The sequence below is a fragment of the Paenibacillus sp. 1182 genome (assembly GCF_017833915.1).
In the GTDB taxonomy this organism is placed as follows: domain Bacteria; phylum Bacillota; class Bacilli; order Paenibacillales; family Paenibacillaceae; genus Paenibacillus; species Paenibacillus polymyxa_D.
The window spans coordinates 115,343-346,028 of record NZ_JAFICR010000002.1 but is presented as its reverse complement, the minus strand read 5'-3'; the positions used below and the strand labels follow the sequence as shown (position 1 = coordinate 346,028).

Below are 230,686 nucleotides of genomic sequence, written 5' to 3'. Positions count from 1 at the left end.
CCCGATTCCATAACCCCTTGAAACCCGCCCCCAGGCTGTGTCCAGGCCCCTACCAATGATAGACGCTTTACTGCTGATTTGTGCTTGAGCCTTTTTATACCGGACTGCCGAACCGTTTGTGCGTAGCCATAAACAGCCCCGTCGGGATTAGCGGTATAACGCTGCATCGTGCGTGGTGTGCCCAATTCGGCAACCATCACTTTGCTGCTAAAACCCGGATACAGCTGTTCAAGGCATCCCAATATCTGCTGTGTCACGGCTTCTTTTTTGGCTTTGTATTCGGGACGTGCGGCAGGCCAGTTCTCCAATCTGTCCAAAAATGTAATTGCGATGACACCCTTTCCCGGTTCATTGAGCTTAGGGTCCATGGCATTATAATTCGTGAGCATCCAGTTGCCTTTCGTATACTGGCCGCTCATCATTACTTCATAATCTGTCTCCGAATCCGGCTCATTACGCAGGATTAAGTCTTCTTCGGTGATGCCAAGCTCATGAGGTTCACATGATAATCCCAGATATAGCTGGGTGAGAGACGTGCCAGTCTCCAAACTGCTGACAGCTTCCAGCTCACGACGGGCAGCATCATGGTTTTCCAGTAGACGGCCATAGGTATGATGAGGACTGATACCAGACACAATCCAGTTGGCTTTATATACATCCCCTTTTTTCAGACGGACACCAGCAGCTTTACCACGTTCGAGTATAATCTCAGATACCTGACTGCGCAGGTGAACTTCTCCTCCCGCTGACTTAATAGCGTCAACCAGTGCATTGGATAAAGCCTGTGCGCCTCCCTCAATGTAATACGTCCCCTCCATGTGGTAGCCGATCCAGGGAATAAAAAAATACAGGGCCGCAAGTCGCTTTGGAGGCAATCCGTAATAGGCCCACAGCGCGGTGAAAAATTCCGTGAAGCGGTCAGATAACCCAAACTGGCTTACAGCTTCCCAGGTGGTCATTTGCGTCCAGCGGAAAAAGGTCCCAGCTTTGAGCAGGCCAACCGCCTTGCGCCAGGAAGTGAGAGTAGAAAAAGCAGAAAAGCCTGTTTCAAAACGACGAATGCCCGCGAATAGACTGTCAATGGCTTTCACCTCAGTAGGAAACATGTTCTTGAGGAGCTGCACATACTCCTGAACATCGGACGGAATATCAATGTTCTGGCCTTCCCAACGAATGGAGTAAGGGTGCTTTTTGCGGAGAGGAACAATTCGCTGGTCCGCATTACAGGCCTTCAGCATCTGACCAAAGCTTCCTTCCTCGAGTCCGCCGACACCATGCAAGGAGACATCAAAGGTATATCCCTTTCTTGTAAATTCAGTTGCGAAACCGCCAGGCAGAGTATGGCTCTCAAAAACAGCTGTTCGGTAACCGAGCGCAGAGAGTCTTGCTGCACAGGATAAGCCACCCAATCCTGCACCGATGACAATAACATCATATTGGTTCATGATTTCATCCCCTTTTTTTAACATCGTTATATAAGTTAACAGTGTTAAGTTAAGGAGATTATATACCATAATATTACCGTTGCCAAAGTAAAACTTTTTTAATAAAACATCAAAAATGTAGCGCTTTCACTTGTCAGATTCCAATGAAGGTGCTATCCTTCAAGTGGGATTGTTACTGAAAAGGCAAAACCCGAGTACACTTGTGTACCCGGAGTTTGCCTTTTTTTGATTTGTATGGATTCCACAGCATACAGTTAACCATCCCGAACATGTAGTAATCGCTTTCAAAAAATGACACCAAAGGAGATTAATCTCATGCAAAGAAGACGTTTTGCCCCTGTTTTATTATCTTTTGTGTTCCTGCTAACGATCTTTTTCCCATCCGCCAGCTCTGCCGCAGCAGCAACAGATGTCCCAGCGCCACAGGCTACCCTGTTTACACAGGTACAGCCTTTGGGTGAAGTCGTTTCTGCTGTTGTACTGAAATACAGCACCAATATTGACGGTGCATCCTTATCCACGTCTAGCTTTCAGGTTCAATCTGTACTCAATGATGTATATACAGACAGAACCGTGACCGATGTATATACCAATGATACTGGAGCCATCACCAACCGCAGCACTCATGGTAAATATGTTGTGATTGAGCTGGATACGCAAGATAAAAATGCAAGTACCCTTACTTACGATGCAATAAGCGCAGTTAACCGCATCAACACGTTGAATTATATTATTAGTCAAAAGAAAGATATTGCAACTTCAAAGAAAACAGTCATCCCAGCCTCTGCACAGACTGTAAATGCAACAGATAAAATTACACCGATCGTAGACGATTTCCAAAAAAACACCTTTGAAAATAAAGAAGGCTTCAAGCTGAACTACTTTACGTTTGAGCCTAAAGTTGAGCCCGGCAAAACCTACCCTCTGGTTGTATTCCTGCACGGAAACGGCGAACGTGGTGACGGAAACGGAGTAAATTTGCTGGCAAACGCCGGAGCTGTTACTTGGGCTTCTCCTGAGCAGCAAGCCAAACACCCATCCTTCGTAATCGCACCACAAAGCCCGATTGACTTGGAACATAAATTCATTTGGGCGGATGAACCACGCAACAGCGCTGTAGCCGATTTGGTACGTGAAACAGCGTTAAAATACCCAATCGACACCGACCGAATCTATATTGTTGGTATTTCTCAAGGAGCTATGGGCACGTGGAGGTTGCTGGAAAAGAATCTTGACTTGTTCGCCGCAGGTGTACCCATTGCCGGTTTGACCAACTATGAAAAAGCCGTTAACATGTATGCACCTGTCGATCCTAAACACGTTGAAGTACTGAAAAACGTTCCGATTTGGGCCTTCCATGCTGCAGACGACACCACAGTTAGTCCTAAAAACTCGCAAGAAATGGTAGCTGCCATTAAAGCACAAAACGGAAACCTCATTCATTTTACTGAATACGAAGCAGGGATTATCAAACCTACAGGACACTTCTCCTGGGTACCGGCTCTGCAAAATCAGGATATGATTGAATGGCTGTTTGCACAAAAGAAATAAATGTACAGGCCTGTTGATTAACCACTAAATGGTAAAAGGAAAGTCGCCCACCTTTCAGTTGGTTTGTACCCTTACAAACCAACTGAAAGGTGGGCGACTCCATGAAAAAGTCTATTACGATCCCAACGATTCTTCAATCCATTCCGCTAGCCTGTGGGGTGGTTCATACGTATTCAGTCCTGCGCAAACAGCTTTATAGTCTAAGGCACTACCTCTGCTTCTTTTACTTCCTCTAGGCTATATTACCTTTACTGCTTTCATTGCCTGCATTACACACATCATTACGCTTCATTTGCTCAAGTCTTCCTTCTCGCAACAAGCAGCATAATAAATGAAATTAAGACAATGGCAATCGTCCACGCCCAGGCCATCGTCTGATTCCCTGCATCGACAGCTACATAGATCGCCGTAGGTACCGTCTGCGTCTTATTCGGAATGTTCCCGGCAATCATCAGCGTCGCTCCAAACTCGCCAAGCGACCGTGCGAAGCCCAGTATCGCGGCAGTCAGCAGTGAAGGATAGGACAGCGGCAGCGTAATGTAGCGAAACATTTGCCATTCGCCAGCCCCTGCCGATCTGGCCGAGTCCTCCAGTGAACGGTCCACCGCATCGAATGCCGTCTTCATTGTCTGATAGACGAGCGGGAATGCCACCACGATAGACGCCAGCACCGCCGCCCACCAGGAGAAGATGACTGACGCGTTGAACAGCCATTCGATCCATTGTCCTAACCAGCTTCGACGTCCCAGAATGACCAGGAGCAGGAACCCGACTACCGTCGGGGGCAGCACCAATGGAAGCATGAAAATGGTCTCCAGCACCAGCTTGCCACGTATGCGGCTTCGCCTCATCCAGCGGGCCGCCAGTACTCCTAGGACCAGCACGATCACACAGGACAGAGAAGCGACCTGCAGGGATAGCTGTACCGGAGGCCAAAATTCCGCCCAATTCACAGCAGTCAACAACTATTCCGCCTTACGGAAGCCGTACTTTTCCATCACCTGGAGCGCAGGCTCGGTTTGCAAATAATCGTAGAATTGACGTGCATCCTCCTCATGACTTGTGGCAGCTACCAAACCGAGCGGATAGGTAATCGGAGAATGAAGCTTGGAGTCGACTGTTAACGCAATGCGTGTATCCTTCGTGGAAAGTGCATCCGTCTTGTATACGAAGCCCGCATCCGCGTTACCTGTTGCTACGTACTGCAGCACCTGTCGCACATCCTTGGCTTGTACCAGCTTCGGCTCCAATTCACTCCACAGCTTTTGATTCGTTAACGCTTCCTGTGCATATTTCCCCGCAGGCACACTGTCAGGAATGCCAATCGCGACTGTCTTGATGTCTTGTCCCTTCAGGTCATCCAGTTTCTTGAGCGCCACTCCATCCTTAGCAGGAACGACTAATACCAGATCATTCGCGAGCAACGTGCTGCTCTTCTTGACAAGGGCTTTTCCCTCAAGCGCCTTCATGCTGGAGGTAGAGGCAGAGATAAAGACGTCTGCGGGCGCTCCTTGCTCAATCTGACGCTGAAGTGCACCGGAGGCGCCGAAGTTAAAGTTCAGCTTCACATTCGGGTGCTCCCGCTCATATCCGGTCTTAATCTCATTCAGGGCGTCCGTCAGGCTTGCCGCTGCAGAGATCGTCAACTCCACCTGTTGCTGGTCCGGTGCCTTCGTGCCTGCTGTATTCTCCGTTGTTGTTTGTGCTGCTGTTGCCGCCGGCTCTACAGAAGCTGCGGGCGCAGCACTCTGGGAACCACAAGCAACTAACACCACTAGTGCCCATATAGCTACTAGACTTCCAATCGTAGACTTAATTCTTCTCAAATTCCATCCCCCGTTCAATCATGTTTAGTTATAATTAGATATAACTAGTATAAATTCATATCTCATTATAGCTATGAAGGTAATCCTTGTAAACCACCAAAGAGCAGTTGGCAAGTATCACTTATGCCTGTTTAGAAGCTTGATGTTCCTGACTTTTTCGCCAGCCTCTGTTATGCCAGATGATTTGGTGTACAATATATGAGACACTGTGCATGATACATCACAGAAATTGATACATTTCAATCATACTGTTATTAATGGAGGTCTACTATGAATTCTCCTGTATCCTATACGACTGAGGAAATAGCCAAGCTACTGAAGATATCCAAGCTGACCGTCTATGATCTGATCAAAAAAGGAGAGATCCCCTCGTACCGGGTAGGTAAGCAAATGCGGGTGGATGCCAGTGATCTCGAAGCTTACAAGCAGCGCTCCAAAAGCCAACTGCTGAAGCACGACCCATCACCCACACCCATATCCATGATGATCCCGCCGCATTCGCTATCCGGCGGTTCGACGCAGAATTCCAGTACAGCAGTCATTACTGGCCAGGATATCAGCCTCGACATTCTCGTCAAGCATCTTGAGAGCCAACAGACGTCCATTCGCCCGCTCCGCTCATATGGGGGTAGTCTGGACAGTCTCATCTCTATGTACCAGGGCAAAGCAGACATCGTCAGTACGCATCTGTGGGACGGCGACAGCGGTGAGTATAATTTGCCTTATATTCGCAAAATTCTGAACGGCTTCTCGTACCTCGTCATCCGTCTGTTATCCCGGCAAGCAGGGCTGTATGTCCAGACAGGGAATCCTTATGGTTTGCAGGGCTGGAAGGACTTGGCGCTTCCCGGGCTGCGTTTGGCGAATCGCGAGAAGGGCTCCGGCGCGCGCATCCTGCTCGACGAGCAGCTTCGTCTTCATCACATAGACCGCACTGCCTTGCTCGGATATGAAGACGAATCGACGCATCATATGGCTGTAGCAGGCAAGGTCGCCTCCGGCGAAGCCGATGTTGGTATCGGAATCGAGAAGGCCGCCAGTATTGTGGGGTCCGTGCAGTTTATTCCACTCATTCAGGAGCAGTACGATATCGTCATGCTGCGCACACCAGAGCGACAGGAATGGATTGATCTTATATTGCAGATTCTTCATTCGGACAGCTTCCGGCGGGAACTGGGAGCCATTCAGGGATATGACCTTTCTGAGACAGGAAAGATCTTGCTAGAGACATAGTCCGAAGTACAAAACAACGCTCAGGAACAGTCTTCCTGAGCGTTGGAGTCTATTATGGAACTAAATGTCGCTGTTAATGCTGAACGACTATAATGAAAATCAATGTAGCTTACCAGGAGTAAGCCTCGGGAGCAGGCTTGCCAAGCGCAGGGAAAATCTCGTCCAACTACTTCAATAGCAAATTGCACATGATATAAAAAGAATATATGAGTTTGGCTCATACAGTTCTAAAAATAAAAGCGCCAGAACGGTTCGAAACCCGCCTGGCGCTATATTTATTGCATATAATTAAATCTACTAGGATGCAAAAGCATTTGGGGAAATATGTACCTTTATTACGGCAGTGTTCATTTCACCCTTTTACGCTTCTGTGTTACATTATATAAATAAGACGAGAACAAAAATTCGAAGCTGAATTTATGTTCGCCATTTTTTCATAGTCCTTTATTCCGAACTAAATCAAAGTCTATATCTTCTCGACATGTGTTCCATAACAACTCGTCTGTAAGAAAACTTAATGCATCCATGTTGCGCAACCGTTCGACTAACTCGGTAATCACATCTATGTCCTCACGTTGTACATATCTGGCAAGAGTGATGCCGCCTGTATCGCCATCAAAATATAGATGCGAATGATGTCTTTCCTTTTTTACATGTCGAAGAGTAAGCACGCTATTGTCGATCATCATGACGTAACGGTCCTTGATTAGATAGCCCTCAAAAAGCTCATACATATGCGGAAGATCACAGGGACCAAGAATGACACTTACTTTTTCAAAATTACCTTTGTTCATTTAGATTAGCTCCCTTCACATCTATTAAATCGGTCTTTACTAAAGATTAGATTTGTAAATTTTATAACTTTTCAAGATTAACCTTTGCGGTTGTTTTATATCCTTTGAAGATAAACTTCAATAGTTAATGCTATTTCTATTTAAATTTCTATAATGAGGTGTATGTATGGGAATTACTTTCAAACTTGAAGAATTACTTCAAGAAATCGGGATTACTAAAAATGCCCTCGCTCGTGAGGCTAAAATCAGACCCAATACTATCTACGAGATGTGTAACAATACATCCAAGCGAATCGAATTTAAAACATTTAATACCGTGATGGAAACACTGATTCGGCTCTCTGGTCGTCCATTAACCCTACATGATGTTCTCGAATATATACCTGATAATGAATCAGAGAAACACTGATACATTCACAAAATAGTCCGCTGCATCTTATATCTCTGCCCCTGGCAGGGATATTTTTTCACTTGTTATTTAGCATAATTGTTATCATTATTTCAGAGTACGTGTGACTAGAATCTATACTGATAAAGGAGTATTTTCCATCATGAATGTTCATGAGAGATATCATTTTAAACTTGGCGATATTTTAGAAGAACTTGATATTTCCCGAAATAAACTAGCCGTAGAAGCAAAAATACGTCCGGCTACTGTAATAGATATGGTAAATGGCAAAACCAAAAGACTTGAATTAGAAACACTTGTCCATATACTTGATGCTTTGAACAGAATTGCCCATCAACGAAGATTTTCAAGGACTATTACTCTTGCTGATATTATAGAATACATCCCCGAAGATGAAATGGAGAGACAGTGAGACTATAATATGAGAATGAGGATTACTATTAGCCAAGAGGGCATTTCCATGACGAAATAAAAGGTTGCTAAAGCCCTCTTTTCCCCATATTAAAGAAGCGTTGGGACAGCAAGCCCAACGCTTCTTTATGCTTAATAAGTACCTTATATGATGATTAATCCACTTTGCCGCCTTCTACGACCAATTGATCTGTAAAGCCTTCTCCATAAACGGAGGTCAGTGTGTCCTTGTAGGCTTGATGGACAAAATTTTCCTTACCCAACGTTGCCAACTCATTGTTGATCCAGTCTAACAACTCCTTATTTCCCTTTGCTACTGCGGGTGCAATCGTATCTTGACCACCAAAGGCCGGGATGGTTACGGTAAAGCCGGGGTTGGCCTTTGCCCAGGCGATCAGCTCTGTATTATCGTTGGCAATGGCAACGCCGCGTTTGTCTTTGAGGGCTGAGAAAATCTCTGTGTATTGATCGAATTTGAGCAGCTTGATGTCAGGATAATTTTTCGTAAAATAGGTTTCAGCCGTCGTTCCTTTTGCGACAATCAGCTTTTGATCCGAACCCTTCAATTGGTCAATCGTGGTGATTGGAGCACTATCAGGTGACACAATGCCAAAGGATAATTTCATATACGGATTGGCAAAATCAACTTTTTCTTTACGCTCATCGGTCACCGTAAAGTTAGCCATGATGATATCTACCTTGTTGGATTCCAAATAGGCAACCCGGCTGGCAGCATCCACCAGAACAAATTCCACCTTGGACTCGTCACCCAAGAGATCTTTGGCAAACCGCTTCGCAATATAGACGTCAAAGCCTTGATTTTTCCCTTCCGAATCCACGTAGCCAAAAGGCGGCTTATCTGCAAATACACCGATTCGAATCTTGCCATTCTTTTTAATATCCTCAATCGAAGCAAATTTAGCCGAGCCTGAACTACCGTTGGTATTACCAGCCCCTGCACATCCCACCAAACCAACAAGCAGCAAGCTCAAAGCCAGTAATAACGTCGTGAACTTCATTCCTTTTCTCATCTGTATTCCTCCCCCTGTTTGTCAGCATTTTGCATCATTCGGTTTCTTTCGCTTCTGGGTGCAATATAGAGACCAATAGAAGCATGTCGATCTCTATATTGTGATTGGAAGTCGCTCATGGAATTGATGCAAAATGCTCATATCGTTTCGTACTGAAATATATCCAGAAAGTGCTGGGCACGCTCTGTTTGCGGTTGGGTAAAAAATTGCTGCGGCGTAGTCATTTCGCATATCTGTCCTTGATCCATAAAAACGATACGATCTCCTACCGACTTGGCAAATCCCATTTCATGCGTCACGATAATCATGGTCATGCCCTGTTGGGCCAGCTCTCGCATGACATCCAGCACCTCTCTGACCATTTCCGGGTCCAAGGATGCGGTGACTTCATCAAAGAGCATAATTTCCGGATTCATACACAGGGCGCGCACAATCGCAATCCGTTGCTTTTGCCCACCTGATAATTGTCTCGGATACGCATCTTTGCGATCCAGCAGACCCACTCGCTCCAATAGCTGCTCCGCTTGCTCAAGTGCCTCCTGCTTATTTCTCCGCTGAACTTTAAGCGGGCCGAGCAATATATTTTCTAAGACCGTCATATGCAGAAACAGCTCGTAGTTCTGGAACACCATTCCGATATGCTGACGCACCTCACGCCAATTCACTTTCTTGTCCGTCAGGTCTTGCCCTCTATAACGGATATCTCCGCTCTGAACTGGTTCCAGACCATTGAGACATCGGAGGAGTGTGCTTTTTCCACATCCCGAAGGACCGAGAACGACCACGACTTCCCCTTTCGTTACGTCCAGATTAATCTGTTGTAATACTTTTCGGTCTTCGAAGCTTTTGTGCAGCCCTCGAATTTCGAGTAAAACCTCCACAGCCTCTCCCATGACACCCACCCCATCCTGCTAATTTTGCCATCTGCGTTCAAATCTTTTGGAAAGTCTGGATAACGGATAGCATACGAGAAAATATAATATGAAAATAAAGCCATACACCCAAAAGGATGCCGAGGGCGCTTTGATTACACCAAGCTCAATAATCTGCTGTCCGACCTTGACCACTTCTACTACACCGATCAGCACTACTAATGAAGTGGTTTTGATCATCCGTGTCGCCAAATTAATAGAACCGGGAAGCATTCGGCGCACCGCCTGGGGAATGAGTACATGGCGGTATAACTGCCCATATGTCAGTCCCAGTGCCTGCCCGGATTCCACCTGATGCTTGGGCAGTGATTCCAATGCACCCCGAACAAGGTCACCAATCTCGGCTGCTCCCCACAGGCTGAATACGATAATTGCTGTCAATTCTCCGCTGATATTCACATTTAACAAAGGCGTAAATCCAAAATATACAACATACAACCACACCAAAATCGGAATAATGCGGAATGTCTCCAAATATAATCTCAGCACAAACCGAATCGGTCTTGATTGTAAGGTGCGCAGCAATCCCATCAGAATGCCTAATAGAGTACCGATAATAATGGAAAGTAACGCAATCTCCAGCGTAACGAGTAATCCCCCTAATAGACGCTCGAAATTGGAACCTTCAAAGAGCACATTAATCCCCGAATTCAGCATATCGCACCTTCCTTTCCACCCAAGTCAGCAGTATCGACAAAGGTAAAAGCAGGACGAGATATGCCAATACCAGCAGAATTAGCGATTCTGTCGTTTTGTAGTACATACCGATTAGGTCTTTTGCCACATTCATCAAATCTAATAAAGCAATGGCGCCAACAATGGAGGTCTCCTTGAGTAGAAAAATCGCATTCGCTCCCAGAGACGGAACACTGATGGTAAAAGCCTGTGGCAAAATAACATATCTCGCCAGTTGTATCTTGGACAGTCCGAGACTCAGCCCGGATTCCGTTTGCGTTTTACTTACGGCTTCGATTCCACCACGGAACGCCTCAGCCATATAACCCCCGCCCAAAAAGGTCATGCCCACAATGGCACACGTCATTTCGCTCATATGCAGACCTATTTTCGTAAACCCGTAATACAGAAAATATAACTGAACAAGCAGCGGCGTATTTCGGGAAAGCTCAATATAGGCAACAATGATGCCGCTAATTCCCTTCACCTTGTAATACAGTACTATACTGCATAGCAAACCGACGACTAGTGAAAACAGAATAGCAAAAAAGGCGATCTTCAACGTCAGCCACATGGCTTCTCCATATAGCGGCAAGCTCTCTACAATAAAGTCCCAGTCTAAGTTCATATGTGCATACCTTTCAATTTTCAATTATTCCTATGTATTTGCTTTGCTTAATAACAATGATTGTATTCCTGCCCAATTATTACGTCAATACTTTGATGAAAATTTGTCATATTTATCTATGGTTTAGGAAAGAAAAGTGTTGTTTTATTTCAGAAATAAATAAAAAAGCTTGAAATGAATAAATTTCATTTCAAGCTTTGATTTATGCTATACGATTCATCACACGAGTGGCTCTGTAACTACAGGACCGCCGAGCTTCTCTACAATTAAACGGCTTTCCTCATTTAACCCTTGTAGGGTAATAGTTTTACCTGAGTTTCTGTATTTTTGAAGCACCTTGCCAATAGCAGTAACCGCCGAGTGATCCCAAACATGCGAATGGCTAAAGTCCACTACAACGCGGTCCGGGTCATCCGAAGGTTCAAAATGATCAACAAAATGAGACGTTGACGCGAAAAACATCGGCCCCCTGACATGGTACACCTTTTCTTCATGATCCTCAGTCGTACTGATACGGATTTTAGCCATTTTCCAGCCAAAATGCAGAGCACTTAGCAGTACGCCCACGATTACGCCCTTGGACAAATCATGCGTAGCCACCACGATGATCACCGTGACCACCATAATCAACGTATCTGCTTTGGGAACCTTGGCAATGTTTCGCAGCGATTTCCAATCCACAGTTCCAATACACACCATGAACATAACTCCCACTAATGCGCCCATGGGTACTTCCTTCACAACTCCACCAAGTACGAGCAGCAGAAAGGCCAAGAATACTCCTGCCGTAAAAGTGGACAAACGCCCTCTTCCACCTGAGCTGACATTAATGACGGATTGTCCGATCATGGCACAGCCACCCATACCCCCAAAAAAGCCATTTACAAAGTTGGCAATCCCTTGCCCACGGGCTTCCCGGTTTTTATTGCTTTTCGTTTCGGTCATTTCATCCAAAATGCTGGCTGTCAGCAGCGATTCCAGCAGTCCAACCAGTGCCATCGTAAAGGAATACGGCAGCAAGATCCGCAAAGTATGCCACGACCACTCAATTTGCGGCAAGTGGAATGAAGGCAGCGAACTGGTCAGCGTCCCGATATCTCCTACCGTTTTCACATTCAATCCAAATATATACGTAATGATCGTCATGATGATGATTGCCGTCAATGGAGCGGGGATGCTTTTCACAAATCTCGGTAATATATACACAATGAGCAGCGTACCTGCTACCATCGCGTACATGATCCAATTGGCTCCATGAAAATGAGTAAGCTGAGCCATAAAGACGAGGATCGCCAACGCATTCACAAACCCGGTCATGACTGGCTGTGAAATAAAGCTTATAAAGCGACCTATTTTCAGAACACCCAGCACCACTTGAATGATTCCTGCCAAAATGGTAGCTGCAAACAGATATTCCACGCCATGATCCTTCACCAGACCAACGACCAGTACAGCTACGGCCCCGGTTGCTGCCGAGATCATCGCCGGACGTCCACCTGCAAAAGAGATGACAATAGCCATCGAGATGGAGGCATACAGTCCGACCATGGGATTGACCCCCGCAATGATCGAGAAGGCAATCGCCTCGGGAATTAGTGCTAGCGCCACGGTCATGCCCGCAAGTATATCGGCCCGGATATTACCGAACCATTGTTGTCTAAGATTCATACTGTCTCGTTCCAGCCTCCTATATTTACAGAGAGTAGCGTGTTGACTCGCAACCCGTGTGGTTTCGGGCATCCGTCCAGCTGCCAATCGCCAAGGCTCTCCTATCATTCAGTTCGTCTCTCTCAAACGACCCGGTCCGTTACATTCAGTCCATCATTATAACGTAAGGGGTTCGCAGAGACGAATGAGTTAAAAGGCTGTTTATAGAAAGAAATCATCTATTCCCTTGGAATATCGTTCATTTACTTCATCTTATTCGTTTTCTTATATTTAAAATTTTTGCAATTCCTAAGATTCTAACCTGCTAAAGTTGATCACCTTAACTTCATACTCAGACTCCGCGAACTGTAAATCTTGATCCGCCGTAACCAGTACCAATTGGTTTATAATAGCTGTCGCAAGAATCAACGCATCTGGGGTCTTGAGCTTTCTTGCAAACTTATCTTTTTGTTCTCTTCTGATACGCCCCGCTTTAACTGCGATCTCTGAATTAACTGCAATAAATTCCCCGCCAAGAAAAGGTATCGAATCTAAGTCAGTATTAGTAGGCAACCCGGCTATAAACTCGGACTGAGTTATAACAGAAAAGAAGATATTCTCTTTATCTTTCTCAGCTTGTCGTATTACTCTATCCAAAGATGAGTCAAGTCTATGAAGGGCAATAGCTGCATTCGTATCAAATAGATACCCCATCTAATCCCAATCCTCTCTGGATTGTTTAACACTCTCTTCGATCTCAAGTAATTGCTCCTTGCTTAGACTGCCTCGAGAATTTAAAACAGCTTGCAACCCTTTTGGTAACGGGGACTCTAAATCAATAACCTCAGTTTCCCCCTGTTTATTTTCTATAGTAACTTTTGATGGTTCAAACCCAATATCACGAAGGAGACTTAGGAGACGTATTCGATGTATATCCGTTAATTTTTTTGCCACTAAAATCACTCCTTAGCAAAAGATTAGTTTCCGTTCATAGCTTGTTTAATTCGTTTTCTTATATTTAAAATTTTCGCAATTCCTGTACAAGCTCCGATAGGGCTCCAGCAATCTCCGAGTCTGCATGGTGCTGGAGTAAACTCTCAAAGTCAGGCAGTGCTTGCTTCAATAATCGATAGCTATAGTCATAATAACTCCAAAAAGCTACCGGATCATAACCACGTGCTTCTTCCTCTTCCCATTCCAGTTCATCTTCTTCTGGATCGCTGTCTGCTGACCATAGATATTTTTCGTCCAGCAGCATGGTTAGGGATTCCACAGACTTCTGTGAATCCTCTTGTGCATTTTCCATGTCCAATGCTCTAACGACCGCATGGTACAGCTTCAACTCACTCAGCGTGATATGATCTAAATTTCTCGTATGCATATTACGCAATAAGAATAGTAGCACCCATGGCGTAACCTGCCATAGTGTGCTTTGATGCTCTATTAGAGCAGCAATGGCTGCATACTCCCCGTTAGATATCAATTGTGGCAACTCCGTGCCCCTACCATAAGGAGTAGTCAGGCGGTGCCAAGGCACATCTGCAATTTGGAGACCATCCATTAGGGCAGTGTTCTTCTTATGAGTATCCATAACTCTCCTTTCTGGTCAGTATCTAAAACCTTCCCGATTTAAAAATGGAATACAGTAAAAAGGCAACCATTAAGAGAGCGACAACAAAGCCGATTTCAATAGCAGGTACATTCCACAGCATGGTCGCCTGATGATTCAGCGATGAACCGATAATCAGTCCGACCATAATAATGCTGAACGCTAACAGCACGATACTGAATGACAGGCGGTTGCTGATCTGATCCAGCCTGCGCAGAAGCATTTCCAGCTCCGGCACAGTAACCTCCAGCTTAAGCTTGCCCTTGCCGATAATCGAGGCTAAATGCCTCGCCTGTCCTGGCAGTTCCATCAGCGCTTCCACCAGCTCAGTCGCACCGCCGAGCAGCTTGCCTCGGATACGACGACCGCTGAAGCGTTCCTTCAGCAGCCTGTTACCAAAGGGCTCAGCCAAAGCGATAATACTGAGATCAGGGTCCAGATGCTCCACGACCCCCTCCAGTGTCAGCAACGCCTTGCCTAGCAACAGGACGTCCGACGGCAAACCAATCCGATGGCGCTGCGCTGCGCCAAACAGGTCGTTCAAAGCATCACCAATACTGACCTGTGAAAAAGGAACGTCTGAGTAATCTTCGCGTATCTTGTCCAGATCGGCACGTAGCGCATTCAGGTTGGTATCCGGTTCGACCAGCCCCAAACGTGCGATAGACCGAACCATGGCATCGGTATTTTTGCGCATCAGGGCAATAATGAGGGAAGCGAGATGATTCTTCATCTCTTCGCTCAGCCTTCCCGTCATGCCAAAGTCCAAATAAGCGAGACTACCATTTTTCAGAACGAGTAAATTCCCCGGATGGGGATCGGCATGAAAAAATCCCTCTATAAAAATTTGATGCAACATGCTGTTCACCAGCCGCTGCGCCAGTTCTTTCAAGTTATATCCACGGCGTAATAGCTCTTCACGACTACCCAAGTGAGTTCCGTCTAGAAACTCCATGGTCAGTATACGGGAAGAGGTATGATCCCAGTATATTTTCGGAATATAGATATGTGGGTCCTGCTCAAATTGGAGCGCAATCTTCTCTGTATTACGGGCTTCGTGGTTGTAATCCAACTCCTGAATGAGCGATCTCCCCAGCTCCTCTACCATCTGGCGAAGCTGATACCGCTCTACCCATTCCCAGCGCTTGGCTGCCATTGCGGTCAGTTCCCGCAAAATGTCCAAATCTCGCCGAATGATGCGATTAACGCCAGGACGCTGGATTTTAATGGCGACCATTTCGCCGCTGTGCAGCTTGCCCAGATGCACTTGCCCGATCGAAGCAGCGGCCAGCGGAACATCGTCAAAACGAACCAGTATGTCCTCTAATGACGTGTCCAGCTCCTGCTCCAGAATGCCACGCGCCGTTTCAGATGAAAACGGCGGTACCTGATCCTGAAGCTTAACCAGCTCACGGATAATAGGCTCCGGCAGCAGGTCAGCACGTGTGCTTGCCAACTGTCCAAGCTTGATGAATGCAGGCCCCAGATCCTCCAGCACAAGCCGAATCCGTTCACCTAGCGTTTTGGACTCGGGAGTTTCTCTCGTCAGCCACTTGCGAGGCAGTGACAGTAGCTGGAACAGTCCCATTTCTTCCACCATATAGCCAAAGCCATGACGCGCCAGCGCCATGGCAATTTCCCGGTAACGACCGGCGTGCTTCATACGAACCGCCATTTTAATCCAGCCGGTTCGCTTCTTCAGCGTCGCTCGAACCCGTAAGCGCCGCCTTTTCTTTTTCCAGCTCCGCTACCTGTTTTTCCAACAATGCCACACGCTGCTCCAAACTTGTGACATCATTTTCGGTAGGTACTTCCAGCTCCTGCAAAATGCGGCTAACCTGTTCGCGGATCACTGTTTTGAATTGTCCCTGTTCCTCTGCCCCTCGTTCGATCAGACGATCGACCAGTGCTTTGGATTCCGAAGGCGCAAGTTCTCCGCGGTTTACAAGATCCTCGACGGCTTTCTCCACCTTTTCTTTGCTGACAACGGTGAGGCCCCACCCCAATGAGATGGCTTTTTTGAACAAATCGCTCATAATATATCCTCCCCTACCTGTGATTACCTACTAGTATAACCTGAAAAGGGGAGCTGCATAAAGCTCGCAGCTCCCCTCCCTCAATGAATGGAATGATCTATGTTTAACCCGGAAAGCGTCCAGCCCACTTAGCAGCCTGAAGCAGCAGCTTACGGTATCCCTCGTGCTGGAAACTTGGCTGATTATGTCCAGGCATCAGGTAGACGACCCGGCCCAAGCCATAGGACAATGACCATGCAGCCGGCCACCACTGACCTTCATACTCGTATTCCATCAGTAGTGTTTTTTCAGTGAATGGATCAAAATCAAAACGGTATGGCTCCTCTTGCATCTCGAACGGTTCGATTCCTTCCATAATCGGATGATCCGGCTCCGTTACCTTGAAGGAAAGCTGCTCCGCTGCCGGATGCCGCAGGAAGCGCGCTCCTATGAGCTGTGCTATTTCATACCGTCCTTGCAATGTGATTCCGTTATGCAGCACAAGCAATCCACCCCCGCCGCTAACATAGGACAGCAGTCCTGCTGTTTGTTGAGGAGACAGAACCTCCTTACGGCTATCACAATACGAGATGCATAGATCGAATGAGGCTAGATTTTCCTTGAGCAGCATTTTACGATTTTCACTGCATTGTACCGTCATCCAATCTTGTAAAATATGGCTAATCTCTTCGTCCACCCCTTGCAGCGGGTGAAACTCCGGATACGAATAATCTCCTAACAACAATGCTTTTCTTTTTTCCATGATAAATCCTCCTTGCCTGACTTGTATATAAGGACTTTAAAGGCGGGGTCCGTGTCATTCATTCTTGTTTGTGGGGTCAAAACGCTCAGAAAATTCTGTTTGGCCCTCATTCATTTCCCATAACACCGCCATCATTGTCCGAGCTACGGCATATATAAATAATTCTACAGACGGCCTATTAAATCCTTTAGCAGAAGATTATAGCATATATGTTCGCTCGGAATAAACTTATTAAAACTTATTCAAAATTTATAAATCTGAACGATGGCGATTCGGCCTCTTTATGGTATACTCGTAAGAAAAAAAGTGCGTCCATGCTTGATTAACAATAAAGGGCCGCTTTTTGTAAGAAATTTATGCTTGCGGTTATAGAATTGATAAGAATTGCCTCAAACCTTATACATTCTATAAATCTTAAAAAACCGGGGAGGTTGCATGAATGAAAAGGACTGGAATGACCCGGCCCTTGGACAGCTTGGGGCGAATTGTGCTTCCTAAAGAGTTGCGCATGACGATGGAGATTGACATCGGCGATCCATTAGAGTTTTTTATTGAAGACCAGACACTCATGCTCCGTAAGTACAAATCAACCAACTGTATATTTTGCGGTGCGGTTGATACTAACACCTATTTTAAAGATCAGTTTATCTGCGATGAATGTGCGGCCTCGATGAAAACGGAAGATTTGGTTCCGGTCACAGCGACTGAAACCCATTCACCCCCACTTAAGCAAAACATGCATATGAAAAAAATTTATCAGCGCACAGACGTTATTTTGGAGAAAATGAGAGAGCTTATGGAAGAACATCCAGCATCTTCACAAAAACAACTCGCATCCATGCTTGGCGTGAGTCAGGGAAGGATTTCCCAGCTGAAAAAGCTCATGTAAGTGAACCACCAAAAAAGTAATGTATACGCTTCCATACCATGTAAGGTTTAAATCTATTGAAATTTAGAAAAGCCGGCCCCTTTCAGGGAATCGGCTTCTTTTTGTTTATATGAAATGGTGGACTCGTTTGCAAAACTATGGACTGTAAGCCCGGCATTGTTCCACCCAGCGTGCTGCCGCTTTGGGAAGAGAAGCGAGATGAACATGCGTGTAGGCTGCCAAAAGATTCCCTTTCGTATAGCCCTCGCTCTGGAGACCACGCATTCCCTTGGTTTGATAGGCGTAAGAGTAGGGGGCGGATGATTCGTCATAGTGCATGACAGAATAATGAAATTCATGTCCCCGAATTGTCTCTCCAGCCTTCAGCAGTAAGCAATCCTGCAAAGCGGTTGCTTCACGGTATCCCAGTGCGGCCCGTTTCTCCTGCATGCGGACGTCCGACGGAATAACTCCGGCCATGTGATGGGCATTCCCCATACGATCCGTAAGAGTCCGTGCCAGTACCATATAACCGCCGCATTCGGCGAATACTGGCATATCCCGGCTCACCGCGTTGCGGATATCTTCCAAAAAACCCGTATTTGCAGCGATATCTGCGGCAAACTCTTCAGGGAAACCGCCGCCCAGGTATAGGCCGCTTGCCTGCTCAGGTACGCGTTCTCCCGCCAGCGGACTGAAATAGACAATCTCTGCTCCCGCCTGACGCAGCAAATCCATATTTTCCGGGTAGTAAAAATTGAACGCAGCATCTCTGGCGACGGCAATGACGGGACGTTCCCCGGTATCAGCTTCATGCCCTGCTGATGGAAGCCGATTCAGGGAAAATAATGGGTGCTCGGGCGGGCTGGGCGGCGGAGCCGAATCTGCCAATGCCCGCAGTGCATCCAGATCCGTACCCGCACGGATCAGCTCTGCCGCCCGTTGGAAAAGCGGCTCCAGCTCGCCGCGTTCCACAGCGGGTACTAAACCCAGATGACGCTCAGGAATATCCAGCCCGTCATCACGCTTTAACCAGCCGAGCACAGGGATGCCGCACTCCTGCTCGATCGCCTTTTTGACGATGCCATAGTGCCCTTGGCTGCCGCAGCGATTCACAATTACGCCCACAATGCGTAGCTTGGGCTCCAAGCGCTGAAAGCCGAGCACAATAGCGGCGGCGCTTCGTGCCATACTGCGCACGTCGACCACCAGCAATACAGGGCTGTCCGTCAGCATGGCGATTTCAGCGGTCGAGCCGGTATTGCTGAGCGGGTCCTTGCCGTCATACAGCCCCATGACGCCTTCAATCACGGAAATATCCGCGCCTTCGGAAGCACGGATAAAGATTTCACGCACCGTATCCGGTGAGGTCATCCATGAATCCAGATTACGGGAAGATGTCCCTGTCGCGGCCGTATGATAGGTGGGATCGATATAATCCGGCCCGCATTTAAACCCCTGCACTCGCAGGCCGCTGTCGGCGAACGCCTTCATCAGCCCGAGGGTAACAGTCGTTTTGCCTGCGCCGCTGCCTGTTCCGGCAACAACAATACGGCTTCTGCGCGTAGCGGCAGACGGATCAGACTGTACAGCCTGCTTCATGATGTCAGTCATAGGAAACCCGCGCTACAGACAACGTCATATTGCCGCTTTTTTTCTTCTCCAGCAGCCAATGGTCTGCACCGGAGGACAACAAGGCTGAAGGTTCACTGACCCCATATGCACCAGTGTATTTAAAGACGGTTTCCGATGGATTGGGAAGCTGCACCGTATTCAGCTCTGACGGAGTATACGTCACCAGTTCCCAACCGTATTTGGCGCAAAGGGCAAGTAAGCCCTCTTCGTCCTTTTTCAAATCAATGGTGGCAATATTCCGTACGCTTTTCACGGACAAACGCAGCTCTTGCAAGGTGTTCAGCACACCCGCTTCCAGCTCCTCTAATGCAGTCCCACGGTTGCAGCCAATGCCGAGTACCAAGCTTTTCGGACGGTACAGCACGCCATTAGAAAGAAGTTGCTCCTCTTCCTCCGGCTCCAATAAACGGTCGCTCACGACCAACGCGGCGTTAAACGGTTCTTGTAATGCTTCTGCCGTCGAAGCATATACCTTGATATGTCCAGGTACAGGCTTGTCATAACGCCACCAGTTCCGTTCGCCCGTCTCTTGTATGAGCGCAACAGGCTCCTCGTTCACAACAGCAGCGCTCACGGGAGTGGCCTTGTCGAAGCTATCGACCACCCAACCCAATTCTCGACCCAACATGTCCACCGGAATTGTGCCCTGCACGTCCGATGCAGTTGTGATTACCGCACGTGCGCCCAGCACAGCGGCTACATGGCGGGTCAATTCATTGGCGCCGCCCAAATGACCGGACAGCACGCTAATGACATGCTCCCCGCGATCATCAATGACGACTACCGCCGGGTCTACCTTTTTATCCACCAAAATTGGTGCAATCATACGAACCACTGCACCGAGAGATATAAATAAAATAATACCGTTATATTGTTTAAATAAATCCGGCAAGATCAGCTTGACCGAGCCTTCGAACAACTGAATGCCACGCTCCTGCTCGTCGCCACGCTCAAATTTGGACATGTAATACACATCCGTACCCGGAAAGCTGGCTCCCAGATTGCGGACCATTTCCACTCCATGCTTCGTGATCGCCACAGCGGCAAATGGATTACTCACCGGGCTTCACTCCCTTCCGGTAGCCGTGGGTGAACGACTTATCATACAGCTTGGAACGATGCGCGTCCTTGTCCACCAGCTCTGGGTCGAGCGCCCAGCCCGCCAAAATCATGGCATGCATCGTTATGCCTGCTGCACGCAAATCGGCGGGTAATTGAGCAAGCGTCGTGCGCACGATCTTTTGATCCGGCCAGGTCGCACGCTGTACAACCGCTACAGGCGTGTCCTCGCTCCAGCCTGCCGCCAGAAACTCAACGACCACCTTCTTCGCCAGCGTTGCGCTGAGGAATAAAGCCACTGTGCAGTGATGGGAAGCCAGATCACGCAGCTTTTCCCGATCCGGTACAGGTGTACGGCCTTCAGCACGCGTCAGAATGACGGTCTGTGTCAGATCAGGCACAGTTAGCTCTGCACCCAGCACGGCCGCAGAAGCAAAGACCGAGCTGACGCCCGGTACGATTTCGTAGGCTACTCCGCGCTGCTTCAGCAACACCATCTGTTCCAAAATGGCTCCATACACTGCCGGATCGCCTGTATGTACGCGAGCTACACTGCGTCCAGCCTGCACAGCCTCGCTCATAATCTCAACCTGCCGCTCCAGATCCATGCCTGAGCTTTGCAATACCTGCGCCTCTGGTTTGGCCGTGGCAATCAACTCGTCGTTCACGAGTGAATCCGTGTACAATACCACATCGGCCGTGCGTAGAATCCGGGAGCCTTTGACCGTAATCAGCTCCGGGTCTCCTGGACCTGCTCCTACGATATATACTTTGGGCTCCAACGTCATTTGCTCACCACCATTAAACTCAAATATTCAAGCTCCTGTCCGCGCAGCTCACGTGCGTTGCGCCATACCATTTCATAAGGAGAAGTGACCTTGGTAATGACCGATGCACAGTCCCCAAGATTGAGCTCATCCAGCACATCCAAAATCAAATCCAACACCTTGGCAACCTTGATAAATACAACCGTATCGTGATTCTCAATTGCCCGCTTCATCGCTTCCCGATCATCCGTAGCCGGTATAATACCGACCTGCTGATCTCCGTCTGCCAAAGGCAATTCCAGCGCTGCCGCTGCGCCCAACACAGACGAAATGCCCGGAATAGATACAATTGGCACCTCTGGATGGAGATCCTTCATGAGTCGTGCCAAGTGAATAAAGGTACTGTACAGATTGGGGTCTCCCTCTGTGACAAAAGCTACATCCTTGCCTTGACTCAGTGCCTCCCAGCAAGCAACCACCGTTTTGTTCCACTCCCGCTCCAGTACAACCGGGTCCTTGGTCATTGGAAAAATGAGTCCCAGCATCTCCTTTTCCTCCGGGTTGACGTACAACTCCACGATCTCGTGAGCATACGATTTGCCCCCCCGGTGTTTCTTCGGATAAGCCACAACTGCACATTCCTGAATCATGCGATACGCCTTGACTGTAATCAGCTCGGGATCACCCGGCCCCACGCCTACGCCGTAAAGTGTTCCTGTTGCCGCCGTATTCATGCTGTCTCTCTCCCCCTCTTGAATTACCAGCTTACTCCCCTGCTACTTCATCAGCCACGTCCACCGACGGCTGTCCTGTAATGACATATATCGGATTGAGTCCGTCAAAACGCGTCATATTCAAAATCGGCTTGCTGCGCGCTGTTTGCAGTAACGTCACCGAAGTATCGAGTCCTGCTGTTTGCATCGCCTTCATACCGTCATGTAGCGTCTCAATCGTTGCAGCATTCACTACAATTCGTCCATCCTTACGCAGACGGGAAGCGCACAGACGAATCAGCTCGGACAATTCTCCCCCGCTCCCACCGATAAACACCGCATCCGGGTCTGGCAGCTCGTCCAATCCGGCAGGCGCTTTGGCATGAATAACCGGGAAATCGGTGCGGAATTTGATCTTGTTCGCTTCGACATTAGCCAGGTCGCCTTCGTTCTTCTCAATGGCAAATACTTGCCCATACTTGGCCAGTCGCGCACATTCTACCGCTACAGAACCAGAGCCTGCGCCGATGTCCCATACGATGCTCCGCTCGGTCAGACGCAGCTCGGACAAGCTGAATACGCGCACTTCACGCTTCGTAATCAGCCCTTTTTCCGGCTTGCGCTGGTGAAATTCCGCATCCTCGAAGCCAAATCCCCGCCGAATTGCAGGCACGTTTTCACCCTTACGGCGGCGCAAAATAACCACATTCAGTGGTTGGAACGTTCTCTGCGCCATCTCATCCAGCGTATAATGCCGATACACCTCATCCGGTCCGCCCAAATACTCGCCGACGAAGGCATCATATTCCGTCATGCCATAATGCAGCAGATAGGCAGCGACTGCACCGGGATGATTGCGGTCGTCCGTCAACAGCGCGACCTTGTTCTGTCCGTCAATCCGCTGCGCCAATCCGATCATCGGGCGACCGTGTACGCTTTCCAGCACCGCATCCTGCCAGCTTTCACCGAGACGCGCAAACGCCAGCTGAACCGAGCTAAGATGCGGCATAATATCCAGATGTTCCGCCCCCAGCTTGGCAGACAAATAACCTGCAATTCCAAAAAAAAGCGGATCGCCGGACGCAAGCACGACAATATCCTTGTGCTCACGCAACCGTCCCAATTCTTCCACCACGGCGGATAAGCCGCTCTTTAATGTTCGTTTTTCCCCTGCGGCTGCCTTGAAAAATCCTAGCTGGCGTTCTCCACCAACCAGCAGGTCCGCACGCTCAATTTGCTCCAATGTTTCCTGCGACAGACCTGCCGCTCCATTTTCACCGATACCAATGACACGGATCACTTTACTCACCGACTCTCGCCCTCCCCAACACGTTCCCTTTCAGCGTTATCAGTACCATTTCCACAACGATTTCACCACCTGCATGCTCCAGACAATGCTGACATCCATAGGTACACAGCTTTTCAAAAAAGCTCAGCGCATTCGCTTCGGTCATCATATCCGCCACCTGCGTAGCTGTATTTGCCTCAGCCACTGCCGCTGCAAGCGACTCGTCCACACCCGCTTCACGCGCGACCTCAGCCAAAAAGCCAAAATCCACCGGAGCGCTCTTGGAGTGAACCATCATGATACCTTGAGCGACCTTGGACAGCTTACCGGGCATACCGACGAGAATAATCTTTTTCATTCCCAGCCGTTTCCCATGCTTTATAGCAAAGCCAACAAAGTCCCCCATCTGAATAAAGGCCTCTTCCGTCAGCTGATCATACATTTGCATGGCGTATTTTTCACTGCTGCCGCCTGTGGTCAGGACGATTTCCTGGCAATTCATCGCTTGCGCAACTGATATGGCCTGCACGACACTGGCTTTATAAGCTGACGTGGAAAACGGAACGACCACACCACGCGTGCCTAGTATGGAAATACCGCCAAGAATGCCAAGCCGCCCGTTCAGCGTTTTCTTGGCAATTTCTTCACCGTCCGGTACGCTGATGACGACACGGACACCTTTGGCCGATCCGTGCTCCTCAAGCACGCCTGTCACAGCCTCCGTAATCATCCGGCGCGGCACCGGATTAATCGCTGCTTCTCCGACAGGCACAGGCAGACCGGGCTTCGTTACCCGCCCCACGCCGATGCCACCGTCCAATTCAATGCCCGGCTCCTCGCGCCAGCTAACGGACGCGACAATTCTCGCCTGATGCGTAGCATCTGGGTCATCGCCACCGTCCTTGATCGTCGTGCAGGAAGCTTCGTCCGCGTCCAACACAGGCTCAATCAGCTCAAACGCATGATCGAAGCCCGCGGGCAGCGATATCACTGCTTCCTTCGGCGGAATGCCCGTGATGAGCAGTTGTACCGCTCCTTTGGCTACTGCAGCCGCACAAGCTCCTGTCGTAAAGCCTGACCGCATTGGCTTGTCCGGTGCGGGAGCTTCACCGCTTTTCATCCGTTTGGGCTTGTCGGCGGACGCCGCTTCCTTTTCCATGCCAATTCCTCCTTAACCTCTTCTGCTGATCATGCTCCAATTCATTTCATGATACAGCAAACGGACAACCGCATCTAGCGGACAGCCATTAAGGAGATCGCATTCAATGCTGCTACGACAATTGTACTGCCGCCCTTGCGTCCAATATTCGTAATGAACGGAATATCCAGCTTGCGCAGCTCGTCCTTGGATTCTGCCGCCGATACGAAGCCTACGGGCATGCCAATCACCAGTCCGGGCTTGGCCGCTCCTTCTTTCACCAGACGAATCAGCTCCAGCAACGCTGTCGGCGCATTACCAATCGCATAGATACCACCTTCGCTCGCCTGAATCGCTTTGCGCATCGAAATAATGGCGCGTGTCGTATTCAGCCTTTTCGCTTCTTCCATGACGTCAGGGTCAGATATGTACACATGCACATCCCCGCCAAATTGACGGATACGATCCTTACTCAGCCCCGCTTGAATCATTTGCACGTCCGCCACTACCTGCTGTCCTGCGCGAATAGCTGCAATCCCGGCTTCAATCGCTTTTGGATGAAACACCATGCTGCGGCCCAGCTCAAAATCAGCAGATGCATGAATGACACGCTGTACAACGGGATATTGCTCTGCTGTAAAAGGATGCTCTCCCAATTCTTCTGTGATCATCTCGAAGCTTTTGCCTTCAATCTCCTGCGGCTGTACCGTTAGCGGTTTAAATTCTGTTTTGAAATCCATGGTAGACCACTCCCTTATGGAAAATTAGAAAATAGTTTAGGAAAATGACAATTCATTGCTACTAAATCATGGATACCTCTAAAAAACACCTGTTTTAAGATGACTATATTTTAAATACATGCCAGAAGTCGTTCCTGATGAACTGGACTCGCAGGGGTAAGGCTCAACTCAAATTGAAGTTTTCTCTTTTGCTGTACGCAGTGCGTTGATGACTCCGTCGAAATGATCAAATACTGTGCCAAATTCCACTTCCGGCCTGGAAATCAAAAGTACGTGAATCCCCAGCTCCAATGCAGATTGAACCTTTTCATCCACTGCTCCCGTGCTTCCGCTTTCCTTGGTGACCATCACGGTCGTGCCATAGTGCTTGTACAATGCTTCGTTCATCTCGCGGGAAAAGGGTCCCTGCATGGCAATAATATTTTTTTGCTCCATGCCCAGTTCGCCGCATTTCTCCATATTGTCCAGGCGCGGCAGCATGCGTATAACCAGACGAATCTCCGGATCTCCGAGTAAATGCTTGGTGAACGTGCCGAGCGTCTTACTGCCTGTCGTAAGCATTACAGAACCTTTGAGTTGCTTCGCTTGTAATGCGGCCTCTTCATAGGAAGACACGATGTGGAGCAACGGATGATTGTCATATACAAGTCCTGTCCGCTCATAGCGAATATAAGGAACCCCGGACTCGCGAGCGGCTGTCATCGCATTCGCATGTGCTTCTTCTGCAAAAGGATGACTGGCATCAACAACCGCCTGTATTCCAAGCTCCCGAATCATTGCAGCCATTTCATCGGCTGTCATTCGGCCTGTACGTACGTCTAGTCCCGCTTCAGACAAGCTGGCTGCCGCGCTTTCGGTTACGACTGAGGTCAATACGTTGAAGCCATTGTCACGGATTTGCAGCGCCAATTCCCGAGCGTCGCTCGTTCCGCATAGCATGAATATCATGAGCCCTTCACCTGCCCGCTTCCATTCACTACAGATGGCGTATGTGAATGCTCGTGATGGTGATCATGGTCATCATGGCTGTGAGCATGGACATGCTCATGAGTGTGATCGTGGCTGTGTGTATGGTGATCATGATGGTCGTGCTCATGTGCATGATGGTGGTGATGTTCATGTTCATGATGATGATCGTGGTCATGGTCATGATCGTGGTCATGATCGTGGTGATGATGGTGGTGCTCCTGCGCCTCCAGACGGAACTGGCAGTTATCACAATTGGCCGTAACCTTGCCGAACAAACCTTCCTTAGCTCGCTCCAGCACCAGTTCAACCAATTGGGGATGGAAACCAAAATATCCGCCCATCTCCACTTGTAATGCAGGGTGAGCCTCGGCAAATTCCTGGGTCATTTCTCCGATGCGTTTAATCAGCACACCCGTGAACAGAAAATAGGGAAGCACGATAATCTTTTTGGCCCCCAATCGTACACAACGCTCCAATCCATCGGGAAAGGAAGGCTGCGTCACACCGATAAAGCTGCTCTCTACCCATGTATAAGAAAGCTTCTCCCACAGCATACGGGTGATTTTGAAAAAGTCACTGTTCGCATCTGGATCGCTACTTCCGCGTCCTAATACAAGTACCGCCGTTTCCTCGTCAGGTACCTCGACAGATGCCTCGACAGCGCTAATCATCCCCGCTGGAACTGCAACCGGCTGGGCCTCTTTCAAGCGGCTTAGCAGAATGCTGACGATTTTCTCGTGAACACCAATCGGACGTCCGTATACAAATTCCACCTGCGGATATTTCGCCTTTGCCCGGTCAATAGCCATCGGAATATCAATTTTGGCATGTATCGCTGCGAACAAAATAATCGGAATAAGAACGACACGCGTCGCCCCTTTCTCCACACAAGTTTGCATCCCATCAGCAATGCTGGGACGTGCCAGCTCCAAGAAACAGGTTTCCACGCACATATCCGGTACCCGATCTGCCACTGCCTGTGCAAATTCCAGCAGTTCCTGGTTCCCCTCCGGGTCCCGACTTCCATGTCCAACCAACAATATTGCATCCACTGCTGTTGTTTCCTCCTCTTTAATAGGGATAGCCTGCATGACGCCCTATTTTATATATATGCTTGTATCCCGTTCATCAGGCCTTCAGTCCATTAATCACCACAAACCGCATTCACTTCTACCGTTACTGGTGCATCTTCATGCCGGAACCCCGCAACGACACCTACACGCTTAAAAAATTTATGAAAGCGCTCATTCGGATGTCCTTTTTCCTTATATTCAGCGATGACATGCTCCACGATGTCCGTAATCTGATCACCCGGAATTCCTTCCGCTACAGGCTGAGCGGCATGAGCATTGCGGCCGAATTTTTTGCCACCGAGGAAGAGATCGTACCCACCCTTGCGATAGACGATTCCGATATCCTCTAGTACGGCTCCATAGCAGGCCATACCGCATCCGTTCAAAGCAATGCTCGTTTCCTTGGGTGCCTGTAATCCGCCAAGTACAACCTGTAAATGCTCAGCCACAGGCACCGAGTCATCCTTCTCCATATTGCAGAAGTCGCACGCCTTCACCTTAAACACATCGCCAATCGGCATGACAATGAATCGTTCATCCCGCAGCCGCCCGACCAGTTCCTCGGGGTCTGCACACGGCACGCGCAGCACGATCTGATGATCCGGCGTGTATTCCAGCTCGCCATCATCACCCGCTACCTCGGCGAGCAGCGCCATCTGGCGAGCGGTGAATTTCTTGTTTCCCACACCCGGGGAAACACCCACCTCAAACAGCGCAGGCTTGCCAAAGCCGCCTGTCGCCATCCCGGCCGCGGCCCCTGCTCCGGCCACCGCCGACGTTCCGGCGGTGCTCTTGGCGGTAGGCGCTTGCCCGCTCCAGCGAGCGTTGGCTTCGCCAGGCAGCTTGCCGCCGACAGCGAGGCGGCTTAGCGCCTCTGCCGCCAGCGATGCCGGGGCCGTGCCGGTTTGCACAGCAGTTGTTGCCTGCACAGCAGCCATCGCTTGCGGGCGTGCCTGCGTGGCAACCGCAGCGCCGCTCGCGGAGGGTCCATTCACGGCTGGAGCTGCTCCAGCCTGCGACGCATCCAGCGACCACGGCTCCGCTTCTGTGCGGAGACGCTGATGTGGCTTGAGCGCCTGCTCGGTCGCATCCAGCGTGTATTTGCGCTGATATCCGCGCGGAGTCACGATCAAGCCGTCATACACCGTCGTCGAGGAATTGCCGATGATTACAGTCGTCAGCATCCCGATGTCGTGGTTCAGCATATCTTCCAGCGTCGTTACAATAACTTGCTGACGTTCACGATAAGCACTCTTCACCAGCCCAACCGGAGTTTGCGGATCGCGGTAACGCAGCAAAATGGACTGCGTCTCCACAATCTGGCGGGTACGCCGGCCACTGCGCGGATTATATAATGCAATCACAAAATCGGCCGAAGCCGCTGCTTCTACGCGCTTCACAATCGTTTCCCATGGGGTCAGATGATCACTCAGACTAATTGTGCACGCATCATGCATCACTGGCGCCCCCAACAGTGAAGCACAGGACTGAATAGCCGAGATCCCCGGCACGACTTCTACTTCAACTCCGTCCTCGCGTCGCCAGCCTTTTTGCATCAGCACTTCGTACACCAGCCCTGCCATACCATAGACTCCCGCATCTCCACTGGAAATGACAGCTACCTTCTTGCCCATCTCTGCTTGGCGAACCGCCTCCTGCGCACGGCTCACTTCCTCTGTCATCCCTGTGCGTACAATCTCCTGTCCGTTCAACAGCGGACGGATCAAATCAACGTAGGTATTGTAGCCGATAATGACCTCACTTTCGTCCAGCGCATCCAGCGCCCGTTTTGTGATATGTTCCATATCTCCTGGTCCAAATCCAATCACCAACAATTTTCCTAATGGGCTCATCGTACTCCTCCTATTCATCCTTTTCAGGGCAGCTATCCTATCTATTTCAATGATTTATGCACATCGTGTAACTTAAAAAAACCCCATCCTGCCCGGATGGGGTTTCTATGTACGTATCTCTCATCAGACGAACAAACAGCGTAAGAAGACACGATTTGTCTTCCTCCAGCCTGCCGTTGTTTTCCATCTGTCTGTTTACGCTTCAAACGCTGCTGCACGTTCATATCCACGCAAACCTCTAGCCAACATGGAAAAAGCAACGTGTGCCTGATTTCCTGATTTCGTACACCCATCCTCTCCGCGAAGGTTAACGGTGCATACAGATCAAGGTAGGTCTCCTGGCTTGGCATCAACGGATTCTTTCGTCTTCCCCGTTTTTCACGAGTGACCAATTAAAAAAATCCTCTTCCTTACAGTGGCGGGACCGCTCGGGATTTGCACCCGATTCCCTGTTACCCTTTGCTCAACCGCAAAGGCACCTTGTCTGTCCGCTATTTGATTATGGGTCTTATCATAACCTTGCCTCAATCAGTTGTGCAAGCACGAAAAAAGCTTTATTTCAAGTTCTGTGCTTTATTTTTTAACATATGTAGCAATTCGTCCGGGTCTGCGGAGATGCTCAGTAGCGCTGGATGCTCACTCCCGGTAAACCCCTCTTGCACACTATGACGCACCATTTCTACTAACGGGTCAAAATATCCATTCACATTCAGCAGCCCAATGGGCTTGCGATGAATGCCGATTTGCGCCCAGCATAGTACCTCGAACAGCTCTTCAAAGGTTCCCAAACCACCCGGAAGGGCAATAAAAGCATCGGCCATCTCGCTCATTGCCGCTTTACGCTCATGCATGCTTGCTACCTCAATAAATTCGGTAACTCCCCGATGAATGATCTCTGCATCAAATAACAGGGTGGGCATAATGCCAGTGACCTGACCGTCACCCGCCAGCATTCCATCTGCCACCTCTCCCATTAGCCCCCTGCTAGAGCCGCCATAGATCAGACGGATATGATGGCGAGCCATGGCTTCTCCCAGTTTGCCTGCTGCCTCAACATATACCGATGAATGTCCAGGTCTGGACCCGGCAAATACGCAAATAGAATTCATTAACGTCTCAGCTCCTGTCCTAAGTAGCATCGAAACTTATTCATTATATTAGATAAACATTTTCGCTATAACAAAAATCTTTGTCGATGCATGTCCAACAAAAAAAGATAAAGACCTCGTAGGCCCTTATCTTTATTTTACTCTGTATCCCGAAATATAAGTTCATTTTTTAGCATCTGCATTTATAATTTTGATCTCATTTCAATGACCATTCATGATCTTCAGACCACAGCCATGCACCGAATCGTTATGTTCAAAATATTTGCCCAGCTCCACCATCATCGCGCCCATGCGCTCTTCGGTTGGAAACACGACTCGATCAATCCCTTCTTCCACAATGGACTGTGCAGTCACCTTCCCTACGGATACAGCAATCACATCCTCACGAAAAGCTTCCAGTAAATCCTCAATTCGATTTTGCTCTCTGGCATATTGGGCCAAAAATCGAATTTGCGGACCACTCGTGAATGTAACGGCATCAACATTACGATGGATAACATCCTCCAGTAACGCCTGCAATTTTGCTTCCTCGGGTGGGATATGCTTATAAGGAAGTACCTGGCGGGTCACTGCCCCCTGCTCGTCCAGCCATTTTACCAACCGTGGGGCTGGATCGCCATGCAGCTGCAACAGCACTTCCTTCCCCTTCAGATCGTATGGGGCGAAAGCTCCTGTCAATCCGATCAAACTTCCGTCCTCGTCTCGTACTGTTGGCGTAAAGCCACGCTTTTTGAGTCCATTGACCGTCTTGTAGCCCCGCGCTGCAATGTTGGAGGATTGCAGCAACTCTATAATCTGCTCAGCCACGCCCATATCCTCTGCCATATCGAACAGGGCATCCAGCCCCATGCCTGTCGTGAAGATGTACCAGTCCGGAGGGTTCTTTACCCACGATACAACAGCGTTGCGCAGCTCGATATCATCTAGAAAAACAGTGCCCTGGGCCGGACGATGTACTGGCTCCCCTCCCATCTTCACAACTAGCAGCGCCATTTCGTCTGCTTTACGGGGACCAGCAAGAGCGACTCTCTTACCTGCCATGCGTTGTGCCATTCTGTTTCCTCCCTAGTAGAAGTCGTATTTCTTTCTACCAAGTATACAATCAGAGGGGTAAAAGACAAATAAGAATTACTTTTTCGATGAATACAGGAATCTTATAAGTGGGTGTGTCCTGTTCTGTCTCCCTGCCGGCTTTTCTGACTACTGCTATCCCGCTCTCCGTTAGATGCCTTATCATCTCCGCCTTTCCCTTTAGATTTGGGTCGGAGCAACATCCATAGTACCAAGGGCATAAGTACAAAAAAAATGATCATCACCGCGGTCCACTCCCGGCTGAAATCAAAAACTTGCACGATGTTGGAGAACAGCATAAACGAACAGACATAACCTAACAAACCTACGGGCCAAACCATCAGACTCCCCCAGGCATGGGAGAACATACGCTTTACCGCCAAACTGGTAACGTACAGATCAATTCCGATCTTCGTAAGAAAGGTGGGTACGGTCAGTGCTGCCACGAACAAGTCGAACCGATCTAGAAAGTCCGTCAGCTGCAATTGACGCACTAATTCATATGATGGATAAAACAGCCGTGAAAAGATAGGAACACCAATAACCAACTCCGACAGCAACACCAGCATGGTCAGAAATGCGGTTCCGAGCAAATGCCCATACCACGCACTACGCCCATTATAGCTCTTCCCAGAAATCACAAAGGGAACCATCAGGATATCAGCCATATATCCCAGCATGCGCCAGCTGCCCTTAATCACTCCATCTACTTCCGGATGTAAATAAGGTCTCAGTACCGAGAAGTCCATATTACGCCCGAAAAAAAGCGGCATGGTCAGCAATGTCAGAATCAACAACGGTACAAAAATCTCCGCCATATTGACGATGGTGCTTATTCCGCCTTTAGCCATAAATACCAGAGTTAACAGCACAATAAGAGAAGTGACCACAATCGGAGTCAGCGGCAAAAGCACCACCTCCACCAGATCCGTAATAATTCTCAAATCTCGCGTAAAAATGATCAGGAATAAAATAAGGTAGATTGCAAGCAGCACACGTCCCAACACAGGATGAGAGCTCACCATCGCCTGCATCAATTCCTGATCAGGAAAACGTCGCTTGAGTCTCAACATCGCCCAGATCGGCAAGCATAGCACGATAGCAGCAATTATACAGGTCCAGTAGGCATGTTGATTCGCGTGATCCGCTGCCTGCGCGGGAGCATGTATAAGGGTAATACCGACCTCCATCAATACACCAAGCAGCACAATTTGTCTGGTTGTGAACTGTTTCATGCAGGTACATCCTCCTTTTTGCCCGCAGGCATCCATTACACGATTTACAACGTAGGGGGGAGCCACATGTCAATAAAACGGGTCAGCCATGTAGCCACATAAACGGTGCTCTTCGTTGATGTTCCGTAAATCCAGATACCAATGCTAATAACATACAATACTCGAGAGACCCAACGATTGATGGCTGGTGCATTGTTAATATTTTTACGGTCAATCAGATACATGAAGAGCATAGCCAGCACCAAAGGTAACAGAAATACTTTATTCATTCTGGATTTGCTCCTTTTTGACCCCGAATGGTTTGGTGACCGCACCAATATTCTCAATATGCACGACCGGATTTATGGTGATCTCCACCTTGGGATATAGTTGCTCCCATTGAGGTTTAATCCGTTTCCATTCGTCCGGGTGACTCGTAATAATAGCCCGGCCCAAACCAAGTACGTCTGAACGATACTTTTGCTGAATCACGTGGACAGCCTCTCCCAGCTCCCTCTTGATTTCCTCGGCTGTCTGCTGCTCCAGCCACTTCAAATTTTCCTCGTTGGAAATATCGAAATTCGTCTCATTCTCCTTCACATTCCCATTGCAGTTCATATGAACGGTCATTCGAATCTCATCCCCCCGAATAAAGGGCTTGATATGGACTCTATTTTCGATGAGATGCACAGATATGTAACCTTTACCCTTGGGAGGGGGGATAAATATCTCTGTCTCCTTGGCTTGCTCCATACCCAACAGCAGAAACCGACTGAGATGGTTATCAATAATCCCTGTTAACCTGTCTTGTCGAAAGACTGCCAATCCATCGATCTGAATATTCGTCTTCTTGTCTTTAAGACTAGCGGGCCCATTCTTCACCAGAGACATTACTGGCACCACCGGGTCAATGCCTTCCAGCAGGACGGAATTCATCAGCAGTTTAACGGAACGAGGTTTTTTCATATAGGAAAAGTTAAGCTCACGCACCATTTCCGCTGGATATTGCTCAATCGGAGCATCTGCCTGAAGCACTTCCATCGCTGACCCCTTCGTGATAACAACCAGGGAAGACAGACGGTTCTGCGGAATACGTGCAATGACATCCATCATTTTGCTAATCCCTTCCCGTGCCAGCGTCTCCCCGAACAGCAGCACCCGTCGATGAGAGTAATTCAGTGTTCGTGAAACCTCGCGCTGTTCCTCGGTGCTTGCTCCCCGGAAGCTTGGACCTGTTTTGGACTCCAGGTAGTAAGATTTCGTACCGCTTGTACCTCCCCCTCCTCCTGTACTGCCCGAAGATCCGAGCTGTCCGGGCAAAGCAATTTGCATCGTTACCCGGTATTGATCGCCTTCTTTATCCAGACCCGTGCCCATCACAAAGGCCACATCGTTCACTTCACGGCGATCCCAGCATCCTCCCAAAAGAACAGAACAAAGCAGCAGACAACAGAGCACAGCCGCTTTACGTATTTTTTGCGTATCGGATTTGGGCTTCATCACCATCCCTCCTCGGTTGTAGGCGATCCATTCATCTTTTCCTTCGCTCGTTTGTTGTTGTCTTTACCAATCCAGGAAGGACGTTTAGTCATTTTCCACCAAGGTGCACGGACCACGATATCCTTTTGATCCATATGGTTGTACGGGCTATATCCGCTCATGTAGGGGACACCAAACGATGTTAGCTTGGTTAGATGCGTAGCAATCAGCGTTGTCGCAATAATGATCCCAAACAATCCGAATAAACCCGCCATCAGCATGATTGGAAATCGTAGCAGGCGAATCGTGATGGCAAAGTTAAAGCGTGGAATGGTAAACGAAGCAATACCTGTGAGCGACACAACAATGACTATGGGTGCCGATACAATCCCTGCCTGTACTGCAGCCTGCCCAATAACGAGTGCGCCAAGGATACTGACTGCCTGACCGACCGTTTTGGGGAGACGAATCCCTGCTTCACGTAATGCCTCAAAAGAAATTTCCATCATTAACGCCTCCACCAGTGCTGGAAAAGGGATGGATTCACGAGCCGCTGCAATACTCAATATGAGTGTCGTCGGCAGCATATCATGATGATAGGTCGTAACCGCTACATATATTGCTGGCAGAAAGAGAGCCATGATGAGAAAAAGAAAACGAATCCAGCGCACCATATTACTGATGAAAAAACGTTCGTAATAATCCTCGCTTGCTTGCATCATCTGCCACATCGTGACCGGCCCAATCAGGGCAAAAGGCGTTCCGTCAACAAAAATGGCAAAACGTCCTTCCAGTAATTGGGCAGTGACGGTATCCGGGCGTTCAGTATATTCCATTTGCGGAAACGGAGAAAAGGGATGGTCCTCAATCAGTTCCTCAATATATCCAGTCTCCAAAACACCATCAATTTTAATATCGCTGAGCCTTTTTTTTACATCCTCCACCAGTTTGGGATCTATGATCCCTTCAATATAGGTAAGGACGACGCTCGTTTGAGTTTCTGTTCCGATGGTCATGCTGTACATCTTGAGCTTGGAGGTCTTCAACTTGAAACGCAACAGTGCTGTATTGACGCGAAGGGTCTCAGTGAAGCCCTCACGCGGCCCGCGAATAACCGCTTCTGTCTGAGGTTCCTCCACGCCACGGCGGACACCTCCCTTGGCGCTAAAAATATAAGCACGAGGCGTACCATCTACGAACAAGGCGGCATTGCCGTCCAGTATCGCTGCTGATACCATCTTCCATTCGTCCATCGTTTTAGTCTGGGACATGGAGATACGAGTTTCATCCAGCGGCTCCAATTTGCCGTTCACTTCAGGGTCCTTGAGCATCATGCCCAGAATGACAGGCCGCAGGATATGATCCTGCAAATCCTCCGATTTTACCGTACCTTCAAAATAAGCCAACAACCCTTTGCGTTCAGGGGAAATCATGAGCTCTCGATAGACGATATCAGAGCAATCCTTGAAAATGTCACGCAAAGCAATCAAATTGTTTTCCACATTGCTACGCAGCGGCTGTTCCAGCCACGAAGACTCAGGCAGTCCTTTAGGCACATTGGAATTTCGTGTCTTGCGGTCTGCGGCTGGAATCGCTCTCCGGCTCCACGGTAGCTTCGGCAACTTGGGAAAGCGCCCTTTCTTCATCGTTATTCCCCCTTTACGAATGAGCCGAACAGATAATATGACCTATAGGATGTACCAGCCTGCAAAGGATTATGTATCCAATGAACTCAACATGTTGAACGGATAACAAAAAGACCCTGCAATGATGCAGGGCCTTCGAAAAATCCATTATATATCTGAAGATTTATGATAAAGGAATGATTAATCTCCCCAATACTCCTCGGGATGGTATTCAATCTCAGAACCAGCTTTGAACGTAAGCTCATCTGTCTGATCATGATATTCCACGCTTTCCGGAGTGACGTAATACCAATGCTTCACCACGGGTCCATCATCTACCGGCGTTACAAAACGAAATACGTTCAACTCCCCGCTATAACGCACAATCGCCTCCGCCGTCCCACGCGGCAGCCCTTGAAGCGTGAAGCGAAACACGCCGTCCACCGATTCCAAACGGCAATCGAAAACCTGCTTGCGGCTGTCAGCAAAGCTACGTCCCGTGACGGCATGCTTGATCAGCCATGTTTCCTGCTGCGCCATGTGCGCACCTCCTTTTAGGGCAAATCAATCAACATATAAAAAGCAGACTCCTCTGCTTCCAGTGCTAGCTTTGGCTCCTGCTCAATACGAGCTGAATCGCGCCCTTGCAGAATATGTTCACCGTTCACACGCAGTGAGCCTTCAATGACGAACAGGAACACGCGTCGCCCCTCGGCCTGTGTGAATTCTACTTGCTCTCCAGGCTGAAGCTTGCTTAAATAAATCGTTAAATCCTGGTTGATTGCAGCAATTTCACCCTCTGTGCCCGGTACACGTTTTCCGGCAACGACAGGCAGAAGCTGACCGTGCAGACGCTCAGGATTGAACGCTGTGGCCTCATATGACGGTTTCAGTCCTCTCGTATGCGGGCTAAACCACAATTGCAGCAGACTGACATCCTCCGTTTGTGATGCGTTGTGCTCCGTATGAATGATGCCGTGGCCCGCTGACATTCGCTGAATGCCTCCAAAACGGGTCACTGCTACATGTCCACGGTTGTCTTCATGACGCAGTTCCCCATACAGCACAATCGAAACAATCTCTATATCACTGTGCGGATGCGCCCCAAAGCCCCGTCCCGGTGTGATGACATCGTCATTACAGACACGCATAGGACCAAACGCTGTATTGTTCTCATCCTGATACTCCGCGAATGAAAAGCTGTGACTCCCCCGCAGCCAGCCCTTATCGAAGCTGAATCGGGAAGCAGCCGGATATATTGTAAACATAATAGCCCTCCTTCAGGAAGAAAAATGAGATCAAATCCCTCTCATTGTACCCGAGCCCAAGCGATAAAGCTACGCCTCTGTCTGAGTGATAATCTCATTTATAAAAGACTGCAAGGTACTGGTAACAAAGGCTTCCTTACGTCGGATAAACACCGTTGTTACTTCATTGTACGGCTCAGGCATTGCATGACCGCACACAAGGCCTTGAGACACCAGCCCGCTGATCGAAGATTCGGGAAATACGGTCATTCCAATACCAGCCGCCACACTGCCGATAATCGTCTCAAATGTCCCAAACTCCATAATCTGTTTGGGAATAATTCCTTCCATTTTGAGCCAGGTTTCCAGCCGTCCCCGGTAGCCGCAGCCTTTTTTATATAAGAGAAGCGGACGAGTCGTGAGATCCTCAACGGAAAAATCATCTCCTTGGGATACAAGGACCAGCTTTTCCTGAAATACATCAAACTGTTCAATGAGCGGATGCTTGACCGGCCCGGTCACAAAGGCTCCATCCAGCCGCATTTCTGCAACCTCCTGCACCAGAGACTCTGTAACCCCAGCCTTGAGGGACAACTCGACATCCGGGTACTTGCTATAGTAAGCATGTAAAATGGCCGGGAGGGCAATGACAGTCTCCACAATGCCAATCTCCAGTACCCCCGAAGGTGCAGAGGTATTCTGAAACGCATGTTTCATTTCCTCAAATTGCGATAAAATGCTTTTCGTATATTGCAGCAGACGCTTGCCCTCGGCATTGAGGATCATTCCCCGCTTATGTCTATTAAATAAAGGTGTTTGCAGTTCCTTTTCGAGCAGCTTGATTCTGGCCGTTACATTGGACTGGACATAACTAAGCTCGGCTGCGGCCTTGCTGACACTGCCATGCGCAGCCACCGTCTGGAAAATGTTTAAATCGTTCAGATCCACTACTGCTCCTCCTTATTGTGAAGGGTAAGGGGCCATCAAAATTGACGCGCCTTGTCACTTATTATCATTTTAAATGATCATAATGTTTATTTTCAATCATTTTACCAACAGCTTCCCATCCTTTATGATGTTGTCCATAAGATATGTCCGCTGAGACCGGCAAGGAGGAGCTTTTGCACACCATGAACAGACAAATCATGACCGGATCTTTATTATGCCTAATCGCCAGTATGTCCTGGGGGGCGATGTTTCCGGTTTCGCACATTGCATTACAACACATCAATCCACTGTACTTTTCATTTTTGCGCTATTTATCGGTTACACTCATTTTAGTCGTACTATTGTGGCTCAAAGAGGGAAGGACTGCATTTCGCTTTGAGGGCAAGGGCAAGACGTTGTTATTCTTCGGGACCATGGGATTCACCATTTATAATATGGCCGTTTTCCAGGGACAGCACGCGATGGGGGCAGCAGGCACTCTGGTTGCCTCTATAATGGAAGTGCTAATGCCGATGATTTCTATTGCGATGGTGTGGGTCATGACCCGTAAAATGCCTCCGAGATATACACTAATCAGCATGGTGATTGCGCTGGCCGGGGCTTTACTGGTGATCACGAACGGAAAATGGACCTTTTTCACACTTGCCGGACAACATTTGCTACCGCTGCTGCTTATTTTCGTAGGCGTCGTCGGATGGGTCGTATATTCCATGGGAGGCAGCCATTTTGCAGGATGGTCTACTCTTCGGTATTCAACCCTAACCTGCCTGCTCGGAACTCTCGTCTCCTTCGTAGTCGTCACATTTGCCTCTGCTTTCAACGGGATTGTGGTGCCGGACTGGCAGGCTGTGTGGTCAGTTAAATACGAAATGAGCTTTATGATCCTGCTTCCAGGGTTAGCGGCCCTGCTTAGCTGGAATGCCGGAATCCGAAAGCTATCTCCACTGAACGGAATTCTATTTATTAACTTTGTACCGATTACCACGCTGGTACTCATGTACTTCCAAGGTTATGCTATTAGCCGTTTTGAACTATATGGGACAGTGTTAGTCATTTTCGCACTGATTCTGAACAATATGTTTCAGAGAAGTTCGCTGCGTCCTTCCGACTCACGGGATGTCCGTTTCCGTCTGGACCGCCGCAAGTCCTTCCAACGTTAACTTCTAACTCTGCAAACCAAAAATCATGCTAAAAACATTAAAAAAGCGCCTGGATACAGAGTACAATCTCCTGTATCCCGGCGCTTTTTATTATTTTTATGACTTTCCTTCAACCTGGAAACGTCCAACCAGTTGGCGCAATTCCTCTGCCATTTGGCTCAGATCCGCTGTAGATGAAGCAATTTCCTCGATAGAAGCGAGCTGTTGCTCAGCTGCCGCTGAGATCGACTCGGTGTTGCTCGCTGCCTCGTCCGAAATGTGGGCAATATCGCTCATAATATCTACGACACCTACAGTCCCCCGTGCCATTTCCTGAGTCACTCCGGTAATGTCATTGATATGCCCCATAGCTCGTTCCACGGCCTGGCTGATTTCCGCAAAGGATTGCTCAGACGTGGTTACCGAATCAATGCCTTCTGTCACCCGTGTCCGCGCTCGATGCATAGCGTCCAGAGCATGATTCATATCCACCTGCATCGCTTCAATGCGCTCCGAGATCAAGGTAGCCGACTTCGCTGATTCCTCAGCCAGCTTACGCACCTCCGTAGCGACCACGGCAAATCCCTTACCATGATCCCCAGCGCGTGCAGCCTCAATGGACGCATTCAGAGCTAACAGATTGGTCTGTTTGGCAATACCGGATATAACGCTGATAATATTCACGATTTCACCGGAACGCTCATTGAGAGAGTCCATGGCCTGTCCGAGATCGTTAACGGTCTCGTCGATGTCATGCATCTTCTGTACAGCCTGCGTAGCAGCCTTACTGCCTTCCTGAGCCGACTCGGCGTTCATCTTCACATGTTCAGATACGCCCACCATACGCTCGGATACGTTCGCTGCTTGCTGAGCAAGCTCCTCCATATTTACAGAACCGTGCTTAACGCTCTGCACCTGACGTTCGCTGCCCACAGCTACTTCCTGGATAGCAATGGTGACATGCTCAATCGCTTGGGTTGTCTGATCTGCACCCGCAGCCAGCTCCTCCGCTGAAGAACTTACCCGATCTGTCGTTTCGTGTACGCTTCGAATCATCGTACGCAAACTGTCGACCATGGTTTGGAAGTGAGAAGACAATTCGCCCACCTCATCCGTTTTTCCGGTTTCCAAATCGCCCGTCAAATCTCCTTCACTGATTCGTTCTGCTGATTTTTGCAGCTTACGAATTGGTACCAGAACAGAACGGGTGATCAGGAAAATCGCGAGTAGCGCAATCACCAATGAGCCAGCCAGCACAAAAATGGTTACATAACGCATGGCAGCCGTGGCATCGCTAATCTCGGATTGATAGAAGGTACCCGCAATTTTCCAACCAGTATCCGTATTCGTTACATAGGTCAAATATTTTTCGTGACCTTCATGCATATATTTAAAGTTCCCGCTCGGCGCAGTATACAACGTATCAAGCACTTTCTCCTGTGGAGATGAGCCCGGTTTAGCCGTAGGATGGACTACAAATTTCTTCGTATGATCCAAAATAATGATATACCCCTCCTGGCCCACTTTGATGGAGGCCAGTTTACGTACACTTTCCAGATTTAGAGAAATCCCGATAACCCCGGACTTGTCGGAAAGCGTCTGAGATACTACGACAACAGGAATACCCGATGAATTAATGATAACAGGCGTAATTGCAACCTTACCGGGCTGCTTCATCGCTTCGATGTACCATGGGCGTGTGCGAGGATCAAAAGTCCCTTCATCCTCCTTGGGCACCCCCCGAATCATCAGCCCCTCCGGTGTACCAACAAAAATATCCGTGGCATCTTCGTGCAAACCCTTGTATTGGATCAGCTTCGGCTGAATCAAAGGGCTGTTTCGACCATCTATCATCGAGCCGTCCAGACGCTCCGCTAAATAACTCGCATCTTTAATTTTACTGGCGATTGCGTATTCAATAATTGAGTTAGCTGTCGCTACCCCCTGATTCGCACTGCCGTGGAGCTGTTTTTCCATAGCATTATATGATGATTTATAGGTCGCAATGGAAATACTTAAGCTCGGAATCAGCAAAACAAGTAAAAAGCCTAAACTTAGCTTGTTCCTGAGTGTCCATATCGTTTTTCTCTTTCGCGTTGTTCCCATGTTTTTTCCCCTTTGCTCATAAAACGATATATTTGAATTACATTCCGTGTTAGTTATATCGGTTGAAAGTAGCAAATGATTTACAATGAAATTTCACAAAGGGGAAAAACAAAAACGCGCCCTATAAGACTAAGGACGCGGTTATATGAACATTTAGACCTGTACGTTAATGTTTTCAGCCTTTTTACGGCCAAATAACTGATCCACTGCCAGAAAGCGTCCACCGACAAGCGCTTGCTGAAGGCTGGTGAACAGAATCAGCAGATCAAATTCAATCGAGCCAAAAGGCTGTCCTTTTTTAGCCGTTAGCAATACACCGATCATAACGATGGTCAATGCCGCTCCAGCCAGTCGTGTTCCGATTCCCAGAACCAGTGCAATACCCCCAACCAGTTCAACCGCAGCGACCACAGGAGCCATCCAGCCAGGGAGTCCGATACTTTGGAAGAAGCCGGAGGTTCCGTCTAGTCCCTGAAACTTTTGTGCACCGTGAACGATAAAAATAACCCCTGTAAAAATCCGTACCAACAATAATCCAATATTCATAAGCGTTTGATTCATTTGCTCATCTCCTTTTAAATTGTATAAAAATTCTGCAATAAACTACACACTGTAGTGTACTACACATTGAGAATCGGTAGCGCAAAAAGCGCCACCTGTAGGAAACATCTTGCCAAACTTAGATTAGCGCCAGTGCAAACATAAGTGTCAACATCACTAGCACATAGCTGGAAAACATAATCGAACGCCAAGGCATTTGAATGACAGGTTCTTGCTGAGGGTCTAAAATACGTGAGATACGATAGTTAATGGACGTTTCTGCAAACGAGGAACAAGCGGCGGAGTTTACCAGGCGAGTATTGGCAGGCGTCATACTCAGAAGCTTGAGCAATGCGCTCCCAATCCCAACTGGTGAACCCGCTCGATGAATCGCTTCGTTATCAGCCAAAATTTCACGGGCCGTCTTATAATGATGGGTAATGTGACGTAGCACCGGCAAGTAAAACAGCTGTTTAGCACATACTTGCAGCAACCAGGTCTTCAACGGATCATAATGTTTCATATGATAGGCTTCATGGTATATGACAGCTTCTTCTTCGTGTTTGTCCAGTACAGACAATAGTGCAGAGGACAATACAATACGTGGCTTCCATAATCCCATGGTGAAGGCGGCTGGCTTGGCATAATCAATGACCCATATCCGATCGGTCCCGAGTTCACCATATCGCTCACCCAGTGCTTCGGTCAGCGGCAGGTCACGCATTCGGTGCAGTCTGCGAAAAGCTGCCCTGGTAGCCATACACTGTCTGACTGCTTCTCCTCCGGCGATAGCGAAGGTAACGAAAACCAGCCCGCTGAGCGCATCCACCATGTAGCCGATTCCGTAATGCTGTAACAAACTTCTGCAAATTTGAAACACGTTATAATTCAATTTCCAGCCGAAAACATGCTGTCCGGCGTACATACCCATCTGTATAAGGGCGAAACCCGAAATCAAGGCGCCTGCTGTAAACAGTAATTTAGAACGTGTTTTCCACATCGCTACATATCCTTTTTCCATTGTTTAATTTTTTGTTCCAGACGTTCGATCAACTTCGGATCGGCCACCTCCAGAGCATCAATCATATGATTGACAGCAAGCGGACCAAATTCGTCCACCAATTCGTGACTCAGTCCCTTGGATTGCTCATCCATGAATTCTTCCCTGCTTAAAACTGGACGATATAAAGACGTTCTCCCACGTATACTCTTACTCAGTATTCCCTTTTCCACTAAACGGTTCATCACGGTCATTACCGTATTGAAGTTAAAGTCCCGATCCCCCTCCAACGCGGTCTGCACTTCTTTGATACTCCGATCCGAAGTGGACCATAAAATATCCATAATTTTGGCTTCCAGAGGTCCGAAAAATCGGTTAAGCCCGGTTTCGCCAGCTTTAAAATTCAGTCGTTTCATAAGAAGCACCTCACACTACCGATTGTAGTGTATATCTCCTGACAAAGTCAACCGTCACACCTAATGTCAGTTTCTTCATGGAATCATATACAAACCGCCGAATGTCTCCATCCGGCGGAAATTCATCGGTATTCATAACTTTCAGTTCAATCTGCCAATCTGTATCCTACACCTCTTACGGTTGCAATATATTCAGGTTCTGCAGGCCGATCATCCAGCTTCTTGCGCAAACTTTTGACATGCACATCTACAACGTTGCTGCCGCCTACAAAATCCGTCTCCCAGATATCGTGCATCATTTGCTCGCGGGAGATCACTTTGCCTTGAGCATCAATCAGCTTCAGCAGCAAATCGTATTCTGTTTTAGTCAGATTCAATTGACTCTCTTCTTTATATACCAGCATTTTATCTCGGTCAATCCAGATGTCCTTGAACACCGTACGACGGCTGGCTTGCGCTGCCTGACGGGAAGTTGCAGGATGGCGTACAATCATCCGTTCAATGTCATGCACCATATGATTGGAAGCCAGCGGCCACACCAGCACCTCTTCTGAAGGAAGCAGCTCATGAGCATGTACAGACACCCGATCCTGAACCACGTACATAACTGGTGTGTCTTTCATGTGTTCTACCTCAAGACGATTGCGAATATCCAGTAATTCACTCTGTGGTTCGGTAGCGGTCAAATCGTAAATCAAGAGATCGCTTCCCAGATGACGCTGCACTTCAGGTTCCCAGCGATGGAAAACCATCACATCAAAACACGCATCTGACAGCGTACGCACCAACCCGTGAACTACACCCGGTACCGAACTGATCAGAATGATACGACGTGTAGTTGGACAATACAAGGGCTCATTGGAAGGAACGGTCTGCACCGTAGGTGTAGAGGGAGCAGCTAACATCGATGTCCAACTGCCCTTCACCCGTCTAGGCATGTCAGCCACTTTGAAACGATTTGTTATCTGATTCGCTTGCTTTGACATTCCTTACACACTCCTCCGAATACGACATGGGCATGGGCAATATTATACCCCGTTTCATGCGCAACCGTGTCAATCCAATCATGTGGGACTTCACTCATCACTTCATCTACTCGGCCGCATACCTGACAAATAATATGCTGATGATCGTCCATCCGCCCGTCATAGCGACTCGCAGCTTCCCCCAGCTTCAATTCACGGATTAATTCCTTATCCGTCAAATAACGCAGTGAATTATATACCGTTCCATAGGCCAGATTATATCCGCGCTCCATCAACCGATTCATAACATCGGCCGCAGTAGGATGATCGTGAGCTTCACGAACCACATCATATACCGCTTGGCGCTGCGAAGTTAAATTTAAAGTTCTCATACCGCACCTCCCTTAACCAACGCAGATTATATTAATTACAAACTTACAATCATATTAAAGATCAATTTAGAATAAGTATAAATCTTAATTTATTTCAAGTCAATGGTATCGGATAAATTGAACGGCTTTGCAACACAATGTATACAGGAGTACATGCTTAGCTTATTTATAATCGGAGGGATATTTTATGAAGATAGTGTGGATATTCACGCTCTTTATGCTGCTAATGCTCGGAACAAGTATATTGATAAAATGGCTTTCTGGTGTTCATCATCCTTGGGAGCCTATTTCATTGGCTTTTTTCACTATGCGACCATCAGAATATGTCGTCCTGGCAGGAATGCTTATAGTGTTCTTTATAAATGTGGGCAAAAAGCCAAGAGGAAACGCATTTCGCTTCCTGTTCTCACAATGGTCACGTTTCCTCAAAGTTCCTACTTCTTCCTCTGATTCTCCGCAACAGAGCCATCAGAAAGAATAAACAAGGGAAAACGCAAACAAATAATGGATGAATATAGATGAGGGACAGTCGTCCAAATTCAAAGTGGCAATCCATGTATTCCGTTCATATTCACTATCCATATTAATAATGACCACATCTCCCAGAATAAAATGGAACATCAAAATGAGCATTTGACCGGTACCGATGTATTTTTTGTCGGCAAGACGATGACTCATGAGACATTTTCCTCTCCTTTTTTATTCCGGGTCTTTCTCAGCCACGACACGATTAGCAGCAAGATAGGAAAAAACACGGCAAATATCGGAAACAGCCATTTCAGCACTAACTCGCCTGTTTGAAGGTGATCTTGATAGCTCAGTGCCATCAATACACAAGAGACTAACATGATAATCCCAAATGGCAGGATCAGTTTATGGTAAGACACTCTCAATACATCCTCTGCGGCTTTAACCGCGGCATAATAGAAGATGAAAATTTTAAAAAAATCAAAGATAATAACGCTCATAACGCCGATGACATCGACTCTGTCGATAAAATCAGATATTTCGACCTTGCTGATCATCGAGAGCAGCGGGTAAGTCGCCCGTTTGAACACATCTTCCCCCAGTGCAAGCACATTGGAGAGTGTAACAATAGACAGGAGCAGCCCTCCCAGCAATATAGCAGAGACCCCTACCCCATTGGCACGATAGCCTTTTTTTAATGTGGGGAGAATCATCGCAAACGTAACCATCTCGCCGTACGGTAGCATCACGGCTTGCGAATAAACAACTTGCCATATCGGCTGCCAGCCATGCTCGGCTATGGGCAATATATTGCCGACATCTACAATGCCTGCCAACAAAATTAATATATTCGTAGCCAGGCCCAGCAGTAGCAGCAAAATTAACATGATAATGGCCGTCCGGCCTGCAACCTCGATTCCCAAATACACCACATACATGACAAGTCCAATCATTAAGGCACAAATGACTGTCAACGGCGTATGCTGAAGTGTCCGGTCGGCAATCAGGATCCCCGTGTCCCGAAGATCCCGTGCTCCGCCGTAAAGAAAAAACACGATATATATAAAAGCAAGCGCACTCCCTGCTTTCTTGCCCAAAAGGGCTCTGCAGTACTGTGTCATGAGCAAGTCGGGAAAACGTCGGTGAAGGCTGCCATAGCATACAAAAAGCATTGCCCCCAAAACCGTGGAAATGAGGATGGCGATCCACGCATCCTTGCCCGCATTCCTTCCGGGAATAGACATCATGGATGTGCCCATCTCAAACAACACCATAAGAGAGATCATCTCTTTTGCACCTATCCGTGTCTTTTTTTTCATGGCCTTCCCTCCTTGCTCTATTTTCACTAGTCTGATTCCCCCTTGGAGTATGGGTTAGTCCGCGACTGAGTGTGTTTCAGTACAGAAGTCACTTGAATACGGACGGTGCTTTCCGCAAAATTACGGCTCCATTCGGAAGAGAGTCTTTTCCATTGTTTGGGATAGCTCCTCTCCAGCGCAAGGCCAAAGCCTATTACATCGCTACGGGTACGCTGAACCTCTCTGACTGTTGAAGTGATCACTTTTTTCGTCTCCTCTGTCCATTTCTCCTGCAGTCTTTTCATCGCCTCCGGACTTTGTAAGTTAATCGAGCACTCGGCTTCCTGTACCGCCCCGGTCTGTTTTAGGTTAATCACAAAAACAGGCTCCCCTTGCTCCATCCGTGTGTGTATATTGGTTGAAGAGAACAAGGTTTCGATGCCAATGGTTTCCCTATCCTTACCGCAGCTCAGTGTTGTTTGGGCACCTTTCACCTTGTTGTTGATCATAGACAGTCCAATGGCCTGATCATCATCCAACCAGCGGACAAGCCGATCCTTTTTGAACACCCCCATTCCCTTAATATGAACAATAGCTTTCGGTAAAATATTGTCCACATTGTTCTTGCTTGAGGCCTGCTCTAAATTCCCATTGACCCCTATGCCCGTCAGCACAGGACCGCCACCCTTATGAGACATGCTGCGAATCACATCGTCGATAGTCACCGCGTAATCCCCGGCATACAAACGCTCCGATGTTTCCAGCTTTCCTGAAATATCATTGGCGGGAATACGACCGATTGCGGTCATGATTGCCAGTACATCCTTCCCAGTATTACCGCGTGCCACCAGCATTTTCACCGGCAGCCGGATTTCTGTAGACCTTTCCAGAGAATCCATCATATCGCCGATTCCAGCCCGTGCCAGCTTTTCACCAATAACGATCAGTTTGGTATGCGCCAAAGAAATGATCCGCGGAACCCTTTGTGAGGCTCTGCGGAGCGCTTGAAACAGATTTTTTCCCTTTTCCCGATACAAAACGACTGGAGTATCTCCTCTCGCTTTGGCTCCGGCGATTTCATCTGCTACGATCACCTGTAGGGAAACCTCATAATCCGACTCCCCAACCAAATCAATTCCTATCCCAGCTACTACTGCTCTCTGGTTTAACTCCACAGAATCCCAGCAACCGGATAACAAGGGAGCGAACAGTAGTAAAACCAAACACAGCCCCCCTATTCTCCTCTTAAAAGTTACTGCACTTTGTTCATTCCTCTTCCGCTGATACACCCTGATTGCCCCCCTCCTGCATCGGTGTGGTTTTATCAGAAGAGGAAATCCCGCTTCCATCCTTCATTCTTTTCTGGTTCTTAGATGTAATGCTTTTAGGACGCTTCCTCATCATCCAGAACGGGAGTCGCAATACGGCATCCTTTTGACTCTCCAGCACAAAAGGGCTGAAAGGCGCCATGTAGGGCACCCCGAAAGAACTCAGACTGTTCATATGAGCAATCAGCGCAATCAACCCCAATGTAATGCCGTATAGCCCCATAAACGCTGACAGTATCATGAAAATAAACCGGCACAATCTCCCGGCCACTGCCATGTTATAGGCTGGGATTGCGAAACTGGCTATTCCCGTCAGGGCTACTACAATTGTGAGCAGCGGGGTGACGACTCCGGCTTCCACGGCCGCTTGACCCAACACAAGCGCTCCTATAACGGAAACCGTTTGACCACCCGCACGCGGCATTCGAATACCCGCCTCACGCAAAATCTCAAAGGTAATCTCCAAAATAAACGCCTCTAGAAATGCCGGAAAAGGAACGGATTCCCGCTGAGCCAATATGCTGATCAGTAGTGGAGTCGGTATCATTTCATAATGGTATGTTGTTAAGGCAATGTAGAGAGAAGGCCCTAGAATAAGAATAATGAAGCTGATATATCTAATGAGCCGAACAACAGTCGCCATATCGTAACGCTCTTCATAATCCGAAGAACTCTGAAAAAATTGGGCAAATACTGTAGGCATCACCAGTACAAACGGAGTCCCGTCTACGATGAGCGCCACTCGGCCCTCCATAATATTGCTGCTGATGGTGTCGGGTCTTTCCGTGTTAAAAATCGTTGGGAATGGTGTGAAATGATTTTCTTGTATCATCTCCTCAACCATGCCGGACTCAAATATAGCGTCAATATTGATGTTTTCTATCCGTTTACGAACCTCATCTACGACGCCTGGATTTGCAATGTTCTTCATGTACAGCATGGCCACATTCGTGAGAGACGTGCTTCCCACTTGGAACATCTCCAATGTAAGATCGGAGCTTTTAATCCGTCGCCGGACCAGAGAAATATTCGTGAATAGGGATTCTACAAATCCCTCTTTCGGTCCTCTGACGACTGTCTGTGTTGTTGGCTCGCTGACTGCGCGTGTCTCTCCCCCACGCGTGCCGCACGCAATCGCTTTTTCGCAGCCTTCCAATAAGATGATCGTGTCCCCCATTAACAGTTGTTCCATCATGGAACTCCAATCATCGCAGTCCTTCACTTCTCCCAGTGCAAGCGCATGACTCTGTATTCTTACGTACAGCGCTTCTGCATTCTCCGCCTCAGCAGCCACTTCAGCAGATGGGCGGCTAAGCATGGATCTCATGATGAGTTCATTCACCGTATCCGTTTTAGCCATACTATCCAGAAACACAATAGCGGCGGGAACATCCGCCCTCAGCCCCAACTTAAAGCGACGCATCAGAAAGTCTGGGCTATCTGACGTCAATTTCTTAATTTGCTGCAAGTTGGTTTCCAAACAAGCTTCGATTTTTAAATAGCGCGGAGAATTTCCATTCTTCTTATCCACACCTGATTTTCTATTATGTTTGCGATAGGGATAGCGAATCATGAGCAAACCTCATCTCCAGTAAGGCAGCAATAGATACCGCCCATTTTTCCTTATTCTTGTATCTTTGGAGTATGCTCAATCTATTCCCAGTTATGCACCAAATACGTGAACGAAACGTTATAAGCGTACCCGCGTAATAAATTTCAATAAATTCTTCATTTGCAAGCTTAATGTCAGTTTTTTTGATAAAATGAAGAAATATGCCTCTCGGGAGGGTTAACATCTTGTTCAGTACGTTTTTTGTAAATACCTGTATCCTTGTCACCTTTTTGTACATAACCGGCCTCATATCACAAAGATATAAAATCCGTCTGCACACCTTGAAGCGTAAGATGCATTGGATTGGAGGCGCCCTTTTTGGGTGCTACGGCATTGTCATGATGTACTATTCAATTCCAGTAGGATTTAATACGATTGCCGATCTTCGTCATCTGGCCATCGTAGCTACCGCCACTTACATCGGCGGCCCAGCAGCGCTCACGGCTACTCTGTTTATATGTATAGGTAGATTATTGCTGTTTGGTATTAACGATCAAGCCATCGTAGGCGCTATTTTTATGATACTCGTTGGCCTGGGGTGCGCTTTATTGTCACATCTGTCCTGGTCACGTTTACCCAAGCTGATGATTATGAACGTTTTTGCTTTGGGCATTATATTCTGTCCCCTTATGATTAATTTGAAAAATCTTGATGATGTTCTGCACGTGTATCCGCTCCAATTCTTCATTTCCATGGTCGGTGGATGTCTTCTGTACCTCATTGCTGAATCTATCAACACATCCAATGAGCTGTTACTTCGTCTGGAGCATACCTCCTACACAGACCATCTCACTAATTTAAGCAACAGAAGGCAGCTTGAGTTCTCATTGGAAGAGAAGCTCCCTCAAGCTCGCCAACGTCATGAGCATTTATCCGTACTGGTGTTGGATATTGATCACTTCAAGGAAGTCAACGATACCTACGGACATGCCGCAGGAGATGCAGTGCTGCGCCAGCTTGGACAGATTTTAATGGAAAAATGTCGTCCTAATGATGTAGTCACCCGCAGCGGGGGAGAAGAATTCACCGTACTCTTGCCGAATTGCGCTTTTCGGCAAGCACTTCGCATAGCTAATCAAATTCTTAGCGGAGTAAATCAGTATGAGTTTGTTTTAGCGGACGGGTTTATTCTTAAAGTCACCGTGTCCATCGGCGTGACAACCTTTCCAGGTACCGGGGAAGATATGTCCGGGGCAGCCCTATTGGAGCAGGCAGATAAAGCTCTATACGAAGCTAAAAATGCAGGACGTAACCGGGTTTGCTCATATGAAATATAATTTGAGGCATGACCATTTCATAGAAATAGCCGATACAACCCTCTTTTGAGAGTTGTTCGGCTATTATCATTTTGAATCTTCATTATGATTGCATTTCCCCACCACGAGTGATGTACGCTTGGCAAGCGAAGCCAGCGTATGGGCCCCCCATACTTCCAGCATACGTCGTTCGCTCTCGGCTAAAATTTCGGATACGGCTATCGCCAACTCCTCACAAAAAGGATTGGTTTCCGGTTCATGCATCATACCCGGGAAAATTGGATCACATATTTCAATGGCGTGGTATATATCGGCAAGTGTAATATGGTCGGCCGAACGGGTAAGCACATAGCCTCCCTCACGACCTTCGCGTGCTGCAATCAAATCTGCCTGTACAAGTCGCGTCAGCACCCTGCGCACCAAAGTGACTTCGCAGTCAATGGAACGGGCAATAGAACCGCTGGCACAGAGTTCTCCGTGCTTTTCCAAATAGACAAGCGCCTTTACCGCCACCCCAAGCCATCTGGGCGTTGCGGTGCGTAGTCTTTTTTCACTATTCAAATGAGATGACACCCCTAAGCTGTAGAAACTTCGTTGAATGCATTGTACGTGATGTCAGAAGTAAGTTCAAGCCTGAAAGCCGGAATCCTCTGTAGCATGATCGCCCAAAATAAAATGAGCTAACCGCACTTCCCCGCTCAACAACAGATATACATCACGTATGCCAGAGACTGAATGTACCGCTTCGGAGAGTGTAACCCATGCTTGCGCCCCTCCTGTATTGCCCACGTTCACACGTGCCACGGCTTCACTATCGGGTGCATCCAAACACAGCTCAATTGTGGCATCACTGCTGTTGCCCGACACGCGGCACTGAAGCTCGGTCACACTCACCGTATCCATGTCTACGCCATGAAAGGCAATCCAACCAGAACGTTGAGGTGTGCGCGGACGTACACAGGCCTCCTTTTGCTCCTTGCTTTCATCTAGTACGATGTCGGAGCAATCATCGAAGTTTTCAGCGCGGATACTTCGTCCGGCTTGGCGTGGTGGAATGACTTCGCCTCGAACGTACACAGGGTGCTCCAATCGGATATCCGCTGAGGAAGCACCAGCCAGCAGTGTATATTCACCCGATTCAACGCAATAGCAATCCCGCGTAACATCCCAGATCGCCCAATCCTTCATCCGAATCGTAAAGGAAACCGTTCGCGTCTCACCTGCCTCTAAGCGAATACGTTGAAAACCGCACAATGTCTTCAATGGTCGCTTTACTCGTGAGGCACCAGGCCGTACATAGAGTTGCACAACCTCTTCACCAGCAGCTACGCCCCGATTCGTCACCTCTACCCACACCTGGAGCGTATCCATGGCATCCAGTGCAGCAATAGATGTTACGCTATCCTTCAGGGCATCTGTACGCAGGTCACTATATTCAAAAGGCGAATACGTCAATCCATGGCCAAATGGATACAAGGATACACCTTCAAAATATTGATAGGTACGACCACCGCGAATAATATCGTAATCTTTGATGTCGCCCAATTGATCCTCGCTCTGAACCCAGGTCATGTTCAAACGCCCCGCTGGCGCGTAATCTCCAAATAACACATCCGCTATTGCCGTACCATGCTCTTGTCCCGCATGAGACGTGTATACGATCGCTGGAATATGCTCCTGAACCCAAGGGATGGCAAATGGATAGCTACCCGTCAGAACCACAATCGTATTCGGATTGACGCGATACACTTCCTCGATAAGCCGTTGCTGGGAAGCTGCCAGTTCCAAGCCTGGGCGATCATTCTCTTCCTTTCCATTGATGAGCGGGTGATTTCCAACAAATACAATTGCTGTATCTGCCGCTTGCGCAGCGGCTATCGCTTCCGCTAAACCATCTGACACCGTCTCTACCTGGAATGTTGTATGGCTCTGTCCTGAAACTGTCGAGGCTGTTGAGGCGTTACACTCTACAGCGTTAAGTGCGGATTTTTCAGCCTCCCCTACCTTTAATGAGCCCTCTGTTCCGGCAATGACTGGTTTTCCATTCCATGTCGTCCACAGATGCTCTCCTTGTCCAACAGGAGTCAGCCCAAAGACCTCTTTGACATACCAGCCATACGCTTCATCAGCTGTCACACGAAGCGTTATTTCATCACTCGTCACGTAAGTACCCAGATGCTCATCATGTAACGTCACACTGCCATAGCCCCAATCCGTCATGGTCAATACCGTTGGGTCTCCATCCTGGGATAGGCGCATCTCACCAGAAGAATCAACTGCGAGCTTCGATCCGTCATTCGCCGCCGTCAAGGTCACGCGATCCTTGGCATCAAGGTACACGACGCGTTCCTTCTCGTCCTCGCCTTCCAGCTTGGTACGAATCGCCTCCAGCGGTGTAACCCGGTAGGGCAGCGTACCGGAATACCAGTCGCGGTACACCTCATTGCCATGCGTACCAATGACCGCTACTTTGCCACACCGGGCAGGGTCCAATGGCAAGAGTTCATGCTCATTTTTAAGCAATACGATCTGCTCCCTCGCCGCACGCAACGACAATTCACGGGCTTGCTCTGTCACGAGAGCTTCCTCTCCGATCGAGGCATAGGGGTTGTCTGCAGCCGGATCAAATTCCCCCAACCGAAAACGGACACGGAACGTATGAAACAATGCCCGATCCAAGTCTTCTTCTTGCAGCGATCCTTGTGCCAAAGCTTCTCGAATCGCCCGCTTGGAGAGCTCCGCATCATCTGTAATGCTGTCAATTCCCGCCCGAATAGATTCGGCCACACCTGGCGTGTGGGAATCGTAATACTGATGATCGTTGACAATCCCCATGACATCACCCGCATCACTTACGACAAAGCCGTCCATCCCCCATTCGTCCCTGACAATATCGTTAACCCCATGATATAACGTAGCAGGCGTTCCATTAATCAGGTTGTAGGAAGTCATCATCGACTGGGCGCGGCCTTCCATAAAAGGCTTCTCAAAGGCTCTTAGGTAATATTCTCGCAGGTTTCGTGGATCTATACTGGAGGAGCCACTTCCCCGATCCACTTCATTATTGTTACCCAGAAAATGTTTTAAAGTGGCAACCGCTTTCAAATATACCGGATGATCGCCCTGTATCCCCTTGACTAACTCCTTCGACAGCTCTCCCGTCAAATACGGATCTTCGCCGTAAGCTTCCTCATTGCGTCCCCATCTTGGGTCACGCTCCATATCCACCGTAGGTGCCCACAGGGTCAGACCGTTTAATTTAGGATCACGATGATAGTAGACACGCGCCTCATCTGCGATAACAGAGCCGATTTGACGCATTAACTCCGTATCCCAAGTACATGCCAATCCTACTGGCTGAGGAAATGAAGTCGCCTCACCCAACCATGCTATCCCGTGTGCCGCTTCCGTACCGTGCTTGTAAGCTGCGACTCCCAATCGGTCAATGGCCGGCTGGTATTGCAACATGGATTCGATCTTTTCCTCCAAGGTTAGTCGCGACACGAGATCCCGTACACGCTCATCCAGATGAATCTTCGGATCTTGATATAAATATTCGATATCCGTTGTTTCATGACTCATATCCGTCATCTCCTTATCCCATTTTAAGAATATAATGAAAAGGCATACATGAAAGCGTTTTAATATATCATAGCTAAAAAGGAGTATCCCGGCAACAATACCGAAAACATCCTATACTGGATGAAAGAGAGTCGCAGCATAAAGACAAAAAAAGTTGCATTTTACCTTCAATATACAAAGCTAAAAATAATATTTTTTGGTATAATCAGGATATATCATTGAAGGAGGAAGCGCTGATGAAAAATACCGGAATGACAAGGCCCCTGGATCAATTGGGGCGAATTGTACTCCCTAAGGAAATGCGCACCACAATGGATATCAATATCGGTGATTCGCTTGAATTCTTCGTAGATGAAGAAGGATTTGTATTAAGAAAATACACGGGTGTCTCCTGCAAATTTTGCGGCGCGGTGGATCACTTAACTTATTTTCGGGACAGCTTTATCTGCGCTGATTGCATTCAATTATTAAAGACCGATGAAAATGTGCATGCCACAAGCAATGATGCTATCCAGGCTCAAGAACATACCCAGCCGATCCGAAACAACACAACGTGGCAGCCCAAGCAATCCAGAGTGCAGCAAGGTGAAATGGTAAAAAAGCTTCGCAAGCTAATTCAGGATCACCCGAACCTGCCACAAAAAGTGTATGCAGAAATGCTCGATATCTCCCAAGGCCGGGTGTCCCAGTTGAAAAAGCTACTCTAAACCTTCTAAATCTATATCCCAAAATCATACACAATGTACCGACGACCCTATTCATTTTTTTGTCACAACTTCGATTGCCAGGTATAGAGTAAGGCGCATATCTACGGATGTGCCCCTTACTCTATACCTGGCTTTTTCGTGTCGGCCGCTCTTGCTAATGTGACAATAGTCACATACTCCCGATGTATACGTATATACAATATATAGATCGAAACAATTGGTTATCACTAGATATCATCAATATGTTGTTTTTGTGAAAAATATATATATTTTACTATATGGAGGGTTTTACGATGAAGGTGCTGGAGGAACATCAATTATACGACATCGGCGAGCGGGTCATTGGGGCACAAGATCTGGACATGCTGCGGGAGAATGCAAATTTGAATGGAGAATCGTTCAGCGGCAAAATGAGCAAGCTTGGGTCCGAGTATGCCAAATGGTATGCGCGCCTGCGGGTACTTCCGCCTGAACTGACGAACGCGATTGATCACGGATATGTATATGTTCACGATTTGGACCAATACGCACTCGGAACTACGAATTGTATCTTTATCCCTTTTGGCCGGTTACTACAAGACGGATTCAATACAGGCAATGGCTCTGTACGCACACCGCAAACGATTATGTCCGCCATGGCACTAGTTGCCATAATATTTCAGTCTCAGCAAAATAGCCAATTCGGAGGTGTCTCCGCCAATAAAATAGATTGGGACCTTGCCCCATACGTTGCCCGGTCCTTCCGCAAGCATCTGCGCAAGGGACTTCGGCTGTTCGAGGAAGAGATAGAATCTAGTCTGACTGACGATGAACTACATATGGCCAATCCCCATTTGCAAGAAGCCTGCCCTCGTTCATACGCATTCGCTCGCGAAGAGACGGAGACGGAAACCCGACAGGCTGCTGAATCGCTCATTCATAACCTGAACACCATGAGCAGTCGCGCGGGTGGACAGATTCCATTCACTTCACTGAATTACGGAATGTGCACGTCTGCTGAGGGACGGCTTGTTACTCAATCGCTGCTGGAGGCCACGATTCGCGGCTTGGGTAGCGGGGAAACTCCTATTTTTCCACAGCATATTTTCCAATGCAAAGAGGGAATCAATCAGGCAGAAGGCGACGTCAATTATGATTTGTTCTTACGGGCGGTAGAATGCTCTAGCAGACGGATGTATCCCAATTTTGTGAATGTGGATGCCACCTTCAACCTGCCTTTTTACCGTGCTGATGACCCGGATACCATTATAGCGACAATGGGTTGCCGTACCCGCACCATTTCTGACCGTTTCGGTAGAAATCGGCAGAGTGGTAAGGGAAATCTCTCTTTCAATACCATTAATCTGGTGCGGCTTGGCATTGAGTATGGTATTTGCACAGGCAAACGCCTGACACCTGACCGTGATCGCTTTGATGCGAGACTAGAAGAAGTTATGCGCATTGCGGTGGATGGCCTAATCCATCGCTATCAAATCCAGACCAGCCAGCCGGCCAAAGCCTCGGACTTTATGATGCGCGAAGGGGTATGGGAAGGTGGAGAACAACTAGAGCCAGATGATAAGGTGGGAAGCATACTAAAACACGGTACGCTTTCGATCGGATTCATCGGACTGGCTGAGTGCATGAAGGCACTATACGGAAAACACCACGGGGAGGATGATTTCGTATACCGCGAGGCACAGCGAATCATCACTTCTATGCGCGTGTATTGCGATCGAATGAGTGAATATCACAATCTAAATATTACATTATTTGCTACGCCTGCCGAAGGTCTGTCGGGCAAGTTCACCTTGCTGGATCAACGTGATTTCGGGATTATTCCTGAGGTAAATGATCGAGAATATTACACGAATTCTTTTCATATTCCCGTGTATTACACGCTCCCGGCTGCTCGTAAAATCAGCTTGGAAGCTCCGTTCCATAACCTATGCAACGCTGGTGCGATATCATACATTGAGCTGGACGGTAATGCGCGGAATAACCCGGATGCGTTTCTTAAAATTGTTCAATACGCGCTGCATCAGAATATCGGCTACTTTTCCATCAACCATCCGGTGGATCGTTGTACGGAATGCGGTTATGAAGGGATTATCGGGACAAGCTGCCCCCAATGTGGCACAGATGAGGAGCACACACACTTTCAGCGCTTACGTCGGGTAACCGGATATCTGACAGGAGATTATACCGTTCGATTTAATGCTGCAAAACAGGCAGAAGTTCGAGACCGGGTGAAACATAAGTGAATTTATGTGGCTACATTCCGGAATCTCTGAATGAAGGATACGGCCTGCGTACCGTCGTGTTCATTAGCGGTTGCCGTCATGCCTGTCCCGGATGCTTTAATCCAGCGTCGTGGAGCTTCCGTGCAGGTGAGCCATTCACCCCCCAACGACAACAGGAGGTCATTCGTGACATCATGGAAAATCCGTTGTTGGACGGACTGACTCTCTGCGGGGGAGACCCGTTTTTCTCAGCAGCAGAATGCTCGCAATTTGTGCGTGACTTCCGTGCGGCCTGTCCCGACCGAACTGTGTGGGCTTACACTGGCTTTGTCTATGAAGATCTACTCACAGATCAGGAGCGACAAAAGCTAGCACTTTTGTGCGATGTGATTGTGGATGGTCGCTTTGTAGAACAGCAAAAGGACCTGACCCTTCCCTTCCGGGGCAGTCGCAACCAGCGTCTGGTAGATGTAAAAGCCAGCATTCAGGCAGGTTACACCGTTTCATTGACTTAAGGCGAAGGTTACTCGGCAAATGCTATATCTAATCTAGGACAAGTCTCCATCATGGATGAGGCTTGTCTTTTTTTGCATATCCCTAACAGATTCCATTGCAGTTTCTATTGCGCATCCTGCAAGTTTCACTTATGATGGTGAACAAGTATACGAGTGCATAATTATTCGTCATACCTTAACCGCATAGCTTGGAGATAGGTGTCTGTTCTATTCAGATCAGGCTTAAAAGGGAAGCCGGTGCAAATCCGGCACGGTCCCGCCACTGTAAACGGGGAACTTTCAGCTGTTCATACAACCACTGGTCCACAGACCGGGAAGGGATGCTGAGAGTCATGATCCGTAAGTCAGGAGACCTGCCTATTTTAACAACATCGCAAGTACCTACGGAAGATAGGGAGGTGTTAAGAGCAGTCGCCGTATTTTTGATTTTTTAATCACGGAGGCATTCTTTCCCCTACTTATTTTTAACTCTGGGGGGAAGAATGCCTTTTTTGGTACGTAAAAATAAAACAGCCACCCACTAGGAGGAAAAGTACATGTCCGTCATTGAATGGCCTGAATTGTCCGGCTTAATTAGCAGTAATCTAGGATATCCGCGTATCGGCGAAAACCGGGAATGGAAGAAAGCACTGGAACGCTTCTGGAACGGCAGTATTAGCGAAAGCGAACTGCAAACGGAAATGAAAAGATTACGGTTGGAGCATCTGAGCAAGCAGCGTGACAAGGGGATTGATCGCATTCCTGTCGGAGACTTCTCCTATTATGATCACATGCTGGATACATCTGTGATGTTTGGTCTCGTACCCGAACGGTTCAACCATCGTCCCGCAGGTCCGATTCCTCTGTCCGTGTATTTCGGGATCGCTCGTGGACAGAAGGGAGCAACCGCCAGTGAAATGACCAAATGGATGAACACCAATTATCACTACATCGTTCCTGAATTGGCAAACGCAGTCCCGGTGTTCACTGAAAATAAACCTTTACGGGCTTATCGTGAAGCAAAACAAGAGCTAGGCATTGATGGGAAACCGGTCCTCATCGGCCCCTATTCATTCGTTACCCTTTCCAAAGGCTATGATCGCAAGGAGCTTGCTTCTATTATAAGAACCTTCCTGCCTTTATACACCCGTGTCCTGTCTGAACTAGCAGCAGAAGGTGTTCAGTGGGTCCAAATCGATGAACCTGTCCTGACCACCTCATTCCCAGTAGAGGATCTGGACATTATTCAGGAAGTCTATGAAGCTTTGGCCCAAGCTGCGCCCTCTTTAAATATAATGCTGCAAACTTACTTTGGCAGCCTGGACCATTATGAGCGTCTGTCCGCACTTCCGGTACAGGGACTGGGTCTTGATTTTGTGTATGATGATGGCGAAAATCTCCAGCATATATTGCAGTATGGTTTCCCTAAAGGAAAAACGCTGGGCGCTGGGGTCATTGACGGGCGCAATATATGGCGCAGCGACCTTAACGCTGTGGCTACCCTGCTGGGTCAGTTAGCAGAACAGACCACTGCCGAGCAGCTTATCGTACAGCCATCATGCAGTCTGCTGCATGTGCCAGTCAGTCTGGAAGCAGAGCACAAGCTGGATCGAGAACTGGTGCAAGCGCTGGCTTTTGCCGATGAAAAGCTTGAGGAAATCGCCGTCCTGACGGCTGCACTTGGCAAACACGATCCATCCGCACTCACCAAGCTTGGACAAAGTGCAGATGCGGTAGCCCGTTTCAACAGCTCAGCGGCACGCGTACAAACAGCTGACGATCTGGCTGACTTGCTGGCAAAGGAGCCTCTAACACGCAGCGTTCCTTTCGCCGAGCGTCGTGAGATTCAGCAAAATAAGCTGAAGTTGCCTCCACTGCCTACGACGACCATTGGTAGCTTCCCGCAAACCGCCGAGATCCGCAAGGCCCGCCTGCACTATCGCAAAGGAGAATGGTCTGCCGAGCAATACCGGACGTTCATCCAACAGCAAATCAAGGAATGGATTGATATTCAGGAGGACATTGGCATTGACGTGCTTGTACACGGGGAATTTGAGCGGACCGATATGGTTGAATTTTTTGGCGAAAAGCTGAATGGCTTTGCTTTTACACAAAACGGATGGGTGCAGTCCTACGGCTCCCGCTGTGTCAAACCGCCGATTATATACGGAGACGTCTCCTTCGATCAGCCCATGACTGTGGAAGAAACGGCATTCGCTCAATCGTTAACTTCCAAGCCTGTTAAGGGAATGCTTACAGGCCCTGTGACCATTTTGAACTGGTCTTTTGAACGCAATGATATTCCGCGTAGCCAAGTTGCTTTACAATTGGCTCTGGCATTACGGGCAGAGGTAGAGGCACTGGAACAAGCGGGCATCAGCATGATTCAGGTCGATGAACCCGCAATTCGTGAAGGGCTTCCGCTGAAAAAAGAACAACAGCAAGCCTATCTGGATTGGGCAGTTCAAGCCTTCCTTGTGACCACGGCCACCGTTGAACCTGCGACCCAAATCCATACGCATATGTGCTATTCCGAATTTCAGCATATGATTCAGTCCATCTCCGACATGGATGCCGACGTTATATCTATTGAAACTTCGCGAAGCCACGGAGAACTGATTGTCAGCTTTGAAGATCAGGTATACGACAAAGGCATCGGTCTGGGCGTGTACGATATCCACAGTCCGCGCATCCCCGATGTATCTGAAATGCTAAGCATGATCCAGCGTGCCCTGCGCGTACTGCCATCAGATTTGTTCTGGGTTAATCCAGATTGTGGTCTGAAAACCCGCACCAAAGAGGAATCTGTCGCCGCCTTGCGACAAATGGTACAAGCCGCTCAAGCAGCCCGGGCTGCATTGGCTGTATCCAACTAATTTTTTATCGTTTCGAATCACGCCTTCATTTTCAACATATTCTGTTCCCCTTTCCGGTCCTTTCTGCTAAAAGCCCGGGAAGGGGATTTATTCTAGGTCATATAATGTATAAGCGCCTTGAATATGCTCCATTTTCATCTGCTTCATATGTACGCCTAAGCCATGTTCTCGATCCCAGGAACAACTAAAATTCAAATACAGTTCATCCTTTGCCGATGAGTCGGAAATCAATATAGACATAAGCTGTATTCGATTCAACAATTGTTCCGGCCGCTCCACATAAGGCGCATATTCATCCGGGTCCTCTCCCCATGTACTGTAAGCATTCCGATACTTTTCCACGATGCCAGCATAATGATGGTGTATGGATTCCAACACTTGAGGATGAATAGCTGATGAATATTCCATATACTGCTCCCATGTCTTTTTTTGCAACTGTGTAGGTTCTTCTATCGTCTGTGCCTGTTCTTCGGAGTCGGCTCCCACGATAAATTCGACTTCTACTTCCGAGGGTTGCCCGCAAAAATTAAGTTGTACTACACCACGCAGAACAATCTCCTCAGATACATCCCAAGATTCATCATCCTGTTCCAGTTCCATATACCACTGTTTCCAATCCATCCTTTACCCACCTCTTCATAAAAAGTATCTTTAACCGTATTGAATACTTTACAATCTATCATTTTAATGAATGAAATTAAAGCGGCATCCTATCTGTGCTTCCAGCCATATTTCGATGAATTCCCAAATAAAAATACTTTTTTCTACAACATTCGCTACTCAATAAAGCCTCCAAGGAAGGAAATCTGTCCATTTTGACACAAATATTTTATTATTAAAAATTTAGTACCTTGCATTAATCAGTACATGATGTTAAATTATACCTGACTACTGTTCTATAATTAGTACCCGTGACAAATTATGCACAAACACACGTTTCTTTCCCTTATTCCGAACGACACCTATGAATTATTGATAACATCCAGGAAGGGAGCACCGCTCGTGAATGTGAACATCCAATTCAAAAAAGGGGTACTGGAACTGTGCGTTCTCGTTCTAATTGGACGCAAAGACCGTTATGGCTACGAGTTGGCGCAAGCCGTCTCCCGTCATATTGAAGTAGCCGAGGGAGCCCTATATCCACTGCTTCGCCGTCTGGTATCAGAAGGATACTGCACAACGTATTTACAGGAATCGACCGAGGGGCCTCCTCGCAAATATTATCGGCTGACCGATACTGGCAGTCATTATACAAGAATACTTACGCGGGAATGGAATGATTTTGTCCATAATGTCGCAAGCCTACTGGAGGAAGGAAATTCCGATGAATAGAAAACAGTTTCTTACAGAGGTGGAACAGCGTCTTTCTCCTCTCCCTGCAGAGGTACGCAATGAGCTGCTTAGTGATTTGAGCCAGCATTTTGACTACGGGTTGGTTAATGGCAAAAGCGAAAGTGAGATTGCCCATGAGCTGGGTAACCCCGAGGATATTGCCCGAGAAGCGTTGGATGATCCCAATGCAGCCTGGAACGCTTCTCCTCCGCTTCGCCAGGGAAGCTTCGCACGCAATCTTTTTACTTTCTTAGGGCTACTGTTTCTTAACTTGCTGATCTCCATCCCGATTATGGCTACCCTATGGGTAGTATGGGTTTCATTGACCGTGGTAGCGGTCAGCTTCATTGCAGCCCCCCTTCTCGCCGTTACTGATTATGCGCTAAACAGCACCTTTTACCCGGTCAAATTCTTTTTCTCTATCACGTTGACGGGTATAGGTCTATTGCTGCTGCCTGGAGTACGTTATCTCTTACTCCTTATGGTCAGGGGCACTGTACGATACTGGAAATGGAATCTGACTACCCTGAGGGGAGCTTACTAACAACATGAATAAAAAGTGGTTTATTGCAGCAGGTCTGTGCATTGTCATCGGTGTAGCCGGAATGGTGGCTTACGGTGCCCCATGGAGTCAACAAGTCATGAAGGAAACAACTGCGATTAACAAAAAATGGACGTTTACACGTGGTCAGCTACAGAAGCTGAAAGTGGACAGCTCTGATGATGTCTCTATTTTGTTTACTCCTGGCTCTGGCGACCAAGGTACAATACGCATTAGTGGAGAAGTTCAGACAAAGGTAGCCGACCAAATTCATAATGCCCAAATTGAGAACGGTAAGCTTACCATTCAATCGGAGCCGGCCCCTTCCTTGTCATTCTTTTCGATCACTCCTGATTTGGATCAAACGATTACCGTAGAGATGCCCTCTAGTGAAACACTAACTGACCTACAGGTAGATGCACATTCAGGGAATGTAAAACTTCAGGATGCCTCCGTGCAGAATACTTCCATCACCGCTACTTCAGGCACTGCCGAGATTACAAACCTCCAAAGTACCCACCTGATCGCAAATTTAACATCCGGCAATTTTACAGCCAGTCAGCTTGCAGCAGATATGGAGTTAAAGCTTACTTCAGGTGATGTTACCATTCGTGATTATAGCGGTAATGGCCTTATTTCCCTAACCTCAGGGGAGACAAATATTACGCAACGTGCCGTAGCCAACTTGGAAGTGAATGCTGATTCTGGTGACGTGAAGATTAAGCAAGCTCCCGATTTTAAAGGTGTTTATAATGTCCGCTCTGACTCTGGGAGTATCAATACTCCCGAATCTGTTCCCGGTAGTGTGAACGTGATTAAGGTCGAAACCACTTCAGGGGATATTTATATTTCCAAATAGAGACCTCTAAATGAATGCCTCATCAGAGGCGAAGTTTGGTTCAATGAGTTTAACCTTGTATAATGTAACCATGTGCCCAGATGCACAACCACATTATAGATTAATAAGGAGGAGACTGGATGGAACTTAAGAATAAAACAGCTATTATTACAGGAGCCAGTAAAGGAATCGGTAAAGCAATTGCCGAAACTTTAGCTAAGGAAGGCGTTAACCTGGGATTAATTTCACGCACATTGACTGACCTGCAAAAGCTGCAGGATTCACTGGGGAGTACATACGGTGTGAAAGTGGTGAGTGCTGTTGCAGATATATCGGATCGCTCACAGGCCGCTGCCGCTGTAGCCTCACTGGAACATGAGCTAGGCGCTGTCGACATTTTGATCAACAATGCAGGCATTGCTACCTTTGGCACAGTCGCGGAGATGGACCCCGAAGAGTGGGAACGTATTATTCGCGTAAACCTGATGGGAACCTATTATGTCACACATGCTGTGCTTCCAAGCATGCTGGCGCAAAAGAGCGGAAACATTATTAATATTTCCTCGACGGCAGGAGAACGGGGTTTTGCAACAGGCTCAGCATATTGCGCATCCAAATTTGCTTTGATGGGCTTCACGGAAGCACTGATGCAGGAAGTTCGCAAATCTAACATTCGCGTCACCGCGCTGACTCCAAGCACTGTCAATACAGAACTGGCGGCAAACGCAGGATTACCTATTGGTGATGAGGATCGCATGCTTCAACCGCAGGATTTGGCCGATCTGACATTAGCCACATTGAAACTGCCTCCACGAGTTCAATTAAAAGTAGCCGGTATTTGGACAACCAACCCACAGTAGTTCGACATGACATCTTAGATTCATTGGCTGTACAATGCTCCGGCAGACGTAATTGTTCGTCATGCCGGAGCTTTTTTTTTCAGCATAGCTATACCAAAACAAACTGTAATATAAGCGCTTTGTACTTCCAGCATATATACATACAATTCCTACAACTATAAGCGCATTTCAGGAAAGGGGAAAAATGATGAAGAACACAGGAATGACACGGCCATTAGACCATTTAGGCCGCATTGTGCTGCCTAAGGAGCTGCGCAATTCTATGAATATTAATATTGGAGATGCCCTCGATTTTTTTATTACCCCAGAGGGACTGATGATTCGCAAGTATACGGGGGTTTCTTGCTATTTTTGTGGTGCCGTAGATCATTTGAGCTATTTCAGGGATCATCTGATATGTAAAAGTTGTATTGAAAATCTGAAGAGCGATAATCCTTCTAGTCATTTGAGTGAAGCACGTCCTGTCCAGCCCAAGAAAAGAAGGAGTTACAGAAATCAGAATGATCTCCTGAATAAACTAAAACAGCTCATGCAGGAGCACCCAAATGTATCTCAAAAAGAATTAGCCGAAATGCTCGAACTATCCCAGGGACGCGTGTCGCAGCTTAAAAAGCTACTCCTTTAGATCATCCGACCCAATCTCGTCTGTTTTAATCAACAAAAAAAGAGCCTGACGGCTCTCGGATCATCTTTGTTACGCAATGTCAGACTGCTCCATAATCGGGACCCGATAGGCCAGCAAGGACTCGTCTATTACGGCAGAAATAAACGTTGCATCTATTTCAGGCACCAACCCAAGCGCATAATTCCATGCGTTTTCTTCAATTTGCAGCGCAAGTCGTTGCCGGGTCCCTATCCCACTCTCTTGCTCCAACGCATCGGAGAGGTCCACTAATTCCGTATCGGCGGCGTGTCCAATCTCATGTGCAAGCACAACTGTAAAATACTCCTCAACTCGATCAATGCTGCCGAACATCTGTAAACACTGTGTTTCGATAACGTCCGTATACATGGTAATGGCGTGAGCATTCATAGCATATTTACCCCCAATCAGCCTTCCGCCAGGAAAACGTTTCTCCAGCTTGACTATCACACCTATAGCAGCCCGTTCCAAAAGCTCAGCGACAATGCGCTCTGCCTGATATCTTTCCAACTTAGCTTCGCTCCTCAAACCAGAATATATAAAGGTATATTTACTCTAAATTCATGAAATCATGGATGTGTTCATACCATACACAGTACGATATTATACCTTTTTACAAAGGAGAATACCATGTCAGAAGATTATTATGTAGGGTGGGGAACACTTGCCCTGATTAATGCCGGCTTGGCACAATCCAAAAATCGGAGCGGGCTAAATTGGTTTTTTCTCTCCCTATTAATAGGACCACTGGCTACCCTATTTATCGTTGCATGGGATAAGCTCGAGTCCTAATGCAGCAATCAGGTCATTCCCATCGTTATCCGGAATGAAAAGGGCAGCCTTGGCGTTTCTGCTGAAGCACTGTATCTGATGCTGTATTAGCCTGTCTCGACATATACGACTTCTCTTGAACTCCGAAATTCGGCTTCACAAGCCGATTATCGTAGGAATTATGAAAAATATGCGTTGTCGCCGGGGATAGCGGGGGAATCAGCCATGTCCAATTGCCTGTCAGTGCGCGCCCAGCCTTGGCTTCCCGTTCCTCAAACAGCTTGAATTGTGCCGCTGCGGTATGGTGGTCGACAATGCTGACTCCCGCCTTTTTGAAAGAATGCAGCACAGCAATATTCAATTCCACCAGCGCCCGATCACGCCAAAGCGTTGTTTCACTCGTCGTATCCAGCCCCATCAGCTTAGCCACCTGTGGCAACATATTATAGCGGAAGGTATCCGCAAAATTGCGGGCGCCGATTTCTGTTCCCATATACCAGCCGTTAAAGGGAGCCGCTGTATAGATGATACCGCCAATCTCCAGCGTCATGTCCGAAATCATAGGCACAGCATACCAACGTAATCCCAAGGAAGCGAAACCCGAGATTTCTGGATGCTCAATGGCCACCTCCATTACCAAATGTTCAGGAATATCATATAGCTCGGGAGGCCGCCCGCCTGCTTCCACAACCAGTGGCAATATATCAAAAGGAGTCATCGCTCCTTGCCAGCCCATGTCTTTACAAGTATTGGTAAAATCTACCGAGATCGGGTCCCCGATGACCCCTTGATCGGTTTCATATCCAGCGTAACGAATGAGTTGATGGTTCCAGATGCGGATATTCGGCTGCCCTGGCTTGGAGGCGCGGAATACAGTAAGCGTTGGCTTAATTTTACCGCCATTCGTTCCTATGCGTATATGCTCCAAGAGCTCGCGAACCACTTCCGTTGCATCTGACGCGCCCCGCGCATCCCTGACCAAAAGCTTGTCCCAAAATAAGCGACCGATGCAACGATTGCTATTGCGCCAAGCCATAAGTGCCCCGTGCTCCAGCTCTTCGTACGTATGATCATACATTCCCGTAGTCTCTATGTCGTGACGAATATTAAGAAGCCGGGCCTCCGCTTCATCGCGGCTTCGGCCCAGCTCCTCATAACATGTATATATAAACTGCTCCGCTTCATGCAAAAGCTGTTGTTTCACTTCCATAACACACACCCCATCCCGGAAGCTCTATGACTCTAGAGCCTGTGGTCTTCCACGCCTTCTCGTTATTATACTCCAGTGGCAGAGTGGAACCAACGGGATGTGTGTCTTGTTCACCTGATCTCCATATACATGGAAGTCTATACCAATGGGTTATCCCAAATACGCACTCAGCATCCAGATGTGTTTATCCATTGCTTCTCTTAAGCCGTTAAGAAGATCCTCTGTCGCTTTATCCTGTGCCGCTTCCGCTGCTTCCATCCCATTAGCCAGCTCAACGGTGATGGTTTTAAAATCAGCAACAACGGACTTCACCATATCCTCAGCTGTCTTCTCACCTGCGGACTCCTGAATAGCTGAAAGTTGCAAATGCTCCTTCAAGGTCGCAGCCGGACGGCCACCAATAGCCAACAATCGTTCAGCAATCGTATCTAGATTAGCTGTTGCTTCATTGTAAAGTTCTTCAAATTTAGCATGCAATGTGAAGAATTTAGGTCCTTTCACATACCAGTGGAAATAATGCAGTTTCGTGTACAATACAGACCAGGTAGCTACCTGACGATTCAATGCCTTGTGCAATTCTTGAATAGCCTCTTGTGTAGGTGCGTTCGTATGATTTAATGTACTCATGTTTAAAATCCCCTCTCGTTCAAATATAGTTTGTGTAAAGCTTGGATGCTCGTTAGCAGTAGTGTCTGATTTTCTTCAAAATTCCATGCGTCAATCCAATAAATCTTAATCAATTAATTTAGACTTAATCTAAATCCTGTTTTAATTATAACACTGTGACGATGTTTTTCAAGTCCTTATTCGATTTTAATCATGAAGATTACATGAACTAATTGTAAAGCAAACTCTACATGCAATCGGGTACCCAGAATCAAGACTTGTTTATCTTTTATACATAGGTTACATCAATAGGAGGATAGAAGATGTTAACTTTGTCTGCTAAAGCATCAAAAAAGAGCCGGCCCATAAGAGGGTCGGCTCTTTTATTATTCTTGCATCTCTGAAGTTTCCACGATTAAAGGTACAACCTTGCCAGCATTTACATCAATCAGGCCGTGATCGGTAATTTTCAAGGCCGGGCTGACCGGCAAAGAATGCGTGCTCAGCGACATGATTGGATTGTAATGGCGATAGCCCAGCGACAGCAAGGCTGAACGCAGCTCCTTCACATGCGCCGCAACCATTTCCAGCGGTCCTTCTGTTAAGATCCCGCCTACGGTTAAAGGCAAATGGGACAGCACCTTGCCATTTTCAACTACGCAAAAACCGCCTTGGCTGGCAAGAACCGTATTCGCAGCCAGTATCATATCTTGCTTGTTATGCCCTACGACCAGCAAGTTATGGTTATCGTGCGAATAGGTGGTTGCCACTGCCCCACGTTTAATCGTATCTCCTCCGATCAAACCGTAAGCACGGTTGCCATTCTTTCCATACCTCTCAAACGTAGCAATCAGTCCATGTTCACCATGTTCCCATACCAGTTCCCCCTGCTCTACTTGTGCAGGTGCAATCCGTTCACTTGTAAAAGTAGAGCCATCTTTGACCATCATAACACGGCATTGATGTGTGCCATCAGCTACATCCATCTTTACAGTAAAATCCTGCTCCGTGAGCGGATTGAGCTTCACACTTTGATAAAAGTGGGCGGGGAAGCGGCATTTTATTGGTGCTTGATGGTATTCCTCGAACTTATCGAATACCTTGAGTCCGTCCTTATAGACTTGCTCCACATCAAATTGACCAAGATCCGACAGCAGTACAAAGTCAGCTATTTTTCCCGGTGCAATGGTTCCGCGGTCATGCATACGCATCCGTGCAGCAGGAGTAAACGTAGCTGCATAAATGGCATCCTCAGGCTTCATGCCCATTCCGATTGCTTTACTTACAATATGGTTTAGATGCCCTCGCTCTACGAAAGAGTCTGGCATCACATCATCCGTTACAAAGCAAAAATGTTGTGCCACATCTTCCTGAATAAGATAGTCCATCACTTCAGGGGTCATGGATTTTTCCTGGATTTCAATAAACATCCCCGCAGCCATCCGCGCCTTCATACCTTCAATACTTTGGTGAGTATGGTCTGAGCCTATCCCCGCATAGATCAACTGATGCAGGTCCAGATCAAGCAACTGTGGCGTATGACCTTCAATGATCAGCTCCGGGTAGTGCTCACGAACATGGCGTAAGATGCGATTCGTTTTGCTCTCCGGATCACGAATGACATCCACATAGTTCATAATTTCACCCAGGCAGATCATTTCACCCGTTTGCAGCAGCGCATCAATTTCGGGAATACCGATCTCGCCTCCTGAGGTTTCGAGCGGCGTTGCCGGGACAGAGCTTGGGATGCCGTAGAACATATCAGCCACGCAATCCTTGCTGGCTTCCATCATTTCCTGGACGCCTTCCAATCCGAAAACATTCGCCATTTCGTGCGGTTCTGGTACAATCGTCGTTATCCCATTGCGAATCAGTCCATAGGAAAAGGTTGCCGGTGTCACCATTGTGCTTTCGATATGCAAATGGATGTCGATCAGGCCGGGAATCATATATTTCCCGTGCCCTTCGACAATTTCAGCAGCCTCGAAAGACTCCAGACCACGCTGACCGATATACATAAACTTGCCATCAAGTATAGCTACATTACCTTCTTCGAACGTCTTGTAGTAACTGTTATACACCTTAACTTGTAAAATCATTTTGTCTGCACGCATGATGTATCTCCTTCATCGAACCCGCTGATTATTGGACCAGCACCATTTTATCTGCCGGAAAATGCAGGGTAACCCGCTGACCACTCAGGTAGGGCGTATCCATTTCCTGATTAGCCGTAAAGTTGCCTTTCGCCGTTTCTACCACATACTGATAGCTACGCCCCAGGTAAGTACTTACCTTAATAATACCGGGGAGCTCATTTTCTCCTGTCTCGTTGCCTTCTGTTCGAATGACCAAATCATCCGGACGAATAGCGCCCTGACGAGCACCCAGCTGGGCCGTACCCTGATTACGCGCTACGCCGAATGAAAGATCACCTGTATTCAGTCGAATACGATCCCCTTCTTCAGTACGCTCGTCAAAGCTTAGAAAATTATTAAACCCAATAAAACGGGCGACAAATTCGGTCGTCGGATATTTAAAAATGGTCGATGGAGCATCTAATTGTTCGATGTTCCCCTTATTCATAATCGCAACCTGGTCAGAAATCGAAAAACATTCCTCCTGATCATGCGATACATACACGGTAGTGATGCCCAGTTCCTGTTGAATACGGCGGATTTCCACACGCATATTTACACGCAGGTTAGCATCCAAGTTACTCAGAGGTTCATCAAACAACAGCAGATCGGGTTCAATCACAAGCGCTCGCGCAATCGCAACACGTTGACGCTGTCCGCCTGATAATTCACCGGGGAAACGTTTTTCAAATCCCCCCAGGCTAACCGTTCCCAGCATCTTCATAACGCGGCGCTTTATATCATCTTCCTTTACTTTGCGTAACCGCAAACCAAAGGCAACATTATCAAAAACAGACAAATGCGGAAAGAGTGCATAACTTTGAAATACAAAGCCGAAGTTCCGTTTATTCACCGGAACCCGAGTATAATCCTTATCGCCAAACAAAAATGTTCCTTGTTTAGCTTCGAGAAATCCTGCAATGAGACGAAGTGTGGTCGTTTTGCCACAACCACTCGGTCCGAGCAACGAGAGCAATTGCCCCCGTTCAAGCTGCAAATCGAAATCCTGCAAGATCAGTTGGTTGTCATAAGCGACCGATACGCGATCCAGAGTAAGCAGTGCCATAAGGTTGAAGCCTCCATTACCTTTTAGTGAAGTAAGACAATCCCATCAGTCGTTCAATCAAGAACATCAGGATACCGGTTAAAATCATCAGCATAACCGAAATCGCCGCAATCGTCGGGTCAAAATAATTTTCGACGTAAGTCAGCATTTGAATGGGCAGGGTGCTGAATCCCGGTCCTGTCATAAAGACGGAAATGTCGACATTGTTGAATGATTCCAGAAAGGCAATCAGGATAGCCGCAATAATGCCTGAGCGGATGTTGGGCAGAACCACTTTGAAAAAGGTTTCCAGCCGTCCAGCCCCCAAACTAAGCGCTGCTTCCTCAATCGCAAAATCAAAGTTAGACAAACTGGATGCAATGACTCTAATAATGAACGGCAACATAATCACCGTATGTCCGATCAATAGTCCAGCATATACTGGTAAATGGTAAACTATGATCAAATAGCGCAGCAGTGTAAAACCAAGCACAATACCCGGTATGAGCAACGGAGAAAGGAACAAAGCATTCAGCGCATCCTTCCCACGAAACGAAAAACGACTAAGCGCATAGGCGGCAGGCATACCAATCAGCAGTGCCAAGATGTTGCCTAGCAGAGAGACCACAATGGACGTTTTGAACGTGGACATAAACAAATCCACTTCAAAAATATTTTCATACCAGCGCAAGGAAAAGCCCTGCGGAGGGAATTTTAATACCGTGCCCGGCTCGAAAGAAGTGACCGATATGATCAACAGCGGACCGAGCAGAAAGATGAAGACCAGCAGGCTAAAGAAGCCTAGTCCGTAATGTTTCTCCCGCATATCCACCTACCCCTTCGGATTGAGTTTATGGGCCGCCTTATTTAAGAGACCGACCACGATAAATGTAATAACAATCATAATTGTTGCAATAACAGAAGCTAAAAACCAGTCGTTTAGCGTCATCGCGTTCTGATACAAAAATGTAGCGATAACCCGCTGTTTTCCTCCAAGTAGTGCTGGTGTCGTATATGCAGTCAGGCTGCCCACGAAAACGAGAATGCTTCCAATGATCAGGCCAGGCACAGACAGCGGAAATACGATTTTACGAAATGCGCTGAATCTGGAGGCCCCGAGGCTCTGAGCAGCATGAACAAGATCACCGTCGATATTTTCGAGTACACCAATCAGTGAAATAATCATCAGCGGTAAAAACAAATGAACCAGACCAATAATCATCGCTGCCGGAGTATACAAAATATTCAGCGGCTCATCTACAAGTCCTAAACCGATGAGCACGTTATTTAACAGTCCCTTGCGACCCAGAATGACCATCCAGCTGAATGACCGCACCACCGGACTCGTCAACAAGGGGAAGATAGCCAGCGCTAACAAAATCCCTTTACGACGCGGGGCCTTTTGCGAAATATAATAAGCCGTCGGGAAGCCAAGTAATACGCACACGAGTGTCGTTACGACACTGACTTCCAGCGTAGTCAGCAATATTTTCAGAAAGTAAGGGTCCTTGAAGAAATGGAGATAGCCTTCTAGGGTGAATGAGCTGTTCTGTACGAAGGTCGAACCGATCGTCAACACAATCGGAATGACCATGAACACCGCCAGAAAGAGCAGACCTGGCAGCAGCAGCCAATACAAGTATGTTTTCTTCATGGGTAGCTCCTTGCGGTTATCAAAATGTTATTCCTTATTCAGCACCTGGATAAATAGCTCCAGAAAAGCTTCGCTGTCCACCTGTTCACATACATTCATATTGGGGCTATGATTGAGGCGGTTCTGCACATCGCCCACCGTTTGTCCGTCACATATACGACTGGAGGTTTCCACGTCGACATACAACGACGAGGTATCGACTAACCCCGAATTCAATGCGACACCCACGGCAAGCGGGTCATGAAGCGCACACGCCTTTACCCCGTTGCGTTCTTCATAACGCTTGGTATAAACGGCCGTGCTTTGAGCTACATAATTACGAATTCCAGGATGGGACAGACGAGCAATATGATCGGCAGTCAGCAGAGCGTTCCGTGTTACATCCAGTCCCACCTGTATCAACCGACCAAATCCCGCATGAAATACGATTCGTGCGGCTTCAGGGTCAGCATACATGTTGTACTCCGCTACAGGTGTAATATTGCCGCACCCGTGAATAACACCGCCCATAAAAATGACTTCATCGACGTGATCCGTCAGTTCGGGACACTTCAGCAGCGCCAGTGCCAGATTGGTGAGTGGCCCGGTGCAAATGAGCGTCACTTCCCCCGGGTGAGCCATCACGGTGTCAATAATGATATCCGGTGCAAAACCTTCGGACGCAGACATGGCTGGGACTACTCCACTCAGTGCGCCTCCAATGCCGTCTTCTCCATGGACACGATGCTCGTGCAGGCCTTTACGTATTAAGGGGGCCTCCGCCCCCCGATAAACCGGAATATCCGGTCTATCCAAAAGGTCGAGGATTTTGCATGTGTTCAATGTTGCTTGTTTAAGTGAAACATTACCGCATACCGTAGTAATCGCTTGGATATCCAGCTGACCACTTTTGGCGGCTAGTAAAATACCCAACGCATCATCAATGCCCGTATCTACATCTAATATAACCTTCTTCATTATTGTGCAACTTCCCGGTTCCAGCGATCTGTCCATGCCTTGATATGATCGTTAACGAACTTCATATCCAGCTTGGTCAGCTTGTTCACTACCTCTGTACCGTACGTAATTCCCTCTGTATCCGCACCGGACAGTACCACCTGCGTATTCACCGGGGAATCAACCTTCGCCTTGGCAGACTTTTCTTGAACTTCCTTACTCAGCTGCCAGTTGATAAATTCCTCAGCCAGTTCCTTCTGGTCGGAGCCTTTCACTACATTAATTGTGTTCATTACTGCGTATGCACCTTCACTAGGAGCTACAAATTTCGCTCCTGGCACAGCCGCCTGCAAATCTTTGAAGTACATTTCCATGATCGGACCGCCCGCAATTTCTTGTTGACTAAACATGTTCACGAACTCGGACGTTTTGCTATAAAACTTAACGATATTCGGACTCAGCTCTTTCAGTTTTCCGAAGGCTTGGTCTTCATTAAACTCCTTACTACCCGCTACCTTGGAGGCTGCATCTACCATCATCGGTCCGGCAGTCGCCGTAATATTCGGCAAAGTCACGTTTCCTTTGAACTCAGTTCCCCACAGGTCAGCCCAAGAGGTCACATTCTTTTTCACCAGCTCCGGATTATAGGCAATACCGAGACGCCCGACCGTATAAGCAGGACCATACTCCTCACCCAGCGGTGCTTTGGCAATATCATAAATTTGGTTCAGGTTCGGCACCTTGCTGCGATCCAGCTTCTCAAACAATCCCTGTTGGATTCCTTGTTGAGCATAATAATCAGACAGATAAATCAGATCGACATCTGTGCTGCCTTGACTGATTTTGTTCAACCGTTCCGCGTTATTTCCAATTTCCACCACGATGTCAACGTTATGTTCTTTTTCAAAAGGCTCGTACACTTCTTTGTTAAAAAAGTCCTCGGAAAAGCCCCATGTGGAAATAACTAGTTTCTTTTTCCCATCAGCTGAACCATCTTTTCCATCTGTCTGACCGCCAGTAGCATTACTGCCGCAACCTGCCAGTACCACGGATGCCAAGGTCACAGCCATAAACCCTTTAAACCATTTCTTCATATGAAACTCCCCCTATTTTTTATTATGCACACCTTATGACACAAAAAAGAAAAGTACTCTTGTAAAACAAGAATACTTTTCTTCGTAAACAAAGAATAAGTTGATCCCGCTGCGCGTTATAACAGGTTCTCCCCTCAGATAGATCCGAAGCGAAAAGCCGAATATCCAATTTTATTAGGACTCCTTCAGAATGATGTTCGTAATAGCCCACTGCGTTGCTGAATCATAATCACGCAGTAAAGCATCTATATCGAGCTCCATATCCTCAATCAGCTTCTCGCGAAGTCTCTTCTTGTACAGCATGGACATTCGGAAATCCACTTCCAGCTTCAAGCCGGGGGCTTCCACTTCCAATGCCGCCGAGCGTGGAGAACGCCGGTGCTTCGCCACAAAGGTAACAATGTTGTTCTCAACGGTGGCCCGCAGCAGCGTGGTCCCGAAGCCGAACAGTTCCTTTGAAACTTCATTGTAAATCTGGCACATCCGCTTCTTGCTTTCGTTACTGTCGAGCAGCGTCATGAACCCACCCTCATCAGCATATTACGTACAATCAATCTTTCAACACGATAGATTATACATAAATATACGATAAATAGCAAACAAAAATCCCTAATCCAATCACATATGATGCGAAAAAGCGAACAATATGTCGAACTTTGTAGCTTTTCAACATTTTTACACCTTTTTTAACTCATCCTCAAGCTTCCGAACGCTGCTATATTCGCCCACAGGGTAATTTTAAAGTAGACTCCGGTAAATCTCTGGCCAAGGGTTTTATCGTCGTCATTCCAGAGGAAATTTTTTTCCTTCTACTATATATGTAGTTTTTACTTAAATGCATTTAACCGTACCCCGCGGGAGTCCCCTAGCGATTGTACGGTTTTTTTGTTATGTAGCTGACTGGCCAGATGGGAACCCCTTCAAGAAAAAGCCGATTGAATCCACGAGGACACTACAAGAGTAGCCGGCCACAGCAGCATAAAGTTAGCAATAATATATGCCTTCTTAAAAGCATAACGATGATAAAAGTACCAACAGATCCAAGATATGAATATTCCTATCGGGTAGCTCATTATGACATAGGCAAAAATATAATTGCTGAGATAATCTCCAGCTGTTGGTGCATCGAAAGAAAATGCGACCACCATCAGCATGGCCGGATAGGCAAATAACGTTAAGCCATAAACGATATTCAATATAAGTAAAATGACAAATGCATTTTGATCTTTCATGATGTTCTCCTAACTATTGCAGTCCGTCTGTATCACCATTGTGCAGCCCGCTTGCGTCTCTCCTCACGCCGATCAGCTTCTTCCATTTTCCGAATATAACGTTTCAACTGCTCTTTATGCTCGTCCAATTCTTGTATTCGTACCGTGGTTCCTTGGAGAAACACCTCCATTTTACGTGTTAATTCAGCAGCTGATTCTCCCCGCCATTCATGCAGCCTACCATATATATTTTTCATCTGCTGCTCCTGATGCTGAAGTCTTTGCTTTAGCTGCTCGCATTGCTGAACAGCCTTACGCAGATCCCCCAGGCTCAAAGATATTCTGCTCATCTCTTTCGCCTCCCGTTGTGTTCTTCCAGCTGCTCTTTCTTATTGATCCACCATCGTAAATTCCTGGCCCTTACGATCTATATATTCTGCTATCTCTGTAATCGATTCCTGATACCAGCGATTAATCCGATCCAGTGTCGCCGTAGCACTATGCGCAAGCGGGGTCAAAGACTGACTTTCACTTGTCCCAATATGAGCCTGAAATAACTGAATGGACGCACGGGTATCACTGGAAAATCCATGCAAGCTAGAACGCATCTGATTAGCAGCATGCTTTAGCTCCTCAGGTGTTAATTGAATTGTGCCTCCATTTTTGTTGCCCACAAAATATGCCCCACCATTAGTGCGACCATCTTGTTGTCCTGCTCCCATCAAATTCACACCCAGTGCAGTAGCAGCAAACTGCCCGAAGGCCCCCATTTGTCCCCCATAGCGTTCAACCAGATCGCCCATGACTTCCTTGAGCTCTGCTCGCGCGGCCAGCATTTGCTCGTATGCCTGCACCCGTGGATTGCCTTCCACCAATTGACCGTCCATCGTGTACAGTGGATTGCTGATATTGCCATTTTCATCAAACGTAAAGTTTCCCATGCTATGAGTGTTCTCTCCACCTAATACAGAATTATAGAATTTGGTGAATGCATCTTGCTGTATCATAGGCAATGTAATCGGAACATAAACAATAGGAGTCCATTTTGGGCCAAGAATTAGTCTTTCCAATTCGGTTTTTCTTTCCAAGGGAATTGAAACAGGAATAGTAAACTTGGCTACATTGGCAGTCTTATAATCACTCCCAATATGATACGTTTCCCCCACATGTTGGTTAGCCTTAGTGGCTCCCCCACCAACGCTATCTCCGGGATGGGCAAAAGCCACATTAGTCTTCTTGAATTCTCCTGCTTTTACCCTCTCTTGAAGATCTTCAGGCAATAAATGTACAATGCTCGGAGCAGCAAAACTCACAGATGATAAACCATTCTTCACTGCAACATATTCTGCTTCTGCACCGCCTAAAGAATGACCTGTCGTAGATATTTCGGCAGCGGGGTACTTCTTCTTCACTTCATCGTACAGTGTTTGAGCTTTTGTAAATTGATTATCCTGATACTGGGCCTCATACTGATGAAATGAACTTTGTACCTGTGGGGGGGAATTTTTTATCTCTTCTTGATTATTTACATAATAATCGTGAACTTGATTTAAATTTTTTGCTCGTCCACCCACGACGTCGTTGATGTCTGTTCCTATGTCCATCGCTCTACTCCATAGTGGTCTTCCTCCTGGTTCTGTACCCCTATACCCTATGATCACCTGATTGCTATTCTCATTGTGAAAAACGGTCGCATCAAATCCAGAACCGTTCGTGTCATGTAATAGTTTTTCGTCTAAATCAACAACCCTCCAACCAGGAATATCTTCATTTTTATAAGTCTTTGGATCAATATCCAATAGGTAAGCCTCATCTGCTATCTTCCAGTATGTTTTTTCACTAATATACTGCAATTATTACCCCACCTTGTCTAATCACCTAATATATTATAAAGTTAGAAAAAGTTGATACTTTCAAAAAAGGAGCATCTAAAAATTGAAAAGAAAAAAAATTTGGGTTACTGCTCTCATCTTATTCTTCATCCTAATAGGAGCTCTCTATTACATGCACTACGCATCAAATATAAAAAAAGAAGAAGCCGTTAGAACAGGTATACCTATTGGAAAAGAGTACATCAAAAAATACTATAGGGCTGATTTCATATTTAAGAGTTATGACTATGTAGGTAGCTATGTTAATAATACGGTTCATCTAATCGGCTATATAAAAGGACATGAAGATCAATCGATATCTATCGCTTACGATTTTGAAAAAAAAGAAGTGCTTAGTGTAACCGGACCGGATTGGTTCATTGACAGTCGATACCCTAAAAAGAATGTTCCACCATTTTAAATATCAAGATTTGTATGCAAAAAAAAAAAAAAAAAAACACATATGATTCATTCCAGTTCAAGAATATATTTTTCCAATCTAAGGAAGTGAAATCATTATAATACTTCCTGTTTACTTGCGGTATAGTTGAAAGTAAAAATAAGTATAAAGTCGTTGGTTACTGCATTTTGGGTCGCAGTTCATACCTAATAACGATTAGGACTTTGTAACTGTATGTTAGAAGAGATTTGCGTATATGAACACAATTTTTAAACGTTGTACCGAGCTAATCCTTTTATTAAATAAATGAGCTATCCTACTATTATTATAAAAAGCAGTAATGTTATGAGTTTATAGTCAGGAGATACTAAGGAGAAGAATTCAACTTGAAGAAGAAAAAGGATTGGGGAAGCATCTTTATAGTAGTTTCAATCCTCGTTGGAATCTTTTGTTACATGCAATATACGGAGGATGTACAAAAAGAAGAGTACGTCCAATCTGGCATACCTATTGGAAAAGAATACATTAGAAAACATTATAATGCCGAGTTTATATACAAAAATTACGACTTTATTGGCGGCTATGTTAACTCTACCGTTTATCTTCGTGGCTATATAAAAGGACATGACGGTCAGATAATCTCACTAAATTACGACTATAAGAAAAAAAAGGTACTCTACGTAACTGGACCGGATTGGTTCATCGACAGTAGGAATCCTAATAAAATTGTTCCGCCATTCTAAAATCAAGTCTGTATTCAAATGCCCTCTAACAGATGACTTTTTCCTAAATATGAAGAAGTAATATCATTAAAATACTTCCTGTTACTGAGAGATATTTGCAACAAAAATAAGAACCACGTCATTGTTCACTGCATTCTGGTTGTAGTTCACATTAAATTATAAATAGCATGTTAGGGGAATGTTACGTAAATGAACACAATCCTTAAATGTTGCACAGTTCTCATCATAATATTAACCATTCTGGGCGGTTGTGGTTTTTCTACCGCTCAAGAGGAAGAGGTAGTGGAGTCTGCTACTACTGTCAGTATCAAATATATTAAAACTCACTATAATACGGATTTCGTATTAAAAAATTACAATATTGAAGAAAACAGTGTCTTTGCAAGAGTACATCTTTACGGCTATATAAAAGGAAACGATACAGACTTAATTAGGATATCCTATGACTTGGACTCAAAAGAAATCGTCAATGTTACGGGACCGGATTGGTTTATTAATAGTAAGGTTATAGATAAGAATGCACCTTATTCCTAAGAAAGCTTATAGCATATTTAGCTCAATTTTAAGGAGAATACTTCAACTTGAAAAAGAAACAACTATGGCTTTTTGTCTTTATATCACTTGTCATTCTGGTAGGAGTTTTCTTTTACATGCAGTACGCATCGAATGCCAAAAAGAAGAAATCGTTCGGACAGGCATACCTATTGGAAAAGAGTACATTAAGGAATACTATAGGGCAGATTTCATATTTAAGAGTTATGACTATATAGGTAGCTATGTTAATAACACGATTTATCTAATCGGCTATATAAAAGGACATGAAGGTCACTCGATATCCATTGCTTACGATTTTGAAAAAAAAGAAGTCCTAGATGTATTAGGACCTGCTTGGTTCATCGACAGTAGGAATCCTAAAAAGAAGTAGAATATTGAACCATGATTGCAGAAAAGGCCCCTTAGGGGCCTCTTCCAGTCGTCGTTAGTCATATTTAGCGCTCTTCACCTTTGGTGCTATGCTTAGTTACATGAATAAAAGGATATTCGCCTTTGCTTATTTTACGTTTCCATTCTTGAATCATATCTTCCTGGGTTGGCGGTTTCTCGTTTACGATTGCTCCTGTAGTTACTTTAGCCATTGGTTTACCCTCTCTTGTTGATTTTAGTTATTGCGTCTTTATCTTTTCTCCAGTCATTTTGATGTTACCATCCATTTCTACCAGACTCGTTTTACATTTTAAACCGATAGCATCCTTCGCGGTGACCTGAATTGTGTTCCCCGCATTGAATACCAAATTTCCATCAGCCTTAACACGGATGTCCTTTTTACTCCGCAATTCGATGCCATGGTCATCCAGCAGTCGAATCACCACTTCATCGTCGTTCCCCGTGATTAAAATTTCATTTTTCTCAAATATAATGGCTTTGCGGTACTTGGTCATAAAGATTTTCGTCGATGGGTCCTTAATAAAGTCACCGCCTTTGGATCTCTTTCGGATCGAGTGGGTCACAATAGCGTCTTTTTCTTTAGAGGTCGGAAAGTAGATATCTACAAAATCAAACAGCTCCGGCATGCAGTACCATCCCGTATTCCCTTCCGATGTATAAAATGTAGCCGTTGGAAAAGCGAAGGTTTCCTTGACGTTAGGCTTGACCTTATCCATTTCATAAAAGAAAACCTTCACATGATCCTGCTCGATTCCAATGACCTTGGATTTCAATGACATGCCCCGAATGTCCTCATTTACAATCAAATCCTGTTTCATTCCATCCGCTGTAGTCAGCACATATTCATGCCACAAAGCACTATGTCGTATAAACGCAACAGACTGCAGGACGTATAAAGCTTTCCCTTTAAATTTAACCTCCGCCCCAATTTGCAGCAGGACATCTCTAGCCCCTGTCGTTTGTACTTTATAATATAGAAGGTTGTCATCCTTGCTGGCTCCTGGTTTGGTTTTTCTCGTCATGGAGTAGTTATACTGCCTGAGCTCAGGCTGATTGACGCCATCCGGCAATCCAAAATAAAACTGAGGTTTTTCACCAATCGGATCAGGTATCAGTCCCCAACCGAGCCGAGACGCTATACGTTTCAGAAACGACCAGTCTGTTTCGTCGAATTGCATCGTAAATTCCTGTAAAAGTTGATCCTTCAACCGGCTCGTACAATTGGCTTTGGGATAGGATTTGAGCACGTGTTCAAGCAATGCTTGCAGCTTCATCTTTACATTTTGAAAAGATTGTCTATGAGGTATTTCATCCATCTGGCATGTATAAGATAGAGCTTCGACAACCAAATGAGCTACATTGGATACCATCTTGATTCTGAACTGCGTGACTAGCCCTCGAAATAGCACACTCTGTTTATGATCGTCATTCATATAAGAAACAACTAACTTCGCCCCTGCTTCCATATGATCTGTATATTCTTCCATTTGAGCATCCGTTAATACACCTGTCAAAACGACCTTCACATGCTCATTCATTTTCTGTACAACTTTAACTTTTGGATTTTTAAGAGATAAAACCGTTCCATTATACTTGATGATTGGATATCCCATGTTACCGCTCCCTTTTGTCGGTTAGTTTACGTTTATCCGTTGTTTGCTTACGTATTGAATGACATCTTTAATGGTTTGATTATGTCCCTGATCGTTAAGAGCCTCATCTAATGCAGAGAGAGTGGTAAAGGTTTTATTTTTTTTCTGAAAATAAATGTCCGCTATAGGGAACTGGTCAACTCTACCAGGTCCATGAATCCCGTTGTCAACTTTGGCAATAATGATAACATCCTTCAATCCATCCTTATTCACATCCTTGAAGGCCACTGCTTCTACTCCTCCGTAACGTGCAACCCACTCACGGTTCCCGTAGAAATCGGGGAATGGATACAGCATATGTCCTTGGCCATCCAATAGGAAGAAAAAGAATTTACGAAAACCTTCCGAATACCCATATGTGGATACAAACCGCACTTTCCCAAAGCCTTCGAAAGTAGTTTGAAAAGACTGCGACTCTTCAATTTCATATTGGTCGGTATTCAACTTTTCACCGCCAACTGTGGAAACAGACTGATCCTCAACGGAACTTAACTCACTCCATAGTTCCTCATTTTGCCTAATATTCTCTGGAATTTGTGCAAAACGAATTTCATACTCCGCATGGTCCCCTACCACATGTGCCATAGGTACACTCATCCCCAATGAATCATTTGTGAAATAACTAAACGATTCCATTTCTACTTCCGCAAGCGAACCTTTGGTTACATCCGCATTTGTTAACAATTGAATCAAATCATCTTTTGTGAAATCACCAATTAATCCTTGTTGCTCCGGCTGAACAGCTGTAATCTTCCCGCTTTTTATAAGCTCAATAAAAGGTTTCTCGACCTTTACCAGATCCCTCAACCTTATTCTTGAAGCCTGCTTCATATCCAGGTTCGTCGTATAAAACATATGAGTAGGATAGGCTGCGTCCTTCACATAATGAATACCCGTATATTGAACACTCAAGAATCGTTCATTTTCTCGTTTGATCTCATAATCAATTTCGACATGGACTCCAGCATTGGAATCCGCATAGTTTTGTAATCCTTCTAAAGCATCAGCCTTAAGAATTTTGTTTAAAGATTTCTGCTTTGCAATATCCTTGAGTTTTATAATTTGAGGGTATTTAATCACGATCCCATTTTTTGAATATTCCTCTTGAATGAGTTCAAAGCTTTGCCGTTCACTATGAGTATTCAAGGCAGTGCTATATTCGGAATCAATACGGACTTCTCCACTTTTGGAGAACTCAATGATAAGGTTTTGTTCAGAATCATCACTGTTTATGAAGAAACCATCGCCGTGGTCTAAAACCTCGATACTCATGCTATCATGTTGTCGATTCTCTAAAATAAGCTCATCTATATCCTCGTTCAATTCCCACGCATCCGGAAGCTTTATCTTATCTGTTACTATTTCTTTCTGTGTCCATTTTTCCCCGGAGAATTCCCACAACGCAACAAATACGGGATCTGGATGATATATTGAAACATATCCCCCTAACAACAGCTGTATTCCCTTGTCTGAATCTCGGACCACAAAGTCTGTAGTCAATTCTGGCCCGCCATCCTCAAGCATCTGGGCGTGTACAAGTTGCTTAGTACTCCACCACTGAATAAATGTGTATTTATCTCCGATCGTACCTGTCACCGTTTTAGGTGCTCTATAATTCATAACCCTAACGTTTAGCTGCCCGCTTTTTAACGGAAACGATTTTGTTAAGATAGTGAGATTATTATCGAACTTTTCTACTAATTCTTCATCCTTCATCTCTACACTTCCAGGCTCATTTAACAACGAATTAAGTTCCTGTGTGAACTCCTCAAGCTTGTTTTGTCTGGTATCAGAATCCTTATTTTCATCGTTGACTATATGAAGTTTTTTCACTAACGTGTCCAGCTTTTTCGAATAGGAAATCGTTTTATCTTCATTTTGGAGAGAAAGCGCATGATTTGTTTTAGTTGCTGGAGAATTTTGTTCCTTCATGCATCCATTCAGCGCTACACAGGAAATGAGTAGTAATAGGACGCAAGAAGCTCGCCCGTACTTCAAGTAATTCATGCTGGATATCACGCTTTCTACGATTTATCGTTCATCTCTATACCCATAATCTTCCATTTATCTGACTGTTTTTCTAACGTAAACGTAATTTCCTTTTTCGCTCTTTCTTCTAATGAATCATCTTTTACCAAAAATATTTTTCGGTTATCATCGCTACTAACCTCATTAATACTCAGTTCTAACACCGGGTAAGATAAATATGCTAAACCGGATAAATCGATGGCATCCTCAAAATCATACGTTTGCCTTGCTGCCGGATCGGTGAGCTGGTCCATTTCAGGAAAAGGTAAATCAAACCACTTCATAAGATAATCAACTTCCAAGTAGTTCAATATCACAGCCTTAGGATCGCTTGGATATACAAACTGTGTACTTTTATTTTTATACAAAACCTCCTTTTTTTCAGGTCCTGTTCCATCATATTTTTGATAGACCACGATGGTATGCTCCTGAGTGTCACTAAACTCGTAATAATCGACACTTTCAAATACACCATCATGGTCGGTATCTTTTAACGTTCGAATTCCTTGTCCAGTAGCATTAGGAAAATCAGAATTTATACTCTTGATATGATTATTTTTCAAGGTGTATATGGAGAATCCCTCTGAATAAGCCCCTCCGTCGCCTATAGAGTATACAACGATAAATTTTTGGTCTGTTTGATCCAGCTTCATGATTTTCACATCTGTATTTAGATGCACAACTATAACCGGGTCCTCTAGTTTTTCAATGATGTGATAACCATCATCCTCCCGGACTACAAATATGTTGTCAATCACCCCTTTTTCTAATCCAAAAGCAAGCACGTATTCCACCTTTCCATCAAGGTCCAAATCTTCTTTTAATATTTTCTGAAGGTACTCATTCTGTGGTTGGATTTTCTTTATAAACTGATCTAATGTGTTAGAATCTATGGCGTAATTTTCATTTCGTTTATTAATCGGATTCACAATATTGCTATTCCGATCTCGTTTTTGAGCAGCAGACTCTGGTTCAGTCACAGCTTTTTTCTCTATCATTTGAGTGCTAGGTTTGATGGGTTCAACTGCTTGCTGCTTCTCATTCGTAGGTTGTTCAGAACATCCATTCAATAGCAGACTAAATAACAATATTAAAAATAGTATTTTATTTTGTTTTATAAAGTTGATTTCAAAAAACTCCCTTTTCACATTGTTCATTGAACGTTTATACGTTGTTTGCTTACGTATTGAATGACATTTTGAAGTGTTCGGTTATGTCCAGTTTGATTGATACTCTTATCCAACTCAGGCAGGGTAGTGTACGTTTTGTCCTTTTTCTGAAAGTAAATTCCCGCGACAGGTAGAGTCTCTATTCCGTGTGCATTAACTCCGGTGATATAATCAGCAATAATAACAATATCTGTACGTCCATCCTGATTCAAGTCCTTAAAACTTACTGCTTTGATCCTATCAATCATTTTACCGTTGTTACCATAAAATTCGGGGAATTCGTACAGGATCTTGTTTTCCACATTTTTGTCACTGTTAACTTCCAAAAAAAACTTTGCTTGAATCAGATCATTCGTATCCTCATCTTTTAAAGTGGATATAAACTTTACTTCTCCCCATCCATTAAGAGTGGTGGTAAATGATTGTTCCCTTTGAATAGTATAAGGTTCCAGATCAGGGTCGGGCTGAGCATCCTCTTCTACATAATCAGCACTACGTTGCTGCTTTACGGATTTCTCCATGTTATATTCAATAAAAATATTATTTACTTTCTCTGTTTTAGTATCCCAATTAATACTCAAATGTAGGCCATTTTTGGAGTAAACCAGACTTCTATTTGTTATGGTACTTGGTTGACCGTAAAGTTGTAGCACTTTACCAAGGGTATCACCAATCTTCAATCCTCTTTTGGTTTTAAACTTGGGATTTTCCAAGCTCACGGCTACTAGATAACTTTCACCATCAACCGGTTCCTCCCCTTCAAATTCGATCTTAGATAGAACTACAAATCGAATTTCTGAATCTTCATAGTTAGGATAAGATAAGTTCCATCTTCGGTAGGTTCCATTCCCACTAATATATCCTCGATTGAAGCTATCGTATCCCTCACTGTAACCCCACTTATGGATAAGTTCTTTAATATCCGTATTCCTATCAATTTTGTGCGACCGATATGATATTGTGAAGTCCTCATCCTGAAGGGGCTTTGGATCGGCAGATACAACATTTTTGGCTTTGTCTGTTCCTTTCTCTGGATAGTAGCTAGAGCTTTCTTGCTTAGCTTTAGCAGTAGCTGTTTTCCCATTGTCATAAGTATTGATATCTGAAAGACTACATGCGGTTACTCCTAAAGCCAAAAAAGTCAATATAATAAAATAACCGTAACTTGGCTTGTACACTTCTTTTCCTCTTTTCGAATTTTAGCTTATCGTTCGCCCGTTACCGTCCACTTTTTAATCTCATTACCACCACTATCTTGAGCATTTCGGAGTGCCTTGAAGGTAATAGCAGGAAGTTTTATACCTTCTGAGCTAGCAATATTTTGAGCTGTGTCTTTACTAATATTTGATAGATATAAGTCATAATTATCGGCCTCTTTATTACTTAGTTTGTTATAAATGGATTTTACATCTTCACCCCATGTACCATGACCAGCATACGGCCCACAATCTACTCTCTTCGAATTCATTCTTACAATCGGAGTTATCCAATTGCAGTATTGATATATATCACCTTTACCTTTAATCCCCTCCAAGTTGTTGTTTTTAACTACAACTTGTCTAAATTCCTCACCATAGTAAATGTATCCCAACATTTTACCAAATATTAAATTATGTGCCTTCACCAAATCCTTTGCATAATTAGTCTCGACACCATGCTGACCATCGGCTGCTCGATTTGTACTACTCGTATTAAAGCTTCCCGTCCCTTCCTGAATAATAATAGCTAACAAAAGACGTGGATCAATCTGAATATGATACGTTTCTTGTATGCTTTTTGTAGCTTCCCACAAACTGTGCAGCTTTTCCTGATTCCATTTTTGTTTAATAAATTTTTTTGAACGCTTTTTGAAATATTTCTCAGCTTCAGAACTACCGTTATACTGGAATTCAGCAGGTATCCATTTTCCAGCCGGAGTCTTTACGTTCGTTTTTGTAGGTTCATCTTTCGATTCGGTGGTAACGGGTACTTCTGGTGGTGCTTTAGTACTCATATCAATCAGACCTAGCTTCTCGCGTATAGCTCGTCCCGCCTTCTCGGCAGCCAGCTTTTCCCTGATATCTCCACTTGCCTCCGCAGTCATCCAACGAACGGTTTCTTTTTGCATTTGCTCTTGAGCCCACTTGGGGAATGTGGCCATTTCGCGTAATTTGCTTCGAAGTCCTTCTGCCAGTTTTTGCGCTTTACGCATACCTACCTCGTCACCATTGACTTGAGCAATATACCAATCTTCTTTGTATTTACGCATCCAGGTCTGGGCCCAGTCTGGGTAGCTTAGTTTTTGTTTTTTCTGTTCTGCTGCAAGATCAAATGCCTGTGCTTTCCTGTGTGCATTAGCAGTTGTTAAAGCTCTCAACATAGGGGTTGCACCAAACGTTGGCTCTTTCCATTTCATATGTCTTCTCCTTTGTTAGAAATGCTAGAAGAATCGTATCTCCGACATACAGGTATCGTGATATTTAGTTCCTCGCTCTACGGCCTCAATCGTTATTTTCACGAAAGAGGTATGAATGGGGTTATCAAGAAATTCGTTTCTTATAAAATCATTATCTATCACCCTGGTCTGCCCGTTTGAAAACTCCAGTTTCATTCGTTTAACTCTATTATTTGCTTGGAAGGCTTTGGATGACTTGGCTAAACCATTAAAAAGTTCAAACCCCTTCAGTTCTTGCATAGAGCCGAAATCAATTTTGATCCACTCCCCGATCCCGTCTCCTTTAACTCCTTCACACCAGGCTGTACTCGCATCTCCGTCCATGATGTTTTGGTCAGCATAGGAATTTCCTGCTTGGTCTGGAAGTGTAGAAGAGGCAATGATTTTCCGTGCCGGGATACTTTTTCGATATTTCATTAAATCCGTTGTTGTTTGTATCCATTGTGTAGGGGACACGTTATAGCCTATCCTGTGAAATAGATTGGAGTATTTTATAGGCAAACCTGTTTGGATGTTTCGTTGTTGCATTTCACCCTTCGAATTCACATAAGCAACCCTGTGGTTATCTAAAGTTAAAACAGTGTTCTCAGAGAATTCTGCCAACATCCTCTTCTTTCCGTCATCTAAATTCAACATGTACCACTTTTCGTCATCATAGGAACGGTAAACTATCTTATTATTATAAAGCCACTGATAAACCTGCATTGCCTTGGTCACTGTGATTCGTTGAACCTCTTTATTCGCCATCAGATCAAAAATATATAGAGTACCATTATCTTCAATACATAATTTTGAACTATTAGGAGAAAACACACTATATCCAATAGATTCTTCCGAACCAGTATAGTTGGAAATAGATAGTTTTTGAGTGACTCGTCCCTGAATATTGTATTGAAAAAAATCTCCATTATTGGTGTACACACATTTACTTAAATCCGGTGATATTACGACGTATTCCCTATCAGGTATATTAAATTTATACAACTTTTTATATGTGGATAAGTCATAAATAAAAATGGCACTGTAATCTATCATATGTGTATATCTGCTCAGTGCTATAGTCTTGCCGTCACTAGAAAATCGCATTATTTCCAGCTCACTTCTAGGGAAATCCTCTTTCTCACTTGCGTACAACCGATCAATAATATCAGTTGTATCAATAAACGTATTGCCTGTAGGATCATCCATATCAACGAGATAGTCCACAGGCATGTTTTCATTTTCCGCTTCAAAGAGCAACCAATTTACAGCCCTTTTTGTTGGAGGAGGTTTCTTGGACTGAGAGACAGAAGCATAAGTTTCATTCCGCTCCTGTCCTACTTTTTGCCCCTCATTCGATTGTATACACCCGCATAGCATGGAAAAGATCATGACCAATAACGTAATTTTACTTATCCATACTGCAGTTTTTTTCCGTTTTCTACTGTTCATCACAATAACTTCAGCTCACCTATACATGTATTTGGGAAGTCCGCGCCTTTTTTCACTTCCAGGATGGTAATCTTAACGAAAGAAGTCCGTATAGGTTCATCAAATTTGAAACGTGCCCCACTGCCCTCAAACACTTCAGATTGCCCATTCGAAAAATCAAGTTTCATTTTTTTGATTTTACTTACGTCTAAATACTTATTATTAACCCACATGAAGTTATCGGTTATATCTATACCTCTCATCTCTTGAGTTGAACCCAAATCTATAGTTACCGTTTCCCCTACTCCGCCCCCCTTGGTTCCTTCACACCAAGAGGTTGAATAATTTCCATCCGTTAAATTGTCCACATTAAAAGAACGAATACCCTGATCAGGTAGCGTAGAAGAGGCAGTAATTCTTTTCACTTTAACCTTGTTGCTATACTTCATATAATTGGTTTTTGCTTCGATCCACTGTATTGGAGCCGTGCGTATTCCTTGGTTTTTAGTAAAAGAGGATATATCCTCCTTTCTTCCATCGCTCAGATGAACCAGATACATTTTTGATGCTTCGTATTCTGCGGACAGCGCCAATTTTTGATCAGGGGATAGTATAAATGGTGCCGTACTTTTAGTTATCCACCTTTTTTCTCCGCTCTCTATATCAAATGAATAGACATCTTTTGTGTAATTGTCGTCCTCTTCAGAAATTGTATAAATTAATTTATCTTCTTGATCCCATTGCAAAAGCGAAACCATAGACCCTGTAAGTAAACGTTTTACTCCACTAATACCGGACAGATTCAGCATAATGATGCCTGGTTGGTCATTTTCCTCAAAACAGAATCTAGTGCCATCTGGGGAAAATAATCCTGAACTAATGATACCTAAATCTATTTTACGTTTCCCAATGTCTATTTTTGTCGTTTTCCTCTTTACTGCATCATATAAATACACTTGCCCATTCAACTCATAAAGATATTTACTTAAATCAGGAGAGACTACAGGGTAAGACGTTGAAGGCAGTTCAAACTCGGACTCTTTTTTTCCTGAGTTCAGATCATATACCTCAAGAATGTGTTTTTCGCCCCCTTCTTCCACATCAGAGATTGTCCTTACGATCGCCATTCGACTTCCATCATTTGATACTCTACTGACAGTTACTTGGGAGCCGCGATATTTTATTCGCTCTTCTTTAGTTTGCATCGCATCTACCAAGTCATCGATTCGTATATAGGTCTTCCCTGTAGGATCATCTAAATTGGTCAAAAATTGAGTCGGATATGGGTCTTCTTCTCCATTTAAAAGCCACCGTGCTTCTTTTTCAGTAACATTTCTATTATCTTGTGTGACCCTGTGTGATGATATTTCTTGGGGGTGAGGAGACGAGAAAGCTTCCTCTCCTTTAAACCCACTACATGCCGATATAATGGCTACAAAAGTAACAATCAATATGATTTTTATAAAATTCACTTTCTTACCACTCCCTCTTCCGTTCTCAATAAAGCCTACCTAGCTAAACGGGGCAGCACTATTTTCTCCTGAGAATACCTTGGAATCAAATATTATTATGATGTTTTAAGCTACTACTTATTTTCTTATTTTCTTATTTTCTTATTTGTTAATTATTGAGCCATCATCTTGTATAATACGTCTAATTGCGATAACGTTTGAATATATAAGACCATAACCTTTTCCCCAATTTGTGTTTAATTTATCTATTGTTACATTATGAGATGGCTTGAGGTCCTTTTTCATTTCAGCAAGAGTTTGTGCATTACCATGCTCGTGAATGAACTTTCCATCTCCCACATATATTCCTACATGATCTACTTTGAATTTGGTTTTCCCCCCACTCCCCCAATCAAATAAGATTAAATCACCTAACTTCAAATTTTTATAATCCCCACTGGATCGTAAAGCTTTGTAGTCAACCTCTGTTCCCCGATGGATTTGATCGCTTGTAGTACCGCCTATACGCACATTTAATATGGTAAAGTACACCGAGGAACTAAAATCAGAACAGTCCATATAAATAGGTGGATTGTTGGGGTCCAGCTTCATCGTTGTAATTTTAGTATCCATACAGTAAGGAATCTTGCCTAAAAACTTCTTAGCGAATTCTACAATTGCTTTCCTTTTTTCCTCGGCAGAACTGTTGGATGGAGTAGGCTTTGGTTCCTCCTGCGTTGGCTTTTCAGGAGTAGTCGGCGGCTTCTTGCCCGGTTCTGTTTTCGTTGTTGTCGTTGCTGGAATTGTTGGCGTTGCAGCCTTGCTAACCTTAGGCCATGGAAGGATACCATTGGCTACTTGATGCAGGTACACTGCGAGCACATCACGACCATAGCCCTTATTTTCCAGGCCGTATTTTTTCGCAAAATCATGCAAAGCGGCGTTGAGCTCCTTATCCCAATCGCCTGTAGTTGGTAGCTTGTACGAGAAGCTGTCTGGATACTTCTTGGCAAGCTTGTTCAAATTATCTCTGGCAAGCAGGCTGTTCACGCCATACTTACTACGCAGGGCAGCCGCTTCCTTAGCAATAGCCCTTTGATCGGCGATGGTCAGCTTATGGGCCGCATCTGCGTATTGTCCGGACAGCTCCTCCAGCCGATTCGCATCCAGATAGGATTTGGCTGAATGACCACGAATCAGCTCGTTGATTAGCACGTTGTCACGCAGTTGGTTCGCGAGAAGATGCATCTGCTTTTGCTTGGCTTTGTCGTTGGCTCCATGCGCTTCCCACCACTGGGACGTGTATTCATGCATTTGCGCTCTGGCCCAGGCAGGCATACGATCTATTTCTGCCACCTGCTGACGCAATTGCTTGGCCTTGGCCGCTGCTTCCTTGGCCCCCTTTTTGTCCCCGGCTGCCACGGCTTTGTAGTAGTCCGTTTTAAATTGAAGCAGCAAATTCTGCACCCATTGCGGATACCCTTTTCCCTTCAATTCTTGAATCAGGGATTTATAAGCTTTCAGTTCGGCATCAGGTACCTGATTTTTCATGAACTTACTAGCCTTGATATGAAGTGCTCCATCGGTTCGGATATAGCTAGTTTTGCACGTCAGAGATATTTCGCGAGTAGCGGTCATCTGTACCTTTTTGCCATGCAGCACTAGGTCTGTATCGGCGTGAAAGGTGAGATCGTGATGGCTGTACACATGAATACCAGATGCAGGGTTTAAGCGTACCAGTATCTTGTCTTTCTGGGTGGAGAGGGCTAATTCCTTATCATCGAATCTCGCCACTTTTTGTGTTTTGGTATGAAATAGCTTTCTTGACGGTTGACTGATTTCATCTCCTTTGTAGTCTCTCTTACGCAGGGATTGAACTACACGAGCCTCCTTTTCTTTGTTAGATGGAAAATACAAATGGACATGATCCCCCAGCTCAGGCATGCAATGCCAACCGATCCCATCTCCGGTATACATAGTGGGGTAAGAAAACCAGCACCCTTCAACTTTGGACTGCATGGAATCCACGGACAGATGAAGTTTAACGGATTCGTTTTCACTATTTAAATCAATAACTTTCCCTTCAATAGAGGTACCTTTAATAAACTGATTATGTATGACCTCCCTCGGAATACCCTCTTCAGGAACGAGAACATAGTCATATGTCATAATACCTTGCTTCATCTCTGCATGAATTTGATCAATAACCCAATGCTTTCGTCGAAACACGACGACATCTCCAAGTTCAAAACGCTTCGTATCCTCCACTTCAGCATATGTATACCGGGGGCCTGACTTTGTTTTTTGGAGGGAAAAGTTAATGCTGCGCAGTTCACCTTTCACCTGTTCTTTTGAGGCACCTAACCATAGTCTCGGGAACACGGACGTAATCTCGGCAATCAGTCCAGTTTGTAGATGAGAAGCCATTCTTTTCAGAAACTCCCAGTCACTCTCCCCATACTGAATAGTAAAGCCATCTAACTTTTGATTGCTGTCCGTCAGGTCAATAAAATCCCCATGTGGATAGGCATCTATGAGTTCGCGGAATAGTTGATAATATGTCAATTTGCCGTTTTGAAACGAACGGTTTTTCCTTTGTTGATCCATCAGATATGTAAAAGAGGCAGCCTCGATGTACATGTGATATACGCCATTTTTGAATGCAATTCTAATATTGGTGACGATTCCTTTAAAGATGCTAACTGTCCCTCGGTCTTCATCCATCTCATATACCTCTAGCACATCCTCATCATGTGCTAAACCGTCATACTTCGCATGGTCCTCATCCGGTATGAGAGCAGTAATGTACACCTTGCCGTGCTCATTTATCTTCTGTGTCAATTCAAAATCAAGCAGCCTGATAATCTCATACGGTGCATTTACTTTAATATTTCCATAAGTCAGCACAGTTCCTGCCAGTCCCATCTTACTCCCCCCGGTTGCTTTTCATGTGATGCAAATCCTACAATCTGTTAACTATTCCTGCCCGTCTGTGGTGAACGAGATTTTTCCACACCACATGCATAAGTTCGTGGAGCAGCTCATCAGAGCCGGAGATTGATCTACGTATACATCCTTTTTTCCATTCAACCAAGGCATAGAAACGCTCGGTTTGCAGGACTGCGGAATGATTTTCCCGGAATTCCCTTTGTTAGCAGAAGAGACTGCAGGATTATGCATACTACGACACATTCCGAAAGAAGGGATATGCGTCTGCGGGTGAAAATCCTGAATATTCCCTTGTAGTTTGTCACCAATACTAATTCCCCTGTTAGCTGAAACACTAAATCTTCCTGTATGACTTCCATAGCTGCAATATATCTGTGCCCCATCCACTACATAGCTCTCACTCATTCTTAGACTCTCCTTTGTATAGATGGCCCCTCTGTATCGACCTTTTGTAATTTCAAGCCTGCCAGATTGAACTTCAAAATACATTCAGCCACATCGAGGTCTACAATGATATGATGATTGGCACCCTGAACCCTGAATATTTTATGATTCTCGACTGCATATTCATCTAAAATGATTTTCTTCAGTGTACCGTCCCTATGATATTCACTGCGTGGTGATAAACACATCAGGCTAGGCGGATTTGCCAGCCAATACCTTGTTTGCTGCATTCGCTGCATATCGGCAAAAACAACTAACTTCCAGCTTAATCCGGCTTGATATATATCAAAGATTTCCTTTAGTTGTTCCGAAACGATGGGTAACGGATGCTCTATAAAATCAATATAGTCCGCATCACCTGATACATAAAATTGTAAAATAGATTCTTCATCGGCACATGATGAGCTTTCTGCCCATTCCAATAACTGCCGGCGATTCGTCCCTACTGGATACATATACTCCGTAATACGATTATCCTGTTGAATCATGTAGTACTCCATAAGCTCTTGAATACACCACCTCACTGATTCCTTTATACTCCCCTATTCTTACTTCCAAATCGTCCTCACATTTCAAGGCCTTGAATTCAGGTAAATGTACAACCTGCTGAATAGCATCTTTCGCTAATTTCAGAATATATTGATGAAATTCCCCTGCAGCCTGGAGTACAAATCGCTCCACATCAGGCTGAAAAATCTTGTTCATATAAGGTTTTCGAAGCTGATTCAATTCATCCTCCAATTCTGCTAAAAAGCTGAATGCCCAGCCTGCATCATAGATTCCATAACAAGGTTGAGGATCAAAGAACCAATTTTTATCATAGGCTTCGACGACATAGTTATAGTTGCGATCCACCAGATACGTGCGCCTCATAGAATAAGTAATGTATCCGATCCTTGTCTTGGCCACTTCTGAAGAATGGGCTTGCAGGCAGATCGATTGAAAGGATTGAATAAAAGAAGAGATGAGCTCATCTTTTCTTTGTTCATACAAAGACGCTGCCTGATGTAATTTCTGGTTCAATACATCTTCTGCATAGGTCTTAAGGAAGTGTTCTAGGGCTTCTTGTCTATTCATAATTCCACCTCTGAACCTATTATATAGAATATTTACATGATATTACTGGTTCTATCCTCCTATTTTATTACACAATTTTCATATCATGAGATTACATATGAATTTATGAAAATAGAATGAAAATAATCATATATTTTCGTGAATGTGTAATAATACAAACAAAAACCTTCCCAGAAAGGCTAGCATTAGACCTAAAAAATGAAGGTTTGCGCAAGCGAATAGGTAAATGGAAGTAGAAAGATCGGTTTATAATGAAATAATCATGTATAATTAACAATACGCTCCAAAAGCACATTCAGAGGATCGAGAATGGGATACACAAACTGCTAAAGTTTTTGGATAACCACCACTTTGCATCAGGATTGGAGATACATGACTACTTCACCTACAGGTTTTTATAATAGTATTCAAGAGGCTACCGCGCACGTCATTGATGTGTTAAGTGATATTTTACATGTAAACACCATTTTTATTACCGCTAATGATGGGATTACGAATGTAATCGTTGATTCATTTAACCGGGAAGAGATACTCGTTAAGAAAGGGGATGTGCTCCCTTTTGAGCTTAGCTATTGCAGTCTGGTGTTGGATCATCCTGCGGATCACCTCACGATTTCAGAAACGACTATTCACCCGCACACATGCGACTTAGATGTGACTAAAACTATCGGAAACCACTCATTTACAGGAATCCCTATTCGCATGAAAAATGGTCAGGCTTACGGAACCATTTGTATCTTGGACGCACCATCTGTACATTTGACAGAATCCGAACTGAAGGCCCTACAGGCTATGGCTGTATTTCTGGGTTATGTGGTGGAACTGGAGAAAGAAAAGATAGATGCTGAGATCTCTGCTCTGAGCAAGCTGGATTTGATCTCTTCCCTGAGTAATAAAATTCGGTTTTCGCTAACCGAAATATGGGGAGCCACCGACCTCATGCTGACGACAGAGTTAACAGAGGAACAACAGCAATATATGAGCATCATGGAGTCGAGCAGTCGCTCGCTTATGACGTTGTTGAGTAATATTTTGGATTACAGCAATATAGAGTCCAGGCAGATCGATGATATTGAAGATCCGTTTGATCTGAGAACGATGATGGAAAATGTATTGAGTCTGTATACAGAGGTAGCCGCACAGCGGAATCTAGAGTTGAAGCTTGACTGGAATCTCACCAGCTCGCCTATTTTTATCGGGGATGAGGCTAAAATTCGCCGTATGTTGATTAATTTGGTAGATAATGCAGTGAAGTTTACAAACACAGGAACCGTCACTTTATCTGCAAACACCCGATCTGTGACCGATGCACCTGAGGTTGAACTGGAATTAAAGGTGAAGGATACTGGAATCGGTATATCTCCGAATAAATTGAAATTGTGGCTTGAACATGACCGTGGGTACTCCCCCTCATATGGTAATCCAGGCTTGGGTTGGCAGATTACCAAACATCTATTAAAACGAATGAAGGGTAAGATGACAGGGAGGAGTGAACCTGGTAGCGGGACGGAGATAACGCTCCAATTCACCCTGAAAACATACCAGGAGTCAGCCTAAAACTGAAATTAGCTAGTGATGATATGGTATATCATGTAATAGAAGCCCGTGACGCATAACGTTCACGGGCTTTATGTTATGGGTACGTCTCACTAGGCAGTATTATCGCCCTATGCCGCACGTCTGTACATTGCCAGACTTAGTAACGTTTGGGAGCAGCCAGCTTGGCCAAATCCGCCATATACGTAAAGAAGGCTTCCGGGTCTGTATCATACACCAGATTCACAGGACGTCCATCCGCCTGTTCCACCGTTCTGCCCTGACTTGGCCCTTCTGCGATCACGCTGCAATGCACCGTCTTTTTCTTGACAATGTCCGGGCGTCCTACGGATGCAGTGGTCAGTACATCCCACAAGTAGTAGGTTGAGTTCGTTTCGCTATAGACGAGCGGCGGACATCCCGCGTAGCAGTTGCCTAGGAAATCCACGCCCTCATATCGGCGCTCGGCAGCCCAACGATTGCGTACTGCTGGAGTTAATGGTACTTTGCTTGTGCTTTCCAGCGCTACCAGATCAATCGTGATGCCGCTTTGCCACACCCGATATGCCGCTTCTGGGTCCCAGAATACATTCCACTCTGCTGTGCCGTCATGCTCCGGCTCTTCCACATTCCCTTTTTCAAAGGTGCCGCCCATCCATACCAGCTTTTCAATCTTTGCTTCAATATCCGGTGCTTCATCCAGCGCTCGCGCCAGATCGGTTAGCGGTCCAGTGAATAGCAACAGCGTCTTACCTTCAGCTCCGCGTACCTTTTCGATCAGATGCTGATGAGCTGGCAGGGATGAAAGCGGTGCTTCCATACGCCCCGATTCATTCAGTACGGGTAATGCATCCACATAGAAGGAATGTAAACGCCAAGCGGCAGGAAACGGATTTTTACCGCGTGAATTAGACTTTGCGACTTCCACAGGCCCTTTATTTTGTCCAAAACGATCAATAATTTTACGGCTGGCATCTGTCGCAGGCTCCAGGTAACCATCTGCTGGAATCACCGATACTCCGGTCAAATGAACCTGCTCCATCTGAAGCAGCATAAAAAGGGATACTAGATCATCCACTCCACCATCATGATTAAAATAAACGTTTGTCTGACTCATCTGTCTCTTCCTTCCTTTATCCCCGTAAACAGGCTTGTTCTTATCGGCAACCACCCTTCATTATGCCTGATCGCTTCACAGGAGTAAATGTGCGATAGTACGTGCATCAGGGATTTTTTGCTTGCGCCATGCTTAAGAAAGGTAGAAATGTGTGTAATAACAGGGTAGAATCATGGGTCCTAATCGGAAGCGTATGAAGGAGAGATGCATATGACAGCCCGAACAATAGAAGAGTTGGAGCAGATCCGTAGAGAGTGTAAGTCCATGGTGACAAAAAGGGCTGCGGCTTCTGGTGGAGCGGTATTAGTTCCAGTTCCAGGGGCTGACGTTCTTGCTGATGTTGGCATTTTGATGCAGCTACTTCCAGCCATTAATGGAAAATTCGGATTATCTGAGAAGCAGCTGGAAGGTCTGGACGCAGAAACCAAATCCATGGTGTATGGTTTTATCACTTCGATTGGCAGCAAGCTGATTGGGCGACTCATTACCCGTGAAGCCATCGTGCAGATTCTGCAAAAAATGGGCATTCGGATCGCTACCAAGCAGGTTAGCAAGTTTGTTCCCCTTCTGGGGCAAGGGCTAGCCGCGGCAATTGGCTTTACTGCTATGCGAACCATTGGCAATCGGCATGTCGATCAATGTTATGAAGTAGCCAAACGCTTGCTGGAACAGCGAACTGCCGCAGATATCGCGCGCAACTGGACGGTTCCACAGCAGCCTCTAGAGCCTGTGGGAGTTGATCATTTGCCAAACCGGGACCCGGAAGCAGCAACCCCACTACTGCCGGCACCCCCTAAAGATTAAGTTCTTCACATGCGAGTCAACCATCCATTTCACCCGCACGGGGTACTCCAGATTTAAACCAGCACCGGTATCCCGTGCTTTTTAGCCTTCCACCTTGGCTCCATAGGAGCGGGCCACCGCTACTGCCTGCTCGATATCCAACTTGGCTCCGGTGATGTCCAGATCTTTAAAATTCACACCATCCATCTTCGCACCGCGCAGGTCTGTTCCTTGAAGATGGGCTTTGTGCAGTCTTACCCGGCTAAGATCAGCCTCTCGCAAATCTGCTTTTTCCAAATTGCATTCGGATAGGTCGGCTTCCTTGAATCGTATTTTTCGCAAATCTTGTTTTCTTAAATCTGCATGACGCAAATTTGTATAAGACCAGTCTCCGCCCGTAATTGTGATACCATCCATATTCGCCCCCGCAAAATCTGAACCTACCAGCTTGCAGTTATCAAACCGGACTACAAACAGATTGGCGCTGGTGAACAAACAATTGGTAAAGGCCGACTCCTTGTAGTGAGATGCATTCAGAATGGCTCCGGTAAAATCACAGTCCACAAAAGTACAGCCTTCCACGAGAGACTCATTCATCTCTACACCCCGAAAGCGACATCGGGTAAACTCGCAATTTTTCCACTCGCCTTCTCTGGCATCCATTGAGCCAAAATCACGGCCTTCATAGACCTCATCTGTATAAAAGAACATGTTCTCTCTCCTATTCTTTATCCCCTATATTAGGAACTCAGCATTTCGGCAAGGACCGCTCAAAACTGCCTTTCATCTTCCCCAGTAACCCCTTCATCATCTTATGATCTTGCGGCGTAAACTCAGACATACACGACCGAATCAGCTTCGTATAATAAGGGACTATCTTACTTAATAGCTCTCGTCCTGCCTCTTTTAATCCGACAGTCACCATCCGTCCGTCACTCTCATGAGCCACACGTTCAATCATGCCATCTCGCTCTAATCCGTCGATCAACCCCGTCATGGTTCCACGCGTCACATCAGCCTTTTCCGCCAACTCTGACGGTGTCATGCGATGTGGGGAGTGGCAATGCAACAGGCTAAGCACAATAATCCGACCCTGAGAAGCCCCCAACTTGGTCAAATCTGTATCCATTTCTCTGAAAATACCGTTAGCCAAGCGCGCAAATGTCACAAAAGTCTCTATATTATCCACTTCGGCATCTTCATGTCCAAAGCTACGCAGCACCCCGCGTATGGAGTCATTATGAAAATTAAAGTTCATAGTCTGTCCATTCCTTCCTTAATCCCGCTTGTTCCGTCAGACGGTAGCTTTTCCATTCATCTGGCAGCAAAGAAGCATACGGCTCCTTGGCAAAACGATCATCTACCAGGACCAACAACCCTTCGTCGTGCTCTGTGCGGATAAGCCTGCCACCTGCCTGAAGAACCTTGTTCATCCCTGGATATACATACGCATAGTTGAAACCATTCCGTCCCTGTTCCGAAAAGTAATCCCGCAGCACATCTCGCTCTGCTCCAATTTGCGGCAAGCCAACGCCGACGACGACTACCCCATTTAAGCGATCCCCGGGTAAATCAACACCTTCAGCAAACACACCACCCAATACGGCAAAGCCAAGCAAGGTGTGCTCTTGCCCAGGCTGGAAGGCCTCTAGGAATCGATCCCGCTCTGGTTCGGTCATCCCCGGACTTTGTACCAACGTATTTGCGGACACGTCCCGAAGCATGAACTCCTCATATACCTCACGCAGGTATGGATAGGACGGGAAAAACACAAGCATATTTCCTTTCCGTTCCACAACCAATGCAGCCAGCATATCCGCAATCGCCCCTTTGGAACGCTCGCGATCCCGATAACGGATGGAGAGCGGCAGCAGACGTACATCCCATTGCTCCTGATGGAAAGGGGAAGGAACCTGTAACGTATAATCTTCCTCGTTTGCTCCGAGCATGTCCCGATAATAAGCAAGCGGTGTCAACGTCGCGGAAAAATAAATGGCTGAGCGGTAGCCCTTAATAGCTTGTCCCAGCAAGTGAGAAGGATCGAGGCAGAACAGCTTGACCCTCACTTCACTGCGCCCTGCTTCCACATAAGTAACGTACCGTTCATCATATAAAGCAGCAATCCGCAGCATATTCTGAGCAGTAAAATACGTATCCAGAAGCAATGCGTAGGCCGTACTTTCACTGCTTGCGCGACTTGTACTACTCCCCGTTACCAGTTCACGTTCAGCAGCTTCCACAAAAGGCACCAGCAGCTCCAGCACCTCTTGCGGCGCTACTGTCTCCACTGCTTTTCCTGTGTCTGCATATTGCTTGCGCAGCGTAATCATATGTGCGTTCACTGCACTCGCAGCCGCAGCAATCTCCGAGCTTAGCAGCTTAAATTCTCGTTTCAGTTCCAAAAAAGAAGATTTCAAAATTTCCGCCGAAAACATGTCCCGGCCGCGTTCTACCAGATTATGCGCCTCATCCACCAGTACGACACCTTTTCGCTTGTGCTCCTCCAGCAATCTTTTCAGAGAAATCCGTGGATCGAAAACATAATTATAATCACTGATTATACCATCCGAGGCATACGCCACATCCAGCGAAAATTCAAAGGGACAAACCTTATGCTTGCGCGCATAACGCTCAATCACCGCCCGGGTCATTAACGTCTCATTCGCCAAAATATCGGATACCGCACCGTTGATCCGGTCGTAGTAGCCCTCGCACATGCTGCATGATCCAGCGTCACAATCATTTTCATCCTTAAAGCAAATTTTATCCTTCGCAGTCAAAGTCACCACATGCATGTGCAGCCCTTGGGTCTGCATTCTGGCATAAGCTTCTTCAGCTGCTGCCCGAGTGGTGGTACGAGCCGTTACATAATATACTCGCCTAACCTGCCCCTCACCGATCGCCTTGATCGCAGGAAACAAAGTGGATACCGTTTTACCGATACCCGTAGGCGCTTTGGCAAACAGGTTAACCCCTTCGGCAATCGTCTTGTACACCGAACCCGCGAGCGTTCGCTGACCCGAACGATACGTGTCAAAGGGAAAGTCCAACATAGCAATGCTGGCATCCCGCTTTTCCGCATGTGCTCTCAGCAGGAATGCATACGGTGCATAACCAGCAATCATCTCCTGCGCGAAAGCTTCCAGCTCAGTAAAGGATAGCTCGCGCCTAAATCGGCGAATGTCTTCACTGTGTGCCTGCACATAAGTAAGCTGGACCTGCATGGAATGATGTTGTTCCTCACGAGCAATCATATAGGCATACAGAAATGCTTGCGCCCAGTGTACGGGTTGACCGTCACCCTGAATATCTTCGAGAGGCAAAGAGATCGATTTAATTTCATCGACCGTCCATACGCCATCCAGCTCAATCAGTCCGTCACAGCGGCCTTCAATTATAAACAATTCGTCCTTATACTGAATTTCTGTACGTAAATGTACCTCTTTGCGGTCATGCTCCTTGTAACCTTTCTGGATAACCTGATGCACGCGAGTTCCTTCGAGCATACTGCTATTCGATCGAAAGCCGCTATGAATGCTGCCGCTCCGATGCACATATTCCACAAGTGGACGCACCGATATGTGAATTGGTTCCTTCATACGATCACCCGTTCCGGTCATAGTCCTTTCACTGTACCACGTAGATAAACGAAACGTAAGGGACAGAAGAATCGTTTAATGGTCGATTGGTATTCACTCATGCCTACTTTTTACCGAAATATAGAAACGAGGCCTTTTGCTTTATTCCCCACGATACTACAACTCTCATTACAGCATAAAGGATAGGGATATGTTAAAAGAATTAATTAACAATTTTGCGTTATTAACGAGCTTCTTATTCTTCGGAAATTTATTTTCCCGGAAATATGAACGTTACCTGACAAATCATGCACTCATTCATCAGATATTAAACGGTTTAATGCTGGGCGTGTTTAGCATTCTGTTAATGATGACCGGTTTATGGATCCGTGGGCACTTTGTGGTTGATCTCCGCCAATTGGCGATTATCATATCTGTTTATATAGGAGGATCGGTATCCGGTCTGCTGACCACCCTGATCGTCATCCTGTATCGTATTTACATCACAGGGGGATGGACGGATATTACTCTGACTGTTACGGTTAATTGCTTCATGACACTAGTCCTTTCACTTATCTTTATTCGAGAAAAAAAGCTAGCCCTCGGCAAATGGATGTCAGCCGTGCTTGGGGCTGTTGTTGTGTCGCTGTTATCTGCTTTTTTTGTGGATGATCCACCCAACTTAGAATCTATAATAATGATCACAACCGTGAAGATTCTTGGCGGCTTGTTCACTTATTTTATGATGTCCCATATCAAAAAAACAGAACGGGCTATTCACCTGCTGGAAGAGGCTGCGAACCGCGATCATTTAACCGGGCTATACAGTCCGCGTGCTTTTGATGCGCTGTTCGAAGAGGTACTTCATGCTTCCAAGACTACAAAAAAACCCTTTGGACTTGTGATGCTAGATATTGACCACTTTAAAAAAATCAATGATACGTACGGCCATTTGAACGGAGACGCAGTCTTAAGCCAACTGGGAATTTTGTTAAATCGGGAATCTACAACAAGAGCATATCCCTCCCGTAAGGGCGGAGAGGAATTCGCAATTCTACTCGGAGACTGTGATACCGAAAAGGCGGCAAGCTTTGCCGAGAAGATTCGAAAAGCTGTGGAAAATGAATGTTTTCTCTTGAATGACGGAACCATACTCTCCTTAACCGTATCCATCGGGGCAGGCAGCTCTCCTGTTATTGCATCGAGGCGTTTATTGGAAAAAGCAGACGAGGCATTGTATGAAGCTAAACGATCAGGACGCAATCGGGTAGAACTGGCAAAACCATAAATATTAGTCGCTAAATGTCAGGAAAGCTGGATTATTGTTAATAAAAAGTGGTAAAATGGAAATAACATCGTTATCAAAAAAACTTCTGCCGCTAGTGGAGACATGCCTTACAATCGACATGGGGGGTGGGCTTTGTGAACCTCGAACAATTGGAAAAACTCATGGAAAAAGAACGCCGTGAACTGAATCGCATGGCTGACTTACACGGATTAAAAGATGAACGTGTATTGGACAAATCCTCCAGACTTGACCGTATTATGGACAAGTACCTTCACACCAAGCGTGCAATAAACCAAACACACTCATAGAAGCAAGCTACATCGCTGCCCCTCAGGGCAGCTTTTTTATTCTGCATCGTACTCACCTTCTCGCGGACTGACTACTTCCCGCCCTATTCCGTCCGCAACAATTGCTGTGTGAACGATATCCATTCTCTGGCGGCAAAGGACAGGTAGCGATCGTTCCGCCAAATCATCCCCAAATGCCAAGGAATGACGGGGTCTACCAATGGAAGAACACGCAAGCGCTCAGAATCCAGATCTCGGCAAATGGCCTCCGGCAACAGAGCTACTCCCAGGTTTGCAGCAACCATTTCGCTAATCAGATCCCATTGTGAGCTTTCGTACACTACACGCGGCTGAAAGCCAGCACGAACACATTCCGCAATGATACGGTCATGCAGCGTAAAATCCTCACGAAACAGTACAAATGCCTCCTCCGCCAACGCAGATAACGGTACCTCCTTGCACTCTGCCAATGCATGCGTAGGATGAACGAGCAAATTCAGCTTTTCCTCCACAAACAGAAATGTCTCAAACATATCTCCAACTGCGGGCAGCACGATCACCCCGATATCCAATGCCCCGGCTTCTACGTCCCGTTCCACTTTCTTCGCCCCGTCCTCAAATAATTGAATGGTCACATCAGGATATGCCTTATGGAATTCTCCAATGACACGCGGAAAAAAGCTCGATCCGACCATAGGGGGCAGGCCAATACGGATATGTCCCTTTTTCAGGTTCATCAAATCACTCAGCTCCGAGGACAGACTCTGAAAGGACTTTACAATTGCTTGTGCCTGAAGCTCAATGACCTTGCCCGCGTCTGTCAGTTCGATTCTTTTGCCAATTCGGTCGAACAAAGCGACCCCCAGTTCATCTTCCAGACTTTTAATCGTCTTACTGATCGTCGGCTGTGTAATAAACATGCTCTGGGCTGCCTTTGTAAAGCTACGCAACCGCGCGACTTCCAAAAAATATTGTAAATGTCGGATATCCAAACCTACACCTTCTCCCATAGACAAACGGAATAGATTGTATTCTTTATATGCATTTTACTCATGAAAGCTTGTGATGTAAAATTTCATTACAGTTTGAAAATAACCGATCTCAAAAGATAGGAGCCATTATATATGAAAAGCTTCATACGCGGTGTCCTCCAGATCGCCGTCCTGATGGCCTTTTCGCTCATCCTGAACGCGGTAGTCTCCTGGCTCCACCTGCCTATACCCGGTAGTATCATTGGTATGCTAATCCTTTTTATTCTGCTGCAAACCGGCTTGGTCCGGCTAAGCTGGATTGAAGTTGGCGCAAACTGGTTGCTGGCCGAGCTGCTATTATTCTTTATTCCCTCCGCTGTCGGCGTCATGAATTATTGGCCGATGCTGGAACACGATGGTATGAGTATCATGCTGGTCGTGCTGCTCGGCACCTTTCTGGTGATGGCCTGCACAGGTATGGTCGCCAGTCTGCTTGGTAAACGAAAGGAGCATAAATCATCATGATCGGTCTTCTATGTATTGTATTGACACTCGCTATTTACTGGATGGCCAAACGCATGTACCGCACACTGCCCAAGGTGTATTTGTCTCCATTGCTCATTACACCTGTTGTTATCATTTTGATTTTGACGCTGACGGGTGTGAATTACCGTTCTTATAATTCGGGCGCTCACTTGCTGTCCATGCTGCTACAACCAGCTACGATTGCATTTGCAGTCCCTTTATACCGATATTTCCCAGTGTTAAAAAAACACGCAACCCAAATCGTGCTTAGCGTGCTGTCTGGATCTGTTGTAGCCGTGTTGTCCTCCATGGCACTTGCCAAGTGGATGCACCTGAATTCTTCGCTGCTGAGCAGCCTGATTCCTCGCTCCATTACGACACCCATTGCGATGAATGTATCGCAAACGATTGGCGGCAATCCGACGGTTACAGCTGTATTCGTTATTCTGACCGGATTGAGCGGTCTTATTATCGGTCCAGTGATTGTAAAACTGTTCCGTATCGAAAATGAAGTCTCACGTGGGGTACTGCTCGGTACCGGTGCTCATGGTACGGGCACTTCCAAAGCATTCGAGTTCAGTTTGCTGACGGGGACGATATCCAGCATCTCGATGGTGCTCGCCGCTCTCTTTACCTTGGCAGCCGCCCCGTTCCTGTTCCACTTGATGCTGTAAACAATCTGCATACAAAAAAGGCAGCGATTCTCCAATAACAAGAGAATCGCTGCTTTTGTTTTGTAGGCCCCTTTTCCACATAAAGCAGTGGTGAGAACGAAACGATGGTAGAGAAGCGGAGCTGTAAAGGATACGCATCCTCGTTCCTATTAGATGGCTTTAACGCCACCGGGTTTCAGCTCTACCCCTACAGGCGCTACAGCTTCATACAGATAAGCATCCAGCTCAGCCGTATATTGGCGTTCTTGTGCGGTACTCCAGCCTGCATGCTCGGACATCCATGCGATGGCGGGCTGTTTCCAGCGCTTCACCTCGTCAATCTGGAAGAAAAGTGCCCCAGTTCGCCGTATGAAAAAATCAGACGGTGTCACCGTCATTTCCTGTTCCATCGCATACAGGAGCGGGACACGCACTTCCACAGGCAGTGCTGCTTCCTTCTCGGTAGTCTCCTTCATGCTGCGTGCCGCTATCGCAAACAGCCGCTCTGTGTTGGAGCCATAGCGGGTAGCCCATGCTCTAGCCGTTTCAGGCGACAGGCCGAGTGCAACACCTGCTGCGGTTTGCTTACCTACGTACGCGTCCCAGCCCGCCGAGCCGCCTACGCTGCCACCCGAAATCGGGATGTGTCTGGTGCGGCATGCCCGGAAGCTCTGCCCATGCAAGCGCCCCAGCTCCCGTACCGCACGATCCACGACGAGTTCGGACATTTTCCGGTAGCCCGTCAGCTTGCCGCCTGCAATCGTGATCAGACCTGAACGGGATTCCCAAATTTCGTCCTTACGTGAAATTTCTGAAGGGCTTTTACCGTCTTCATAAATGAGCGGCCGTACCCCTGCCCAACTGGATTCTACATCCGTAACAGTCAGCTTCACATCCGGGAACATTCCGTTGATCGCTTGAAGCACATACGCCCGATCTTCGACGGTCATCCGGGGATGCGCCGTATCCCCCTCATACACTGTGTCAGTCGTACCTGCATAGGTTTTTCCATCACGTGGGATGGCAAATACCATGCGTCCATCCGGTGTATCGAAGTACACTGCCTGTTTGAGCGGAAAGCGCTCAGCATCGAACACCAAGTGAATACCCTTCGTCAGGCGTAGCACCTTACCCTCTTTGGAGCGATCCATTTCCCGCAGCGTGTCTACCCATGGTCCAGCTGCATTAATAACCAGCGAAGCTCGAATTTCGTATGGTTTTCCCGTTACCCGGTCCGTTACGCTTGCACCGCTTATTCGTCCTTCGTCATACAGCAGCTTGTCAGCCTTGGCATAGTTCACCGCCAGCGCCCCTCGTGTAACAGCTTCCTTCATGACCTCAATCGTCAGGCGAGCGTCATCTGTACGATACTCCACATAGCTGCCGCTTCCCTTCAGTCCATCACGCTTCAGCAAAGGCTCGCGCTCTAGTGTAGCCTGGATGTCCAGCATACGACGGCGCTCACTACGCTTAACACCGGCAAGGAAATCATATACCAGTAGCCCGACAGAGGTGGTGAATGCGTTAAACGTGCCGCCCTTGTGAAAAGGAAGCAGCATACGCTCCGGTATGGTCACATGTGGGCCATTTTCGAATACGATTGCCCGCTCCTTTCCGACCTCGGCTACCATCTTAACTTCCAACTGCTTCAAATAGCGAAGACCCCCATGCACTAGCTTGGTCGAGCGGCTGGACGTACCTGCTGCGAAATCCTGCATCTCCACCAGTGCTGTCTTCAAACCACGATCCGCCGCATCCAGCGCAATACCCGCCCCTGTAATGCCGCCGCCAATGATTAATATATCAAAATGCTCATGTCCCATACGTTCCAAGACAGCGGTTCTCTCCTGCGCAGCAAATCCCTGTTCTCCCATCATGTATCCCTCCAGCTTTGTATATATTCACGATGCAATCTGCCAACCGAATCATCATAAGGTACAAAAAAAGACCACGAACATCGCTGCGGCGGATGCCGAGCGGTTCATGGTCTCTCCAAGTCTCCTGACGAGTATTAACTTATCTATATCGTAGCACACACGATACGCTATGAAAAGGGAAATCTGCCTGCTACTTGAACGCCATTGCGGCATGAACTGCCTTTTTCCAGCCACCATAAAGATCAGCCCGCACGTCTTCACTCATAGACGGAGAAAAGGTATGATCACTTTGCGCATATCCCCGGACTTCATCCAAACTGCTCCAAAACCCAACTGCCAGTCCCGCTAAATACGCCGCACCGAGTGCAGTTGTCTCGTTCACAGCAGGTCGTTCTACAGGCAGATCGAGAATATCGCTCTGGAACTGCATCAGGAATTCGTTCATCACTGCGCCTCCATCTACACGCAATGAACGCACAGGTACACCCGAATCGCTCGCCATGGCAGTTAAGACATCTTTAGTCTGGTAGGCCAGCGATTCCAGTACCGCTCGGATAAAGTGCTCCTTGGTCGTTCCCCGTGTCAAACCAAATGTCGCGCCGCGCACGTCACTGTCCCAATACGGGCTGCCCAGCCCCACAAAGGCCGGGACAAAATATACCCCCTCCGTCGAGGTCACACGCGCCGCATACGCTTCACTATCTTTGGCTTCACGGAACATACGCAACCCGTCACGCAACCACTGAATAGCAGACCCAGCTACAAAAATGCTGCCCTCCAGCGCATACTTTACCTGACCGTTCAGCCCCCATGCAATGGTCGTAATCAGTCCATGTTCCGAGTCACAGGGTTCATCTCCCGTGTTCATCAGCATAAAGCATCCCGTACCGTAAGTATTTTTAATCATGCCCTTGTCAAAGCATCCCTGACCGAACAGAGCTGCTTGCTGATCACCCGCCGCTCCGGCAATAGGAATTTCCTGCCCAAAAAAGTGATAATCCACCGTATGCGCATATATCTCAGAAGATGATTTCACCTCTGGTAGCATAGACGCAGGAACGCCGAGAATATCCAGCAGCTCCTCATCCCATTTTAGCTCATATATGTTGTACATGAGTGTGCGGGCCGCATTGGAGTAGTCCGTTACATGTGCTTTACCACCGGACAATCTCCAGATTAGCCAGGTATCAATCGTACCAAACAGCAAATCCCCACGCTCCGCTTGAGCTCGTGCCCCTTCGACGTTGTCGAGTATCCATTTGACCTTGGTGCCAGAAAAGTAGGGATCAATGAGTAGCCCCGTTTTGCTATGAAAAATATGATCAAATCCACGGCTTTTCAATTCCTCGCAGATCCCGGCTGTTTGCCGTGACTGCCATACCAGTGCATGATATACAGGCAGACCCGTATGTTTATCCCACACCACTACGGTTTCCCGTTGATTCGTAATACCAATCCCGGCAATTTGGCTGGCTTTCACACCTGATTCCGACAAGCAGGAGGCGATGACGGCCAAAATAGAGCTCCATATCTCATTTGCGTTTTGCTCTACCCACCCCGGCTGGGGAAAATACTGTGGGAACTCCCGTTGTGCCTTGTATACCACTTTTCCCTGCCGATCAAACAAGATGGCCCGCGAACTGGTTGTGCCCTGATCCAAGGCAAGAATGTATTGCTCCATCGTTTTCCAGCCTCCTTGCATATTTATGTATGGTTGCCCACTTGATTTAAATAAAAGCTATTGCTTATAATGCTCGAACAGTTGTTTATTGGAGGTCGTAACTGCTGTGGCTCCCGCAGCCAACGCCGCTTCCACATCCTCAGGGGTGCGAATAAGTCCGCCCGCCAAAATAGGAATGCCCGTGCGTTCGCTAACTTCCTTAATCATCGGTGGAACAACACCGGGCAGCACCTCAATATAATCAGGTCGTGTTTTTTCCACCAGCGCGTAGCTTTTTTCCAGCGCAATCGTATCGAGCAGGAACACCCGCTGTACAGCAAGAATCCCCTTCTTTTTAGCGGTTGCAATCACCCCGGATCGGGTCGAAATAATCCCAAACGGCTTAATTTCCTGACACAAATATTCAGCCGCATACTCGTCATTCTTCAAGCCTTGCACCAGGTCGGCATGCAGAAGCATTTGCTTGTTGCGACTTCTAGCCATCTGGTACAGGTTGCGCAGCTGCGCTACATGCGTATCCAGAAAAACCGCATATTCATAAGAACTGTCCAAAATACCCTCCAGCTGCTTCATATGCTTAGCTGCAGGTAGAATGCGTTGCCCCTGAAATGGCATGAATATCCCCCTTAGGCTGAATGTCAGTCAAACTCGTTCAAATTTTATATTATCACTCTGTTCGACGAACGTGAAGCGGTTTCATTGCAGATATGTATAAAGGCTGCCTTCCCTGCAATAGATGTCAGCAGGAAGAAGACAGCCTAATCGTTCAAAGAACTGGATCAAATCACACGACGGCACCCTTAAAACGCTCTATAGTGTACTAGCCCTCAAACCCTTGGCGCAGCCATGAGGTAGCGAGCGTGATCGCACCGCGCTTGGCCGCGGTTTCCGACAATGGGTTCAGCATCACAAAGTCGTGGATGATGCCCTGAAATCGTGCAGCGGTTACATCTACCCCTGCTTCACGCAGCTTGTTCGCATAGGCCTCACCTTCATCGCGCAGCACATCGGCCTCACCTGTAATGACCAGCGCACGCGGTAGCCCTTTGAGCTGTTCTCTGGTGGCACGTAATGGGGAAGCCGTGATCTGCGCTCGTTCATTGGGATCTGTCGTATATTGATCCCAAAACCATTGCATTCCTTCGCGGCTCAGGAAATATCCTGTGGCGAACTCCTGGTAGGATTCCGTGTCAAAGGAAGCGTCCGTCACCGGATAAAATAACAACTGCTGCCGGATGGAAGGACCACTGCGTTCTTTGGCCAGCAGCGTTACGGCCGCGGTCATGTTACCGCCGACACTGTCTCCGGCTATCGTCAGCGTATCGGGCTTCAGTCCATGCTCGCGCCCATGCTGTGCCACCCATTGAACGACCGCGTAAATTTCCTCAATCGCCGTCGGATATTTAGCTTCAGGTGCCAAGCTATATTCCGGGAATACAACGGCTGCCTGTGAGCCGACTGCCAATTCACGAATCAGACGATCATGCGTGTGGGCATTACCGAATACCCAGCCTGCTCCGTGAATATATACAATGACCGGCAGATCGCTTGTCACTTGTTGTGGACGAACAATTCTGACCTTTACCTCACCGCCAGGCCCACCTGGAATAGTTAGATCTTCTACATCTGCGGCAGGTTTGTCTGCTGGACCGGATTGAACCTCATTGACCGTTTCACGTCCTTTTTCAGGACCCAAATCATATAGAAACGGAGGCTTGGCATTATCGTCTGCAAATTTCTGTGCTGTGGGTTCAAGCTGTACTTTTTTACTCATATCGGTTCACTCTTCCTTTCTTATCTGTGGTCTACATATATCCAATATGGCTTAAGTTTGCTCATTCAGTTTCACCTTATATATTTAAACGAGTTCCTCTCTTTCCAATCGGAGGACTTTAGTTTGCCCAACAGAAGAGCTTGACTTTTATTTTATATTGTAACTATAATAGTTACATATTAAAGTTCGTAAATGCACTGGGTACACTTACGATCAAACGAATGAATCATCCATCATCCACATCATATTTATAGGAGGCTATCTATTATGAAAATTGCAGTTATTGGTGCAACCGGTAAAGCAGGAAGTAATATCGTAAAAGAAGCATTAGACAGAGGGCATGAAGTAACCGCCATCGTCCGTGACTCGGCTAAAGTTACAGAAAATCGTGCTACTGTAGTACAAAAAGACGTTTTTGATCTGAAAACAGATGATCTGAAAGGCTTTGACGTAGTCGTTAATGCATTTGCCGCTCCACTCGGACAAGAGCATCTGCATGTCGATGCAGGTAACGTACTAATTGAAGGTCTGCGTAATGTATCCGGTACTCGCCTGATTGTCGTAGGTGGTGCAGGCAGCTTGTTCACTGACGAATCCCAAACACTTTTGGTGAAAGATGCTCCCGGCTTCCCTGATTTCGTATATCCAACAGCAAATAACCAAGGAAAAAACCTGGAAATTTTGCGTGGTACCAGCGACCTGAACTGGACTTTCATTAGTCCTTCTGCGGAATTTGCTCTGGGTAAACGCACAGGCTCTTACCAAGTGGGAAAAGACACGCTGTTGGTTAATTCCAAAGGTGCAAGCTATGTCAGCTACGAAGATTATGCAGTTGCCGTAGTGGACGAAATCGAAAAACCACAACATCTGAACCAACGTTTCACTGTCGTATCTGAGTCCTAATTACTGTATTCTCGCAGCACATTTAGCATAAAAAAGACCCTTCGCCCATTTTCTCATCTTGCATGGAAAGTCCGCTTTACTCTAAATCAGACTTTCCATGCACGCTATGAGAAGCTGTACCCGAAGGGTCTTTTTGTTAATGACCTGTTGATACTCTCGTTATGACTTGTCCGTGCTGACCTTCTTTTCTGTATCGTGAGCGGAAGTCTCCCTCTTATCGCTAAAACACAGCTTGAGGATCGGAGGCGAAGCCAAAGTCGTCAGAATGATGGCAATGATCACCGATGTAAAATATTGCTGTGCCAACAGACCCGACTGTAGACCGGTAGCTGCGATAATAAGTGCAACCTCGCCGCGAGATATCATCCCGGAGCCGATCGCAAGGGCAGAACGGTTATCGAAGCCCGTCAGCCGCGCGCCGAGGCCTCCTCCCACTAACTTCGTCACCAGCGCAATCAGTGTCAAAACAACAACAAATCCGAGCTGCTGCCCTACTCCCTCAAAGGAAACATTTAATCCAATGCTGACAAAAAAAACAGGAACAAAGATGGAATAAGCGATGGGTTCCACCTTTTCTTCTACGACGTGCTTAAAGCTTGTTTGTGCAATGGCAATCCCGGCAGCAAAAGCCCCGATAATGCCCGCCATCCCCAACATATCTGCAAAATACGCAAACCCAAAGCAAATAATCAACGCAGTCGTGATGACTGCTTCAGTCACCTTGAGTGGAGCGAGTATTTTCATAATCCACGGAACAACGAACCAGCCCCCCAGAATAGCTACGACGAAGAAAACTAGCTTTTTGCCAACAAGAAGTCCCAGCGAAGTCTCTCCACCCATACCGAATATACTCATTACTACCGCTAGCAGTACCACAACAAGCACATCGTCCAGCACCGCCGCACCCAAAATGGTCGAGCCCTCTCGGGTATTCAGCTTGTTCATATCCTTGAGCACCTGTACGGTAATACTTACCGAGGTAGCACTCAGAATGATCCCTAGAAACCAGCCTTCATGCACCGAGAATCCAAAGGCTTCCCCTACACCAAAACCACAAATTAGCGGTAAAATAATACCTCCAACCGCCACAGCTACCGCAGGCTTCCAATTACGTCGAAGTTGATCCAGATCCGTCTCCAGTCCAGCAATGAACATCAGCAACAGCACGCCGATTTCAGACATATCATGAATCAGCGAATCATTCTCAACCCATCCTAATACCGCTGGGCCCAGCACAATTCCTGCGATCAGCTTTCCTAGCACTGCTGGTTGACCGAGCCTGACAGACACATGACCCGCGACTTTTGTGAACAACAGAATCAGCAGAAGATACAATATAAATTGCATAGGCTGATAACCTCCTTTTGTTTAATCCTTGAACTTATTTGCAAAAATCCCATAAGCGACTTCCAATGAACAAGATATAGATCGGAGCGACTGGAATCGAATTTTGCAAATCCTAATCATAAAATGTAAAACAAACGTGCAAAATATGTGTCTGACCTTAACGGACAGCTCGCAAAATAAAAAGGGGAACCCGAAATACAGCACAGGTTCCCCTAAAAAGACATAAAGGAGCCTTGGTGACAGGCTCCTCCGGTAATTCATATATTCATTTGATGTTGTCGGTCATATTTGCGCAAACAAGCAACTTTATCTTTTAATTATATCTCTTCTGTAAACCCGTGTAAACGTGTTGAATCAATTTTCTACTTTTTTCACGTAGCGGTCGCGGTATTCGTGGTCCAGCATACTCATCAGAATCGAATCATGGTATTCATAATTGTAGAATAAAGCATCCCGTTGTACACCTTCGCGCTGAAAGCCTACTTTTTCATAGCAACGAATGGCACGTTCATTAAAATCAAATACATTCAGCTCAATCCGATGCAGGTTACAGATACCGAATCCGTAACCCAGCATGAGCACAAGCGCTCCGGTGCCGTAGCCCTTCCCCTGATTTCCCTGCTCATTGATCGCAATACGGATGTTGGCACTGCGATTCAGGCTGTCCATATCCTGCAGAGCTATATCTCCGATGACACGATCATCTTCGCGAAGCGCAATCAAGAGCAGCAGGCTTGAGGAATCCTGTCCTTTAGCTTCAATATAACGGGCAATTTGATCCTTGGTAAAGCTGCGTTGTGTGCCTGTCAGCCTCCGCACATCCTGATGGAACAATGTATTATAGTATAGCTCGGTGTCCTCCACGTTAACGGGACGCAAGTACACCCGAGATCCTTCAAGTAACCGTGCCACAGGCTCTGAGGCTGAAGTTTGTTGAGTCATCATGATCTCTCCCATGCTAAAAATATAAATGACGAAAATCGAAGTAAATTATTGCGCAAGTTTGACTACGCAAGGTCTGCATTTTGCTCCGTAGTCAGGCTAGAATCAGCGAGGGACTCGCGCCAAATTACGGATTGAAGCAGTAGTCCTGCCAAACCCAGAATTCCAACAGTCATTCCGATCCAGACAAAAGCCGTTCCCGCCCCTGCTATTCGGATCAATACTCCCCCGGCAAGCGGCGAAACGACCATGATTGCTCCAATCACGGTACTTTGGATACCGAAGACGCGTCCTACCATATCAGCAGGGGTTTTGGCTTGTAATATATAGTTCTGGGTGATAATGTACAGGCCGTTGCCCACGCCCAGCACAGCCCCGATCATAAGCAGTACGGGCCATCCTGTTCCGGGTTGCGCCCAGCCTAAAGCAGCAATAGCTCCGCCAACCAGTACATACCCACCACCAAGCCCCCAGCCTGCACTTATGCGATTCAAGCGATTAAGCACAAGCATGCAGCCGACGGCGCCAGCACCAATGGCTGAAACCAGCCAGCCAAGCAGTGACTCATTACCCGGAGCGAGCACTCGCAGCAGCGTAGGGAACTGGTAGTCGATCATGAGAATGGCGATTAAGCCGAAAAGTCCGAATATGAGCGTATGCAAAAGCATTCGACTGCGCCATAAGAACGCCCAGCCCTCACGCCATTGGTTGAAAAAGCGAGATGCGCGGACATGCTCCTCCCGCATTTTGACTTCATCAGCCTCAGGCGCTGTATGCGTAGCAGACTTTCCATGCTGCTCGGCTGCAACAGCTTGTTGGTCTGGGCTGACCAGCGCCGGACCGATTCCGCGAAGCGGCCACAGCAGCAGGCCGGAACAGAGGCGCAGCAATGCATTGAGAATAATGCATGCCTGGGGAGACAACACAGTCAAGGTCATAGCGCCCAGTAGCGGCCCTGCCACTTTGGAGGCCTGATTGACCAACCCATTCAGCGAGGTCGCCCGAAACAGGTCGTCGCTGGCGACTACCGTACGGGTCAAGCCTTGCTGTGAAGGCATTTGAAATACGCCAGCCGCCGCGCGTAGACCGAGCAAAGGCAGCAGCCATACCGGACCCGGTACGGCGAGAATGGCCAGCGTCAATAAGGCAATAGCTGCATCGCAGACGATCATCAGCCGGGCCTTGTGTACCCGGTCAGCTAACGTGCCCGCGATGGAACCCAGCAGCAGACCCGGTAGCGCCATCACTACCGGAATCAGCGCAATCAGCATAGGGTCGGCTTCCCAGCGATAAGCAACAAGCACCTGAATGGCGATAGCATCAAACCAATCGCCAAAGGAAGCAGCCGTGTGCGCCGCAAACATCCGCCGAAAACGGCCATTGTGCCAAATGCTAGGCGTGGAATGCAGTTCTTTCTTTTCCTTCATTATCTACTCACCCTGCTCTCATTTTCAGCTTCTTTAGCAATAAGAACATTCTAGCGGGTCTATATCAGAGGAAAGTCAGACAGCTAAAACATCAGACGGTAGAAAGTGTTTGTTCCAGCCAGCGCCTTAGCGCTGGACGATGCAGTGTTAAGCTGTTGTCCCGGTCAAGCTGATCATATTGAGCGGTATACTTCTCTTCCAGCGCTGGATAGGAACCGCAAAGCTTCAAGAACGAGCGAATTTGACTTACCGCTTTGATTTTTAGCAATTCCTGTTTAGCCATATCAAGGGTATCCAATCCCTCATCCATCAGCCGCTCGGCGTTATCCACATCTCCAGTACGCAACAGCATAAGTCCGCGCATCATGCGATAACGGCCCAGCTCGCGTAAATACGGAGCCTCCGACAGCATGCCTTCCAGACGATCAGACAGTTCCGCAGCCTTTTCCATATAATTGGCAACCAGATGCATATACATCTCCATTAGTGCAACAGGCATCACAAATTTATCGAGATTATCTCGTTCTATTACCATCATGGTCAGTGGCAGACCTTCCTGTGCGCGTTCAGGTTGTCCATTCTCTACATAAGCCTCCAGGATGTTGAGAATACGTAATTCCCGTTCCTGTTCACTGGACAGCAGCCTGCTGGAAAGCGCACACTCACATAGAGCAAGCCCCTCATCCGTCACCCCTGCTGTGCACATATATAGCAGCAGCATCCAATACAATCGATCTGCGCGTGTAAAGTCCTCCCGCTCCAAGAACCATGACACATCGGCCTGTACAAAACGGGTATACATTTGATAAAAGACTGACAATTCAAAACCCATCTGCTCCTGCTGGGCAGCCAGCGCTACGATGGAATTTCCCTGCCCCAGCAGCTGGTATTTGCGGAATAGTCCATGTACGGCGTCCTGCACCTCCTGATCGTGCAAGGACGGATGATTCTGTGGCTGCACGTCAGTCAAGGTCAAGCTGTAACCATACCCTCTAACCGTATGAATACGGAGCCCCTCCCATGACTTCAGTTTTTTGCGCAATCTGTAGATATGATCATCCACCGTACGCTCCACCGGATACTCCAGCGGCCACACCCGATCCAGCAGTTGTTCCCGGGTGAACACCTGATTCCGGTTATCGTACAGAAAGCGCAACAGCGCAAACTCTTTAGCCAACAACATAACACGACCTGCACTACAAATCACACTGTAACCGTCTGCATCAAATTGCAGTCTGATCATCCACCTCGCCTCCGACATATCGTTTCTTGGCTGCACCCAGCCCTATAAACATAAGCAGAACACTCAGGCATAAGAGCAGTAGCAGCGGAATTGTCCAGCCTTGTGTCGCATCATGCAAATAACCGAACAGCGTCGGTCCTGTCGCGGCCAACAAATACCCAAAGGATTGAGCCATACCCGACAGCTCTGCTGCCTGCTGCGGTGTCCGCGTCCGCAAATTGAAGAACATCATCACTAACGGGAAAGCAAAACCACCCGCTATACCGATACAAATGACCCAAATCACACTCCACTGTGTAGCTCCAAGCAGAAATCCACCCAGACCGATAAAATATAGCGCAGCCATAATCAAAACCAATACCCGCTGATCCTTCACCCGCGCCGCCCAAATAGGCACAATAAAAGTAAATGGCATTTGCGAAAACTGCAGCACGGACAGCATCCATCCCGCAGTCTCTGAATCCATTCCCTGTCCGCTCATCATTTCGGGAAACCAAGCGGCAGGAACATAGAACAAGGCAGATTGCAGCCCCATAAACAGCGTCACCTTCCAAGCCAAAGACGATGTATATACATTCACGGTTCGGGCAGACACCGCCGCTTTATTAGCCGTTTTTCCTGCCTTAAGGAGTTGTGGCACCCAGAGTAAAATCCCTACGACACCTACAATCCCCCATATTCCCAAAGCACCTCGCCATCCCATACCTCCGTTCAGAGCCAGCGGTATACTCAGCCCGGATGCTGTTGCAGCGACCACGTTCATAGATACTGAATATACACCGGTCATCAGTCCGCTGTTGCGAGGAAACTCCTCTTTGATCAGACTGGGCAGCAACACATTACAGACGGCAATAGCTAGTCCCAGCATAGCAGTCCCGACAAATAATGCGGTCACCCCCAGCGTTGAGCGCACCACAATACCTGCGGTCAACAGCAGCAAGGCTGCAAAAATAATAAGAGGCGATCCGAAGCGGCGCGACAGTTTGGCTACAAAAGGCGACAACAGGGCAAAAGCCAGCAGCGGCAATGTCGTTAATAGGCCACTCAGTGTATTCGAAATATGCAAAGAATCCTTAATCAAACCGATAAGAGGTCCTACCGAGGTAATCGAGGCGCGCAGATTGGCACCTACCAGAATGATCCCTACGGCAAGCACCCAAGGACCGGCATGCCACAAAGATTTGTATACCAAAGCTCGTTGGTGTTGCTGTGAACTCATCTCTCCATTCTCCAATCTATCTGTGTTATGCTCAAAGGCTCCAACCAAGTGTACGGCTGGAGCCTAGCAATTTTTATCTCATTAAATTATAAAGGCATTCGTACCATATGCATAGGACAGATCGACACAGCACTCCAAATCAGGTTCAGCATATAGCTTCATTGAAAAAATAAAAGCTGCCTGAAAGGATAGTTTCCTTTTGAGGCAGCTTTCAGTTCATAAACTTCGATGCGACCAGCGCTGCTTAACGTACCAGCCAGCCGCCGTCCACCGCCAAGATATGACCGTTCATATAGTCGGAACCCTGACTGGCGAGGAAAACCACAACTCCCATCAAATCAGACGGATCGCCCCAACGACCCGCAGGAATACGCGACAGGATTTCTTGATTGCGACTTTCATCCGCACGGATTGGAGCTGTATTTGCCGTAGCAATATAACCCGGCGCAATCGCATTAATCTGAACGTTATGAACTGCCAGCTCGTTCGCAAATGCCTTGGTCAAACCAGCTACCGCATGCTTACTCGCTGTATACGGCGGAACAAATTTGCCCCCCTGAAAAGCAAGCATAGAAGCGACATTGATAATCTTCCCGCTTTTTTGCTCTACCATCACCTTTGCCACTTCCTGGCTCAGATGATATACGGCATTCAGGTTAATCTCCATGACAGCGTCCCAATCCTCGTCTTTATACTCCAGCAGAGGGGCGCGACGAATCGTACCTGCATTGTTTACAAGGATATCAATTTTACCGAATTCATTGACGCATTCTTCTACAATTTTTTTAATGGATTCTTTCTCTGTCAGATCAGCCTGATAAAAGGCAACCTTCACACCCGTTGGCTCCAGCAAACGTCTTGTTTCTTCATATTCATCATTGTTAGCTACAATGAACAGGTCTGCACCCGCTTTGGCCAAAGCTACGGAATACCCTTGACCCAAACCAGTGTTGCCTCCTGTTACAATCGCCGTTTTACCTTTTAGACTGAAAAAATCCAATGAAAAATGGTCCAGACCCATGTCTACGCCTCCATCACAAATTAGTATAAAAACCTATATTTCCTGAAGCCTACAGCGCTGCGCGTACTTCTTTATATTTAGCTACATAACGTGCTGCATTTTCTGTGATCAAGTCGTAGCGACCTTCCTTGGCTGGAGCCGTCAAATTACCCCCAATTCCCACAGCTACACATCCGTTACGCAGCCAGGTTTCCATATTATCCAGATCAACACCACCCGTTGGCATAATCTGTACATGAGGCATTGGACCTCTAACGGCCTTCACAAAGTCCGCCCCCATTGCACTGCCTGGGAACAACTTCACGACATCGCTACCCAATTTCATGGCTTCCTTGATCTCATTCAGCGTCATACAGCCAGGCATATAAGGAATCGCGTACAAATTGCATAGCTTCGCTGTTTCTTCTTCAAAAGAAGGACTCACGACAAACTCTGCTCCGGCCAGAATAGCAATTCTCGCCGTCAGTGATTCCAGTACCGTTCCTGCACCAATCACTGCCCGATCCTTAAATTCATCTTTCAATCTTCGAATGACCTGATCCGCATCTGGCGTCGTAAATGTAAGCTCAATATTATCCAAGCCGCCTTCAATGCAGGCTTTAGACATGAGATACGCTTCCTCCGCCGTGTTTCCTCGAATGACTGCGACGACACCTACCGAAGTGATATGTTCCAAAACTTTCTTTTTCGTCATGTTCCTGATCCTTTCCACGAATGGGATGACCATGTACCTCAGCCGCTTGCAGGTTTACGCTCCAATACACTGATCGGATTAACGCAACTCGCTCATGGCAACCTGATCCATGTCTTTGTATGTTTTATTTTCACCGGCCATGCCCCAAATGAAGGTATAGCTACCCGTAGCCGCACCGCAGTGAATAGACCAAGGTGGAGAAATAACGGCTTCATCATTCTTCATCACCAGATGGCGCGTTTCATTTGGTTCACCCATTAGGTGGAACATTCTCGCGTTCTCATCCAGTTCAAAGTAGAAATATACTTCCATACGACGGTCATGAACATGTGTTGGCATAGAGTTCCATACACTGCCGTTTTCCAACGTCGTCATCCCCATAACCAATTGGCAACTTTGAATGCCTTCATCATGGATAAAGCGACGCAACGTACGGTTGTTGGCTGATTCCTGCGAACCCAGACTTTCAGAAGGTACATCGGCAAAAGACTGCTTCGTCGTCGGATACGTGGTATGAGCCAAAGCTGAAACAATATAAAATTTCGCAGGCTTTTCACTGGAATCGCTTTCAAAGATCAACTCCTTGCCACCTTTACCTACGTAGAGACAGTCTTTTGTGGCCAGCTCGTAAGTTTCACCGTCCACCTTGACCGTACCGCTACCCCCAACATTAAAAATGCCCAGTTCGCGGCGCTCCAGGAAAGTTTCCGCTTTGATTTGATCGTTACCTTCCAGTGCAACAGATTTATTCACGGGATAAATGCCCCCGATAATGACACGATCTTCATGCGTATAGACCAGCTTTACCTCCTCAGGTACAAACAGTTCCTGGATTAGATAGTGCTGACGCAACTCTTCAGTCGTAAAATGTTTGGCATGTTCGGGATGAGTTGAATAACGCATTTCCATAAAAACATTCCTCCTGTTTAGATAAACTTTTTTATCAACGGAATTGTTGTAAAAGCGGTTTCTAACTCTACTTCTTAGCTAGAATTGTAATAATTATCTAAGGGAGTGTCAACCTAAAACTTCGATTTTCCTAGAAAAACCCTTAATACACACGAAGTTTCACACGTTTTTTACCTTTTGATAAACAAAACCACATTTTTTTATCTATATTACCCAAAAAGTTTTTAGCAAATATATCAACTTCATCATTGTGAAAAACCGATTTATGTGATAATTTCAATTTATTCAGTTGGTGCATGCGCTTACAGATTAAGTTTACTAAACACAAGGAGGAATTCAAATGACCGCAACATTGGATGCTGTTACCTTCGGAGAACCGATGGCCATGTTTTACGCCAATGAAGCAGGCTCTCTGGATGAGGTGCGTTCATTCACCAAAGCGTTGGCCGGGGCAGAGACGAATGTTTCGGCAGGTTTGTCGCGTTTGGGGCTACGTGCCGGACTCGTAACCAAACTCGGCGAGGATACGTTCGGCAAGTTCATTGCCGATGCGCTACGTCAGGAAGGAATCGACACCCAGAATGTCATGTTTACCAAAGACCACTCTACCGGGATGCTGATTAAATCCAAAGTTATAAGTGGGGACCCCGAGGTGGAATACTTCCGCAAGCATTCCGCCGCTTCCACACTGAGCATCGCTGATTTTAACGAAGCTTACTTTGCCGGGGCTCGCCATCTGCATTTTACAGGTATTTCCGTTGCCCTCTCCGCTGAATGCCGCGAATTCGCACGACATGCGCGGCAATTCATGAAGAAGGCAGGCAAAACTGTATCCTTCGACCCTAACCTAAGACCCAAATTATGGCCTGACACACAAACGATGGTGGAGGCGATTAACGAAGCATCTGAGGGATGCGACTGGCTTCTACCGGGGATTCATGAAGGTAAAATATTGACGGGCTATACTTCGCCCGAGGATATTGCTTCGTTCTACCTTGACCGTGGTACCTCACTGGTCATCATCAAGCTGGGAACCGAAGGCGCATATTACAAATCCGCAGATGCTGAGGGATATGTCAAACGCTTCCGCGTAGATCATGTCGTGGATACCGTCGGTGCGGGTGACGGATTTGCCGCAGGTGTTATCAGCGCGCTACTGGAAGGCTTGCCCCTGGCAGAGGCAGTCAAACGCGGTAATGCACTTGGTGCGCTGGCTGTCATGTCAGCCGGAGACATGGATGGCTATCCGACGCGAGCCGAACTGGAATCTTTTTTGCTCAGCGCCAGCACAAATTAGTCCGGGATCATCCCCCGCGTAACCTTCACTGCTATGAGCGCAAGCTCAACAAAGGCCGCATCCAAAGTCGGCTTAACTTCCAATAGCCCGTATTCGCATTTGTGTGACCTGAGCAGCATACGCATACTCAGGTCGTACAAAGGAATACGGGCTATTTTATAATATAAGACATGATGCTCGTCTACAGCGTTTTGACGGATTCTCCCCGATTGATATCCGGCACAAATCGGTAAATAATCGGAACCGATTCGCCGCCTTCCTCAATACTGGACAGCAGCGTTTTTGCCGCCTGCTTCCCCATATCCGCAATCGGTTGCGTAATGGTCGTAATCGGCGGATTGTAAATATGGGCAAACTCCGCATCGTCAATTCCGATAATGGACAGCTCTGCCGGAATGCGTATACGGCGGGCATTCACATACTTCAACACCTCAGCCAACACGATATCATTCCCGGCCAACAGCGCAGTCGGCGGCTCAGGCAGTTGGAAAAGCTCCTTCAGCGTCTGCTGGATTTCTTCTCTCGGCACGCTGTGCATATATTCTTCTCGAAATGGCATGCCATGCTCTTCCAACGCCTTCTTGTATCCGCTGAGCCGCTCCACTCGTGGAGTAATCCGATTCAAGCCAAGGGGCAAGGTAATCAGCGCAATTCGCTCATGCTTGTGAGCCACAAGTTCCTGAATCGCCAGCTTAATCGCCATTTCGTTATCCAACAGCAGGCTACGTGTATTGACACTGTCCACCAAGCGGTCCAAAAACACCAATGGATACTTTTCACGAATGAGCTGATTGTAAATGTCTGCATGCTTGCCTGTCGGGAAGATAATTAAGCCGTCCACTTGACGGGCCTTGAGCATCTCAATATACTGGCCTTCCTTGTCGGGGTTTTCATCGGCGTTGCAAATGATCACCTGAATGCCGAAAAGCTGCAATTCCTCCTCAATCGCACGGATAGACTGGATCGACAGCGTATAATCAATGTTGGCTACAATGACTCCCACCATAAACGTCCGGTTCTGCTTCAAGCTGCGGGCCAGCCCGTTAGGCTGATAATTCAGCTCTTGAATAACTTCGGCAATCCGGTCCCTTGTCTGGTCGCTCATATATTTATATCGTTTGTTCAGAAATTGCGAGACAGTGCTTTTAGACACTCCTGCCTTCTGGGCAACATCTTCAATCGTCGGCTTCTTCATCGGTACACTCCTTGTCTTTCATGTACTGCGTTAGTGCAACAAAAGTATATCTTTTTTTTAGTAAATTTACCAGACTTCTATTTATGAAAGCCATTATGATATAAGTTGAACTTCAAAATTGCCTATCGTGCCACTGTATAAAAGGATGGTTCTCCCGGCAGCAAAAGAGGCAGTTCAAGATGTTCTCTTGAACTGCCTCCACGTATACAACTCTATCGAAAAGCTAGGTTCCAGTTGGCCCTAAATACTACTCGGATCAGTGTGCTGGAACAGGCGTTGCAGACTGATCTGGTGTATCGTGCTCGATCAGCGCATGCTTTTCCCATAACCGGCTTTTCCAGCGGGCATACATGATGACAGCACGAGTCCATTCATCAGCAGCAATCGCCAGCCACACACCGGCGAGCCCCATATCCAGCTTGAACACCAGCAGATAACCCAGCGGCAAGCTCATACAGACCATAGAGATTAGTCCCATAAAAACCGGGAACTTGGCATCTCCAGCAGCACGCAACGAGTTAATAATGACGATATTCGTCGTCCGGCCAGTTTCTAGCAGAATGCTAAGTAAAATGACTTGCGCTCCCAAACGAATGATTTCAGGGTTCTCTGTAAATAAACCGAGCAAAGGTACACGGAAAAAGATAACCACCGCATCAATAATCACAGTCACGAGTAGCGCCCATTTCACACTGTTCAATACACGTTTATAAGCCGTATCCTTCTCTCTGGCTCCCACGAGCCTTCCCACTACGATAGCCGTTCCCATACCGACGGCCATACTGAACAAATAAATATAGCTCGAAATATTATTGGCATATTGACGTGTCGCCATCGCTTCTGCGCCCAGATAGGTCACATACAGTGTGAATATGAGCTGACACGACTGATACATGATAGACTCCAGCGCGGATGGTACACCAATACGCAATATTTTAGAGATAAACTTTTTGGACAAGTGAACGTAATATTTCCACTCGACACGAACCTCAGTGACCCGGTACATCAGCCAGAAGAAGATCAAGAGACAAATAAAGCGGCTACCTACTGTAGAAATAGCAGCACCTTCTACACCGAGTGCTGGCATTCCCCAATGCCCCAAAATCAAAACATAGTTGCCGACCACGTGGATCACGTTCATAAAAACCGATACATACATCGTTTCTTTGGTAAAACCGTGCGTACGAATGGTCGCCGCCAGCGCGTTAATCAATGCCTGAAGGAAAATAGCCCCCCCGACGATGCTCATATAGGATTCCGCATACGTAAGAATGTCCCCCTGGACATTCAACCATTGCAACATATGCGTACCAAACACAAGAAAAATTACGCTTAGCAAAAGACCTACCATCAAATTCAACGTAATGGCCGTACCTGTAACCTGGGCCGCTTCGACTAGTTTCTTAGAACCGATATATTGAGCTACGACGATAGCAGCGCCGTTGCCGATAACCTCCAGTACAAGGATAGCGATTGAAATAATTTGATTGGACGCGCCCACACCCGACACTGCATTATCAGATACAGAGCTGAGCATGAATGTATCGACGCTTCCCATTAACATAAACAGGAATAATTCAAGGAAAATAGGCCATGTCAAACGGAACAAATTCAGTTCCTTGGCTTCGGACAATACCGAACCATTTTTTAGTGCTCTGGTTGTCATTCATTCACCTTTCTTCATAGATTTATTTAACGATCAAAAGGTATGTTAGCATAGTCATTCTGAAAATACATCCCGTTTACGTAAAATGGTTTGCAAAATGTGTAAGAATTCATTTATCACCTTCTTTATAATTGATTATCGAACTTTATTGAAACAGGATATTACAAGAATATACCGGCAAATCTGGGCTTATCGACGCAATTATGAGCTAAAGAGTATAATAGAATACGAGCCTGTGAGCATTGCCGCTGACAGGTTGTGAAAATTGTTGTACGCTTCCTAAGCATAATTCACGAATTAAAGAGGGAATATATAGGACATTCATAGGGTTAAAAGGTAATAAAGGAGGCTTTTACAGATGACTCAATCATTTCAAGCCCTTGTCGTCGATCAGACGCAGGACGGTGAAATTCAAGCAGAGGTGCGTTCTCTGGAAGCTAGCAGTTTACCTGCTGGAGAAGTATTGATTCGTGTCGCTTATTCCAGCATCAACTATAAAGATGGGCTTGCTGCCCGCAAGGATGGCAATATCGTCAAATCCTATCCGTTCGTACCAGGCATAGATTGCTCGGGAACCGTCGTCTCTTCGGAGGATAGCCGCTTTAGCGAAGGACAAGCGGTGCTCGTTTCCGGATACGGGCTGGGTGTGTCTCAATTCGGAGGATTCAGCCAATATGCACGCGTGCCTGCGGACTGGGTGGTTCCACTTCCAGACGGACTCACGCCGAGAGAGGCGATGATTTTCGGGACAGCCGGATTCACCGCGGCCCTGTCGTTATATCGGCTGGAGCAAAACGGCGTTACTCCGGAGCAGGGGAAGGTACTTGTCACCGGAGCGACGGGCGGCGTAGGCGGGGCAGCTATTGCCTTGCTGAACAAGAGAGGCTATCATGTCGTAGCCAGCAGTGGCAAGGCCGATGCGCATGATTACCTCAAGGCGCTCGGAGCAGCCGAGGTTATTTCTCGCGAGGAGGTCTACGACGGCGCGGAGAGCATCCGCCCGCTGAGCAAGCAGCTTTGGCAAGCGGCTGTTGATCCTGTAGGGGGAAAGCCGCTCGCTTCGCTGCTCAGCCAGATCGCCTACAACGGCTCCGTTGCCGTGAGCGGCCTGACGGCAGGAACCAAGCTGCCTACGACGGTGCTGCCGTTTATTTTGCGCGGCGTAAGTCTGCTGGGCATAGACTCTGTCTTCTGCCCATACGACACCCGTGTAGCGATCTGGAAGCGACTTGGCAGCGAATGGAAGCCGGAACAGCTAGAGCAGCTCGTTGAGCGCGAAGTCGGATTGGCCGACCTGCCCAGCGCGCTCGAAGACATCCTTGCAGCCCGCTCGCAAGGAAGAACGCTTGTACGACTGGCTGACTAAGCAGAAAGATATCGGCAATCTATCTGTTAACCTGGTTTTGCGTGAGGAAATATTCATTCCGTAGGGTCTAGCTTTGCAAAACATAAGAAGCTTGTAAATCTGAACTTTTGAGATTTACAGGCTTCTTTTTTCGTGTGATACATTTGAAGAAAAACAAAATATATCGAATCAGACGGTTTACTTTTCGCAACCAAATGAACCTTATGAGGGCCTCAGTTGTTATATAGATAAACTGCACAAGAAAGGAGAGCACATCATTGGAGAGTAATCGAGAGTTGTTTGATTTGTATCAACGAGATGTATACCGAACCTGCTACTACATGGTACATAACGCATCGGATGCAGAGGATTTAACGCAGGAAGTGTTTATCACCCTGTTTCGCAGCAATCGTGAACAGATCGAACAACTAAAAGCCTGGATTATGAAAATTACGGTCAATCATTGTCTGAATTACCTTAAACGCCGGAAAAGCCTGCATTTGAAAGTATCGGCTAATCCCTATTTATTTAGCGGGGCGGAAGGTAAGCCTGTAGACAAGCTGGTGGAAGAACGCGAATCGACAGAAGAATGGATCGTTTATATGAATCGCCTTCCAGCCAAAATCCGCGCTGTGCTGACCCTCCGCTATATGCATGATTTCACACTGGCAGAAATATCAAAACTGCTGGAAATTCCGCTGGGAACCGTCAAATCGAGGACTCATAAAGGGCTAAAGTTATTGGAGCAAATACTGCGGGATGCAGGTGTAGAAATTCCCGAGATGGAAGGAGAGAACTATGAACAACGTAGAAAAGGCATTGAAGCGCAAGTTAAATAATGATTCGGAAATGGCCTATCCTGACTTCGATGAGATGTGGAACCGAATGGAACAGACAGGGCATACTGCCCCTACGCTAACCGACACTTTCGATTCATTCACTCCGCACCGACATAGAAATTGGCGCAAAATAGCTATCGCCGCCTCTCTGAGTGCGCTTCTCGTTGCCGTTCCCGTCTATGCCGCCATCCATTATAATTGGGGCAATCTGCTGCACGGAAGAAGCGGCATTCAGACGGCACTAAATCAAGACCTTGGACAGCCCTTGGAGCAATCCGTAACCAGAGACGGAGTGAAGCTGACGCTGCATACCGCTATTGTCGATGAGAACCGGACCGTGATTCTGTACAGCTTGGAGGTCGGAAAACGGGCAGAGAACGAGTTTTGGAATGTCAAAGGCGTATCGCTAAAAGGTGCTGCGGGGGAAAGCAGTGCAGGGGAATATAACTTTCAGCAATGGGACCCGAAAAATCAACGGTACAACGGATACTTTGAAAGTGACTGGACACCGCAGCAAGAAACAGAGAACATGCGGCTGACCGTAGATCATATAGAGCTCACCAGCGTTCAGGAACTGGAATTGCCGCTCGATGTCACATCGCCTCAGATGCAGACATTCAAGCTGGATCGTAACGGCTTACAAGATATGAAGGTACAGGTATTTCAACAAGGGAAGGATAAGCTGATGCTGTCCTCGGCAATCACCTTCGATTCCTCCATACCCAAGAAATGGGACAATCCACAAATCGTTGCTTACCAAGGCGGTGAGCCCGTGATGTCGCAGCCTGGGGGGACTTTTGGCAAACCCGGAGATAACGGGGAGTATACAGCCCAGCAGTATTTTTCTAAAGCAGATATACCGGAAGGACAGACTGCTTTCAAACTGCAATATGCGCAAACTGAGAAAAGTATACATGAACCCATAAAATTCGACCTGCAGCTAAGCAAGAAGAAGATGGAAAGCGGGACGATTAAAAGCGTGCTGAATACCCCATTGGAAAAAGACAATCGGAATGTTTTGCTAGAACAAATGATTGTCACACCTACACAAATCCGTGTCACGATCAGAAGCAAGGAGAAATTCGCCATGTTACCTTATCAAAAGTACTTTCTTTCTGTGAACGGCACAACGTTAGAGGGTAACCGTTGGTCTTCACCTGATCAGGAGCACGATCTGAATACGATCCGTTTTGAACGACCGTCCCATCTTGTGATTACCAAGGACACTCCTATTACTTTTACAGGCAAATATAAAGTCACGATCCATTCGGATGACAAAACACCACAGCTTTTAACTGATATATCTGACCAGAAGCAGACACTAACGACGCAAATCGGTGGCTATCCTGTGAAGTGGACTTACTACAAACAGGAATCAGACTTATTCGTAGAAACCGAAAGCGAGGACGCTCACTTTGGAGGGATTAACCAGACGCATATTAGCCTGGGTAAAGAACGGATCATTGGCAAGCCGATCACAGCCAATTTTGCCGGAGACGGCAATAACAAGGCAGTGGATGTCTACAAGAACTTCAAAGGGAAGGAAGCTTCTATCTATATGTTCTACTATACAACGGACGACCCGGAAGCAGAGACAACCGTATCCTTGCAGCCTCTGACAAGCAACAGCGAAGCATCTAAATAGTAATGCTATAAAAAGAGGGTCCTCTATACCTGTGTGAACCGTGGTATAGGGAGCCCCTTTTTATTTTCCTGGTAAGGCACGGTCTGCCTAAAACGATTGGCTCCTGCCCTACTTCACAGAACCTTGCGTAACGCCATTGATAATCCATTTTTGTGCAATCAGATAGACGATAATCATCGGCAGCAAAGCCATCAGGTACGAGGCAAAAGCCAGATTGAAGTCTGTGTTGAACTGTCCTTGGAACACATACTGTACGAGCGGCAGTGTATATTGCTCCGCATCGCTGATAATAATGAGCGGCAGCAAAAAGTCATTATATGTGGACAGACAAGTGAGAATCCCCACCGTAGCACTAATCGGCGCCATCAGCGGGAATATAATGCGCCAAAAAGTGCCCCATGTCGTCGCACCATCTACCGTGGCTGCCTCTTCCAACGCTACCGGAATGGAGCGAATATAACCGACATACACGAAGACATTAAACGCCAAACCATACACCGTATGCAGCATAATGAGACCCAACAGATTAGTCATATGAAGGCCCGAGGCCAGTTTTACAATCGGCAACATGATGATGGGGAACGGAATGAACATGGCACTCACAAAATAAAAATATAACCCCTTGAAGAAACGCCGCTGCATATTACGAGCAATGGCATAAGCAACCATCGAATTGGTTAGCAAAGTGAGTATAACCGTCGATGTCGTGACCATCACACTGTTCCGAAAAGCGCTGAAGAAATTGGTCATTTCCACTGCACGACTAAAATTTTCCCAATGCAGTTCGGTCGGAAAGGCAAAGGCAGAATGTGCCATCTGCTCGGGATTTTTAAGGGCTATCGTCACCGTCATATAGAGGGGAAACAGAATGAATATTGTCCCCAATGCTACCAGAAGCAGCACAGGCCAGTTCGTACGTCTACTAGTTTTCATCAGTTATCCATCTCCCTTCTCTGGAGGAATCGAAGCTGTAAGATGGAAATGATCGCAATCACAATAAAGTAAATAACAGAGTTAGCCGACTGATAAGCGAATTCTCCACCTCTAAAGCCCCCGGTGTATATCAGGTGGGATATCGACTGCGTGGCCCGTCCCGGCCCACCATTCGTCAAAGCCACGATCTGATCGAACACCATCAGGGAATTTTTCATCGCCAATACCATATTGATCGTAAAAAACGGTGCAATTAATGGAAAGGTAATGCTCCAGAATTCGCGCCATTTACCCGCACCGTCCAAATTGGACGCCTCATACAGACTTGTCGGAATGGTTTGCAGCCCAGCCAGATAGAGAATCGTATTAAAGGCAATCCCCTGCCATACGGCTACGATGACCACTCCTACCCAAGCCAACTGCTCACTGCCTAAGATGTTTGTCGATAATGAACTGATGCCTAAGTTCTGTCCCCAGATCGTAAATACATTCGAGAACAGGTAATTGAATATGTAACCTACGATCAACACGCTCAAAATATTAGGTAAGAAATAAATCCCGCGAAAGAAATTACGGAAACGTATTTTAGCGTTCAGCCCCATGGCAATCAGCAAGCTGAGAATATTAATCGCAATGGTAACCACAATCGCAAATTTGAAAGTAAACCAGTAAGCATTGCCCACATTGTCGTCTTGAAACAAATTAATATAGTTCTTAAACCCGACAAAGTGGTACTGATGACCAAAGCCGTTCCAGTTCGTGAGTGAATAATAAAATCCCTGCAAGGCAGGCAAGGTCAAAAATACAAAAAACAAAAGCACCGCCGGCACCGTCATCCAGTAAAAAGTCGTTAGTCGCTTATTCATGTCTCCTCCTCCTCTCTTATCGGCGGTTAGCTACCTTATCCCATTCTCGGTCCAGCTTGGCTAGATAAGCGTCGATATCTCTGTTTTGCAGGAAGGCCTGGACAATCGAATTCAATTGGACCGCTTTGGGAATATAGTGATCGGCAAAATCAATGACGCGACCCGATTTAAAATACGGCAATAGCTCCGCCACACTTGGATCATCCTGCGTGACTCCCTTCACCGCCGAAAACAGCGTTTGCTCTGTAATGTATTGCTTGCTATTCTCTGGCTTCAACAAAAAGGCAATGAACTCCTCGGCCTCCTTTTTATGCGGAGTGCTCTCCGATACGGCTAATAGCGTATCTATACCAGACACCAGCTTGACCGCCTTTGCGTCATTCCCTGTCGGTAATGGGAAAAAACCAAGCTCCACTTTCGGGTTGGCTTTGCGAATCTCAGAAATGGCCCACGAGCCCTGAATGTACATCAATCCCTGCCCGTTAGCGAAGGCACGATTGCCGTCGGCATAGTTTTTGCCAAAATTATCATTATGCCCGTATTTCAATAGCTCCAGCTGCTTTTCAGCAACCTCGCGATACTTGTCCTGAAAGGTGACCTGATTTTCACGCCGTTGCAGAAAAAAATCAATGCCCACCAGATTCGGGCCCAGCGCATTAAAGGGGAGGTTCGTTTGCCAATCATCTTTATATGTAAAATAGAAAGGAATTTTGCCAGCAACCTTGATCTTTTGCGCTGTTGCAATCAGCTCATCCCATGTTTTGGGCACCTGTAATCCCATTTCTTTAAAAAGCGTTTTGTTATACATCACACCATTCGCATTCGCAGCATAAGGAATTCCATACACAGGATCGACCCCGGTCACATCCTTAAGCATCTTGAGGTAAATCGGATCAATCGTACGTGGCAATTCTGTATTCGCCAGATCCGTAAAAATACCGCTTTGTGCCAAAATGGAGTAGGTATCGGTGGCCCCAAGCCCCACAATGTCAGGTACATCGTTTTTGACAACCCGTGTCAATAACACCGTCTCTGCCTCTGGCGGGTTGACCTGTGTCACTTCAATACCGGGATGTTCCTGATTGAATTGAGAGATTAGCTTATCGAATGAACCCTTGGCCTCCGGCTTGTTTTGAAAGAATTCAATTTTCACCTTACCTGAATCATCGCCCTTGTTGCATGCGCTCACAAAAACAGCCAACAAAAGGATCGCCGCCAGTGTAGACAGCTTTTTGGCCCAACTCCACATGCTCATACCTCCTTTTCCCCTATGTCAATCTATGCAGGACTAAACAATTAATACCCGTCCCTTATGGAAAAGAAACGATACACCGTGTTTGGCGGTTATATAGTAAAAGGGTACTCATCTACGCTGTTGTTTTTCTGTTTTGTTCAGGTATTGGGTTATTGAATGGGAGTACAACATATACTGCCTTGGGATTCCATGTAAGCGGAACCAGCTTGAAGGATGCTAATGAAAATACCTTGAGTCTCAGGAGGAATTAGTATGTTAAAAAAGATCCAACCGGCCTTCAAACGGTCGATTGGATCTTTTCTTACTTTTATTATGTTCAGGTTAGGGAATAACATGACATATCTTAGCGAATTAGAAGAGCAGCGTCCCAATCCGGATTTTCATTTCCTATCAATGAAGCCAACACCAAGGCAACTCCAGCACTTCCATTCAGAAAGCCAGCCTCATCTACTTCTGCTAGCCTCCCATCCAATAGGCTATGATCATAAAAGCCAAACGCCGAATTAGTATCGAACATATCCAGCACTTCTTCTAGTAGCCTGTCTCGCATCATACCTAACTGCTCATGGCCCGTATCTGAATACATACGCTGGATCAGATGCAACAATCCCCCAATACCATGACACAATGTCGCAGAAGATAGTCCTCCTTTACGATAGAGCCTTTTTTCTATATCCAAGTATGCACGTAGTCCCGTTTCGATCCAATCTTTATTTTGAAGAGCTTGTCCCGCCAGCCAGATCGAACGTGCAATGCCTGGTACGCCATAACACCAGGAATCACGATAATACTGCGTGCTTTCAGGCTGCAGACGGTTATCCACCCATTCCTCAAGGGAAACACGCCCAGGCCAAATCACGCCCTCAGTATCCTGAACACGCCAATGATGTATAAATTGTGACAGTCTGTTGATATCGCCCACTAAAGGGAGGGAGTCGGCTCCATTAAGAGCAGACAGGCTCAGAAAAGCTAATGGACCCGCGATACCATGCGAAAGCCCTAAATTAAAATTTCCCTGCGGATATTGTTTCTTTTCATTCTCTTGAAATTGATTCTCCGTGGTAATATACCATCCAGGTACAGGATGTCCATTCCAAGTACGGTCGCTGCACATTATCTGAAACAATTCAATCGTCTGGTTCCATATGGTATGCATAGTCGGGCGGTCAGAAAATAACATGGCGATGCGTCCGATCCCTGTAAAGCCTGATATGGCGTCATACTGGCTCATTTGTAATTGTCCTCTTCCCCATTCCTCCCGACATAGGGCCAAGCTATGTAAAGCAGCCTCTTCGAACCAGGAGGCAAGGGAATCAAGCATTCCTTGATAACGTGTGCCCTTCCTGGATAAAGAGTAAATAGCCAGCAAAATACCTGATAATCCACTATACAGGGATAAGTCATGGACACCCTTTTGCTCCACGATCATACGAATTCGCTCTAAATATTGGTGTCCTACAATATCCCAACCATCCTCAGGGTATAGTCGATCCAACTGACCCATTAACAAACAGATGCCCGTGAACCCACTTCCCAAACTTCCATCTGACCAACGGTCCATCTTCATCCCATCAGCCTCTATCGGGGGCGTTTTTTTCATATACATACGCACTTGATCGGGGTCTTTGTAACGATTGGAAATCTCTTGTAAGATTACAGTTGCTTTATCCTTCATATCCAAATTAATGGGTATCCATTTATCACAAATATATGAAGTCGTCGTCATCCTAGCACCCTCCCTCCGCTTTCAATTAAGGAAGCTTCTTCATCGAATGAGCTGGCCTGAATGTTGTACATCTCTGCGTATAGCCCATTGAGTAACATCAGCTCCTTATGTGTTCCCTGCTCCACAATTAAACCATTGTCCATTACCACAATTTTATGTGCCAGACGTGCTGATGAAATCCGATGAGTAATAAAAATACCAATGCTATCCTTCATCAACTCCAAAAATAATACCAACAAATCCTGTTCTGCCACAGGATCCAAGAAGGAACTTGGCTCATCCAAAATATACACATCCGCTTTACGCAGGAAAGCCCGTGCGATTGCTATTCGCTGCCATTGGCCTCCTGAGAGTTGGTAGCCATCCTCAAACCATTTACCAAGCTGTGTGTCCAAACCTTGTGGAAGTTTGGCTATAATCTGGTCTATAGCTACGCACTGGGCTGCATGGATGAGCTCCTCATCCTGCTCCATACGCCCTAATGATCCAAACCCAATGTTATGACGTGCTGACATTTCATAATGCATGAAATCTTGAAACACGACTCCAATTTTGTCTTGAACCTGCTGCAGATCATAATCCTGAACGGGACGGTCGTTAATTTTAATGACGCCATTATAATCAGAATAAAGCTGCATCAGGATTTTCATAAGCGTCGATTTTCCTGATCCATTTTTCCCTACAATGGCTATCGTCTGTCCTTTAGTCATTGTTAAATGCATGTCCTGAATAGAAGCCTTCGATTGACCCGGGTATGTAAAGGAAACCCCTTCAATTGAAATTTGTTCAATACAAAATCCGGTGCTGCTCTTTGGGTGATCCAGAAGTGCCTGTTCCTTTTGACGCCGAATGGGGTCCGATGTAGGCAACTGTAAAAATACAAATAACTGCTCCATATACAAATTATTTTGTGAAAATTGAACAATACCTTGGATTAGTGCCTGCATTTGACTTTGGGTCAGCATAATCGCTTGAATGTAGCCATATAAGTTCCCTATTAATATTTTTTTCACAAAGGTTTCCTGGATTGCCATCCACACTATCCATAACAGAACAGAAAGTTCAAGCAAACTGTACAGGAAAGTAATTCTAACTCTTTTGCCCAATATACGCCTGTCTTCTACAAAAAATCTTTGCAGTAAATTCTCATATCTTTTTAGTAAATAAGGACCCAAATTAAAAATCTTCACTTCTTTGACCGCACGATCATTTGTAAGCAAATAGGTCATATACCATGACTGTCGATATAACGGGGTACGATTCATATAGATTTCAAACTGTTCTTTGTTTAACTTAAAAATCGAGTAAACCGACACCAGTGAAATCACAAATAGAATAACCACAACCCACCATTTCCATAAGAAAAGTAAAACTGCCGAAGACAGCATGGTAACTAGACTAGATAAAATACCAGCCATTTGTGTATATAATTGGTAAGGTCGATAGGAAGCTTCTTGGGAAGCCCGCTTTAGCTGGTCGTTGATTTGAGAATTTTCATAATCCGCCAGTCCCAAGTAGCCTGATTTTTCTCCAATCATGATATTTAATGACTTGGACAGCACAGATTCAAGGACGCCCTCTACATAACTCTGACTCATCGTAACTAGACTTTTTAAAACGTGAATAAATATAAAGAGACCAAATTGTAGCATAATTATAGAGATATCATGAGGACTAGAAGAAACAATACTATTAAGTAAATTTTGCATGATAACCAAAGTAAGTACGGGCATCACACCTTGAATGATATGCAAAAAAATGCTAGAAAGCATATAGACCTTATTCATGTTAAATACTAAGGCAAAAAGCTTAAGCCCTTGACGTACAGACTTCCATATGGAAGAAGTCCGCCGATCTGTACTTTTTTGTACGCTACTCATTAGCGGTTCCCCCGATATTGAACCAGGCTGTTCATAGCATGTCTGGCCATGATCATTATTTTGCGCTCCCGATCCCTGTCAATTCCAATTAATCGGTTCAAATGCATATGGATCACACTGTATATAATATCCTCTCTTGTATTGGTAGCTCCCCCCTCCCGTTCCTGCTCATGGAGTATATAATTATATTGCTCTACTGCTTCTTTTCTTGCATAAAAAATATTTTCTATGGATTCGCGACTGGATGCAGTCGAAGCTGTCATTTCCTGATCTGATGCCATCCATTGTAAAAAGAACTTCCGTTCCTTGCGAAAGTCTTTCAAATAGTCTTTGAGATCAAATTGACGATTTAAGAATTGAAACGCATCTTCCTTATAGTAACCAAACTGGTAGAGAAGATTGATCACGCTTAAAATAGCTATAACGTCCTTCTGTAAAGAAGTCTGGTTGAATCTAATGAGACGTACCAATTTGGCTGTCACTTCACTGTCACAAGAAAACATTCGTTCTGCCCACATCATGAGCTTCTTTCCACCGTAACGCTCTACTTCTGGCTCATAGGTATCGATCACAACTCTGGATATCATGCCTTCATTTAAAAGCATCTCTGTCCATTGATGAAACACGGGAAGAAACAAGTTTCCCTCCAGAAACTCCGGTAGCTTAAACCGGACACGAATATGTTTATCTGGATCAGCGTATCGGATAAAGTACCCCTGAAGGATGTTACCGTCCTCTTGATGCTTCCGCACAAATTCATCCCAATAACCACCAATAAACTCATCTTGGCGACTGTTCATACCATATAATTTGGCATAGAACCAAGGACCACCAGGAAGATAGGTACAGGTTGCCTCTGAGGAAAGACAACTTGTATCCTCATGCCTTCTATCTAGTGTCGCAGCAACTTCCTCCTCAAAATGGTTCGTTGCTACAGCCTGTTTACGTATACATGGAAATACAAATTCAGCCGCCAAGCGTCCACTGTGACGAGAGACTGGCGTTTCTCCGACTTCACCTATGTGTTCGATTAAAGTAACTTTTCCTTTGGATTGAAGATCTCTACAAACCTGTTCAACATGCAAGGGATGATTCATATCCAACAGAATTCGATTATCTAATTCAATCATATATACATAACGTGGTAGATTCCATTCTTTTTGGAACTGACACACTAAATTCTCCAAATCAATCATATCCTTGGATAGGCTAGTTGCCGCATCCCATGTCATTCTCCATGTAGCCGGATTGAGAATGACATGCTTATATCTTAGACGTGGGGTAAAAGGGGCATGGGTGGCGAATCCCCACTCCATAGATGACCAATGGCGATAACCATCCTCACTGACCTCCAAAAGAAAACGATGTATGTTAGGAGTCAATTCAGCATTGAGCATATGTCCAGCCCTAGCAATGACCTCACGATTGCGACTTATCGACTTCAAATAAAAATGATCATTACGTACCCCAACAGCAAGGTCCGAAACATGTATCTGCTGTTCCTTTGGCAGGGTATGATTGGTTCCTATTGCGATTTCATAGGGGCGAGTATGCTTCGTTAATACTACATTTGCCGATCTTCCCGAACTGGGTAAATACGATATTCCGGCTAACAGCTTTTCAGGCTGTAACCGTTGCTCTTCCGATTGAATGCTGGAGAACATATCAGTAAAAGGCTCGTCAAACAAATCCAGAAATCTCCCGAACGTCTTTCCCGCCCCGTCTGACCCCTGATTAGGTGCCAGAAGTAAAATATACTCACCGCGATCTACAGCCTGCTGATCAGGGGCGACCAACTGAAAAAACAATTCCATAGAAGGTGCTGCCAACCATTTGCCTGATTTCTGCCCTTTTAACATTGCGTCTATCATGGCATCTGTAAGTACCACTTCATGTTTTCCTTCATGGATGCAAGATACGAACCATTGAAATAAAAGCTTCTCCTGATGTGATCTCGACTGGGACGGTGACATGTTTTGAAGCCGTGTTCGGTTACTCAATGGATGTTTGTAGCCTGCCGGAGCACCCATCCCTGTATCCTCATCAAGAAGCTCCAGCAAAGGGACCTCCCGATATGGACCATACTTCTCCAAAAATTCCACACAAAATTCATCCAAAGGTCTATTCTCTCGCGACGAAAGCTTAGTTAGTAATTCGGCAACACATTCAACATCCTTACGGATACATTGGGGAAGAACAACTCCTCGATCCTCCAGGGAAAGGTCGATTTGCAAGCTTGATTTTGCACTGAACATTTTGCCCATCTTTCGTCTTAAATGCTCCAACGAATCTTCCCCTTGGCCTATAGGGAGACGATTATATTTATTAATAGTATCCGCGATGTTATTAAAATTCTCTTTTAACTCATCAATACCCGTTACTAATTTCAAGACGGATCGTATATGGTCCAGCGGTTCGGTAGTAGTGGTAGGAGGAATAAGCTCAGATATCAAAAACTCTTGCTCAAATAGCTGCCATACATAACGGTCAATTGTCTCTATATCAGCTCTTTCAAATGTCTTATGTAGATGGTTGACCAGTTCCTGATAAGGTATGAGGGTCGAACTTGCTTCCATCACACAATCAAATACCTGAGTCGCACGAACGGACACACTCTGATCTTCTCCACCGACTATACTGCCGCATCTTGTCGTGTAGGGGATTTTAGCCCGGTTACCCTGACGATAAATTAATGTATTACGCTGAACCCGCAGCTGGCGGACAACCTCCTTACTGCTTGTGACCATTTCAACGGCTTTCATTAGCCATTCCATGTCCGGTCTTGCACGCTTTCGATACATATCTGGCTCTTGTAAAATGAGCTGAGACTGCTCTCCGAATTTCCCGTATGTGACTCCAGATAACAATCCGAACGGCGTAGGTCGTGTAGCCATTCTAGTGATATAACGCATAAAGGATTTGATAACTTGTTCCTGTTTGCGCGGATTGTCCTGATCGCTGATATGTACTAAAGATTCAAGCAGAGTAGGGCTGGAGGCAGCTAACGCTTCACGAATAAATGGATTACGAGATAATTCCGTAAGACGATTTATTGCAACTCGTCTGATTCCTTCAGTCTCTCCGACATTGGTTAGAAAGCATTTTCCGAACTCTTCCATAGGTAGCACAGGAGTACGAAGCATAAAAAAATCCAGGGTTTTATAAAGATGCTCTTCCATTCCCATTAAACCTCCGTTCTAAGCCAAACGTTTAAATTGTTTTCTTTTGCCAACGAACAAAGCTAATAGTCGAACAAATCAATATAATCACGATTAGACACATCCAGAATCTGGTGGAACCATCCACTCTTAAAGCAAGCATAATTTGCTGGAAAGGATCTATTAACATCACAAGTGGCTTGTAAAATGGGTAGATAAACATAGATATAAATAAAATAGAAATAAACGAGAATAAAGGTCTGGATATGAACAAACACACTGCACTACTTAGCATGAGCTTTGCCAGGCAAACCAACGTTAATACCAAATAAAACACAAGTGTATATGACATAGCATCTAATGAGGTGGAAGCCTCTGCTGAGCCGTATTTAAAAAAGGTTAAGCTACGGGGAAAAATAGTCCAACCAGCCAGTATGCCTATGAGCAAGGCTGTACCCGTAAAAACGATCGTCGTGACCGATAATGCGAACAGTTTCCCAAGCCAAAATTGAAAGCGACGGTATGGACGCAGTACATATAAACGATACGCCCCGGAGTGAATATCCCCGCTTAACTGATCCACATACAAAATAGGCAACAATGCCAGGATCAGAAATAGGGAAATTTCACTCATCATAAGCCACGGCAAGTTCAGATTATTAACAGTGGCAATCCCTTCGCCAAAGCGGAATTTCATTGTTCCATTAATTTTAAGACTGACAATATTCGCAATAACCATCAATAGAAAAATTGTATATAATAAAAGAGTAGATCTTCGATTCCATATTCGTTCCATTTCACTTCGCCAAATTCCTAGCATAAGAAAAATCCTCCTAATACAAATAATCATCCTTGGTAAAACGACGATATGCTCCCCATGTAAAAAGGATTAGATATAAAATAACAACGGTGGCAATCGCCCCATTTGCAGACAGGTTTCCGGATAAGGATGTCTTCAATCCTCTATACTGCATATAAGGAATAAATAAAAAGACTATAAGATCATGTATGTAGGGAATATGAGAAAATAGAGATGCTAATTTAAGGTATAAGCCATCGAACAGCAAGGAGAACAGATTATAGGTCGTACAAATACCAATTGCATGGGTTACACTCTTGCTACACATGGCAATGTAGGAATACAGACAGCCAATAGCCATAAGTGAGACAAAAGCCTTTGCATAATATTGAAATACATACATTATAAGCTCTCCATATTGCCTTGTTTCGCCTTCAGAATAGGGAAATCGCCATACTCCGACACCCCAAAGAGACAGACCCAATATAAGTAAGAGTAATAGAACAGAGACCTGTAAAACCAATAGCTTGCTCCAGAAAATCTGTCCCCGAGTAAAACGCCGCATGAAGATTAGACGCAACTGTCCACCCCGGAATTGCTCCGTATATAGAGTCGCTACTAATGCAGCTACAGCAATATTGCATATTAAAAACAAATTTTCTTGCAGGCCTATAATGACAAAGACTTTGGACAACACTTCTACCGAAGTCTTGAGATACAAAAAATAACTGGCTGTGGAATAAGCAAGTACAGGGGTACATAAAATCAGAAGCCAGAACCATTTTCTGCTATACAATCTCTCGAACTCACTGTAAATGAGTGTCTTCATAATCCCATTAGCTCCATAAAAGCATCCTCCAGCCGTTGACCTTCCTCAACCAATTGATCTGCGGGTCCCTTCCAAACTAGCGTTCCTTCTTTAATCACAATTAATTCGTCACACATTTGCTGCAACTCATCCAGCAGATGGCTGGAGATAAAAAATGCATAATTTTTTGAATTTCGCAAACGAAGGATAATATCTCTCAACTCCCTCATTCCCATAGGATCGAGACCATTGGAAGGCTCATCGAGCAGCAGTAGCTCCGGGTTACCCAGCATAGATTGGGCAATGCCCAAGCGTTGCTTCATGCCCAAAGAATAAGTTTTCACCCTGTCGTCTCCACGCAAATCCAGGCCTACTCTTTCTAACAATTCCTCTATATGCTTTTCCCGATCGGAAGATTTAATATTCGGATGTAACCGAGACAAATTACGCAGCACCTGTTTACCCGTCATATAATCAAAAAAGACTGGGGACTCAATGATAGCGCCTACTTTGGAGAGCGCCTTTTCCCGATCCGCCTGTACGTCATATGAAGCTATTCTTACAGAGCCACTGGTTGAATGCATTAATCCCGTCATGATCCGCATCATTGTTGTTTTCCCGGCTCCATTCGGTCCAATGAAACCATATATTTTCCCCTTTTCAAGCTTGAAGGAAATGTCACTTAATAAAGTCCGTTTCCCCATTTTTTTGGATACTTTTTCAACTTTCAATAAGACATCCGACATTACACTTTCCCTCCATTACTAAATCCAAATATAAGGATGCCTCTGATATTCACAACCAGGAAACCAAAGGTTTTCTCAAAGAAGAAGAAGGGACTTCAAGGTCCCTCCTCCTTTGCTAAATTAAATAGTTATCCAATATAAAGGTTTTGCAAGTTGCAAAACAACTAAAATTTATTAACAAAGTGTTCCTAAATTACTGAAGCAAGGTGAACATGTCTCAACACAAGTTTGGGATGTATTACCGCCACCACAGCCGCTAGAGCAATTCCAAATACTTCTAATTTTAGGCTCTACAGAACCTTGAGATTTGTTTACTTGAACGTCCAGATCAAATAAGTTTTCAGCCATTGCATTCCCCCCCTTTCATTTAGATATACCATCAGCCTTCAGCGAGGTTCATGTTTACCCCGCCAAAGCCTTCCTTCTCGCAATAGAAGAGAAGGATTTTATATGAACAACACCCCGACCAGATCGTCACCTACTCGAAATATTGCCATATATCACGTAGACAACCGTATGTATGATCTTTGTTGATAACAAACACTTCATCTAATAATAATTTATATCTTCCTTACAAATAAAAGAATATCATATGTTGCAAAATGTAAATCTATTACTTTATATGTAAACATACATAATAAAAAATCATTAATACCAATTTATTTTAATATATGGTTATTCTATTTCCACTCTCTCATTCTCTTTACCATACAAAAAAGGGGACTGACCCCATAACGTGAGACACATCAAAATACCTTCAAGAGAATCAAGCCATGTCGTAAGATATGGAGATAACCTTGGAGGTGTTTTTACGTTGGCAACGAGAGTGAGTTATCCCTTAGAAATAAAGATGAAAGCGATTGAAATGAGATTGGCAAGAGTTCCGGTAAGAGAGGTTATGGAGCAACTGGGAATACGGAATAAGACACAGCTAGAAACATGGATGAGGTGGTATCGAAAGGCGAAGTGCATCGTCTGGAGCAGCCTGTAGGTAAACAATACAGCTACAGAAAAGGTCCGGAACACTCTTCGGAGCTTGAAAAAGTAAAAGCGGAGAATCGATTCCTGAAGCAGCAATTGGACCTGCTAAAAAAGTACAAGGAACTGGAAAAGAGGTGGAACCAGAAGTCGCCGTGGCCTGGATCGAATCCATTCGAGACGAAGTGACGGTGTCTGAGGCTTGTACATGGCTCGGGATCGCAAGAGCGACCTACTACCGCTGGAAAGCAACTATGGAGACAAAGCGCACAGATGCTACGGTGGAGAAAATCCGAGAGCTTTGCATCCATCATAAGTTTCGGTATGGTTACCGGAAAATCACCGCACTCCTTCGGGCAGAGCAAAGAATGAATCACAAACGAGTTCAGCGGATGATGCAGCGTGAGGGGCTACAGTGCCGCGTGAGAATGAAGAAACGAAAGGTCACTGGGCAGCCTGCAGGCTGCTTATCCAGCAGAAAATCTGCTGAAGCGGCAATTCCTTGCAGAGGCGCCCCTGCAAAAGCTCGTTACGGACATCACCTATTTACCGTTTGGCGGAAAGATGTTGTACTTCTCTAGCATTCATGCCCGCTTGTAGGATGCATCAACCCTGTCATCATGCGCATCAACGTCGTTTTCCCTACTCCATTCGGACCAATAAAACCATATATCTTTCCTTTGTCAAGCTGAAAGGAAGAATCGTGAATTACTTGACGCTTCCCAATCACTTTAGTGATTTGCTGAACCTCCATAACAACATTAGACATTCTTTCTCTCCCTCCAAATCTATCATAATTGAGGGGAAGGATGGGACTAAAAAGACCCCTTCCTTCCATTTTTCACCCTAATTCGATTAGGATTCGAGTTCAAATTCCATGGTTACACTGTTCAACACAATGCTCCAATATTAGAAAAACATTTTACACCTGCTGTTTCAGCACAAGTGTTGGCTGTTCCGCCGCACATTCCGGTGCATTGCCACGCCAAACTTGTTACTTGAGGTTCTACTGAACCTTTAGACTTGTTAATTTGTACATCCAAATCAAAAATATTATTTTCCATTTTTTCCAAACTCCTCTCGATATTCATCTTTAATAATAAATACAATAATTTTGTGTAATCTAGGAAGCTAATTTATATGAAAGATATCTCAACAGATCGTCACCTATTGAAACATCCTCATATGACATCTTCTTTATATGGTTAGACACTTTATTCAGGCATTATGCCGAAAAAAATCCTGCAAATGACTAATCAAAACTCCTTGTATCGAGTAAAAAGAAATATATATACTAATACATAATTATATGTATAGTTAAATTATGTATTATTTAAAACATATTTAGTAACTGATTTTTTATGAATTCAAGATTGGAAGATATACTTCAATATTCAAGATGCATAAAAGGCCTTGATCCAACTTTGATGCGTGTCCTAAAAGTACACGAAAACGACTTTGGGAGTAAGATATAGCGAAGTCCGCTTTACAACCTGGCAACAAGCAAGTTTAGTAAGGGATTATAAATACCTATTGTAGATGGATCCTTTCTTGATGGACGAAATCATTTCATACCGAGTACTCGCTCGGTCGCGGTCTTGAAGCTCAAATGAGCCTTAAATTTCATTCACTTGAATATCCAGATCAAATAAGTTTTAGAACCACACCCTGACCAGATCGTTACTCAAGGAATATCCATATATGACAATGCGGAAAATCTTATGTATGATCTTAGTTGACATTATAAAAATTTATCTAACAGTGATTATTTCCTTCTTACAAATAAAACAATATCACATGTTTCAAAATGTAAATCTATTACTTTATATGTAAACATACATAATAAAAAAATAATTAACACCAATTTATTTTAATATATGGTTATTCCGTTCCCACGCTCTCATTAGTCTTTACCATATAAAAATAGCCCCTCAGCAGACGCGCTACCTCAGGGCTATCCCTTTATAAAATATACGTTGCCTATCTTCAGCAACCAGCCTATCACCTACTCCAGCTCAACCCACTCGCCGAGCAACATGTCCAGCTCAGCTTGCAGTCGCTCACGCGCGTCCCACAGCTCCACCATGTGGATCGTGTCGTCGCTTGTGCCGAGCAGCTCCAGCTCGGCATCTGTCGCCGCCAATTCTGCTTCTTTGGCGGCAATCGCTCGCTCCAAGCGCTCGCTGGACACAGCGGGCGAGCGGGTTGGCTTCGCGGCCTTCGCTCCGCGTGCCCCACCCCGGGCATCGGGTGCCCCCAAGCGACCAGCCGACCCGGAGCGAGCACGGCTCGCATCGGCTCCGCTGGTCGCTCCTGCCCGCGCAGCCGTCCCCGCGCCATTGCTCGCTGCGCTAGAATGTGCAGCTGTGCCCGAGCCTGAGCTGCCACCCGATGCGGCTCTGCTTGCAGATGTCGGGCGTGTCCCGGTATCCTCGTCGCTCTGTAAACGAGCGTTCTCCAGCTCACGCTTCTTCGCTCGGTACTCATCAAAGCTGCCTAGATAAAAGGTCAGTTTTCCAGCCTCCAGCTCCCACACGCGCCCTACCAGCTTGTTCACAAAGTAGCGGTCATGCGAAATCGCCAGCACCGTTCCCGTGTAGGTGTCCAGCGCTTCCTCCAACGCCTCGCGTGAGTCAATGTCCAGGTGGTTCGTCGGCTCATCCAGCACCAACAAATTTGGCTTTTTCATGACCAGCAACGCCAGCCGCAAGCGGGACCATTCGCCACCGGACAGCATGCTCACGGGTTTAAACACATCGGCACCGTAAAATAAATACTTCGCTAGCAATCCGCGTGCCTCGCCTTCTTCCACCCCTGCTTCTTCCTTGAAGTAAGCAAGCACAGTCGCCCGGCTATTCCGTTCTCTCTCTTGCTGCGCCAAATATCCGTACTCTACGCGCGTACCCCACTGGACCGTGCCTGCATCTACGCTTTCCTGACCAAGCAACAGCTTGAGCAGCGTCGTTTTACCTGCGCCGTTATCGCCCAACAAGGCTACCTTTTCACCGAATTCCAGGCTGCCCGTTGCCCCGCTTAATATCTGACGCTCTCCATAAGCTTTAACAATATCTTCAAACTGTAGCACTCGGCGACCGGAACGATCCTCCAGCTTTAAGTGAAATTCTGCCCCCTGTGGGTCCAGTACAGGTCGTTTCACCAGCTCCATACGCTCCAGTGCTTTACGAATGGAGGCTGCTTTTTTGAAAAACTTTTCGTTATCGCCGTTGCGACCCCACTCTTCAAAACGCCGAATGGCCTCTTTCATCTTTTTGATTCGCTTTTGCTGTTCCTTATAATCTTCAAATTGCAGTAGCAATCGTTCTTCCTTTTCCTTAACGTAACCGCTGTAGTTCGTATAATACGTAAACGCCTCGCCATCCTCAAGCTCAATCATTTTAACGGCAACCCGATCCAGAAAATAACGATCATGAGATACAACCACACACGCGCCTGTGTAGCCCTGCAAAAATTGCTCCAGCCATTCCAGCCCTTTCAAATCCAGATGGTTGGTCGGCTCATCCAGCAGCAGCAAATCCGGTCGTCCGATGAGCTGTGATGCCAGCGCTATTTTTGTTTTCTCTCCACCAGACAGCGAGCCGAAGCTGCGCGTATACATTCCTTTGGGAATACGCAGACCATCCGCTACCTGATCAATATTTGCATCCATTTCATAGCCGCCGTTGCGCTCAAACCGTTCCTGTAGGGAAGCATACGATTGCAGCAGCTTCTCCAGAAGACCCGTATCCGCTACCACAATCGGATCTGACATTTCCCGTTCCAGTGTGCTCATCTGATTGCGGCAATCCTTCAGCTCACGATAGGCGTAAGCCAGCGTTTCGTACACGGTGAAGCTCTCAAACTCCGCCGGAATTTGCGGTAAATAGCCGATTTTCGCATCCTTGGCGATGACGAGCTGCCCTTCATCCGGGCGGGACAAACGTGCGATCAGGCGTAATAGGGTGGTTTTACCGCTTCCGTTGCGGCCGATGAGTCCCACCTTTTCTCCCATATGGATTTCAAACGATGCACCATCCAAAATCAGATTGGCAGCGTGGTATTTTTTCAATTGTTGACCGTTAACTATATACATGTTCAGGCTCTCCTTTATTTAGGAAGACCCTTACCCGGGTAACACAAAAAGAGCCGCAGGAGCAACCCCGCGACTCTTCGGAAGATACAGCAATCCGTTCGAGTTAAGGTAGGCGTCTTCTCGCGATGTTTACAACCATATGATTAAAATTGGACAGACTTCTCCCGTTGTATGGAAAAGCATGAACAATGCCAGCCATAGCAATCGGCAGCTGGCTAATACGGTTGTTCAGCATCTCGTGATTCACCTACCTCACCTCCTTCTTCATAATTGTGTGTAGTATATCATGTTTGCTCGTATTATAAAAGAGGGCGATGGTTCAGCGAACTATGAAACAGAGTGGTGCCCTCTGACAGCCTGCGATGTCCCGACTCTGGTAATCGAAAATACGCCGCAGACAAAAGCAACAATCACAAATGCCCCACCCACCCAAGCGTTCGTGGCAACAGATTCACTATTCTCAATTACTACGCCTCCCAGGGCAGAACCCAGAGCGATCCCGACCTGGAGTGCGGAGAAATTAAAGCTTTGCTGAATACTACCCGATTCGGGCGCATTTTCAATAAGATAGCTTTGCATCGGGGGCGACAAGGCCCAACTCAGTATGCCCCAGATGATCAATAATGGCGCAAATACATAAACCGAGTGGATTGAGAGTGGCAGCAGGAACATCACGGCGATAAACACGCCTACGACGACTAGAATACTTTTCGCTGTCCCGAACCGATCTGCCAAAGAACCGCCAATAAAACCACCGCTCACTGCCGCCAGCCCAAAGACAAAATAGGCCACACTAACCCACGAAGCATTTAAACCCATCATATTTTCTAAAAACGGAGTGAAATACGCATATAGCGTGTAGTGGCCCGCCAGTGTCAGCGTGGTCACCAGATGAGCACTGATGACTTTAACATTTTTTAAGGATTTCAATTGATCTCGCATAGGCACAACATGTTCCGTCGGAATCCGTTCCATAAACAAGTTGATAACGATCATAGCAACGACCGTCAACAAGGCAATAATCAGGAAAAGCACCCGCCAGCCAAACGCATTTCCAATCAGCACCCCGGCTGGAATACCAAGCACGATGGAGGAGCTAACCCCCATGGAGATGACACCGAGGACACGGGCCTGATAAGCCTTGGACACCACTTTGACTGCAATGGTCAGTGACAATGTCACGATCAGCGACCCGCTTGCAGCGGTAATGATACGGGATACAAACAAGACTGCATAATTCGGACTCCAGAAGGCCAGCAGACTTCCCAGAATAAAGATAAACATCGACCACAGGTACAGTCGTTTTCGTTCGATTTTGGCGGTCAACGCCAACAAAGTTGGCCCAGCAATAGCGTACACGAGCGCATAGATCATGATAAGCTGTCCTGCCGTGCTTACGGAGACATTCAAATCCTGTGCAATTTGGGGCAGCACGCCACCGATAATCAGCTCCACCAACCCCACCGTAAAGGTCGCAATCGTTAAAATAACTACTTTGAAGTTCATTACATTAGCTCCTTTGCTGTCATGTAAATTCCCTCGTATTACGCAAAAAAATCCTGACCACAAGAAATGTACAAGACGTACACTTTTTGTAATCAGGATTTATCGGTTCCTGGTAGAGACCCTCAAACCATATTATTGAGGTTATACAAATGGGGCATTCATTTATTACGCATTCACGAAGGTTATAGCTATTACTATAAAGGAGCCTGTGGCTAAGTTCAACCCCCTACAGCCGCAAAAATTCAATCATGGCACGATCCGACAGATAAGGTAGATACTCATGACCGTATTCGTGATACAGGAGTATTTCCTTGTCTGATACGATTTTATTGTACACCGCAAACTGCGTGGAGGGTGGACAAATGATATCCGACAGCCCTGTCACAAACAACACACGACTACGAATACGGTCTGCCAAATGTTGAATATCGATGTAGCCTAGTCGGTGAAATAGTTCCTCCTCGCGCAGATGGTTCGGATCAAACCAACGAAAATAATAAACCAGTTCTTCATATGCAGATGTAGTAGCATCCAGCGCCCAAGCTCTTTTATAGTCCGACAGGAACGGATATACCGGGACCGCCACACGGACACGCGGCTCCAATGCAGCGCAGGCAACCGTTAAGGCCCCTCCCTGGGAACAGCCAAATGCACCGATCCGTTCAGGGTCGACCTGCTCCATAGACATCAGAATGCGCACCGCCTGTACCGTATCCAAAAATACATTGCGGTAATACAACCGATCCGGGTCCGGGTCGTCAATCCCTCGGATGATATGGCCGCGCACCGTCGTTCCTTGAACCTGCAAATTGTCCTCGGACAGCCCTCCTTGCCCCCGGCAATCCATAGCCAGCACGGTGAATCCGTGTGCCGCGTAGCTTACCTTGTCGAACCAATCACCACTGTCGCAGGAATATCCATGAAACATGGCCAAAGCTGGACCTTGTTCCGTAAGATGCTTGGGACGAGCCAGCTTCCCATGAATCTTTGCTCCACCCACTCCGGTAAAATATAGATGGTAACACTCCACCAGCGGAGAGACAAAATCAGCAGGCTCCAGTGTATATTTCAGTGGCTGCTGCTCCAGCTCCAGTAGCGCCCGTTCCCAGTATGCGTCAAAATCCGGTGGCTTTGGGCTGCTCCCCATGTACGACTGCAATTGCTGTAAAGACATATCCTCCGGCATTCACGTTCCCTCCTACATGCTACATCCGGCCCGACTCACGGTCGTCTCCGACCACTTCATCCGTTGCGATGACATACCTCATAATGTCGGACACTGTCGTGTATGCGATACCTACATACGTGTCAGCAGCTCCATAATAAATCGCAATCCGCCCGGTGTCCGCGTCATGCAGCGTAGCACACGGGAACACCACATTCGGCACAAAGCCCCGCTCCTCGTACCATTCCTCCGGGGTCAGCACGAAGTTGGAGGAACGATATTTAACCTTAGATGGATCATCCAGATCAAGAACGGCAACCCCCATGCTGTATACTAGCCCATTGCACGTGCCTGTCACCCCGTGGTAAAACATCAGCCAGCCCTCGGTCGTCTCAATCGGTGCCGGTCCGCCGCCAATTTTTACCGATTGCCACCAGCCCTGTCCGCCCTTACTCATGACATGACGGTGCTTGCCCCAATAGACCAAGTCAGGACTTTCACTCAGAAAAATGTCGCCAAACGGTGTATGTCCACTGTCACTCGGACGGGATAGCAACATAAAGTTTCCGTTTAGCTTGCGGGGCAACAGCACACCATTACGATTAAACGGCAAGAATGGATTTTCCAATCGTACAAAACTTTTAAAATCCTTTGTTTGGGCTATCCCCAACGCTGCACCGTAAAAATCTGTACACCAGATGATATAATACGTATCCTCCACGCGGACCAGACGCGGATCGTAAGCATAATTAGGTTGGTAATCGTTCCCTTCCTCATCAACCAAATGCAACCGTTCTGTCTCAATGTCCCAAGCCAACCCGTCGTCACTCCAGCCTAGATGCAAATGCGGACGTCCGTTAATTGTTTCAGCCCGGAATACCCCTACAAACCGTCCCTCATACGGAGCTACTGCACTGTTGAAAATACGGGCAATGCCCGGCACCGGATTCCGCCCAATGACCGGATTCTCAGTATGTCTCCATACCGGAGCCTCACTGCCCTCAGGCTTATCCTGCCACGGCATTTTCGGCAGACTCTCTCCCAAAATTCGCATGCTATTTACTCCCAAATCCACATTCAATTTATTCATACGTATATTCTCCTCTCACCGAGATATTTGATCTCATCTTTTTTTATTTCGTCGTTATTCTATTTCACCGAACCCTGAGCGAATCCGTTATAGATATATTTTTGTAAGGATAAAAAGGCAATCAACGTCGGAATAATGGCAATGATAATGCCCGCGCTAATGACTTCCCATTGTGATCCATAGGGTCCTTTAAACTTGAACAGCGCCGTCGATATGACCTGAAGGCTTGTTTTGGGCATATACAGGAACGGGGTGTAAAAGTCGTTGTAAATATTAACGCCCTTGATAATGATCACCGTCACAATGGCAGGCTTCAGCAGGGGCAAGATAATCCGCCAGTAGATCGTCAGATAGGAGGCCCCATCCAGCATGGCCGATTCATCCAGCGCCACCGCAATGGAATCCAGAAATTGCAGAAAAATATACACCGCAATAATATCCGTTCCCAAATACAGCAAGATCGCCGCCCAAGGCGTGTTAAACAGCTCCAGCTTGTTGATAATTTGAAATGTTGATACCTGTGTCGTTACCCCCGGAATGAGGGTCGCGAGCAGGAACGCACCTAGCATAAGACTTTTGCCCTTAAATTTAAAACGGTTCAAAATGTACGCAATCATGGAACCGGTCAACGTGGCTCCGATGATCGAAATCAACAGGATAAAAGCTGTGTTCACAAATCCGGTCAGCATATTTCCGTTAATAAAGGCTTTGGTATAGTTAGCCCAATTCAGCCAGTTCACAGGGGGAGTCAGAGGACTGGTTGCCGCATATTCAGTCTTCGTCTTCAAAGATGCAAACAAAATTACGACAATCGGCAGCAGTGCAATGAACGCACCTAGTAGTAGCGCCGCATACTTGATGCTGCTAGCCAGTATTCTTTTCAGCTTATACATGATTAGTCCTCCTCTCCCCGAATTAGCAACCGTTGAAGCAGCGTAACAGCGATTACGATCAGCAGCAGAACAACCGCCATCGCCGAGGCCAAACCGACCTTGCTGTATTTGAATGCCACATCAAGCGTCTGAATGACGAATGTTTCGCTACCATTGGAGCCACCGGTCATAATATACGGGATGTCGAACGCACTGATCGCCCCGCTAATCGCCAAGATGAGATTCAATTGCAAAATCCGCTTGATACTCGGCAAAATAATAGAGCGGAATTGATGCCAACGGTTAGCCCCGTCTATATCAGACGCCTCATACAGATCACTGGATATGGAGGAAATCGCACCGAGAAACACGATAAAGTTAAAGCCCATGTATCTCCAGATCGACGTGCCAGCCAGCGAAATATTGATAATCTCCGGGTTGCCCAGCCACAGCTTGACATACGAACCCAGCCCCACTGCCTGAAGCAGTGTATCAAGGGTACCGTCTGGCTTAAAAAAGAATAGAAAAATAAAACCAATGGCCACCCCGTTCATCAGGGAAGGAAAAAACAAAACGCCTTTAAAGAAATTTTTAAACCAGGTTTGAAAGCTGAGAATGGTTGCAAAATAAAGGGCCAGCCCCATCTGTACAAACGTGGCTACAAAGTAATACAGACTGACTTTAAACACCGAGAAATACTCGGGGTCGGTAAAGATTTTGATATAGTTTTCAAAGCCCACATATTCCAGACGCTTACTATAGCCATTCCAGTCCGAAAAGCTGTACTTAAACATATTGATCACTGGCAAGTACGCAAAAGTGATCAGCAGCGCTAGCGGAATAATTGAAAAGGCAACAATAATCGCCAATCTTTGTTTGGAGTAGCTGAGATTCGAAAATTTTAACATGCTGCACCTCCTGGCTATCCGTCCATCGACTGCTACGTCGATCCTTTCTTTTCGTCAGTTCAGATGGTTATTTTGCTTCCTTTGCAGCCACTTCAGCACGCGCCTTCACCCATGCATCGTTCAGATCCTTCATAATGGCATCATACGATTCCGGGCGGTTACCGACCGCTGCCTCAATAATGCGTTTTTTGAAGTCAGGCTGCCACAAACCAATTTCGCCCATTTTGTCGATTTTATCAACAATTCCTTCCTGTCCTTTTGGAGATGAAGTAAGTGTTTCAAAAACGACCCCCTGATCTTCGTATTGCTTCAAAATGCTAGGCATTGGAGCACCCTTCAGCGGACTAATACTGCCTGCCTGCTCTACAGCATAGTTGGACTTTTCGGTAAACCAATCCACCCAGGCACGGGCCGCTGGTTTATTTTCACTGTTTACGTTAATACCGAGGTTAAAGTCACCAGCCAGCGGCACAAGTACCTTGGAGGCATTCGTCGGGAAAGGCATAAAACCGATATCATCCTTGTTAGGAGCTGTGCTTTTGATCTGGTCAATTGCCCAAGAGCCAAGCACCATCGTACCGATTTTGCCTTGAGCAAGATCTGCCTTGGAGGTCTCCCAATCTGTAGTCGTTGGATCTTTTTCAATCAGGCCTTTTTTAGCCGCATCGTACAGGACCTTATACAGTTCATAGTGGGGCTGGCCCTTCGTGAAATTGTCATCTGTATTCGGTTGTGTGACATTCACATATTCCTTCGTACCCGCCAATGTTGCCAGACTAGACTCCCACTGGGTCAGTGCCCAACCAGAGGCATAGTTCGTAAACAGCGGCACTGCCTTGGTTTTGTCCTTAATCTGCTGTAACGCTGTCAGGAATTGGTCCGGTGTTTTGGGAAGCTGCGTGATTCCTGCGTCCTTGAACACCTTTTTGTTATAAATCACACCAGAGTAAACCATCGCAATTGGAATACCGTAGCTGTTATGATCCACCGTACGTTCTTCAAGGCCGGTATACTTGTTTTTCATCTCCTCATAAGTACCCAGCGGCTCGAAAAAGTTGGGCAGCTCTTCAACTGGAATACTGCCAGGAATCAGCAAAACATCTCCATAATCCCTGGTCCCCATACGGATTTTAATTTGACCCTCATAATCGGCCAATGCCTGAAAATTGACCTTCACGTTCGGATAAAGTTTGTTAAATTCCTTGGCGTAATCCTGAAATACGGTATCCACAATATCAGTCCGCTGTGTGATAACCGTAATTTCACCTTCCACACCCTTCGGATCAGAGCTGGCAGCTGGCTCATCCTTCTTTGAGGTACAGCCAGTAAACAGCCCCGCTAACAAAACCACGGATAGTAATGACATCAAAACCTTGGACAACTTCATGAGACGACTCCTCCTGTTGTTTTTTAATAAGGTTATCGTTAAAGTAACAAAATCATTTTATTATGTTAGCGCTTACTATGTCAATTGCAATATTCTTTTTTTGTGAAGTGGAATCGGTCACACCTTATGAAAAAACACCAATTTAGCATGGTTGACAGTTTACAAACAGCTAGATATGATAATTCTGTAAAGTTAACGATAACCTAATATTTTTCCCGAAGGAGGCTTTGTCTCTTGGCAACACTACTGGACGAAATTAGACAGGAATGGAAGGAACACATACTCCCATTCTGGCTTGGACTGAAGGATGAGACACACGGTGGGTTTTACGGCGAGGTGGATGTGGATCTGCACACTCATAACCAAGCCGACAAAGGCGGGATTGCCACTGCACGGTTACTCTGGTCCTTCTCGGCGGCTGCTCGTGTAACAGGGGAAGATACCTATGCAGAAGCCGCACGAGATGCATTCACATTCCTGCGAGATCACCTGCTTGATCCATTACATGGAGGAATGTATTGGATGGTGGACTACACCGGGCAACCCGTGGACACGTGCAAGCATGTATACGCGCAGGCATTCGCGATCTATGCGCTAGCAGAGTATGCACGTGCCACAGACGACCCGAATGCATTGCCACTAGCTATGGAGCTGTTCCACCTGCTGGAGCAAAAAGGATATAATCCCGCCCGGCAGGCATACGGCGAGCAATATGACCGCTTGTGGAACACGCAGCCTAATGAGCTGCTCAGCGAAAATGGAGTTACCGCGCATATCACCATGAATACGCATATTCATGTTTTGGAAGCGTATACCCAATTGCTGCGCGTCTGGCCAAATGAAGAGGTTCGAGATGCACTGACGAACGTACTGGATATTTTATATCGTCGTGTTTACGATGCTTCTGCCCGACGATTGGGGGTATTCTTCGATCGTGAATGGCGCTCTCTGCTTGACCTGACCTCATATGGTCACGACATCGAAGCCAGCTGGTTGATTGAGGACGCTATGAATGTGCTGGGTTATTACCCGTCAGAATACCTGGATATGGTGATGGATATTGCCAATGCGGTAGCAGAGCGCGCTGTTCAGCCAGACGGATCGCTCATCAACGAGCGGGAAGGAGAGCGGGTAGACACCTCACGTATTTGGTGGGTACAGGCCGAGGGGATGGTTGGCTTTTACAATGCGTTTCAACGTACAAATGACGAACGATTTCTGCAAATTGTGCGTAATCTGTGGGCCTATACTCGGCAATATATCATAGATCCGCGCCCCGGAGGCGAATGGTTCTGGTCAGTTCAAGCGGATGGTAAGCCTGATGCGAGAGAGATTGCAGGCCCTTGGAAGTGCCCTTATCACAACAGCCGATTTTGCATAGAAATGCTAGAAAGGATGGAAAACCAATGATTCATAGCAAATACGATGAGCTGCTATTGCAGCAAGAGGAACTGATTACACGCCCTAATGAGGTTAAAACTACCTTTTACAATGGTATCTACGAGCGCTACCTCTATCCAGTGCTCACACGCCATCATGTTCCACTTCACTGGCGGTTCGATCTGGATGCGCAAACTAATCCCTTTTTCATGGAGCGGCTGGGTGTAAATGCGGCATTGAATCCAGGGGCGATCTATCATGAAGGAAAATACATTCTTGTTTCGCGTACCGAAGGACTGGATCGAAAATCATTTTTCGCTTTGGCAGAAAGCGATAACGGCATTGATCAATTTCGATTCATTGACGCCCCCCTAGTATGGGAGGATATCGACCCAGAAGAGACAAATATGTACGATATGCGGCTGGTGAAGCATGAGGACGGCTGGATTTACGGTATTTATTGCTCTGAAAAAAAGGATCCTGACGCGCCACCTCACGATACCTCCAGTGCTGTCGCTCAGGCCGGACTGGTCCGTACTCGTGATCTTCGTACATGGACCCGGCTTCCCAACATTACTACCCAGTCCCCACAGCAGCGCAACGTTGTTCTGCACCCTGAATTTGTGGACGGTCAATACACCTTCTATACTCGTCCTCAGGACGGGTTTATTTCCACCGGCTCGGGCGGTGGCATCGCCTTCGGCCTGTGCAAAGATATTACACAGCCCGTAATTGAACACGAAAACGTCATTGATGAGCGCTGCTATCATACGGTGTACGAAGCCAAGAACGGGCAGGGTCCCGCCCCGATTAAGACCAGCCGCGGCTGGATTCATATCGCTCACGGGGTACGCAATACGGCCGCCGGGCTGCGGTATGTGCTGTATACCTTTGCCACCAGTCTGGAAGACCCTACGCGCGTCATTGCTAAGCCCGGCGGGCACTTTCTAGCTCCTTATGATGAGGAACGCGTGGGCGACGTTTCGAATGTTATTTTTTGCAACGGGGCTGTTGTTAACGAGCAAGATGAAGTCTTTATCTACTACGCATCTAGTGATACCCGTATCCACGTGGCGACGACCACCATCGCTCGACTGGAGGACTACACCTTCAATACACCATCCGACCCGCTGCGCTCTCTCAGCAGCGCCGCTGTTCGCCGTGATCTGATTCATCACAATGAAGCGCTATTGAAAGCGTACTCCCGTCCTTCTCAGCAGACATAAGCCGCAGGCTTTATCCTGCTTGCGGAACCATGTATACTATCCATAGAACAACTGTTACCCGCAGGCTAATTGTTGTTCTATGGGCAGCTACGCTGCCAGTCTTTGTATCTTTACAGGCAGCTAAGCTACTAATATATTCCCCCAGCATTTTGCATCCATTCTTTGGATTTAGGCAAGATGCTTATCTTTTTAAAATTGGAAGGCGGAACAGGAATGAAGAGCAACGTAACGATGCGGGATATTGCAGATAAGCTGGGAGTAAGCAGCGTGACCGTGTCGAAGGCGCTCAATGACAAGGATGGGGTTAGCGAGGAGCTAAAAGAGCGTATTAAGACGCTCGCGGGCGAAATGGGTTATCGTTTCAATACCGTTGCCAAGTCCATGAAGGAGGGCCTCACCTATAACATTGGTGTTGTCATTCCCGAACGTTTTACCGGCCCTGGCCAATCGTTTTATCTGCACATCTACCAGCAAATTTCACGGGCACTGGAGCCATACGGCTACTACGGCATTCTTCACATCCTCCATCGCGAAGACGAAGAACAGCTTAATCTCCCACGTATCTATTACGACCGTAAGGTGGACGGCTTCATTCTCCTAGGCCAAGTGAGCAAGCCATATATTGAGCTTGTACAAACCATGGAACTGCCCAAAATGTTTCTCGATTTTTATGATGAGCATGCCGATATCGACTCCGTGGTGACGGATAATTTTTACGGGGCCTACGAGCTGACCAACTATTTGATCGCCCAGGGACACCGGGATATTGCATATGTGGGCAACCTCTATTCCACCAGTAGTATTCAGGATCGTTTCCTCGGCTACTATAAATCCTTGCTGGAGCACAGGTTGCCTCTCCGTAACGAGTGGGTGCTCAGTGACCGGGACGACGAAGGCTCTTATGTTGAAATGGAGCTTCCTCAGCCGCTGCCGACTGCCTTTGTATGTAATTGCGATCAGGTCGCTCACAATCTGGTGCACAAGCTCATTGCTCTGGGATACCGCGTACCTGAAGACTGCTCTGTGGTCGGCTTTGACAATGATGTATACGCCACTCTTATTGTTCCGCAACTGACCACAGTCGGAGTAGACATCGAGCAGATGGCACGTACCGCAATTGATTCGATGATGAAAAAAATAAGCCATCCCGGCAGTCGCTTTGGTCGGGTCCTGGTGCAGGGTCATATTGTATATCGTGACTCCGTGCAGCCCATCGAGAGGCCATGATCATCAAATATTCCACAACCAAAAGCCGCTCAGCATGTCGCTGGAGCGGCTTTTGACGTTCATAAGTATTGCAGTGTGATCATCGTACTCACTTTCCATTGTGGATCTTGCAGAATCCTGGATTAGGAGCGCTGGGCGACAAAGGAATTGCCCGCCCGATTGAGAATCGGCAACATCCGCATTTCCTGCCCCATCGAGGCTTGGCAAAATGGACAAGCTGGCTCGTTCAAAAAGGTGAAATCCGTTCGCATCCAGCCATTGCAACCCTCATTTGTACACGACCAAATAGCCGTATTTTCCTCTGGAATGATTTCCGGGGCCTGGCGTCTGTACATCTATATCCCCCCTCGGTTTTTTATAGGGTAATATCCCCTGTCATTTTACTGTTAATCCCCACCTGTGCCAGGATTTTTGAAAAATTCACCTGTGCGGGTATTAATATGCTCCAAGCTCCAAAAAATATGCGCAATTTACCAAAATGTTTATTTACGGATAGCCTTGGTCCAGAAGCCGCCATGAAATTGCTTCGGCTCTACCGTAATGACAAAAGCCTTAGGGTCCAGCTCCAGAATGGACTGATACAGCCTATTCTGGTTTTTCCGTTTAGCCAAAATTTCCATCACCAGGCGCTCTCCATCACGCCCACTGCCCAGCCAGGCTGTAACGCCGTATCCTTTGTCCCGCAGCGCATTGGCAATTCCTCCATTAATCTCATTGCTGATCACCTTAACGGTGACATAACCAAGCGCTATTTTTTCCTCAATCCATGCTCCAATCAGAATACCCAATGCATAGCCAATGGCGTATACCGCAAGACTTGCCACTTGATCCAGATACTTAAGCACAACATTCAAGCCCAATACATAGACCGTAACTTCTACGGTGCTAATGAGCGCAGCAATGTACTTCTGTCCTTTCAGCGTCAGAATCATGCGCAGTGTATACGCCGATACGTAAATAATTTGAATAACGAGAATAAATAATAAAATTTTGAGCATGCGCTCACTCCCCACTTCACGTTCTGATTTAACCCGTATCCAACATTATACCCCCGTCTGTGATATACAGCCTCTGGTTTCGTATTACCCTTGCTCGGGTAATGACTAACTACAGCATGCTGAATGAAAGTTCAATCACATAAGGAGGGCTTCAACATGAAGGATAACGGAATTAGCGATAAAATCAAAGGTAATGTGAACAAAGCCAAAGGTGAAATCAAGGACCAAATCGGAAACGCTACCGATAATAAATCCCTTCAAGCCGAAGGTAAACTGGATAAGGCCAAAGGCCATCTTCAGGAAACAGCAGGCAAACTGAAGGACGGCAAATAATCCTGAATGGATAACTTCGGCGCACTGTTTTACCTACAAGTCTCGCTGTCTTGTGCAGCGGGCTTGTTTTGTGTTGTTCGGATACTTTTGGAAAAACTTTTGCGCGAACAGGGCAACTTTTATGGTTGCTGTTGCGTCTAACCAATATAAGCACAACCCATAATGACTCTCCAAGCTGTTGGATTTTGTAGGCATTAATGTTACTCTAGTCTATGAACCAGGCTATAATTCTTAAATAAAGGGGTAGACCAACGAATGAAATCACTGAAATCTATCAAAAAACCTGTCATCATCACTGCCGTATCCGCCTTGGCCATATCCGGGGCTCTTTTCAGCCAATCCACATATGCCGCACAAGTGACTAAGCCGATCCAAGCAGTATATAACAATATCAAAATTATCTACAACGGAACCGAGGTTCCTGCTGATGCTAAAACAGAACCATTTCTGCTGGATGGCGTGACGTATATCCCGCTGAAGCTGGCAGGTACAGCTTTGGATAAAAAGGTAACATGGGATGGTACAAACAAACGCGTAGTCATTGCTGACAATGGTGTTCCCATTGATCAGTCTACAGTTACGGCGTTGAACAACCAGATTACGACGCTGACTCAAGAGCTCAACACAGCGAAAGCAGCGAACACGACGAAAGACGCTACCATTGCTCAGTTGCAAAAAGACAATCAGACGCTGAAAGATACAGCTAGCAAAAGTAGCACCGATACTTTGAAAGATCTTGAACGTCAATTGAACAGAGACTATCGCGACACAAATAACGCCAATGCAGATATTACTCTGAAAGGTGATAAAAACGATATTACTGTGACTATTGAGTTGACAGAGAGTAGATGGAACGATATTTCGAGTAGCAGACAAAAATCTTACCTAGAAGATATTTCGGAGGATATTTTAAAGACCTTTAAAGATGCTGATATTGAAGGAACCGTTAAAAACTCAAGTAACGGAAACAAACTTGCAACCTTTGACTCCGATAGTAAAGGGAATGTGGATATAGAAAAACTATCCTCCAAAATTGATCTGAGCGAGATCAAAAGGGTCTTGCTCAACGACTTTGATCGTAAATATAACAATGTTTCCATAGACTTTAGCGTAAAGGGCGACTCTAGTGAAGTCACAGTGGATGCGTATGTTAAAACAGATGATTGGAACAGTCTAACCTACTACCAAAAGAATAGAATCCAAGAAGATATTATTTCAGACATTAGAAATAAAAATGTATCACGTGTAAAAGGTGTTGTTCATTCAAACGAAAACAACAGCACACTCGCGACCTTTAACTACTAAGTGATAAATACTATAAATAAGAGAGAGTCCAAAAATAGACTTTCTTGACAGAAAAGAAGACAAGGAAAATAGCTTCCCTGTCTTCTTTTTCATAACTGCAATTTTTAGAAATCCGAACAATCAGTTAATCAACCTTGCTACGGAAGTAATATATTTCACATAATCTTTATCCGCATTGGTCGTATCTATATTTCTTGTATAAACCAAATTACCAGGAGTGGTGATTTTCACTTTGTAAAACATACTGGGTTTAGAATAAGGATTTACACTATAGGTTCCTTTGCTATACACAATCAGAGGATTAAAGTCGATTTGCCTGGAAGCAGGTGATAAGCCGCTCTCGTACATAGCATAAATATTTAATACCCCTTTTTTTCGATCCAAGTCAAAGGAAGTAAGATCAAACGCATTCGCGTCAATGACTTGGGCCAAGTCCTGTCCCTTAAATTTCATAAGAACTGAACTTTCCGTAAAGCTATCATGCCTTAGTTTCAATAAGCCACGCTTGGAATCCCATTCCATCTTCGCATCTGTATCCTTCAACAAAATGGATACCGGCAAAAACATTGCGTTGCTTTTCATGATGGGGACTGTGTCCATTGTCACCGACTCACCATTAACTGATATTTCGGGTGATCCAATCGTAGCAGTTACATTACGCCCCAACAGATCAACAGAAGCGGTTTTGTTCGCTGCATTGTAAGTAACTTTGCCCCCGAGTATATCTCCAGCCGCTTGGAGCGGTATAAGGAGTCTGCCCTTCTGATCCACAAAGGGTGGTGCAGGGAAGGTATATAAAACGTAATGATCATTGACCTTCAAGTGTATGGGGGTTTGGCCTTGAGCTTGAGCCGATACCAAATTCGAGTTTGCAGCAGCAATACTAAATAAAATCATAAGGCATATTAATAACCTGATTTTCACAATGCCCTCCTTGTTATTATTTAGAATTGAAACCAAAATTATGGTAGAGGAGTCCAGTTGAGTATGCTTAACATGGAGAAACATCTGCCAAACTCCATTGTTGTAAGTCTCACCCAACAACAAAGGAATTGACAGATGCTATTCAGTATATTTTAGCTTGAGCCATTGTTTAACTAATTGTTCTTATCGGTTGTTGATCCACACACTTGGACCATAATGAGTAATATAATCGGCGGGCCAATCAATCGTACCGAACCACTGACTTCCATCCCAAAAAGAGTAATCCCGATAGTCATCCCATGGATAATAATAATCTGAATTGAATTTTGAGACTACCAATTCTGAAAACTCTCCATTGATAGAACATCCATAGATATTGCTGCCATCAAAGTTTTTTTTCGCTATTGCCGTCACTCTCTTAACCGACATGGATGATAAGTCTGAAGAGTCAAAAGAGGTTTGCATAACGACGATGTCTCTGTATTTTGCTAACAGGTAAGCGTTATAGGTACTATTATCAATATAAAATTTAACTGAATCATTTATGTCGTGATTTTTCCACGTCTCTAAAGAGTATTTGAAACCATTATTGTTCCTAATATACCCCTGCCATACTTCTCTGCCTGTTTGATAGGAAAATCCCCCCTCAATTCCCCGTCCATTCTTTGCATCAAAACCGTAATACATCCATGGCTGTTCGTTTGCTCCTAGGTACTTAGCCCTTGGCGTAATCACATTTGCATTAACCCCATCAAAACCATCATAATCCAATTGAACCCTTGAGAAAGTTCCCGTTGTCCCTCCACTCACTTGCGATGGAGTGGGATTATTTTTACTTGATATGGAAACATTATGATTGTTGCTTGATTCACTCAAAGAGTTTGTTTTCATATAAGTAGCATCCGTTACACTATCTTCTTTTGATTCAACTTTATCCGCCATGCCTACATAACCCTTTTCTGAGCTGTATACTTCTCCATCGAGTGTAAGATATATGTATTCCGACTTGTTAAGCTTCTCCAGATTATGTTGTAGATCACTATTATTCTTACTCTTTAGTGATGTACTATCCGCTGTATTCAGCAGTTCAGCAATAGATGCTTTCGGGTTAACGGCGATCTTGTGTTCTTCAAGTTCATGGACTATGGCCCGCTGTTTGAGATTTTCAAAAAATGAAGCATCGTACGTACTAGATTTCGATTCCGCATAGGCGAGACTTCCCGAAAGTGAGGAGCACATGAGAATAGTTGCTAACCCCATGCCTAAAAACTTTTTTTTCCTAAACATACACAAACCTCCTAGTTATTTTTCAAAACTAGCATACCTCTACAAATGTAGACTTTCAACCATAATTTATTAATTTCGCCTAAAAAAGGAACATTCTGTTTTACACATACTAGTGTATAGAAGGTTCCATTACATAACAAAAAGAGAGCACAGAATTGCACTCTCTTTGAATAAAACATATAGAAGTAAGAAATATTAATAGGCCAATGCAAAAAGTCCTTTGATGTGGGACAAGTAACGGATGTTACTGCCTTCCTTCATCAAGGTGGCTACAGCGCCTTTCAGTTGGGTGCCATTCGCGCCTACAGTACCGATCGCGTCTGTTCTGCCCAAGCTGCCCAGTGTACCGGAGAATACTGGTGTAAAGCTTTCCATTTTCGCTCCGTTGAAATAAGCGAAGATGTTGTAACCAACTAATTCGCCCATTTGCCAAGCCAACTGTGCAGTTGGAGGGTATGGACGCTCGCCTTCAGCCGGGAACACCACTGCGCTGTCGCCAGCGAGGAAGATGTCTTCGTGAGAAGTCGATTGCAGTGCACTATTCACAGTTGCGCGACCACGGTTTACTTCGATACCAGATGCGCCAACCAGTGCATTACCTTGTACGCCGCCTGTCCAGATCAGTGTGTTCGTTTTGATCGAACGTCCGTCTTTCAGGAGAACTTCGTCAGCTTTCATTTCTGTAATCGGAACACCCGCTACGATTTGAACGCCACGTTTTTCAAGGCTTGTTACTGCACGATCAACCAATGGTTGAGGGAAGCCTGCCAAAATAGATGGTCCAGCTTCTACGCAATACAAGTTGATATCTTTGTAGTTGATGCCTTTTTCACGGCAAACTGCAGGCAGTTTGTCGGCATATTCGCCCACCAGCTCAACACCAGTCAGACCGCCACCACCGATAACGATTGTAGCGTCCGCTTTGTTACCGGATTGCTTGTAAGCATCCAGACGAGCTTCCACATGTGCGCGGATGCGATTAGCTTCTGCTACTGATTTCAGCGTGAAACTATGTTCTTGCAGCCCTGGAATACCGAAGTATGCCGTTTCACTGCCCAGGGAAATAACGAGAGCGTCATAGCTCAACGTAGCACCACTGGCCAAGGTTACTTTCTTATCGTCCGGCTTGATTTCGGAAACTGTATCCACTTTCAGGATAATATCTTTGTTGCGCAGCAGTTTTTCCAAAGGAAGCGCCACAGCTTTTTCGGCAATAGTACCTGCCGCCAAACGGTGCAGTTCCGTAATAATTTGGTGCGACGCAAAGCGGTTTACCACTGTAATGGTTGCTTGGCTAGCGTCCATATGCTGGCGTGCTGTAAGAGCGGCCAGCAATCCGCCGTATCCGCCGCCCAAGATCAAAATTTGCTTCGACATGTCCATCCTCCGTTCTCGATCAGGTAATTATTTGCTTTCGCGTTGGCGCTCATTCAGAATATCCAGGAAAGCCTGGCTGAAACGCAGCGTTTTTTGTACATTCGGATCTTTAAGCATTTTGAGCAGGCCAAACAGACCTACACTGCCGTCCGTAGTTTGTACTCGGTCATTTGCTTCAATTGCAGCAGAAGCCAATCCTTTAGCCGAATCTGTAACAGGCTTCACAAACTCTCCCATGGAGCTTTTCATATCTCCGATAAAGACAGGGTCAGTCGCCAGACTGCGAGCTACATCATAAGCGTCGGTCATCAAAGTAACCATCTCAGTCAACTTGGGCAGATTTTCTACCAGCACGGTCAGCGATTGCTGAACCTCCGGTTTCATCAATTGGTCCAATACATCCCGAGACTCTTTGGTAGCTTCCTGTGTTACTGCCACCTCTTGTTGGTTTTCAGACATGCGTGAACGTCCTCCTTTACTGTGAAAATAGAAGTCCATTCCTTTCTCGTAACCTGTATCCATAAACTCTAGCAATAAAACGTTTATCGAATTCACGCCCTTAAACATGCAAGAAGCACAGCTAAAACCGGCCTATACCCTAAAGGGCAAGACTGATTTATCGCAGATGCCAATTGTATATTGCTCAGACGGTATTCTGTTGTTACTGCTGCGGAATATTCCACGAAGCGCTCCTTCGTGACTACAACAGGCCGAAACGGAACCCTATACCTCTATATTACACCTTTCACGACACAATCGTCGAAGAAATTTTAAATTTGCACAAATTTCCGCAAAATTTTTATTGTTATTTTAGATAAAAATTAGAATAAGCTCGATTTTTGTCCAAGTTTCCCTTAAAAGAAGAGTCATCTTATGCTAGAGGAGGGTAATAAAGAGAGTGCGTTTTAGTTCGATAATATGAAAATAACACAAAATATATTCATACGGAGGTTTTAAATGATGGCTAAAACATTTGGAGATATGGTTCAAGAAGCGAGGCAGCACGTTCAGGGCATTGATTCACAGGAGGCACGTCAGCGAATGGAGGCAAATCCAGATACATTCGTTATCGATGTACAGGACTCCCATGATGCAGGCGCTTGCGGTCTGATTCGCGGAAGCGCCAATATTTCATTGGGCATGCTGCCCATCCGCGCTGACTTGGAGGTTCCACAGGATTTGCGTGACGAACGTCTACGTGACCGCAACCGCCCGATTATCACCACTTGTGGGGCAGGCGGACAAGCTGCATTGGCAGCTTATACACTCCAGCAGATGGGCTTTACCAATGTAGCTTTTATCGAAGGCGGAACAACAGCCTGGAAGGAATCCGGCTTTGAAGTAGAACTGTACTAAGGGATCTACGCTCCAAGAGTCGCCCTACGTATGTAGGGTGCCTTCAGAAGCGTCAGGATTATCAGGTGCCTCGAAATCATCAGGAGACGGCTGCGGTACACCAGACTCAATGAACTCATCTACATCGCGGGCAGCCTTAACTTGATTGCATTCATTGCAAGCACATACACAATTGACCGGCGTCGTGTGCCCCCCTTTTGCCCGAGGCAGTAAATGATCAATCGTGTCACCGTAGCCCCCGCAAAAAAAGCAAGTATACCGGTCACGCTTAAGCACATATTGACGAAATTCCTTGTTACTATACAGTCTGCGCACGGTGTAAGGATTAACAATCACCGCCATACGCTCTCTGACCAGGGTCATGGCCAGATCAAGCTCAATCTCTTGATGCCAGCGTCTCCCCTGGTCGGTTTTGCCTCTTAGCCGAATCATGCCATTGCGATTGAGCCGCAACGCCCGGGTATCCGCAGGCTTCAGCCTGCTAAGCAGATGCCGAACCCGTTGCCGGTGGCACTCACGCGCTTTGTCCGTGACCGGCTTCCTGCGGGGGCGTTGTGCCTCCATAGGTAGCGACGCCTCTAGGCTGTGCGCAGCCGTATTTGCTTCAAGGCTATGCTGCATCACGGGAGCAGCCGAGGGATTTGTTTCCTCGCCGGAAGGAGCGGACGTAGCCGCACGTTCTTGCGGGGCCAACCCCCGGCAGGAACGGCAAGGACCACGTCGGGAATAAGGACCAGCCCGGCGACCCGTTCTGCGCTGAAAGTCCGTTAAAGGTTTCATCTCCTGACAATACGTACATTTCTTTATCAGCGGTTTGCTCGCTTCATCCTTGTTCTGCTGTGGTTCTGTCACGTCCACTCCTCCTTTCCTCTGTTGCTCACGCTTCACAGTTTGCCCAAAACCCGAACTATTGTTAAGTTAGATTCATTTTACCGTTTTCACGTTCCCTTTTCTAGCTACCCGAGTCGTTGGGAACACTTAGGTATAACAAATTTTAATGATTTAGCATACGTTATACAGCGATCCTTGTTCTTCATTCAGCATCATATTGACCGTCTGACGTTTAGCCCCCCTCACTTGGTGGGTAACTTGTTATATATGAAGGAGGGACGCACATGAAAAGGAACCATACGATGATGCAATTTTTCGAGTGGAATGTCGAAGCTGACGGTTCTCACTGGAAAAAGCTTACCCGCCTGGCTCCGGAACTGAAGGCCAAAGGAATTGACGCGATATGGATTCCACCTGTCACCAAAGGCCAATCGCCCGAGGATACGGGATACGGCGTCTATGACCTTTACGATCTGGGCGAATTTGACCAAAAAGGTGCGGTGCGCACCAAATACGGAACCAGGGAAGACCTGCTGGAGGCTGTTGCCGCCTGTGTTCGCCACGGCGTGGCCGTCTATGTCGATCTGGTCATGAATCATAAGGCCGGCGCGGATGAAACTGAAGTATTCAAGGTCGTCGAGGTTAACCCGGATAACCGCAATGAAGTCATTTCCGAGCCCTTTGATATCGAAGGCTGGACTAAATTTACGTTCCCCGGCCGTCAAGGTCAGTATTCCACATTTCAATGGAACTTTGAACATTTTAACGGAACCGATTACGATGCTAGCCAGGATCGGACAGGAATCTATCGTATTTTAGGTAAAAATAAAAGCTGGAGCGAAAATGTAGATGATGAATTCGGCAATTATGATTATTTAATGTTCGCCAATATTGACTATAATCATCAGGATGTGCGCAAAGAGATGATCCGTTGGGGAAAATGGCTGGTAGATACTCTGCAATGCAACGGATTCCGTCTGGATGCAATCAAGCATATTAATCATGAATTTGTACGAGAGTTTGCTACAGAAATGATTAAAAAACGCGGGCAGGATTTTTATATGGTAGGCGAGTTTTGGAAACCGGATCTGGAATCGTGTCAAAAGTTCCTGGATACCATTGATTATAAAATCGACCTATTTGACGTATCCCTCCACTACAAACTACATAGCGCTTCCTTGGGTGGCAAGGATTTCGATTTAAGCACCATTTTCGAGGATACGCTTGTTCATACCCATCCCCTCAACTCGGTTACTTTTGTCGATAATCATGATTCCCAGCCGCACGAAGCGCTCGAATCCTGGGTGGAGGACTGGTTTAAGCCCAGCGCCTATGCACTTATCTTGCTGCGCAAGGACGGTTATCCCTGCGTGTTCTACGGCGATTACTACGGTATTCAGGGGCAAACGCCCGTGAAAGGCAAGCAAGCTGAGCTAGACCCGCTACTATATGCCCGGTACCATAAAGCTTATGGTGAGCAAAAAGATTATTTCGATGATCCCCATACGATTGGATGGGTTCGTCAAGGCGTGCCTGAGCTGGAAGGCTCCGGATGTGCTGTGGTGATCACCAACGCAAATGACGGGGAAAAGCGCATGTTCGTAGGTAAACAACGTGCAGGGGAAGAATGGATAGATTTGACCGGGCATCACGATCATATCGTAAAGATCGGGCAGGATGGCTACGGCATATTTCCCGTTCGTGCCGGCAGTGTGTCGGTGTGGGCACTTCCCGCAGAGGAAGACAGCCAGGAATCAGAAGAAGAAGAAGCGAACGCTTAATCTATACCCAACACAAAGAGGACAGGATGCGAGGAGGCGCCCTGTCCTCTTTGTGTATAGAAAATCACTCCGTTACCTTGCTTTGGTTGGCCACAGCCTGCTTCTTAGCCTCTACATGACTCGGATCACCGAGATAAAAGCGCCGGATGGGATCTATATGCTCATCCAGCTCATACACCAGCGGAATACCTGTCGGAATATTCAAATCCAGCAATGCGGTTTCGTCCAGATTCTCCATATACTTGATTAAAGCCCGCAAAGTGTTACCATGTGCAGAAATGATAACTCGATCCTTTTTGAGAATCAAAGGTACAATCCGCTGCTTCCAAAACTCGCCGACCCGATGCACTGTGTCCTCCAGACTTTCCCCAAGCGGCAGCTCTTCTGGATTAATATTGCGATAACGCTCTTCCCGATGCGGACTCCGCTCGTCCTTCTCATCCAGCATGGGGGGCCTCACCGTCAGACTACGCCGCCAGATATGAACTTGCTCCTCGCCGTATTGCACGGCGGAATCCAGCTTACTAAGCCCCTGAAGGGCACCGTAATGGCGTTCATTCAGCTTCCATGACTTCTGCACAGGTATCCACAGATGATCCAGCTCATCCAAGATGTGATACAGTGTGCGGATAGATCGTTTTAGCACAGAGGCAAATGCCAAATCAAACGTATATCCAGCCTCCTTGAGAATACGCCCCGCCTCAATGGCCTCATGAGTCCCTTGTTCAGTCAGGTCCACGTCCGTCCAGCCCGTAAATAGGTTTTGTCGGTTATACACGCTTTCTCCATGCCTAACCAGCACCACTTGATACATACACTCACTCCTCTCCTGTCTGTCTTAATGTTTTACCCAACTTCTATGTATTTAACGTAAAATGCAATTTTTAAACCGTCTATTTAAAATACAAAAAAGGACGGCAGTCAGCCATCCTTTTCTTCTCACCCTGCACTTAGTCCCTCTTACTGAACTTGGCCAACAGGTCCAAAATCCGTACATACAGCCATACCAGAGTCACCAGCAATGCAAAAGCACCATACCATTCCATATATTTGGGTGCGCCTTGATCTGCTTGCTCTTCAATAAAATTAAAATCCACCAGCAGATTCAATGCCGCAATAATCACGATAAATAAACTGATGCCGATGCCCAGCCAACCCGTTTCATGGATATACGGAACATTCATACCGAAAAAATTCAAAATAAAATCAACCAGTGTCACCAGAAAAATCGCCATCGTACACAGGACCACGAATGAGATAAAGCCGCGTGTCACCTTGATGATTCGCTGTGTATACATAAAGAGCATCAAGAACAAAATACCCACGGTCAGCAAAATGGCATTAGCCACAATTCCCGGGTACTCATACTCCATAAAGGCTGAAACGCCACCCAAAGCAAAACCACTCAGAATCGCATATACAGGAGAGAGTAACGGAGCCGTCTTGGGAAAAAAGGATATCGCAAGTGCTACGCCTGCCATACCAATAAATCCTGCCGTCAGCAAAGATAGCACCTCTACAGTTCCTTCATAGGTCATGTACCAGGTAATACTGCCAGAGACGATGAGCAGAACCAGCAGAAGCAACGTTTTGTTCACCGTTCCTCCAATGGTCATGCGTTGTTCACTAGCTTCTCTTTCATCTTCGCGCAAAAAGATGTCATCACGTAAAACCGGATTGCTAAAGCTCATACAGGGTACTCCTTTTCGATGTTGTTGTTTGCTATGCTATATGTATATATCGGCACAATATGAAAAAAGTTTCAGAAAATTTCAAACAAAAAAAGCTCTAACCTTGCCTTTCGGCAAAGCTAGAGTTAGAGAGTCAGGTCGTTACAAGTTAGAAATCAGATGTAGCAATTTGGATTGTACCTGTTACTGCTCCAACTGGAGTCGCCTGAAGAGCAGCTACCAGCAGCAAAGCAACTTCTAACGTTAGACTGTTGCCCGCCGGGATAACATAAGTGATCACAGGAGCATTGACACGGGTAACCACAAGATCAACCGGATTGGCACCCGTATTATTCACGGTAATTGTAGCATTATTACCGCCTCTCAGGTTTTCAAAAAAGGACTTACCCACACCAGCAGCAAGATTGTAGAATTGCGAAGGTAAAAGAATCGCCATAGTTTTCACCTCCCTTGCTTTTGATAGTGTATTCTATGCTTCCAATCTATGAACGTAACGTTAAGTGACTCAGTAATAAGACACAATTTAAAAGACTCATAGATTAACGTACCCTATATATGTAAAAAAGAGTTGCCCTCTCAGATCCTTTACAGAATCTGCGGACAACTCCTTTTTTAAATAATTGAAGGCTCAAACGTTATAAAAAGTGGCTAGTAGGATTGTATGTTGCCTTTGCTTCATTATTGCACGTGAAGGCTCAATTCCTGCGGACCGAAACGGGAAGGCGCAGAAACCTTCACACGAATTTGTCCAGCCTCCCCCTTCGACCGAATCCAGAATGCAATACGTCCTCCAATCAGAGATAAGCTCGAAGGACCGATCAATTCACCCACTCCCTCGACCTCCACCGAAACGGGATCTGCATAGAACGGCAATACATTGCCGTATTCGTCCAGAGCATCGACTACCACTCGAGTGACATCCCAATCGCCGGCTTCCAGCACTGTATCATCTGCAGCTACGCGCAGCTCTGTCGGCACCGGATTACGTGAATAGTATCTACGTATTACTTCTTGCCCATTTACGTACCCAATGAATACAGCGTCTTCCCACTTCATGCCCCAGTGGCCTGTCAACTCGTCGATCACGACAGGGGGTGAGGAAGCGCTGGGTACTTCTCTCGGTTCGGACGATAAACACCTTTGCGCTCATGACCGTAGATGAACTCCACCTCATCGCAATTGGTGAACACGACCAGCGGCACGATGCCTCCGATATTCCGCTCGCCACGCGACCAGTAAGTGACCGGCTCCATAACGACTTCCTGTTCGACGTTCTTCTGGCTCCGGTACACGCTCGCTGCAAATTTAGGCAGGCGGAACATATCCATGACACCGTGGTAGCAGATTTTATCACCGGAACCAAAATCAGCATGCGTGTTATAGTCAAAAGCACACCAGCCAATCGCTCCGGCAATGCCCTCATCGGCATAGGAAGCATTTTGGACCCGCGTATGGCGCAGTGCATGCTCCATTACCCGTTCCTCCTGGTCAAAACGCTTGGTCGGGTACATATGCCCGTTATATTCCGTTACCAGATAAGGGACCGGATGATCCAGCTTTGTAACGAGAGAAGGCTGGCGCAAGCCTGTCGTTTCGCCATCTACGCCTTCTGTATCGTCATACGTATCAAAATTGCGGATTTCCTTCGCCAAATATTTTTTGTGCCCACCATCATGAACAAAATCATTTATCGTATATACGTCTTCCAGCAGCTCACTGCCTACAATATAACGCACACCACCCGTAGCACGGGTCGGATCTAGCTTTCGTGCCAGCTCATTGGTACGCGTGTACAGATCATGATCATCCTGCGACTCATTAATTCGTACGCCCCAGATGACGATGGAGGGATGATTACGATCACGGATAATCATGTCCTCGACGTCCCTCACCGCCTGGTCCTTCCACGCTTTACCGCCAATATGCTGCCAACCCGGAATCTCTTCGAAAACGAGCAATCCGATCTCATCACAGCGGTCTAGAAAATGACGGGACTGAGGGTAGTGGGATGTCCGTACCATATTCAGCCCCAGCTCCTCCTTGAGCACATCTGCATCACGACGCTGCGCTCTTTTGGGCATAGCATAGCCAACGTACGGATAGGATTGGTGACGGTTCAGGCCGAGCAGCTTGATCTTCCGCCCGTTCAAGTAAAAACCGTCCGGCTGAAATTCGGCCTCGCGGAAGCCAAAGCGCACGGTCACCTGATCCAACGCTTCTCCGCCTCGTAGCAGCGTCAGCTTCACTTCATACAGCTTGGGATCATCTATATCCCAAAGCTGCAGGCCGTTCAATTCGCCTAGTTCCAGCGTCACTTCCGCCGCCGTCACCACTGCCAGCTCGGTCTCCGCCTTCACGCTCGCTCTGTCCAGCAGTTGCAGTGCGACCGTCAAGTCGTCCTGCTGATCGCTGGCGCCCTCCAGCTCCACGACGACGCGCACCGCCTTATTTGCCGCAAGCGGCTCCGGTGTCTGAACGAATACCGTTCCGAGGTGTACAGGCTCCACTATTCGCATCTGCACTTCGCGGTAAATACCGCCGTAGGTCAGATAGTCGATGACTGCCCCAAAGGGAGGGATGTCGTCCCGTTCCGTGGAATCGACAATGACCGTGAGCACATTGGAGCCACCATACTCGGCAAGTTCGGTCAATTCAACACTGAACGGTGTATATCCACCTTTATGCTCCCCCGCTTTTACCCCATTTAGATACACCTGAGCATAGGTCATAACTCCTTCAAAATCAACATACACTCGCTTACCTTTGGCTTCTGCCGGAATGGTCAGCTCTCTTTTATACGTAGAAATAAACTGAAATGCCTTGTCGTCAAAATAATTATACGGAAGCTCTACATTGGTGTGCGGCAGCTGAATTGGCTCATACCGACTTGCATCAATGCCTACGTTTACTTCGCTCTCGACATATTCCGGAAGGTATAACCATTGGTCATTTAACGGCAAAATGGTACGCATGGGCAGTCACCTCAACCTTTTATTTTCCACTCTTATACCACAGTAAAATATTCAAGTAAAAACTACGAGTAAAACTTAGTAAAATAATATACGTTCAATGTAAGCATTTACAAGGCAATTGTCAATCCATTTTTGTATCTTTTTATATCAAAAAACAGCCCCGGTAAGCCGGAGCTGTCCAAATCAATAACGTAGATTTTATTGGGGATCGGTATGTAGCGGCGCACTGCTGTTGCGAATCATGAGCTCGGTCGGAATGATGACCTTGCGCCCCACCTCGTTTGCACCGTTGCGTACCGTATGCAGCAAGAACTGAACACCCGTTTCTCCCATCAGTTCGGTATGCGTTTTGACCGTTGACAGAGATGGGGTCAAATATTCCGCTGTCGGAATATCATTGAAGCCAACAATGGAGATCCGTTCCGGCACCGCAAGGTGATGCCGCTCCAGTGCCTTTAACACCCCAATAGCCACCGAATCGCTCGCAACAAAGAAAGCTGTAGGCAGGTTTTCTGGTCCTGCCAAAATAGCCGCTTCCATCGCACGGAAGCCGTCTGCCGCCGTTCCGCCGCACACATGAATATCATCCGACGTGCACAGCCTGTGCTGTTCCTGATACCGCAAAAACGTCTCATAGCGAGCATCTAGATCCGCTCGTTCGAAATCATGGGACTGCTCATCCTTGCCCATACCAACATATCCGATGTGACGATGGCCTGCGCCCATCAAATAATCCAGTGCATCAGCTGTAGCGCGAGCAAGGTCAATGACCACATAGTCTGCCCCTGTGCGCTCTACCGAATGATCCAGAAAAACGCAAGGAATGGGCAGTTCCAGCATACGTTCTACCTCTTCGCTGCTAAAATGCCCCAGCACGATCAGCCCATGCAGCCCTTCGGATGACGCCTTCAGCGCAGTCAGGTCCTCTCTTCTGAAAATACGCTCCAGCTGTGCCCCGCTTTGGCGGCACTCTTTTTCCACGCCAAACCGGATAGACAGATAATAAGGGTCTTCCAGTTCCTCGTACGTACTAAACCAGTGCACCATGCCCAACCGAATGGGTCCATCTGCCTTCTTGCGGGGCTGACGACCAATACCGCCATTTTTACGTTTAACAGTCGTATACTTCATACGCTCGGCAACCTCAAAAATTTTACGCCGCGTTTCCTCTGATACAGACAGTGTTTCATCATAATTCAGCACTCGGGAGACCGTGGATATCGAAACCTCTGCCTCCTGGGCGATATCTTTTAACGTAGGCATTGCAGACTCCTTTAATCGTTTTACTCTATTTTTACTTTTATTTTACTATTATCCCTAAAAGGTTCAACCATTTTTTTCATATTATAAGCCTAATCATGATAAAATACGTACCATAATAGAAATGACACCAAGGAGGATACACACATGAAACAGGAACTGATTGACCGCCTGACTACCTATGTTCAGGTAGATACCCAATCTGATGAAAGCAGTCACACTTGCCCCACTACACCCGGACAGCTCACATTGGGCAACCTCTTGGTGGGCGAATTGAAAGCCATTGGTATGACAGACGTAACTATTGATGATCATGGTTATGTGATGGCGACCCTTCCTTCCAATACGGATAAAGAGGTTCCCGTCATCGGTTTTCTCGCTCACCTCGATACGGCTACCGAGCTGACTGGTGCAGGGGTAAAGCCGCAATTGACGGAAAACTATGATGGGGGCGATATCACGCTGAATGCTTCGCTTGGTGTGGTTCTTTCTCCACGTGAGTTTCCCGAACTGACTCAATATAAAGGCCACACCCTGATCACAACAGATGGTACCACCCTGCTCGGTGCAGACAACAAAGCCGGGATCGCAGAAATCATGACAGCTATCCACTACCTGATTGACCATCCAGAAATTCAACATGGCAAAATTCGCGTTGCTTTTACACCGGACGAAGAGATTGGGAGAGGACCGGAACGCTTTGATGTAGCCGCTTTTGGCGCTGAATATGCCTATACGGTAGACGGCGGACCGCTCGGAGAACTGGAGTATGAGAGCTTTAACGCCGCAGCCGCCCATATTACCATTCACGGTGTGAATGTGCATCCTGGTACGGCTAAAAACAAAATGATTCACGCTGCCAAAATCGCTATGGAGCTGCACAGTCGGTTACCTGCAAACGAAGCCCCAGAATATACAGACGGATATGATGGCTTCTATCATCTCTTGGATTCTACAGGCACCGCAGAACAAGCTAAACTGTACTATATTATCCGTGATTTTGACCGCGAGAGCTTTGAAAACCGGAAAGCTTATTTAACAAATGTAGTCAAAGAGCTGCAGGCCGCATATGGAGAAAACCGTATTGCGCTGGAGCTGAGAGATCAATATTACAACATGAAAGAGAAAATAGAGCCAGTCAAGCATATCGTCGATGTCGCTTATGAAGCAATGACAAAGCTGAATATCGAACCCATTATCAAGCCGATCCGTGGCGGTACAGACGGTTCACAGCTATCCTACATGGGACTGCCTACACCGAATATTTTTACAGGTGGGGAGAACTACCACGGTAAGTTTGAATATGTGTCGGTGGACAACATGGTGCTCGCTACCAAGGTTATTGTGGAAATCGCACAACTGTTCGAGCAACGCGGCAAGTGAACTACCTATACGCAGCACTGACAAGTTCAGATTAAATAGAAGGCATATCGTTTCGTAATGGAAATGGTATGCCTTTTTTTCTGATGCTTTCACTTCCTTAAAGATTCAATATCTTTATAACTTTTATCCATCTTTAGACCGACAACTATATACGAGACTATAAAAAATATACCTAGTAAAGAAAGGTAGGTTATCTATTTGAATACAATAGATGCATTAATTGCAGCCATTCCCTACATACAACAGATCATGCGTGAGAAAGTGACCCTTGCTCTCTTCGACCGAACTCATGTCCTTATGTATACCCAATCGGAGGGTATGGACCTCGGCTTTGAAACAGGCTCGGAGCTACTCGAGGACTATAAGAATTTTGCCATGCTTAAAAATGGACGTGAGACCAGCCTGACCCACATTCCTGCTGAAATTCTAGGTTTTCCTCTGGATATGATCAGTATTCCTGTATTGGACGAGAAAGGTGAAGTCATTGCAGCATTTGCGGCCTCTTATAATTTGACTAACAAAAATCAACTGGATCAATTCGTATCCGAGAACCGCTCCATCACCGAGCAGCTCATTGATATGGTACAGCATGTAGCAGCTCATTCCGAGGAACTTCAGGCAACCAGTGAACAAATTTTGAAAAACACCCAAATCGCTGTGCAAAACTCGGGTAAAATCAATCAGGTAGCTGTGTTCATCAAGGAAATTTCCGATCAAACCAACCTGCTTGGATTGAATGCAGCGATTGAGGCCGCGCGTGTCGGAGAAGCAGGAGCAGGCTTTGGTGTCGTCGCTCAAGAGGTGCGCAAGCTATCCGTAGAATCCAAAAAGGCGACGGTCGATATTGAAGGGGCCCTTAAGGATGTACAGAACTCCATTCATCAAATGGAGCAGGAAATTGAGCAAATTGTTTCTTCTTCTCAAGAGCAGGCGACTCTGGTAGGCTCTTTCACTGAAGTGATGGACCGTATGCAAAAGGCGAGTGAAACGATGCAACATCTGGCCAATAGCCTGACTTCGTATGTCGTAAAATAAATTTTGGCATAAAAAAGAGAGCACACGGATCGCAAAATGCGTAAAAGTGTGCTCCCCTTTATGTACAAAAGGCCTATCGGGCTTAAGGATCTAAATCTGAAACTCAAGCAGGATAAGAAAAAACGCCATGATTTGAAGGAATCACGGGGTCTAACCCTCCCCAAATATTTCCCACCGGAAGAGCAATACTAAGAGACGCCAAGGCCATAGTTACCGAGATTAATGCCTTTTTCATTATGAAGCCCCCTTAATAAAATGGTTTGGTATTGCTCTTGCTGTGATGGTGTTGCCCAATCTCGATAAGTCTCAAACAGAGCAACCAATGTCCTGAAATTGGCATCCACTTCTACATTGGCAGAGAATTGCAGAGAATCAAGAACATAATTTAAGGCAACGGAGTACTGCTTCTTCTTGAAATGGTAAATGGCCAATTGGTTGACCAGTTTTAGATAATATACGCGGTTTGCTCTATCTTCATAACCTTCAAATATCTTAATATCATCAGCAAAATCGTTCAGCAGGTCGTCTATATTCCAATTATTCAAGTTAGCCGCTTCCGCAATACCAACCAATCCTGGAAGTAACTCCTCTTCATTGTCATGAAGAAATTGAACGTACTCAGGCAAAAGTTCCCTTCTCCCCGAAAGTAACTCAATCGTAAATAAATTGGCCCTGGCGAGGAAACGGAATCTCTCTACTTCTTCGTGACCGCTCTGATCCAGCCCCATAAACCAGCCCATTTCGCTATACTTCATAATATAGTTTCTAGCTTCCTCATACTTGCCCATATTCTGATAGTAAATAGACTTCGCCAGATAACTGTAAGCATAATAAAACACTAGCGGGTGTTTGGTGTCCAATGTCTCATACTTGCCGTCTGCAGCATTTCTCAGTTGGGTGTGATACAGGTTTTCAGCCAACGTATGCAGAAAGTCTGCTACTTTGTTCGCTTCATCCCAATCATTATGTGTGTAGCTGAGTCTAAACAACTCACAAGCTTTATCGAGTTCGTGACTGTCTGACAACAAATAAATGGCTTCCCTTTGGTTCAAGACCTCTTCCATTAGACCCCGCCTCCCTAGCCTGAAAATTGCGGTTACCCCTAGCCCAATGGCTATTTTTCAGGGCAGTTATGCTGGTAGCCTCCATTTTTGCATACCGTATATTGCAAATATAGTCAAAACCTAACTTGAAGTCAATTCAATCATCGCTATCTTCTTTTTTTTGCAACCTTACATTGCTGTGTACGGTTATGGATTTTGCAAAATTCGATTCCAGTCGCTTATGGGATTTTTGCAAAATCCTCGGTTACGAATAGTTGACTCTCCTTATAGAAATAATACTAAAAAAGACAAAGTATAGGCTCTCTAGTGGATAGTTTTTATGGTGCTATAGTATCGTGGGGGTAACTACGTTACGAATTAGTGCGTACTTTTCAACCGGATACCGGGGCCTTACAATCAAACCTGTGCATGAAACCAAAGTATAGAGTGATACTCAACAGAGCATGTACCTGTTCATCAAATACAAATTCACTTAAGGAGTGAAGTTAATAACATGGAACTTCAATTGGCTTTAGACTTAGTAGATATCCCACAAGGGATTGCATTGGTAAAAGAAGTAGAGTCGTATATTGATATCGTAGAAATCGGTACGCCGATTGTCATCAATGAAGGACTTCATGCAGTAAAAGCAATGAAAGAAGCATTCCCGAATCTGAAAGTGCTGGCTGACCTGAAGGTTATGGATGCAGGGGGCTATGAAGTGCTAAAAGCTTCCGAGGCTGGTGCAGATATCGTTACGATTTTGGCTGTAGCTGAAGATGCAACAATCAAAGGTGCAGTAGAAGAAGCCAAAAAACAAGGCGGCAAAAAAATCCTGGTGGACATGATCGGTGTTAAAAACCTTGAGCAACGTGCGAAAGAAATCGACGCCCTTGGCGTTGACTACATCTGTGTGCATACAGGCTACGATCTGCAAGCTGAAGGACAGAGCCCATTCGAAGCACTGCAAACCGTCAAACAAGTCGTGAAAAACTCAAAAACTGCCGTGGCTGGCGGTATTAAGCTGAGCACATTGGCTGAAGTCGTGAAGGCTCAACCGGATCTGGTTATCGTCGGCGGTGGTATCACTGGCGAGGACGACAAAAAGGCTGTAGCTTCCCAAATGCAACAGCTCATCAAACAAGGTTAACCCCAATGGAAACCTCTCAATATTTATCTGAGGTACTCAACGAGCTACAATGGGTTCCACAGTTGATCAGCAATGCGGAATCGGAACAGCTGATCCACTCCATCGACGCTGCGAATAAGGTATTCGTGGCAGGTGCGGGCCGCTCAGGGTTCATGATTCGCTCGCTGGCGATGCGACTGATGCACATGGAAATTCAAGCTTACGTGGTGGGTGAAACCGTAACTCCCGGCTTGGGCGAGGGCGACCTGCTCATTATTGGTTCAGGCTCTGGCGAAACCAAAAGCCTGATCTCCATGGCAGAAAAAGCAAAGAAACTCGGGGCCTCTCTGGCGCTTCTAACCACGTCCCCCGAGTCTACCATCGGCAAACTGGCCAATATCATCGTCAAGCTGCCCGGTGCACCCAAGGATCCTTCCAACAAGGATTACCAGACGATTCAGCCTATGGGCTCATTGTTTGAGCAAACCCTGCTGTTGTACGGTGATGCACTGGTACTCAGAACGATGGAGCTGCGCAAGCTGACCTCCGAATCTATGTTTGGCCAACACGCTAACTTGGAATAAACCGCGATTCCTTTACGATAACAAAGCAGGCTGTCCTTCACATGTGAAATGTAAAGGACAGCCTGCTTTTATGCTTGTATAAGCGGACGTTCGATACAGCATACATGCCAATCCATACTTCCGTAAAACCGCCATTGCGTTCAGGTGAGATAACAAAGGCCGGCATGTATTCAAACCATTTATTCGTTATTCCCTGCTGGCAACGGCGGGACTTTGGACGAATCAGCAAGTGCCCAATAGGCATATTTGGCCTTTAACTGTTCGTCGAATAATAGCGGCTTATCCAGCCGGGCTATTGGAAACGTGCTGAGCCACGTATTTCCATCATCCGTACCCCAAATCGTCACATTGCTGATATGATCCTGCTGCCTTGAAAACATATCGAACAGCGCCCGATAGCGGTGAGCCTGCCGGATCAGCATAGATTCTGGAATCGTTTCATAGCGATCTGTGTCATTGGAATAAAGACCCATATCCAGCTCGGTAATCTGATTATCCAGACCAAGCGAAGCAAACTTTTCGATGGACTGCTCAATCTCGCTAATAGCGGGAAACTCTAGGCGGATATGCGATTGGTGGCCTACCCCGTCAATCGGTACACCTTTAGCGAGCAGATCACGTACCAAATTGTACAGAAAATCCCGTTTCTTCGGCTCATGCGTGTTGTAATCGTTAATGAATAGTCGTGCGTTCGGGCCCGCCGCTTCCCTCGTGACACGGAATGCTTTTTCAATATAATCCGTACCGGTAATCTGATACCACTTGCTGCGGCGCATGCCATCCGGCTGATCAGGATCAATGACCTCATTCACCACATCCCAATCGGTGATGACATTTTTATACCGCGCTGCAACAGCGCGAATATGCGTCTCCAGCCGATCCAGCAAAAGCTTTTTATTTTCAGCAGTCGGTGTCATCGGCTGTCCATTCTTATCCTTGAACATCCAATCCCCAGTTTGGTTATGCCACACCAAGGTATGGAAGCGAATCTCTAGTCCGTGCTGTCTAGCAAACTGCACAATTTGGTCTGCTTCCTCCCAATGGAACTGTCCCTCGGACGGTTGTAAGGAGATTGGCTTCATCGCATTCCCTGCAACGACGCTGTTAAAATGCTTCTGTACCAACTCTCCGTAAGCCCCTTCGGTCTGAAAAGCTTCAATCGCCGTGCCGATGCTGAACTGTCCCCCATATAATCCATGCAAAGAAGGAATGTCCTTTTCAATAGCCAGTGGTGGTACAAGTGACAGTTCGAAATCATCCATATAAAAGGAAGACGTTCCTTCTGCCGTTTCCAAATACATAGAAACAGTGTCTGCATCATGCGCGAGCGTATACGTACCAGATAAATGCATCCATCCCCCTGTCGTAGTAGCCGTGTCGCCTACAACAGTTTCATACGAACTATTCCCTTGGTGATCACGCTGCACGCTGAGCCTCACCTTGGCAGGCTGCTCACCCGGCGCCAGCTTCACCCAGGCACTGACCGTATATCGGCTGCCCTTTTGCATCGTAGCAGTCACATCCAGCTTCGGTCCGGCATATGTCTTTTGTCTGCCTGTTGTCAGCAGACTGTATGAGCCGCTTCGTGCATCGGCATCCGAAACCTGCACGGTCTCGGCTCCCATACGGGACACCCATCCTTGAGCCGTACCCTCTTCAAACCCGGATACGATACCATGGGCCGGCTCCGTTGGCGTCTTCGATACCTGTGTTATTTCTACCTCATCCACATAGTAGGCCTGCGCGGGATTCGAGCTTTCCACATACAGCTTCAATGCATCCATCCCCCCGGTAAAAGTATATTTCCCCTGAAGTTTAATCCACGATGTATCCGCCGTCTCCGTCTGCGCTACCGTCTTCCATGTCGTAGTCCCGTCTGTCGGCTGCTGCTCCACTGTAAGTTTAACCATGCTCGGAACCGCAGAATGACCATCTAGCTTCACATAGCCACTAATTTCATACTCTACATCCGGCTGCAATAGCGACTTCACATCCAGCTCCGCCCCGTTCCAAGCCGCTGTGCGGGCGGTTGCCTTCAGACTGTGCGTGCCGCCATATGCTGCTTCCGTGACGGATGCAATTTGGGTATAAGTTCCCCGGGGTTTCCAGCCGTCGCTGTTTCCTTGCTCAAATCCATACGTTCCAATGGTCTTATGGATATTACCCGCTGACAGCACCGTATCCGAAACGGGCGGGGAATGTTCTATAGACGGAGCTGCCTTTAGTACAGACGCCCCCCACCAACCGACAGGCGATAACAACAGCGCTCCAGCCAGTACCAGACAAAAAGGCTTAACCCAACATGACCGCAAAGCAATCCCTCCCGTACTCCGATTTTTTGGAATTGGTATTTGGCACCATTGGTTTTCATTTACTATCCTTTGACACCGCCCAAGGTCATACCCTTCACAAAGTATTTTTGCAAAAAGGGATAAACTAAAATAATAGGCACTGAAGCGACAATCGTCATCGTGGCCCGAATTGAGGTAGGCGTGACCGACTTCGCTAGATTTTCCGAACCAGCGAATTGGCTCGCATAGTCCTGAGTGTTAACAGACGTGTTGGAATTTTGCAGTATTTTCATCAACTCATATTGAAGAGTGCTCCATTGTTCATATGACGAATTGTACAAAAACACATCGAACCAGGAATTCCATTGCGCGACTGCTGTAAACAGCGACACCGTCGCTAGCACGGGAACACACAGCGGTAAAACGATGCGCATAAAAGTGGAAAACTCCCCAGCCCCGTCAATACGCGCCGACTCCAAAATCCCTTCCGGCAATCCCTCAATAAAGGAGCGAATAACAATCACATTAAACACCCCAATCAATCCCGGCACAACATACACCCAGAAAGTCCCCAGCATCCCAAGCTCACGAATCAGGAGAAAGTTCGGAATCAGTCCACCGCTAAAATACATCGTTAAAATAAAAGCAATCGAAACAAATTTACGCAGCACATATTCCGGCCGGCTGATCGTGTACGCCACCATCGCGCAGCAAAACACCGAAGTCACCGTGCCCGCAACCGTACGTAATACAGAAATCAGCGTAGCATGAAAAATCGTCGCTTCCTTGAACACAAATTCATAATTACTCCACGTGAATTCACGTGGCCACAAATAAATCCCGCCCCGTATCGAATCATTCGCTTCATTCAACGAAACCGCCAGTGTATTCAAGAACGGATACAGCGTGAACACCATCAGGCAGAGCATAAACAGAATATTGCACGCATCAAAAATCCGATCCGAGGGGGCCCGAAATCGCCCGTGTACAGCCTTCCCTTTACCCATGACTTCCGCTCCTTTCTAAAAAATAGCCTAATCATCTGACTGATAAGGTCAGCGAAGCGGCCTGTTAAAAATCCACTGACCTGCACCCGTAGTATGAATGAGCTCGCACCTTCTGTTATCACCACCACTAGCAGTCCTAAAAACAAGCGAAAGCGAAGCTGAGCCAACCATCATGGCGCATTTACCCAAGGAAGCGCGAGTCACGCGCCTTCCCTAAGTTCTCCCCTTGCCACTACCCTCAGTTCTCAAAAAAAGTGACTTTACGGCGGGTAGCAGCGGAGCGGGCGGAATTGTTCTGAAGAAGCGGAGCGTTCGCCTTTATCCCCGGATTTTAACCTATGATCTTTATTCCAATAAGAAAATACGGGGATAACAGCGATCGGAAGAACAATCCGCACGCGAAGCGACAACGAGCCCTCCCCAGAAACTCACTCTTTTTTTAGAACAATCTCTCCTCCCCTAACCGCTTCGCAATATGATTGGCGCTAAACAGTAAGATGAAGCTGACCACCGTTTTGAACATCCCGGCAGCAATGGAAAGCGAGAAATTACCCATCTGGATACCATATTTCAGCACAAAAATATCCAGATTCTCCGAGTAATCCACGTTCATACCGTTGCCCAGTAAGTATTGCGGCTCAAAGCCGGATTCCAGCAGATTGCCGATGTTCATAATGAGCAGGATGATAAATACAGGCTTCAATCCGGGTAATGTCACATGCCAAATCCGCTGAAAACGCCCTGCTCCATCCATCTCAGCCGCTTCATACTGCGAGGGATCAATCATCGTCATCGCGGCCAAATAAATGATGGTATTCCAGCCGACATTTTTCCATACCTCCGATGCACCGAGAATGCCCCAGAAATAGCTTCCTTCGCCCAGCCACAGAATAGGCTCCTTAATCAATCCCAGCCACATCAGCACCTCATTGATGATGCCGCCATCCGCAGATAGCGCCGTACTAATGATGCTGGCCGCGACCACCCACGAAATAAAATGCGGTAGATAGCTGATCGTCTGTACCACCCGCTTAAATACGAGCTGACGAAGCTCATTCAGCAAAATTGCTAGTGTTATAGCGGTGACAAAGCCCAACACCAAATTAATAAAGCTCATCGCCAGCGTATTGCGCATGACCCGCAGAAAGTGTTCATCCTGAAACAGAAAATGGAAATGCTTTAATCCAACCCATTGCTGATCGAGCAACTTGCGGGCAGGCTTAAAATCCTGAAAGGCAATCGTCCAGCCCCAGATGGGCAAATACTTGAAGATGAACAGCCAGATTAAAAAAGGGACGGACATCCATACTAGTGCCCGTTGCTGATTCAGCTTGTGCATAAATCCCCTAAAGCCGGTTCGCCGCGAGGGCGGAAAATGATCCGGGGAGATCGTGACAGGTGGTGGTGACGAGTGGCCCATAGCTGCTTCCTCCTTTATTTTTTACCGGGATTTTCGATTTTTTTGGCAACCTCCTTCGTGATCAACTCCTCATACGCCTTTACATCCAGCTTGTTGAATTCAGTAGTGTATTCATTCCAAATCGCATCAAACTGTTCCGGTGCAGACAGCACCAAACGCGGGAAATATTTGCGCTGTAGGTCCCCCTTCTTTTGCTGGAAGAGCTGCGCAGTTGAGCCTTGAGCAATCGGAATACTCCAGGCCGGATACCATGGGCGCTCGTCAGGTGCGGAAAACATTTGCGAGAAGGACTCTACACCATAGACTTTTAGTAGCTTTTTATCTCCCTCGGTGTAGGACATACGCGCAACCTCAGGCTGCCGTCCGGGGCCAACCGAGTTACCGTCAGGCAGGGTAGAACCGCTACCGTATCGCGGCCAACTATATTCAAAATATTTGAACCCGAATGATTCGCGGAACGCGTCCTGACCAGTCTGCTTAATTTGCTCCTCAGTCCGGTAAAAGCGTCCTTTTTTATCTACATCATAGGTTTCCCCCTTGATTCCCCAGTTGGATAATATCTGGTTTTCGTCCGTCAGCAGGTTGTCAAAAAATTTGATGATACGTACCGGGTCCTTGGCACTGACCGTAATTCCTATGCCTCGGTTATTAACGAATGACGACGGATCAATGTACTGATCCTTTATATTCTGGTCGTATACAATAGGCAGCCCTATATACTCCATATCATCATTGCCCGATTGCTTGGCAGCCTCTTGCAGATTATTCAGGGCCTGCCCCGCCTGCCAGCGATAGTCAAAAAAGCCCAGCACCTTACCCGAAGTCAGCTTCGCCAAATATTGATCGTAATTGTCCACAAAGGACGATTTATCAAATAGGCCCTCTACATTGAGCTGATTTAGCTCTTTCAGATACCGCTTTGTGATTTCCATATCTCCATAATCCGTGGCCCGGTGTGTCTTCATATCAATAATCGTGCCGCCATCATTCGGATAGCCTGCCAGATGCATCGGCGCGTTCGTAAGAGCATAAAACCTATCCTGCGTGGTTAACGCCAGGTACCCAGTCAAGCCCTCATCTGCATGTTTTTTCGCATAGTTACGAATCAGGGCTAAATACTCGTCAAGTGTTTTGATTTTTGGAAATCCCGCTTCTTTTAATACCCTGCGTTGCACCCAAAAGGCTCCTTGCTCCAAGTTAGGCGCAGGTAAATAATCGCCTACCACCGCACTGAGCGGAAGAAAATAAATGTTCCCATCCTCCGCCTTCATCAAGTTGTAGTACGGTCCATATACACGCTTAATATTCGGTCCGTATTTGTCGATCAAATCATTCAGGGGAATAAAAGCCCCGGCATCCAGCAGCTTATCGATCGTGCCATCCGGTACTATCACATCCGGGAAATCGTTACTGGCAATAAATGTACCGATCTTCGTATTGGAATCACCCACCAAATGCTCCAGCTTCCAGTTTACCCCCGTCTGATCCTCCAGGATCTTGCCGATCCGCGTTTCATTGGTATTAATGTCCCTGCCCGCAGTGGCATTAAAATACGTGAATGTGACTTTCTCCTTGCTATCTCCTGACGCTGGCTCCTTGCCCGAGCTCCCTGAGCAAGCAGTGATCATAGATGCCATCATAACCATTACCAGACCGATGATTCCGAACCTTTTGCTTGTCATGCCAGACCTTCCCCTTTCGCCCTCTTTTGTCGATTGTGTGTGAATATCGTGCGGACGTACCGCAAGCACTGGGAATCCCGCACGCCCTAAATTGTAAGCACTTTCATTTTATAAAATGCCGTCCATTTCGTTCACCTGCCAATCTAAAGGTGTTACTTAGGAAACTATAGGTAAAGGTCCTTCAAAGCAAAATAGGTACCGCTCTCCACCTCACTCCCGATCCGCAGGAATCCTAATTCGTATCTCCGTACCCACGCCGGGGGCACTGCGTATGGCAAGCTCAAAGCGGCTCCCGTAGTAAAGTTTAAGACGATAGATGACATTTTGCAGACCTATACGCTCACCCATTTCTTCCTGCCTTTGCATGTAACCATATAAACGTTGTACCTGTTCCTCAGATATGCCCACCCCATCATCTCGAACCGTTAGAATCAGTTGTCCTTCCTCATGCTCAAAATGAATCTCAATGCGTCCCCCATGCTTTAGCGGCTCAATGCCGTGGATACTTGCATTTTCAACCAGTGTCAGCGCGACCATTTTGGGAAGCAGATTGTCCAAGTCTTCAGAGCGCGCCTGCACTTCGTACTGTATTCGCTCACCAAAGCGATATTGCTGGATTTCCAGAAAACAACGGATCAGCTCCAGCTCCTCCCGCAAAGTAACCCGATCCTTGTTCCACACCAGCGAATTGCGGAATATCCGTGCCATGTTATGAATAATGTGCGCTGTCTCATCCTCATGCTTCATCAAGCTCCTCATGCGAATCGTCTCCAGCGCATTGAACAGGAAATGGGGGTTGATCTGGCTGTGAAGTGCATTCAACTGGGCATGTCTGCGCTGAATTTCCAGATTTTTTCGTTGAATATCAGCCATATACACATCGTTAATCAGTCGCTTTATTTTCAGCGTCATCCGGTTAAACTCACCTGTTAATTGCCCGATTTCATCTCGCGACTCTGTACCGGGAATCAGCTCAAAATGCTGGTTTTTCACCTTTTTCATGTGCTTTAAAATACGATGAATCCTCACGTTCAGCGAACGTGTAATCCAGATAATAATTAATGTAGGTAACAGCATATTTACACAGGTTAACCAGAGCACAAAGTTGCGGGATTCCTGCATTTCATACAGCATTTCATCTCTGGATACCGCTGCCACAATGCTCCAGCCGTTCAGATTGCTCGTAAGCACATAATTCGTCTTGAACTCCATCGTGTCCTCGGGCAGCTTGAGGGTGCTATAGGCCACACTTTTGTGGTTTATAGCAACTTTGGGATCCGTTGTATATTCGATTTCCCCTCGTTCGTTCAGCAGAAAGAGACTTCCCTGCAAATTCAGGTTGTTGAAAATCTCACGAATGGACGACATTCGCAGTTCTATTTTCAGTATTTTTTCACGACCATTTTGGGAATAAAAGTAGTTCATCCGCCGAATCAGGCTGAAAGGGTGCAGCTGTTCGCCTGTACTGTCATCGGTACGTACAAATATAGGCTTGGACTGGCGTCCAGGCGGGATTTTGGTATACCAGGGCAAGCTTCTGACCCTCTCATCTATAAAACTGACTCCCCCGGAATCCAGCAGCGTTGAATTATCGGTGTAGATCGTAATTCCACCTACGGAATGGTATACAGGACTGTAATTATTGTTCAAGATACGACGTAAATAAGAGTCATAGGCAGCAATATAATCAGCAGGGTGGGGATATGTTTGTTCCAACACCTCATTGAGCTGATGATCGGTATAAAAGATAGACGAGATTTCCATCGCATCTTCAAATTCACGGTAAAATTCAATTTTAATCTGTTCCAGTGCACGCGAAATATCCTGAATACGCTGTTCTTTCACATTTTGTGAGGTAACATGGTAAAAAACCAGATTGGTCAACACTACAGGCGCGAAAACACACAGAAAATAAAGCAGCAGCATTTTATCCCGCAATCGCACATGATCAAGAGTCGTCCTCAGCATCTTCATTCGCCGGCCCTCTCTGGCTCGTCGCCAATACTCAGGCTGTTGCGGTATTCACTAGGCGTGGCGTGCGCCGTCTTTTCAAACTGGGTAACAAAATAGTCTGAACTGCCAAAGCCCACGCGCTCCGCAATTTCATAAATCCGCAGATCCGTCTGCCGCAACAAACGTTTTGCCTCCTGAACGCGCAATTTCAGCAAGAATTCGTTAAAGTACACACCATACGTTTTTCTGAACAATTGACCGAGGTACACCGGGTTCATGTAAAAGCGAGCCGCAATACTTTTCAGGCTTATATTCTCGGCGGCATGCTGCTCAATGTAAGCACGGATGTGCTGGATGCCTCCCTGCTGACAATCCTTGCGCAGAACCCCAATATACCTTCCACTTTCCTCTGCAAAAGCTGTAAACAATCGCTGTAGTTCACCCAGGGACAGGTTCATGTCCTGCCAGTTCATCATCGGTTCTAGTGACCGAAGTGAGCGCTCATCTCCCTGCATGTTTTGAATGACCCGAACGATACTAAGTACGCATTGATGCAAACTCATTTTCACAGCCTCAGGTGCATAACACTCCTCCCGAAAGCTGCTAAATAAATTATCCACGGCCACACGCAGCTCCTCCAACCGCAGTTCCTCGACTTGTTCCGTCATGCGATCCAGTACGTCCTGATGTATGGTCTTATAGTGGAGTGGTGGCATTCCCTCCTGTAGATATACAACAATACCGCTATGGTCATAAATGTATTTATGGAGCACTGCCTCCTTCGCACAGGCATAGGACTGCTGGATATCCTGCAACCGATTCACAGGCTTTCCTGCATAAATGAAAACCCGACTTCCCAGCTGGTCTTTTAGTGACTTCATCCCCTCTATCTCCTGTTGTAGCGCTTTCATAAAGACTTCGACCTTGCCTTGAAAATAGTTCAAAAAGAAGTCCGGTACGATAAGACCAATTCGGTTGCGATGCTCATGGACATAGAGAGGGTACTTGCCATCCATTAAACGATGAAGTGCTTGCTCTATAAGCTCCCTGAATTGGAAAAGCGATAGCATAATATTATTGTCACCAGAGCGCCAGGGATGTTGGTCATTCAGCTCGACGAGTACATAGTACATAGAAGTGGCCTCCTCAAGCCGTAGTTGCTGCTCCCACTGTGTCACCACTACATCATCCACTGGGTTCATCATCACAGTCTCTAACAACCCACCTGCATGGTGATTCTGATATCGTTGCGCATTCTGTTGTTCACGATGCAGTCTCTCACTCAGCTTGCGCAATGTAGCCGAAAAGTCACCCTCATCAATCGGCTTAAGCATAAAATCATGAACCCCATAGCGGATTGCCTGCTGCGCATAAGCGAAATCACTATAGCCGCTTAAGATAATAAACGCGGGATGTTCTGTACTCTGTTCGAGCACAGATCGAATCAGCTCTAATCCGTCGAGCACAGGCATACGAATATCGGTAATGACCAGGTCCGGGTGAATACGGCTGATTAGCTCCAGCGCATCCTCACCGTTATCAGCTTCTCCTACGATTTCAAAACCACAGGCTTGCCAATCCATGAGTTGAAGCAGCCCTTTACGAGTAAAGGTTTCATCATCTACCACAATGGCTCGATGCAGCTTCATAACACGCTTCCTCCTTTTGATGTACGCCTATTTTATTATTTTAGTTAACTATTCCAACGATCTTAGTCACTATGATAATGTAAAAACATCAGGGATTGGAAATTTTCACCACACCTATGATATGACAAATAGAGGGGTGCAAAGCATGCGCACACCAGCAGCCAAGCCAAGCAGCAAATATACAAAAAGGAGACGAATCCCTGAATGGGGGGTCGTCTCCTTTTTTTGCTATTGCGTAAAAAGCTTTATTATTCTCTTATTCGTGAATTCAGGCTATCGCTCAGCGATGATACTGACCGCTTGCAGATGGTCGGCGTACTTTACAAACTGCTTGCGCATACCCATAACCCTTGTCCGGGCAGCATGGTTACGCATAAGGTTAAAGGTGATTTTTCCAAGTCTCAACCAGCCCTCGTCCTGAATGATACGTGGCAGATGCAATAAGTGCATGGGAACCGTATAGATTTTAACGACCTTAAAGCCTTCCTCTTTCAGCAACTGTTCCCACTCTGACACCGTCAACGGTGTCGCGTTAACTCGCATGGCTACAGCCAAGTCCTTGTAAATTTGCTTTCTGAGCGCAGGCTCAATATGGCTAGGAGCAAGGCACATCTCATGGATAGCAAACTTCCCGCCTACTTTCAAAAGCCGCCTGGCTTCCGAAATAATCTGCGCTTTCTTGGCCCTTGTGTGCATCGTCAGCATGGCTTCCCCATATACCACCGTCGCAGAGGCATCCGGCAACGGAACTTGTTCAGCATCGGCAATAATGACTTCCCGGTTTGCTCCGCTTGCATACGTTTTTACGATAGAGGCCGCCTTCTCATTCTGTTCAATCGCAATATAACGGCGGGGATTAAGCTGTAGTGTGATTTGGGCAGTTATACCCAATCCGGGGGCAAACTCAATGACCTCATCCTGCCCGGTTACGTCAAGTCCCTCTATCATCCAACGTGTCGTTTTTAACCCTCCGGGCCTAAGCACGCGCTTACCGAGACTTGCTAATACCCAGTGCCCTGGCACCTGATTGTAATCTACTGTCTGCATTGGCCATTAACACCTCTTCTCAAAATTTGATAATGATATTCATTATCAATACGAGTGTAAAAAAAATAACCATTTTCTTTTTTTTATATGAGCATCTTGCTGCTATGTTCTCTTTTATATGTTTTGTGCATAGCTTTCACTTGGCGTTTGGGTCAACACTACATGCAGACTGGAATTCGTCTCTGAACCGCCACGATAGGAAAAGTGTTCATCGCCTGTAACATGAATGATATCCCCTTGGACAACTTCCGTTGCTTCGCCGTTCACAGTTACAGTACCGCTGCCTTCAAGAACAAGCAAATATACATTCGCTCCCGGGTGATTATGTGTTGGCAGCTCGGCATTAGGAGTAAAGTTGAGAATAAAAATTACATTGTCGGCTTCCTTATGCACAATTCGTTTTGTAAAGGCTGCTTCCTTATATTCCTGAAATTGAATGAGGTTTGATTTTTTCATATTGGTTCACGCTCCTGTTTGGAATTAAATTGCTTAAGATGGATTTATACCTTTATTGTATTGGATTATTTCGCTCGCCTTGTGATTGCAATCACAAAACTAAATTTAAGGAGGATTTTGCAAAAATCCAATAAGCGACTTTCAATGAACAAAATATATAGATCGAAATGGTCTAGTTCGTCTATATATTGTACTTTGGGGCGACTGGAATCGAATTTTGCAAAATCCTAAAGTCAAAAATACTTTTGAAATATTTAAAAATTTGATTTCAATCATCTTTTTCATCGACACATCCAACTAGAATCGAATTGTGTTAGACAAACAAAAACAAGCAGGAGGTTGTTCCTATGAAACCAGGATTCCAACTGGCAAAGGATATTTATTGGGTAGGAAAAATTGATAATCGTGAGGTTCCCTTTCATCGTCTTCTACTATCTAAGGGCACAACCTATAATGCATATCTATTGAAAACCGGAAAACCGACCATTGTAGATACCGTAGATATGGCGTTCGGTAGAGAATTTGCAGAGGCTGTTGCCGAATTGATCGATCCATTGGATATTCAATATATTATCGTCAATCACACGGAACCAGATCACTCGGGTGGATTGGCGGCACTCGCCTCCAAGGCAACAAACGCTACGATCGTCTGCACTGAGATTGCCGTTCCGGAAATTCAACAAATGTACAAGCTTCAGCATCGCAACTTCCTCGTCATCAAGGATGGAGATCAACTGGACATTGGAGGCAAAACGCTGCTGTTCAAAGAAACACCTTACCTGCATACGGAAGAAACCATGATTACGTACTGCATAGAAGATAAAATCTTGTTCCCTTGCGATATTTTCAGTACACACGTGGCTGTAGAGCATCTATTTGCCGACGAGGCTGGTTTTGATATCACCGAGGACTTTGTCGGATACTATCAGGCTATTATTCATCCACATCGCAGATATGTGCGCACATTAATCGAAGCTGTTGCCGATCTGGATATTGAGATGATTGCACCTTCCCACGGCTTCGCAATCCGGCATGATATTGCCAAGTTTATCGATTTGTACGCCTCTATGAGTACCGAAACCAAGGAGGATAAAAAAGTAGCGATTGTTTATGCCACCCTAAAAAATAACACTAAAAAAATGGCAAACATTCTGAAAGATTGCTTTTTGGAGAACCAAATCAAGGTGGAGCTATGGGATGTGGATAAAGCCGATGAAACGGAAATATTGAATAGTATTGCCTCAGCGGATGCTGTTTTCGTCGGTAGCTCTACTAAATATGCTGATATGACGGGCAAATTGGAAGACCTATTGCAACAAATGCAAAAGATGAATCTGGAAGGCAAGCTGGCTGCTGCCTTTGGTTCCTACGGTTGGAGCGGGGAAGCTATTGAAGTCGTGCAGGATTACTTGAACGGTACCAATATGAAGGTCCAAAGTACTTCAGATGTAATCAAATCAACAGGTATGACCCATGTGGAATTCCCGGTACGTATTCGTTTCTCTCCTACAGATGTTGAAAAAGTGAAAAAAATTAAAAATGCCGCTGAATTTGTCTCAGATCTACTGCTTAGTGTTATTTAAAACACAGTAGCATATAGCGAATAGGAGAGATACTGAATGGGTAACCAACATTACGTTATTATCGGAGGCAGTGTCGCCGCCGTCAACGCAGCAAAGGCGATTAGAGATCATGATGAGCTGGCTGAAATATCTATTTATGGAGAGGAAGCATCCTTTCCGTACAACAGAGTCAAACTTTCCAAGGGACTGTTCACTGATTTGCACAGTGACAAAATCCTGATCAAAAAGGAAAAATGGTTTGCCAATCAACGAATTCATGTATATTCCGGCATCAAGGTAACCGAGATACATCCTGAGGATCGTACTATCCAAACCATAAATGGACAAACCGTTGCTTATGACAAGCTGCTGCTGTGTACAGGAGCTCACAACCGTAAGCTTGTGCTAGAGGGGGCTTCTCTAAGGAACGTTCACAATATCCGTTTTCGACAAGATGCAGATAGCCTTAAAGCGGAATTGCGACAGGGAGACCGGATATGCATCATCGGAGGCGGTATTCAAGGCGTGGAAACCGCCTGGTCCTTCCAGCAAGCAGGATATTCTGTAACCATACTGGAAGCTTCGCATCGGCTTATGCCCCGCCAGCTAGATGAAAAGGCCTCCGCTATTTTGACCGATCGAATAACCGAACGGGGTACTCAGGTACACCTTGGGCAAGGCGTAAAGCGTATTAAAGGCACAGATCACGTAGAAGGTGTGGAACTACAGGACGGCTCTGTTATCCCCTGCGAGCATGTCGTGTACTCTATCGGAATTGTACCTAATACGGAGCTTGCTCGCCAAATCGGCCTTGATATTGGACAAGGCATTCTGGTGAATGCGCAGATGGAGACCAGCTCCGCCAATATCTATGCAGCAGGTGATGCAGCCGAATTTCAGGGTAGAGTAGATGGGTTGTGGGAAAGCGCAATGGAGCAGGGAAAAATAGCAGGCGCCAATATGGCTGGCGCATCCGTCAGCTATCAGCGTCCCCTCCCTGTAACCCTGTCGAACTGCTACGAATCCCCTCTCTTTTCCATCGGTCTAGTAGATGAACAAGTCTGCGACACCAGCCTGATTACTAAAAATCAAGCTTCTTATACACGTATGTTCATACAAGACGGCTCTATCTGCGGCGTGATTGGCTTTGGGGATGCTCTTGCTTCACTACCCTACAAAACAGCTATCATGCAGGGACTCAAACCGGACGCACCAGAGCTTACAAAAATTTTGAATGACAAGGAGAACTAAAGATGAAAAAATATGTATGTCAACCCTGTGGATATATTTATGATCCTGCAATCGGCGACCCCGATGAAGACGTAATGCCAGGTACAGCGTTTGAGGATCTCCCAGAGGACTGGGTTTGTCCGGTCTGCGGTGAGGATCAAAGCCGTTTTTCTCCAATAGATGATACAGAATAACAACCATGCGCTATAACCTGTAGTTTCCGGTTTATGAATGGAGTGAATGAATGTGAATGAGATGTCCTGCCCCTGCCAGTGCGAAAAGGAGCCCTGTGCCCGCAAAGTACCTATCTTTTCCTCTTTGTCCTGCGAAGATTTGTGTAAGGTCAGCTCCATGATCCGACACCGAAAATATCAGAAGGGTGAGGCCCTAATTATCGAGGAACAAGCATCCGATACGCTGTACATTATTAAAAGCGGGCATGTCAAGCTGCTGAAGATGACGCCTCAGGGTAAGGAGCAAATCCTGCACATTCTAACAACTGGCGATTTTTTTGGCGAGTTGAACATATTTAACAGCGATGAGCTGAGTAACTTTAGTGCGTATGCCTTAAAAGATACTGATATTTGTATGCTCACCAAGGATGATATGGAGCAGTTGATCCGCAACAATCCCGATATCTCTTTGAAGCTGCTCAAAACCATTACTAAACGCTTGGCACATACCGAGAATCTGGCTCAAAGCCTAGCTACCAAAGACCCGGAAATCCGTATCGCCTATATGATTCTTGAGCTTGGACATAAATACGGCAAGCCGGATGGCTCCAATATTAAAATAAATCTCCCCCTTTCACGCGAAGAAATGGCTAATTATGTGGGTGTCACCCGCGAAACCATCAGCCGTAAATTTGGAAAATTTGAACAGCTGGGGATTATTCATAGCAAGGGTACACGAGAGATTACCATCTGCGATGTACAAAAACTGAACGAATATATGGATTGAGACACATAGATACAATGTTACTCTAACATGAGGACAACAAAAAAACCGCTTCTTTAACTTATGGATTGCAGTTGATCTATCAACCACTTCCATTTCGTTAAAAGGCGGTTTTTTACCGTATTTTATACTCCACTAACGATCAATTGTCGTGTTCACGCCTTGGGAAGACGCTCCCCATGCAGGCCGCGCTGAGGGAACTTCTGGCGAAACTCTGTCTGTGGAAGGAGCAGTCTCAATCGTGGTCGATTTGGAGCAATCCCACACTACTTTGACCAAATACCCAAACAACAACACATTCAACAATGATGTCACACACAAAATAATACCGTATTGATCCCGAGAATTGGAGCTATAGAAGATATCAAAGGTATTCAGGAAAATCGTAAGACTGAATCCACCTGCAAGCCATAAAAATCTGCGGTCTCGCAAATACAGATACGCCAGTACAGCTAACGCCGCCGCAGGGAACAAGTACCGTTCATGCATGCTGGAAGCGAAGGTAAATACACCTGCAATGAGTACCAATGCAGCTGCCGCTGCAAATTGTGGTTTGCGACTGCGGATATACATCCACCACGTAAATAGAGTCACCAACACAATGCAGATCATACCCCACGTATGGTAACTGAACAGGAACAACGTTGTAGTGTCCTGCGTATAATTGCCACCAATCAGTGCAAAGAAATTATACGCGTTCACCGAAGCATACGGATACTCGCCGACCGTTCCCTTGTATAGGTCAAGCAGCCATAACGGCTCTTGCCCCCACGAGAATGGCAATATGACCAGAATGGTCGTCACAACAGCACCGCCCATGGACAACAGCCAAGGCTGTATTTTACGTTGTCTCAGCAGCTCAAAGAATAGAACAGGCCCATAAATAATTCCCTGCGGCTTCATCAATACGGCTAACGTAAACAATACGGCTGACCAGCCGACCCGGTTTTCCACAAGCAGCACAATCATGCCCACAATCAGCATAGTAAAGAAAGAATCTACCTGCCCCCAGAAGGTCGAATTGATAAATACAGCTGGGTTAAACACGTAAAATATAGCTAATCCCAGGCTTATTCCAAAGCCGACCCGTTTGCTTGCCAACCGATACAGCATGTACGCTGTCACAATATCGGCTAATATATTGGGAAGCCGCAGCAGTACGGACATATAGGGACTGAAAGCATCCGTAGAGCTGATTTGACCGATCACATATAAAATATAAATATAGAACGGCGGATAATCACTTGATCCGTTCGTGTAAAAGCCCGATAAGCTATCCGCTGCTGTCGTAGCCCAGTTCCGGAATAGCATTAAATCCATGTGACCCGAAATCCATGGGGCGATCGTCATTCTTAAAAAGAAACCCACACCCAGCACAGTCCACAGCATCAGTCCTCGATTACGTTCCCCGAGCTTCCAATCACGAGCCCGAAAACGGTACGTAATAAACACGAATGCACCGAAGAACAAAGCGGCGAAAACCGCCAGCGGAGTCGCATAAGCAGATGAAGAATTCCCACTTCTTCCACCACCGCCAGGACCGCCCATGCCAGATCCGTTACCAGACATGCCTCCGGGGCCTCTGTGCTGGCCGTCTCTGGCGGCACCACTGCTGTCCGATGCAGACGTATCCGTTCCAGCCATTGTACCTTGGTCACCCGATGTTGATGTCCCCTCAGTGGAGGAGTCGGTAGTTTGGCCTGTCGTCCCCTGATCCTTGCTGTCAGCGCTATTCACCGAATCCAGCCCCCTCATACCTCCGCCAGGTCCGCCTCCTCCCCCAAACCCGCCGGATGGGCCCTGTCTAACAGCCGCAGACTGGGACGCGGAGCTACCTGAATAACTCCATAACGAAACGACACTAACGACAGCACACAATATGAGACTAAATAGAAGTATATATTTCAGACCGTTCGCTTTCCAAACGTTCAAATCCGATGCACCTCTCTCTGTTTCTATTTTCCCATATTGTATCTGCCTTAGCTTAGGACTTTGTGAGTTCTGGCTGAATGTTGGCTGAATACGGAATCATCACACTGAAGATTGTTGTTCCATCTCCATAATCGCCCTTTCCAGCTGAGATTGTGGATGCTTCAGCATGTTGCCGTGACCGACAGCTAATAAAGATGGATCGAAACTCGCCAGCTTTTTGGCGCTTTTCAGCGAAATTTCCTTGTTCCAGGTAGCCAGTGCCGGAAAAGGAAACAGCGGTTTAAGCCTTCCCGATACCGCTATACCTCCTCGGGTCTGAATGGCGTCGCCTGCAATTAACGCTCGGGTACGAGTATCCAAAAATGCCATCGAACCCGGCGTATGTCCTGGTGCGCTGATCGCCAACAGCGAACCTACATGATCCCCATCCTCCAGTAAAACGTCAGGCTGGGTAAGGATATGCTTCGGTACATCGCCCCGAATTGGAGTATCCGGTTCCCCTGCCTCCAACGATACATCGCCCTGTAGCAGCGGTGCGTCCCGCCTTGAAATGAATACTTGCGCGTCAGGATACCTTGCCTTCAGCTTATCCAACGCACCCACATGATCCCCATGGGCATGGGTAAGTACAATTCGAATAATCGGCTGCCCGATCCGCGCCGCAGCCTGCTCTATACCACGGGTACTGTATGGCAATCCGGCATCTACTAAGGTGAGCCCCTCTTTCTCCTCCACCAAATAACAGTTCACCGGGAACAGCCGGGGCATAAACGTCAATTGATACAGATGCTGTACCTGAACAATACGCATTTCAGCTCATCTCCTTGTCTTCATCACAAACTAATTATATTAGTATTATAATTAATATAATTAGTTTTAAGCAAACATTTTTGCTGCTATTCAGCCGGAGTTGGAGCTTGGGACTACTACGGGGACGATCATACGGAGAAAAACAGCAAAAAAGCATCCCCGGAACTCTGCCTCCGTGGATGCCTCTCAAAGCACAAGAATTAACTTCAGATACGAATCTTCCTGCACGCTCCCTTTGCCCAGTCTTGGGAATGGTGATATCGTGATGTCAGGAGATCCAGATATCATTGCAGAAACTTGGTACAACTTATACGAGAAAAAGCATAGCTTTGAAGAAACATTCTCAAAAGAAATGGATCCAACAACTTCACCGTAATTACAGCCGGATTGCCTCAGCAATAGGTGTACTGCCAGACACCAAATTAATTGAACGATGATACGTCTGCTGTTCCTCCAGCACTGCTATGACCGCTGCCGCCACATCTTCACGAGAAATGGTGTGGCTGGTGCGATCCTCACCAGTAGCAACTTTGCCGGTGCCCACATCATCCGTCAGGCCACCCGGACGAAGAATCGTGTAGTCCAGGTTGCTCGCTTCTAACAGGCGGTCAGCGTAATGCTTCGCCACATAATACGGTTTAATGGATTCGGGCCACTGCTCCCGTTTCTCCGCATGTAGGGCGCTGACCATAACGAAGCGTTGGATACCTGCTTGTTCGGCGGCTTCCATCGCCTTGACTGCTCCATCCAGGTCGATGAGCAGCGTTTTATCCGCTCCTGTTTTTCCACCGGAGCCTGCCGTGAATACGATAGCATCGCTACCTTTTATAGCTGCGGCAATTTCACCAACCGTCCCTTCGAGGTCAGCTACCACCGTTTCTGCTCCCAAACGTTCAAGCGCTTCAGCCTGATCCGAATGGCGAATCAACGCCTTTACACGATGCGATTTATTTTGCCCCAGTAGACGAACAAGATGTCTGCCTACTTTTCCATTTGCGCCAATCACCAGTACGTTCACTCATATCCCCCCTGTATTCAGAGTCTCTCATCTACATTATACAGATGTATTTTACCCTTCGGGTCTGCGACGCAATCATGTTAGCTGCATCAGGTTGAAATCAGACTTCTTTGGTCAGCTCACCATCTCGTTCTTGCTGCACACGCAGACCTGCCAAAAAGGTAGCCATCATCACCTCTATGCTCCAGTCCACCTCCACAGGCAAACCAAACCCGCCCTTTTGTTCAAGCGAGGCAAATCCATGAAGCAGGCTACGGAATCCCCTCGCTGCATGAATGCAATCTTCTTCCTTAAAGCCATAACCACTGGACAGGACGGCAATGACCAGCTCGGCCACGCGATCCGCAGCCTGCCTCATTTCGGTATCATTTCGATCAGTTGCATACAGCATCGCTTCATACAAACCGGGTCGCTCGCGAGCATACCGCATATACGCCTTCCCCATAGCGGTCAGCGCATCTTCGCCCGCTCTACCAACCGCTGCGCTCATCAAAGCTTCCTCCAACTGTTCGAGGCTGTGCAATGCCAGTACTTGGCGCAGTCCGTTCAATCCGTTCACGTGGTTATACAAGGACGGAGGGCGAATGTGCAGCTTTTGCGCCAGCGTGGTGAGCGTGACATCCCCCATCCCTTGTTCATTGGCAATGTCCTCGGCAGCCCGCAGGATATCTTGCAGTTTTACTCCGTTTCTAGGCGACATCATCCTGCCTCCTTCCATCTAATTTCTATGTAATCCGGTTCCTTATACATATACTGAGTCGATCCAGATTCTATTTTAACTAATCCTGTTAGTTTATACAAAGAAAATGCCGTTTACAACAGCCAACCTGCATCGAACCTTTATAGAAGAGCATAGCGGGCATTACTGATATAATAAAAAATAAGATCATAGAACGGATCTGATCTCTTTCTCGATCCCCTACAAAGGAGCTAGCTATATCTATGGAACTCAATCCATTTCCAGCTATTGAATTCAATCACATTATCAAATATTTCGCCGGGTCTGGACAGCAACGTGCTGTTCTGAACGGGATTACAGCAAAAGTCTCCCCCGGCAAAATCACCACGTTGGTCGGTCCATCGGGGTCTGGTAAAAGCACGTTGCTTTCACTGTGCAACCTCCTAATGACACCAGATGAAGGGGACATCCGTGTCCTCGGCAAACCTATATCGGAGTGGGAGATCCCTGAACTGAGACGGAAAGTAGCATTGGTTTTTCAGGATGCCTCCATGCTTCAGGGAACGGTCCTATACAATCTCCAAACCGTAGAACGGCTGCACGGTACGGTGCTGGATGATCCTGCCGGCCTGTTGGAACGCGTAGGACTTACTCGCGACCTGTTGGAGCAGAAGGCGCAGGAACTGTCCGGCGGACAAAGACAGCGCTTGGCCTTGGCGCGGACACTCGCGAACCGCCCGGATATTTTACTGCTAGATGAGATTACTTCTGCACTGGACCCTGCCTCGGTCAAAGAGGTTGAGGAATTGCTGCTGCAAATGAACAAAGAAGAAGGAACAACGATGATCTGGATTACGCATCATATGGAACAAGCCCGCAGGGTAGGCCACGAAACATGGCTGATGATCGACGGAAGACTGATAGAACAAGCGGATACGGAGACGTTTTTTAATGCTCCACAACTTAGTGAGACCCGCAGGTTTGTAGCAGGAGAATGGGTATGACGATTGTTGCCTTGATTCTCTCTCTCGGTTTTGTATTTATCGCTATCGTCATGTCCAAATCCTTCAAACTCGGTCTGGACCGAGACATGATCATCGCCACGATCAGAGCGTCGGTTCAACTGCTGGCGATTGGATATGTATTGCATTTGATTTTTGGGATGCAAAGCTACGGATTTATCGTATTATTCATTCTGCTCATGATTACCGTAGCCTCACAAAATGTTGCGCGCAAAGGGCGATTTATCCCCGGTCTCATGTGGAAATCGTTCCTGACGCTGCTGTGTGTGGAAATCGTTACGCAGGCGTTCCTGATTGGCTTGCATATCATTCCGGCGACAGCACGGTACATGATTCCGATTAGCGGCATGATCATTGGCAGCTCCATGATTTTATCCAGCCTGCTGGTGTCCCGTCTCAAGTCGGAAGTCCTGCTACGCAAGCCTGAAATCATGCTCATTCTGGCGCTAGGCGGCACGCCTAGACAAGCCATCTTCCCTATACTCAAGGATTGCATACGTTCCAGTATGATTCCAACCATTGAAGGGCAAAAAACGTTAGGGCTGGTCCAGCTTCCCGGCATGATGACCGGACAAATCATCGCAGGTGCCAATCCGATTGCCGCCGTGCGTTTGCAATTGCTCATCGTATTTACCACCATGACCTCTGCTATTTTGACCAGCGTGCTGCTCAGCCTGTTCATTTATCCGGCATTATTTAACCGCCAGCAACAACTGCACACAGAAACATGGGAACGCTAATCAGGTGAATATCCCCAGTTATCTGTGATTTCGTAAAATAAAAGAGACATGTTTAATTCCTGACACAAAGGTTAATAGATACACGTACCCGCTTTACTAAAATTCGATGAGGAGTGATTGAACATGGCTAACAACAACCAAAATGGCAAAATGAGTCGCGAAGAGGCAGGACGTTTAGGTGGAGAAGCTACTGCTAAAAATCACGACAAAGAATTTTATCAGGAGATTGGCGAAAAAGGTGGCGAAGCCACTTCCAAAAGTCATGGCAAGGACTTCTACCAGGAAATTGGTGAAAAAGGCGGCGAAGCCACTTCCAAAAACCATGACAAGGAATTCTATCAAGAAATCGGACGCAAGGGCGGCGAAGCCCGTGGCAATTCAGACCAAAGTGATAGCGACGGGAAAATGAGCAGGGAAGAAGCAGGCCGCAAAGGCGGCGAGGCCCGCGCCCGTCAGCGTAGAAATAACTGACAATAGGGAGTATATGGTCAGTGCAATTGCAATGTAGAGGCACAGACTGCATATAAACATGAAGTATAGTGGACGTTTATGTTATAAAAGCCTATCTGCCGGAACAACGGCAGATAGGCTTTTTGTGTGAAAGTTACTTTCGTCAACCGATCATGCACCTTACAATATACATAAACAGGGTAATAAACCAATCATACATACTTTATTACAACTGAACAAATATATCCGTCAGATTCTTTTCTCATGTCATCCTACTTATTGCGAACACGATAACAGGGACTAACATAGCCCTTGGTTAAAGCTTCATGGATACAAAAGAGTGCATGCAACTCAAATCAAATATTCCTGCATTCCGGCTGTTAAGATGGAGTCGAAAGGAGGGAAACCTCGTGTACGAATGGAACGAAATGGTTCAGCTCATGATCGATTGGATTGATAATAATCTTACTTCGGCACCTTCGTTGTTGAGAATGTCCAATCAGTTAGGCTACTCCCCTTACTACTGTACAAAACAGTTTCATTCTCTTACAGGAATGACGTTAAGGGACTATGTGTGGATGCGCCGGATTAGCCGTGCCGCACTTGGAACTCCGGGATAACCATGTCCGCATCCTCGATGTTAGATGGTTAAGGAGCATTTGCAAGAAGCTGAAGTCAAAATCAATGTCCTCCAAGTGTTTAAAAAGGTGGCAAGTTAATTATAAACGTTTGTAATTATAAATAGCTACCTTTACAAACAAATTTTCGGACTAAATTTGAGTGTTTGTAAAGGTATACCTTTACGGACACAATGACGAGGTATATGTGCTGCTATATGAATAAAAAAGGGCATCCGTAGGGATGCTCTTCCAGGCTGTCGAAAAATCATTTGGCTGCGTCTCTGACCACGGGACCAGCGCCGGGAAAATCCAGCGATTTTCCCGGCGCTGGTCGGCTCACATGAGCACAGCAATACGCCCAAATTAAATCCAATGTCAAAACTAATAGATTCCCCATATAATAACATCTACTTTGCGGGTGGTGTCACATACGCATACGCTCCCCAACTATGTAAATTCATACCATTATCTTGAATTAGTTGCTATTATTAGAGGTGAAAAGGAGTGAAATCATTGAAAAGTACAGGTATGACACGTCCCTTAGATGCGCTAGGTCGTATTGTCATTCCCAAAGAAATGCGGAGTGTGCTAAATTACGAGATAGGCGATCCCATTGAATTCTTCCTTGATGAAGAGGCGGGTATTCTTTGCCTTCGTAAGTATATTGGAGTTGCTTGCATGCTGTGCGGATCATTGGAGGGCTTAACTTACTTTAGAGACTCATTTATGTGTGTAAACTGCATTCGCGAGCTGAAGAGTCATCCAGGTTCCAGTAAATTACCTTCTCCCTATCCAGCAGCTGCAAATCATGTTTATCCGAAAACTAAAAAAAGAATGTATCAATCCGCACCGCAAATGGTTGATAAGCTTAGAAGGCTTATTGAATCAGATCCAAACGCCTCCCAAAAAGAATATGCTAAACAACTTGGTATATCGCAAGGGCGTGTTTCGCAACTTAAAAAATTACTGTAGACAGCAGAATGAAAAAGGCTCCCTATTTTAAGGAGCCTTCAGATTTTATAGGAGCTACTTTCAAGCCAGCGTGATAACTGCTGCTCGCCGATCTGTTTATTGGCCACTGGATGGCCATATTAAACGATCGATGAGGTTCAGCACCCATGCCATTTATATTTAAATTACAATTTTCGTTCATTCTTCGTTTGTATTGTTCTTCCGGCAGTTAGTATATACTGCAAAGGGTCATTTATTTTGAGATACGACAGACTTTGAGACACGCTGCCTTCCGGATTAACTTTTGGACGTTTTCGATCCGGGAGATCTATAGACGCGAAGTCTGCATCCATATCCACCGTTTGATTAAAATAGCCAATGATGTGCAAATCTTCTTTCCCTTCTCTAATCGTAGAGCCTGTCCGATTTAATCCACTCACCGTAATACTCCCTCTGGTTTCGCCTGCTGAGTTTTTCTCTTCCACAAGCTTGAAATTTTGAATATCCAGTGCAGAAGGATTGTCAAGAATGAATCTTCCTTGGTCCAGTTCTATTACTCTTTGAAAAATCTTGCTTTGGTCAAAAGACGGATTTTTTAAAATCACTTTGTTGTTCCTGTACTCAAACGGGATATCCATACTTCTCAGCAATACTCCAAGCGGAATGACAAAGGCATCCTGAATCACTTCGGGCTGAGTGTCCATCTGTGCTGGAGTATTGTTCAGTTTATATGTTTTTGCTCCCTTTTGAAACACAATTTCATTTGAACTCCACCTGATTTTTGCTTCCTGAAGTTTACCGTTATAATCAACTTTTGCGCCAAGAAGCTCGGCAACGGAACGAAGCGGAACCATGAGACGTTTTTCTTCATTAACGTAGGGACCAATCGGTGTGCAGTACAAAACATCATAATCATTCACTTTGAGCAAAGAGGTTCCTTTGACATGAATAGAGTGATTAATCGGTGCTGCATTAGCGTTATAAGAAGAGGTTCCAAATATAGCACTCACAAGAACTGCAAGAGATAATACAGCCGTTCTATAAAAATATTTTCGTTTCATTTTTTTACCCTCCGTTTATATAACGAAGCAAAGTCTTTTTTTGTTGCAAACATTTACGGAACTCTAATATTTACAGTTTCTTCACCAGGATTAACAAATGAAGCTGTAACTTGCGAACTCGGTACATTGCAGTATCCTGCAGTTTGTGACGATGTAGTCCACGGAGAATTATTTGTTGAGCTTGTGCCAATATAAGAATTGTACCAGTGAACTCCGTTAATAAACGATCCAGAATGTGGAGAACCTACTTTAGACGCTATAGTTGTCGATCGTTTAATAGATTGATTATAGCCACTAGTATTCCAACCCCTAACATCTCTTACCACAGTGGTATCTTTTTGAGAACTACCTACAATGGAACCCGCTGCATATAAAGCGACTTTATCAGACGATGGAACATAAAATTTCAAAAATATATTTTGGCCCGATTCAAAGAGTGGACCATATGAATAGCCATTCTGTCTTATGAACATTGCCCAGTTATCGTTTGTAGGCTGATGGAAAAAACCCGCATCAACCTCATTTGCTGCAATTCCACCTGCATAAATGTGGGCTGTATCACCATTTCCTCCAGGTTTATTCTCATCATGCATTTGCCCTTTATTTTGAGAAGGTAGATATACATATCCAGAATACCATGAGTATCCGGTATTTGATTGAACCTTTCTATATGGTCCATCAGAAGGAGCACATGAAACATTTTGAGTTGAGAAAGATTGTGTAAGATCGCATGTTTGCTTTGGAGCAGCGATAGTTTGTCCTTCTTTAGTTTTAAATAAATTTTCTCCTATTTGCTCTGCATTTGACCATTGCTTCAATAATTCAGGCTTGTTTGCAAAAATCTCTCCATCATCTCGAATGTATACTACATTGGTTCTTTCTTCAGCAGGTATGTCTTTCATTACATCTAAAATGATAGCTCTATCAGTACCGGTGATATGGGGATCAATAAAAGTTTTAGAGTCTAGCAATTCGGGCTCAACACCATACTTTCCAATTTCAGTGGCCTTATAAGTATCATCTGAGACAGAAGCCGGCTTAGCTAATTCCTGATTCGAAACGCCTTCCGCACCCGTAAGACACGGAAAGACTGTCATTGCAAGCAAAGGGATCACTAACATTGTTTTTTTTATTTTACCATTAAAGCTAAATTTCATTCATCTTCCATCCTCTCTTTTTTTTACATAAATATACCTTACGCGTTTCTGGAATAAATGTACACTACAACCATGTAAAATTTTTGTAATTTTTTTGTAGTGTGATACTCTTCCTCTCATGAAAAATACATCAGTTTCATATTGTTCTTATGACATACCCCACTCTCCTTTTTGCCATACACATTAAACAAATGACATTTAATTGAATAATCATTTGTTACTTTACATTTCTTTATAGAAGTTGGAATACCTCTGGTAATTATTGCCATCCCTAATAAATCCAAAGATTTTTTTCAATAGGACACTAAAAAAATAAAAAAGTATTACGGCAACGACACAAATAGCCCGGTGGGTGCAACCCCCCGAGCCAATTTTGACAAAATTCAAGTAACACAATTAGATATTCATTTCTTGTTATGAATTGAATAAAGCTCTGTTGTATTACTTTACACCCGTCTCTCAAATTTTGATAGGCTGAAAAATAGAACGAATGGGATTAGGAACGGATAATGAACAGATACCCACGAAGTAGCTACTCCTAAGCCAAAAAGGATCAGACATGTCGTGCTCTGGCCCGTTATCAATGTCGTGCCTTGACCGATCGAAACATCGTATCATTTCCCCGGGTCAATCTCTACCCCTTCTGCCTGCACAGTAGTTTCTACCCTGCTCGGTAACGTAGCAAACATGCTTTGTGAGTTGTAGAAGTTGCTACTACAATGTTTGTACACGTACCAAATTATTTACATTTTATGACTTGAGAAAATATATATATATATATATCATTCAAAGCATTTTATAGCATAATTATGAACGTTATGTGGGAAGAGAAATAGTTTTGCATAAAAAGGATTGGGGGGATGCCTGAACATTGTGATGTAACTCTTTAGTCTGGTACATACGATTGTACTGGTTAATTAGTTCGTCCAAAATCATTGATTGCTCAAGAACACATGAATGTCCGAAGCCGCCATACTGTTTGTAAAGATCATGCAATCGTTGTCTGGCACTTTCCAATTGTTTAATTAAGGATTCATCTATGTTCATATTTTCATTTCCTCCTAGTTATTTTCACTTTAGGAGAAAATAAACAAATACATTGTATGCGTTTTTTAGCCAAAAGATAAAAAAAGCCAGCTGAAGGGCTGGCCGGAGATAACAATTTGGTATTCATTAAAATGTACCGATGTGTCCTTGTACTTCGATTGTGCTCGAGCTTGGGATTCCGGTTGGAACTGGTAGGGCAAATACCAGTAAAAAACTAATTGTAGCCAAAACTAAAGCCATCTTCTTGATCATTTTTTTCCACACCTCCTCATAAGCGGAACTAATTTGGGCCTGTGTTTCAGGATCAGCGTATTCACTGAAACGGAAAAATAAGCCTGCACAATTAGATATAAGTAGTACATGGTTAATTATACCAGATTTTTTCAAAGCTTCTGTTAAGCATTTAAAGCCATAAAGGTATCTTTCTTTAAACAGGTTATATTTAGCTAACTTATACCAGAATCGTGCGGCTTCTTCGAGTAAAACTTGCTGCTCTGCTAATGAATTTGTATGTTCTGGTTCTTGGTATGCTGCAATTTGAGTCTCAAAGCGCTGAAGAATATGATCAATGTCGACATGATACCGATATGGCTACGCAGTGCTACGTCCAGTGAAAAAAGTGTAGAGATAAAGAATCCGAAGAAGCCGCTACGATCAGGATGCTGTTCATCGTCTTGCTAAAGTCTGTTGAAAAATAATAACAGTTTATTACTAACGAATTCTATTTTGAGGTGCAACATCGAATTGACATTGTGGACACAATACGATGTAAATATAGAGTAAACCGATCACTGAGTCATACAGTGATCGGTTTATTCTTGATCAGCATTTTTATTTTGCAAGTAACTATCAATGATTTTAACCCAATCCGGTAACAACGCCGCATGATGTTTCATCGTTTCACTATCTGATTCCAATACAATCACGCCATCTGAGCTACTGTTGTCAATGACAATTAAATGATCGATAAGTTTTTGATGTAAGAGAAGATTGTCCAGCGAGGTCTGATGCCGTCTTATAATATCAGCGGTATCAATGTGGTGACCCCCATTTCGAACTCGTGCAGCAACTCGCTCGATATTAAGACGATAATCACCAAGGCCCACATAAAACATAATAACTTCAAAGCCCTTTTCTTTTGCCACTCGCATTTGTCGAATCACATTGCCACCAGCAAGTGTCGTCTCTACGGTAAAATCTCGTTTATTTCTTATACAATCCCGCGCTAGCTTAATTGCTTCCTTTCCTGCCGATACTTTGTGTCGATCAGGGTTTTCACGATCAATCCCTCGCGCTAACGCATCTGGATCGATATTAACACTTACACCAAGTTTATCAACGATTAGATTACGAATTGTACTCTTGCCACTTCCGTTGTTTCCTGCGAATACAAACATAGTAGCAAACGGCTCACTCATGATAAAATATCCTGTTCTTTAATTCGTTCGACTTGACCATTACTGTACTCTTTAACAAAATGACCATCCGGCGTTTTGTAGACGATATATGTGCCATTTGCTTTAGCGTCCAGTTTTGCTCTATCTCCAGTTAGTTTGATTAGCTTGCCTAGGTCGTGTGTACGATTCATTCAGCCATCACCCTCCCATACAATTCATATATCGAGAGTATATCACAAATCGAAAAGTCTGAAAGAATCCAGCGTCACTCAAAACCACACGAATACCGTACGGCTAAAAATCGTGATAAGTAAATAGGATCGAAATATCGTTCTTTTTAATACATATTAATAAATAAATTTGGTATAAATGCTACCTTCAGCTTTTTTATTCGTCTATTACAACAAATACAATTGCGGAGGTATAGGCAATGAAATGAATCATTTCGATTTGTGCGAGAAGCAGACATCCCCATAACCATTGTTTACTTCACTACACTAGTTTTCTGGTATCTCATTGGATACGCTTTGGACCGTTTGATTAGAAAATTGAAAAATTAAAATCACTTGAAATTATCTTCTAAATTGTCGTCTACTTTGTCAGGCTCATAAAACATTTATATATTCCGAAAATGTCGAGATAGCAACCTCTTTGGTTTTATCAGGAAGTTTATAAGGTTCTCCCTCCCCTCCAAAACCAGTAGCAGTTACAGTCAAAATCCTTCCTAGGACAACCAAGCAAGCCAACTTTTACGCTAGAGTTTAAATATAGTTAGATTCTAAATGTTCGATGCCCTTGGCAGATATATGTACATACCTCATTGCTCATTTTGAGCAATGAGGTACAATGCAGATCATGTCTGTCCTATAAAAGTATAAATTATCACTCTACTGCAGTATACCATGCTGTATTTTTGTGGACAGCTCATCAAAGATAGGACTGTATTTTTTCAAGAATATTCTGACCATTTGTAGTAAACAAAATATAGGTCTTTGAATTTGTTTTAATTACAACTCTATCCGTTGTAGCATAAGGGGTACCAATTCTTATTGCACTTTCCTCTTGTCCTGCATAAGTATTATCAAAAAAAACATCTTCAATATCACCAAGAGATAATTCTATCCTAGATAACTGCCAAGTAATAACTAAGTTATTGCTTTCCTCTTTTATACCGATTCCCAACATGCCATTTCCTCCTAAATTTTTTTCAATACAAATTGTAAAATGAAATGCGACACTTTTGTTAGAAATGCCTATAGCATGATTTGTATAGAATGAAGCTTCCTGACCACCTCTACGAGAAGCCGCTAATTGCTTACAGAAAATTTCAACATGTTTTCCCAAAAGCTGTGTTATACTAGCCGTGGAAACTTAGGGTTAGTTTCCCGTAGAGAGATCCACTTGGTAGTATTTTAAAGAGTTTCGCTCCACCATAATTCACAGAGACTCTGTCTAACTTCACCTAACAATTCATCATACTCACTTACAGTTCCAAGTATATTTTTATTTCGTTTAAGGCATTTTATAGACGATATGGCATAATTGGTTCCGTTACATGTAACATTTCGTACGTCTTCAAACTCCCTCCTAATGAATCTTATTTTAGGATGGAATGAGTAAATATGAATCTATTATTTTTGCATTCAAGACTCGGCAAAGTGAAATAAAAAAAGACCAACATTTAAGCTGGCGCGCGGTAATAACTCAGAAGCTTAAATTATAAATCACCGATCATCCCATAAATTTGAAGCATGTTGGGAGAATAGTTCGGGCTTTAAAAAGTAAAGCCAGTGTAATCAGAAAATTATTTTCCGTAAAAAGGTAAAACCATGTACTTAGCCAGCTTATAGTAAAACTGTACTTACGTTTCAGTTAAAACTTGCTGTGTATACGTATCATCTGATGATGGTTCCTGATAGGTTGCAATTTGAGGTTCAAAACGTTCTAAAACATAATCTACATCTATATAGTAACGATTGGCAGCTTCTATGACGTTTAAGAGTTCAGCAAAAATTCCTTCTTTACCTTCTATATACTCTACATAGCCAGGCAGGACGCTAACATCTCCAAACATAAGTCTATTCACATACGTATCAATTTTCGTCCAATGTTGAAACAAACTATCCAATGAAGGGTATCTGAGTCTTGCTCCTTTACCCGGCTTAAATCAGTGTTAGCACGGAGAAGTTAAAGTGCTTTCACATGTTCTCCCTTGGCATCGTATACAGCTACGCGTAGCAAACCAGAACAAGCAATATAAACAAAAAGTGGTCTACTTTGTTGCTTTAGTGACCATCCGAAGAAGGAAGTGCAGTTATCAGATCTTGACGGTAAGAACGAAAAAGGAGGTAGATCATGAAAAGCACAGGTATGACGCGTTCATTGGATACTTTGGGTCGGATCGTTGTTTCTTGAGAAATGCGATTGAAAATGAATATAAATAGCGGGGATTCGATAGATTTTTTTGTGAATGAGGAATTATTTATGGCTTTAAGGAGGTATACGGGTGTCTCCTGTAAGCTGTGTGACGCAGTTGAAAACCTGACGTATTTCAGAGATTTACACCCCTCAAAAGAAAGAATCAGCCGGCTGAAAAATTACTCGAAATTCTAAAGAAACTCATCCGACAACATCCCAATGCCAGATAATATGACTATGCAAAATGGCTTGGCGTATCACAATAGCGTGTATCTCAACTTAAAAAGATGCTGTAAAACGCAGCATAACTTCTTGTAAAGTCCCATTCATTTAAATCCAAGGTCATGCCTTTAATATAATTTTATTTTAACGAAAATACTCACTGAATTCCTTTGTTACCTTATGTAATGTCTTCTTCCCATCCTGTAAACTAAGTTCCATCAAGCGGTAACCGCTGGATCATAGAGAGGATGAGATATTTATGAGTTTGGATAATAGAGTTTTTGCGATACAAGCTGGTCTGGACGGACGTGTAAGTGCAGTTATAGATCAAACCCTTGCCGAAAAGCGTCTGATCGGCACAGTCGTCATGATATATATGGATGGTTCGCCCGTGTATGTCCGAGCGGCGGGGCTGGCTGATCGAGAAGAACAACGTCCTATGCATGAGGATGCTTTATTTCGGCTTTCTTCTGTATCCAAACCGATTGTATCTACTGCGGCTTTGGTTTTGGCAGCCCAAGGATTGATTAAGCTCGATGAATCTATTGAACGCTGGTTGCCCGACTTTCGCCCCCGATTAATCAACGGTGAGCAGCCCTCTATTACAGTACGCCAATTGCTGACACATACTGCCGGGTTGACCTATGGCTTTTTAGAGGAAGAAGGCGGCGGTCCCTATCATCGTGCAGGCGTATCAGATGGTATGGATTTTTCAAATCTTACGCTGGAAGAGAACTTGCAACGTTTGGCTTCTGTGCCTCTGTTATATACACCGGGTAAAGCATGGGGATATTCGATTGCTACTGATGTGCTCGGCGCTATCATTAGCCGTGTATGTGGCACAACCCTTGATGCAGCTGTTAAAAAGCTCGTTACCGAACCTCTCGGTATGCACGACACCAGTTTCGCGGTCGCAGATGCCGGACGGCTTGCAGCTCCCTATGTCAACGATATATCAGAACCCCGGCGGATGCGTGAGCTTGAGGTTGCGCAGGTTTTTGAAGGCACCGCAGGACTTCGTTTTCAGCCTGCACGAGCCTTTGATCCCACGGCTTTCCACTCTGGTGGGTCTGGTATGATTGGCAGCGCAAAAGATTTCATGCGACTGCTGGAAACACTGCGAAACGGCGGCAATCCGTTACTTTCAGAGGAATGGGTCCGCGAAATGGGCACCATCCAGACCGGGAACCTTCCCTTGGCAGGCTGGCCGGGGCGGGGGTTTGGATTAGGATTCACCGTACTCCAAAATCCCGATGAAAGCGAAACAGCAGAATCACCCGGAACGTGGCGTCTCGGAGGAGCTTATGGTCATTCGTGGTTCGTTGATCCTGCACTAAGACTCAGTGTGGTCGCCTTTACCAATACAGCATTTGAAGGGATGTCAGGTCCGTTTACAACCGAGCTTTGCCAAGCCATTTACGGTAGCTCAAATAGGGTCTAATAAAGTAGGGGTTACATGTTTATGGTCTACAGGCGAGGACAGGACAATTAACGTGGTAGAGTGCCCGTGCTTTCCACACTCATCCCCGAACTGCTCCAACTTGAGCATAGACTCAACCATGACTTTCAGTAAGTAATTTTGCTCGCCGCTGATTCTATGGCATTCAATGACTTCAGGTGCAGATTGGCAAAACTCAACAAATGAATTGCATTGATTCGTGTGCACGAGCACGTGAGCCATGATCGGTTTTCCAACTTTCTCATGTGAAACTATGGCACGGTACCCGGTGATAATACCCTTATCCTCCATGCGCCGCACTCTTTCTGTTACGGCAGGCTGGGAAAGACCAACCTCCTTTCCCAGCTCGGTCATGGAGATACGCGCCTGGTTTTGTAGACACAACAAAATTTTATGATCCACTTGATCCATCAAATCCATCTCCTTAAGTCGAAGGTAATATTGCAAAAACACAATTATTATTATGTATTATCTCGAATATCTCCTTATTATTTTATGATTTAATGGAATATTAGCATGCAAAATCAAGGACGTAAAGTAGGAGGACATGGAGAGGGAATGAAACTAATGAAATATAGTAAGCCCCTGCTTTTCATTGCGCTTGGCCTATTCGGTGTATACACGATTGAGTTCGGTGTGGTTGGTATTTTGCCGGTCATCATTGAACGTTTTCATATTACGGCAGCTCAGGCTGGGTTTCTTGTCAGTTCATTTGCATTGATCATCGCGCTGTTCGGTCCCTTCATGGTGCTATTGATGTCCAGGTTTAACCGCAAGCGAATCATGACAATGTCGTTGTTTGTTTTTGCCGTAACAAGCTTGCTGTCAGCCTATACATCCAACTTTTATCTACTAGTGATTTTACGTATCATTCCGGCTCTGTTTCACCCGGTGTATTTCTCGCTTGCCTTTGTCGCCGCCACTGCGTTGTATCCTCCGGAAAAAGCAACGCAAGCTTCTGCCAAAGCCTTTCTCGGCACGAGCATGGGAATGGTGCTCGGTATTCCGATTACGGCCTATATCGCCAATCAAATTTCATACGAGGCCTCCTTCTGGTTTACTGCGGTAGCGAATGGGATTGCAGGGATCGGTATTTTGCTTATGCTGCCGGATACACCACAAGCCGAAAAGTTCTCCTATCGGAAGCAGCTTGGCATTTTGCGTAAACTATCGCTGTGGCTCAATATCGGGGCGGCTACTTTTATTTTTGCAGCCATGTTCTCGGTGTATAGCTATTCTGCCGAATATTTGGGGCAAAATACAGGGATGAGCAGCAATGTTATCAGTTTTCTGCTTATTATTTTCGGCATCGGCGGAATGCTCGGCAATCTATTGGCTGGCAAGCTCATGGGCTTGCATAAGGTTCGCACCGCTCTTTTTCATCCCGTAGCCTTGGGGAGCACCTATTTGCTGTTGTACGGGATCAGTTCTTCATTCATCCCTACGCTCTTCATCACTATCGTGTGGGGGGCCGTTCATACCAGCGGACTGATTGTCGCCCAGATTTGGGTGATTGATGAGGCCAAAGAAGCTCCCGCGTTTGCCAACAGTCTTTATATCTCGTTTATTAACCTAGGGGTTTCGCTGGGCTCGCTGGCAGGGGGATGGTTTATTGCCAGAGCGGGCATCCAAGGAACGCTGTGGAGCGGTTTACTGTTCGCCATGCTGGCGATGGTATGTATCGGGACTAAAGTAATTTATCCACGTATTTTTCGAAAATATAAAAGGTTAGATGTGCAAAACTAAAGAGTTGCAAGAGGGCCAAGCCTGTTATCATAAAAAACCGGTCAATACTTTGTATGGGGTTGAACCGGTTTTTGTTTAATGATTTATTCCTGCCTTTCGGATTGGATCAGAATGAAATCTGCACTTCGTTGCGAATTGAATCAACGTATAACCGCCATCTGGGAACAGCACGCTTCCGGTGGTAAACTTGTTCGTCATCAGATACAACACAGCATGTGCGATTCCCTCATTATACCCACCCCGGTGGTAAACAGATGGTCGAATGCTCCGACTTTTTCAAAAAACGCCTGAACCTCTTCCTCTATTTGATTATTAAGCATGTTGATTATGTAAATTCGTATTATTCTCAGCTACTCTATGGGGATCATATCATAACTATTTTAAAGGAATACTTATTTTTATTCAGATGGGCTTTCCTGCACCGAGCTTTTGCGATAGGATGTCGGCGATTGGCCCGACCAGCGCTTGAACTGTCTGCTAAAATGCGCAATATCCCCATAGCCGAGCATATCGGCAATTTGTTGCACCGACCATTGCGGATCAGCCAACAGCAACTTGGCCTCATGCAGCACAAGCCCGGATAGATATACACGGGGAGAAACGCCGAAAACACTACGGAATACACGATTACAATGGGATACGCTAATACCTAGCTCGGATGAAATCCCCTCGATCCCATCCTGTTTTTCCACCGAGCCAGCCTGCCCATAGGGCTGATTCACTCTGCCCTGAAGACGACTGGCAATCTGATGGGCAAGCTCTGCCTGCACATATCCACGCCCCGGCAGATGAGCGGCTTCGCTGGATACAGCCTCCCACAACGTTGCGAACAGTTCAAACACAGCAGATTGAATCCGCATTCGCTTTGCCACCGAATCACTACCAATTCCTATGTCTTCCGGCGTTGAAAGATCGAGCAACTTGCCCAGCGCTGGTCCCATCTGCCCTGCCACTGTGCCTTCAGCTGGAAACAGCACCTGTTCCAGACGACTCAGCAGCGAGAGAAACAGCTTATCATCAATGTCGAAATGCATGCAAAAATACGTAAATCCCTCTCCGTTACTATGACTGGAGTGAACAATCCCCGGACGCAGCAGCACCAGATCACCCTGTCGCTGGGTATAGCTACGACCATCCACAACCATGATCTGTTCTCCCGCAAGCACGATGTTAATTTCATATTGAGGATGCTCGTGTGGCGGATAGCTCCAGTCTCTTCCCACACTTCGTGTATGAATGGCAAACAGATTGACTGTGGTCCGCACATCGGGAAAAAAGAATTCCTCTCCGGCAGCTGTAAGGTCCGGATGATGGGGACGCTTCGGTAAACGTGGTGACGACATGTTTTCCCTCCTGGCTTACTTACATGGATATACCCCAGTATATCGCTTTCAGCGCGATTTGGATAAATAGTTGAGCGATTTGACAATGGTTCCCCACCACATGACATGCTAGGCTCTAAGTGAAGTTAATCAAAGTTGAACTTTATCATGAAAGGGGTTTCATTATATGTCGAAAAATATATTTTATAACACACAGCATGCACCTATCGGTTCTTTTTCCAGCTTTACACTTGGGTTTAAGGGTAATCGCGGCGGACTTGGTTTGGAGCTGGGCAAGCCTGCCGACGAAAATGTATATATCGGGCTGCAATCCAGAGATGGCGAATCATACGAGGCGCTTCCCTTCTTTGCATCCACACAGGATGAAAGTGCCCGCTACGACGTGGAGAAAAAGGGTAAACGAACGGAACCGCAGCTTATGGCCTTTGCTGATTCCGACATTACCCGTGAGCTAAAAGTAGGAACGGATACATGGCAGGCCGGCGATTTGACGTTCCGGCTGTACTCTCCTGTTCGCCCGGTACCCGAGCCGGGAATTGCAGGTATGGATGAACTGCGAGCAGCGTTGGTTCCGGCGGTATTCGCCGAGCTAACCGTCGATAACACGCAGGGGACTGCAGCGCGAAGAGCTTTTTTCGGCTATCAGGGCAGTGATCCGTATAGCGGCATACGCATTATAGGAGAAGATCCGCGCAGGGACACTACGGATTCTACCCCATTGGAGGAAAGACTCACAGGCATCGGCCAAGGGCGCAGTACAGCCATTGTGACCAACAGCAGCGAAGCAGTACCTGCCAGCGGATTTGCAATGGAGAAGCTGCTTGGGGAGACCATGGCCGAGAATTTATCCTTTGGCCTGGGCACGACGGGTGCGCTCCTGATGGACGTTCCCGCAGGTGAGAAGCGCACATATGCCTTCGCCATATGCTTCTATCGCGGCGGCATTGTGACAACAGGCATCGAAGCGTCGTATTACTATACCCAGCTGTTCAAGGATATTGAGGACGTGGGAAACTATGCGTTGAAGCATTTTACAGACCTGACTGCAGCCTGTGTTCAGGCTAATCGCTGGATGGAGTCGGCAGACCTGAGCCCGGACCAGAAATTTATGCTCGCTCAGGCGATCCACAGCTACTACGGCAGTACTCAACTGCTGAGTCACCAAGCGGACGGAGAACCGATCTGGATTGTGAACGAAGGCGAGTATCGGATGATGAATACCCTCGATCTGACGGCGGATCAGCTTTATTATGAATTGATTTTGAATCCATGGACGGTACGCAACGAGCTGGAGTGGTTTGTCCAAAGGTACAGCTATCGGGATGAGGTACGCTTTCCGGGAGAGGAACAGACCTATCCCGGTGGTATCACGTTTACCCATGATATGGGCGTAGCCAACGTGTTCTCCCGGCAGGGATACTCCTGTTATGAGCTGGCAGGGATTGACGACTGCTTCTCTTACATGAGCCACGAGGAACTGGTGAACTGGCTTTGCTGCGTCACGGTATATATCGAGCAGACACAGGATCAGTCATTTACGACACGTATGCTACCTGTTTTGTGTGACTGCTTCGAAAGCATGCTACGACGGGATCACCCCGACCCGGCACAACGAAACGGCTTGATGGGCTTGGACAGCTCTAGAACCCGGGGAGGCGCGGAAATTACGACCTACGACAGTCTGGACGTATCTCTGGGTCAGTCCCGCAACAACATCTATCTGGGCAGCAAATGCTGGGCGGTATATGTTGCTCTGGAAAAGATATTTGCCTCAAAAGGGCTTAACTCCCTTTCACAGGAGGCTGGCTTACAGGCAGACAAATGCGCAGCAGCGATCACAGCACATATGACAGACAAGGGCTATATTCCAGCAGTTATTCAGGAAGGTAATGACTCGCAGATTATTCCTGCCATTGAGGGGCTGATCTTTCCTTACTTTACAGGATGTGAGGCTGCGCTTAAGTCTGATGGACGGTTCGGTGGATATATCCAAGCACTGCGGCGTCATTTGGAAACTGTGCTGGTACCGGGAGTTTGTCTGTTTGAAGACGGAGGCTGGAAGCTGTCCTCGACCAGTAACAACTCCTGGCTGAGCAAAATCTATCTGTCACAGTTTATTGCCCGCGAGCTGCTGGAACTGCCTTGGGAAGAAGCTGGGCAGGCCGCAGACGCTGCCCACGTCTCATGGCTCCTTCACCCTGAAGAATCCTATTGGTGCTGGAGCGATCAGATACTCTCCGGCATTGCCCACGGCAGTAAATATTATCCGCGCGGAGTTACCGCTATTTTGTGGCTGTATGAAGGCAACGGCAACCGTCTGACTCTCCCAGAGCATATGAGTCAGGATCAGAAACAGCATGTCTGAGGATCATCTTCACCTGCCCAAAAGGAGGCTCCAATATGAGCAAGCTTATGGATATGCCAAAAGAAAGCGGCTATGCGGCTTGGCTGCATTACAGCCGCAATAGTAAGGTACAAAAGCTGCCCGCCTGGTGCAGGGTCATCGTGGTCCATGAGACAGATGAAGTGCTTCAATCGGCTGCGAGTGAGCTTCAGCACGGATTGACCTCCATGTTTGGACAGCAGCCGAAAATCAGTACCGTTCCTGTAAATGCGCCATTCATTGCGCTGGGTACGTTCCCAACGCATCCTTTGGTCGCAGAACGATTCAGTGCGACGGAACAGGCAGAAGTGGGCGCGGAAGGCTACCGAATTCGCGGGCTAGAGATGCCAGATCCGGCATATTCAGCTTTGCACAGTAACGATGAGTTCAAAGGACCGTACGTTATAGTCGCGGGGCAGACCTCCAAAGGCGTATTGTATGGAGTCTTTCATCTGCTGCGCTACCTTCAAGGAGGATTAGACGGCAAACTGAAACCCGCCGCCGAGGAATCATTGCACGCTCCCCTTCTAGACCTATTGTCTAATCCAGCTAATCCCATCCGTATGATCAACCACTGGGATAACATGGATGGTAGTATTGAACGCGGGTATGCGGGTGGGTCCATTTTCTACGACAATAATGCCTTTACTGCAAATATGGAGCGCCTGCGAGACTATGCCCGTCTACTCGCTTCTGTAGGCATTCAAGCGCTATCCATTAACAATGTGAATGTCCATCAGGTAGAAACCGAGCTGATTACAGATAAATTCCTACCGGATGTGGCCAAAGTAGCTGCGGTATTCCGCGCCTATGGCATACAGATCTACTTGAGCATTAACTATGCCAGTCCTATTCAGCTCGGCGGGTTAACTACAGCCGATCCCTTGGAACCAGCTGTAGCTGAATGGTGGCAGACCAAAGCCCAGGAAGTTTACGCCGCCGTTCCTGATCTGGGTGGTTTTGTGGTCAAAGCCGATTCCGAAAATCGGCCCGGACCGTTCAGCTACGGGCGCCATCACGCCGATGGAGCCAATATGCTGGCAGATGCGTTGCAGCCCTATGGCGGACGTGTGATTTGGCGCTGCTTTGTCTACAATTGCAAGCAGGACTGGCGCGATCGCAAGACGGATCGAGCTCGCGCAGCCTTTGACCATTTTAAACCACTGGATGGGCTGTTTCGGGAAAATGTCATTTTACAGATCAAAAATGGTCCCCTGGATTTTCAGGTGCGGGAGCCTGTCTCCCCCCTGTTCGGTGGGCTGGAAGCCACTCAGGTGCTACTGGAATTTCAGATTGCGCAAGAGTACACCGGCCAACAGAAGCATCTATGTTACCTTGTTCCGCAATGGAAGGAAGTATTGGATTTTGATACTTACGCCCAAGGAAAAGGCTCCACCATCAAGCGTATTGTGAGTGGCGCCCTGCATTCTCCCAAACCTACCAACTATGGAATAGCCGCTGTATCCAATATTGGTGCAGACACCAATTGGACCGGACATTTGCTCGCCCAGTCCAATCTTTATGGCTATGGTCGACTGGCATGGGACCCGGAGCTGTCTGCGGAGGAAATCGCTGATGAGTGGGTTCGGCTGACGTTTGGCAGACAAGGGAATAGCGAAGGCGACACAGATTTAATTTCTACCATTAAGCAGATGCTGCTCGATTCATGGAATATCTACGAATCCTACACCGCCCCTCTGGGGGTCGGCTGGATGGTCAGTCCCGATCACCACTATGGGCCGGATGTAGACGGGTACGAATATTCCAAGTGGGGAACCTACCATTTTGCTGATTGCCGAGGGATTGGAGTAGATCGCACGACCGCAACCGGGACCGGCTATGCAGGACAATATTTTGCTCCCCATGCCGATATCTATGAATCTACGGACACCTGTCCGGATGAGCTGCTCTTATTCTTTCACCATGTTCCTTATACACACTTGCTCCATTCCGGCCAAACTATCATACAGCACATTTATGATACCCATTTTGAAGGTGCAGAACGTGCGGCCCATCTTCGAGACACATGGGTTAGTCTACGAGGGCAGCTGAATGATACCATGTATGAACAGGTGTTGGAGCGGCTGGAGCATCAGGCTGAGCATGCCAAAGAATGGCGGGATCGGATCAATACGTATTTCTACCGTAAAAGCGGCATTGCCGACCAGAAGGATCGCCCTATTTATTAAGCAGGCTGTCTCGGCTTCCATGGAAATTAAAATTTTATAGAACAATGATAACTTAAAGATACTGATAACATCCCCACTCCTTGGCAGCATCCGATTTAGAAGTATCAGATAAAAAGTGATTAGCTGTTGGAAATAGGCCGTGTTTTACCTGAACTGAATCTCATATATGGGCGACTGGTTTTTTACCAAGACTCTTCAGATTTCAAAAAGATGGCTTTCATCAGGAGTCATCTTTTTTTGTATCCATTGAGCATTATCATAGCAGTTACCCTTACGGGACATCGACTATTTGACTTTGAGTTTTATCAATGAGCACATGTGTTCTGGGGGTGAATGTAATGCATGCCTCAATGTCAGAGCTTCTGTTACACGTTCCTTGAATGACCGACTTTTAATTTTAAAACTTTAGTTGTATTTTTTAATATCACTGACACTTTCTTAATTAACAAAAGAGAATGGATGTGAGATAGAGTGAAAATACAATCGATAGGATTACCAAACTATAATATTAAAACTGCTACAAACAAAGAAAACAAGGGTTTAGAAATAATTCATGCTGAACAGTTTTGGAAGCGGAATATTTTTGGATCTAATGTTGTCATTGCTGTGTTGGATACCGGAATAGATATGAAGCACGAAGATCTACAAAACAACATCATTGGTGGGAGAAATTTCACTTCAAACTATGACAATGATCCGCATAACTATCAGGATGGCAATGGACATGGGACTCATGTTGCAGGAATTATTGCAGCTAACAATAAAAAAGTTAACATCGGAGTTGCCCCACGAGCCAGCATTCTCATTTTAAAAACGTTAACCAATGACGGAGATGGAGATATTAATAATTTAATTGAGGCTATTTACTACGCAATATTATGGAGAGGGCCCAACGGAGAAAGAGTTAACATTATGGCAATGTCTTTGGGTACCATAAAGGACAATCCTCTTCTGCATGATGCTATCCGCTATGCAGTGGAACACGGCTTGTCTATAGTCGCTGCTTCCGGAAATGATGGAAACGGGGAGAGTGATCGGGAATATAGATATCCCGGTGCTTACAATGAAGTGATAGAAGTTGGGTCTATCGGAGCAACAAAATTAATTTCAAAATTTTCTAACAAAAACGAGCAACTTGACATTGTCGCTCCGGGTGAAGACATATATTCCACATTCCTTAATAATAAATATGCCTCTTTTAGTGGTACATCTATGGCAGTCCCTTTCGTTGCTGGTGCATTAGCATTGATCATCGAAGAAGGCAGAATCCTATTCAAAAGGGATCTTACTGAACCAGAAATTTATGCTCAATTAATTAAAAGCAGTTCGCTGCTCTTTGGAAATCCAGCTATAGAAGGAAACGGAATGCTGAATTTGTTAAAGAGCTTTGGATAAGTTGATCTAAAATTAAAAACTTATCGCCTTGCTAAAAAAAAACGACTCATGACCTGATAGTACGAAATATAGCTATAATTACAATCATACAAAAGAATCAGTTCATGAGTTGCTCTCATCACCGCAAAATTTCTGTAAAATGGTCTTATGAAAGTATGTTTCTCACAACTACTCTAAGTCTGTAATTACTCGATTTTCAAAAGCCTCTAGGCATGTTTTAAGTTCAAGTTATACACTCCGGACGTAAGACGTTAGAACACTAGTGGCTTCCAAGAAAAAGCGTCATTACTTATTAGGAACTCCCTCCCTCAAGCAGTAGAACTCCAAGTAAAACTTATATATTCCTCTCTAGTTTTGAAATGCTCCAAATACACGAGTTCCTCTTTCAAAATGCTGTGAAACGATTCAACGCAGACATTGTCATAACAATTCCTTTTTCGGCTCATGCTGCCTTTCATGCCGTAATCCACAAGCTTTTTCTGGTGTTCCTGAGCCGCATACTGACTGTCCGATCCGAATGGTGCAGAACTTCACTGGCAGGACGGTGAGCCTGGTAAGCACGCTCCAATGCTGAAAGGACCGGTTCCTTTGTCATCAAGATCCCATTTGGAAGCCCACAACCTGTCGGGTATACAGGATCCATGACGCTGGGCAGGTAAAACCATTCTTCATCCATACTTCCCTTGGCGTTTGAGCAGAAAACTGCTGGTTCAGGTGTTTTTCATGGACGGGTATCTGATATTTGGAATTCGTTGTCGCTTGGTATTCTTCACGATCCTAGATTGAAGGAACAGCTGCCTAATTTTCTGCTCGACCTGACTTCTTCGCTTCTTTCGCTCACTGCTCTTTTGGCACCTCGAATGAATTTGGTTTTATTCTCGCTTCTCGTCTCTCGGTGTCCACTTTTTAGTCTAACATCAATATGGGCATTTCATGTATGCAGCTTTAATAAAAGGGGGAGGAAAACGATAAACTTATAAATATTGGGTTGTTATATCTAGTACATAACTCACTTTTATAGTTGTAACAAATTAAATCGAAAGGAGAAATTAAATTATGAATGAGAAGAAAACTACTCAGACAAATGCTTCCCAGCAAGAGCAAGTGCAGATTCAAGCGGAAATTGGCTGTTACCAACTGCCTAAATGCTGTGGCTTCGGACCTGACTGCCCAGCAACATATCGCGGTGTATTTAAGAACAATCCGGTCTTTTATTCATGTGGCTGTTCACCTTAATGATTAGCTTTTGATAAGATTTGTGCGTTATCCGCCTTTATATTTCAATTTTAGAGGAGTGTATATAGTTATGATGAATATAATTAATGGTCGACCTATGACAATAATCGAAACAACCGATTTTTTAACTGAGCTTACAAATAGCCCTGATTATAAGAAAATTTCAAAATTAATTGATACAGAGTATTCGAAATTTTCTCTTGAAAACCTAAAAATCAAAGCTACTTTTGTGAGTGACTTATATACAACAAACAAAAAATTAAATGTAGGAAAAATGATTTATTTCATTAGTGAAGATAAGAAACTTGTATTTCATGCCTTTGGTTATAATGAAATTGACAGTACAGAAGTTACTTACTCCCTTGGTGTAGATATTTTAGAGGGGAACGAATTGAAACAATTAGATGTGAAAAAAGGAAGAACTCACGTCACTAATTCACCTTATGATGGAGTTGATCTAGACGTAGAGGTGGAAACTCCACCTTTTCATGACGAGACATACACCCCCGGAGAAACTAACAATAAAATTACTACTGCTTGGGATCCTACGGAGTTTTGTGCTCCTGGTGGTTATCAGCATTGTGGTAAAAACTGTGGATACAATATGGCTAGAGGTGGGGGCGCCCCCATTAACGAATTAGATGAATGTTGCGTAGCACACGATCGTTGCTGGGCAAATTTCGGCGAAGGTAACTGCGAGTGCGATGGGATTCTCGAGAACTGCGCTCGCAGATATAGAACTCAATATTATATTATAGCTAATGCCATTATCATTTATTTCGAAGGATGCTAATAGATAATACTTAAAATGTATAAATATCTCCACTTCTTAATATAGTACTATCCCTTTCAAGTAGACACTCAAAAAAACCTTATGTCACATGAGGAAAGAGTAAACTTGAAGGGGATATTTCCATATAGAAAGGGTAATTTCTTTTTCAGAAGAAGCAGAACAAGAAACTGTTCTATAGGCCTCTACTATTTGAAAACGATAATATTAAGACGCCTTATGATAAATATGTTTGTACTGATTAGGAACATGTAGCCTTAAGCAGAATAAGAGCAGGTACCTTTCCTTACTATTTATTTTGAGCCTCAGCTGATCTTTGCAATTTTTTAAAAAGATTTCCTTACAGCTTGTCGCGAGACTCCCTGTTCTCTCGCTACTTGAACAATCCGTTTTTCTTTACCTTGAACAATTATCAGTCGGAGGACTTAAAAACTAACTTTTTTACTCATTGGACACACCTCAACTAAGTTTGATTGTGTTCTCCATTCCCCGTGTCTAAACGGAAACCACCGGCAGAGAAACGTGGGAAGTTTGCGGTAGGAAGTCAATTCAAGAGCGCGTCAAAGAAGTATCCTCTTGGGAGCCTTTCGTTCTGGAACTGGATTCGGTAAACCCAGTCGTGGGGAAAGCAAAAACTGTTTAGCTACCTTCATCAAACTGAAGATGCGTCTGTAAACCGCGATAAAAGTGCTGGAGCATGTTCTTCCTCATCAACCACCTCCCCGAAAATGTCTGGACTGGAAAATCACTCACGAACGATTTACAGAGGAGCTGTTGCACTGGCTCTACAATCCGTCATTTAATCATTGTTATCTTTCTTCACTCTTACCGTTTAAGGAATTCAAATTGAGCTATTTCGGTTGTGCTATGATGAAGGAGTTAATAAATTGAGATTCATCTGCACGAATGTATTTTGGTAACTATATTTCACATGATCAGACCATAAGCTGAATATTTACTTCTTTGGGACCGCCACAATAATCGGCATGTAAATAAATTTAAAATTCATCAGTAAATTATTATTTATTGCAACTTTTTCCTGTCTTCATTCGTGGTTGTAGTGAAAGGAGGAAAGAATGAACCTAGAAACTCTTTACTCCAGCTACTTTAACGACTTGTATAGATACCTGCTTTCCCTCTCCTGTAATCATTTCGTTGCAGAGGAACTAGTCCAAGAAACTTTCTTTAGAGCCTTTTTACATCTTGAGGATAATGAAATTGAAAATATTAAGGCTTGGTTGTTTAAAGTTGGATACCATGCATTTATTGATTTCACACGACGAAAAAACAAAAAAAATGCACTTATTGAAGAAATTAAGGGACTAGAATTACTGGATAACAATACTCCGGAAAATCAGTTCATAGAGCGTGATCAATTAAGCCAGTTAATACAATCAATTCATACTCTACCCGAAAAAGAATCCCAAGCCATCCTTTTATGTGATTTACATCAATTCAAAATGCACGAAGCAGCTGAAGTGCTGGGGTTAAATCTTAACACTTTAAAAAGTCATATTTATCGTGGGAGGAAAAAGTTAAAAACGATTCTTGAAAAGAGGGGCATACTACATGAAGAAGGATAACGATAACGAACAATTTCTCGATAAAAAAAGTAATAATAGTAATTTAACATCTAAAGAAGATCAAGAGGCGACTAATAATGAATACAATGAGTTGTTTAAAAAAGCTAATTTAGATTTCGGGACCACTTTACACTTTGAAGAAAAAGCTTCAAAAGGAATTATTAAATTAGCAAAATACCAAGCAAAGATAAGTACAATCCTCATTGTTCTAACCATTTTACTTTTAATTGTACCTGTTCTAACACTTTGTTCCTATTTATATTACGGAACAGAGAACCGAGCTAACGACTTGTTAGACACCACTAGGAATTTAATCTACGTAACTGAACCTAATACAATGTTAGAAGAAGGGTTTGATGCTAGAATCGGTTTTTTTTCTATGGACGCGAATTTTAACACTTTAAAACGTGTTGGGAAGCAAAGTCTTAATTCTGAGGCAATCAAAGTGCATTACACAATGAAACAATTTTCTGCCGTGGAACGGCAATCTAACACAAGTATACCTGTATCTGAGTCAAATAAGAATCATTTCATTTTCCCAAGTAACAACCTGAATCTTGATAAAAATAAGGAGTGGGAGGTTTTAAACGGTTTGCCTTCTGGGTCTGTCGCCGAATTGTACATTTCTTTCGATGATTTGTATTCTCCCCAAGAAGTGGAACATAAGCTCCCCAAAAGTATTGATACTCTGTGGCTTGCAGTAAACTCAGGAGTGGAGAACTCACAAAATAGTGAACAAATAATTCCTTTGGGGTACCCTACGCATTCTGATGCCAATTTATTTTCTCCGTTTTTCGAGGCTGAGGTTGCTAAACAAGGAATTGAACCTATATTTCTTAAAATTGTTGAACAGTTGGCTCAGCGACAAAAGCTAATATCTACTTTTCCATACTACCAGAATACATCTTTCTCTAAACGTTTGGATTATATAAAGAAAAATGGAATCCTCACCTATGGAGTCGTCGTTACTGGGCCATCTGAAGAACTAAAAAAACTTAAAAGTAATAAAATGGTGCGCACAATAAAAGTTGAGGAGGTAGAGTTATGGAATTGGCATTCTTAAAAAATAAAAAGAGAACCCTTTTACACCCCATAATAGGAATGATATCTTTCTTGTGCGGTATTTTTTCATTAGTTGAATTGAATATTAACTATTTATTTCTCTCTTCTTTTTTTCTTCCTCAAGCACTATATAGCATACCAGTACTAGGAATTTTTTTGGGAATGGTAGCACTATTTACAAGGCGATCTAAAATGTATGCATGGTGGGGGATTGGACTGAATATTTTTGTACTCCTCTTCTCTTTCGTGATATTAATACTCTCTTGGTCAATTAATCCTAAGCCATAATACGAAAGATTTGATATATACATCGCACTATTTACTAACTTAATTCGCATTCAAACAAAACCAAATAACCAGTCGCCGATAGATTCCAGGCGACTGGTCGCTTAAATTGCAATATGTTTTGATATCCCACTCAAGACATTCCCGGCTTACAGCACCAGACTTAATTATCTGCCTCTTCATTTTTTTTATTTACAAATTCCCAAAAACCAGGCACTGATTTCAAGTCATATCTATAGATTGCCTCAATTAATTTTAAGCTTACTTCTTGTCTTAAGTCATTACGATCTTGAGGTTTTGTCTGTGTAAGAGATTTTTGAATTTTGGGATTGAATTTTTCAATAATAGTTGCTATTGCTCGTGCGTCTCTTTGTTGTGCTTTCTTAATTAGATTCATAAAAGAGTTCACTGCTTCTCTCCCCTTCACATAACGAATTACTTGCTCTATTTTCCCGAGAGTATTGAGGATTGATGCCATTGATCATAACAGATTGGACTGTACTGTTCTTTTATATAATCCAGTACTATAATTAATCCACTTTACGCCAAAAAATCTCTAAGTTTTTTTAATGCCCTAGTTCTTGTTTTTGAAACGGCCTGCTGTGATACGTTATTATTTTTAGCAATTTCAGTATCCGAACAATTCATGACATATGAAGCACTCAAAATACTCTTTTCTTTTTCCGTTAATAAACTTATCGCTTTATGTAGCTTTGAACTCGTTACCACGTCTTCTATTTTAACTGTTCGCTTATCCTTCAAGAATTCATATTGTGTACATACATCCTTAAAAAGATTGTGTGAATCCTCTTCCGGTATTAACACGTTTCTTTTTCGGATTCTTCTTTGCTTCTTGTCAAAATCTATCGAAGCATAATGTATCAAAGATGATATATAGGTTGTAAAACGAAGTTCTAAAAAGAATTGTTTGAATTTTTCATCTAGTTCCTTATTATTAGCATCAGATGGAAACATAATACTTTCTTTGAATAAAGCATAGTGCTCTGGGTCATTCAAAAACTCATTTATAATTTTTTTTCTTGAAAGAATGCTAACAATTTCAGTAAAATTTAGTATGTAAGAGTTCATAATTTCCCTCCTAAATAAACAGTATGTTTAATCAAAGTGATACAACTTGGCGAAACCACAACCATAAATGTCTAAAAAGATATTTTTTTAAAAAAATTGTTAAAAAACCTTGTGAAAGGCTTTAGTATCGAGATTATTTGTGAGAATTTGAATTCTAATCGTGCTATATTAATTAACTTGGACATTGTATAATATTGGATTTTCTTATTTAAAACCTCTTATAACTAATCACTAAAAAATAATCTTGCCTGAATTAAAGAGTTATTGCTACGAAAACAAAACATTTACATCGCGAAGTGATTACCGGAGTATTACGGCTCTGTATAAACTATTTCACTATGGGGAAGCTCAATGGAAAGTAGGAGAATTTTTTCGTATACTTTGTTGTGATGCCTATTGTTACGATGATTGTTTATATTTATCAGCATGAGCCAGTATAGAGTGGGCAGTGTATCTCAGACCGAAACAACCGATTTTGAGGATCGACCATGTCTCTAAACATGACTTGATTGACTTGAGTTGAAAATACGCCTTAATAAAACAAAAAAATCGTTACAAAACACCAACGACTGATTTTCGAAATTAATGTTATGGTGAAGAAGACAGACTGGAAATGGTTCTGAAAAAAACCTTTTTCGCACACCCCCAATTAATAAAACGACGTAAAAAGTTTAGTTTTCTCTACATAACTGGTAATATCGCAATTTAGGATTGAATGGGTATATATAAAAATTCATGATAAGAACACAGAAAAATAGAAATTTAAAAGCTTTGAATATTTATCACTTAACTAAAAAACAAAACATTTGGTTCAGGTTTTGAATAAAATGTTTATGAGCGTTAGCTCTTTGAGAAATGAAAAAAGCCGCTTCCTAAGAGGAAGCGGCTTTTCGCTATATGATTTAAGTTGAACTTACAAGTACTACTACTCAGTTAGATCATGCCCCTTTTCCTCCTTCCTAATACCGCTTAATTAAACCCTATAATTAGGGCAGGAGGCTCGGTGGTAATATTTTTAAAAGCAGCCGTCTCGCTTCCATAACACTATTATGCCCCATCCGTTTAATCTAAATTTTAAGAGTTCAACTGTAATTCACGGTTTATCAAAGGAAAGGAGCACTAATCCGTACAATGTTCAGGATTAAAGTTACAACCACAAATTGTGACACCTACTTTATCGTAGCACGCGGATTCAATTTTTTTAAGATGATAAGCATATTTCTCACATATCTCCTGGTAAAACAAAATATCACTAGGATTTTCAGTTTCCTCTATTTTTTTACTTAGCTTTAATAGTTCAATTTTAAAATTATGATGTCTTGATCTCCAAGCGTGCAATTCTTCCAACAGGATCGCCTCCAAAATATTTTATGTTTAATAAAGTGGGGCAGCGGACTGATAGAACAACCTAAAAAATAGAAACTATTTTTGGGTTGTACTTTTTAAAACTACTATCACTTTACTTCTCAAACACCAATTAAGTTTGGGGGTATAGCCAAGAGGCTAAGGCAAAGGTCTGCAAAACCTTCATCCCCGGTTCAAATCCGGGTACCCCCTTGCTAATTTAATTCGATGGGAGAGAAAGGTAATGTTAAATGAGGTACTTATCTACACAAAGTCAAATTGTAAATTTTGCCAAAAAATTAAGGAGTGGATGGAGGACAACAAGATCAATTTCACTGACATTGATATTACCAATATAAATGATCTCAAGTTACTTCGCGAAATTAAAGGCGTACCCTACACAATCATAAAGAGATCTGGCAAAGAAACAGTTATCTGCGGATTCAATCCAAACAAGCTTAGGGAGACGCTTCTATAATTTCAAAATCTCTTCTGAAGGGAAGATATCTATGAGTGTAGAGGCAATGATTTCATTAATTACAAATGTTGGATTTCCCGTTTCGCTATGTTTTATTCTTCTTTGGTACATTTTGAAGACTCTAGGAGAAAAATTAGATAAGTTAGACAACTCAATGAATCAGCTTAATACTACGATTAAAAAGATTAGCCTGTTAAGAAACTCTAAAAATGAATTTGATTCAAAAAAAAATTCACTTATGTGATATCAGCATCCTAATGGAAAATCATGCAGACACCTTCCAAGTAAGCTATTTCTGAGAGAAATGTCTGTCAATTATATTCAATTTCACATAATATATATTACTCGTTAGTGAACACACTCCTTCGGATAGGTTTGTGTAAAACGTGGAAACTTCACTCGTCTCAAAGACATCTAGATCAGTTTGTATGAGCAACTGAATGATACCATGTATGAACAGGTGCTGGAGCGGCTGGAGCATCAGGCAGAGCATGCCAAAGAATGGCGGGATCGGATCAATACGTATTTCTACCGTAAAAGCGGCATTGCCGACCAGAAGGATCGCCCTATTTATTAAGCAGGCTGTCTCGGCAATACTTTCCATACAGACTGGAACAAGACTTTATACGCTTAGGTTCATTTTCTCCTATACTGGCTTGGCTATCCGCACATCACTAAAAGGCATGCGTCTTCCTCAGACCTATGCCTTATTTTTTTGCCTGTAGACTTTTAGGCACACGGTTGCTTACGTAAAATGTCATATTTGTCCACCTTGAGTGCGCAATAAATTCTTCTTTTTATGCAACCGCTTGCTTTATACTATTTTTGTAGACGTTTACAAAATGTTGTCGAATTAGACTATGCTTTGGGGAGGATGATCGGTTTGACCTTGTATCGAAGTCTATGGAAAAAAGGGTGTATGCTTCTACTAAGCCTTGTGCTGTCTCTGACCGCCTTCATTGGCTCACCCTCTAATACGGCGAGCGCAGCGGTTGCAGATGATTTTCAAGCTTCCGTTATGGGACCGCTGGCGAAAATCAATGACTGGGGTGCCTTCAAAAAGCAGCTACAAACGTTGAAAAACAATGGCGTGTATGCCATCACTACCGACGTCTGGTGGGGCTATGTGGAGAGCGCAGGAGATAACCAGTTCGATTGGAGCTACTACAAGACCTATGCAAATGCCGTGAAAGAAGCGGGACTGAAGTGGGTTCCTATTATCTCTACGCATAAGTGTGGAGGAAATGTGGGAGATGACTGTAACATCCCACTGCCAAGCTGGCTGCCGAGCAAGGGCAGTGCAGATGAAATGCAATTCAAGGACGAAAGCGGCTATGCCAATAGTGAAGCCCTCTCCCCATTGTGGAGCGGAACCGGTAAACAATATGACGAGCTGTATGCCTCATTCGCTGAAAACTTTGCCGGATATAAAAGTATCATTCCCAAAATTTATTTGAGCGGCGGTCCTTCTGGGGAATTGCGCTATCCGTCCTACTATCCAGCAGCAGGGTGGAGCTACCCGGGACGAGGCAAGTTCCAAGCTTATACTGAAACAGCCAAAAATGCATTCCGCACAGCTATGAATGACAAGTACGGATCATTGGACAAGATTAATGCTGCTTGGGGCACCAAGCTGAGCAGTCTTAGCCAAATCAATCCACCGACCGATGGGGACGGATTTTACACGAACGGCGGATATAATTCCACATATGGAAAGGATTTTCTGTCGTGGTACCAAAGTGTACTTGAGAAGCATCTGGGCGTCATCGGAGCAGCGGCCCACAAAAACTTCGATTCTGTGTTTGGTGTCCGGATCGGGGCCAAAGTTTCCGGTCTGCACTGGCAAATGAACAATCCTGCTATGCCGCACAGCACAGAACAAGCAGGTGGATATTATGATTACAACCGTCTCATTCAGAAATTCAAGGATGCCGATCTAGACTTGACATTTACTTGCCTGGAGATGAGTGACAGTGGCACAGCACCGAATTATTCCTTGCCGTCCACCCTGGTTGATACCGTCTCCTCCATCGCGAATGCCAAGGGTGTTCGCCTGAATGGTGAAAATGCACTCCCGACAGGCGGCAGCGGCTTCCAAAAAATCGAGGAGAAAATCACGAAGTTCGGTTATCACGGGTTTACGTTATTGCGCATCAACAATCTCGTCAACAATGATGGCTCACCAACCGGTGAGTTGAGTGGATTCAAACAATATATCATCAGCAAAGCCAAGCCTGACAATAATGGCGGTACAGGCAATAAAGTAACGATATACTACAAAAAAGGCTTTAACTCACCTTACATTCACTACCGTCCGGCTGGCGGAAGCTGGACTGCAGCGCCAGGTGTGAAAATGCAGGATGCCGAAATTAGCGGCTATGCTAAAATTACCGTCGATATCGGTTCTGCCTCCCAATTGGAAGCCGCTTTTAATGACGGCAATAACAACTGGGACAGCAACAACACCAAAAACTACTCCTTCAGCACGGGCACTTCTACGTACACGCCTGGTAACAGCGGCAATGCGGGAACGATCACATCTGGCGCTCCAGCGGGTACGATTCCCGGGGATGGCGGCGGTACAACTAACAAGGTAACGGTATACTACAAAAAAGGCTTTAACTCGCCTTATATTCACTACCGCCCAGCTAACGGAAACTGGACTGCCGTACCCGGTGTGAAAATGCAGGATGCCGAGATTAGCGGCTATGCCAAAATTACCGTCGATATCGGTTCTGCCTCCCAATTGGAAGCTGCTTTTAATGACGGCAATAACAGTTGGGACAGCAATAACTCGAAGAACTACCTTTTCAGCACTGGAACTTCTACCTACACACCCGGCTTGAACGGGGCTGCAGGATCTATCCGAACGGGGGCACCTTCGGGGGGCGTCCTCAGCGTAGGGGCTTCTACCTACGCAACCGACCTCAACGAAGTGGCAGGAGCTATCCCAACAGAAAAACTTTCGGGTGTATCCTTAAACGTAAGTACTTCTACCTATGCACCCAACTCTAACGGAGTTGAAGTAACTGCTCAAACGGAGGCGCCTTTAGGCGCCTTCACTCCTATAGATCCGGGTACCCTCTCCAAGCCCACTCCCCTTGGCACAGACTGGAGCAAACAAAGTATTTATTTTATCATGACAGACCGTTTCAGCAACGGAGATCCGTCCAACGATAACTACGGTGGCTTCAATTCCAACAACAGCGATCAACGCAAGTGGCATGGTGGCGATTTTCAAGGTATTATTAACAAACTCGACTACATTAAAAATATGGGGTTTACCGCGATCTGGATTACCCCGGTAACGATGCAAAAGAGTGAATACGCTTACCACGGCTATCATACGTATGATTTTTATGCGGTAGACGGGCATCTCGGTACAATGGACAAGTTCAAAGAGCTGGTTGGTAAGGCACATGACAAAAATATCGCTGTGATGCTGGACGTCGTCGTGAATCACACAGGTGATTTCCAACCGGGGAACGGCATCGCCAAGGCCCCTTTTGATAAAACAGATTGGTATCATCATAATGGTGAAATTACAGAGGGGGACTACAACTCTAACAACCAATGGAAAATTGAAAACGGTGATGTGGCTGGACTGGATGACCTAAATCATGAAAACCCCGCTACTGCAAATGAGCTTAAAAACTGGGTCAAATGGCTGCTGAATGAGACAGGCATCGACGGACTGCGGTTGGATACTGCCAAGCATGTACCGAAGGGTTTTCTAAAGGATTTTGACCAAGCCGCCAATACCTTCACCATGGGTGAAATTTTCCATGGCGACCCTGCTTATGTGGGGGATTACACCCGATATCTCGATGCCGCATTGGATTTTCCGATGTATTATACAATCAAGGATGTGTTCGGACACGATCAATCCATGAGAAAAATCAAGGAACGCTACTCCGATGATCGTTACTATCGCGATGCCCAGACCAACGGTGTATTTATTGACAATCATGATGTAAAACGTTTCCTGAATGACGCCTCCGGCAAGCCGGGTGCTAACTATGACAAATGGCCACAGCTCAAAACTGCTTTGGGCTTTACTCTGACATCACGCGGAATTCCAATCATCTACCAAGGTACTGAGCAAGGCTTTAATGGCGGAGATGATCCCGGCAATCGGGAGAATATGGCTTTCAACTCCAACCATGACCTGTATCAGTACATCGCTAAGCTGAACAATGTGCGCAACAACCACCCTGCTCTGCAAAACGGCAGCCAAAAGGAAAAATGGGTGGACGACTCCTTTTACAGTTTTCAGCGCTCTAAAAATGGCGACGAGGCCATTGTATTTATCAACAACTCCTGGAATAGTCAAACCCGCACGATTGGCAACTTCGATAATCTGTCCAACGGAACTCGCCTGACCAACCAATTAGGCAACGATTCCGTTCAGATTAACAACGGTTCGGTTACCGTGACTCTTGCTCCAAAGGAAGTTAAAATTTTCACCAAGTAACGGTCCCATTCGGTTACATTGGTTATTCAGATGTGCTAAAATGAGTTATAGAAGGATATACTAAAAAAAGAGCAAGGATGCTGGTAACATCCCTACTCTTGGCAACAGCCGCTTTGAAGAGCGGTCGGCTGTTCAAAGGCGATCTACAGAAATAGACCGTTTTCCCCTTGAGCAGGGCGGTCTATTTCTTTTTGTTTTGGTTCAACGCAATAACAATCGTAACGATTAGTCCGATCAACGCTATTAATAGCGTGCCGAACATCATCATTAATGTCAGAGCATCCTTAACCTCCACAGGCATCACCTCCCTTCCGGGAGATTAGCCGACCGCCCACCTAAGCCATTCTGTTGTTACTGGAATTATAGCACGTAAATCCGTCCTTAAG

Annotated in this window: 218 protein-coding genes, 1 tRNA gene, 4 pseudogenes and 3 riboswitches (1 of these 226 only partly in view); of the genes and pseudogenes, 71 read left to right on the top strand and 152 right to left on the bottom strand. The window is 45.8% G+C overall.

Going from position 1 to position 230,686, the window contains the following annotated elements:
• Nucleotides 1–1,445, bottom strand: the 5' portion of a protein-coding gene (locus tag JOD82_RS04620) for a phytoene desaturase family protein (protein WP_209947763.1). It extends 40 nt beyond the left edge of the window; 1,445 of the gene's 1,485 nt are visible here — the first part of the coding sequence; it begins with the start codon at nucleotides 1,443–1,445; its stop codon lies off the left edge, out of view.
• A 315-nt stretch (nucleotides 1,446–1,760) separates the two neighbouring features.
• On the opposite strand from JOD82_RS04620, the gene JOD82_RS04615 reads away from it, so the two are divergent.
• Nucleotides 1,761–2,996, top strand: a complete 1,236-nt coding sequence (locus tag JOD82_RS04615) for a PHB depolymerase family esterase (protein WP_069010052.1) — start codon at nucleotides 1,761–1,763, stop codon at nucleotides 2,994–2,996.
• Between the two features lie 101 nt (nucleotides 2,997–3,097).
• Nucleotides 3,098–3,232, top strand: a complete 135-nt coding sequence (locus JOD82_RS29460) for a hypothetical protein (protein ID WP_275041149.1) — start codon at nucleotides 3,098–3,100, stop codon at nucleotides 3,230–3,232.
• Nucleotides 3,233–3,292: 60 nt separating this feature from the next.
• On the opposite strand, the gene modB is transcribed toward JOD82_RS29460, so the two are convergent.
• Both modB and modA read right to left on the bottom strand, forming a co-directional pair.
• On the bottom strand, nucleotides 3,293–3,958 hold the full coding sequence (gene modB / locus JOD82_RS04610) for a molybdate ABC transporter permease subunit (protein WP_069010079.1): 666 nt from the start codon (nucleotides 3,956–3,958) through the stop codon (nucleotides 3,293–3,295).
• 3 nt (nucleotides 3,959–3,961) lie between these two features.
• On the bottom strand, nucleotides 3,962–4,822 hold the full coding sequence (gene modA / locus JOD82_RS04605) for a molybdate ABC transporter substrate-binding protein (protein WP_069010053.1): 861 nt from the start codon (nucleotides 4,820–4,822) through the stop codon (nucleotides 3,962–3,964).
• Between the two features lie 270 nt (nucleotides 4,823–5,092).
• Here modA and JOD82_RS04600 point away from each other — a divergent pair, with 270 nt between their 5' ends.
• A complete protein-coding gene (locus JOD82_RS04600) occupies nucleotides 5,093–6,055 on the top strand; it encodes a substrate-binding domain-containing protein (RefSeq protein WP_069010054.1) in 963 nt (320 codons plus the stop codon).
• A gap of 434 nt (nucleotides 6,056–6,489) precedes the next feature.
• On the opposite strand, the gene JOD82_RS04595 is transcribed toward JOD82_RS04600, so the two are convergent.
• The gene (locus JOD82_RS04595) at nucleotides 6,490–6,849 is read right to left on the bottom strand and encodes a hypothetical protein (protein ID WP_069010055.1); all 360 of its coding nucleotides are present in this window, start codon (nucleotides 6,847–6,849) and stop codon (nucleotides 6,490–6,492) included.
• A 166-nt stretch (nucleotides 6,850–7,015) separates the two neighbouring features.
• On the opposite strand from JOD82_RS04595, the gene JOD82_RS04590 reads away from it, so the two are divergent.
• Both JOD82_RS04590 and JOD82_RS04585 read left to right on the top strand, forming a co-directional pair.
• The gene (locus JOD82_RS04590) at nucleotides 7,016–7,258 is read left to right on the top strand and encodes a helix-turn-helix domain-containing protein (protein WP_069010056.1); all 243 of its coding nucleotides are present in this window, start codon (nucleotides 7,016–7,018) and stop codon (nucleotides 7,256–7,258) included.
• Between the two features lie 142 nt (nucleotides 7,259–7,400).
• Nucleotides 7,401–7,670: a helix-turn-helix domain-containing protein gene (locus JOD82_RS04585; RefSeq protein WP_039271640.1), complete on the top strand. Its 270-nt coding sequence runs from the start codon at nucleotides 7,401–7,403 to the stop codon at nucleotides 7,668–7,670.
• Nucleotides 7,671–7,824: 154 nt separating this feature from the next.
• On the opposite strand, the gene JOD82_RS04580 is transcribed toward JOD82_RS04585, so the two are convergent.
• The 11 genes from JOD82_RS04580 to JOD82_RS04530 form a co-directional block, all read right to left on the bottom strand.
• Complete coding sequence (locus tag JOD82_RS04580; protein WP_029518573.1) at nucleotides 7,825–8,700, bottom strand: cysteine ABC transporter substrate-binding protein; 876 nt, start codon at nucleotides 8,698–8,700, stop codon at nucleotides 7,825–7,827.
• Nucleotides 8,701–8,837: 137 nt separating this feature from the next.
• Nucleotides 8,838–9,593, bottom strand: coding sequence for an amino acid ABC transporter ATP-binding protein (locus JOD82_RS04575; RefSeq protein WP_209947761.1), 756 nt, complete (start codon nucleotides 9,591–9,593; stop codon nucleotides 8,838–8,840).
• An 18-nt stretch (nucleotides 9,594–9,611) separates the two neighbouring features.
• Nucleotides 9,612–10,289 carry an amino acid ABC transporter permease gene (locus JOD82_RS04570; RefSeq protein WP_029518575.1) on the bottom strand — a complete coding sequence of 226 codons (678 nt, stop codon included), beginning with the start codon at nucleotides 10,287–10,289 and terminating at the stop codon, nucleotides 9,612–9,614.
• Complete coding sequence (locus JOD82_RS04565; RefSeq protein WP_029518576.1) at nucleotides 10,270–10,935, bottom strand: amino acid ABC transporter permease; 666 nt, start codon at nucleotides 10,933–10,935, stop codon at nucleotides 10,270–10,272. Before JOD82_RS04565 ends, JOD82_RS04570 begins: the two co-directional genes overlap by 20 nt.
• 219 nt (nucleotides 10,936–11,154) lie before the next feature.
• The gene (locus tag JOD82_RS04560; protein WP_029518577.1) at nucleotides 11,155–12,603 is read right to left on the bottom strand and encodes a SulP family inorganic anion transporter; all 1,449 of its coding nucleotides are present in this window, start codon (nucleotides 12,601–12,603) and stop codon (nucleotides 11,155–11,157) included.
• Nucleotides 12,604–12,891: 288 nt separating this feature from the next.
• On the bottom strand, nucleotides 12,892–13,296 hold the full coding sequence (locus tag JOD82_RS04555; protein ID WP_029518578.1) for a PIN domain-containing protein: 405 nt from the start codon (nucleotides 13,294–13,296) through the stop codon (nucleotides 12,892–12,894).
• Complete coding sequence (locus JOD82_RS04550; protein WP_016822811.1) at nucleotides 13,297–13,536, bottom strand: hypothetical protein; 240 nt, start codon at nucleotides 13,534–13,536, stop codon at nucleotides 13,297–13,299.
• 64 nt (nucleotides 13,537–13,600) lie between these two features.
• Nucleotides 13,601–14,173 carry a hypothetical protein gene (locus JOD82_RS04545; RefSeq protein ID WP_209947759.1) on the bottom strand — a complete coding sequence of 191 codons (573 nt, stop codon included), beginning with the start codon at nucleotides 14,171–14,173 and terminating at the stop codon, nucleotides 13,601–13,603.
• A gap of 22 nt (nucleotides 14,174–14,195) precedes the next feature.
• Entirely contained in the window at nucleotides 14,196–15,866 is a 1,671-nt protein-coding gene (locus JOD82_RS04540) for an ABC1 kinase family protein (protein WP_069010059.1), read from the bottom strand.
• Between the two features lies 1 nt (nucleotide 15,867).
• The gene (locus tag JOD82_RS04535) at nucleotides 15,868–16,227 is read right to left on the bottom strand and encodes a phasin family protein (RefSeq protein WP_013312404.1); all 360 of its coding nucleotides are present in this window, start codon (nucleotides 16,225–16,227) and stop codon (nucleotides 15,868–15,870) included.
• Between the two features lie 103 nt (nucleotides 16,228–16,330).
• Nucleotides 16,331–16,969 carry a ThuA domain-containing protein gene (locus tag JOD82_RS04530; RefSeq protein WP_029518581.1) on the bottom strand — a complete coding sequence of 213 codons (639 nt, stop codon included), beginning with the start codon at nucleotides 16,967–16,969 and terminating at the stop codon, nucleotides 16,331–16,333.
• 439 nt (nucleotides 16,970–17,408) lie between these two features.
• Here JOD82_RS04530 and JOD82_RS04525 point away from each other — a divergent pair, with 439 nt between their 5' ends.
• Nucleotides 17,409–17,858, top strand: coding sequence for an AbrB/MazE/SpoVT family DNA-binding domain-containing protein (locus JOD82_RS04525; protein ID WP_025721620.1), 450 nt, complete (start codon nucleotides 17,409–17,411; stop codon nucleotides 17,856–17,858).
• Between the two features lie 135 nt (nucleotides 17,859–17,993).
• Here JOD82_RS04525 and JOD82_RS04520 read toward each other — a convergent pair whose 3' ends face one another.
• From JOD82_RS04520 to JOD82_RS04430, 19 genes are all read right to left on the bottom strand, one after another.
• The gene (locus JOD82_RS04520; RefSeq protein WP_209947757.1) at nucleotides 17,994–19,451 is read right to left on the bottom strand and encodes a cobyrinic acid a,c-diamide synthase CobB; all 1,458 of its coding nucleotides are present in this window, start codon (nucleotides 19,449–19,451) and stop codon (nucleotides 17,994–17,996) included.
• Complete coding sequence (locus JOD82_RS04515; protein WP_069010063.1) at nucleotides 19,444–20,532, bottom strand: cobalt-precorrin 5A hydrolase; 1,089 nt, start codon at nucleotides 20,530–20,532, stop codon at nucleotides 19,444–19,446. The genes JOD82_RS04520 and JOD82_RS04515 overlap by 8 nt, the downstream gene beginning before the upstream one ends.
• Nucleotides 20,525–21,319, bottom strand: coding sequence for a precorrin-4 C(11)-methyltransferase (cobM, locus tag JOD82_RS04510; RefSeq protein ID WP_160788663.1), 795 nt, complete (start codon nucleotides 21,317–21,319; stop codon nucleotides 20,525–20,527). The genes JOD82_RS04515 and cobM overlap by 8 nt, the downstream gene beginning before the upstream one ends.
• Nucleotides 21,316–22,032, bottom strand: a complete 717-nt coding sequence (gene cobI / locus JOD82_RS04505; protein WP_209947755.1) for a precorrin-2 C(20)-methyltransferase — start codon at nucleotides 22,030–22,032, stop codon at nucleotides 21,316–21,318. The genes cobM and cobI overlap by 4 nt, the downstream gene beginning before the upstream one ends.
• A gap of 31 nt (nucleotides 22,033–22,063) precedes the next feature.
• Nucleotides 22,064–23,320, bottom strand: coding sequence for a precorrin-6y C5,15-methyltransferase (decarboxylating) subunit CbiE (gene cbiE, locus JOD82_RS04500; protein WP_165146037.1), 1,257 nt, complete (start codon nucleotides 23,318–23,320; stop codon nucleotides 22,064–22,066).
• A complete protein-coding gene (locus tag JOD82_RS04495) occupies nucleotides 23,313–24,458 on the bottom strand; it encodes a cobalt-precorrin-5B (C(1))-methyltransferase (protein ID WP_209947753.1) in 1,146 nt (381 codons plus the stop codon). Before JOD82_RS04495 ends, cbiE begins: the two co-directional genes overlap by 8 nt.
• 74 nt (nucleotides 24,459–24,532) lie before the next feature.
• Entirely contained in the window at nucleotides 24,533–25,177 is a 645-nt protein-coding gene (locus JOD82_RS04490; protein WP_069012857.1) for a precorrin-8X methylmutase, read from the bottom strand.
• Nucleotides 25,178–25,345: 168 nt separating this feature from the next.
• The gene (gene cobK / locus JOD82_RS04485) at nucleotides 25,346–26,125 is read right to left on the bottom strand and encodes a precorrin-6A reductase (protein ID WP_209947751.1); all 780 of its coding nucleotides are present in this window, start codon (nucleotides 26,123–26,125) and stop codon (nucleotides 25,346–25,348) included.
• Nucleotides 26,122–27,198, bottom strand: a complete 1,077-nt coding sequence (locus tag JOD82_RS04480; protein ID WP_209947749.1) for a sirohydrochlorin chelatase — start codon at nucleotides 27,196–27,198, stop codon at nucleotides 26,122–26,124. The genes cobK and JOD82_RS04480 overlap by 4 nt, the downstream gene beginning before the upstream one ends.
• 92 nt (nucleotides 27,199–27,290) lie before the next feature.
• Nucleotides 27,291–29,072 carry a precorrin-3B C(17)-methyltransferase gene (cobJ, locus tag JOD82_RS04475; RefSeq protein ID WP_209947747.1) on the bottom strand — a complete coding sequence of 594 codons (1,782 nt, stop codon included), beginning with the start codon at nucleotides 29,070–29,072 and terminating at the stop codon, nucleotides 27,291–27,293.
• 311 nt (nucleotides 29,073–29,383) lie between these two features.
• Nucleotides 29,384–29,569: riboswitch (cobalamin riboswitch) on the bottom strand.
• A 57-nt stretch (nucleotides 29,570–29,626) separates the two neighbouring features.
• Nucleotides 29,627–30,181, bottom strand: a complete 555-nt coding sequence (locus JOD82_RS04470) for an LOG family protein (RefSeq protein WP_209947745.1) — start codon at nucleotides 30,179–30,181, stop codon at nucleotides 29,627–29,629.
• A 201-nt stretch (nucleotides 30,182–30,382) separates the two neighbouring features.
• Complete coding sequence (locus JOD82_RS04465; RefSeq protein ID WP_209947743.1) at nucleotides 30,383–31,234, bottom strand: uroporphyrinogen-III synthase; 852 nt, start codon at nucleotides 31,232–31,234, stop codon at nucleotides 30,383–30,385.
• A gap of 101 nt (nucleotides 31,235–31,335) precedes the next feature.
• Nucleotides 31,336–32,487 (bottom strand): GerAB/ArcD/ProY family transporter, encoded by a 1,152-nt coding sequence (locus JOD82_RS04460; protein WP_209947742.1) that lies wholly within the window; start codon nucleotides 32,485–32,487, stop codon nucleotides 31,336–31,338.
• A gap of 44 nt (nucleotides 32,488–32,531) precedes the next feature.
• Nucleotides 32,532–32,756 carry a hypothetical protein gene (locus JOD82_RS04455; RefSeq protein ID WP_029518596.1) on the bottom strand — a complete coding sequence of 75 codons (225 nt, stop codon included), beginning with the start codon at nucleotides 32,754–32,756 and terminating at the stop codon, nucleotides 32,532–32,534.
• The gene (locus tag JOD82_RS04450) at nucleotides 32,749–33,966 is read right to left on the bottom strand and encodes a Ger(x)C family spore germination protein (protein WP_209947740.1); all 1,218 of its coding nucleotides are present in this window, start codon (nucleotides 33,964–33,966) and stop codon (nucleotides 32,749–32,751) included. The genes JOD82_RS04455 and JOD82_RS04450 overlap by 8 nt, the downstream gene beginning before the upstream one ends.
• Complete coding sequence (locus JOD82_RS04445; RefSeq protein WP_209947738.1) at nucleotides 33,966–35,591, bottom strand: spore germination protein; 1,626 nt, start codon at nucleotides 35,589–35,591, stop codon at nucleotides 33,966–33,968. The genes JOD82_RS04450 and JOD82_RS04445 overlap by 1 nt, the downstream gene beginning before the upstream one ends.
• A 180-nt stretch (nucleotides 35,592–35,771) precedes the next feature.
• Nucleotides 35,772–36,110 (bottom strand): hypothetical protein, encoded by a 339-nt coding sequence (locus JOD82_RS04440; protein WP_069012102.1) that lies wholly within the window; start codon nucleotides 36,108–36,110, stop codon nucleotides 35,772–35,774.
• A gap of 14 nt (nucleotides 36,111–36,124) precedes the next feature.
• Nucleotides 36,125–36,838, bottom strand: a complete 714-nt coding sequence (locus JOD82_RS04435; protein ID WP_209947736.1) for a pirin family protein — start codon at nucleotides 36,836–36,838, stop codon at nucleotides 36,125–36,127.
• A gap of 69 nt (nucleotides 36,839–36,907) precedes the next feature.
• Nucleotides 36,908–37,765, bottom strand: a complete 858-nt coding sequence (locus JOD82_RS04430) for a LysR family transcriptional regulator (protein ID WP_209947734.1) — start codon at nucleotides 37,763–37,765, stop codon at nucleotides 36,908–36,910.
• Nucleotides 37,766–37,947: 182 nt separating this feature from the next.
• Between JOD82_RS04430 and JOD82_RS04425 the strand changes: the two genes are divergently transcribed.
• Nucleotides 37,948–38,925, top strand: a complete 978-nt coding sequence (locus JOD82_RS04425) for a DMT family transporter (protein WP_245248900.1) — start codon at nucleotides 37,948–37,950, stop codon at nucleotides 38,923–38,925.
• A gap of 96 nt (nucleotides 38,926–39,021) precedes the next feature.
• Here the strand turns inward: JOD82_RS04425 and JOD82_RS04420 are convergent, their stop codons facing one another.
• The 6 genes from JOD82_RS04420 to JOD82_RS04395 form a co-directional block, all read right to left on the bottom strand.
• Nucleotides 39,022–41,010, bottom strand: coding sequence for a methyl-accepting chemotaxis protein (locus JOD82_RS04420; protein WP_209947731.1), 1,989 nt, complete (start codon nucleotides 41,008–41,010; stop codon nucleotides 39,022–39,024).
• Between the two features lie 153 nt (nucleotides 41,011–41,163).
• Nucleotides 41,164–41,571: a DoxX family protein gene (locus JOD82_RS04415; RefSeq protein WP_029518604.1), complete on the bottom strand. Its 408-nt coding sequence runs from the start codon at nucleotides 41,569–41,571 to the stop codon at nucleotides 41,164–41,166.
• A gap of 118 nt (nucleotides 41,572–41,689) precedes the next feature.
• The gene (locus tag JOD82_RS04410) at nucleotides 41,690–42,550 is read right to left on the bottom strand and encodes a M56 family metallopeptidase (RefSeq protein WP_029518605.1); all 861 of its coding nucleotides are present in this window, start codon (nucleotides 42,548–42,550) and stop codon (nucleotides 41,690–41,692) included.
• A gap of 2 nt (nucleotides 42,551–42,552) precedes the next feature.
• Complete coding sequence (locus JOD82_RS04405) at nucleotides 42,553–42,966, bottom strand: BlaI/MecI/CopY family transcriptional regulator (protein ID WP_013312429.1); 414 nt, start codon at nucleotides 42,964–42,966, stop codon at nucleotides 42,553–42,555.
• Between the two features lie 146 nt (nucleotides 42,967–43,112).
• Nucleotides 43,113–43,952 carry a response regulator transcription factor gene (locus tag JOD82_RS04400; protein WP_025720336.1) on the bottom strand — a complete coding sequence of 280 codons (840 nt, stop codon included), beginning with the start codon at nucleotides 43,950–43,952 and terminating at the stop codon, nucleotides 43,113–43,115.
• A complete protein-coding gene (locus tag JOD82_RS04395) occupies nucleotides 43,928–44,323 on the bottom strand; it encodes a Fur family transcriptional regulator (RefSeq protein WP_023990809.1) in 396 nt (131 codons plus the stop codon). The genes JOD82_RS04400 and JOD82_RS04395 overlap by 25 nt, the downstream gene beginning before the upstream one ends.
• 187 nt (nucleotides 44,324–44,510) lie before the next feature.
• On the opposite strand from JOD82_RS04395, the gene JOD82_RS04390 reads away from it, so the two are divergent.
• Nucleotides 44,511–44,804, top strand: coding sequence for a YczF family membrane protein (locus tag JOD82_RS04390; protein WP_209947729.1), 294 nt, complete (start codon nucleotides 44,511–44,513; stop codon nucleotides 44,802–44,804).
• Here the strand turns inward: JOD82_RS04390 and JOD82_RS04385 are convergent.
• Genes JOD82_RS04385 through JOD82_RS04370 form a run of 4 tightly spaced genes read right to left on the bottom strand, consistent with a single transcriptional unit; the run spans nucleotide 44,792 to nucleotide 48,990 of the window.
• Nucleotides 44,792–45,001, bottom strand: a complete 210-nt coding sequence (locus JOD82_RS04385) for a hypothetical protein (RefSeq protein WP_029518606.1) — start codon at nucleotides 44,999–45,001, stop codon at nucleotides 44,792–44,794. The genes JOD82_RS04390 and JOD82_RS04385 overlap by 13 nt on opposite strands.
• Complete coding sequence (locus JOD82_RS04380; protein ID WP_209947727.1) at nucleotides 44,998–46,110, bottom strand: GerAB/ArcD/ProY family transporter; 1,113 nt, start codon at nucleotides 46,108–46,110, stop codon at nucleotides 44,998–45,000. The genes JOD82_RS04385 and JOD82_RS04380 overlap by 4 nt, the downstream gene beginning before the upstream one ends.
• Nucleotides 46,111–46,136: 26 nt before the next feature.
• A complete protein-coding gene (locus JOD82_RS04375; RefSeq protein ID WP_245248899.1) occupies nucleotides 46,137–47,312 on the bottom strand; it encodes a Ger(x)C family spore germination protein in 1,176 nt (391 codons plus the stop codon).
• 43 nt (nucleotides 47,313–47,355) lie between these two features.
• Nucleotides 47,356–48,990 carry a spore germination protein gene (locus tag JOD82_RS04370; RefSeq protein WP_209947724.1) on the bottom strand — a complete coding sequence of 545 codons (1,635 nt, stop codon included), beginning with the start codon at nucleotides 48,988–48,990 and terminating at the stop codon, nucleotides 47,356–47,358.
• 224 nt (nucleotides 48,991–49,214) lie between these two features.
• Between JOD82_RS04370 and JOD82_RS04365 the strand changes: the two genes are divergently transcribed.
• Nucleotides 49,215–50,306: a GGDEF domain-containing protein gene (locus tag JOD82_RS04365; RefSeq protein WP_209947722.1), complete on the top strand. Its 1,092-nt coding sequence runs from the start codon at nucleotides 49,215–49,217 to the stop codon at nucleotides 50,304–50,306.
• 66 nt (nucleotides 50,307–50,372) lie between these two features.
• On the opposite strand, the gene JOD82_RS04360 is transcribed toward JOD82_RS04365, so the two are convergent.
• Together JOD82_RS04360 and JOD82_RS04355 are read right to left on the bottom strand one after the other, a co-directional pair.
• Complete coding sequence (locus JOD82_RS04360; RefSeq protein ID WP_029518611.1) at nucleotides 50,373–50,846, bottom strand: Rrf2 family transcriptional regulator; 474 nt, start codon at nucleotides 50,844–50,846, stop codon at nucleotides 50,373–50,375.
• Between the two features lie 66 nt (nucleotides 50,847–50,912).
• On the bottom strand, nucleotides 50,913–53,867 hold the full coding sequence (locus JOD82_RS04355) for a glycoside hydrolase family 3 C-terminal domain-containing protein (RefSeq protein ID WP_209947721.1): 2,955 nt from the start codon (nucleotides 53,865–53,867) through the stop codon (nucleotides 50,913–50,915).
• Nucleotides 53,868–54,103: 236 nt separating this feature from the next.
• On the opposite strand from JOD82_RS04355, the gene JOD82_RS04350 reads away from it, so the two are divergent.
• The 4 genes from JOD82_RS04350 to metE all read left to right on the top strand — a co-directional run bounded on the left by JOD82_RS04350 (nucleotide 54,104) and on the right by metE (nucleotide 60,166).
• The gene (locus JOD82_RS04350) at nucleotides 54,104–54,574 is read left to right on the top strand and encodes an AbrB/MazE/SpoVT family DNA-binding domain-containing protein (RefSeq protein WP_029518613.1); all 471 of its coding nucleotides are present in this window, start codon (nucleotides 54,104–54,106) and stop codon (nucleotides 54,572–54,574) included.
• A 293-nt stretch (nucleotides 54,575–54,867) separates the two neighbouring features.
• Entirely contained in the window at nucleotides 54,868–56,817 is a 1,950-nt protein-coding gene (locus JOD82_RS04345) for an anaerobic ribonucleoside triphosphate reductase (RefSeq protein ID WP_029518614.1), read from the top strand.
• Nucleotides 56,814–57,311: an anaerobic ribonucleoside-triphosphate reductase activating protein gene (gene nrdG, locus JOD82_RS04340; protein WP_069012087.1), complete on the top strand. Its 498-nt coding sequence runs from the start codon at nucleotides 56,814–56,816 to the stop codon at nucleotides 57,309–57,311. The genes JOD82_RS04345 and nrdG overlap by 4 nt, the downstream gene beginning before the upstream one ends.
• A gap of 179 nt (nucleotides 57,312–57,490) precedes the next feature.
• Nucleotides 57,491–57,686: riboswitch (cobalamin riboswitch) on the top strand.
• A gap of 161 nt (nucleotides 57,687–57,847) precedes the next feature.
• Complete coding sequence (gene metE / locus JOD82_RS04335) at nucleotides 57,848–60,166, top strand: 5-methyltetrahydropteroyltriglutamate--homocysteine S-methyltransferase (RefSeq protein WP_069012086.1); 2,319 nt, start codon at nucleotides 57,848–57,850, stop codon at nucleotides 60,164–60,166.
• A gap of 87 nt (nucleotides 60,167–60,253) precedes the next feature.
• Here metE and JOD82_RS04330 read toward each other — a convergent pair whose 3' ends face one another.
• On the bottom strand, nucleotides 60,254–60,787 hold the full coding sequence (locus JOD82_RS04330; RefSeq protein ID WP_069012084.1) for a DUF6985 domain-containing protein: 534 nt from the start codon (nucleotides 60,785–60,787) through the stop codon (nucleotides 60,254–60,256).
• Between the two features lie 381 nt (nucleotides 60,788–61,168).
• Between JOD82_RS04330 and JOD82_RS04325 the strand changes: the two genes are divergently transcribed.
• The 5 genes from JOD82_RS04325 to JOD82_RS04305 all read left to right on the top strand — a co-directional run bounded on the left by JOD82_RS04325 (nucleotide 61,169) and on the right by JOD82_RS04305 (nucleotide 64,362).
• Nucleotides 61,169–61,498: a PadR family transcriptional regulator gene (locus tag JOD82_RS04325; protein WP_029518618.1), complete on the top strand. Its 330-nt coding sequence runs from the start codon at nucleotides 61,169–61,171 to the stop codon at nucleotides 61,496–61,498.
• Nucleotides 61,491–62,042 carry a DUF1700 domain-containing protein gene (locus JOD82_RS04320; protein WP_069012083.1) on the top strand — a complete coding sequence of 184 codons (552 nt, stop codon included), beginning with the start codon at nucleotides 61,491–61,493 and terminating at the stop codon, nucleotides 62,040–62,042. The genes JOD82_RS04325 and JOD82_RS04320 overlap by 8 nt, the downstream gene beginning before the upstream one ends.
• A 4-nt stretch (nucleotides 62,043–62,046) precedes the next feature.
• A complete protein-coding gene (locus JOD82_RS04315; protein ID WP_069012081.1) occupies nucleotides 62,047–62,898 on the top strand; it encodes a DUF4097 family beta strand repeat-containing protein in 852 nt (283 codons plus the stop codon).
• Nucleotides 62,899–63,017: 119 nt separating this feature from the next.
• Nucleotides 63,018–63,737 carry a 3-ketoacyl-ACP reductase gene (locus JOD82_RS04310; RefSeq protein ID WP_039271709.1) on the top strand — a complete coding sequence of 240 codons (720 nt, stop codon included), beginning with the start codon at nucleotides 63,018–63,020 and terminating at the stop codon, nucleotides 63,735–63,737.
• 187 nt (nucleotides 63,738–63,924) lie between these two features.
• Complete coding sequence (locus tag JOD82_RS04305) at nucleotides 63,925–64,362, top strand: AbrB/MazE/SpoVT family DNA-binding domain-containing protein (RefSeq protein WP_029518622.1); 438 nt, start codon at nucleotides 63,925–63,927, stop codon at nucleotides 64,360–64,362.
• Between the two features lie 69 nt (nucleotides 64,363–64,431).
• Here the strand turns inward: JOD82_RS04305 and JOD82_RS04300 are convergent, their stop codons facing one another.
• Nucleotides 64,432–64,890, bottom strand: coding sequence for a hypothetical protein (locus JOD82_RS04300; protein ID WP_069012080.1), 459 nt, complete (start codon nucleotides 64,888–64,890; stop codon nucleotides 64,432–64,434).
• Between the two features lie 120 nt (nucleotides 64,891–65,010).
• Between JOD82_RS04300 and JOD82_RS04295 the strand changes: the two genes are divergently transcribed.
• Entirely contained in the window at nucleotides 65,011–65,172 is a 162-nt protein-coding gene (locus tag JOD82_RS04295) for a hypothetical protein (RefSeq protein ID WP_176715742.1), read from the top strand.
• 25 nt (nucleotides 65,173–65,197) lie between these two features.
• Here JOD82_RS04295 and JOD82_RS04290 read toward each other — a convergent pair whose 3' ends face one another.
• The 12 genes from JOD82_RS04290 to JOD82_RS04235 form a co-directional block, all read right to left on the bottom strand.
• Nucleotides 65,198–66,361 (bottom strand): nitric oxide synthase oxygenase, encoded by a 1,164-nt coding sequence (locus tag JOD82_RS04290; RefSeq protein ID WP_165145974.1) that lies wholly within the window; start codon nucleotides 66,359–66,361, stop codon nucleotides 65,198–65,200.
• Nucleotides 66,362–66,511: 150 nt separating this feature from the next.
• On the bottom strand, nucleotides 66,512–66,988 hold the full coding sequence (locus JOD82_RS04285) for a Dps family protein (protein WP_209947719.1): 477 nt from the start codon (nucleotides 66,986–66,988) through the stop codon (nucleotides 66,512–66,514).
• Nucleotides 66,989–67,353: 365 nt separating this feature from the next.
• Entirely contained in the window at nucleotides 67,354–69,081 is a 1,728-nt protein-coding gene (locus JOD82_RS04280) for an adenine deaminase C-terminal domain-containing protein (RefSeq protein WP_029518626.1), read from the bottom strand.
• A gap of 28 nt (nucleotides 69,082–69,109) precedes the next feature.
• Nucleotides 69,110–70,168, bottom strand: a complete 1,059-nt coding sequence (locus tag JOD82_RS04275; protein ID WP_209947717.1) for an ABC transporter ATP-binding protein — start codon at nucleotides 70,166–70,168, stop codon at nucleotides 69,110–69,112.
• A gap of 16 nt (nucleotides 70,169–70,184) precedes the next feature.
• Entirely contained in the window at nucleotides 70,185–70,973 is a 789-nt protein-coding gene (locus JOD82_RS04270; RefSeq protein WP_013312456.1) for an ABC transporter permease, read from the bottom strand.
• A gap of 6 nt (nucleotides 70,974–70,979) precedes the next feature.
• Entirely contained in the window at nucleotides 70,980–71,801 is an 822-nt protein-coding gene (locus tag JOD82_RS04265) for an ABC transporter permease (RefSeq protein WP_013312457.1), read from the bottom strand.
• A 27-nt stretch (nucleotides 71,802–71,828) separates the two neighbouring features.
• The gene (locus JOD82_RS04260) at nucleotides 71,829–72,758 is read right to left on the bottom strand and encodes a nucleoside hydrolase (protein WP_209947715.1); all 930 of its coding nucleotides are present in this window, start codon (nucleotides 72,756–72,758) and stop codon (nucleotides 71,829–71,831) included.
• Nucleotides 72,758–73,831 carry an ABC transporter substrate-binding protein gene (locus tag JOD82_RS04255; protein WP_029518630.1) on the bottom strand — a complete coding sequence of 358 codons (1,074 nt, stop codon included), beginning with the start codon at nucleotides 73,829–73,831 and terminating at the stop codon, nucleotides 72,758–72,760. The genes JOD82_RS04260 and JOD82_RS04255 overlap by 1 nt, the downstream gene beginning before the upstream one ends.
• A gap of 174 nt (nucleotides 73,832–74,005) precedes the next feature.
• Nucleotides 74,006–74,350, bottom strand: a complete 345-nt coding sequence (locus tag JOD82_RS04250; RefSeq protein ID WP_029518631.1) for a hypothetical protein — start codon at nucleotides 74,348–74,350, stop codon at nucleotides 74,006–74,008.
• Nucleotides 74,351–74,751: 401 nt separating this feature from the next.
• Nucleotides 74,752–75,063 (bottom strand): hypothetical protein, encoded by a 312-nt coding sequence (locus JOD82_RS04245; protein WP_029518632.1) that lies wholly within the window; start codon nucleotides 75,061–75,063, stop codon nucleotides 74,752–74,754.
• Between the two features lie 32 nt (nucleotides 75,064–75,095).
• Nucleotides 75,096–75,392 carry a WXG100 family type VII secretion target gene (locus tag JOD82_RS04240; protein ID WP_069012572.1) on the bottom strand — a complete coding sequence of 99 codons (297 nt, stop codon included), beginning with the start codon at nucleotides 75,390–75,392 and terminating at the stop codon, nucleotides 75,096–75,098.
• Between the two features lie 39 nt (nucleotides 75,393–75,431).
• On the bottom strand, nucleotides 75,432–76,895 hold the full coding sequence (locus JOD82_RS04235) for a lipase family protein (protein ID WP_069012573.1): 1,464 nt from the start codon (nucleotides 76,893–76,895) through the stop codon (nucleotides 75,432–75,434).
• An 82-nt stretch (nucleotides 76,896–76,977) separates the two neighbouring features.
• Here JOD82_RS04235 and JOD82_RS04230 point away from each other — a divergent pair, with 82 nt between their 5' ends.
• From JOD82_RS04230 to JOD82_RS04215, 4 genes are all read left to right on the top strand, one after another.
• A complete protein-coding gene (locus tag JOD82_RS04230; protein WP_029518634.1) occupies nucleotides 76,978–77,334 on the top strand; it encodes a hypothetical protein in 357 nt (118 codons plus the stop codon).
• A gap of 365 nt (nucleotides 77,335–77,699) precedes the next feature.
• Entirely contained in the window at nucleotides 77,700–78,056 is a 357-nt protein-coding gene (locus JOD82_RS04225) for a hypothetical protein (RefSeq protein ID WP_208332577.1), read from the top strand.
• A gap of 189 nt (nucleotides 78,057–78,245) precedes the next feature.
• A complete protein-coding gene (locus JOD82_RS04220; protein ID WP_029518635.1) occupies nucleotides 78,246–78,590 on the top strand; it encodes a hypothetical protein in 345 nt (114 codons plus the stop codon).
• Nucleotides 78,574–78,981 carry a hypothetical protein gene (locus JOD82_RS04215; protein WP_239645242.1) on the top strand — a complete coding sequence of 136 codons (408 nt, stop codon included), beginning with the start codon at nucleotides 78,574–78,576 and terminating at the stop codon, nucleotides 78,979–78,981. The genes JOD82_RS04220 and JOD82_RS04215 overlap by 17 nt, the downstream gene beginning before the upstream one ends.
• Before the next feature lie 64 nt (nucleotides 78,982–79,045).
• Here JOD82_RS04215 and JOD82_RS04210 read toward each other — a convergent pair whose 3' ends face one another.
• From JOD82_RS04210 to JOD82_RS04155, 12 genes are all read right to left on the bottom strand, one after another.
• Nucleotides 79,046–79,192, bottom strand: a complete 147-nt coding sequence (locus JOD82_RS04210; protein WP_023990839.1) for a hypothetical protein — start codon at nucleotides 79,190–79,192, stop codon at nucleotides 79,046–79,048.
• A gap of 27 nt (nucleotides 79,193–79,219) precedes the next feature.
• Nucleotides 79,220–80,614: a hypothetical protein gene (locus tag JOD82_RS04205; protein WP_069010968.1), complete on the bottom strand. Its 1,395-nt coding sequence runs from the start codon at nucleotides 80,612–80,614 to the stop codon at nucleotides 79,220–79,222.
• A 21-nt stretch (nucleotides 80,615–80,635) separates the two neighbouring features.
• Nucleotides 80,636–82,660, bottom strand: coding sequence for a polysaccharide deacetylase family protein (locus JOD82_RS04200; RefSeq protein ID WP_069010969.1), 2,025 nt, complete (start codon nucleotides 82,658–82,660; stop codon nucleotides 80,636–80,638).
• Between the two features lie 17 nt (nucleotides 82,661–82,677).
• Nucleotides 82,678–83,838 (bottom strand): hypothetical protein, encoded by a 1,161-nt coding sequence (locus JOD82_RS04195; RefSeq protein ID WP_069010970.1) that lies wholly within the window; start codon nucleotides 83,836–83,838, stop codon nucleotides 82,678–82,680.
• Nucleotides 83,835–85,028: a hypothetical protein gene (locus tag JOD82_RS04190; protein ID WP_069010971.1), complete on the bottom strand. Its 1,194-nt coding sequence runs from the start codon at nucleotides 85,026–85,028 to the stop codon at nucleotides 83,835–83,837. The genes JOD82_RS04195 and JOD82_RS04190 overlap by 4 nt, the downstream gene beginning before the upstream one ends.
• 26 nt (nucleotides 85,029–85,054) lie before the next feature.
• On the bottom strand, nucleotides 85,055–86,245 hold the full coding sequence (locus tag JOD82_RS04185) for a hypothetical protein (RefSeq protein WP_069010972.1): 1,191 nt from the start codon (nucleotides 86,243–86,245) through the stop codon (nucleotides 85,055–85,057).
• Nucleotides 86,246–86,269: 24 nt separating this feature from the next.
• Complete coding sequence (locus tag JOD82_RS04180; RefSeq protein ID WP_209947713.1) at nucleotides 86,270–87,715, bottom strand: NADase-type glycan-binding domain-containing protein; 1,446 nt, start codon at nucleotides 87,713–87,715, stop codon at nucleotides 86,270–86,272.
• Entirely contained in the window at nucleotides 87,715–89,166 is a 1,452-nt protein-coding gene (locus tag JOD82_RS04175; RefSeq protein ID WP_069010974.1) for an NADase-type glycan-binding domain-containing protein, read from the bottom strand. Before JOD82_RS04175 ends, JOD82_RS04180 begins: the two co-directional genes overlap by 1 nt.
• Before the next feature lie 141 nt (nucleotides 89,167–89,307).
• Nucleotides 89,308–92,070 (bottom strand): NlpC/P60 family protein, encoded by a 2,763-nt coding sequence (locus JOD82_RS04170; RefSeq protein ID WP_209947711.1) that lies wholly within the window; start codon nucleotides 92,068–92,070, stop codon nucleotides 89,308–89,310.
• Between the two features lie 51 nt (nucleotides 92,071–92,121).
• Complete coding sequence (locus tag JOD82_RS04165) at nucleotides 92,122–92,499, bottom strand: DUF4280 domain-containing protein (protein ID WP_209947709.1); 378 nt, start codon at nucleotides 92,497–92,499, stop codon at nucleotides 92,122–92,124.
• Nucleotides 92,500–92,501: 2 nt separating this feature from the next.
• Nucleotides 92,502–93,026 carry a hypothetical protein gene (locus tag JOD82_RS04160; RefSeq protein WP_165145931.1) on the bottom strand — a complete coding sequence of 175 codons (525 nt, stop codon included), beginning with the start codon at nucleotides 93,024–93,026 and terminating at the stop codon, nucleotides 92,502–92,504.
• Complete coding sequence (locus JOD82_RS04155; RefSeq protein WP_029518645.1) at nucleotides 93,010–93,615, bottom strand: hypothetical protein; 606 nt, start codon at nucleotides 93,613–93,615, stop codon at nucleotides 93,010–93,012. The genes JOD82_RS04160 and JOD82_RS04155 overlap by 17 nt, the downstream gene beginning before the upstream one ends.
• A 372-nt stretch (nucleotides 93,616–93,987) precedes the next feature.
• Between JOD82_RS04155 and JOD82_RS04150 the strand changes: the two genes are divergently transcribed.
• Complete coding sequence (locus tag JOD82_RS04150) at nucleotides 93,988–95,172, top strand: GAF domain-containing sensor histidine kinase (RefSeq protein WP_029518646.1); 1,185 nt, start codon at nucleotides 93,988–93,990, stop codon at nucleotides 95,170–95,172.
• A 139-nt stretch (nucleotides 95,173–95,311) separates the two neighbouring features.
• Here the strand turns inward: JOD82_RS04150 and JOD82_RS04145 are convergent, their stop codons facing one another.
• The gene (locus tag JOD82_RS04145) at nucleotides 95,312–96,268 is read right to left on the bottom strand and encodes a nucleoside hydrolase (RefSeq protein WP_013312477.1); all 957 of its coding nucleotides are present in this window, start codon (nucleotides 96,266–96,268) and stop codon (nucleotides 95,312–95,314) included.
• A 210-nt stretch (nucleotides 96,269–96,478) separates the two neighbouring features.
• Between JOD82_RS04145 and JOD82_RS04140 the strand changes: the two genes are divergently transcribed.
• Nucleotides 96,479–97,072 carry a hypothetical protein gene (locus JOD82_RS04140; RefSeq protein ID WP_209947707.1) on the top strand — a complete coding sequence of 198 codons (594 nt, stop codon included), beginning with the start codon at nucleotides 96,479–96,481 and terminating at the stop codon, nucleotides 97,070–97,072.
• A gap of 81 nt (nucleotides 97,073–97,153) precedes the next feature.
• Here JOD82_RS04140 and JOD82_RS04135 read toward each other — a convergent pair whose 3' ends face one another.
• Genes JOD82_RS04135 through JOD82_RS04125 form a run of 3 tightly spaced genes read right to left on the bottom strand, consistent with a single transcriptional unit; the run spans nucleotide 97,154 to nucleotide 100,671 of the window.
• Nucleotides 97,154–97,762, bottom strand: a complete 609-nt coding sequence (locus tag JOD82_RS04135; protein WP_209947705.1) for a pentapeptide repeat-containing protein — start codon at nucleotides 97,760–97,762, stop codon at nucleotides 97,154–97,156.
• A 37-nt stretch (nucleotides 97,763–97,799) separates the two neighbouring features.
• Entirely contained in the window at nucleotides 97,800–98,309 is a 510-nt protein-coding gene (locus tag JOD82_RS04130) for a MarR family winged helix-turn-helix transcriptional regulator (RefSeq protein WP_209947703.1), read from the bottom strand.
• A complete protein-coding gene (locus JOD82_RS04125; RefSeq protein ID WP_209947702.1) occupies nucleotides 98,299–100,671 on the bottom strand; it encodes an ATP-dependent DNA helicase in 2,373 nt (790 codons plus the stop codon). The genes JOD82_RS04130 and JOD82_RS04125 overlap by 11 nt, the downstream gene beginning before the upstream one ends.
• Before the next feature lie 169 nt (nucleotides 100,672–100,840).
• Between JOD82_RS04125 and JOD82_RS04120 the strand changes: the two genes are divergently transcribed.
• Both JOD82_RS04120 and JOD82_RS04115 read left to right on the top strand, forming a co-directional pair.
• Nucleotides 100,841–101,917, top strand: coding sequence for a GGDEF domain-containing protein (locus JOD82_RS04120; RefSeq protein ID WP_209947700.1), 1,077 nt, complete (start codon nucleotides 100,841–100,843; stop codon nucleotides 101,915–101,917).
• 134 nt (nucleotides 101,918–102,051) lie between these two features.
• Entirely contained in the window at nucleotides 102,052–102,225 is a 174-nt protein-coding gene (locus tag JOD82_RS04115; protein ID WP_013312483.1) for an aspartyl-phosphate phosphatase Spo0E family protein, read from the top strand.
• Between the two features lie 83 nt (nucleotides 102,226–102,308).
• Here JOD82_RS04115 and cidR read toward each other — a convergent pair whose 3' ends face one another.
• Nucleotides 102,309–103,196 carry a cidABC operon transcriptional activator CidR gene (gene cidR, locus JOD82_RS04110; protein WP_328801165.1) on the bottom strand — a complete coding sequence of 296 codons (888 nt, stop codon included), beginning with the start codon at nucleotides 103,194–103,196 and terminating at the stop codon, nucleotides 102,309–102,311.
• A gap of 132 nt (nucleotides 103,197–103,328) precedes the next feature.
• On the opposite strand from cidR, the gene JOD82_RS04105 reads away from it, so the two are divergent.
• Both JOD82_RS04105 and JOD82_RS04100 read left to right on the top strand, forming a co-directional pair.
• Nucleotides 103,329–103,700, top strand: coding sequence for a CidA/LrgA family protein (locus JOD82_RS04105; protein ID WP_029518652.1), 372 nt, complete (start codon nucleotides 103,329–103,331; stop codon nucleotides 103,698–103,700).
• The gene (locus tag JOD82_RS04100; protein WP_029518653.1) at nucleotides 103,697–104,374 is read left to right on the top strand and encodes a CidB/LrgB family autolysis modulator; all 678 of its coding nucleotides are present in this window, start codon (nucleotides 103,697–103,699) and stop codon (nucleotides 104,372–104,374) included. Before JOD82_RS04105 ends, JOD82_RS04100 begins: the two co-directional genes overlap by 4 nt.
• 149 nt (nucleotides 104,375–104,523) lie before the next feature.
• On the opposite strand, the gene JOD82_RS04095 is transcribed toward JOD82_RS04100, so the two are convergent.
• From JOD82_RS04095 to JOD82_RS04080, 4 genes are all read right to left on the bottom strand, one after another.
• Nucleotides 104,524–106,227, bottom strand: a complete 1,704-nt coding sequence (locus tag JOD82_RS04095) for a glycerol-3-phosphate dehydrogenase/oxidase (protein WP_280921433.1) — start codon at nucleotides 106,225–106,227, stop codon at nucleotides 104,524–104,526.
• Nucleotides 106,228–106,420: 193 nt separating this feature from the next.
• Complete coding sequence (gene glpK, locus JOD82_RS04090) at nucleotides 106,421–107,911, bottom strand: glycerol kinase GlpK (protein ID WP_209947696.1); 1,491 nt, start codon at nucleotides 107,909–107,911, stop codon at nucleotides 106,421–106,423.
• Between the two features lie 57 nt (nucleotides 107,912–107,968).
• Entirely contained in the window at nucleotides 107,969–108,526 is a 558-nt protein-coding gene (locus tag JOD82_RS04085; RefSeq protein WP_025721809.1) for a glycerol-3-phosphate responsive antiterminator, read from the bottom strand.
• Between the two features lie 205 nt (nucleotides 108,527–108,731).
• Complete coding sequence (locus JOD82_RS04080) at nucleotides 108,732–109,685, bottom strand: alpha/beta hydrolase (RefSeq protein ID WP_209947694.1); 954 nt, start codon at nucleotides 109,683–109,685, stop codon at nucleotides 108,732–108,734.
• A gap of 267 nt (nucleotides 109,686–109,952) precedes the next feature.
• On the opposite strand from JOD82_RS04080, the gene JOD82_RS04075 reads away from it, so the two are divergent.
• Nucleotides 109,953–110,588 carry an NAD(P)-dependent oxidoreductase gene (locus JOD82_RS04075; protein ID WP_209947693.1) on the top strand — a complete coding sequence of 212 codons (636 nt, stop codon included), beginning with the start codon at nucleotides 109,953–109,955 and terminating at the stop codon, nucleotides 110,586–110,588.
• Nucleotides 110,589–110,747: 159 nt separating this feature from the next.
• Here JOD82_RS04075 and JOD82_RS04070 read toward each other — a convergent pair whose 3' ends face one another.
• From JOD82_RS04070 to kduI, 8 genes are all read right to left on the bottom strand, one after another.
• Nucleotides 110,748–111,935: a cation:proton antiporter gene (locus JOD82_RS04070; protein ID WP_209947691.1), complete on the bottom strand. Its 1,188-nt coding sequence runs from the start codon at nucleotides 111,933–111,935 to the stop codon at nucleotides 110,748–110,750.
• A gap of 354 nt (nucleotides 111,936–112,289) precedes the next feature.
• Nucleotides 112,290–112,880 carry a GNAT family N-acetyltransferase gene (locus JOD82_RS04065; RefSeq protein WP_049817039.1) on the bottom strand — a complete coding sequence of 197 codons (591 nt, stop codon included), beginning with the start codon at nucleotides 112,878–112,880 and terminating at the stop codon, nucleotides 112,290–112,292.
• A gap of 62 nt (nucleotides 112,881–112,942) precedes the next feature.
• Nucleotides 112,943–114,304 (bottom strand): MFS transporter, encoded by a 1,362-nt coding sequence (locus tag JOD82_RS04060; RefSeq protein WP_069010987.1) that lies wholly within the window; start codon nucleotides 114,302–114,304, stop codon nucleotides 112,943–112,945.
• Nucleotides 114,305–114,395: 91 nt separating this feature from the next.
• Nucleotides 114,396–115,547 (bottom strand): winged helix-turn-helix domain-containing protein, encoded by a 1,152-nt coding sequence (locus tag JOD82_RS04055; protein ID WP_209947689.1) that lies wholly within the window; start codon nucleotides 115,545–115,547, stop codon nucleotides 114,396–114,398.
• A complete protein-coding gene (locus JOD82_RS04050; protein ID WP_209947687.1) occupies nucleotides 115,528–116,766 on the bottom strand; it encodes a CynX/NimT family MFS transporter in 1,239 nt (412 codons plus the stop codon). Before JOD82_RS04050 ends, JOD82_RS04055 begins: the two co-directional genes overlap by 20 nt.
• Nucleotides 116,767–117,010: 244 nt before the next feature.
• Nucleotides 117,011–117,787, bottom strand: a complete 777-nt coding sequence (gene kduD / locus JOD82_RS04045) for a 2-dehydro-3-deoxy-D-gluconate 5-dehydrogenase KduD (RefSeq protein ID WP_029518664.1) — start codon at nucleotides 117,785–117,787, stop codon at nucleotides 117,011–117,013.
• Between the two features lie 49 nt (nucleotides 117,788–117,836).
• The gene (locus JOD82_RS04040) at nucleotides 117,837–118,481 is read right to left on the bottom strand and encodes a bifunctional 2-keto-4-hydroxyglutarate aldolase/2-keto-3-deoxy-6-phosphogluconate aldolase (protein ID WP_029518665.1); all 645 of its coding nucleotides are present in this window, start codon (nucleotides 118,479–118,481) and stop codon (nucleotides 117,837–117,839) included.
• A gap of 78 nt (nucleotides 118,482–118,559) precedes the next feature.
• Nucleotides 118,560–119,390, bottom strand: a complete 831-nt coding sequence (kduI, locus tag JOD82_RS04035; protein WP_209947685.1) for a 5-dehydro-4-deoxy-D-glucuronate isomerase — start codon at nucleotides 119,388–119,390, stop codon at nucleotides 118,560–118,562.
• Nucleotides 119,391–119,730: 340 nt separating this feature from the next.
• Between kduI and JOD82_RS04030 the strand changes: the two genes are divergently transcribed.
• The gene (locus JOD82_RS04030) at nucleotides 119,731–120,687 is read left to right on the top strand and encodes a sugar kinase (RefSeq protein ID WP_039271772.1); all 957 of its coding nucleotides are present in this window, start codon (nucleotides 119,731–119,733) and stop codon (nucleotides 120,685–120,687) included.
• A 181-nt stretch (nucleotides 120,688–120,868) separates the two neighbouring features.
• Here the strand turns inward: JOD82_RS04030 and JOD82_RS04025 are convergent, their stop codons facing one another.
• Both JOD82_RS04025 and JOD82_RS04020 read right to left on the bottom strand, forming a co-directional pair.
• Nucleotides 120,869–121,882 carry a LacI family DNA-binding transcriptional regulator gene (locus tag JOD82_RS04025; RefSeq protein ID WP_209947683.1) on the bottom strand — a complete coding sequence of 338 codons (1,014 nt, stop codon included), beginning with the start codon at nucleotides 121,880–121,882 and terminating at the stop codon, nucleotides 120,869–120,871.
• Nucleotides 121,883–122,138: 256 nt separating this feature from the next.
• The gene (locus tag JOD82_RS04020) at nucleotides 122,139–123,548 is read right to left on the bottom strand and encodes an MATE family efflux transporter (protein WP_029518669.1); all 1,410 of its coding nucleotides are present in this window, start codon (nucleotides 123,546–123,548) and stop codon (nucleotides 122,139–122,141) included.
• Between the two features lie 358 nt (nucleotides 123,549–123,906).
• On the opposite strand from JOD82_RS04020, the gene JOD82_RS04015 reads away from it, so the two are divergent.
• The 3 genes from JOD82_RS04015 to JOD82_RS04005 all read left to right on the top strand — a co-directional run bounded on the left by JOD82_RS04015 (nucleotide 123,907) and on the right by JOD82_RS04005 (nucleotide 127,377).
• Complete coding sequence (locus JOD82_RS04015; protein WP_209947681.1) at nucleotides 123,907–124,914, top strand: acrylyl-CoA reductase family protein; 1,008 nt, start codon at nucleotides 123,907–123,909, stop codon at nucleotides 124,912–124,914.
• A 257-nt stretch (nucleotides 124,915–125,171) separates the two neighbouring features.
• Nucleotides 125,172–125,732 (top strand): RNA polymerase sigma factor, encoded by a 561-nt coding sequence (locus JOD82_RS04010; protein WP_029518671.1) that lies wholly within the window; start codon nucleotides 125,172–125,174, stop codon nucleotides 125,730–125,732.
• Entirely contained in the window at nucleotides 125,692–127,377 is a 1,686-nt protein-coding gene (locus tag JOD82_RS04005) for a DUF4179 domain-containing protein (protein ID WP_069010992.1), read from the top strand. Before JOD82_RS04010 ends, JOD82_RS04005 begins: the two co-directional genes overlap by 41 nt.
• 108 nt (nucleotides 127,378–127,485) lie before the next feature.
• Here the strand turns inward: JOD82_RS04005 and JOD82_RS04000 are convergent, their stop codons facing one another.
• From JOD82_RS04000 to JOD82_RS03955, 10 genes are all read right to left on the bottom strand, one after another.
• Nucleotides 127,486–128,310, bottom strand: a complete 825-nt coding sequence (locus JOD82_RS04000; RefSeq protein ID WP_029518673.1) for a carbohydrate ABC transporter permease — start codon at nucleotides 128,308–128,310, stop codon at nucleotides 127,486–127,488.
• Nucleotides 128,310–129,176 carry a carbohydrate ABC transporter permease gene (locus JOD82_RS03995; protein WP_016822711.1) on the bottom strand — a complete coding sequence of 289 codons (867 nt, stop codon included), beginning with the start codon at nucleotides 129,174–129,176 and terminating at the stop codon, nucleotides 128,310–128,312. The genes JOD82_RS04000 and JOD82_RS03995 overlap by 1 nt, the downstream gene beginning before the upstream one ends.
• Before the next feature lie 16 nt (nucleotides 129,177–129,192).
• Nucleotides 129,193–130,425 carry an ABC transporter substrate-binding protein gene (locus tag JOD82_RS03990; RefSeq protein WP_209947919.1) on the bottom strand — a complete coding sequence of 411 codons (1,233 nt, stop codon included), beginning with the start codon at nucleotides 130,423–130,425 and terminating at the stop codon, nucleotides 129,193–129,195.
• 349 nt (nucleotides 130,426–130,774) lie between these two features.
• A complete protein-coding gene (locus JOD82_RS03985; RefSeq protein ID WP_069010994.1) occupies nucleotides 130,775–132,157 on the bottom strand; it encodes a lanthionine synthetase C family protein in 1,383 nt (460 codons plus the stop codon).
• Nucleotides 132,154–134,037, bottom strand: coding sequence for an ABC transporter ATP-binding protein (locus JOD82_RS03980; RefSeq protein WP_081317551.1), 1,884 nt, complete (start codon nucleotides 134,035–134,037; stop codon nucleotides 132,154–132,156). Before JOD82_RS03980 ends, JOD82_RS03985 begins: the two co-directional genes overlap by 4 nt.
• The gene (locus JOD82_RS03975; RefSeq protein ID WP_029518677.1) at nucleotides 134,037–137,216 is read right to left on the bottom strand and encodes a lantibiotic dehydratase; all 3,180 of its coding nucleotides are present in this window, start codon (nucleotides 137,214–137,216) and stop codon (nucleotides 134,037–134,039) included. Before JOD82_RS03975 ends, JOD82_RS03980 begins: the two co-directional genes overlap by 1 nt.
• Before the next feature lie 31 nt (nucleotides 137,217–137,247).
• Nucleotides 137,248–138,015, bottom strand: a complete 768-nt coding sequence (locus JOD82_RS03970) for an ABC transporter permease (RefSeq protein WP_029518678.1) — start codon at nucleotides 138,013–138,015, stop codon at nucleotides 137,248–137,250.
• Nucleotides 138,016–138,028: 13 nt separating this feature from the next.
• Nucleotides 138,029–138,823, bottom strand: coding sequence for an ABC transporter permease (locus tag JOD82_RS03965; RefSeq protein WP_029518679.1), 795 nt, complete (start codon nucleotides 138,821–138,823; stop codon nucleotides 138,029–138,031).
• Nucleotides 138,820–139,548, bottom strand: coding sequence for an ABC transporter ATP-binding protein (locus JOD82_RS03960; protein ID WP_069010995.1), 729 nt, complete (start codon nucleotides 139,546–139,548; stop codon nucleotides 138,820–138,822). Before JOD82_RS03960 ends, JOD82_RS03965 begins: the two co-directional genes overlap by 4 nt.
• A gap of 174 nt (nucleotides 139,549–139,722) precedes the next feature.
• Nucleotides 139,723–139,896, bottom strand: a complete 174-nt coding sequence (locus JOD82_RS03955) for an FDLD family class I lanthipeptide (protein WP_193373363.1) — start codon at nucleotides 139,894–139,896, stop codon at nucleotides 139,723–139,725.
• A 591-nt stretch (nucleotides 139,897–140,487) separates the two neighbouring features.
• On the opposite strand from JOD82_RS03955, the gene JOD82_RS03950 reads away from it, so the two are divergent.
• Nucleotides 140,488–140,715: a hypothetical protein gene (locus JOD82_RS03950; RefSeq protein ID WP_141695473.1), complete on the top strand. Its 228-nt coding sequence runs from the start codon at nucleotides 140,488–140,490 to the stop codon at nucleotides 140,713–140,715.
• The gene (locus tag JOD82_RS03945) at nucleotides 140,664–141,107 is read left to right on the top strand and encodes an IS3 family transposase (protein ID WP_141695474.1); all 444 of its coding nucleotides are present in this window, start codon (nucleotides 140,664–140,666) and stop codon (nucleotides 141,105–141,107) included. Before JOD82_RS03950 ends, JOD82_RS03945 begins: the two co-directional genes overlap by 52 nt.
• Here the strand turns inward: JOD82_RS03945 and JOD82_RS03940 are convergent.
• From JOD82_RS03940 to JOD82_RS03895, 10 genes are all read right to left on the bottom strand, one after another.
• Nucleotides 141,104–141,295 carry an ATP-binding cassette domain-containing protein gene (locus tag JOD82_RS03940; protein ID WP_029518683.1) on the bottom strand — a complete coding sequence of 64 codons (192 nt, stop codon included), beginning with the start codon at nucleotides 141,293–141,295 and terminating at the stop codon, nucleotides 141,104–141,106. The two genes, JOD82_RS03945 and JOD82_RS03940, sit on opposite strands and share 4 nt — an antisense overlap.
• 121 nt (nucleotides 141,296–141,416) lie before the next feature.
• Nucleotides 141,417–141,590, bottom strand: coding sequence for an FDLD family class I lanthipeptide (locus JOD82_RS03935; RefSeq protein WP_155271705.1), 174 nt, complete (start codon nucleotides 141,588–141,590; stop codon nucleotides 141,417–141,419).
• Nucleotides 141,591–142,531: 941 nt separating this feature from the next.
• Nucleotides 142,532–144,616: a ribosomal protection-like ABC-F family protein gene (abc-f, locus tag JOD82_RS03930; protein WP_209947679.1), complete on the bottom strand. Its 2,085-nt coding sequence runs from the start codon at nucleotides 144,614–144,616 to the stop codon at nucleotides 142,532–142,534.
• Between the two features lie 103 nt (nucleotides 144,617–144,719).
• Nucleotides 144,720–144,863: an RAxF-45 family protein gene (locus JOD82_RS03925; protein ID WP_165145821.1), complete on the bottom strand. Its 144-nt coding sequence runs from the start codon at nucleotides 144,861–144,863 to the stop codon at nucleotides 144,720–144,722.
• A gap of 80 nt (nucleotides 144,864–144,943) precedes the next feature.
• The gene (locus JOD82_RS03920) at nucleotides 144,944–146,122 is read right to left on the bottom strand and encodes an MFS transporter (protein ID WP_209947677.1); all 1,179 of its coding nucleotides are present in this window, start codon (nucleotides 146,120–146,122) and stop codon (nucleotides 144,944–144,946) included.
• Nucleotides 146,123–146,191: 69 nt separating this feature from the next.
• A riboswitch (purine riboswitch) is annotated at nucleotides 146,192–146,291 on the bottom strand.
• A 57-nt stretch (nucleotides 146,292–146,348) separates the two neighbouring features.
• Nucleotides 146,349–147,308, bottom strand: a complete 960-nt coding sequence (locus JOD82_RS03915; RefSeq protein WP_209947675.1) for an acetylxylan esterase — start codon at nucleotides 147,306–147,308, stop codon at nucleotides 146,349–146,351.
• Between the two features lie 19 nt (nucleotides 147,309–147,327).
• Nucleotides 147,328–148,377 (bottom strand): glycoside hydrolase family 130 protein, encoded by a 1,050-nt coding sequence (locus JOD82_RS03910; RefSeq protein WP_209947673.1) that lies wholly within the window; start codon nucleotides 148,375–148,377, stop codon nucleotides 147,328–147,330.
• Between the two features lie 59 nt (nucleotides 148,378–148,436).
• On the bottom strand, nucleotides 148,437–149,270 hold the full coding sequence (locus tag JOD82_RS03905; protein WP_023990883.1) for a carbohydrate ABC transporter permease: 834 nt from the start codon (nucleotides 149,268–149,270) through the stop codon (nucleotides 148,437–148,439).
• Between the two features lie 2 nt (nucleotides 149,271–149,272).
• A complete protein-coding gene (locus tag JOD82_RS03900; protein WP_209947671.1) occupies nucleotides 149,273–150,157 on the bottom strand; it encodes a carbohydrate ABC transporter permease in 885 nt (294 codons plus the stop codon).
• Between the two features lie 67 nt (nucleotides 150,158–150,224).
• Nucleotides 150,225–151,544, bottom strand: a complete 1,320-nt coding sequence (locus JOD82_RS03895; protein WP_209947669.1) for an ABC transporter substrate-binding protein — start codon at nucleotides 151,542–151,544, stop codon at nucleotides 150,225–150,227.
• A gap of 234 nt (nucleotides 151,545–151,778) precedes the next feature.
• Between JOD82_RS03895 and JOD82_RS03890 the strand changes: the two genes are divergently transcribed.
• The 3 genes from JOD82_RS03890 (at nucleotide 151,779) to JOD82_RS03880 (ending at nucleotide 155,377) form a co-directional block, all read left to right on the top strand.
• Entirely contained in the window at nucleotides 151,779–152,954 is a 1,176-nt protein-coding gene (locus JOD82_RS03890) for an AGE family epimerase/isomerase (protein WP_209947667.1), read from the top strand.
• The gene (locus JOD82_RS03885; RefSeq protein ID WP_209947666.1) at nucleotides 152,951–154,150 is read left to right on the top strand and encodes a glycoside hydrolase family 130 protein; all 1,200 of its coding nucleotides are present in this window, start codon (nucleotides 152,951–152,953) and stop codon (nucleotides 154,148–154,150) included. Before JOD82_RS03890 ends, JOD82_RS03885 begins: the two co-directional genes overlap by 4 nt.
• 213 nt (nucleotides 154,151–154,363) lie before the next feature.
• Nucleotides 154,364–155,377 (top strand): substrate-binding domain-containing protein, encoded by a 1,014-nt coding sequence (locus tag JOD82_RS03880; protein ID WP_029518692.1) that lies wholly within the window; start codon nucleotides 154,364–154,366, stop codon nucleotides 155,375–155,377.
• Between the two features lie 122 nt (nucleotides 155,378–155,499).
• Here the strand turns inward: JOD82_RS03880 and JOD82_RS03875 are convergent, their stop codons facing one another.
• A complete protein-coding gene (locus JOD82_RS03875) occupies nucleotides 155,500–155,712 on the bottom strand; it encodes a cold-shock protein (RefSeq protein ID WP_025721956.1) in 213 nt (70 codons plus the stop codon).
• 147 nt (nucleotides 155,713–155,859) lie between these two features.
• Complete coding sequence (locus JOD82_RS03870; RefSeq protein ID WP_013312523.1) at nucleotides 155,860–156,375, bottom strand: DUF2179 domain-containing protein; 516 nt, start codon at nucleotides 156,373–156,375, stop codon at nucleotides 155,860–155,862.
• Between the two features lie 156 nt (nucleotides 156,376–156,531).
• On the opposite strand from JOD82_RS03870, the gene JOD82_RS03865 reads away from it, so the two are divergent.
• Together JOD82_RS03865 and JOD82_RS03860 are read left to right on the top strand one after the other, a co-directional pair.
• The gene (locus tag JOD82_RS03865; RefSeq protein ID WP_068939077.1) at nucleotides 156,532–156,708 is read left to right on the top strand and encodes a CsbD family protein; all 177 of its coding nucleotides are present in this window, start codon (nucleotides 156,532–156,534) and stop codon (nucleotides 156,706–156,708) included.
• Nucleotides 156,709–156,963: 255 nt separating this feature from the next.
• The gene (locus tag JOD82_RS03860) at nucleotides 156,964–158,013 is read left to right on the top strand and encodes a stalk domain-containing protein (RefSeq protein ID WP_209947664.1); all 1,050 of its coding nucleotides are present in this window, start codon (nucleotides 156,964–156,966) and stop codon (nucleotides 158,011–158,013) included.
• Between the two features lie 120 nt (nucleotides 158,014–158,133).
• On the opposite strand, the gene JOD82_RS03855 is transcribed toward JOD82_RS03860, so the two are convergent.
• The 4 genes from JOD82_RS03855 to JOD82_RS03840 form a co-directional block, all read right to left on the bottom strand.
• On the bottom strand, nucleotides 158,134–158,937 hold the full coding sequence (locus JOD82_RS03855; protein WP_209947662.1) for a copper amine oxidase N-terminal domain-containing protein: 804 nt from the start codon (nucleotides 158,935–158,937) through the stop codon (nucleotides 158,134–158,136).
• A gap of 183 nt (nucleotides 158,938–159,120) precedes the next feature.
• Complete coding sequence (locus JOD82_RS03850; protein WP_209947660.1) at nucleotides 159,121–160,224, bottom strand: hypothetical protein; 1,104 nt, start codon at nucleotides 160,222–160,224, stop codon at nucleotides 159,121–159,123.
• 195 nt (nucleotides 160,225–160,419) lie between these two features.
• A complete protein-coding gene (locus tag JOD82_RS03845; protein WP_209947658.1) occupies nucleotides 160,420–161,601 on the bottom strand; it encodes an NAD(P)/FAD-dependent oxidoreductase in 1,182 nt (393 codons plus the stop codon).
• Between the two features lie 27 nt (nucleotides 161,602–161,628).
• On the bottom strand, nucleotides 161,629–162,060 hold the full coding sequence (locus JOD82_RS03840) for a DUF1641 domain-containing protein (RefSeq protein ID WP_013312528.1): 432 nt from the start codon (nucleotides 162,058–162,060) through the stop codon (nucleotides 161,629–161,631).
• Nucleotides 162,061–162,561: 501 nt separating this feature from the next.
• Here JOD82_RS03840 and JOD82_RS03835 point away from each other — a divergent pair.
• Nucleotides 162,562–162,957 carry a rhodanese-like domain-containing protein gene (locus JOD82_RS03835; RefSeq protein ID WP_023990896.1) on the top strand — a complete coding sequence of 132 codons (396 nt, stop codon included), beginning with the start codon at nucleotides 162,562–162,564 and terminating at the stop codon, nucleotides 162,955–162,957.
• Nucleotides 162,958–162,981: 24 nt separating this feature from the next.
• On the opposite strand, the gene JOD82_RS03830 is transcribed toward JOD82_RS03835, so the two are convergent.
• Entirely contained in the window at nucleotides 162,982–163,809 is an 828-nt protein-coding gene (locus tag JOD82_RS03830; RefSeq protein WP_209947656.1) for an HNH endonuclease, read from the bottom strand.
• A gap of 263 nt (nucleotides 163,810–164,072) precedes the next feature.
• Here JOD82_RS03830 and JOD82_RS03825 point away from each other — a divergent pair, with 263 nt between their 5' ends.
• Nucleotides 164,073–165,569, top strand: coding sequence for an alpha-amylase (locus tag JOD82_RS03825; protein WP_209947654.1), 1,497 nt, complete (start codon nucleotides 164,073–164,075; stop codon nucleotides 165,567–165,569).
• 64 nt (nucleotides 165,570–165,633) lie between these two features.
• On the opposite strand, the gene gpmA is transcribed toward JOD82_RS03825, so the two are convergent.
• The 6 genes from gpmA to JOD82_RS03800 all read right to left on the bottom strand — a co-directional run bounded on the left by gpmA (nucleotide 165,634) and on the right by JOD82_RS03800 (nucleotide 171,495).
• Entirely contained in the window at nucleotides 165,634–166,383 is a 750-nt protein-coding gene (gpmA, locus tag JOD82_RS03820) for a 2,3-diphosphoglycerate-dependent phosphoglycerate mutase (protein ID WP_039271817.1), read from the bottom strand.
• A 136-nt stretch (nucleotides 166,384–166,519) separates the two neighbouring features.
• On the bottom strand, nucleotides 166,520–167,260 hold the full coding sequence (locus JOD82_RS03815; RefSeq protein WP_023990900.1) for a Bax inhibitor-1/YccA family protein: 741 nt from the start codon (nucleotides 167,258–167,260) through the stop codon (nucleotides 166,520–166,522).
• Nucleotides 167,261–167,408: 148 nt separating this feature from the next.
• Nucleotides 167,409–167,696, bottom strand: a complete 288-nt coding sequence (locus JOD82_RS03810; RefSeq protein WP_029518700.1) for a hypothetical protein — start codon at nucleotides 167,694–167,696, stop codon at nucleotides 167,409–167,411.
• A 242-nt stretch (nucleotides 167,697–167,938) separates the two neighbouring features.
• Nucleotides 167,939–168,316 carry a hypothetical protein gene (locus JOD82_RS29010; RefSeq protein ID WP_245248898.1) on the bottom strand — a complete coding sequence of 126 codons (378 nt, stop codon included), beginning with the start codon at nucleotides 168,314–168,316 and terminating at the stop codon, nucleotides 167,939–167,941.
• A gap of 26 nt (nucleotides 168,317–168,342) precedes the next feature.
• Nucleotides 168,343–170,232, bottom strand: a complete 1,890-nt coding sequence (locus JOD82_RS03805; RefSeq protein WP_245248897.1) for a glycoside hydrolase family 2 protein — start codon at nucleotides 170,230–170,232, stop codon at nucleotides 168,343–168,345.
• 198 nt (nucleotides 170,233–170,430) lie between these two features.
• A complete protein-coding gene (locus JOD82_RS03800) occupies nucleotides 170,431–171,495 on the bottom strand; it encodes a LacI family DNA-binding transcriptional regulator (protein WP_209947653.1) in 1,065 nt (354 codons plus the stop codon).
• A 144-nt stretch (nucleotides 171,496–171,639) separates the two neighbouring features.
• On the opposite strand from JOD82_RS03800, the gene pepT reads away from it, so the two are divergent.
• Nucleotides 171,640–172,875 (top strand): peptidase T, encoded by a 1,236-nt coding sequence (gene pepT, locus JOD82_RS03795; RefSeq protein ID WP_209947651.1) that lies wholly within the window; start codon nucleotides 171,640–171,642, stop codon nucleotides 172,873–172,875.
• A gap of 198 nt (nucleotides 172,876–173,073) precedes the next feature.
• A complete protein-coding gene (locus tag JOD82_RS03790) occupies nucleotides 173,074–173,910 on the top strand; it encodes a methyl-accepting chemotaxis protein (protein WP_069011007.1) in 837 nt (278 codons plus the stop codon).
• Nucleotides 173,911–174,098: 188 nt separating this feature from the next.
• Here the strand turns inward: JOD82_RS03790 and JOD82_RS03785 are convergent, their stop codons facing one another.
• Nucleotides 174,099–174,974 (bottom strand): hypothetical protein, encoded by an 876-nt coding sequence (locus JOD82_RS03785; RefSeq protein ID WP_029518705.1) that lies wholly within the window; start codon nucleotides 174,972–174,974, stop codon nucleotides 174,099–174,101.
• Between the two features lie 493 nt (nucleotides 174,975–175,467).
• On the opposite strand from JOD82_RS03785, the gene hxlA reads away from it, so the two are divergent.
• Nucleotides 175,468–176,103 carry a 3-hexulose-6-phosphate synthase gene (gene hxlA, locus JOD82_RS03780; protein WP_029518706.1) on the top strand — a complete coding sequence of 212 codons (636 nt, stop codon included), beginning with the start codon at nucleotides 175,468–175,470 and terminating at the stop codon, nucleotides 176,101–176,103.
• Nucleotides 176,104–176,108: 5 nt separating this feature from the next.
• Nucleotides 176,109–176,666 carry a 6-phospho-3-hexuloisomerase gene (hxlB, locus tag JOD82_RS03775; protein ID WP_209947649.1) on the top strand — a complete coding sequence of 186 codons (558 nt, stop codon included), beginning with the start codon at nucleotides 176,109–176,111 and terminating at the stop codon, nucleotides 176,664–176,666.
• A 179-nt stretch (nucleotides 176,667–176,845) separates the two neighbouring features.
• Here hxlB and JOD82_RS03770 read toward each other — a convergent pair whose 3' ends face one another.
• The 8 genes from JOD82_RS03770 to JOD82_RS03735 all read right to left on the bottom strand — a co-directional run bounded on the left by JOD82_RS03770 (nucleotide 176,846) and on the right by JOD82_RS03735 (nucleotide 188,171).
• Nucleotides 176,846–178,978: an endo-1,4-beta-xylanase gene (locus JOD82_RS03770; RefSeq protein ID WP_029518709.1), complete on the bottom strand. Its 2,133-nt coding sequence runs from the start codon at nucleotides 178,976–178,978 to the stop codon at nucleotides 176,846–176,848.
• Between the two features lie 62 nt (nucleotides 178,979–179,040).
• The gene (locus tag JOD82_RS03765) at nucleotides 179,041–179,964 is read right to left on the bottom strand and encodes a carbohydrate ABC transporter permease (RefSeq protein ID WP_029518710.1); all 924 of its coding nucleotides are present in this window, start codon (nucleotides 179,962–179,964) and stop codon (nucleotides 179,041–179,043) included.
• Between the two features lie 439 nt (nucleotides 179,965–180,403).
• Nucleotides 180,404–181,384, bottom strand: coding sequence for an ABC transporter permease (locus JOD82_RS03760; RefSeq protein WP_029518711.1), 981 nt, complete (start codon nucleotides 181,382–181,384; stop codon nucleotides 180,404–180,406).
• A 14-nt stretch (nucleotides 181,385–181,398) separates the two neighbouring features.
• The gene (locus JOD82_RS03755) at nucleotides 181,399–183,066 is read right to left on the bottom strand and encodes an ABC transporter substrate-binding protein (RefSeq protein ID WP_029518712.1); all 1,668 of its coding nucleotides are present in this window, start codon (nucleotides 183,064–183,066) and stop codon (nucleotides 181,399–181,401) included.
• Nucleotides 183,067–183,276: 210 nt separating this feature from the next.
• Complete coding sequence (locus tag JOD82_RS03750; protein ID WP_209947647.1) at nucleotides 183,277–185,040, bottom strand: sensor histidine kinase; 1,764 nt, start codon at nucleotides 185,038–185,040, stop codon at nucleotides 183,277–183,279.
• The gene (locus JOD82_RS03745; protein ID WP_029518714.1) at nucleotides 185,037–186,668 is read right to left on the bottom strand and encodes a response regulator; all 1,632 of its coding nucleotides are present in this window, start codon (nucleotides 186,666–186,668) and stop codon (nucleotides 185,037–185,039) included. The genes JOD82_RS03750 and JOD82_RS03745 overlap by 4 nt, the downstream gene beginning before the upstream one ends.
• A 273-nt stretch (nucleotides 186,669–186,941) precedes the next feature.
• Nucleotides 186,942–187,715, bottom strand: coding sequence for a class I SAM-dependent methyltransferase (locus JOD82_RS03740; RefSeq protein ID WP_029518715.1), 774 nt, complete (start codon nucleotides 187,713–187,715; stop codon nucleotides 186,942–186,944).
• 114 nt (nucleotides 187,716–187,829) lie between these two features.
• Nucleotides 187,830–188,171, bottom strand: a complete 342-nt coding sequence (locus tag JOD82_RS03735; RefSeq protein ID WP_069012219.1) for a cupin domain-containing protein — start codon at nucleotides 188,169–188,171, stop codon at nucleotides 187,830–187,832.
• A 347-nt stretch (nucleotides 188,172–188,518) separates the two neighbouring features.
• Here JOD82_RS03735 and JOD82_RS03730 point away from each other — a divergent pair, with 347 nt between their 5' ends.
• The 4 genes from JOD82_RS03730 (at nucleotide 188,519) to JOD82_RS03715 (ending at nucleotide 191,923) form a co-directional block, all read left to right on the top strand.
• A complete protein-coding gene (locus tag JOD82_RS03730; protein ID WP_039271834.1) occupies nucleotides 188,519–189,754 on the top strand; it encodes an FprA family A-type flavoprotein in 1,236 nt (411 codons plus the stop codon).
• Between the two features lie 36 nt (nucleotides 189,755–189,790).
• Entirely contained in the window at nucleotides 189,791–190,984 is a 1,194-nt protein-coding gene (locus JOD82_RS03725; RefSeq protein ID WP_165145776.1) for an NAD(P)/FAD-dependent oxidoreductase, read from the top strand.
• Between the two features lie 2 nt (nucleotides 190,985–190,986).
• Nucleotides 190,987–191,157 (top strand): rubredoxin, encoded by a 171-nt coding sequence (rd, locus tag JOD82_RS03720; RefSeq protein WP_209947646.1) that lies wholly within the window; start codon nucleotides 190,987–190,989, stop codon nucleotides 191,155–191,157.
• Between the two features lie 61 nt (nucleotides 191,158–191,218).
• The gene (locus JOD82_RS03715) at nucleotides 191,219–191,923 is read left to right on the top strand and encodes a Crp/Fnr family transcriptional regulator (protein WP_029518719.1); all 705 of its coding nucleotides are present in this window, start codon (nucleotides 191,219–191,221) and stop codon (nucleotides 191,921–191,923) included.
• A gap of 132 nt (nucleotides 191,924–192,055) precedes the next feature.
• On the opposite strand, the gene JOD82_RS03710 is transcribed toward JOD82_RS03715, so the two are convergent.
• The 4 genes from JOD82_RS03710 to JOD82_RS03695 all read right to left on the bottom strand — a co-directional run bounded on the left by JOD82_RS03710 (nucleotide 192,056) and on the right by JOD82_RS03695 (nucleotide 196,380).
• Entirely contained in the window at nucleotides 192,056–193,852 is a 1,797-nt protein-coding gene (locus JOD82_RS03710; protein ID WP_209947644.1) for a glycosyltransferase 87 family protein, read from the bottom strand.
• 99 nt (nucleotides 193,853–193,951) lie between these two features.
• Nucleotides 193,952–194,662: an MBL fold metallo-hydrolase gene (locus JOD82_RS03705; protein WP_209947642.1), complete on the bottom strand. Its 711-nt coding sequence runs from the start codon at nucleotides 194,660–194,662 to the stop codon at nucleotides 193,952–193,954.
• 376 nt (nucleotides 194,663–195,038) lie between these two features.
• Nucleotides 195,039–195,680, bottom strand: a complete 642-nt coding sequence (locus JOD82_RS03700; protein WP_209947640.1) for an SDR family oxidoreductase — start codon at nucleotides 195,678–195,680, stop codon at nucleotides 195,039–195,041.
• Nucleotides 195,681–195,780: 100 nt separating this feature from the next.
• Nucleotides 195,781–196,380: a TetR/AcrR family transcriptional regulator gene (locus JOD82_RS03695; RefSeq protein ID WP_209947638.1), complete on the bottom strand. Its 600-nt coding sequence runs from the start codon at nucleotides 196,378–196,380 to the stop codon at nucleotides 195,781–195,783.
• Nucleotides 196,381–196,622: 242 nt separating this feature from the next.
• On the opposite strand from JOD82_RS03695, the gene JOD82_RS03690 reads away from it, so the two are divergent.
• The 5 genes and pseudogenes from JOD82_RS03690 to JOD82_RS03670 all read left to right on the top strand — a co-directional run bounded on the left by JOD82_RS03690 (nucleotide 196,623) and on the right by JOD82_RS03670 (nucleotide 200,163).
• The gene (locus JOD82_RS03690; RefSeq protein WP_209947636.1) at nucleotides 196,623–197,363 is read left to right on the top strand and encodes an ABC transporter ATP-binding protein; all 741 of its coding nucleotides are present in this window, start codon (nucleotides 196,623–196,625) and stop codon (nucleotides 197,361–197,363) included.
• Complete coding sequence (locus tag JOD82_RS03685) at nucleotides 197,360–198,121, top strand: ABC transporter permease (protein ID WP_209947634.1); 762 nt, start codon at nucleotides 197,360–197,362, stop codon at nucleotides 198,119–198,121. The genes JOD82_RS03690 and JOD82_RS03685 overlap by 4 nt, the downstream gene beginning before the upstream one ends.
• A gap of 123 nt (nucleotides 198,122–198,244) precedes the next feature.
• Nucleotides 198,245–198,592, top strand: coding sequence for a KGG domain-containing protein (locus tag JOD82_RS03680; RefSeq protein WP_209947633.1), 348 nt, complete (start codon nucleotides 198,245–198,247; stop codon nucleotides 198,590–198,592).
• A 389-nt stretch (nucleotides 198,593–198,981) separates the two neighbouring features.
• A pseudogene (locus JOD82_RS03675) lies at nucleotides 198,982–199,213 on the top strand (AraC family transcriptional regulator); the annotation flags it as partial.
• Between the two features lie 491 nt (nucleotides 199,214–199,704).
• Nucleotides 199,705–200,163: an AbrB/MazE/SpoVT family DNA-binding domain-containing protein gene (locus JOD82_RS03670; RefSeq protein WP_209947631.1), complete on the top strand. Its 459-nt coding sequence runs from the start codon at nucleotides 199,705–199,707 to the stop codon at nucleotides 200,161–200,163.
• 164 nt (nucleotides 200,164–200,327) lie between these two features.
• Here JOD82_RS03670 and JOD82_RS03665 read toward each other — a convergent pair whose 3' ends face one another.
• The 8 genes and pseudogenes from JOD82_RS03665 to JOD82_RS29585 all read right to left on the bottom strand — a co-directional run bounded on the left by JOD82_RS03665 (nucleotide 200,328) and on the right by JOD82_RS29585 (nucleotide 206,878).
• On the bottom strand, nucleotides 200,328–201,203 hold the full coding sequence (locus JOD82_RS03665) for a copper amine oxidase N-terminal domain-containing protein (protein WP_209947629.1): 876 nt from the start codon (nucleotides 201,201–201,203) through the stop codon (nucleotides 200,328–200,330).
• Nucleotides 201,204–201,256: 53 nt separating this feature from the next.
• On the bottom strand, nucleotides 201,257–202,360 hold the full coding sequence (locus JOD82_RS03660; RefSeq protein ID WP_209947627.1) for a hypothetical protein: 1,104 nt from the start codon (nucleotides 202,358–202,360) through the stop codon (nucleotides 201,257–201,259).
• Between the two features lie 816 nt (nucleotides 202,361–203,176).
• On the bottom strand, nucleotides 203,177–203,407 hold the full coding sequence (locus JOD82_RS03655) for an aspartyl-phosphate phosphatase Spo0E family protein (protein ID WP_069012231.1): 231 nt from the start codon (nucleotides 203,405–203,407) through the stop codon (nucleotides 203,177–203,179).
• Between the two features lie 214 nt (nucleotides 203,408–203,621).
• Nucleotides 203,622–203,992, bottom strand: a pseudogene (locus JOD82_RS29705) (hypothetical protein); the annotation flags it as partial.
• Between the two features lie 227 nt (nucleotides 203,993–204,219).
• Nucleotides 204,220–204,825, bottom strand: a complete 606-nt coding sequence (locus tag JOD82_RS03650; protein ID WP_069012232.1) for an ATPase — start codon at nucleotides 204,823–204,825, stop codon at nucleotides 204,220–204,222.
• Entirely contained in the window at nucleotides 204,822–204,995 is a 174-nt protein-coding gene (locus tag JOD82_RS03645; RefSeq protein ID WP_176715749.1) for a hypothetical protein, read from the bottom strand. The genes JOD82_RS03650 and JOD82_RS03645 overlap by 4 nt, the downstream gene beginning before the upstream one ends.
• Nucleotides 204,996–205,731: 736 nt before the next feature.
• Nucleotides 205,732–205,989, bottom strand: a complete 258-nt coding sequence (locus tag JOD82_RS03640) for a SunI/YnzG family protein (RefSeq protein WP_069012233.1) — start codon at nucleotides 205,987–205,989, stop codon at nucleotides 205,732–205,734.
• Nucleotides 205,990–206,665: 676 nt separating this feature from the next.
• Nucleotides 206,666–206,878, bottom strand: coding sequence for a hypothetical protein (locus tag JOD82_RS29585; protein WP_176715750.1), 213 nt, complete (start codon nucleotides 206,876–206,878; stop codon nucleotides 206,666–206,668).
• An 825-nt stretch (nucleotides 206,879–207,703) separates the two neighbouring features.
• Between JOD82_RS29585 and JOD82_RS03630 the strand changes: the two genes are divergently transcribed.
• Nucleotides 207,704–208,885: a serine hydrolase domain-containing protein gene (locus JOD82_RS03630; protein ID WP_069012236.1), complete on the top strand. Its 1,182-nt coding sequence runs from the start codon at nucleotides 207,704–207,706 to the stop codon at nucleotides 208,883–208,885.
• Here the strand turns inward: JOD82_RS03630 and JOD82_RS03625 are convergent.
• Nucleotides 208,871–209,314 (bottom strand): Lrp/AsnC family transcriptional regulator, encoded by a 444-nt coding sequence (locus tag JOD82_RS03625; RefSeq protein ID WP_023990936.1) that lies wholly within the window; start codon nucleotides 209,312–209,314, stop codon nucleotides 208,871–208,873. The two genes, JOD82_RS03630 and JOD82_RS03625, sit on opposite strands and share 15 nt — an antisense overlap.
• 147 nt (nucleotides 209,315–209,461) lie before the next feature.
• Between JOD82_RS03625 and JOD82_RS03620 the strand changes: the two genes are divergently transcribed.
• Complete coding sequence (locus JOD82_RS03620; protein ID WP_245231597.1) at nucleotides 209,462–210,649, top strand: MFS transporter; 1,188 nt, start codon at nucleotides 209,462–209,464, stop codon at nucleotides 210,647–210,649.
• 144 nt (nucleotides 210,650–210,793) lie between these two features.
• On the opposite strand, the pseudogene JOD82_RS29700 reads toward JOD82_RS03620, so the two are convergent.
• A pseudogene (locus JOD82_RS29700) lies at nucleotides 210,794–210,904 on the bottom strand (SDR family oxidoreductase); the annotation flags it as partial.
• 143 nt (nucleotides 210,905–211,047) lie between these two features.
• Nucleotides 211,048–211,992: a helix-turn-helix domain-containing protein gene (locus tag JOD82_RS03615; RefSeq protein WP_209947625.1), complete on the bottom strand. Its 945-nt coding sequence runs from the start codon at nucleotides 211,990–211,992 to the stop codon at nucleotides 211,048–211,050.
• 166 nt (nucleotides 211,993–212,158) lie between these two features.
• Here JOD82_RS03615 and JOD82_RS03610 point away from each other — a divergent pair, with 166 nt between their 5' ends.
• The 8 genes from JOD82_RS03610 to JOD82_RS03575 all read left to right on the top strand — a co-directional run bounded on the left by JOD82_RS03610 (nucleotide 212,159) and on the right by JOD82_RS03575 (nucleotide 222,918).
• Entirely contained in the window at nucleotides 212,159–214,357 is a 2,199-nt protein-coding gene (locus tag JOD82_RS03610) for a glycoside hydrolase family 52 protein (protein WP_209947623.1), read from the top strand.
• Between the two features lie 35 nt (nucleotides 214,358–214,392).
• A complete protein-coding gene (locus JOD82_RS03605) occupies nucleotides 214,393–216,564 on the top strand; it encodes an alpha-glucuronidase family glycosyl hydrolase (protein WP_069012239.1) in 2,172 nt (723 codons plus the stop codon).
• 471 nt (nucleotides 216,565–217,035) lie between these two features.
• Entirely contained in the window at nucleotides 217,036–217,959 is a 924-nt protein-coding gene (locus JOD82_RS03600; RefSeq protein ID WP_029518738.1) for a S8 family peptidase, read from the top strand.
• 1,056 nt (nucleotides 217,960–219,015) lie between these two features.
• Complete coding sequence (locus JOD82_RS03595; RefSeq protein WP_029518740.1) at nucleotides 219,016–219,195, top strand: hypothetical protein; 180 nt, start codon at nucleotides 219,016–219,018, stop codon at nucleotides 219,193–219,195.
• A 70-nt stretch (nucleotides 219,196–219,265) separates the two neighbouring features.
• Nucleotides 219,266–219,988: a phospholipase A2 family protein gene (locus JOD82_RS03590; RefSeq protein WP_029518741.1), complete on the top strand. Its 723-nt coding sequence runs from the start codon at nucleotides 219,266–219,268 to the stop codon at nucleotides 219,986–219,988.
• Nucleotides 219,989–221,061: 1,073 nt separating this feature from the next.
• Entirely contained in the window at nucleotides 221,062–221,568 is a 507-nt protein-coding gene (locus JOD82_RS03585; protein WP_029518742.1) for a sigma-70 family RNA polymerase sigma factor, read from the top strand.
• On the top strand, nucleotides 221,555–222,631 hold the full coding sequence (locus tag JOD82_RS03580) for an anti-sigma factor (RefSeq protein WP_029518743.1): 1,077 nt from the start codon (nucleotides 221,555–221,557) through the stop codon (nucleotides 222,629–222,631). Before JOD82_RS03585 ends, JOD82_RS03580 begins: the two co-directional genes overlap by 14 nt.
• Nucleotides 222,613–222,918 carry a hypothetical protein gene (locus JOD82_RS03575; protein WP_029518744.1) on the top strand — a complete coding sequence of 102 codons (306 nt, stop codon included), beginning with the start codon at nucleotides 222,613–222,615 and terminating at the stop codon, nucleotides 222,916–222,918. The genes JOD82_RS03580 and JOD82_RS03575 overlap by 19 nt, the downstream gene beginning before the upstream one ends.
• 160 nt (nucleotides 222,919–223,078) lie before the next feature.
• On the opposite strand, the gene JOD82_RS03570 is transcribed toward JOD82_RS03575, so the two are convergent.
• From JOD82_RS03570 to JOD82_RS03560, 3 genes are all read right to left on the bottom strand, one after another.
• Entirely contained in the window at nucleotides 223,079–223,324 is a 246-nt protein-coding gene (locus JOD82_RS03570; protein ID WP_209947621.1) for a helix-turn-helix domain-containing protein, read from the bottom strand.
• Between the two features lie 131 nt (nucleotides 223,325–223,455).
• Nucleotides 223,456–224,004, bottom strand: a complete 549-nt coding sequence (locus JOD82_RS03565; protein WP_029518746.1) for a sigma-70 family RNA polymerase sigma factor — start codon at nucleotides 224,002–224,004, stop codon at nucleotides 223,456–223,458.
• Nucleotides 224,005–225,123: 1,119 nt separating this feature from the next.
• On the bottom strand, nucleotides 225,124–225,351 hold the full coding sequence (locus JOD82_RS03560) for a hypothetical protein (protein ID WP_025683859.1): 228 nt from the start codon (nucleotides 225,349–225,351) through the stop codon (nucleotides 225,124–225,126).
• Nucleotides 225,352–225,489: 138 nt separating this feature from the next.
• On the opposite strand from JOD82_RS03560, the gene JOD82_RS03555 reads away from it, so the two are divergent.
• From JOD82_RS03555 to JOD82_RS03535, 5 genes and pseudogenes are all read left to right on the top strand, one after another.
• A tRNA-Cys gene (locus JOD82_RS03555) sits at nucleotides 225,490–225,561 on the top strand.
• 31 nt (nucleotides 225,562–225,592) lie between these two features.
• Nucleotides 225,593–225,826 carry a glutaredoxin family protein gene (locus JOD82_RS29695; RefSeq protein WP_069012240.1) on the top strand — a complete coding sequence of 78 codons (234 nt, stop codon included), beginning with the start codon at nucleotides 225,593–225,595 and terminating at the stop codon, nucleotides 225,824–225,826.
• Between the two features lie 31 nt (nucleotides 225,827–225,857).
• The gene (locus JOD82_RS03545; RefSeq protein ID WP_025719390.1) at nucleotides 225,858–226,070 is read left to right on the top strand and encodes a hypothetical protein; all 213 of its coding nucleotides are present in this window, start codon (nucleotides 225,858–225,860) and stop codon (nucleotides 226,068–226,070) included.
• 174 nt (nucleotides 226,071–226,244) lie between these two features.
• Nucleotides 226,245–226,403, top strand: a pseudogene (locus tag JOD82_RS03540) (hypothetical protein); the annotation flags it as partial.
• A gap of 306 nt (nucleotides 226,404–226,709) precedes the next feature.
• Nucleotides 226,710–230,300: a family 14 glycosylhydrolase gene (locus JOD82_RS03535; protein WP_209947619.1), complete on the top strand. Its 3,591-nt coding sequence runs from the start codon at nucleotides 226,710–226,712 to the stop codon at nucleotides 230,298–230,300.
• A 181-nt stretch (nucleotides 230,301–230,481) separates the two neighbouring features.
• On the opposite strand, the gene JOD82_RS28990 is transcribed toward JOD82_RS03535, so the two are convergent.
• On the bottom strand, nucleotides 230,482–230,595 hold the full coding sequence (locus JOD82_RS28990) for a putative holin-like toxin (RefSeq protein ID WP_016822651.1): 114 nt from the start codon (nucleotides 230,593–230,595) through the stop codon (nucleotides 230,482–230,484).
• Between the last annotated feature and the right edge of the window lie 91 nt (nucleotides 230,596–230,686).

What these genes read in the sequence shown, in the direction of transcription:
- JOD82_RS04615 (WP_069010052.1), top strand. Translation starts at nt 1,761, where the DNA reads ATGCAAAGAAGACGTTTTGCCCCTGTTTTATTATCTTTTGTGTTCCTG.
- JOD82_RS29460 (WP_275041149.1), top strand. Translation starts at nt 3,098, where the DNA reads ATGAAAAAGTCTATTACGATCCCAACGATTCTTCAATCCATTCCGCTA.
- JOD82_RS04600 (WP_069010054.1), top strand. Translation starts at nt 5,093, where the DNA reads ATGAATTCTCCTGTATCCTATACGACTGAGGAAATAGCCAAGCTACTG.
- JOD82_RS04595 (WP_069010055.1), bottom strand. Translation starts at nt 6,849, where the DNA reads ATGAACAAAGGTAATTTTGAAAAAGTAAGTGTCATTCTTGGTCCCTGT.
- JOD82_RS04590 (WP_069010056.1), top strand. Translation starts at nt 7,016, where the DNA reads ATGGGAATTACTTTCAAACTTGAAGAATTACTTCAAGAAATCGGGATT.
- JOD82_RS04585 (WP_039271640.1), top strand. Translation starts at nt 7,401, where the DNA reads ATGAATGTTCATGAGAGATATCATTTTAAACTTGGCGATATTTTAGAA.
- JOD82_RS04580 (WP_029518573.1), bottom strand. Translation starts at nt 8,700, where the DNA reads ATGAGAAAAGGAATGAAGTTCACGACGTTATTACTGGCTTTGAGCTTG.
- JOD82_RS04575 (WP_209947761.1), bottom strand. Translation starts at nt 9,593, where the DNA reads ATGGGAGAGGCTGTGGAGGTTTTACTCGAAATTCGAGGGCTGCACAAA.
- JOD82_RS04570 (WP_029518575.1), bottom strand. Translation starts at nt 10,289, where the DNA reads ATGCTGAATTCGGGGATTAATGTGCTCTTTGAAGGTTCCAATTTCGAG.
- JOD82_RS04565 (WP_029518576.1), bottom strand. Translation starts at nt 10,935, where the DNA reads ATGAACTTAGACTGGGACTTTATTGTAGAGAGCTTGCCGCTATATGGA.
- JOD82_RS04560 (WP_029518577.1), bottom strand. Translation starts at nt 12,603, where the DNA reads ATGAATCTTAGACAACAATGGTTCGGTAATATCCGGGCCGATATACTT.
- JOD82_RS04555 (WP_029518578.1), bottom strand. Translation starts at nt 13,296, where the DNA reads ATGGGGTATCTATTTGATACGAATGCAGCTATTGCCCTTCATAGACTT.
- JOD82_RS04545 (WP_209947759.1), bottom strand. Translation starts at nt 14,173, where the DNA reads ATGGATACTCATAAGAAGAACACTGCCCTAATGGATGGTCTCCAAATT.
- JOD82_RS04540 (WP_069010059.1), bottom strand. Translation starts at nt 15,866, where the DNA reads ATGGCGGTTCGTATGAAGCACGCCGGTCGTTACCGGGAAATTGCCATG.
- JOD82_RS04535 (WP_013312404.1), bottom strand. Translation starts at nt 16,227, where the DNA reads ATGAGCGATTTGTTCAAAAAAGCCATCTCATTGGGGTGGGGCCTCACC.
- JOD82_RS04530 (WP_029518581.1), bottom strand. Translation starts at nt 16,969, where the DNA reads ATGGAAAAAAGAAAAGCATTGTTGTTAGGAGATTATTCGTATCCGGAG.
- JOD82_RS04525 (WP_025721620.1), top strand. Translation starts at nt 17,409, where the DNA reads ATGAAAAGGACTGGAATGACCCGGCCCTTGGACAGCTTGGGGCGAATT.
- JOD82_RS04520 (WP_209947757.1), bottom strand. Translation starts at nt 19,451, where the DNA reads ATGACTGACATCATGAAGCAGGCTGTACAGTCTGATCCGTCTGCCGCT.
- cobM (WP_160788663.1), bottom strand. Translation starts at nt 21,319, where the DNA reads ATGACGTTGGAGCCCAAAGTATATATCGTAGGAGCAGGTCCAGGAGAC.
- cobI (WP_209947755.1), bottom strand. Translation starts at nt 22,032, where the DNA reads ATGAATACGGCGGCAACAGGAACACTTTACGGCGTAGGCGTGGGGCCG.
- JOD82_RS04495 (WP_209947753.1), bottom strand. Translation starts at nt 24,458, where the DNA reads ATGGAAAAGGAAGCGGCGTCCGCCGACAAGCCCAAACGGATGAAAAGC.
- JOD82_RS04490 (WP_069012857.1), bottom strand. Translation starts at nt 25,177, where the DNA reads ATGGATTTCAAAACAGAATTTAAACCGCTAACGGTACAGCCGCAGGAG.
- cobK (WP_209947751.1), bottom strand. Translation starts at nt 26,125, where the DNA reads ATGATATTCATGCTATGCGGAACGAGCGACGCTCGGGAATTGGCGCTG.
- cobJ (WP_209947747.1), bottom strand. Translation starts at nt 29,072, where the DNA reads ATGAGCCCATTAGGAAAATTGTTGGTGATTGGATTTGGACCAGGAGAT.
- JOD82_RS04470 (WP_209947745.1), bottom strand. Translation starts at nt 30,181, where the DNA reads ATGAATTCTATTTGCGTATTTGCCGGGTCCAGACCTGGACATTCATCG.
- JOD82_RS04465 (WP_209947743.1), bottom strand. Translation starts at nt 31,234, where the DNA reads ATGGCACAACGCATGGCAGGTAAGAGAGTCGCTCTTGCTGGTCCCCGT.
- JOD82_RS04460 (WP_209947742.1), bottom strand. Translation starts at nt 32,487, where the DNA reads ATGAAACAGTTCACAACCAGACAAATTGTGCTGCTTGGTGTATTGATG.
- JOD82_RS04455 (WP_029518596.1), bottom strand. Translation starts at nt 32,756, where the DNA reads ATGAATAAAGTATTTCTGTTACCTTTGGTGCTGGCTATGCTCTTCATG.
- JOD82_RS04450 (WP_209947740.1), bottom strand. Translation starts at nt 33,966, where the DNA reads ATGAAGCCCAAATCCGATACGCAAAAAATACGTAAAGCGGCTGTGCTC.
- JOD82_RS04445 (WP_209947738.1), bottom strand. Translation starts at nt 35,591, where the DNA reads ATGAAGAAAGGGCGCTTTCCCAAGTTGCCGAAGCTACCGTGGAGCCGG.
- JOD82_RS04440 (WP_069012102.1), bottom strand. Translation starts at nt 36,110, where the DNA reads ATGGCGCAGCAGGAAACATGGCTGATCAAGCATGCCGTCACGGGACGT.
- JOD82_RS04435 (WP_209947736.1), bottom strand. Translation starts at nt 36,838, where the DNA reads ATGTTTACAATATATCCGGCTGCTTCCCGATTCAGCTTCGATAAGGGC.
- JOD82_RS04425 (WP_245248900.1), top strand. Translation starts at nt 37,948, where the DNA reads ATGAACAGACAAATCATGACCGGATCTTTATTATGCCTAATCGCCAGT.
- JOD82_RS04420 (WP_209947731.1), bottom strand. Translation starts at nt 41,010, where the DNA reads ATGGGAACAACGCGAAAGAGAAAAACGATATGGACACTCAGGAACAAG.
- JOD82_RS04415 (WP_029518604.1), bottom strand. Translation starts at nt 41,571, where the DNA reads ATGAATCAAACGCTTATGAATATTGGATTATTGTTGGTACGGATTTTT.
- JOD82_RS04410 (WP_029518605.1), bottom strand. Translation starts at nt 42,550, where the DNA reads ATGTGGAAAACACGTTCTAAATTACTGTTTACAGCAGGCGCCTTGATT.
- JOD82_RS04405 (WP_013312429.1), bottom strand. Translation starts at nt 42,966, where the DNA reads ATGAAACGACTGAATTTTAAAGCTGGCGAAACCGGGCTTAACCGATTT.
- JOD82_RS04400 (WP_025720336.1), bottom strand. Translation starts at nt 43,952, where the DNA reads ATGTCAAAGCAAGCGAATCAGATAACAAATCGTTTCAAAGTGGCTGAC.
- JOD82_RS04395 (WP_023990809.1), bottom strand. Translation starts at nt 44,323, where the DNA reads ATGAGAACTTTAAATTTAACTTCGCAGCGCCAAGCGGTATATGATGTG.
- JOD82_RS04390 (WP_209947729.1), top strand. Translation starts at nt 44,511, where the DNA reads ATGAAGATAGTGTGGATATTCACGCTCTTTATGCTGCTAATGCTCGGA.
- JOD82_RS04385 (WP_029518606.1), bottom strand. Translation starts at nt 45,001, where the DNA reads ATGAGTCATCGTCTTGCCGACAAAAAATACATCGGTACCGGTCAAATG.
- JOD82_RS04380 (WP_209947727.1), bottom strand. Translation starts at nt 46,110, where the DNA reads ATGAAAAAAAAGACACGGATAGGTGCAAAAGAGATGATCTCTCTTATG.
- JOD82_RS04370 (WP_209947724.1), bottom strand. Translation starts at nt 48,990, where the DNA reads ATGATTCGCTATCCCTATCGCAAACATAATAGAAAATCAGGTGTGGAT.
- JOD82_RS04355 (WP_209947721.1), bottom strand. Translation starts at nt 53,867, where the DNA reads ATGAGTCATGAAACAACGGATATCGAATATTTATATCAAGATCCGAAG.
- JOD82_RS04350 (WP_029518613.1), top strand. Translation starts at nt 54,104, where the DNA reads ATGAAAAATACCGGAATGACAAGGCCCCTGGATCAATTGGGGCGAATT.
- JOD82_RS04345 (WP_029518614.1), top strand. Translation starts at nt 54,868, where the DNA reads ATGAAGGTGCTGGAGGAACATCAATTATACGACATCGGCGAGCGGGTC.
- metE (WP_069012086.1), top strand. Translation starts at nt 57,848, where the DNA reads ATGTCCGTCATTGAATGGCCTGAATTGTCCGGCTTAATTAGCAGTAAT.
- JOD82_RS04330 (WP_069012084.1), bottom strand. Translation starts at nt 60,787, where the DNA reads ATGGATTGGAAACAGTGGTATATGGAACTGGAACAGGATGATGAATCT.
- JOD82_RS04320 (WP_069012083.1), top strand. Translation starts at nt 61,491, where the DNA reads ATGAATAGAAAACAGTTTCTTACAGAGGTGGAACAGCGTCTTTCTCCT.
- JOD82_RS04315 (WP_069012081.1), top strand. Translation starts at nt 62,047, where the DNA reads ATGAATAAAAAGTGGTTTATTGCAGCAGGTCTGTGCATTGTCATCGGT.
- JOD82_RS04310 (WP_039271709.1), top strand. Translation starts at nt 63,018, where the DNA reads ATGGAACTTAAGAATAAAACAGCTATTATTACAGGAGCCAGTAAAGGA.
- JOD82_RS04305 (WP_029518622.1), top strand. Translation starts at nt 63,925, where the DNA reads ATGAAGAACACAGGAATGACACGGCCATTAGACCATTTAGGCCGCATT.
- JOD82_RS04295 (WP_176715742.1), top strand. Translation starts at nt 65,011, where the DNA reads ATGTCAGAAGATTATTATGTAGGGTGGGGAACACTTGCCCTGATTAAT.
- JOD82_RS04290 (WP_165145974.1), bottom strand. Translation starts at nt 66,361, where the DNA reads ATGGAAGTGAAACAACAGCTTTTGCATGAAGCGGAGCAGTTTATATAT.
- JOD82_RS04285 (WP_209947719.1), bottom strand. Translation starts at nt 66,988, where the DNA reads ATGAGTACATTAAATCATACGAACGCACCTACACAAGAGGCTATTCAA.
- JOD82_RS04280 (WP_029518626.1), bottom strand. Translation starts at nt 69,081, where the DNA reads ATGCGTGCAGACAAAATGATTTTACAAGTTAAGGTGTATAACAGTTAC.
- JOD82_RS04275 (WP_209947717.1), bottom strand. Translation starts at nt 70,168, where the DNA reads ATGGCACTGCTTACTCTGGATCGCGTATCGGTCGCTTATGACAACCAA.
- JOD82_RS04270 (WP_013312456.1), bottom strand. Translation starts at nt 70,973, where the DNA reads ATGCGGGAGAAACATTACGGACTAGGCTTCTTTAGCCTGCTGGTCTTC.
- JOD82_RS04265 (WP_013312457.1), bottom strand. Translation starts at nt 71,801, where the DNA reads ATGAAGAAAACATACTTGTATTGGCTGCTGCTGCCAGGTCTGCTCTTT.
- JOD82_RS04260 (WP_209947715.1), bottom strand. Translation starts at nt 72,758, where the DNA reads ATGAAGAAGGTTATATTAGATGTAGATACGGGCATTGATGATGCGTTG.
- JOD82_RS04255 (WP_029518630.1), bottom strand. Translation starts at nt 73,831, where the DNA reads ATGAAGAAATGGTTTAAAGGGTTTATGGCTGTGACCTTGGCATCCGTG.
- JOD82_RS04250 (WP_029518631.1), bottom strand. Translation starts at nt 74,350, where the DNA reads ATGACGCTGCTCGACAGTAACGAAAGCAAGAAGCGGATGTGCCAGATT.
- JOD82_RS04245 (WP_029518632.1), bottom strand. Translation starts at nt 75,063, where the DNA reads ATGAAAGATCAAAATGCATTTGTCATTTTACTTATATTGAATATCGTT.
- JOD82_RS04240 (WP_069012572.1), bottom strand. Translation starts at nt 75,392, where the DNA reads ATGAGCAGAATATCTTTGAGCCTGGGGGATCTGCGTAAGGCTGTTCAG.
- JOD82_RS04220 (WP_029518635.1), top strand. Translation starts at nt 78,246, where the DNA reads ATGAACACAATCCTTAAATGTTGCACAGTTCTCATCATAATATTAACC.
- JOD82_RS04215 (WP_239645242.1), top strand. Translation starts at nt 78,574, where the DNA reads ATGCACCTTATTCCTAAGAAAGCTTATAGCATATTTAGCTCAATTTTA.
- JOD82_RS04210 (WP_023990839.1), bottom strand. Translation starts at nt 79,192, where the DNA reads ATGGCTAAAGTAACTACAGGAGCAATCGTAAACGAGAAACCGCCAACC.
- JOD82_RS04205 (WP_069010968.1), bottom strand. Translation starts at nt 80,614, where the DNA reads ATGGGATATCCAATCATCAAGTATAATGGAACGGTTTTATCTCTTAAA.
- JOD82_RS04200 (WP_069010969.1), bottom strand. Translation starts at nt 82,660, where the DNA reads ATGAATTACTTGAAGTACGGGCGAGCTTCTTGCGTCCTATTACTACTC.
- JOD82_RS04195 (WP_069010970.1), bottom strand. Translation starts at nt 83,838, where the DNA reads ATGAACAATGTGAAAAGGGAGTTTTTTGAAATCAACTTTATAAAACAA.
- JOD82_RS04185 (WP_069010972.1), bottom strand. Translation starts at nt 86,245, where the DNA reads ATGAAATGGAAAGAGCCAACGTTTGGTGCAACCCCTATGTTGAGAGCT.
- JOD82_RS04180 (WP_209947713.1), bottom strand. Translation starts at nt 87,715, where the DNA reads ATGAACAGTAGAAAACGGAAAAAAACTGCAGTATGGATAAGTAAAATT.
- JOD82_RS04170 (WP_209947711.1), bottom strand. Translation starts at nt 92,070, where the DNA reads ATGGGACTGGCAGGAACTGTGCTGACTTATGGAAATATTAAAGTAAAT.
- JOD82_RS04165 (WP_209947709.1), bottom strand. Translation starts at nt 92,499, where the DNA reads ATGAGTGAGAGCTATGTAGTGGATGGGGCACAGATATATTGCAGCTAT.
- JOD82_RS04160 (WP_165145931.1), bottom strand. Translation starts at nt 93,026, where the DNA reads ATGATTCAACAGGATAATCGTATTACGGAGTATATGTATCCAGTAGGG.
- JOD82_RS04155 (WP_029518645.1), bottom strand. Translation starts at nt 93,615, where the DNA reads ATGAATAGACAAGAAGCCCTAGAACACTTCCTTAAGACCTATGCAGAA.
- JOD82_RS04150 (WP_029518646.1), top strand. Translation starts at nt 93,988, where the DNA reads ATGACTACTTCACCTACAGGTTTTTATAATAGTATTCAAGAGGCTACC.
- JOD82_RS04145 (WP_013312477.1), bottom strand. Translation starts at nt 96,268, where the DNA reads ATGAGTCAGACAAACGTTTATTTTAATCATGATGGTGGAGTGGATGAT.
- JOD82_RS04140 (WP_209947707.1), top strand. Translation starts at nt 96,479, where the DNA reads ATGACAGCCCGAACAATAGAAGAGTTGGAGCAGATCCGTAGAGAGTGT.
- JOD82_RS04135 (WP_209947705.1), bottom strand. Translation starts at nt 97,762, where the DNA reads ATGTTCTTTTATACAGATGAGGTCTATGAAGGCCGTGATTTTGGCTCA.
- JOD82_RS04130 (WP_209947703.1), bottom strand. Translation starts at nt 98,309, where the DNA reads ATGAACTTTAATTTTCATAATGACTCCATACGCGGGGTGCTGCGTAGC.
- JOD82_RS04125 (WP_209947702.1), bottom strand. Translation starts at nt 100,671, where the DNA reads ATGACCGGAACGGGTGATCGTATGAAGGAACCAATTCACATATCGGTG.
- JOD82_RS04120 (WP_209947700.1), top strand. Translation starts at nt 100,841, where the DNA reads ATGTTAAAAGAATTAATTAACAATTTTGCGTTATTAACGAGCTTCTTA.
- JOD82_RS04105 (WP_029518652.1), top strand. Translation starts at nt 103,329, where the DNA reads ATGAAAAGCTTCATACGCGGTGTCCTCCAGATCGCCGTCCTGATGGCC.
- JOD82_RS04100 (WP_029518653.1), top strand. Translation starts at nt 103,697, where the DNA reads ATGATCGGTCTTCTATGTATTGTATTGACACTCGCTATTTACTGGATG.
- JOD82_RS04095 (WP_280921433.1), bottom strand. Translation starts at nt 106,227, where the DNA reads ATGGGAGAACAGGGATTTGCTGCGCAGGAGAGAACCGCTGTCTTGGAA.
- glpK (WP_209947696.1), bottom strand. Translation starts at nt 107,911, where the DNA reads ATGGAGCAATACATTCTTGCCTTGGATCAGGGCACAACCAGTTCGCGG.
- JOD82_RS04085 (WP_025721809.1), bottom strand. Translation starts at nt 108,526, where the DNA reads ATGCCATTTCAGGGGCAACGCATTCTACCTGCAGCTAAGCATATGAAG.
- JOD82_RS04080 (WP_209947694.1), bottom strand. Translation starts at nt 109,685, where the DNA reads ATGAGTAAAAAAGTACAGCTTGAACCCACAGCACAGAAATTTGCAGAC.
- JOD82_RS04075 (WP_209947693.1), top strand. Translation starts at nt 109,953, where the DNA reads ATGAAAATTGCAGTTATTGGTGCAACCGGTAAAGCAGGAAGTAATATC.
- JOD82_RS04070 (WP_209947691.1), bottom strand. Translation starts at nt 111,935, where the DNA reads ATGCAATTTATATTGTATCTTCTGCTGATTCTGTTGTTCACAAAAGTC.
- JOD82_RS04065 (WP_049817039.1), bottom strand. Translation starts at nt 112,880, where the DNA reads ATGATGACTCAACAAACTTCAGCCTCAGAGCCTGTGGCACGGTTACTT.
- JOD82_RS04060 (WP_069010987.1), bottom strand. Translation starts at nt 114,304, where the DNA reads ATGAAGGAAAAGAAAGAACTGCATTCCACGCCTAGCATTTGGCACAAT.
- JOD82_RS04055 (WP_209947689.1), bottom strand. Translation starts at nt 115,547, where the DNA reads ATGATCAGACTGCAATTTGATGCAGACGGTTACAGTGTGATTTGTAGT.
- JOD82_RS04050 (WP_209947687.1), bottom strand. Translation starts at nt 116,766, where the DNA reads ATGAGTTCACAGCAACACCAACGAGCTTTGGTATACAAATCTTTGTGG.
- kduD (WP_029518664.1), bottom strand. Translation starts at nt 117,787, where the DNA reads ATGGGTCTGGACCATTTTTCATTGGATTTTTTCAGTCTAAAAGGTAAA.
- JOD82_RS04040 (WP_029518665.1), bottom strand. Translation starts at nt 118,481, where the DNA reads ATGACGAAAAAGAAAGTTTTGGAACATATCACTTCGGTAGGTGTCGTC.
- kduI (WP_209947685.1), bottom strand. Translation starts at nt 119,390, where the DNA reads ATGGAAATGCGTTATTCAACTCATCCCGAACATGCCAAACATTTTACG.
- JOD82_RS04030 (WP_039271772.1), top strand. Translation starts at nt 119,731, where the DNA reads ATGACCGCAACATTGGATGCTGTTACCTTCGGAGAACCGATGGCCATG.
- JOD82_RS04025 (WP_209947683.1), bottom strand. Translation starts at nt 121,882, where the DNA reads ATGAAGAAGCCGACGATTGAAGATGTTGCCCAGAAGGCAGGAGTGTCT.
- JOD82_RS04020 (WP_029518669.1), bottom strand. Translation starts at nt 123,548, where the DNA reads ATGACAACCAGAGCACTAAAAAATGGTTCGGTATTGTCCGAAGCCAAG.
- JOD82_RS04015 (WP_209947681.1), top strand. Translation starts at nt 123,907, where the DNA reads ATGACTCAATCATTTCAAGCCCTTGTCGTCGATCAGACGCAGGACGGT.
- JOD82_RS04005 (WP_069010992.1), top strand. Translation starts at nt 125,692, where the DNA reads ATGAACAACGTAGAAAAGGCATTGAAGCGCAAGTTAAATAATGATTCG.
- JOD82_RS04000 (WP_029518673.1), bottom strand. Translation starts at nt 128,310, where the DNA reads ATGAAAACTAGTAGACGTACGAACTGGCCTGTGCTGCTTCTGGTAGCA.
- JOD82_RS03995 (WP_016822711.1), bottom strand. Translation starts at nt 129,176, where the DNA reads ATGAATAAGCGACTAACGACTTTTTACTGGATGACGGTGCCGGCGGTG.
- JOD82_RS03990 (WP_209947919.1), bottom strand. Translation starts at nt 130,425, where the DNA reads ATGTGGAGTTGGGCCAAAAAGCTGTCTACACTGGCGGCGATCCTTTTG.
- JOD82_RS03985 (WP_069010994.1), bottom strand. Translation starts at nt 132,157, where the DNA reads ATGACGACGACTTCATATATTTGTGATAAATGGATACCCATTAATTTG.
- JOD82_RS03980 (WP_081317551.1), bottom strand. Translation starts at nt 134,037, where the DNA reads ATGAGTAGCGTACAAAAAAGTACAGATCGGCGGACTTCTTCCATATGG.
- JOD82_RS03975 (WP_029518677.1), bottom strand. Translation starts at nt 137,216, where the DNA reads ATGGAAGAGCATCTTTATAAAACCCTGGATTTTTTTATGCTTCGTACT.
- JOD82_RS03970 (WP_029518678.1), bottom strand. Translation starts at nt 138,015, where the DNA reads ATGCTAGGAATTTGGCGAAGTGAAATGGAACGAATATGGAATCGAAGA.
- JOD82_RS03965 (WP_029518679.1), bottom strand. Translation starts at nt 138,823, where the DNA reads ATGAAGACACTCATTTACAGTGAGTTCGAGAGATTGTATAGCAGAAAA.
- JOD82_RS03960 (WP_069010995.1), bottom strand. Translation starts at nt 139,548, where the DNA reads ATGTCGGATGTCTTATTGAAAGTTGAAAAAGTATCCAAAAAAATGGGG.
- JOD82_RS03955 (WP_193373363.1), bottom strand. Translation starts at nt 139,896, where the DNA reads ATGGCTGAAAACTTATTTGATCTGGACGTTCAAGTAAACAAATCTCAA.
- JOD82_RS03950 (WP_141695473.1), top strand. Translation starts at nt 140,488, where the DNA reads ATGGATGAGGTGGTATCGAAAGGCGAAGTGCATCGTCTGGAGCAGCCT.
- JOD82_RS03940 (WP_029518683.1), bottom strand. Translation starts at nt 141,295, where the DNA reads ATGTCTAATGTTGTTATGGAGGTTCAGCAAATCACTAAAGTGATTGGG.
- JOD82_RS03935 (WP_155271705.1), bottom strand. Translation starts at nt 141,590, where the DNA reads ATGGAAAATAATATTTTTGATTTGGATGTACAAATTAACAAGTCTAAA.
- abc-f (WP_209947679.1), bottom strand. Translation starts at nt 144,616, where the DNA reads ATGTATATAGTTAACGGTCAACAATTGAAAAAATACCACGCTGCCAAT.
- JOD82_RS03920 (WP_209947677.1), bottom strand. Translation starts at nt 146,122, where the DNA reads ATGAACTTCAAAGTAGTTATTTTAACGATTGCGACCTTTACGGTGGGG.
- JOD82_RS03915 (WP_209947675.1), bottom strand. Translation starts at nt 147,308, where the DNA reads ATGCCGGAGGATATGTCTTTACAGCAATTGCAGTCGTACATGGGGAGC.
- JOD82_RS03910 (WP_209947673.1), bottom strand. Translation starts at nt 148,377, where the DNA reads ATGAATAAATTGAATGTGGATTTGGGAGTAAATAGCATGCGAATTTTG.
- JOD82_RS03905 (WP_023990883.1), bottom strand. Translation starts at nt 149,270, where the DNA reads ATGTATAAGCTGAAAAGAATACTGGCTAGCAGCATCAAGTATGCGGCG.
- JOD82_RS03900 (WP_209947671.1), bottom strand. Translation starts at nt 150,157, where the DNA reads ATGTTAAAATTTTCGAATCTCAGCTACTCCAAACAAAGATTGGCGATT.
- JOD82_RS03895 (WP_209947669.1), bottom strand. Translation starts at nt 151,544, where the DNA reads ATGAAGTTGTCCAAGGTTTTGATGTCATTACTATCCGTGGTTTTGTTA.
- JOD82_RS03885 (WP_209947666.1), top strand. Translation starts at nt 152,951, where the DNA reads ATGATTCATAGCAAATACGATGAGCTGCTATTGCAGCAAGAGGAACTG.
- JOD82_RS03880 (WP_029518692.1), top strand. Translation starts at nt 154,364, where the DNA reads ATGAAGAGCAACGTAACGATGCGGGATATTGCAGATAAGCTGGGAGTA.
- JOD82_RS03875 (WP_025721956.1), bottom strand. Translation starts at nt 155,712, where the DNA reads ATGTACAGACGCCAGGCCCCGGAAATCATTCCAGAGGAAAATACGGCT.
- JOD82_RS03870 (WP_013312523.1), bottom strand. Translation starts at nt 156,375, where the DNA reads ATGCTCAAAATTTTATTATTTATTCTCGTTATTCAAATTATTTACGTA.
- JOD82_RS03865 (WP_068939077.1), top strand. Translation starts at nt 156,532, where the DNA reads ATGAAGGATAACGGAATTAGCGATAAAATCAAAGGTAATGTGAACAAA.
- JOD82_RS03860 (WP_209947664.1), top strand. Translation starts at nt 156,964, where the DNA reads ATGAAATCACTGAAATCTATCAAAAAACCTGTCATCATCACTGCCGTA.
- JOD82_RS03850 (WP_209947660.1), bottom strand. Translation starts at nt 160,224, where the DNA reads ATGTTTAGGAAAAAAAAGTTTTTAGGCATGGGGTTAGCAACTATTCTC.
- JOD82_RS03845 (WP_209947658.1), bottom strand. Translation starts at nt 161,601, where the DNA reads ATGTCGAAGCAAATTTTGATCTTGGGCGGCGGATACGGCGGATTGCTG.
- JOD82_RS03840 (WP_013312528.1), bottom strand. Translation starts at nt 162,060, where the DNA reads ATGTCTGAAAACCAACAAGAGGTGGCAGTAACACAGGAAGCTACCAAA.
- JOD82_RS03835 (WP_023990896.1), top strand. Translation starts at nt 162,562, where the DNA reads ATGGCTAAAACATTTGGAGATATGGTTCAAGAAGCGAGGCAGCACGTT.
- JOD82_RS03825 (WP_209947654.1), top strand. Translation starts at nt 164,073, where the DNA reads ATGAAAAGGAACCATACGATGATGCAATTTTTCGAGTGGAATGTCGAA.
- gpmA (WP_039271817.1), bottom strand. Translation starts at nt 166,383, where the DNA reads ATGTATCAAGTGGTGCTGGTTAGGCATGGAGAAAGCGTGTATAACCGA.
- JOD82_RS03815 (WP_023990900.1), bottom strand. Translation starts at nt 167,260, where the DNA reads ATGAGCTTTAGCAATCCGGTTTTACGTGATGACATCTTTTTGCGCGAA.
- JOD82_RS03810 (WP_029518700.1), bottom strand. Translation starts at nt 167,696, where the DNA reads ATGGCGATTCTTTTACCTTCGCAATTCTACAATCTTGCTGCTGGTGTG.
- JOD82_RS29010 (WP_245248898.1), bottom strand. Translation starts at nt 168,316, where the DNA reads ATGAAGTGGGAAGACGCTGTATTCATTGGGTACGTAAATGGGCAAGAA.
- JOD82_RS03805 (WP_245248897.1), bottom strand. Translation starts at nt 170,232, where the DNA reads ATGCGTACCATTTTGCCGTTAAATGACCAATGGTTATACCTTCCGGAA.
- JOD82_RS03800 (WP_209947653.1), bottom strand. Translation starts at nt 171,495, where the DNA reads ATGCCTACGTTAAAAGATATCGCCCAGGAGGCAGAGGTTTCGATATCC.
- pepT (WP_209947651.1), top strand. Translation starts at nt 171,640, where the DNA reads ATGAAACAGGAACTGATTGACCGCCTGACTACCTATGTTCAGGTAGAT.
- JOD82_RS03785 (WP_029518705.1), bottom strand. Translation starts at nt 174,974, where the DNA reads ATGGAAGAGGTCTTGAACCAAAGGGAAGCCATTTATTTGTTGTCAGAC.
- hxlA (WP_029518706.1), top strand. Translation starts at nt 175,468, where the DNA reads ATGGAACTTCAATTGGCTTTAGACTTAGTAGATATCCCACAAGGGATT.
- hxlB (WP_209947649.1), top strand. Translation starts at nt 176,109, where the DNA reads ATGGAAACCTCTCAATATTTATCTGAGGTACTCAACGAGCTACAATGG.
- JOD82_RS03765 (WP_029518710.1), bottom strand. Translation starts at nt 179,964, where the DNA reads ATGGGTAAAGGGAAGGCTGTACACGGGCGATTTCGGGCCCCCTCGGAT.
- JOD82_RS03760 (WP_029518711.1), bottom strand. Translation starts at nt 181,384, where the DNA reads ATGGGCCACTCGTCACCACCACCTGTCACGATCTCCCCGGATCATTTT.
- JOD82_RS03755 (WP_029518712.1), bottom strand. Translation starts at nt 183,066, where the DNA reads ATGACAAGCAAAAGGTTCGGAATCATCGGTCTGGTAATGGTTATGATG.
- JOD82_RS03750 (WP_209947647.1), bottom strand. Translation starts at nt 185,040, where the DNA reads ATGAAGATGCTGAGGACGACTCTTGATCATGTGCGATTGCGGGATAAA.
- JOD82_RS03745 (WP_029518714.1), bottom strand. Translation starts at nt 186,668, where the DNA reads ATGAAGCTGCATCGAGCCATTGTGGTAGATGATGAAACCTTTACTCGT.
- JOD82_RS03740 (WP_029518715.1), bottom strand. Translation starts at nt 187,715, where the DNA reads ATGCAGACAGTAGATTACAATCAGGTGCCAGGGCACTGGGTATTAGCA.
- JOD82_RS03735 (WP_069012219.1), bottom strand. Translation starts at nt 188,171, where the DNA reads ATGAAAAAATCAAACCTCATTCAATTTCAGGAATATAAGGAAGCAGCC.
- JOD82_RS03730 (WP_039271834.1), top strand. Translation starts at nt 188,519, where the DNA reads ATGAAACCAGGATTCCAACTGGCAAAGGATATTTATTGGGTAGGAAAA.
- JOD82_RS03725 (WP_165145776.1), top strand. Translation starts at nt 189,791, where the DNA reads ATGGGTAACCAACATTACGTTATTATCGGAGGCAGTGTCGCCGCCGTC.
- rd (WP_209947646.1), top strand. Translation starts at nt 190,987, where the DNA reads ATGAAAAAATATGTATGTCAACCCTGTGGATATATTTATGATCCTGCA.
- JOD82_RS03715 (WP_029518719.1), top strand. Translation starts at nt 191,219, where the DNA reads ATGTCCTGCCCCTGCCAGTGCGAAAAGGAGCCCTGTGCCCGCAAAGTA.
- JOD82_RS03705 (WP_209947642.1), bottom strand. Translation starts at nt 194,662, where the DNA reads ATGCGTATTGTTCAGGTACAGCATCTGTATCAATTGACGTTTATGCCC.
- JOD82_RS03695 (WP_209947638.1), bottom strand. Translation starts at nt 196,380, where the DNA reads ATGTCGCCTAGAAACGGAGTAAAACTGCAAGATATCCTGCGGGCTGCC.
- JOD82_RS03690 (WP_209947636.1), top strand. Translation starts at nt 196,623, where the DNA reads ATGGAACTCAATCCATTTCCAGCTATTGAATTCAATCACATTATCAAA.
- JOD82_RS03685 (WP_209947634.1), top strand. Translation starts at nt 197,360, where the DNA reads ATGACGATTGTTGCCTTGATTCTCTCTCTCGGTTTTGTATTTATCGCT.
- JOD82_RS03680 (WP_209947633.1), top strand. Translation starts at nt 198,245, where the DNA reads ATGGCTAACAACAACCAAAATGGCAAAATGAGTCGCGAAGAGGCAGGA.
- JOD82_RS03665 (WP_209947629.1), bottom strand. Translation starts at nt 201,203, where the DNA reads ATGAAACGAAAATATTTTTATAGAACGGCTGTATTATCTCTTGCAGTT.
- JOD82_RS03660 (WP_209947627.1), bottom strand. Translation starts at nt 202,360, where the DNA reads ATGAAATTTAGCTTTAATGGTAAAATAAAAAAAACAATGTTAGTGATC.
- JOD82_RS03655 (WP_069012231.1), bottom strand. Translation starts at nt 203,407, where the DNA reads ATGAACATAGATGAATCCTTAATTAAACAATTGGAAAGTGCCAGACAA.
- JOD82_RS03650 (WP_069012232.1), bottom strand. Translation starts at nt 204,825, where the DNA reads ATGAGTGAGCCGTTTGCTACTATGTTTGTATTCGCAGGAAACAACGGA.
- JOD82_RS03645 (WP_176715749.1), bottom strand. Translation starts at nt 204,995, where the DNA reads ATGAATCGTACACACGACCTAGGCAAGCTAATCAAACTAACTGGAGAT.
- JOD82_RS03640 (WP_069012233.1), bottom strand. Translation starts at nt 205,989, where the DNA reads ATGTTGGGAATCGGTATAAAAGAGGAAAGCAATAACTTAGTTATTACT.
- JOD82_RS29585 (WP_176715750.1), bottom strand. Translation starts at nt 206,878, where the DNA reads ATGTTTGGAGATGTTAGCGTCCTGCCTGGCTATGTAGAGTATATAGAA.
- JOD82_RS03630 (WP_069012236.1), top strand. Translation starts at nt 207,704, where the DNA reads ATGAGTTTGGATAATAGAGTTTTTGCGATACAAGCTGGTCTGGACGGA.
- JOD82_RS03625 (WP_023990936.1), bottom strand. Translation starts at nt 209,314, where the DNA reads ATGGATCAAGTGGATCATAAAATTTTGTTGTGTCTACAAAACCAGGCG.
- JOD82_RS03620 (WP_245231597.1), top strand. Translation starts at nt 209,462, where the DNA reads ATGAAACTAATGAAATATAGTAAGCCCCTGCTTTTCATTGCGCTTGGC.
- JOD82_RS03615 (WP_209947625.1), bottom strand. Translation starts at nt 211,992, where the DNA reads ATGTCGTCACCACGTTTACCGAAGCGTCCCCATCATCCGGACCTTACA.
- JOD82_RS03610 (WP_209947623.1), top strand. Translation starts at nt 212,159, where the DNA reads ATGTCGAAAAATATATTTTATAACACACAGCATGCACCTATCGGTTCT.
- JOD82_RS03605 (WP_069012239.1), top strand. Translation starts at nt 214,393, where the DNA reads ATGAGCAAGCTTATGGATATGCCAAAAGAAAGCGGCTATGCGGCTTGG.
- JOD82_RS03595 (WP_029518740.1), top strand. Translation starts at nt 219,016, where the DNA reads ATGAATGAGAAGAAAACTACTCAGACAAATGCTTCCCAGCAAGAGCAA.
- JOD82_RS03590 (WP_029518741.1), top strand. Translation starts at nt 219,266, where the DNA reads ATGATGAATATAATTAATGGTCGACCTATGACAATAATCGAAACAACC.
- JOD82_RS03585 (WP_029518742.1), top strand. Translation starts at nt 221,062, where the DNA reads ATGAACCTAGAAACTCTTTACTCCAGCTACTTTAACGACTTGTATAGA.
- JOD82_RS03580 (WP_029518743.1), top strand. Translation starts at nt 221,555, where the DNA reads ATGAAGAAGGATAACGATAACGAACAATTTCTCGATAAAAAAAGTAAT.
- JOD82_RS03575 (WP_029518744.1), top strand. Translation starts at nt 222,613, where the DNA reads ATGGAATTGGCATTCTTAAAAAATAAAAAGAGAACCCTTTTACACCCC.
- JOD82_RS03565 (WP_029518746.1), bottom strand. Translation starts at nt 224,004, where the DNA reads ATGAACTCTTACATACTAAATTTTACTGAAATTGTTAGCATTCTTTCA.
- JOD82_RS29695 (WP_069012240.1), top strand. Translation starts at nt 225,593, where the DNA reads ATGTTAAATGAGGTACTTATCTACACAAAGTCAAATTGTAAATTTTGC.
- JOD82_RS03545 (WP_025719390.1), top strand. Translation starts at nt 225,858, where the DNA reads ATGAGTGTAGAGGCAATGATTTCATTAATTACAAATGTTGGATTTCCC.